This window comes from Roseivivax jejudonensis (genome assembly GCF_900172265.1).
In the GTDB taxonomy this organism is placed as follows: Bacteria; Pseudomonadota; Alphaproteobacteria; order Rhodobacterales; family Rhodobacteraceae; genus Roseivivax; species Roseivivax jejudonensis.
In genome coordinates this window covers 109,160-281,101 of the sequence record NZ_FWFK01000007.1, presented here as the reverse complement: position 1 = coordinate 281,101, position 171,942 = coordinate 109,160, and the positions used below count along the sequence as shown (strand labels likewise).

165 protein-coding genes and 1 tRNA gene (1 of these 166 running past the window's edge) are annotated in these 171,942 nt (G+C 68.5%); 89 read left to right on the top strand and 77 right to left on the bottom strand.

The genetic code is table 11. The features are described from left to right. From ROJ8625_RS18110 to ROJ8625_RS18085, 6 genes are all read right to left on the bottom strand, one after another. Positions 1–126: GTP-binding protein (locus tag ROJ8625_RS18110; RefSeq protein WP_234984312.1), on the bottom strand; the 126-nt coding region annotated here is incomplete at its 3' end. A 119-nt stretch (positions 127–245) separates the two neighbouring features. Then, positions 246–941, bottom strand: coding sequence for a hypothetical protein (locus ROJ8625_RS20725; RefSeq protein WP_143535174.1), 696 nt, complete (start codon positions 939–941; stop codon positions 246–248). Between the two features lie 98 nt (positions 942–1,039). After that, positions 1,040–1,612, bottom strand: coding sequence for a cob(I)yrinic acid a,c-diamide adenosyltransferase (locus ROJ8625_RS18100; protein ID WP_085793319.1), 573 nt, complete (start codon positions 1,610–1,612; stop codon positions 1,040–1,042). Between the two features lies 1 nt (position 1,613). Next, positions 1,614–1,817, bottom strand: coding sequence for a twin transmembrane helix small protein (locus ROJ8625_RS18095; RefSeq protein ID WP_085793318.1), 204 nt, complete (start codon positions 1,815–1,817; stop codon positions 1,614–1,616). 68 nt (positions 1,818–1,885) lie between these two features. After that, positions 1,886–2,710, bottom strand: coding sequence for an SDR family NAD(P)-dependent oxidoreductase (locus tag ROJ8625_RS18090; protein WP_085793317.1), 825 nt, complete (start codon positions 2,708–2,710; stop codon positions 1,886–1,888). Positions 2,711–2,746: 36 nt separating this feature from the next. Beyond that, positions 2,747–3,343 (bottom strand): SH3 domain-containing protein, encoded by a 597-nt coding sequence (locus ROJ8625_RS18085; protein WP_085793316.1) that lies wholly within the window; start codon positions 3,341–3,343, stop codon positions 2,747–2,749. A 157-nt stretch (positions 3,344–3,500) separates the two neighbouring features. Here ROJ8625_RS18085 and ROJ8625_RS18080 point away from each other — a divergent pair, with 157 nt between their 5' ends. From ROJ8625_RS18080 to ROJ8625_RS18060, 5 genes are all read left to right on the top strand, one after another. Continuing rightward, complete coding sequence (locus tag ROJ8625_RS18080) at positions 3,501–5,819, top strand: DNA topoisomerase IV subunit A (protein WP_085793315.1); 2,319 nt, start codon at positions 3,501–3,503, stop codon at positions 5,817–5,819. Positions 5,820–5,867: 48 nt separating this feature from the next. Further along, on the top strand, positions 5,868–7,112 hold the full coding sequence (locus ROJ8625_RS18075) for a YjgN family protein (protein WP_085793346.1): 1,245 nt from the start codon (positions 5,868–5,870) through the stop codon (positions 7,110–7,112). A gap of 3 nt (positions 7,113–7,115) precedes the next feature. Continuing rightward, complete coding sequence (locus ROJ8625_RS18070) at positions 7,116–8,261, top strand: M48 family metallopeptidase (protein ID WP_085793314.1); 1,146 nt, start codon at positions 7,116–7,118, stop codon at positions 8,259–8,261. Positions 8,262–8,443: 182 nt separating this feature from the next. Next, positions 8,444–9,202, top strand: coding sequence for an electron transfer flavoprotein subunit beta/FixA family protein (locus ROJ8625_RS18065; RefSeq protein ID WP_085793313.1), 759 nt, complete (start codon positions 8,444–8,446; stop codon positions 9,200–9,202). Next, a complete protein-coding gene (locus ROJ8625_RS18060) occupies positions 9,202–10,128 on the top strand; it encodes an electron transfer flavoprotein subunit alpha/FixB family protein (protein ID WP_085793312.1) in 927 nt (308 codons plus the stop codon). Before ROJ8625_RS18065 ends, ROJ8625_RS18060 begins: the two co-directional genes overlap by 1 nt. Before the next feature lie 71 nt (positions 10,129–10,199). On the opposite strand, the gene ROJ8625_RS18055 is transcribed toward ROJ8625_RS18060, so the two are convergent. Then, positions 10,200–11,048: a DUF6473 family protein gene (locus ROJ8625_RS18055; protein ID WP_085793311.1), complete on the bottom strand. Its 849-nt coding sequence runs from the start codon at positions 11,046–11,048 to the stop codon at positions 10,200–10,202. A gap of 157 nt (positions 11,049–11,205) precedes the next feature. Here ROJ8625_RS18055 and ROJ8625_RS18050 point away from each other — a divergent pair, with 157 nt between their 5' ends. After that, positions 11,206–12,081, top strand: coding sequence for a 3-hydroxybutyryl-CoA dehydrogenase (locus ROJ8625_RS18050; RefSeq protein ID WP_085793310.1), 876 nt, complete (start codon positions 11,206–11,208; stop codon positions 12,079–12,081). 36 nt (positions 12,082–12,117) lie between these two features. On the opposite strand, the gene ROJ8625_RS18045 is transcribed toward ROJ8625_RS18050, so the two are convergent. From ROJ8625_RS18045 to ROJ8625_RS18015, 7 genes are read right to left on the bottom strand one after another with little or no spacing between them, the layout of a single operon-like run. Beyond that, positions 12,118–12,966 (bottom strand): lysophospholipid acyltransferase family protein, encoded by an 849-nt coding sequence (locus ROJ8625_RS18045; RefSeq protein WP_085793345.1) that lies wholly within the window; start codon positions 12,964–12,966, stop codon positions 12,118–12,120. A gap of 50 nt (positions 12,967–13,016) precedes the next feature. Then, on the bottom strand, positions 13,017–13,295 hold the full coding sequence (locus ROJ8625_RS18040; RefSeq protein ID WP_085793309.1) for an HPr family phosphocarrier protein: 279 nt from the start codon (positions 13,293–13,295) through the stop codon (positions 13,017–13,019). A 30-nt stretch (positions 13,296–13,325) separates the two neighbouring features. Next, positions 13,326–13,748: a PTS sugar transporter subunit IIA gene (locus ROJ8625_RS18035; protein ID WP_085793308.1), complete on the bottom strand. Its 423-nt coding sequence runs from the start codon at positions 13,746–13,748 to the stop codon at positions 13,326–13,328. Further along, positions 13,745–14,674 (bottom strand): RNase adapter RapZ, encoded by a 930-nt coding sequence (gene rapZ / locus ROJ8625_RS18030; protein ID WP_085793307.1) that lies wholly within the window; start codon positions 14,672–14,674, stop codon positions 13,745–13,747. The genes ROJ8625_RS18035 and rapZ overlap by 4 nt, the downstream gene beginning before the upstream one ends. 6 nt (positions 14,675–14,680) lie before the next feature. Beyond that, a complete protein-coding gene (locus ROJ8625_RS18025; RefSeq protein ID WP_085793306.1) occupies positions 14,681–15,115 on the bottom strand; it encodes an HPr kinase/phosphorylase in 435 nt (144 codons plus the stop codon). Positions 15,116–15,120: 5 nt separating this feature from the next. Then, on the bottom strand, positions 15,121–16,851 hold the full coding sequence (locus tag ROJ8625_RS18020; protein WP_143535172.1) for a sensor histidine kinase: 1,731 nt from the start codon (positions 16,849–16,851) through the stop codon (positions 15,121–15,123). Positions 16,852–16,854: 3 nt separating this feature from the next. Next, a complete protein-coding gene (locus tag ROJ8625_RS18015; RefSeq protein WP_085793305.1) occupies positions 16,855–17,556 on the bottom strand; it encodes a response regulator transcription factor in 702 nt (233 codons plus the stop codon). A 335-nt stretch (positions 17,557–17,891) separates the two neighbouring features. Between ROJ8625_RS18015 and ROJ8625_RS18010 the strand changes: the two genes are divergently transcribed. Both ROJ8625_RS18010 and ROJ8625_RS18005 read left to right on the top strand, forming a co-directional pair. Continuing rightward, positions 17,892–19,490: a phosphoenolpyruvate carboxykinase gene (locus tag ROJ8625_RS18010; RefSeq protein ID WP_085793304.1), complete on the top strand. Its 1,599-nt coding sequence runs from the start codon at positions 17,892–17,894 to the stop codon at positions 19,488–19,490. A gap of 63 nt (positions 19,491–19,553) precedes the next feature. Then, on the top strand, positions 19,554–20,090 hold the full coding sequence (locus ROJ8625_RS18005) for a DUF3859 domain-containing protein (RefSeq protein ID WP_085793303.1): 537 nt from the start codon (positions 19,554–19,556) through the stop codon (positions 20,088–20,090). A gap of 52 nt (positions 20,091–20,142) precedes the next feature. Here the strand turns inward: ROJ8625_RS18005 and ROJ8625_RS18000 are convergent, their stop codons facing one another. Then, positions 20,143–20,913 carry a sulfite exporter TauE/SafE family protein gene (locus ROJ8625_RS18000; RefSeq protein WP_085793302.1) on the bottom strand — a complete coding sequence of 257 codons (771 nt, stop codon included), beginning with the start codon at positions 20,911–20,913 and terminating at the stop codon, positions 20,143–20,145. Between the two features lie 147 nt (positions 20,914–21,060). Here ROJ8625_RS18000 and ROJ8625_RS17995 point away from each other — a divergent pair, with 147 nt between their 5' ends. Then, positions 21,061–22,749, top strand: coding sequence for an acyl-CoA dehydrogenase family protein (locus ROJ8625_RS17995; protein ID WP_085793301.1), 1,689 nt, complete (start codon positions 21,061–21,063; stop codon positions 22,747–22,749). 408 nt (positions 22,750–23,157) lie between these two features. Here the strand turns inward: ROJ8625_RS17995 and ROJ8625_RS17990 are convergent, their stop codons facing one another. The 4 genes from ROJ8625_RS17990 to ROJ8625_RS17975 form a co-directional block, all read right to left on the bottom strand. Then, a complete protein-coding gene (locus tag ROJ8625_RS17990; protein WP_085793300.1) occupies positions 23,158–23,757 on the bottom strand; it encodes an Isoquinoline 1-oxidoreductase subunit in 600 nt (199 codons plus the stop codon). Between the two features lie 4 nt (positions 23,758–23,761). Further along, positions 23,762–25,918 (bottom strand): xanthine dehydrogenase family protein molybdopterin-binding subunit, encoded by a 2,157-nt coding sequence (locus ROJ8625_RS17985; RefSeq protein WP_085793299.1) that lies wholly within the window; start codon positions 25,916–25,918, stop codon positions 23,762–23,764. Positions 25,919–25,921: 3 nt separating this feature from the next. Next, positions 25,922–26,380: a (2Fe-2S)-binding protein gene (locus tag ROJ8625_RS17980; protein WP_085793298.1), complete on the bottom strand. Its 459-nt coding sequence runs from the start codon at positions 26,378–26,380 to the stop codon at positions 25,922–25,924. A gap of 161 nt (positions 26,381–26,541) precedes the next feature. Beyond that, positions 26,542–27,213, bottom strand: a complete 672-nt coding sequence (locus tag ROJ8625_RS17975) for a TetR/AcrR family transcriptional regulator (RefSeq protein WP_159456799.1) — start codon at positions 27,211–27,213, stop codon at positions 26,542–26,544. A 168-nt stretch (positions 27,214–27,381) separates the two neighbouring features. Between ROJ8625_RS17975 and ROJ8625_RS17970 the strand changes: the two genes are divergently transcribed. The 3 genes from ROJ8625_RS17970 (at position 27,382) to ROJ8625_RS17960 (ending at position 36,139) form a co-directional block, all read left to right on the top strand. Further along, a complete protein-coding gene (locus tag ROJ8625_RS17970; protein WP_085793296.1) occupies positions 27,382–28,881 on the top strand; it encodes a malonate--CoA ligase in 1,500 nt (499 codons plus the stop codon). Positions 28,882–29,024: 143 nt separating this feature from the next. Beyond that, a complete protein-coding gene (locus ROJ8625_RS17965; RefSeq protein ID WP_085793295.1) occupies positions 29,025–30,836 on the top strand; it encodes an autotransporter assembly complex protein TamA in 1,812 nt (603 codons plus the stop codon). Continuing rightward, a complete protein-coding gene (locus ROJ8625_RS17960) occupies positions 30,833–36,139 on the top strand; it encodes a translocation/assembly module TamB domain-containing protein (protein ID WP_085793294.1) in 5,307 nt (1,768 codons plus the stop codon). The genes ROJ8625_RS17965 and ROJ8625_RS17960 overlap by 4 nt, the downstream gene beginning before the upstream one ends. A 205-nt stretch (positions 36,140–36,344) precedes the next feature. Here ROJ8625_RS17960 and ROJ8625_RS17955 read toward each other — a convergent pair whose 3' ends face one another. Next, a complete protein-coding gene (locus tag ROJ8625_RS17955) occupies positions 36,345–36,998 on the bottom strand; it encodes a MarR family winged helix-turn-helix transcriptional regulator (RefSeq protein ID WP_306372296.1) in 654 nt (217 codons plus the stop codon). Between the two features lie 259 nt (positions 36,999–37,257). Between ROJ8625_RS17955 and ectA the strand changes: the two genes are divergently transcribed. The 5 genes from ectA to ROJ8625_RS17930 all read left to right on the top strand — a co-directional run bounded on the left by ectA (position 37,258) and on the right by ROJ8625_RS17930 (position 41,632). Further along, entirely contained in the window at positions 37,258–37,788 is a 531-nt protein-coding gene (gene ectA, locus ROJ8625_RS17950) for a diaminobutyrate acetyltransferase (protein ID WP_085793293.1), read from the top strand. A gap of 55 nt (positions 37,789–37,843) precedes the next feature. Then, complete coding sequence (ectB, locus tag ROJ8625_RS17945; protein ID WP_085793292.1) at positions 37,844–39,133, top strand: diaminobutyrate--2-oxoglutarate transaminase; 1,290 nt, start codon at positions 37,844–37,846, stop codon at positions 39,131–39,133. A 5-nt stretch (positions 39,134–39,138) separates the two neighbouring features. Then, positions 39,139–39,531, top strand: coding sequence for an ectoine synthase (locus tag ROJ8625_RS17940; protein WP_085793291.1), 393 nt, complete (start codon positions 39,139–39,141; stop codon positions 39,529–39,531). Between the two features lie 19 nt (positions 39,532–39,550). Next, complete coding sequence (locus tag ROJ8625_RS17935) at positions 39,551–40,981, top strand: aspartate kinase (RefSeq protein ID WP_085793342.1); 1,431 nt, start codon at positions 39,551–39,553, stop codon at positions 40,979–40,981. 162 nt (positions 40,982–41,143) lie between these two features. Beyond that, positions 41,144–41,632, top strand: coding sequence for a hypothetical protein (locus tag ROJ8625_RS17930; RefSeq protein ID WP_085793290.1), 489 nt, complete (start codon positions 41,144–41,146; stop codon positions 41,630–41,632). A 68-nt stretch (positions 41,633–41,700) separates the two neighbouring features. Here the strand turns inward: ROJ8625_RS17930 and ROJ8625_RS17925 are convergent, their stop codons facing one another. The 3 genes from ROJ8625_RS17925 to ROJ8625_RS17915 form a co-directional block, all read right to left on the bottom strand. After that, positions 41,701–42,159 carry a GNAT family N-acetyltransferase gene (locus tag ROJ8625_RS17925; RefSeq protein ID WP_085793289.1) on the bottom strand — a complete coding sequence of 153 codons (459 nt, stop codon included), beginning with the start codon at positions 42,157–42,159 and terminating at the stop codon, positions 41,701–41,703. 62 nt (positions 42,160–42,221) lie between these two features. Continuing rightward, complete coding sequence (locus ROJ8625_RS17920) at positions 42,222–43,709, bottom strand: UdgX family uracil-DNA binding protein (RefSeq protein ID WP_085793288.1); 1,488 nt, start codon at positions 43,707–43,709, stop codon at positions 42,222–42,224. Positions 43,710–43,713: 4 nt separating this feature from the next. Next, complete coding sequence (locus ROJ8625_RS17915; protein WP_085793287.1) at positions 43,714–44,946, bottom strand: putative DNA modification/repair radical SAM protein; 1,233 nt, start codon at positions 44,944–44,946, stop codon at positions 43,714–43,716. 150 nt (positions 44,947–45,096) lie between these two features. Between ROJ8625_RS17915 and ROJ8625_RS17910 the strand changes: the two genes are divergently transcribed. From ROJ8625_RS17910 to ROJ8625_RS21085, 4 genes are all read left to right on the top strand, one after another. Further along, on the top strand, positions 45,097–47,577 hold the full coding sequence (locus ROJ8625_RS17910; RefSeq protein ID WP_234984310.1) for a mechanosensitive ion channel domain-containing protein: 2,481 nt from the start codon (positions 45,097–45,099) through the stop codon (positions 47,575–47,577). A gap of 286 nt (positions 47,578–47,863) precedes the next feature. Continuing rightward, a complete protein-coding gene (locus ROJ8625_RS17905) occupies positions 47,864–48,799 on the top strand; it encodes a sulfurtransferase (RefSeq protein ID WP_085793285.1) in 936 nt (311 codons plus the stop codon). A 13-nt stretch (positions 48,800–48,812) separates the two neighbouring features. Further along, a complete protein-coding gene (locus tag ROJ8625_RS17900) occupies positions 48,813–49,943 on the top strand; it encodes a YeeE/YedE thiosulfate transporter family protein (protein ID WP_085793284.1) in 1,131 nt (376 codons plus the stop codon). After that, positions 49,940–50,110: a hypothetical protein gene (locus ROJ8625_RS21085; protein WP_159456798.1), complete on the top strand. Its 171-nt coding sequence runs from the start codon at positions 49,940–49,942 to the stop codon at positions 50,108–50,110. Before ROJ8625_RS17900 ends, ROJ8625_RS21085 begins: the two co-directional genes overlap by 4 nt. A gap of 126 nt (positions 50,111–50,236) precedes the next feature. Here ROJ8625_RS21085 and ROJ8625_RS17895 read toward each other — a convergent pair whose 3' ends face one another. The 6 genes from ROJ8625_RS17895 to ROJ8625_RS17875 form a co-directional block, all read right to left on the bottom strand. Next, the gene (locus ROJ8625_RS17895; RefSeq protein ID WP_085793283.1) at positions 50,237–50,578 is read right to left on the bottom strand and encodes a DMT family transporter; all 342 of its coding nucleotides are present in this window, start codon (positions 50,576–50,578) and stop codon (positions 50,237–50,239) included. A 64-nt stretch (positions 50,579–50,642) separates the two neighbouring features. After that, positions 50,643–51,179 (bottom strand): histidine phosphatase family protein, encoded by a 537-nt coding sequence (locus ROJ8625_RS17890; protein ID WP_085793282.1) that lies wholly within the window; start codon positions 51,177–51,179, stop codon positions 50,643–50,645. Beyond that, a complete protein-coding gene (locus ROJ8625_RS17885; RefSeq protein WP_085793281.1) occupies positions 51,176–51,925 on the bottom strand; it encodes a dienelactone hydrolase family protein in 750 nt (249 codons plus the stop codon). The genes ROJ8625_RS17890 and ROJ8625_RS17885 overlap by 4 nt, the downstream gene beginning before the upstream one ends. Positions 51,926–52,538: 613 nt before the next feature. Beyond that, positions 52,539–52,880, bottom strand: a complete 342-nt coding sequence (locus ROJ8625_RS17880) for a hypothetical protein (protein ID WP_143535171.1) — start codon at positions 52,878–52,880, stop codon at positions 52,539–52,541. A 667-nt stretch (positions 52,881–53,547) separates the two neighbouring features. After that, positions 53,548–54,222: a hypothetical protein gene (locus tag ROJ8625_RS20720; RefSeq protein ID WP_143535170.1), complete on the bottom strand. Its 675-nt coding sequence runs from the start codon at positions 54,220–54,222 to the stop codon at positions 53,548–53,550. A gap of 322 nt (positions 54,223–54,544) precedes the next feature. Continuing rightward, the gene (locus ROJ8625_RS17875) at positions 54,545–54,751 is read right to left on the bottom strand and encodes a cold-shock protein (protein WP_085793279.1); all 207 of its coding nucleotides are present in this window, start codon (positions 54,749–54,751) and stop codon (positions 54,545–54,547) included. A 666-nt stretch (positions 54,752–55,417) separates the two neighbouring features. Between ROJ8625_RS17875 and ROJ8625_RS17870 the strand changes: the two genes are divergently transcribed. The 6 genes from ROJ8625_RS17870 (at position 55,418) to ROJ8625_RS17845 (ending at position 59,561) form a co-directional block, all read left to right on the top strand. Continuing rightward, a complete protein-coding gene (locus ROJ8625_RS17870; protein WP_085793278.1) occupies positions 55,418–55,789 on the top strand; it encodes a hypothetical protein in 372 nt (123 codons plus the stop codon). After that, positions 55,789–56,598 (top strand): hypothetical protein, encoded by an 810-nt coding sequence (locus ROJ8625_RS17865; protein ID WP_085793277.1) that lies wholly within the window; start codon positions 55,789–55,791, stop codon positions 56,596–56,598. Before ROJ8625_RS17870 ends, ROJ8625_RS17865 begins: the two co-directional genes overlap by 1 nt. A 34-nt stretch (positions 56,599–56,632) precedes the next feature. Next, entirely contained in the window at positions 56,633–57,475 is an 843-nt protein-coding gene (locus ROJ8625_RS17860) for a transglutaminase-like domain-containing protein (RefSeq protein ID WP_370738486.1), read from the top strand. Between the two features lie 112 nt (positions 57,476–57,587). Continuing rightward, the gene (locus ROJ8625_RS17855; RefSeq protein ID WP_085793275.1) at positions 57,588–58,079 is read left to right on the top strand and encodes a hypothetical protein; all 492 of its coding nucleotides are present in this window, start codon (positions 57,588–57,590) and stop codon (positions 58,077–58,079) included. A gap of 70 nt (positions 58,080–58,149) precedes the next feature. Beyond that, the gene (locus ROJ8625_RS17850; RefSeq protein WP_085793274.1) at positions 58,150–58,458 is read left to right on the top strand and encodes a hypothetical protein; all 309 of its coding nucleotides are present in this window, start codon (positions 58,150–58,152) and stop codon (positions 58,456–58,458) included. 221 nt (positions 58,459–58,679) lie between these two features. Beyond that, a complete protein-coding gene (locus ROJ8625_RS17845; protein WP_085793273.1) occupies positions 58,680–59,561 on the top strand; it encodes a transglutaminase family protein in 882 nt (293 codons plus the stop codon). Between the two features lie 308 nt (positions 59,562–59,869). Here the strand turns inward: ROJ8625_RS17845 and ROJ8625_RS17840 are convergent, their stop codons facing one another. From ROJ8625_RS17840 to ROJ8625_RS17830, 4 genes are all read right to left on the bottom strand, one after another. After that, positions 59,870–61,453: a recombinase family protein gene (locus ROJ8625_RS17840; protein WP_159456797.1), complete on the bottom strand. Its 1,584-nt coding sequence runs from the start codon at positions 61,451–61,453 to the stop codon at positions 59,870–59,872. Beyond that, a complete protein-coding gene (locus ROJ8625_RS21080) occupies positions 61,450–61,644 on the bottom strand; it encodes a hypothetical protein (protein ID WP_159456796.1) in 195 nt (64 codons plus the stop codon). Before ROJ8625_RS21080 ends, ROJ8625_RS17840 begins: the two co-directional genes overlap by 4 nt. Positions 61,645–61,770: 126 nt before the next feature. Further along, positions 61,771–62,196 (bottom strand): hypothetical protein, encoded by a 426-nt coding sequence (locus ROJ8625_RS17835; RefSeq protein WP_085793271.1) that lies wholly within the window; start codon positions 62,194–62,196, stop codon positions 61,771–61,773. Beyond that, positions 62,189–62,713 (bottom strand): hypothetical protein, encoded by a 525-nt coding sequence (locus tag ROJ8625_RS17830; RefSeq protein ID WP_085793270.1) that lies wholly within the window; start codon positions 62,711–62,713, stop codon positions 62,189–62,191. The genes ROJ8625_RS17835 and ROJ8625_RS17830 overlap by 8 nt, the downstream gene beginning before the upstream one ends. 521 nt (positions 62,714–63,234) lie before the next feature. Between ROJ8625_RS17830 and ROJ8625_RS17825 the strand changes: the two genes are divergently transcribed. Together ROJ8625_RS17825 and ROJ8625_RS17820 are read left to right on the top strand one after the other, a co-directional pair. Next, positions 63,235–64,527, top strand: coding sequence for a plasmid recombination protein (locus ROJ8625_RS17825; protein ID WP_085793269.1), 1,293 nt, complete (start codon positions 63,235–63,237; stop codon positions 64,525–64,527). A 125-nt stretch (positions 64,528–64,652) separates the two neighbouring features. Beyond that, positions 64,653–64,994: a hypothetical protein gene (locus ROJ8625_RS17820; RefSeq protein WP_085793268.1), complete on the top strand. Its 342-nt coding sequence runs from the start codon at positions 64,653–64,655 to the stop codon at positions 64,992–64,994. A 171-nt stretch (positions 64,995–65,165) separates the two neighbouring features. Here ROJ8625_RS17820 and ROJ8625_RS17815 read toward each other — a convergent pair whose 3' ends face one another. Next, positions 65,166–65,669, bottom strand: coding sequence for a hypothetical protein (locus tag ROJ8625_RS17815; protein WP_143535169.1), 504 nt, complete (start codon positions 65,667–65,669; stop codon positions 65,166–65,168). 335 nt (positions 65,670–66,004) lie between these two features. Between ROJ8625_RS17815 and ROJ8625_RS17810 the strand changes: the two genes are divergently transcribed. The 5 genes from ROJ8625_RS17810 to ROJ8625_RS17790 all read left to right on the top strand — a co-directional run bounded on the left by ROJ8625_RS17810 (position 66,005) and on the right by ROJ8625_RS17790 (position 71,647). Further along, the gene (locus ROJ8625_RS17810) at positions 66,005–67,222 is read left to right on the top strand and encodes an ABC-three component system protein (RefSeq protein ID WP_085793341.1); all 1,218 of its coding nucleotides are present in this window, start codon (positions 66,005–66,007) and stop codon (positions 67,220–67,222) included. Beyond that, positions 67,215–67,727: a three component ABC system middle component gene (locus ROJ8625_RS17805; RefSeq protein WP_085793266.1), complete on the top strand. Its 513-nt coding sequence runs from the start codon at positions 67,215–67,217 to the stop codon at positions 67,725–67,727. The genes ROJ8625_RS17810 and ROJ8625_RS17805 overlap by 8 nt, the downstream gene beginning before the upstream one ends. Continuing rightward, complete coding sequence (locus ROJ8625_RS17800; RefSeq protein WP_085793265.1) at positions 67,724–69,664, top strand: DUF3732 domain-containing protein; 1,941 nt, start codon at positions 67,724–67,726, stop codon at positions 69,662–69,664. The genes ROJ8625_RS17805 and ROJ8625_RS17800 overlap by 4 nt, the downstream gene beginning before the upstream one ends. Before the next feature lie 351 nt (positions 69,665–70,015). After that, positions 70,016–70,609 (top strand): LysE family translocator, encoded by a 594-nt coding sequence (locus ROJ8625_RS17795; RefSeq protein WP_085793264.1) that lies wholly within the window; start codon positions 70,016–70,018, stop codon positions 70,607–70,609. Positions 70,610–70,687: 78 nt separating this feature from the next. After that, a complete protein-coding gene (locus ROJ8625_RS17790; RefSeq protein WP_085793263.1) occupies positions 70,688–71,647 on the top strand; it encodes an acetyl-CoA carboxylase carboxyltransferase subunit alpha in 960 nt (319 codons plus the stop codon). 72 nt (positions 71,648–71,719) lie between these two features. Here the strand turns inward: ROJ8625_RS17790 and ROJ8625_RS17785 are convergent, their stop codons facing one another. Together ROJ8625_RS17785 and ROJ8625_RS17780 are read right to left on the bottom strand one after the other, a co-directional pair. Next, positions 71,720–72,394 (bottom strand): GntR family transcriptional regulator, encoded by a 675-nt coding sequence (locus ROJ8625_RS17785; RefSeq protein ID WP_085793262.1) that lies wholly within the window; start codon positions 72,392–72,394, stop codon positions 71,720–71,722. Between the two features lie 30 nt (positions 72,395–72,424). Then, positions 72,425–73,126, bottom strand: coding sequence for a M48 family metallopeptidase (locus tag ROJ8625_RS17780; RefSeq protein WP_085793261.1), 702 nt, complete (start codon positions 73,124–73,126; stop codon positions 72,425–72,427). 124 nt (positions 73,127–73,250) lie between these two features. Here ROJ8625_RS17780 and ROJ8625_RS17775 point away from each other — a divergent pair, with 124 nt between their 5' ends. After that, the gene (locus ROJ8625_RS17775) at positions 73,251–73,577 is read left to right on the top strand and encodes a TIGR02300 family protein (protein WP_085793260.1); all 327 of its coding nucleotides are present in this window, start codon (positions 73,251–73,253) and stop codon (positions 73,575–73,577) included. Positions 73,578–73,675: 98 nt separating this feature from the next. Continuing rightward, positions 73,676–73,751, top strand: a tRNA-Ala gene (locus ROJ8625_RS17770). Positions 73,752–73,810: 59 nt separating this feature from the next. On the opposite strand, the gene pyrF is transcribed toward ROJ8625_RS17770, so the two are convergent. Then, a complete protein-coding gene (gene pyrF, locus ROJ8625_RS17765; protein ID WP_143535168.1) occupies positions 73,811–74,668 on the bottom strand; it encodes an orotidine-5'-phosphate decarboxylase in 858 nt (285 codons plus the stop codon). Positions 74,669–74,798: 130 nt separating this feature from the next. Then, positions 74,799–75,941, bottom strand: coding sequence for a S1C family serine protease (locus ROJ8625_RS17760; protein ID WP_085793258.1), 1,143 nt, complete (start codon positions 75,939–75,941; stop codon positions 74,799–74,801). Positions 75,942–76,218: 277 nt separating this feature from the next. Between ROJ8625_RS17760 and ROJ8625_RS17755 the strand changes: the two genes are divergently transcribed. After that, positions 76,219–76,893, top strand: coding sequence for a response regulator (locus ROJ8625_RS17755; RefSeq protein ID WP_085793257.1), 675 nt, complete (start codon positions 76,219–76,221; stop codon positions 76,891–76,893). After that, the gene (locus ROJ8625_RS17750) at positions 76,890–78,227 is read left to right on the top strand and encodes a sensor histidine kinase (RefSeq protein ID WP_085793256.1); all 1,338 of its coding nucleotides are present in this window, start codon (positions 76,890–76,892) and stop codon (positions 78,225–78,227) included. Before ROJ8625_RS17755 ends, ROJ8625_RS17750 begins: the two co-directional genes overlap by 4 nt. Positions 78,228–78,260: 33 nt before the next feature. On the opposite strand, the gene ROJ8625_RS17745 is transcribed toward ROJ8625_RS17750, so the two are convergent. From ROJ8625_RS17745 to ROJ8625_RS17730, 4 genes are all read right to left on the bottom strand, one after another. Beyond that, on the bottom strand, positions 78,261–78,812 hold the full coding sequence (locus ROJ8625_RS17745; RefSeq protein ID WP_085793255.1) for a hemerythrin domain-containing protein: 552 nt from the start codon (positions 78,810–78,812) through the stop codon (positions 78,261–78,263). Positions 78,813–78,862: 50 nt separating this feature from the next. Continuing rightward, a complete protein-coding gene (locus ROJ8625_RS17740) occupies positions 78,863–79,180 on the bottom strand; it encodes an antibiotic biosynthesis monooxygenase family protein (protein WP_085793254.1) in 318 nt (105 codons plus the stop codon). Positions 79,181–79,458: 278 nt separating this feature from the next. Continuing rightward, positions 79,459–80,964 carry a D-alanyl-D-alanine carboxypeptidase/D-alanyl-D-alanine endopeptidase gene (gene dacB / locus ROJ8625_RS17735; protein WP_085793253.1) on the bottom strand — a complete coding sequence of 502 codons (1,506 nt, stop codon included), beginning with the start codon at positions 80,962–80,964 and terminating at the stop codon, positions 79,459–79,461. Positions 80,965–81,053: 89 nt separating this feature from the next. Further along, positions 81,054–81,668, bottom strand: coding sequence for a nicotinate-nucleotide adenylyltransferase (locus tag ROJ8625_RS17730; RefSeq protein ID WP_085793252.1), 615 nt, complete (start codon positions 81,666–81,668; stop codon positions 81,054–81,056). 147 nt (positions 81,669–81,815) lie between these two features. Here ROJ8625_RS17730 and ROJ8625_RS17725 point away from each other — a divergent pair, with 147 nt between their 5' ends. After that, positions 81,816–82,775: an MBL fold metallo-hydrolase gene (locus ROJ8625_RS17725; protein ID WP_085793251.1), complete on the top strand. Its 960-nt coding sequence runs from the start codon at positions 81,816–81,818 to the stop codon at positions 82,773–82,775. On the opposite strand, the gene ROJ8625_RS17720 is transcribed toward ROJ8625_RS17725, so the two are convergent. From ROJ8625_RS17720 to ROJ8625_RS17705, 4 genes are all read right to left on the bottom strand, one after another. Next, complete coding sequence (locus ROJ8625_RS17720) at positions 82,763–83,245, bottom strand: MOSC domain-containing protein (protein WP_085793250.1); 483 nt, start codon at positions 83,243–83,245, stop codon at positions 82,763–82,765. The genes ROJ8625_RS17725 and ROJ8625_RS17720 overlap by 13 nt on opposite strands. Beyond that, a complete protein-coding gene (locus ROJ8625_RS17715; protein ID WP_085793249.1) occupies positions 83,242–84,261 on the bottom strand; it encodes a phosphotransferase family protein in 1,020 nt (339 codons plus the stop codon). The genes ROJ8625_RS17720 and ROJ8625_RS17715 overlap by 4 nt, the downstream gene beginning before the upstream one ends. Before the next feature lie 3 nt (positions 84,262–84,264). Continuing rightward, the gene (locus ROJ8625_RS17710) at positions 84,265–85,500 is read right to left on the bottom strand and encodes an acyl-CoA dehydrogenase family protein (RefSeq protein WP_085793340.1); all 1,236 of its coding nucleotides are present in this window, start codon (positions 85,498–85,500) and stop codon (positions 84,265–84,267) included. Between the two features lie 177 nt (positions 85,501–85,677). After that, a complete protein-coding gene (locus tag ROJ8625_RS17705; protein WP_085793248.1) occupies positions 85,678–87,312 on the bottom strand; it encodes a long-chain fatty acid--CoA ligase in 1,635 nt (544 codons plus the stop codon). 121 nt (positions 87,313–87,433) lie between these two features. On the opposite strand from ROJ8625_RS17705, the gene ROJ8625_RS17700 reads away from it, so the two are divergent. Further along, positions 87,434–88,450 (top strand): NADP-dependent oxidoreductase, encoded by a 1,017-nt coding sequence (locus ROJ8625_RS17700; RefSeq protein WP_085793247.1) that lies wholly within the window; start codon positions 87,434–87,436, stop codon positions 88,448–88,450. A gap of 32 nt (positions 88,451–88,482) precedes the next feature. Here ROJ8625_RS17700 and ROJ8625_RS17695 read toward each other — a convergent pair whose 3' ends face one another. Together ROJ8625_RS17695 and ROJ8625_RS17690 are read right to left on the bottom strand one after the other, a co-directional pair. Beyond that, positions 88,483–89,025: a pseudouridine synthase gene (locus ROJ8625_RS17695; RefSeq protein ID WP_200813335.1), complete on the bottom strand. Its 543-nt coding sequence runs from the start codon at positions 89,023–89,025 to the stop codon at positions 88,483–88,485. After that, positions 89,022–89,474, bottom strand: coding sequence for a nucleoside deaminase (locus tag ROJ8625_RS17690; RefSeq protein ID WP_085793245.1), 453 nt, complete (start codon positions 89,472–89,474; stop codon positions 89,022–89,024). The genes ROJ8625_RS17695 and ROJ8625_RS17690 overlap by 4 nt, the downstream gene beginning before the upstream one ends. 85 nt (positions 89,475–89,559) lie before the next feature. Here ROJ8625_RS17690 and ROJ8625_RS17685 point away from each other — a divergent pair, with 85 nt between their 5' ends. From ROJ8625_RS17685 to dtd, 10 genes are all read left to right on the top strand, one after another. Continuing rightward, complete coding sequence (locus ROJ8625_RS17685) at positions 89,560–90,357, top strand: pseudouridine synthase (RefSeq protein WP_085793244.1); 798 nt, start codon at positions 89,560–89,562, stop codon at positions 90,355–90,357. A gap of 75 nt (positions 90,358–90,432) precedes the next feature. Further along, positions 90,433–90,630 carry a hypothetical protein gene (locus ROJ8625_RS17680; RefSeq protein WP_085793243.1) on the top strand — a complete coding sequence of 66 codons (198 nt, stop codon included), beginning with the start codon at positions 90,433–90,435 and terminating at the stop codon, positions 90,628–90,630. Between the two features lie 11 nt (positions 90,631–90,641). Then, positions 90,642–91,472 carry a hypothetical protein gene (locus tag ROJ8625_RS17675; protein WP_085793242.1) on the top strand — a complete coding sequence of 277 codons (831 nt, stop codon included), beginning with the start codon at positions 90,642–90,644 and terminating at the stop codon, positions 91,470–91,472. A gap of 309 nt (positions 91,473–91,781) precedes the next feature. Continuing rightward, a complete protein-coding gene (locus ROJ8625_RS17670) occupies positions 91,782–92,678 on the top strand; it encodes a 5-bromo-4-chloroindolyl phosphate hydrolysis family protein (RefSeq protein ID WP_085793241.1) in 897 nt (298 codons plus the stop codon). A 30-nt stretch (positions 92,679–92,708) separates the two neighbouring features. After that, entirely contained in the window at positions 92,709–93,911 is a 1,203-nt protein-coding gene (locus tag ROJ8625_RS17665) for a toxic anion resistance protein (protein WP_085793240.1), read from the top strand. An 8-nt stretch (positions 93,912–93,919) separates the two neighbouring features. Then, the gene (locus tag ROJ8625_RS17660; protein ID WP_085793239.1) at positions 93,920–94,906 is read left to right on the top strand and encodes a DUF2927 domain-containing protein; all 987 of its coding nucleotides are present in this window, start codon (positions 93,920–93,922) and stop codon (positions 94,904–94,906) included. A 24-nt stretch (positions 94,907–94,930) separates the two neighbouring features. After that, positions 94,931–96,088, top strand: coding sequence for an SPFH domain-containing protein (locus ROJ8625_RS17655; protein WP_085793238.1), 1,158 nt, complete (start codon positions 94,931–94,933; stop codon positions 96,086–96,088). A 469-nt stretch (positions 96,089–96,557) separates the two neighbouring features. Further along, positions 96,558–97,688, top strand: coding sequence for a TFIIB-type zinc ribbon-containing protein (locus ROJ8625_RS17650; RefSeq protein ID WP_085793237.1), 1,131 nt, complete (start codon positions 96,558–96,560; stop codon positions 97,686–97,688). Positions 97,689–97,787: 99 nt separating this feature from the next. Next, positions 97,788–98,690, top strand: a complete 903-nt coding sequence (locus ROJ8625_RS17645) for a carbohydrate kinase family protein (protein WP_085793236.1) — start codon at positions 97,788–97,790, stop codon at positions 98,688–98,690. After that, a complete protein-coding gene (gene dtd, locus ROJ8625_RS17640; protein WP_085793235.1) occupies positions 98,687–99,130 on the top strand; it encodes a D-aminoacyl-tRNA deacylase in 444 nt (147 codons plus the stop codon). Before ROJ8625_RS17645 ends, dtd begins: the two co-directional genes overlap by 4 nt. A gap of 4 nt (positions 99,131–99,134) precedes the next feature. Here the strand turns inward: dtd and ROJ8625_RS17635 are convergent, their stop codons facing one another. Then, the gene (locus ROJ8625_RS17635) at positions 99,135–99,839 is read right to left on the bottom strand and encodes a GntR family transcriptional regulator (RefSeq protein ID WP_085793234.1); all 705 of its coding nucleotides are present in this window, start codon (positions 99,837–99,839) and stop codon (positions 99,135–99,137) included. A 98-nt stretch (positions 99,840–99,937) separates the two neighbouring features. Continuing rightward, on the bottom strand, positions 99,938–100,666 hold the full coding sequence (locus tag ROJ8625_RS17630; protein ID WP_085793233.1) for a Crp/Fnr family transcriptional regulator: 729 nt from the start codon (positions 100,664–100,666) through the stop codon (positions 99,938–99,940). 114 nt (positions 100,667–100,780) lie between these two features. Here ROJ8625_RS17630 and ROJ8625_RS17625 point away from each other — a divergent pair, with 114 nt between their 5' ends. Beyond that, positions 100,781–101,143: a hypothetical protein gene (locus ROJ8625_RS17625; protein WP_085793232.1), complete on the top strand. Its 363-nt coding sequence runs from the start codon at positions 100,781–100,783 to the stop codon at positions 101,141–101,143. A 195-nt stretch (positions 101,144–101,338) separates the two neighbouring features. Next, on the top strand, positions 101,339–102,328 hold the full coding sequence (locus ROJ8625_RS17620; protein WP_085793231.1) for a glutathione S-transferase family protein: 990 nt from the start codon (positions 101,339–101,341) through the stop codon (positions 102,326–102,328). Between the two features lie 33 nt (positions 102,329–102,361). Here ROJ8625_RS17620 and ROJ8625_RS17615 read toward each other — a convergent pair whose 3' ends face one another. From ROJ8625_RS17615 to ROJ8625_RS17575, 9 genes are all read right to left on the bottom strand, one after another. Next, entirely contained in the window at positions 102,362–102,754 is a 393-nt protein-coding gene (locus ROJ8625_RS17615) for a response regulator transcription factor (protein WP_234984309.1), read from the bottom strand. A gap of 172 nt (positions 102,755–102,926) precedes the next feature. Further along, on the bottom strand, positions 102,927–103,163 hold the full coding sequence (locus ROJ8625_RS17610) for a hypothetical protein (RefSeq protein WP_085793229.1): 237 nt from the start codon (positions 103,161–103,163) through the stop codon (positions 102,927–102,929). A 4-nt stretch (positions 103,164–103,167) separates the two neighbouring features. Next, positions 103,168–104,070 (bottom strand): methionyl-tRNA formyltransferase, encoded by a 903-nt coding sequence (gene fmt, locus ROJ8625_RS17605; RefSeq protein ID WP_085793228.1) that lies wholly within the window; start codon positions 104,068–104,070, stop codon positions 103,168–103,170. 30 nt (positions 104,071–104,100) lie between these two features. Further along, positions 104,101–105,159, bottom strand: a complete 1,059-nt coding sequence (gene queG / locus ROJ8625_RS17600) for a tRNA epoxyqueuosine(34) reductase QueG (RefSeq protein WP_085793227.1) — start codon at positions 105,157–105,159, stop codon at positions 104,101–104,103. Between the two features lie 106 nt (positions 105,160–105,265). Next, positions 105,266–105,931, bottom strand: a complete 666-nt coding sequence (fzlA, locus tag ROJ8625_RS17595; protein ID WP_085793226.1) for an FtsZ-binding protein FzlA — start codon at positions 105,929–105,931, stop codon at positions 105,266–105,268. A gap of 79 nt (positions 105,932–106,010) precedes the next feature. After that, positions 106,011–106,754 carry a monofunctional biosynthetic peptidoglycan transglycosylase gene (gene mtgA / locus ROJ8625_RS17590; protein ID WP_143535167.1) on the bottom strand — a complete coding sequence of 248 codons (744 nt, stop codon included), beginning with the start codon at positions 106,752–106,754 and terminating at the stop codon, positions 106,011–106,013. A gap of 239 nt (positions 106,755–106,993) precedes the next feature. Then, entirely contained in the window at positions 106,994–111,532 is a 4,539-nt protein-coding gene (gene gltB / locus ROJ8625_RS17585; RefSeq protein ID WP_085793225.1) for a glutamate synthase large subunit, read from the bottom strand. Then, positions 111,529–111,981 carry a GFA family protein gene (locus ROJ8625_RS17580; protein ID WP_234984308.1) on the bottom strand — a complete coding sequence of 151 codons (453 nt, stop codon included), beginning with the start codon at positions 111,979–111,981 and terminating at the stop codon, positions 111,529–111,531. Before ROJ8625_RS17580 ends, gltB begins: the two co-directional genes overlap by 4 nt. Further along, a complete protein-coding gene (locus ROJ8625_RS17575) occupies positions 111,978–113,417 on the bottom strand; it encodes an NAD(P)-dependent oxidoreductase (RefSeq protein WP_085793224.1) in 1,440 nt (479 codons plus the stop codon). Before ROJ8625_RS17575 ends, ROJ8625_RS17580 begins: the two co-directional genes overlap by 4 nt. Before the next feature lie 220 nt (positions 113,418–113,637). Between ROJ8625_RS17575 and ROJ8625_RS17570 the strand changes: the two genes are divergently transcribed. Beyond that, complete coding sequence (locus tag ROJ8625_RS17570; protein WP_085793223.1) at positions 113,638–114,441, top strand: undecaprenyl-diphosphate phosphatase; 804 nt, start codon at positions 113,638–113,640, stop codon at positions 114,439–114,441. Here the strand turns inward: ROJ8625_RS17570 and ROJ8625_RS17565 are convergent. Next, positions 114,432–116,054, bottom strand: a complete 1,623-nt coding sequence (locus tag ROJ8625_RS17565; protein ID WP_159456795.1) for an asparagine synthase-related protein — start codon at positions 116,052–116,054, stop codon at positions 114,432–114,434. The genes ROJ8625_RS17570 and ROJ8625_RS17565 overlap by 10 nt on opposite strands. Positions 116,055–116,138: 84 nt before the next feature. Continuing rightward, a complete protein-coding gene (locus tag ROJ8625_RS17560; protein WP_085793221.1) occupies positions 116,139–119,048 on the bottom strand; it encodes an error-prone DNA polymerase in 2,910 nt (969 codons plus the stop codon). A 217-nt stretch (positions 119,049–119,265) separates the two neighbouring features. Between ROJ8625_RS17560 and ROJ8625_RS17555 the strand changes: the two genes are divergently transcribed. The 5 genes from ROJ8625_RS17555 (at position 119,266) to rlmH (ending at position 124,448) form a co-directional block, all read left to right on the top strand. After that, on the top strand, positions 119,266–119,961 hold the full coding sequence (locus ROJ8625_RS17555) for a glycosyltransferase family protein (protein ID WP_085793220.1): 696 nt from the start codon (positions 119,266–119,268) through the stop codon (positions 119,959–119,961). A gap of 100 nt (positions 119,962–120,061) precedes the next feature. Then, the gene (gene deoC, locus ROJ8625_RS17550; RefSeq protein ID WP_085793219.1) at positions 120,062–121,042 is read left to right on the top strand and encodes a deoxyribose-phosphate aldolase; all 981 of its coding nucleotides are present in this window, start codon (positions 120,062–120,064) and stop codon (positions 121,040–121,042) included. A gap of 48 nt (positions 121,043–121,090) precedes the next feature. Next, entirely contained in the window at positions 121,091–123,430 is a 2,340-nt protein-coding gene (locus ROJ8625_RS17545) for an aldehyde dehydrogenase family protein (protein WP_085793218.1), read from the top strand. 175 nt (positions 123,431–123,605) lie between these two features. Further along, the gene (rsfS, locus tag ROJ8625_RS17540) at positions 123,606–123,977 is read left to right on the top strand and encodes a ribosome silencing factor (RefSeq protein ID WP_085793217.1); all 372 of its coding nucleotides are present in this window, start codon (positions 123,606–123,608) and stop codon (positions 123,975–123,977) included. A 3-nt stretch (positions 123,978–123,980) separates the two neighbouring features. Next, positions 123,981–124,448, top strand: a complete 468-nt coding sequence (gene rlmH, locus ROJ8625_RS17535) for a 23S rRNA (pseudouridine(1915)-N(3))-methyltransferase RlmH (RefSeq protein WP_085793216.1) — start codon at positions 123,981–123,983, stop codon at positions 124,446–124,448. 13 nt (positions 124,449–124,461) lie between these two features. Here rlmH and ROJ8625_RS17530 read toward each other — a convergent pair whose 3' ends face one another. The 5 genes from ROJ8625_RS17530 to ROJ8625_RS17510 form a co-directional block, all read right to left on the bottom strand. Beyond that, positions 124,462–124,881 (bottom strand): universal stress protein, encoded by a 420-nt coding sequence (locus tag ROJ8625_RS17530; RefSeq protein WP_085793215.1) that lies wholly within the window; start codon positions 124,879–124,881, stop codon positions 124,462–124,464. Positions 124,882–125,012: 131 nt separating this feature from the next. Then, positions 125,013–125,639, bottom strand: a complete 627-nt coding sequence (locus ROJ8625_RS17525) for a glutathione S-transferase family protein (RefSeq protein ID WP_085793214.1) — start codon at positions 125,637–125,639, stop codon at positions 125,013–125,015. Next, the gene (locus ROJ8625_RS17520; RefSeq protein WP_085793213.1) at positions 125,626–126,810 is read right to left on the bottom strand and encodes an amino acid aminotransferase; all 1,185 of its coding nucleotides are present in this window, start codon (positions 126,808–126,810) and stop codon (positions 125,626–125,628) included. Before ROJ8625_RS17520 ends, ROJ8625_RS17525 begins: the two co-directional genes overlap by 14 nt. A gap of 63 nt (positions 126,811–126,873) precedes the next feature. Further along, complete coding sequence (gene sseA, locus ROJ8625_RS17515) at positions 126,874–127,731, bottom strand: 3-mercaptopyruvate sulfurtransferase (RefSeq protein WP_085793212.1); 858 nt, start codon at positions 127,729–127,731, stop codon at positions 126,874–126,876. 224 nt (positions 127,732–127,955) lie between these two features. After that, on the bottom strand, positions 127,956–130,463 hold the full coding sequence (locus ROJ8625_RS17510; protein ID WP_085793211.1) for a GcvT family protein: 2,508 nt from the start codon (positions 130,461–130,463) through the stop codon (positions 127,956–127,958). A gap of 243 nt (positions 130,464–130,706) precedes the next feature. Between ROJ8625_RS17510 and ROJ8625_RS17505 the strand changes: the two genes are divergently transcribed. The 10 genes from ROJ8625_RS17505 to ROJ8625_RS17460 all read left to right on the top strand — a co-directional run bounded on the left by ROJ8625_RS17505 (position 130,707) and on the right by ROJ8625_RS17460 (position 140,935). After that, a complete protein-coding gene (locus tag ROJ8625_RS17505; RefSeq protein ID WP_085793210.1) occupies positions 130,707–131,753 on the top strand; it encodes a rod shape-determining protein in 1,047 nt (348 codons plus the stop codon). A 29-nt stretch (positions 131,754–131,782) separates the two neighbouring features. Further along, positions 131,783–132,718: a rod shape-determining protein MreC gene (gene mreC / locus ROJ8625_RS17500; protein ID WP_085793209.1), complete on the top strand. Its 936-nt coding sequence runs from the start codon at positions 131,783–131,785 to the stop codon at positions 132,716–132,718. Between the two features lie 135 nt (positions 132,719–132,853). Next, positions 132,854–133,393, top strand: a complete 540-nt coding sequence (locus ROJ8625_RS17495) for a rod shape-determining protein MreD (protein ID WP_085793208.1) — start codon at positions 132,854–132,856, stop codon at positions 133,391–133,393. Next, positions 133,390–135,333, top strand: a complete 1,944-nt coding sequence (gene mrdA, locus ROJ8625_RS17490; protein WP_085793207.1) for a penicillin-binding protein 2 — start codon at positions 133,390–133,392, stop codon at positions 135,331–135,333. Before ROJ8625_RS17495 ends, mrdA begins: the two co-directional genes overlap by 4 nt. A 58-nt stretch (positions 135,334–135,391) precedes the next feature. Then, complete coding sequence (gene rodA / locus ROJ8625_RS17485; protein ID WP_085793206.1) at positions 135,392–136,531, top strand: rod shape-determining protein RodA; 1,140 nt, start codon at positions 135,392–135,394, stop codon at positions 136,529–136,531. Next, the gene (locus tag ROJ8625_RS17480; RefSeq protein WP_085793205.1) at positions 136,528–137,469 is read left to right on the top strand and encodes a 2-hydroxyacid dehydrogenase; all 942 of its coding nucleotides are present in this window, start codon (positions 136,528–136,530) and stop codon (positions 137,467–137,469) included. The genes rodA and ROJ8625_RS17480 overlap by 4 nt, the downstream gene beginning before the upstream one ends. A gap of 14 nt (positions 137,470–137,483) precedes the next feature. Continuing rightward, positions 137,484–138,155, top strand: coding sequence for a ribulose-phosphate 3-epimerase (gene rpe / locus ROJ8625_RS17475; RefSeq protein WP_085793204.1), 672 nt, complete (start codon positions 137,484–137,486; stop codon positions 138,153–138,155). A gap of 399 nt (positions 138,156–138,554) precedes the next feature. Next, positions 138,555–140,210 carry an energy-dependent translational throttle protein EttA gene (gene ettA / locus ROJ8625_RS17470; protein ID WP_085793203.1) on the top strand — a complete coding sequence of 552 codons (1,656 nt, stop codon included), beginning with the start codon at positions 138,555–138,557 and terminating at the stop codon, positions 140,208–140,210. Positions 140,211–140,323: 113 nt separating this feature from the next. After that, the gene (locus tag ROJ8625_RS17465; RefSeq protein ID WP_085793202.1) at positions 140,324–140,557 is read left to right on the top strand and encodes a hypothetical protein; all 234 of its coding nucleotides are present in this window, start codon (positions 140,324–140,326) and stop codon (positions 140,555–140,557) included. Between the two features lie 171 nt (positions 140,558–140,728). Then, the gene (locus tag ROJ8625_RS17460; protein ID WP_085793201.1) at positions 140,729–140,935 is read left to right on the top strand and encodes a cold-shock protein; all 207 of its coding nucleotides are present in this window, start codon (positions 140,729–140,731) and stop codon (positions 140,933–140,935) included. Positions 140,936–141,055: 120 nt separating this feature from the next. Here ROJ8625_RS17460 and ROJ8625_RS21075 read toward each other — a convergent pair whose 3' ends face one another. Beyond that, positions 141,056–141,223: a hypothetical protein gene (locus tag ROJ8625_RS21075; RefSeq protein WP_159456794.1), complete on the bottom strand. Its 168-nt coding sequence runs from the start codon at positions 141,221–141,223 to the stop codon at positions 141,056–141,058. A gap of 135 nt (positions 141,224–141,358) precedes the next feature. On the opposite strand from ROJ8625_RS21075, the gene ROJ8625_RS17455 reads away from it, so the two are divergent. Continuing rightward, positions 141,359–142,288 carry a DMT family transporter gene (locus ROJ8625_RS17455; RefSeq protein ID WP_085793200.1) on the top strand — a complete coding sequence of 310 codons (930 nt, stop codon included), beginning with the start codon at positions 141,359–141,361 and terminating at the stop codon, positions 142,286–142,288. On the opposite strand, the gene ROJ8625_RS17450 is transcribed toward ROJ8625_RS17455, so the two are convergent. After that, positions 142,206–142,895 (bottom strand): thiamine diphosphokinase, encoded by a 690-nt coding sequence (locus tag ROJ8625_RS17450; RefSeq protein WP_085793199.1) that lies wholly within the window; start codon positions 142,893–142,895, stop codon positions 142,206–142,208. The genes ROJ8625_RS17455 and ROJ8625_RS17450 overlap by 83 nt on opposite strands. Positions 142,896–143,033: 138 nt before the next feature. On the opposite strand from ROJ8625_RS17450, the gene ROJ8625_RS17445 reads away from it, so the two are divergent. Next, the gene (locus tag ROJ8625_RS17445) at positions 143,034–145,889 is read left to right on the top strand and encodes a midas domain-containing protein (RefSeq protein ID WP_085793198.1); all 2,856 of its coding nucleotides are present in this window, start codon (positions 143,034–143,036) and stop codon (positions 145,887–145,889) included. A 177-nt stretch (positions 145,890–146,066) separates the two neighbouring features. Here the strand turns inward: ROJ8625_RS17445 and ROJ8625_RS17440 are convergent, their stop codons facing one another. After that, on the bottom strand, positions 146,067–146,291 hold the full coding sequence (locus ROJ8625_RS17440) for a DUF2842 domain-containing protein (protein WP_085793197.1): 225 nt from the start codon (positions 146,289–146,291) through the stop codon (positions 146,067–146,069). Next, the gene (locus ROJ8625_RS17435) at positions 146,291–147,583 is read right to left on the bottom strand and encodes an adenylosuccinate synthase (protein ID WP_085793196.1); all 1,293 of its coding nucleotides are present in this window, start codon (positions 147,581–147,583) and stop codon (positions 146,291–146,293) included. The genes ROJ8625_RS17440 and ROJ8625_RS17435 overlap by 1 nt, the downstream gene beginning before the upstream one ends. A 253-nt stretch (positions 147,584–147,836) precedes the next feature. Between ROJ8625_RS17435 and ROJ8625_RS17430 the strand changes: the two genes are divergently transcribed. Continuing rightward, the gene (locus ROJ8625_RS17430; RefSeq protein WP_085793195.1) at positions 147,837–148,985 is read left to right on the top strand and encodes a DcaP family trimeric outer membrane transporter; all 1,149 of its coding nucleotides are present in this window, start codon (positions 147,837–147,839) and stop codon (positions 148,983–148,985) included. 34 nt (positions 148,986–149,019) lie between these two features. On the opposite strand, the gene ROJ8625_RS17425 is transcribed toward ROJ8625_RS17430, so the two are convergent. Further along, positions 149,020–149,877: a helix-turn-helix transcriptional regulator gene (locus ROJ8625_RS17425; protein ID WP_085793194.1), complete on the bottom strand. Its 858-nt coding sequence runs from the start codon at positions 149,875–149,877 to the stop codon at positions 149,020–149,022. A gap of 109 nt (positions 149,878–149,986) precedes the next feature. Here ROJ8625_RS17425 and ROJ8625_RS17420 point away from each other — a divergent pair, with 109 nt between their 5' ends. The 17 genes from ROJ8625_RS17420 (at position 149,987) to ROJ8625_RS17340 (ending at position 165,846) form a co-directional block, all read left to right on the top strand. Further along, on the top strand, positions 149,987–150,214 hold the full coding sequence (locus tag ROJ8625_RS17420) for a DUF2061 domain-containing protein (RefSeq protein ID WP_085793193.1): 228 nt from the start codon (positions 149,987–149,989) through the stop codon (positions 150,212–150,214). Between the two features lie 90 nt (positions 150,215–150,304). Further along, entirely contained in the window at positions 150,305–150,694 is a 390-nt protein-coding gene (gene secG, locus ROJ8625_RS17415; RefSeq protein WP_085793192.1) for a preprotein translocase subunit SecG, read from the top strand. Positions 150,695–150,898: 204 nt separating this feature from the next. Next, positions 150,899–152,542 (top strand): CTP synthase, encoded by a 1,644-nt coding sequence (pyrG, locus tag ROJ8625_RS17410; protein ID WP_085793191.1) that lies wholly within the window; start codon positions 150,899–150,901, stop codon positions 152,540–152,542. A gap of 881 nt (positions 152,543–153,423) precedes the next feature. After that, positions 153,424–154,056 carry a DUF2306 domain-containing protein gene (locus ROJ8625_RS17405; RefSeq protein WP_085793337.1) on the top strand — a complete coding sequence of 211 codons (633 nt, stop codon included), beginning with the start codon at positions 153,424–153,426 and terminating at the stop codon, positions 154,054–154,056. Beyond that, positions 154,053–154,364 carry a divalent-cation tolerance protein CutA gene (cutA, locus tag ROJ8625_RS17400; protein ID WP_085793190.1) on the top strand — a complete coding sequence of 104 codons (312 nt, stop codon included), beginning with the start codon at positions 154,053–154,055 and terminating at the stop codon, positions 154,362–154,364. The genes ROJ8625_RS17405 and cutA overlap by 4 nt, the downstream gene beginning before the upstream one ends. Then, positions 154,364–155,152, top strand: a complete 789-nt coding sequence (gene rlmJ / locus ROJ8625_RS17395; protein ID WP_085793189.1) for a 23S rRNA (adenine(2030)-N(6))-methyltransferase RlmJ — start codon at positions 154,364–154,366, stop codon at positions 155,150–155,152. Before cutA ends, rlmJ begins: the two co-directional genes overlap by 1 nt. Before the next feature lie 82 nt (positions 155,153–155,234). Further along, positions 155,235–155,630 (top strand): tellurite resistance TerB family protein, encoded by a 396-nt coding sequence (locus ROJ8625_RS17390; RefSeq protein WP_085793188.1) that lies wholly within the window; start codon positions 155,235–155,237, stop codon positions 155,628–155,630. A gap of 49 nt (positions 155,631–155,679) precedes the next feature. Then, complete coding sequence (locus tag ROJ8625_RS17385; protein WP_085793187.1) at positions 155,680–156,120, top strand: tellurite resistance TerB family protein; 441 nt, start codon at positions 155,680–155,682, stop codon at positions 156,118–156,120. Between the two features lie 154 nt (positions 156,121–156,274). Further along, positions 156,275–157,045, top strand: coding sequence for an ABC transporter ATP-binding protein (locus tag ROJ8625_RS17380; protein WP_143535164.1), 771 nt, complete (start codon positions 156,275–156,277; stop codon positions 157,043–157,045). Between the two features lie 37 nt (positions 157,046–157,082). Further along, entirely contained in the window at positions 157,083–157,805 is a 723-nt protein-coding gene (locus ROJ8625_RS17375) for a transporter substrate-binding domain-containing protein (protein WP_085793186.1), read from the top strand. Positions 157,806–157,869: 64 nt separating this feature from the next. After that, positions 157,870–158,754 carry an ABC transporter permease gene (locus ROJ8625_RS17370; protein ID WP_085793185.1) on the top strand — a complete coding sequence of 295 codons (885 nt, stop codon included), beginning with the start codon at positions 157,870–157,872 and terminating at the stop codon, positions 158,752–158,754. Further along, positions 158,751–159,557 carry an ABC transporter permease gene (locus ROJ8625_RS17365; protein ID WP_085793184.1) on the top strand — a complete coding sequence of 269 codons (807 nt, stop codon included), beginning with the start codon at positions 158,751–158,753 and terminating at the stop codon, positions 159,555–159,557. Before ROJ8625_RS17370 ends, ROJ8625_RS17365 begins: the two co-directional genes overlap by 4 nt. Positions 159,558–159,581: 24 nt before the next feature. Continuing rightward, positions 159,582–160,934: a glutamine synthetase family protein gene (locus ROJ8625_RS17360; RefSeq protein WP_085793183.1), complete on the top strand. Its 1,353-nt coding sequence runs from the start codon at positions 159,582–159,584 to the stop codon at positions 160,932–160,934. A 187-nt stretch (positions 160,935–161,121) separates the two neighbouring features. Continuing rightward, on the top strand, positions 161,122–161,805 hold the full coding sequence (locus tag ROJ8625_RS17355) for a type 1 glutamine amidotransferase (RefSeq protein ID WP_085793182.1): 684 nt from the start codon (positions 161,122–161,124) through the stop codon (positions 161,803–161,805). Next, positions 161,802–163,166, top strand: a complete 1,365-nt coding sequence (locus ROJ8625_RS17350; protein ID WP_085793181.1) for a glutamine synthetase family protein — start codon at positions 161,802–161,804, stop codon at positions 163,164–163,166. Before ROJ8625_RS17355 ends, ROJ8625_RS17350 begins: the two co-directional genes overlap by 4 nt. Before the next feature lie 81 nt (positions 163,167–163,247). Then, positions 163,248–164,552, top strand: coding sequence for an NAD(P)/FAD-dependent oxidoreductase (locus ROJ8625_RS17345; protein ID WP_085793180.1), 1,305 nt, complete (start codon positions 163,248–163,250; stop codon positions 164,550–164,552). Between the two features lie 103 nt (positions 164,553–164,655). Beyond that, the gene (locus tag ROJ8625_RS17340; RefSeq protein WP_085793179.1) at positions 164,656–165,846 is read left to right on the top strand and encodes a DegT/DnrJ/EryC1/StrS family aminotransferase; all 1,191 of its coding nucleotides are present in this window, start codon (positions 164,656–164,658) and stop codon (positions 165,844–165,846) included. A gap of 39 nt (positions 165,847–165,885) precedes the next feature. Here the strand turns inward: ROJ8625_RS17340 and phaR are convergent, their stop codons facing one another. From phaR to phaC, 4 genes are all read right to left on the bottom strand, one after another. Beyond that, positions 165,886–166,443, bottom strand: coding sequence for a polyhydroxyalkanoate synthesis repressor PhaR (gene phaR / locus ROJ8625_RS17335; RefSeq protein ID WP_085793178.1), 558 nt, complete (start codon positions 166,441–166,443; stop codon positions 165,886–165,888). Between the two features lie 217 nt (positions 166,444–166,660). Beyond that, positions 166,661–167,092: a hypothetical protein gene (locus ROJ8625_RS17330; protein ID WP_085793177.1), complete on the bottom strand. Its 432-nt coding sequence runs from the start codon at positions 167,090–167,092 to the stop codon at positions 166,661–166,663. Between the two features lie 313 nt (positions 167,093–167,405). Then, positions 167,406–167,861, bottom strand: coding sequence for a phasin family protein (locus ROJ8625_RS17325; RefSeq protein WP_085793176.1), 456 nt, complete (start codon positions 167,859–167,861; stop codon positions 167,406–167,408). Positions 167,862–168,001: 140 nt separating this feature from the next. Then, positions 168,002–169,807 carry a class I poly(R)-hydroxyalkanoic acid synthase gene (gene phaC / locus ROJ8625_RS17320; RefSeq protein ID WP_085793175.1) on the bottom strand — a complete coding sequence of 602 codons (1,806 nt, stop codon included), beginning with the start codon at positions 169,805–169,807 and terminating at the stop codon, positions 168,002–168,004. Positions 169,808–169,918: 111 nt separating this feature from the next. Here phaC and phaZ point away from each other — a divergent pair, with 111 nt between their 5' ends. Further along, entirely contained in the window at positions 169,919–171,187 is a 1,269-nt protein-coding gene (gene phaZ, locus ROJ8625_RS17315; protein WP_085793174.1) for a polyhydroxyalkanoate depolymerase, read from the top strand. Positions 171,188–171,264: 77 nt separating this feature from the next. Here phaZ and ROJ8625_RS17310 read toward each other — a convergent pair whose 3' ends face one another. Both ROJ8625_RS17310 and ROJ8625_RS17305 read right to left on the bottom strand, forming a co-directional pair. Beyond that, entirely contained in the window at positions 171,265–171,567 is a 303-nt protein-coding gene (locus ROJ8625_RS17310) for a sll1863 family stress response protein (RefSeq protein WP_085793173.1), read from the bottom strand. A gap of 31 nt (positions 171,568–171,598) precedes the next feature. Then, positions 171,599–171,942 carry the final stretch of a Gfo/Idh/MocA family protein gene (locus ROJ8625_RS17305; RefSeq protein ID WP_085793335.1) on the bottom strand. 625 nt of this gene lie beyond the right edge of the window, so the window shows 344 of its 969 coding nt (coding positions 626–969); the start codon falls outside the window, past its right edge; it ends in the stop codon at positions 171,599–171,601.

The following is a 171,942-nucleotide window of genomic DNA, read 5'->3' as shown; positions in this document are numbered from 1 at the left end:
ATAGGCGCGGAAATCGCCGAAGTACTTCGTGATCGCCGCCGTCAGCGTCGTCTTGCCGTGGTCGACGTGACCGATCGTGCCGATGTTGCAGTGCGGCTTGCCGCGTTCGAACTTTTCCTTTGCCATCTCTCTCAGACGCCTTTGTTGCCGTTGGGTGGGTCCGGGCGACCCGGTTCACATCGCGGGCCACATATTGGGTCGGGTGGGGAAAATCAAGCAGCCAATCGGGGCCGCGCGGGGCCGGCTCAGCCGCCCGCGACGGCCGCGGCCGGCGCTTGGCCCGCCGGCGCGGGACCGGGCGCCGCGGCGGGCGGGGTCGTGGCGCCGGCCGGCGCGGTCGCGGCCTCCGGGTCCGACGGTGCCGCCGCGGCGCCCGGTTCGATGTCGAGCCCGCCGAACCAGCCCTCGGCGCGGGCCTGGCGGCGCAGCCATGTCTCGATCTGCAGCGCGGCGTTGCGCGACAGCGCGGTCAGCTGCTCTTCTTTCGTCTGGGTCACGCCGGAGCCGACGAGCGTCTGCGCCGACGGTGCCTCGAGCGCGGTGATCTCCTTGGCCTCGGGGTGCAGCCGGGCCTCGGACACGGTTTCGTAGACGCCGTCGCGCAGGACGTTGACCCGCACGATCACCACCGAGTTGGGATTGAACACGACCGGGATGCCCGGCCGGGCCAGAACGTAGCCTTCGACGCTTACGCCGAGATGGTAGAGCTGGTCGCCCTCGTAGCGGCGAAACCGCTCTTCGAGCGCCGCGTCCATCGCGGCGATCCATTCCTCCTGCGAGGCGTCGCGGGAGGCCGGGCCCTTCTGGAGATTGGAGGCCGTGACCACGGCGTGGCCGAGGCGGAAGTCGCCCAGCGGCTCGACCGGTTCGCGCAATTCGCGTCCGCCATCCATGCAGGCCGCGAGCAGGAGTGCGGAAAGGACGGGAACGAGACGGCGCATGACGGACTCCGGCGGGATCAGGGGATCTCTGGCGTGGGGCCCGGCATAGACGAGGCGCCCGGCGACCGCAATCGCCGGGCCCGGACCGCCGCGACGCCTCAGCGGTTGGCGCCCGGCACCCAGAGCACATCGGCGCGACCGTCGTCGTTGGCGATGCGCGCGGCGACGAAGAACCAGTCCGACAGGCGGTTGAGGTAGATCACCGCGGCCGCGTTCACGCCTTCCATGCTCGACAGCTCGATCACGTGGCGTTCGGCCCGGCGGGCGACCGTCCGGGCGTGGTGCAGGTGCGCGGCGAGCGCGGACCCGCCCGGCAGGATGAAGCTGCGCAGCGGTTCGAGCCGCGCGTTCATCGCGTCGATCTCGGTCTCCAGCCGCTCGGTCTGCGAGGCGACCATGCGCAGCGGCGGATACTCGGCATCGGCGTCGCGCTCCATGTCCGGGCGGCAGAGATCGGCGCCGAGATCGAAGAGATCGTTCTGGATCCGCGCGAGGCCCTCGTCCTCGGCGCCCGAGGCGTGCAGCCGGGCCAGGCCGAGGATGGAGTTCAGCTCGTCCACGGTGCCGTAGGCGCGCACCCGGAGCGAGTGTTTCGAAACCCGGCTTCCGTCGCCGAGCGCGGTTTCACCGGCATCCCCGGTGCGGGTGTAGATCTTGTTGAGAACGACCATCTCAGCCTCCGCGACGAACCCAGACGAACAGAAGGATCAGGAGCACCGCCACGAACTGAGCCGCGATCCGCCAGCGCATCAGCTTGTTGGCGTATTTCTTGTTGAACTCGCCACCCTTCGCGAAGCCGCCGATCCCCGTCATGAGGATGACGACCACCACGAACATGACGAGGGCCATCAGGATAAAGAGCGGATCGCTGGCCATGGGGGCTCCTTCCGGTATCGGTGTCCCGAAGCCCTTAGCCTAGCAGCGCGGCGCCGAAAGGCGAGCCCTCAGGATTTCGAGAGCAGGCGGTCGAGCCAGCGCGTCGGCAGCACGCGCGCGGCGAACGCGCCGATATGGGCCGGCGGTGTCACGGTGTAGCGGGCCTTGGGGCGGCGCGCCTCGAGCGCGCGCACCGCCACGCGCGTCGCCTCGCCCACCGGCCAGTTGCGACCCGAGCCCTTGTAGAGCTGGTCGAGAAGCGAGGCGCGGTAGGCATCGGCGTTGGGGCTGTTCTCCCAGTCGATCCAGCGCTCGAACTGCCGCACCGCGTTGGCGCGGAACTCGGTGGCGATCGGTCCGGGTTCGATCAGCACGACCTCGATGCCGGTGCCGTCGAGCTCCATCCGGAGCGTGTCGGACCATCCCTCGAGCGCGAACTTGGTGGCGACGTAGGCGCCGCGATACTTGGCCGCGACGAGCCCGAGAATCGAGGAGTTGTTGAGGATGCGCCCGCCGCCGGCCGCGCGCATCAGCGGCAGGACGCGCCGCGTCAGGTCGTGCCAGCCGAAGAAGTTGGCCTCGAACGCGGCGCGCATCGCGTCGGTCGGCACGTCCTCGAGCGGGGCCGGGATCGCCGCGGCGCCGTTGTTGAAGAGCGCGTCGAGCTGACCGCCCGTGGCCTCGGACACCGCGGCGACGGCGCCGGCGATGCTTTGCGGGTCCTCGTAGTCGAGATGCAGGCATTCGAGCCCTTCGGACCGGAGCCGGGCGATGTCCTCGGACTTGCGCGCGCTCGCGAAAACGCGCCAGCCGCGGGCGGCCAGCGCGTGAGCGCAGTCATATCCGATGCCGGTCGAGCAGCCGGTGATGAGGATCGTCCTGGTGCGGGCCATGACGCCCCATACGAGGCCCGGCCCGCGGGCGCAATGTCACTCCGCCGACGCGGTCACCAGGAAATCGGCCATCCAGCCGATGCGGTTGCTCTCGACCACGCGGAGTTTCAGCCAGCCCTCGCTTTCGCGGAGGACCTCGACGCTGTCGCCGCGGCGCAGCTGCGCCATCACCGAGAAGTTGGTGCCGGGGCCGGTGCGCATGTTCACGACGTTGCCGTCGACCTGCCGCACGTCGCGCACGGGCTCTGCCGTGTCGCCCGTATCGAGCGCGTTGGACGACGCGGCCGTCGTTTCGCGCACGCCGGACGCGTCGGTATCGTCCTCGGGCATGGCGCGGCGGGTCAGCGCCACGTCGCGCACGGTGTCCACGAGTTCGGGCGGCACGGTCTGCGCGCCGGGCGCGGCCGTCGCGGCCTGCGCCGCCGCCGGCGTGGCGACCTGGGTCAGGAGGTTGCCGGTGTCCGCGCGGGCGACACGCTCCGCATCGTCGGCCGGGGACGCCCCGGCCTCGGCTTCGGCGGTGCGGGCGCCGTCTTCGTCGAGCCACCAGCCCGGTTCGAAGTCGTTGCCGCCAGACATTTCATAGAAGCCCCAAAACAAGGCTCCGAACGTCACGAAAATGAACTTGTACACGCGGTCCCCCAGAACTCGGTGGCCGACGCGAGAAAGGGCGCCGGCAAGATATTGCTTACACGATTCCCAACTCACCACGTAGCGGTAAGTTTCATCATTCGGTCGAACCGGGCAGATCCGCTTTACGCCCAACGGGTGGCGGGGTATCACAAGATCCATGGACGACGCCTCCGACGACCCCAATATGAACCCACGCAATCTGGCGGAGCCGCTGCGCCGTGCGATCGGCGAGCGCTATCTGACCTACGCGCTGTCGACGATCATGAACCGCGCGCTGCCGGATGCGCGCGACGGGCTGAAGCCGGTGCATCGACGGATTCTGTTCGCGATGCGCGAATTGCGGCTGAGCTCGTCCGGCGGTTTCCGCAAGTCGGCGAAGATCTCGGGCGACGTGATGGGCAATTACCACCCGCACGGCGACGCCGCGATCTACGACGCGATGGCGCGCCTCGCGCAGGATTTCGTCATCCGCTACCCGCTGGTCGACGGCCAGGGCAACTTCGGCAACATCGACGGCGACAACCCGGCGGCCTCGCGCTACACCGAGGCGCGGCTGTCGCCGGCCGCCGAGGCGCTGCTCGACGGGCTGAACGAGAACGCGGTGGACTGGCGCCCGAACTACGACGGCACGCTGGAAGAGCCGACGGTCCTGCCCGCGGCGTTTCCCAACCTTCTGGCCAACGGCGCGTCGGGCATCGCGGTCGGCATGGCGACGAACATTCCGCCGCACAATATCGGCGAGCTGATCGATGCCTGCCTGCACTTCATCAAGACGCCGAACGCGCAGGACGACACGCTGGTCAACTACATCCCCGGCCCGGACTTTCCGACGGGGGGCGTTCTGGTCGAGGGGCGCGACCAGATCCTCGAGGCGTATCGCACCGGGCGCGGGTCGTTCCGGCTGCGGGCGAAATGGCATATCGAGGATCTCGGCCGCGGCACCTGGCAGATCGTGGTGACCGAGATCCCCTACCAGGTGCAGAAGTCGAAGCTGGTGGAGCGGCTGGCCGAGCTGATCCAGACCAAGAAGGTGCCGATCCTCGCCGACATCCGCGACGAGAGCGCCGAGGACGTCCGCATGATCCTCGAGCCGCGGTCGAAGAACGTGGATCCCGACGTGATGATGTCGACGCTGTTCCGCAACTCGGACCTCGAGGTGCGGTTCTCGCTCAACATGAACGTGCTGATCGACGGCGTGACGCCCAAGGTCTGTTCGCTCAAGGAGGTGCTGCGCGCCTTCCTCGACTTCCGCCGGGACGTGCTGATCCGCCGCTCGCGCCACCGGATGGAGAAGATCGACCACCGGCTCGAGGTGCTGGAAGGCCTGATCGTCGCCTTCCTCAACCTCGACCGCGTGATCGACATCATCCGCTACGACGACGACCCCAAATCCGCGCTGATGCGCGAGGATTGGGGTCGCGATCACGTGCGCGCGGCGTCCGAGCGCGACTACGTGCCGCCGCCGCCGGCCGACGGCGGCGAGATGAGCCTGACCGAGGTTCAGGCCGAAGCGATCCTCAACATGCGCCTGCGGTCGCTGCGCCGGCTCGAGGAGATCGAGCTGGTGGCCGAGCGCGACCGGCTGATGGAGGAGCGCGCGGGCCTCGAGGACCTGCTGGAGAGCGAGGACCTGCAATGGTCCCGGATCTCCGAGCAGTTGCGGGAAACCAAGAAGGCGTTCGGCCGCGACCATACGCGCGGCGCCCGGATGACGCTGATCGACGAAGCCGGCGAATCCGAGGACGTCCCGCTGGAGGCGATGATCGAGCGTGAGCCGGTCACGGTCGTCTGCTCCGAGCGCGGATGGATCCGCGCGCTGACCGGGCACATCGCGCTCGACCGGGAGCTCAAGTTCAAGGACGGCGACGGGCCGCGCTTCATCTTCCATGCCGAGACCACGGACAAGCTGTTGGTCTTCGCGTCGAACGGGCGGTTCTACACGGTGTCGGCCGCCGCCCTGCCCGGCGGGCGCGGCATGGGCGAGCCGCTGCGCCTGATGGTCGACCTGCCGAACGAGGCCGAGATCGTGGACATCCTGATCCACCAGCCGGGCCGCCGGCTGCTGCTCGCGTCGTCGGCCGGCGACGGCTTCGTGGTGGCGGAGGACGAGGTGGTGGCGCAGACCCGCGCCGGCAAGCAGGTTCTGACGGTCCGCGGCGACACCCGCGCGAAGGTCTGCCGCGTCGTCCGGGGCGATGCCGTGGCGGTCGTCGGCGAGAACCGCAAGCTGCTGGTCTTCGACCGTGCCGAGCTGCCGGAGATGGCCAAGGGCAAGGGCGTCCGGCTGCAGAAATACAAGGACGGCGGGTTGTCCGACGCGCTGACCTTCAGCCTGGCCGACGGGCTGAGCTGGCGCGATCCGGCGGGGCGCACCCGCCTCGTGGCGCAGCCCGAGCTCGACGAATGGCGCGCGCGGCGCGCGACGGCCGGGCGGATGGCGCCGCGCGGCTTCCCCCGCGACAACCGCTTCACCTGACGCGCCGAGGCACTTGGCAGGGGCGTGCGGCGCTGCAACAAGTGGCGCATGACCGACATGCCGCCGCCCCTGCCCGCCCGTCACGCCGCGCCCCGCTACACCGGCGAAGGCCCGGCCCTGTTCCGGCTGGGACTGGTGACCGGTCTGCTGACCTTCGTGACGCTGGGGATCTACCGATTCTGGGCCAAGACGCGGATCCGCCGCTTCATCTGGTCGGCGGCGGAGCTCGACGGCAGCCGGTTCGAATACACCGGGACCGGGCTGGAGAAGTTCCTCGGCTTTCTCGTCGCGGTGGTGTTCCTCGCCGTCTACCTCGGGCTGGTGCAGATCGCGCTCGTGTATGTCGGGCTGAACCTGTTCAGCGATCCCGAGACACCGCAGCAGGCCATGGCGCAGCTCAGCGCCTTCTACATCACGTTCCTCGCGGTGGTGCCGTTCCTGTTCTTCGCGATCTACCGCGCGCGCCGCTACAAGCTGGCGCGGACGCGCTGGCGCGGGATCCGCTTCGGCATGGAGAAGGGCGCGTGGGGCTACGTGCTGCGGGCGATCGGCTACTGGACGCTGACGATCCTGACGCTCGGCGTGCTGCTGCCGCTGCAGACGTTCCACCTGACGAAATACATGACCGACCGGTCGTGGTTCGGTGACGCGCGGTTCGTCCAGAAGGGGCGGTGGACCGCGCTCTACCGGCCGATGCAGCACATCTTCATCGGGCTCTTGTTCCTCGTGCTTCCGGGGCTGCTGATCGGCCTGTCCGACGCGCCGTTCGGGGCGTTCCTTCTGTTTCTCGTCGGATTCGTCTGGTTCGGGGTCGGGCTGGTCGTCTACCGAGTGCAGAGCTTTGCCTACCTGACCCGCAACACCGTGCTGGCCGAGGGCGACGTGGCGCTCGACGCGCGGCCCTCGACCGGGCGGTTGATCAAGCTCTACCTTCTCGGGGCGCTGGTGATCTCGGTCGGGATCGCGGTCTTCTCGGGCGTGGTCAGCGCCGCGGGGTCGATCGTGTTCGGCGGGCTCGAGCAGATGCTGAACAGCGACGCCGCCGCAGAAACCGTGCCCTTCGCCGCGCTGATCGCGCCGCTGGCGGTCGGCGGCCTGTCATACCTCGCGATCATGGTCGTGGTCGGGGCGGCGACGCTGGCGCTCATCACGCAACCGATCCTCGCGCATTTCGTCACGACGCTCGACATCTCGGGGATGGGAACGGCGGATCGCATTCGCCAACGGGTCGCCGATCAGGGCGCCGACGCCGAGGGCTTTGCCGACGCTCTCGATATCGGCGGGGCGATCTGAGCGATGCGCCCGGCCCGAGCGCTCTATTTCGACGGGGAGACGGCGGCGGCGCGCCCGGTGCAGGTGCGCCTGTCGGACGACCGGATGGCGCTGGTGATCGAGGGCGCGGGGCCGAATGGCGCGCTGCGCTGGCCCCTGCCCGATCTGCGCGCGCTGCCAGACGGCGCCGATCGCGATACGCTGACGCTCGCGCCGGTGCGCGACACCGGAGACGAGTCGATGCTCGATGCGCAGCGGCTGGAACTGCGCGACGCAGAGGCGATCGCGTGGCTGCGCCGGACGCGGCCCGCGCTTTTCTCACGCGAGGTGCGGGCGGGGACCGGGCGACGGATCGCGCTCTGGCTCGGCGGGGCGGTGGCCGCAGTCGCGGTGATGCTGTTCGTCATCCTGCCGGGGCTCGCCGATGCGCTGGCGCGGGTAATCCCGCCGGAACGCGAGGCGGCGTTCGGGCGCACGGTCATCGGGCAGATGGAGCGGCTTCTGGGGGCGGAAACGCGCGGCGGCCTCGACTGCGCCGACCCGGCGGGACGGGCGGCGCTCGACCGGATGACCGCGCGGCTCACCGAGGGGCAGGAGATCGGCTACGACCTGCGCGTCCGCGTCTTCGACCACGACATGGTCAACGCCTTCGCCGCGCCGGGCGGGCAGGTGGTGCTGATCGACGGGCTGATCCACGAGGCGGAGACCCCCGAACAGGTGGCGGCGGTGCTCGCGCACGAGATCGGGCACGTGGTCAACCGCGACCCGACGCGGGCCGCGCTGCGCACGGCGGGGTCGGTCGGGCTTCTGGGCCTGCTGTTCGGCGATTTCGCGGGCGGCGCGGCGATCCTCGTCGTGGCGGAGCGGCTGATCGACGCGTCCTATGCCCAGGCCGCCGAAGATGCCGCCGACCGGTTTGCCCACGACATGCTCGCCCAGGCGGGCGTGCCGCCCGATGCGCTGGCGGGAATGTTCGAGACCTTCCGCGAGATGGCGGGCGACACGCCCGAGATCCTGTCGCATTTCATGTCTCACCCGAGCCTCGACGCGCGCATCGCGGCGGCGGAACAGGCGACGCCCGACGACTTCGCGGCGCGGCCGATTCTGGACGAGGCGGAGTGGCAGGCGCTGCGCGGGATCTGCGGCCAAGCGGACGCGACGGAGGGGTGACGGTGGCCGCCCGGCCGGTCCGACGTGACGACACGGCGGTCCGACGCGACGTAGGGGAGCGCTAACGTGACGATTTTACGCTGTTTCCGCACTATATGAGGCGGTATCACGCAGCGTGACCGGACAATGACGACCGGGCGGGGCCGTTCGGCCCCTGCTGTTCCGATAGGAGGATGACTAGAATGAAGGTGCTCGTACCCGTCAAACGGGTCATCGACTACAACGTGAAGGTCCGCGTGAAGGCGGACGGCACGGGTGTCGACCTCGCCAACGTCAAGATGTCGATGAACCCCTTCGACGAGATCGCGGTCGAGGAGGCGATCCGCCTGAAGGAGGCCGGCAAGGCCGAGGAGGTCGTCGCGGTCTCGATCGGCGTGAAGCAGGCGCAGGAGACGCTGCGGACGGCGCTCGCGATGGGTGCGGATCGCGCGATCCTGATCGTCGCCGCGGACGACGTGCACCAGGACATCGAGCCCCTGGCGGTGGCGAAGCTGCTGAAGGCGGTGATCGACGAAGAGCAGCCGGGCCTCGTGATCGGCGGCAAGCAGGCGATCGACAACGACCTGAACGCGACGGGCCAGATGCTCGCCGCGCTGACCGGCTGGGCCCAGGCGACCAACGCCAACACGCTCGACATCGACGGCGACCACGCGGTGGTCGCGCGCGAGGTCGATGGCGGCCTGCAGACGATCAAGGTGAAGATGCCCGCCATCGTCACCACCGACCTGCGCCTGAACGAGCCGCGCTACGCGTCGCTGCCGAACATCATGAAGGCCAAGAAGAAGCCGCTCGAGGAGAAGACGCCGGAGGATTACGGCGTCGACGTCGGGCCGCGCCTCGAGGTCGTGAAGACGGCGGAGCCGCCCGAGCGCGCCGCCGGCGAGATGGTCGCCGATGTCGATACGCTCGTGGCGAAGCTCAAGGAAAAGGGAGTGGTGTGATGGCCGTTCTTCTGATGGCAGAAATCAACGACGGTCACCTGTCGATGGACGCCACCGCCAAGGCGGTGACCGCGGCCCAGGCGCTGGGCGACGTGACGATCCTCGCCGTGGGGTCGAAGGCGGCCGAGGCCGGCAAGGAAGCCGCGACGATCGAGGGCGTGGCCAAGGTGCTGGTCGCCGAGGACGCACGCTACGGCCACCGCCTGGCCGAGCCGACCGCGGCGCTGATCGCGTCGCTCGCGGATGACTACGACCACATCGCGGCACCGGCCACGACCGATGCCAAGAACATCCTGCCCCGCGTGGCGGCGATGCTCGACGTGATGATCCTGACCGACGTGACCGCCGTGGTCGACGCCGACACGTTCGAGCGTCCGATCTACGCCGGCAACGCCGTGCAGACGGTGAAGTCGAAGGATCCGAAGAAGGTGCTGACCATCCGCACCTCGACCTTCGACGCGGCCGGCACCGGCGGTAGCGCCTCGGTCGAGGAGATCGCGGCGGTCGACGATCCGGGCCTGTCGGAATGGGTCGAGGACAAGCTGGCCGAAAGCGATCGGCCCGAGCTGACCTCGGCGGGGATCGTCGTCTCGGGCGGCCGCGGCATCGGCTCGGAGGAGAACTTCGCGGTGATCGAGAAGCTCGCCGACAAGCTCGGCGCGGCGGTCGGCGCCTCGCGCGCGGCGGTCGATTCGGGTTTTGCGCCGAACGACTGGCAGGTCGGTCAGACCGGCAAGGTCGTGGCGCCGGACCTCTACATCGCGGTCGGCATCTCGGGGGCGATCCAGCACCTTGCCGGCATGAAGGACAGCAAGGTCATCGTCGCGATCAACAAGGACGAGGAAGCGCCGATCTTCCAGGTGGCCGATTACGGCCTGGTCGGCGACCTGTTCGAGGTGATCCCGGAACTGACCGAGAAGCTCTGATCCACGCCTGCGCGACGCGCGGCTTGCGGGCCGGTCCCCTTGCGGGGGCCGGCCCTTTTGGTGCGCGCGGCTCAGGCGGCCACGGCCTCCACCGTGGCGAGCAGCGGATAGAGCGCCTCGGCGATCTCGGTATGGGCCTCGGCCCCGAGCATCCGGGCCGCGGCGGAGGCATCGAAGTCGCTGAAGACCATGCCCGACGTCCCGGCGGCGCGGGCGGACGCGCTCGGCGTGTAGACGACGATGTCGCGGACGCGCGGGCGCAGAGCCTCGAGCATCGGCCGCGTGACGAAGAGCGGATCACCGGAGAGCGTGTCGCCGGCCGCGAAGGTGGCGGCCTCGGGCGGTTCGTCCCGCGCCGCCCAGAGCAGCACCGGTGCGCCGCCGATTTCGGCCAGGATCATCTTCATCCGGGCGACCCAGGCCGCCTGCACCTCGGCGACCACGAGCGCGAAGCGATCCGGCGCGGTGTCGAGCAGCGCCTGCAGCATCGACCGCGTGAAGGCGTGGTCGGTGAAGTCGATCTCGGGGAACAGGCCCATCAACGTGTCGGACGCGCGCACGAAGCGGTCGTTGCGGCGCGGATGCACCGAGTAGAAGCGGTTCGACATGTTCTGCGCGCCCATGACCTGCACGACGCTGTGACGCGCGCCGGCGGCGATCCCGAGAATGGAGGGATCGTGCACGAAGGCGTCGAGCCCGGCATTCGGGATGCCGAAATTCGCGACCGGCAGGCCGGTCGCCCGGCCGAGCTGCGCGCTGCACGGATCGGGCACGAATTTGCCGTAGGTCTCCGTGCCGCCGATCATCGCGATGAAGTCGCCGGCGCACGCGGCCTTGGGCCCGCGGAACGTGATGCGCGAATTTCCGTAGCGGCACGGTTCATAGTCCACGCCGCCCCTGTCCGAAGAGGCAAAGTTCATCTCACCACCTATGTCGTCTCACCCGTTATTAGAGAACACGATTCGGATTTCGAACTTCCTAACGGCGGATTTCGCGGGCGGGCCCGCCCGCCTGCCCTTGTGCCCGCTCGGGCCGCATGCCTAAGGTTGCGCGGTTTCAACGAGGCGCGAGGCAGGCATGGAGATCAGGACCATCGGGGTCGTGGGCGCGGGACAGATGGGCAACGGCATCGCGCATGTGATGGCCGTGGCCGGCTATGACGTGATGCTCAACGACGTCTCCGAGGAGGCTCTGCAGAAGGCCATCGCGACCGTGGAGAAGAACCTCGAGCGGCAGGTGTCGCGCGAGAAGATCTCGGCCGAGGACCGTGACGCCGCGCTTGGCCGGATCCGCACGACGCTGGAGCTGTCAGAGCTCGGCCAGACCGACCTGGTGATCGAGGCCGCGACCGAGCGCGAGGAGGTCAAGACCAAGATCTTCGAGACGCTGGTGCCGCACCTGAAGCCCGAGACGATCCTGACGACGAACACCTCGTCGATCTCGATCACCCGGCTGGCGAGCCGGACCGACCGGCCCGAGCGGTTCATGGGCTTTCACTTCATGAACCCGGTGCCGGTCATGACGCTGGTCGAGCTGATCCGCGGGATCGCCACCGACCAGGAGACCTACGATGCGTGCCTCGGCGTCGTCGAGAGCCTGGGCAAGACCGCGGCCTCGGCCGAGGATTTTCCCGCGTTCATCGTCAACCGGATCCTGATGCCGATGATCAACGAGGCGGCCTACACGCTGCTCGAGGGTGTGGGGAACGTGCGGTCGATCGACGAGGCGATGCGGCGCGGGGCGAACCACCCGATGGGGCCGCTGGAGCTCGCCGATTTCATCGGGCTCGACACGTGCCTGTCGATCATGAACGTGCTGCACGACGGGCTCGGCGATACCAAGTATCGCCCCTGCCCCCTGCTGTCGAAATATGTCGAGGCGGGTTGGCTCGGACGGAAGACGCAGCGCGGATTCTACGATTATCGTGGCGACACGCCGGTGCCGACCCGCTGAAACGCAATGGTGCGGCGCGGTGCCCGGCGTTGGCCGTCAGGTCCCGCCGAGGCCGAGCGTGCGCTCGCGCAGCCACGCCACGAGATCGCGGCCGGACTGCGCCCGCTCGCGGATCTCCTCGGGCCGGATCGGCGTGCCGATCACCGGTGCCTGCGGTCGGTGGCAGGCATGCACGACCTCGTGCAGCAGCAGGCCCTGCCGCAGCGTCGCCGACAGCTTGTTGGCGATCTGGTACGCCCGGCTGTTCTGGCCGGGAAAGTGGACCGGCAGGACCGTCGCGCCGGACCGCTGGATCAGGTTCGCCGTGAACGGGTTCCACGGCCCTTCGATCGCGGGGCCGAACCATTTCTCGGACGCGGCGACGACGCCCGAGGGGAACAGCGCCACGAGCCCGCCACCGCCCAGATGCTCCATTGCGCGGCGGCGCATGTCGAGACCCTGCGCCCGCGCGTCCGCCTCGTGCGGGAACGGCACCGGGATCATGAAGCGCTCGACCTCCTTCACGCCGGTCAGGAGCGAGCGGGTCAGGATCTTGTAGTCGCGGCGCACGCGGCCGACGAGTTCGGCCAGCACCATCCCATCCACGAGCCCGTGCGGGTGGTTGGCCACCAGCACCACCGGCCCCTCGGGCGGGATGCGGGCGATCTGCGCGGCCGGTGTCTCGAGCGTGATGCCCATGATCGACAGCGCCTGCGCCCAGAACGCCTGTCCCTCGGCGGGGCCGATCCGTTCGAACCGCCGCACCATGCGCAGCAGCGTTAGCTTGCCCGTCGCCCATTCCATCGTGCGGATCGTGCCGCGCTTCCACGGGCTTTCGAACGTACCGGCGTAGCTCAGCTTGCGCTTGTCGTAGGGAACGTCCGGCGCGTGGCCGGACGTGGGCATCCCGTCGCGCGGCGCGCGGGGGACCTGCGGTTGCGGCGCCGGATCCGGGCTCAGCATGATTCACCGAAGCGGTTGGCGACGAGTTGTTCGATCGCGTCGGCCAGCGCCTCCGCGTCGGCGCCCCGGACCTCGACCTCGATGGTCGAGCCCTTGGCGGCGGCGAGCATCAGCAGGCCCATGATGCTGTCACCGGACGCGCTCATGCCGTCGCGGGACACTTCGGCCTCGGCGTCGAAGCCCTCCACCACCTCCACGAGCCGGGCGGAGGCCCGCGCATGCAGGCCCTTTTCGTTCACGATGGACAGGTGTCGGCGGATGGTGGTGGTCATTTGGCTCCGGCACGGATCGGATGGCGCGGATCACGCCGTCCGGGACGACGCATCCGCGCCGTAATCCGGCTTGATGTTCTGGCTGTCAATGTATTTCCGGCCGGCCTCGAGCGCACCGCGCACCGCGTCCGCCACCGATTTCTGGCGACTTTTCGCCAGCTTGATCAGCATCGGGAGATTGGCGCCGTAGAGAATGCGCCGGTTGTCGGGCTGGCAGGCGCGCAGCGACAGGTTCGACGGCGAGCCGCCGAACATGTCGACCACGATCACCACGCCGTCGCCCTGATCGACCGCGTCGGCGGCCGCGCAGATCTCGGTCTGCTTGGCCGCGCGATTGTGATCGACCTCGATTGAGATGGCACGGATTCCCGGCTGCACGCCGACGACGTGCTCGACCGCGGAGAGGTATTCCCGCGCGAGTCCGCCATGTGCCACGATGACGATGCCGATCACGTGCCGAAGTCTCCTGTCTGTTCCGCCCGATCCGTCACCGGCGGCTCCGGCGGCACGGCGCTGCCGCGCAGATCGAGTTCCCTGTGACGTATAGACACCTGCCAGCCGGCCTCTGCAAGGGCGCGCGCCGTGCGCTCTGCCGCCGCCACCGACCGGTGGCGCCCCCCGGTGCAGCCGAACGCGACCTCGAAATGCGCCTTGCCCTCCTCGCGGTAGGCCGGCAGCAGAAAGGTCATGAGATCCACGACCTTGCTCTCGAACACCGGGTAGCGCGCGTCGTCGGTGACATGCGCCGCGACCGGGGCGTCGAGCCCGGTGAGCGGGCGCAGGTCCGGGTTCCAGTGCGGGTTCGACAGGAACCGACAGTCGAACACCGTGTCGGCGCCCTGCGGCACGCCGCGCTTGTACGAGAAGGACCCGACCGTGACCGCGAGCTCGCGCCCGGAATCGAGCGCGAACTGGCCGCGCAGCACCGCCCGCAGGTCGTGCGGGCTGAACGCGGTCGTGTCGACGAGCACGTCGGACACGGCGCGCACCGGTTCGAGCAGCGCGCGTTCGCGCGCGATCCCCTCGGCCGGCGCGGCATCGGGCGTGAGCGGGTGGCGGCGCCGCGTCTCGGAGTAGCGGCGCACCAGCACGTCGAGCGTGCAGTCGAGGTAGAGCAGTTCGAGCGCGAGCATGGCGTCGCCGCTCAGCCGCCGGTGCAGATCGAGCAGCCCGCCGACCGAGAAGTCGCGGTTGCGCACGTCTAGCCCGAGCGCAAGCGGCCGGTCGGGCGCAGGCCCGTCCAGCAGGCGCGGGATCAGGCTCAGCGGCATGTTGTCGATGGCCTCGTAGCCCAGATCTTCCAGCGCGTTGATCGCCGTGGCCCGCCCGGCACCGGACGGGCCGGTCACGAGAACCACGCGCTGTGCAGGACTGGTCATGTTACCTCACTCCTTCCGACCGCCCTTCAGATATTGAACGAGCGCCGCCGCGAAATGGGTCTGCTCGGATTTGTGAAGGAGCGCCACGTCACATGACAAGAGCGTAACGTGGCGGAGGGGCGGCAGGCGCGCGCTTTCCTCGCGGTCTAGGTCCACCACGACACAGAGCCGCGCGGGGGCGCAGGCGGTGACGCGCAAAAGCCCCACCCCGCGCGCCTCGATCAGGCCGCGGATCGCGGGCGGAGCGTCGCACTCGATGCCGGTTCCGGCGCGGCGCAGAATCACGCGGTCATCGGCGACGAGACCGGCGCCGAGCGCCATCGTCTCGAGCGCGAGCGCGGACTTGCCGCTGCCGGACGCGCCGCGGATCAGCGCGGCGCGGCCGTCGATCGCGACGGCGGTGGCATGAACGATCGTGTCGCTGGCGTCGTCCTGTGGCACCGGCCTCAGAGCGGCAGGCCGACGACGAAGCGCGCGCCCAGCGGCTCGGACGTCACGTCGGCCTCGGTCGGTCGGATGTTCTCGGCCCAGATCACGCCGCCATGGGCCTCGACGATCTGCTTGGAGATCGCCAGCCCGAGGCCCGAGTTGTTGCCGAAATCGGTTTCGGGGCGCTGCGAGTAGAACCTCTTGAAGATCTTGCCGAGCGCCTGGTCGGGAATGCCCGGGCCGGTGTCCTCGACCACGACGAGCACGCGGTTGTCGCGGCGCCGGGCCCAGATGCGGATGGCGTCGCCGTCCTCGCAGAACGAGATGGCGTTGGTGATGAGGTTCACGAAGACCTGCGCGAGCCGCGCCTCCAGCCCGTTGATCTGGATCGGCCGCGGCGGCAGGTCGGTGATGAACTCGATGCCCTTGGACTTCGCATCCTCGCCGAGGAACTGCGCGATGTTGTCGATCATCGCGAGAAGGTTGAACTCCTGCTCTTCCTCCTTGACCAGTTCGCTGTCGAGCCGCGAGGCGTTCGAGATGTCGGAGACCAGCCGGTCGAGCCGGCGCACGTCGTGTTCGATGACGTCGAGCAGCTTGCCGCGATGCTCTTCCTTCTTGACCATGCGCAGCGAGCCGACCGCGGAGCGCAGGCTGGCCAGCGGGTTCTTGATCTCGTGCGCGACGTCCGCGGCGAATTGTTCGTTGCCGTCGATCCGGTCGTAGAGCGCGCCGACCATCCCGCGAAGTGCCCCGGACAGGCGCCCGATCTCGTCGGGGCGGGCGGTCAGGTCGGGGATGCGGATGCGCCCGGTCTGTCCCTTGGTGCGGTTGCGGTCGCGTCCGATCTCGGCCGCCTCGGCGAGGTCGGAGATCGGGTGCGCGATGGTCGAGGCGAGCACGAGGCTGAGCCCGATCGACACGAGCGTCGCGATCATGAACATCTGCAGCACGCGCTCGCGCTCCAGCCGGACGGCGGCGTCGATCTCGGACGCGGGACTGACGGCCCCCAGCACGCCCACGAGATTGCCGTCCTGAAGGATCGGCGAGAGCGCAGTAAAGAGCGTGCCGCCCTCGGGCGACACGGACTGCACCACGCGCGTCTCGCGCGGGTCACCCTCTTCGATCAGCTGGCGCAGGCGGTCCTCGACCAGCATGCCCTCGGCGCCGTCGGCGAGGCCGAACAGGCCCGCGACGGTCTGCCAGACCGTGTTGAGGATGTCGGAGATGACGGTGGGCCGGTCGGCGACCTCGGCCGCGGTGCGCCCGGCGGCGGGGTCCATCGCGCCCTCGGCCTCGCCCACGAGCACGTTGCGCGCGTCGAACACCAGCAGCCGCGTGCCCGAGCGCAGGTCCACCCCGTCGAGCGTGTCGGCCACGTCGATCCCGTCGCCGGTGGCGAGGTTGACCGGCGCGGTACGCGGGATCTGCGCCTCGAACACGTCGGCCACGAGCTCGATCTCGGCCTGCGCGGCGTTCGCGCGCTGGATCGCGAGCGCATCGCGCGAGGCGTCGAGGAACAGGATCCCCGCCACCATCACGTTGAGCGCGATGAGGTTGAAGGTGATGATCTTGCGCGTCAGCGGCGACCGGTTGAGCGAAAAGAGGCCGCGACGCGCGCGGCTCTCCCTCAACTCCCGTTCGACCGTGCTGTCCGGCGCGACCCAGTCGTCGCCCAGCACGACGTCATCGTCGCGCTTTTCGGGCGGCGGCTCGTCACGCATGTCGATCCGCTCGGCCAGGGCCATGGTTTATTCTTCGTTGTAGCGGTACCCGATGCCGTAGAGCGTCTCGATCGCCGAGAACTCCTCGTCAACCGAGCGCATCTTCTTGCGCAGCCGCTTGATGTGGCTGTCGATGGTGCGGTCGTCGACATAGACCTGATCGTCGTAGGCCACGTCCATCAGCTGGTCGCGCGACTTCACGAAGCCGGGGCGCTGCGCGAGGGCCTGGAGCAGCAGGAACTCGGTCACGGTCAGGGACACGTCCTGGCCGCGCCATGTCACCGAGTGGCGCAGCGGATCCATGGTGAGCGAGCCGCGCACCATGAGCTTGGTTTCCTCGGTGTCGCCGACGGCGCCGGTCGACACGGCCTCCTGCCGGCGCAGCAGCGCGCGGATGCGCTCGACCAGCAGGCGCTGCGAAAACGGCTTTTTCACGTAGTCGTCCGCGCCCATGCGCAGGCCGAGCACCTCGTCGATCTCGTCATCCTTCGAGGTGAGGAAGATCACCGGCATCTTGGATTTCTGGCGGACCCGCTGCAGCAGGTCCATCCCGTCCATGCGGGGCATCTTGATGTCGAAGACCGCCATGTCCGGCATCTTCTTGTTGAAGGCGTCGAGCGCCTGCTGGCCGTCATTGTAGGTTTCGACCTCGAAGCCCTCGGCCTCGAGCGTCATGGAAACGGATGTCAGGATGTTCCTGTCATCGTCCACAAGGGCGATCTTGGACATCGGAGTTCCTCGTGCTGCTCGTTATGCTCTGTTTTCCGTCACTATGAGCGGTTTCGCCCTTTACAGCAAATCCAAACTGCGAATCACGGCCGTGCACCGTGTTCATTCCACGCGAAAATGTCTCACTAATGGCTTAATTGCCGCAGTTCGGCCGTCTTCCGGCCGATCGGCCGCTCGGGCTGGTTGCGCTAAACCGCGCTTGGTTGCGCTAACCGTCGCCCGGCGGACTGTTCATGCCCAAAACCCTCATGCTAGACGCAACAATGCCTCGCCGGCGCGCGGGGAGACTGGCACGATACCAACCGCCGGGCACGGCGACGAGGAGCTTGAGAGCGATGACTACTGGACGGGTGAACCCGAATTTCCGGCTCGAAGATCAGGGGATCGAAGGGCTCGGCGATGTCGCCTACAACCTCGTGGAGCCGGCGCTGATCGAGGCGGCACTGAAGCGCGGCGAGGGCCGGCTCGGCCGGGGCGGCGCGTTCCTCGTGACCACCGGCAAGTTCACCGGCCGGTCGCCGCAGGACAAACACGTCGTGCGCACCCCGTCGGTCGAGGACAACATCTGGTGGGACAACAATGCGCCGATGTCGCCCGAGGGGTTCGACGCGCTCTATGCCGACATGCTCGAGCACATGAAGGGGCGCGACTACTTCGTCGAGGACCTGGTCGGCGGGGCGGATCCGGCGCACGCGATCAACGTGCGCGTGGTCACCGAACTGGCGTGGCACGGCCTGTTCATCCGCCACATGCTGCGCCGGCCGGACCGCGAGGATCTCGACGCGTTCACCGCCGATTTCACCATCATCAACTGCCCGAGCTTCAAGGCCGATCCCGCCAAGCACGACTGCAAGTCGGACACGGTGATCGCGCTCAACTTCGACCGCAAGCTCATCCTGATCGGCAACACGGAATATGCCGGCGAGAACAAGAAGTCGGTCTTCACGCTGCTGAACTACCTGCTGCCGGAAAAGGGCGTGATGCCGATGCACTGCTCGGCCAACCACGCGGTCGGCAACCCGGTGGACACGGCGATCTTCTTCGGCCTGTCGGGCACCGGCAAGACGACGCTGTCGGCCGATCCCGGCCGCGTGCTCATCGGCGACGACGAGCACGGCTGGTCCGACCGCGGCACGTTCAATTTCGAGGGCGGCTGCTACGCCAAGACGATCAACCTCAGCCGCGAGGCGGAGCCGGAGATCTACGACACGACCACGAAGTTCGGCACCGTGATCGAGAACATGGTCTTCGACGAGGACACCTTCGAGCTCGATTTCGACGATGACAGCCTGACCGCGAACATGCGCTGCGCCTATCCGCTCGAGTACATCTCGAACGCGTCGCGCACCGCGCTCGGCGGGCATCCGAAGAATATCATCATGCTGACCTGCGACGCGTTCGGGGTGCTGCCGCCGATCGCGCGGCTGACGCCGGCGCAGGCGATGTACCACTTCCTGTCGGGCTTCACCGCGAAGGTCGCCGGCACCGAGCGGGGCGTGACCGAACCGCAGCCGACCTTCTCCACCTGCTTCGGCGCGCCGTTCATGCCGCGCCGGCCCGAGGTCTACGGCAACCTGCTGCGCGACAAGATCGCCAAGCACGGCGCGACCTGCTGGCTGGTCAACACCGGCTGGACCGGCGGCGCCTACGGCCAGGGCAGCCGGATGCCGATCCGGGCGACGCGCGCCCTGCTGACCGCGGCGCTGGACGGCTCCCTCGCCAACGCGGCGTTCCGCAAGGATCCCAATTTCGGCTTCGAGGTCCCGGTCAAGGTCGAGGGCGTGGCCGAGCTCCTGCTCGATCCGCGCCGCACATGGGACGACAAGGCCGCCTACGACGCGCAGGCCGAGAAGCTGGTGGCGATGTTCGCCGACAACTTCGCGCAATACGTCCCGTATATCGACGACGACGTGAAGGCGGCGGCGATCGGCTGACGCCACGCCCTGCCCCGCGCCGCCCGCCTTGCGGACGGCGCGGCACGGCGTCAGGATCGCGTCATGCTTCGCATTGCCTGCCTCGCCCTTCTCGCGCCCGTCGCCGCCGCGGCCCAGCCCGCAGACCCGCTCGATTACGACGCCGACCGGATCGAGGCGGTTCAGGGCGTGTTCTGCGAGGTGCCCACCACCGGCCAGACCGAGGCGCCCGGCACCGTCGCCGGGCATATCGAGCTGTTCGAGCGGATTCCCGAGTTCCAGTGGCTGACGCACGTGGTGCCGGCGGTGCCCGGCCTGAGCTTCGGGGTGAAGACCGAGGCGACGGACGGCACGGTCTACGGCAGCGTGGTGCTCACGCTCACGCATCCGCGCTTTGCCCAGTCGGGCGCCACCGCGCAGACCTACGTGACGATGCTCGGCGGGGCGTCGGAGTCGATCAACGCCTACACCTTCGACACCGAGGAAGAGCTGGCGGTCGGCACGTGGTCGTTCACCGCGACGCAGAACGGCGAGGTCCTCTATTCCGCGCTGTTCGAGGTGGTGCCGCCCGAGGCGGCGCCCGAGATCGCGTCGGCCTGCGGCGGGATGCCGATCTCCTGACCGCGCCGGACCCCGTGCCGGACCCGGTGCCGCGCCGTTCGCCGCGCCCGCGTCAGGCGAGGAACGCGCGCCGGATCAGGTTGAGCCCGGCCACCAGCAGCACCGCGAGCGTCGCGCGGCGGAACGCGGCCTGGTCGATGCGGTCGGCCACGCGCCCGCCGAGCCACATGCCGAGAACCGCCGCCGGCACCAGCGCGAGCGACAGCCACACGCTGCGCTCGTTCAGGATGCCCGAGCCGACATGCGCGAGCGTCAGGAGCACCGCGCCGAGGCCGTAGATCACGCCCTGAACGCGGATCTGCTCGGTCTTCTCGGTGCCGATCATGGTGAGGTAGGCCACGGTCGGCGGCCCCCAGACCCCCGACAGCCCGCCGATGAACCCCGCGAAGGCGGCGACGCCCATCTCGACCCGCGTGCCGCCGCCGCCGGGCAGCGCGCCGCGCCATCCCAGAAGCTGCGCCGCCGCGAACGCCGTGATCGGCACGCCGATCAGCGCGTAGAGCAGCGCCGCCGGCATCCGCGCCACCAGCTGCGCCGAGATCAGCAGCATAGCCCCGCCCACAAGGAGGAAGACCCGGAACCGGGTGACCGACGCCCATGCCGCGCGCGGGCCCTGCCGCAGCGCCTGCATCCCGTTCGACACCAGCGTCGGCAGGATGAGACCCGCCAGCGCGAGATCCGGCGACACGACCGAGCCCATGCCCGAGATCATGATCATCGGCATGGCGAACCCGACCATGCCCTTGACCACGCCGGCGACGAGCGCGACCGAAAGACACAGGAGAAGAGCGGCGGGGCTGACGAGCGCGAAAAGAGCATCCATGATCGCTCCTTAGCAAGGCGCCGCGCCGACCACCGCATAAATCGACGGCGAAACGAAGTGAGCGAAACACTGCGTCGCCGGTATTTTTGTTGCGCTGCACCTGCGAAAGCCCTATCCCGCTCGGGACATCGGACAAAGGATTTCGACATGGCACATGACGGTCAGGACCTGACGATTTCCGGCGGCGTGCTGCTGCCCGACCTTCTCGCGCTGACCGGCGCGGCGCTCGGCCCCGTGGAGACCCTGCTCGACCGCGCCAAGACCCGCGTGCGCGCCCTGGTCGAGGAAGACGGCCGCGTCTCCGGCCAGCTGGTCGAAACGCACCAGACCGCGGCCCACGGGCTCGCCTGGCTCGCCACCTACGTCGAGTCGCTGCGCCAGATGCAGGCCTGGGCCGAGAAGCTGGTGGCCGAGGAGCAGTTCTCGGAGGTCGAGCAGCTGATCCACCAGATCGCGTTCGGCGAATACCTCTGGCAGCTGCACGGCGGCATCCAGATGAACCAGGGCGAGATCGTCCGCCTGCCCGACCTCGGGCTGACGATGGAGGACACCGGCGTGCTCGGCACCGAGGCGGTGGCGACGCTGATGCGGGGCGGCAACACCCAGCCCGCGCGGCTGCGCCTCGTGGCACTGATGCAGGAGCGCGCGGCGGAGCTCACCGTGGGCCGCACCGGGCTCGACGACGAACTGGAGATGATCCGCGAGCAGTTCCGCCGCTACGCCGTCGAGAAGGTGGAGCCCCATGCGCACGAGTGGCACCTGAAGGACGAGCTGATCCCGATGGAGGTGATCGGCGAGCTGTCCGAGATGGGCGTGTTCGGCCTGACCATCCCCGAGGAATTCGGCGGGCTCGGGCTTTCGAAGGCGTCGATGTGCGTGGTGTCCGAGGAGCTGAGCCGCGGCTATATCGGCGTCGGCTCGCTCGGGACGCGCAGCGAGATCGCCGCGGAGCTGATCCTCGCCGGCGGGACCGACGCGCAGAAGGAAAAGTGGCTGCCCCGCCTCGCCAGCGGCGAGACGCTGCCCACGGCGGTCTTCACCGAGCCCAATACCGGCTCGGACCTCGGCAGCCTGCGCACCAAGGCGCGCAAGGACGAGGCCGGCGACTGGATCCTCAACGGCAACAAGACGTGGATCACCCACGCCGCGCGCACCCACGTGATGACGGTGCTCGCGCGGACCGTCGAGGGCACCGACGACTACAAGGGCCTGTCGATGTTCCTGGCCGAGAAGACGCCCGGCACCGACGCCGCGCCCTGGCAGGATCCCGGGATCTCGGGCGGCGAGATCGAGGTGCTCGGCTATCGCGGCATGAAGGAATACACGCTCAACTTCGACGACTTCCGGGTGTCGGGTGACAACCTTCTCGGCGGCGAGGAGGGCAAGGGCTTCAAGCAGCTCATGGAGACCTTCGAGAGCGCGCGCATCCAGACCGCCGCGCGCGCGGTCGGCGTCGCGCAGTCGGCGCTCGACCAGGGCATGCGCTACGCGCAGGACCGCAAGCAGTTCGGCCGCGCGCTGATCGACTTTCCGCGCGTCGCCAACAAGCTCGCGCTGATGGCGGTGGAGATCACCGTCGCGCGCCAGCTCACCTACTTCTCGGCACTTGAGAAGGATCGCGGCCATCGCTGCGACCTCGAGGCGGGCATGGCCAAGCTCCTCGCGGCGCGCGTGGCATGGTCGGCGGCCGACAACGCGCTGCAGATCCACGGCGGCAACGGCTTCGCGCTCGAATACGCGATCAGCCGAATCCTGTGCGACGCACGCATCCTCAACATCTTCGAGGGCGCGGCCGAGATCCAGGCCCAGGTGATCGCGCGCCGGCTCATGGCCTGATCCCGGCCGGACCCGGCGGGATCGGTGCGAGAGGCTCTGCCTCTCGCGCTCTCCGGAGTATTTCGACCAAGAAGAAGACGGGAACGGGCGCCGCCGGCGACGGGCGGCGCGATGCGCCGGCCTGTCGTGCGTGGCGTGCGAGCGACGGGGCCATCGCGGTCTTCGGAGTCGCGCCGGGACGACGGGAAGGCGGCGCGCCGCCGGTCGCGGGACGTCGGGCGGGCCGTCGCGGCGCGGGCGCAGGTGCGTCGGGGACGGTGCGAGAGGCGCTGCCTCTCGCGCTACGCGGCGTATTTCGGCCAAGACGACGACGGGACCGGCGGCGCGTGGGGCCGTCCCGGCCGGGGCATGTGTCGAGGTGGCGGTGTGAGGGCGCGCGCCGCCCGTGCGGGCGGGCGCGGGGCGGCGTCAGCCGGCGGGACAGGCGGCGCCGGTGTCGATCCAGGCGGCGACGAGAGTGCCGAAGACCTCCTGCGTGCCCGGCGCGGGCGTGCGGCCGGCGCCCGGGTGCCAGCCCCAGCCGACGAGGCCGTCCTCGGCCATGTGCTCGTGCAGCGCGGCGAGGTCACGATTGCCGTTGCGCTCGGGATCCTTGAGCTGGGCGCAGATCTCGGCGCCCGACAGCCCGACCCAGCCCATCGAGAGCGGTGCGAGCTGCCAGGGCTCGTGCCCGGGGATCGAGCCCTCGCCGGTCACGTAGGCGACGTTCGCGGTGCCGTGGCAGGTGGTGCAATACATGCCGTCGGCGCCGAAATCGGCGGCGCCGCGCACCACCGGCGGCTGGTGCGGGTCCATCGCGTCGCCCTGCAGCGGGGTGTCGCCCACCGGATGGCAGTTGAGGCAGCGCGGATGCTCCACCACCTTCAGCACTTCCTCGAACAGCGCGACCGAGCGGTCGGCCTCGGGCGTGATGCCGTCGAACTCGTCGGCCGTGCGCAAGCCGTTCACCGTCTCGGAGACCGCCGGCGCCGCGACCAGCGCGAGGATCAGGGTCAGTCGTTGCAGCATCGGGTCATACACCTGTCTGGGCGAAGGGAAGGCGGCGCGGACTGGTGCCGGTCAGCACGCGCCAGGCGTTGGCGACCGCCGGTCCGATCGGCGGCGTGCCGGGCTCGCCGATGCCGGTGGGGTCGGCGTCGCTGTCGACGATGGCAACCTCGACCGCCGGCATCTCGGTGATGCGCAGCATGCGGTAGGTGTCGAAGTTGCGCTGCCGCACCTCGCCGCCGGGCCCGAGATCGAGCGCGTTGTGAAGGATCGCGCCGAGACCGTAGCCGATCCCGCCCTCGATCTGGGCCCGGATGACATTGGGGTTGATGGCGGTGCCGCAATCGACCGCGCACCAGACGCGGTGCACGCGGGGCATGCCGCCCGCGTCCGAGACCTCCGCGATCTGCGCGGCATAGGTCTGGAAGCTCTCGTGCAGCGCGACGCCGAGCGCGCGGTCGCCGCGGCGGCGCGCGCCGGTCCAGCCGGCCATCTCGGCCACGCGTTCGAGCACGGCGCGATCGCGGGTGGCTTCGGGGCGCAGCAGATCGAGCCGGCCCTGCACCGGATCGCGGCCGGCGCGTTCGAGGAGTTCGTCGAGGAACACCTCGGTGGCGTAGGCGGTGTGCGTGTGCCCGACCGAGCGCCACCAGAGCGGCGGAACCGGCAGGTCGGCCTTGACCCAGTCGACGGCGATGGCGGGCAGTGCGTAGGGCATCTCGATCGCGCCCTCGACCGAGGTGCGGTCGAGCCCGCCCTGGTCGAAGGGGGTGCCGGCGATGATGGACTGGTTCACGACGCGGTTTTCCCAGCCGACGATGTTGCCCTCGGAATCGAGCCCGGCGCGCAGGCGGTGCAGCGTGATCGGCCTGTAATAGGCGCCGGTCAGGTCGTCCTCGCGCGTCCAGACGAGCTTCCATGCGCCGTCGCCGCCGCGGGCCTTCGCGATGGACGCGATCTCGACGCCGATATGCGCGGTCGGTTGCGCGCGCCGGCCGAAGCTGCCGCCGGCCAGCATGACGTTCATGGTCACGTCGGCGGGATCGAGCCCCAGCACCTGCGTGACCGCGCCGGCATCGGCGGTCGGGAACTGCGCACCCATCCAGACCTCGGCCTTGCCGTCGCGCAGCTCCAGCACCGCGTCGAGCGGTTCGAGCGGCGCATGGGCGAGGAAGGGGAACAGGAACTCGGCCTCGTGCACGGTGTCGGCGCCGGCGATGGCGGCGGCGGCGTCGCCGGTGCGCTCGGCCTCGATCGCCTCGCCCTCGGCCATCTCGCGGAACGCCGCGAAGATCTCGTCGGAGGAGCGGGTTTCGGCCTCGGAGGTGTCCCAGGTGACCTCGAGCGCCGCGCGGCCCTTGAGCGCGGCGGCGGTGGAGGTGGCGTAGACGGCGACGCCCTGCGGGATCCGGTGCACCGCGACGACGCCGGGAACGGCGCGCGCCGCGGTGTCGTCGTAGGACGCGACCGTCGCGCCGATCACGCCGGGGCGGCGGACGACGACCGTCTCCATGCCGTCGCGGTAGACGTCCATGGTGAATTGCGCGGTGCCGTCCGACTTGGCGCGGCTGTCGAGCTTGGGGCGGTCGGTGCCGATCAGGGTGAACTCGTCGCGGTTCTTCACCGCCGGCTCCACCGGCACGGACTGGCCGGCCGCGGCCTCGGCCAACTCGCCGAAGCTCGCGGTGCGGGTGCCGTCGGTGAGGGTGCCGCCGGAGACGCGGATGGCGGAGGCGTCGACGCCCCAGCGTTCGGCGGCCGCGGCGACGAGCATCGCGCGGGCGGCCGCGCCGGCCTGGCGCATCTGCATCCACGAATTGGCCATCGCGGTCGAGCCGCCGGTGCCCTGGATGCCGAAGGCGAGGTTGGCGTAGAGATCGTTGTCGGCCGGGGCGCTCTCGACGCGCATCTGCGACCAGTCGGCATCCATCTCCTCGGCCACGAGGGTGGCGAGACCGGTATAGGGCCCCTGCCCGAACTCGATGTGCTTGGAGATCACCGTCACGGTGTTGTCGGGCGCGACGCGGACGAAGGCGTTGGGCGCGAAGCCGCCTTCGGCGATCGTGCCGTCGCCGATCGCGGCGGCGGCGCCCGATTGCGCGCGGGCGCGGAGCGGCAGCGCGACGCCGATGACGAGGCCGGCGGCGGAGGCGAGGAACTGGCGGCGGGTCTGGGCGGTCATGGCTCAGCCCTCCAGCGTGGCGGCGGCGTCGTGGATCGCCTGCCGGATGCGGACATAGGTGGCGCAGCGGCAGACGTTGCCCGCCATCGCATTGTCGATGTCGTCGTCGGACGGCGCGCGGTTGAGACGCAGAAGACCGACGGCGCTCATGACCTGGCCGGACTGGCACCAGCCGCATTGCGGCACGTCGATCTGCACCCACGCGGATTGCACCGCCTCGGCCTCGGGACCCTCGAGCCCCTCGATCGTCTCGACGCTGGCGCCCTCGAGCGTGCCGACCGGCGTGACGCAGGAGCGGCGCGGCATGCCGTCGACCATCACGGTGCAGGCGCCGCACTGGGCGATGCCGCAGCCGAACTTGGTTCCGGTCAGGCGCAGGTCGTCGCGCAGCGCCCAGAGAAGCGGCGTGTCGTCGGGCACATCGAGCGCGACATCCTCGCCGTTGACGGTGAAGTTGGCCATGGGTGCATCCCTTCGGTGGCGGCCGGGCATTGCCCGGCGGGCTGGCGGGGAAAGCGGATCCGCAGTCATGGATCCCGTCACGATTCAAAACCCGAATAATGGTTCGGATTATAGGCGGAGGTCCGGGCGCGTCAAGCCGGGGGTCGTGGCGCGCCTGTCGGTCAGGCGGGCCGTGACGCGCCGCTCTCCGTCAGACCAAGATAGCAGAACGCGGCGGCCAGCGCCTCCTCGATGTAGTCGGCATCGGACAGACCCGCGGTTTCCTTGGGCCAGATGACGCCGGTGTCGCGCCATTTGCTCATCGCCGTCATGTAATCCACCACATAGGCGATGGCGCGGTCGGGATCGGGGTGGCGGATCTCGTCCGCCCGCGCCCGCAGAAGGGCGCTCAGGCCGCGGTTGAACTCGGCCTTCTGCGCCAGGATCCGGTCGCGCAGCCGGGGCAGCCGCGCGAGATCGGGCGAATCGAGAAGCCGGATCATCGGCATGCCCGCGAGTTCGGTCAGCACGAAGGTGAGGTAGCCGCGCAGGATCGCGGCGATGCCCTGCCCCTCCCAGCGGCGTGGGTCGAGCGCGGCGGCGTTGGTGTCCGCCATCTCCTCGCCGATACGCTCGATCACCGCGATGTAGAGCGCCGACTTGTCGCGGAAGTGGTGGTAGAGCGCGCCCACCGACACGCCGGCCTGTGCGGCGACGTCGGTGACGGCGGTCTCGTCGAGGCCGCGTTCGGCGAAAAGCCGCTCGCCCGCGTCCAGGAGCGCCCCCTGCGTCCGGCGGCTGCGCGTCTGCTGGACCTCGCGCATCCATTTGAGTTCGGGCGGAGAAGCGGTCATCGGGCCTCGGATCGGTTCGCGGCGGACCGGGCGCCGCGCGCCCGCCGCCGCATATGACAGGAAAATCGACTCGGCCGGAAGGATGTTCCCGCCGCGGCGCGGACTTGCCGGAACGCCGGGTGCATGGAACAACCGTTCGCGCAAAGGCGACGACGCACGGGAGGCACCATGGCCAATCCGCTTTACGACACGCTGTTCGGGCGCCATGCCGACAACGAGTCCGCGTTCCTGAAGCTGTCCGGCGGCGGGGCGCTGAGCTATCGCGAGTTCCTCGCGCGGAGCGCCCAGTTCGCGGCCTTTTTCTCGGGCCGCGGGCTGGCCCCCGGCGACCGCGTGGCGATCCAGGTCGCCAAGTCGCCCGAGGCGCTGATGATCTACGCCGCCTGCGTGCAGGCGGGGTTCGTCTTCCTGCCGCTCAACACCGCCTACACCACGACCGAAATGGCGTATTTCATCGAGAACTCGGGGGCGAAGCTGCTGGTGTGCGATCCGGCGCGCGAGGCGGACCTGACGCCCGTCGCGCACAAGACCGGCGCGCGGGTCGAGACGCTGGCGCCCGACGGGTTCGGCAGCCTCACGGCGCGGGCGATGATGGCGCCCGAACGCTTTGCCACGGTCGACCGTGGCGAAGACGACCTTGCCGCGTTCCTCTACACCTCGGGCACCACGGGCCGGTCGAAAGGTGCGATGCTGACGCAGCGCAACCTTCTGTCGAACGCCGAGGCGCTGGTGTCGACCTGGCGCTTTACCGCGGACGACGTGCTGCTGCACGCGCTGCCGATCTTTCACAGTCACGGGTTGTTCGTGGCCTGCAACGTCACGCTGATGGCGGGCGGCGCGATGATCTTCCTGCCCGGCTTCGACCGCGCGGAGGTGCTGGAGCGGTTGCCCGAGGCGACGGCGATGATGGGCGTTCCGACATTCTACACCCGCCTTCTCGACGATCCGGGGTTCACCGGGGACGCCACGCGGCACATGCGCGTGTTCATCTCGGGCTCCGCGCCGCTGCTGGCGGAGACGCACCGCCGGTTCGAGGACCGGACCGGGCACCGCATCCTCGAGCGCTACGGCATGACCGAGACCAACATGAACACGTCGAATCCGTATGACGGAGAGCGGCGCGCGGGCACCGTCGGGCTGCCGCTGCCGGGGGTCGAGGTGCGCGTGCGCGATGCCGAGACCGGCGAGCCGGTTCCGGACGGCGAGATCGGGGTGCTGGAGGTGCGCGGGCCGAACGTGTTCACCGGCTACTGGCAGATGCCGGAGAAGACCGCCGAGGAGCTGCGGCCAGACGGGTTCTTCATCACCGGCGACCTCGCGCAGATCGGCGCGGACGGCTACGTGACGATCGTGGGGCGCGAGAAGGATCTCATCATCTCGGGGGGCTACAACGTCTATCCCAGGGAAGTGGAGGATGTGCTCGACGGGCATCCGGGGATCCTCGAGAGCGCGGTGATCGGCGTGCCGGACGCGGATTTCGGCGAAACTCCGCTTGCCGTTCTGGTGGCCGAGGACGGGGCGGCGCCAGACCTCGACGCGCTGCGGTCGGCCGTGGCGGCCGAGCTGGCGCGCTACAAGCATCCCTCGCGCTACGAAATCGTCGACGCGCTACCGCGCAACACGATGGGAAAGGTGCAGAAAACCGCCCTGCGCGAGCGCTTCGGCTGAGCGGTCGTGTCGCGGCTGTCGCCCCGATGCCGCATGGTAAGAACGTGATCGTCGCCAGGGTGGCCCGGCCTTCGGGCCGCCGCTAGTGTGCATCAGGCACCGGGCCGAACAGAAGCCCGTATTTCTGGACGAGGGCGGAACACGTGAAGTCGACACTCAGCGGCCTTGCCGCAGCCGGAACGGCATTCATCCTGAGCGGCGGCCCGGCGGTCGCGCTCGACGATGTGTCCTACAACGTGCGGGCGCCGTCGGAGGATCAGCGCACGGAGATGCGCGACTACCTGCGCGACATCTCCCTGATCTCCGAGGCCGAGAACGACGGGCGCACCGATCCGCAAGATCTCGTGGCGACGTCACTGGCCGATTACACGCAGCTTCTCGAGGGGCTGTATTCGCGGGGCTACTATTCCGGTGTCATCAGCATCCTGATCGACGGTCGCGAGGCCAGCGGCATCCCCCTGCTCGATCTGCCGTCGAACATCAGCCAGATCCGCGTCGAGGTGCAGACCGGCCCGCAGTTCCGGTTCTCGCGCGCCGACATCGCGCCGCTGCCGTCGTCGCGCACGCCGATCCCCGAGCAATACGCCGTGGGCGAGATCGCCGAAAGCACGGTGATCGAGGATGCCGTGGACGTCGCCATCACCGCGTGGCGCGAGGACGGCAACGCCAAGGCGCAGGTGTCGTCGGAGCGCGTGATCGCCAACCATCCCGATGCGCGGCTGTCTTCGGAGATCGGCATCGCGCCCGGGCCCAACGTCACGTTCGGGGACATGGTCGTCACCACGCCGAGCTACGTCCGCGAAAGCGCCATCCGGCGCATCGCCGGCTTTCCGCGCGGCCAGGAATTCGCGCCGTCCGAGGTGGATGCGGTGCTGAAGCGGCTGCGCGATACCGGCGCGTTCTCGTCGGTCACGCTGACCGAGGACGAGGCGCTCGGCCCCGGTGACACGCTCGACATGTCGCTGGCGGTGTCCGACCAGTTGCCGCGCCGGATCGGCTTCGGCGCCGAGATCTCGACGCAGGAGGGCGCGGCGCTCACCGCGTTCTGGCTGCATCGCAACCTCTTCGGCGGGGCCGAACGCTTCCGCGTGGACGGATCGGTGTCGAATATCGGCTCGTCCGAGAGCGGCATGGATTACAGCCTGTCCTCGCGACTCGACATTCCGGCGATCTACGGGCCGCGGACCGACGGCTACGTGCAGGGCTCGCTCGCCTTCGAGGACGAGCCCACCTACGAGTCGACACGCGCCGAGATCGCGTTCGGCGCGACGCGCGAGCTGACCGACGACCTCGAGGTCGATCTCGGCATCGGCCTGCGGTACTCGGACGTGATCGACGACCTCGGCGAGCGCGAATTCTTCCTGCTGACCTTCCCGACCGGGCTGACCTTCGACCGGAGGTCGGACGAGCTGAATCCGCGGCAGGGCTACTACGTCGACGTCGACGCCACGCCGTATGTGGGCCTGAACGACACCCAGTCCGGCGCGCGCATCTTCGCCGACGCGCGCTACTACCTCGGTTTCGGCGATGGCGACCCGAACGTTCTGGCGGCGCGGGTCCAGCTGGGATCCATCGTCGGTTCGGAGCTCGAGGAAACGGCGCCCGACTACCTGTTCTACTCGGGCGGCGGCGGCACCGTGCGCGGCCAGCCCTACCAGTCGCTGAACGTGGATCTGGGCGACGGCGACGAGACCGGCGGGCGCGGGTTCCTCGCGGCATCGCTCGAGTACCGGCGCGACATCACCGACGCTCTCGGCCTCGTGGCCTTCTACGACGCGGGCTTCATCGATCGCGACAGCTTCATCGACGGCGACAGCGAGTTTCACGCCGGCGCGGGTGTCGGGCTGCGCTACCAGACGGGGATCGGTCCCATCCGCTTTGACGTGGCCGGCCCCACCGGCGGCGACACCGGCGACGGCGTGCAGTTCTACATCGGTATCGGACAGGCATTTTGAAACGCATCCTCCCCCTTCTCTTCATCGGCGCGGGGCTGGCGATTCCGGCCTCGGTCTCCTCTCAGGACGACGAGCGCGGCCGGCTGGAACGGCTGATCGAGGACAACCTCTCGGCCGAGGGCATGCAGATCGACATCACGGGCTTTCGCGGCGCGCTGTCATCCGAGGCGCAGCTCGAGAGCCTGACGATCGCCGACGACGACGGCGTGTGGCTGAGCCTCAACAGCGTCGTGCTTGACTGGAACCGGACCGCGCTGCTGCGCGGGCGGGTGTCGGTAAACGCGCTGACCGCCGACGAGATCGTGCTGAATCGCCTGCCCGGCCGGTCGTCCGACGCGCCGGTCGAGGTGCCCGAGGCGGGCACGGAGCCGTTCTCGCTGCCCGAGCTGCCGGTCTCGGTCCAGATCGGCGAGATCTCGGCCGACCGGGTCGCGCTCGGCGAGACGGTGATCGGCCAGCCGGTGGAATTCTCGCTTCAGGGCTCGGCCAGCCTCGCCGGCGGCGAGGCGGACGTCACGCTCGACGTGAACCGCACCGACGGCGCGCAGGGCGAGGTGACGCTGGAGGCCGGCTACTCGAACGAGACCGAGGAGCTGGCGCTGAACCTCGTGGTCGACGAGGGACCGGGCGGCATCGTCGCGTCGCTGGCCGGCATCCCCGGCGAGCCGCCGTTGAACCTGACCGTCGCGGGCGAGGGCCCGCTGACCGACTTCACCGCCGATCTCGCGCTCGCCACCGACGGCGAGGACCGGCTGGCCGGACAGGTCGAGATCCTCGAGACCGAAGAGGGCGCGCGCGGCTTCGACGTGGCGATCGACGGCGACATCCGACCGCTGCTGACGCCCGAGAACCGCGAGTTCTTCGGCCCGAACCTGTCGCTCGAAGTCGTGGGCCGCCGGTTCCAGAGCGGCGCGCTGGAGGTCGACCGGCTCGACCTTGCATCCGACGCGATCAACCTGTCGGGCTCCCTCGAGCTGTCCGACGACCAGTGGCCGGTGCGCTTTGCCCTGCAGGGCGAGATGGCAGGCGCCGATGGCGGGCGCGTGGCGCTGCCCATCCCGGGACAGGAAACGCTGCTCGACCGCGCGGTCATCGACGTGGCCTACGATTCCGAGACCGGCGACGGCTGGCAGGCGGACATCTCGGTCGAGAACCTGGAGCGTCCGGACCTGTCGGCCGAGAGCTTCACGCTCGACGGCGAAGGCACGCTGACGCGCGGCGGCGGCGCGACCGAGGGCGGGGCGTCCGGCACGCTCGACTTTTCGGGAGACGGCCTGTCCTTCGACGACCCGGACCTCGCGCAGGCGGTGGGCGACACGCTGTCGGGGATCCTGAGCTTCGACTGGACCGAGGATGCGCCGCTGCAGATCAGCGATATCGACCTGACCGGCGCAGGCGTGACCGCCACCGGCAGCGTCGAAATCAGCGGGATCGCCGACGACCTCAACCTCGTCGTGGCGCCCGACCTGCGCGTCGCGGCAGACGACATCTCGCGCTTTTCCGGGCTGGCCGGCCGCGACCTCGCCGGCGGTGTCGACGTGCAGGCGGCGGGCACCTACGAGCCCGTGACCGGCGCCTTCGACATGGCGGTGAACGGCACGGCGAGCGGGATCGAGACCGGCATCCCCGAGGCCGACGGCCTGATCGCCGGGCAACTCGACCTCGCTCTGGATGCCGCGCGGAACGAGGCCGGCATCATCCTGCGCGGGCTCGACGTGCGGTCCGACGCCCTCACGCTCACGGCCGAGGGGCGCGTGGCGGATTCCGACACCGACGCGCGCTTCGATCTCGAGATTGCCGACATCTCGGACGTGCGGCCCGAGCTGTCGGGCCCGGTGGCACTGGCCGGCACGGTCGTGCAGGACGGCGAGGACTACACGCTCGACGTCGACGGCAACGGCCCCGGCGGGGCGCGGATCGACGCCGCCGTCACCGCGACCGTGGTCGAGAACGTCCTCAGCGCCGTCGCCGGCGACGGCGAGGTGCGCATCGACACGCTGTCGACCTTTTCGCAGATCGCCGGGCGCGAGCTTGGCGGCTCGGTCCAGCTGAACGGCACCGGCAGCTACGACCTCGAGACCGAGGCGGTCGAGGCCGACGTGAACGGCCAGTCGAACGACCTTGCCGTCGGCATCGCGGAGCTCGACGCGCTTCTCGATGGGTCCGCGACCTTCACGCTCGACGCCGGGCGCGACGAGGGCGGCATCGCCGTGCGCACGCTGGAGCTGGACAGTCCGCGCGCCGACATCTCGGCGCAGGGTCTCTATGCCGACGACGGCAGCAACGCGCGCTTCGATGTGACGCTGAGCGACCTGGCCGCCGTCGTCCCGACCCTGTCGGGCGAGGCCACGCTGTCGGGCACCGCGTCGCAGGACGGCGAGACCTGGACCTATGACGTGACCGGCGACGCGCCGGGCGGCGTGGACCTCGACGTGTCGGGCACCGCGCAGGCGGTCGGAACGGCGCTGCGCGAGATCGCGGCCGAGGGCGCGATCGCGGCCGAGGATCTTTCCCCCTATTCCGGGCTCGCCGATCGCGAGCTGGGCGGCGCGCTCGACCTGACCGGGTCGGGCTCCTACGCGCTCGAGACCGGGTTCTTCACCGCCGACGTCGAAGGCGAGTCCGTCGACATCGTCACCGGCATCCCCGAGGTGGACGCGATCCTCGAGGGCACGACGACGCTCGACATCGACGCGCGGCGCGATGCCGACGGGATCACCGTCGACTCGCTCGACGTGCAGTCGCCGCGGCTGTCCGTTTCGGGCGACGGCGTCTACGCCGAGACCGGATCGCGGGCGGAGTTCGACGCGACGCTGTCGGACCTCGCCGCGGTGGTCGAGGGAATGGACGGCGAAGCGCGTCTGAGCGGCAGCGCGGTGCAGGACGGCGACACGCTCAGCTTCGACATCACCGGCGCGGGACCGGGCGGGGCGAACGCCGATCTCGACGGCACCGCCACGCTCGACGGGTTGAACGTCCGGGCGGTCGAGGCCGGCGGCACGCTCGGGATCGACAGCCTCGCCCCCTACTCCGACCTCGCGGGGCGCGAGCTGGCCGGGTCGGCGCGGTTCGAGGGAAGCGGCTCCTACGATCTCGGCACGCAGTTCTTCAGCGCCGATGTCTCGGGACAGTCGCAGGACGTGGTGACCGGCATTGCGCAGGCCGACACGCTGCTGGCCGGCACCGTCACCTACGACATCGACGCCGAGCGCGACGATGCCGGCATCACCCTGCGAAGCCTGAACGTGGACGCACCGCGCGCCGACGTCGCGGCCGAGGGGGTCTATCGCGACGAGAACAGCGAAGTGACCTTCACCGCATCGCTGCAGGACCTGTCCGACATCGTTGACGGGTTGTCCGGCGGCGCGACGGTCGACGGCCGCGCGGTCCAGACCGGCCCCGAAAGCTGGGACGTCACCGCGGACGCGACCGGACCCGGCGGCGCGCAGGCCGATATCGACGCGACCGCCCGCGTCGTCGAGAACGCGCTGGAGCGGATCGAGGGCGGCGGCACGGTGTCCGTCGACACGCTCGGGCCCTACGGCGCGCTGGCCGGGCGGTCCCTCGGTGGATCGGTGTCGATCGAGGGCACGGGCGCCTACACGCTCGCCACCGGCGCGTTCGAGGCGGACGTGGACGGCTCGGCCTCGAACCTCGATACCGGCATCGACGCGGTGGACCAGCTTCTGAGCGGCACCACCACCTTTGGCGCGACGGCCTCGGGCGACGACACCGGCACGATCCGGATCGACCGGCTGCAGGTCGACGCCGCGGAGATCGACGCGCAGGTGGATGGCACCTACGGCGGCAACGGCGGGCAGCTGACCTATGACGTGCGGCTGCGTGACGTGGGGCTGTTCGTGCCCGACCTCGCGGGGCCCGCGACGGCGCAGGGCACGGCGACTCTCCGCGGCAGCGGATACACCATCGACGCGGCGCTGACCGGGCCCGGCGGCGCGGATGCCGACGTGAGCGGCACGATCGCGCAGGATTTCGGCAGCGCGAACCTCAATGCGAACGGCGCCCTGCCCCTCGGTCTCGCCAACCCGTTCCTCGAACCGAACATCCTCGAGGGCACCGCCAACTTCTCGTTGGCGGTGAACGGTCCGCTCGCGCTGAACTCGGTGTCGGGGAACGTCACCGCGTCGGGCGCGGAATTCGTTCTGGCGGGTCAGGGCCTCGTGCTCGAGGGAATCGACGTGCAGGTCGGGCTGAACGGCGGCACCGCCAACATCGACCTCACCGGCGGCTTGTCGACCGGGGGAACGATCTCGGTCAGCGGTCCGGTCACGCTCTCGGCGCCGTTCAACGGCGATCTGGGCATCGCGCTGAACGAGCTGGTCGTGACCGATCCCGGGCTCTACGAGACACTGGTCAATGGCCAGCTGAGTCTGAGCGGTCCGCTCGCCTCGACCGCCACGCTCGCCGGCCAGATCGACCTCGGCCGGACCGAGATCCGGGTCCCGTCGGGCGGGGCCAGCGCGAGCAGGCTGAGCTTCAACCTCGAACACGTCAACACGCCGCCGGCGGTGCGCGAGACGCAGCGGCGCGCCGGCCTTCTCGGCGGCGACACTACCGGCGACGAGGCCGGCGGCGGCGGCGGCGTGAACTACGGGCTCGACATCACGGTGTCCGCGCCCTCGCAGATCTTCGTGCGGGGCCGCGGCCTCGACGCCGAACTCGGCGGTGAAGTGCAGGTCGGCGGCACGATCCAGAACCCCGTCCCGTCGGGCCGGTTCGAGCTGATCCGCGGGCGTCTCGACATCCTCGGCCAGCGGATCACGCTCAGCGAGGCGGCGATCGTGCTGCAGGGCGATCTCAACCCGTTCGTCAGCGTTCGGGCCGACACCCAGCGCGACGGCAACACGATCTCGGTCATCATCGAGGGGCCGGTATCGGAGCCCGAGGTGACGTTCTCGGCGACGCCCGAGCGGCCGCAGGAGGAGGTGCTGGCGCTTCTGCTCTTCGGGCGCGATCTATCCGAGATCTCGGGGCTTCAGGCGCTGCGGATCGCGAATGCCGTGAACACGCTTGCCGGGCGCAGCGGCACGAGCGTGGTCGACCGGCTGCGCCAGTCCACCGGCCTCGACGACATCGACGTGTCGACCGGCGCGGACGGGCAGACCGAGCTGCGGCTCGGCCGTTACATCAACGAACGGGCGTACACGGACGTGACGGTGAACAGCTCCGGCGAGACCGAGATCAACCTCAACCTCACCGTGACCGACAGCATCACCGCGCGCGGCACCGTCGGCAGCACGGGCAATACCGGCGTCGGCGTCTACTACGAGCGCGATTACTGAGGGGCTGACCCGGAGCGGCGCGGACGGACCGAGGGGGCCGGTCCGCGTCCTGCACGGTGCCCTGCCCAGGACACGCAAGAGCGGCGCGTTCCAGGCACCGATGCCGATGCGGCGCACGAAAAGAGCCCCCGCAGGTCGCTGCGGGGGCTCTTTTCGTTACCGTGTCTCGATTGCCCGTGCGACGGGGCGGCTCCGGATCGCGGCGTCAGGGCGCGACGCGGCGCGGCTCGGCTTCGGCGGCCGGCGCGGCATCGCGGGCCGGGGCGCTCTCGCGGTTGCTGGCGGCCGACTGCTGATGCATCCGGGTAATGTCGCCCATCGCGAGGACCGGCGCCGCATCGAGCTGTCCGGCGTCGAGCATGCCGGCCACGCGTTCGAGCACCGCCACGACCATCGACTGTTCCCAGGCGGGCAGTGCCTCGAACTGCGCGACGTAGCGCTGTTGCAGCGCGTCCGGTGCGGCCTCGACCTTCTCGAGGCCCGACGGCGTGATCGTCAGGTCGATCTGGCGCCCGTCGCGTGCCGATTGCCGGCGCTCGATCAGGTTGTAGGACACGAGCTTCTTGATGAGGACGGAGATCGTCGCTTGGCTCACGCCCATCTGCGAGGCCACGTCCGAGGGGTGGCATCGCCCGCGCTCGGCCACGATCTGCAGAACGCGCAGCTGCACGGCAGTCAGACCGGCGTCGCGCGCCAGATCCCGACCGTAAAGTTCCGTGGCGCGCAGGATGCGGCGCAGGGCAATCAGGCTTTCGTCCGTCCGGTCCATCGTCGTCTCACTCGTCTCGTCCGCCCGGCCCGCGCGGTCGGAGACGGCGCAGGCAGAGGCATGGGGCTGGCGGATCACATCACTGAACATGCCCAAGTACTTAGGCTTTTAATGCACCTTTACAACGGCGGCAACGGGCTTCGGCCGGGGTCTGCATCGTTTTTCGAACCTGTTGCCGGGCCGTTCCCGCCTTGCTATTTTCGCGGAAAGCCCTGAAAACGCATGCGTTCCGACGAATGTCAGCACTCTAGATATTGCGGGGAAGAAAATTACTTTGAGTGTTGAAATACCGCGAGCGAGACCTATACTTAGTCATACGAAACAAAAGACGCGACAAAGGTTCAGACCCGTGCAGACACTGCAAAGCGCCAAACCCGAAGGCACCGTCACGTTCCGCAAGCCCGTCCGCGAGGACGGCGCCGACATCTGGGAGCTCATTCGCAGCTGCAAGCCGCTCGATGAGAACTCGATGTACTGCAATCTTCTGCAGAGCGACCACTTCAAGGATACCTGCGTGGTGGCCGAGAAGGACGGCGACATCGTCGGCTGGATCTCCGCCTACGTGACGCCGAACGACCCCGAGACGGTGTTCGTCTGGCAGGTCGCGGTGTCCGAGAAGGCCCGCGGCATGGGCCTCGGCTCGCGCATGCTGCAATCGCTGATGGCGCGCGAGGAAACCGAGGGCGTGAAGCGGATGCAGACGACCATCACGCTAGACAACGATGCGTCCTGGGCGCTGTTCCGCAAGTTCGCGGACCGCTCCAACGCCGACCTGACGTCGGACGCCCACTTCACCCGCGACACGCATTTCGCGGGCGAACATGCCACCGAACACATGGTGACGATCACGTTCCGCGAAGCGGTGCAGAGCGCGGCCTGAACCCGCGCTCCCGCTTCTGCGTTACACCTGCTCAAACAGTCCAGAGGACTTCCCAATGTCGACAGACAAACAAATTTTTGCGCGCCGCGAATCCGAGGCGCGGAGCTACTGCCGCAATTTCGATACCGTGTTCGTCAAGGCGCAAGGGTCGGAGATGACCGACGCCGACGGCACCACATACATCGACTTTCTCGCCGGGTGCTCGACGCTCAACTACGGGCACAACGACCCTGACATGAAAGCCGCGCTGCTGTCGCATATCGAGCGTGACGGCGTGACCCACGGCCTCGACATGTACACCGATGCCAAGGCGGACTGGCTTCAGGACTACGAGGACATCATCCTCAAGCCGCGTGGCATGGACGACTACAAGATCATGATGACCGGCCCCACGGGCACCAACGCCGTCGAAGCGGCAATGAAGCTCGCGCGGAAGGTCACCGGCCGCCGGAACATCATCTCGTTCACCAACGGCTTCCACGGCATGACGATGGGCGCGCTGTCGCTGACCGGCAACGCCGGCAAGCGTGAAGGCGCGGGCAATTCCTGCGGCGGCCTGTGCGGCGTGACCCACCTGCCCTACGACGGCGCGTTCGGCCCCGACGTCAACACGCTCGAGCAGATCGAGATGATGCTGAACAACTCGTCGTCCGGCGTCGACAAGCCGGCCGCGTTCATCTTCGAGCCGATCCAGGGCGAAGGCGGTCTGAACGCCGCGTCGAAGGAGTGGATGCAGGGCATCGCCCGCCTCGCCAAGGAGCATGGCGCGCTGCTGATCGTCGATGACATCCAGTCGGGCTGCGGCCGCTCGGGCACCTACTTCGCCTTCGAGGACGCCGGCATCGAGCCGGACCTCATCACGCAGGCGAAATCGATCTCGGGCATGGGCCTGCCGTTTGCCTGCCTGCTCATCAAGAGCGAGTACGACATCTGGAAGCCGGCCGAGCACAACGGCACCTTCCGCGGCAACAACCATGCCTTCGTCACCGCGCGCGTGGCGCTCGAGAAGTTCTGGAAGGACGACACGCTGCAGCGCGACGTGCAGGAAAAGGCCGTGATGCTGACCGCCGGGCTTCAGGCCGTCGCCGACGAGGTGACGGGCGCCAAGCTCAAGGGCCGTGGCATGATGCAGGGCGTCGACGTGGGCTCGGGTGAGCTTGCAGGCGAGATCTGCGCACATGCCTTCAAGAAGGGTCTCATCATCGAGACGTCGGGCGCGGACGACGAGGTCGTGAAGGTCCTCGCCCCGCTGACGACGCCGACGGAAACCTTCCGTCGCGGGCTCGACATCCTTCTCGAAGCGACGCGCGACGCCGTCGGCCACACCAAGATCGCAGCGGAGTAACAGACATGATCGTTCGTGACGAAAACAAGCTGCACGGCACCGACCGGTCCGTGTCCGACGCGGAATGGACCTCGATCCGGATGCTGCTGGCCGACGACCAGATGGGATTCTCGTTCCACATCACGCACATCAAGGCCGGCTCGGAGCACACGTTCCACTACAAGAACCACTTCGAGAGCGTGTACTGCATCAAGGGCAAGGGCACGATCGAGGATCTCGCCACCGGCGAGGTCCACGAGATCACGCCCGGCGTGATGTACGCGCTCGACAAGCACGACAAGCACACGTTGCGCTGTGAAGAGGACTTCGCCTTCGCCTGCTGCTTCAATCCGCCGGTGACCGGCAAGGAAGTGCACCGTGAAGACGGATCCTATGCCGCACCGGACGAAGCGGCCTAAACCACCCCGAGGGATGGACATGAGCATCGACTTCAAGAACCACACGGTCGAAAAGATCGGCGGCACCTCGATGTCGCGCCTCGACGAGCTTCTGGACCCGCTCTTCAAGGTCTCGGCGCCCGAGTACAACCGCATCTTCGTGGTCTCGGCGTTCGGCGGCATCACCGACCTGCTGCTCGAGCACAAGAAGACCGGCGAGTCCGGCGTCTATGCCGAGTTCGCCAACGAAACCGAGGAGCATGGCTGGATGACGGCGCTCAACCGCGTCGACCGGTCCATGCGCGAGGCGCACGAGGCGCTCCTCGAGCACAAGGGCGACCGGCAGGAGGCCGACGACTTCGTGCGCGACCGCATCGAAGGCGCGCGCAACTGCCTGATCGACCTGCATCGCCTCTGCTCCTACGGCCACTTCCGGCTGTCGGCGCACATGCAGGTCACGCGCGAGCTCCTGTCGGGGCTGGGCGAGGCGCATTCCGCCTTCGTCACCGCGAAGCTGTTGCAGCGCAACGGCGTGAACGCGCGCTTCGTCGACTTGTCGGGCTGGCGCGATGATCGCGAAATGAGTCTCGACGACCGGATCTGCGATGGCCTCGACTCCGTCGACCTGGAGCACGAGATGCCGATCGTGACGGGCTACGCGCAATGCGCCGAGGGCCTCATGAACAAGTACGACCGCGGCTATTCCGAGGTCACGTTCAGCCAGATCGCCGCGCTCACAAAGGCGCGCGAGGCGATCATCCACAAGGAGTTCCACCTGAGCTCCGCCGATCCCAAGCTCGTGGGTGCGGAAAACGTGCGCAAGCTCGGCCACACCAACTACGACGTGGCCGACCAGCTGTCGAACATGGGGATGGAGGCGATCCACCCGACCGCCGCCAAGGCGCTGCGCCAGGCCGAGGTGCCGCTGCGCGTGACCAACGCGTTCGAGCCCGAGGATCCCGGCACTCTGATCGACGACCAGGAAGCCGAAAAGGGCGTGGCCGAGATCGTCTGCGGGGTCGACGTGTACGCGCTCGAGCTCTTCGAGCAGGACATGGTCGGCGTGAAGGGCTACGACGCCGCCATCCTCGACGTGCTGACCGACCACAACCTGCGCATCGTCTCCAAGACCTCGAACGCGAACACCATCACCCACTATGTCGACGCGCCGCTCTCGGCGCTGCGCACGGTGGAAAAGGAAATCGCCGGGATCTACCCGAGCGCGTCGATCAACGTGCGCTCCTCGGCCATCGTGTCGGTGATCGGGCGCGACCTGCGCGGCCTTCACGTGCTCGAACGCGGTCTCGGCGCGCTGCGCGAGGAAGGCGTCGACGTGATCTCGGCGCACCAGACGACGCGCACCGTGGACGCCCAGTTCGTCATCCATCGCGACGATCGCGACCGGTGCATCAAGGCACTCCATGACACGTTCATGGGAAAGGGAAACGCCGCCCCGAAGCTGGTGGCGTAACCGTCTGAACCTGACTGGGCCCGCTTTCGAGCGGGCCTTTTTTTGCGCGCGACGTGCAGGACTTCGCCGGTCGGCAGAGATCTTGGAACATCGCGGAGGGGGGTCGGCATTTCTCGTGTGAGCGGCCGCAACGGCCATTCACAGATTGAAGGAGATGCCGACATGATGACCCGCATCCTGACGACCACCGCCCTGACCCTCGGCCTCGCCGGCGCCGCCGCGGCCCAGACCGTCGCGCCGAGCGACGACGCCGACATGAGCGTGACCGGGCAGGCCGCCGATGCCGGCCGCGAGATCGTCGACACCGGGCAGGCCGCCGTGGGCGCGGTGGGCGAAGCCGCCGAGGAAACCTACGGCGCGGCCAGCAACGCCGCCGCACGGCTCGATGCCGCGCTGACCGAAGATGCGGTCATCCGCTCCTCCGACGGCGAGATCGTGGGCACCGTGTCGCGCACCGACATGGACGGCGACCGCGTGCTCGTGGATCTCGACGGCGAGATGGAAAACCAGATCGCGCGCGACGGGGTCGAGACCATCGCCCTGCAGACCCGATCGATGATGGTATCGGACAACACCCTCATGCTCGACATGACCCGCGCGCAACTGGCCGCGGCGATCGAGACCGGCCCGACCACCACGGTCGCCAACTGATCGCACGGCACCAGGGTGTCAAAGACGGCCGTCCCCCGGGGCGGCCGTTTTTCTGTGCGGCGCGAAGGTCAGTCGAGGTCGCGCCGCATCGTCGCCATCCCGCCGCGGCGCGACAGCTCCTCGAACCCGGCCGAGCGATAGGCATTGAGCGCCGGTTCGTTGTCCGTCTCGACCTTGAGCGTGATCGTCAGCGCGCCCAGTTCGCGCGCCGCCGCCTCCACCAGCCGGGCCATTTCCGCGCCCGCGCCGCCCCGCGCGTCGGGCACGACGTAGGCATAGGTCAGGTGACGCACCTCCGGCCCCACGCCGACGCGCAGCGCGAAGAACCCCACCGGCGCGCCCGAGCCGTCGAGGATGTAGAACGACGCGTCGTCGGGCTCGTTGAGCCACTTCTCCGCCCATTCCCGGCTGTCGAACGGCACCTTCGCGTTGGGGTTGACCAGCGCCAGGTCGTCGGGATCGGTCAGCATCTCCGACAGCGTCTCGAGCTCGAACGGCGCGTTCTTGCGGATGGTGAAGCCGGTCATGGCATTGCCTCCTGTCGCTCTCGGCCCTGCGCGTGGCACGCGCGGCGCCGCGGTGCAAGCGTTCAGGCCGCGGCGCGCGCCAGCGCCACCGCCCGCGCCACGTCCGCCTCGAACCGTGCCCTCTCCGCCGCCGCCTGCGCCCGGTCGGGCAGCCGCAGAAGGTAGGCCGGATGCACCGCCGGCAGGACGGGCGTGCCGTCGGCGAGCGTCTCCGCCCGTCCCCGGCGCGACAGGATGCCCTGTCCGCTGCCGGTGAGCGACGCGAGCGCGGTGGACCCCATCGCGAGGATCAGCCGCGGACGCACCAGGTCCCGCTCGAGGTCGAGCCACCAGCGGCACCGCGTCACCTCGCCCGCGTCGGGGCGCTGGTGGATCCGCCGCTTGCCCCGCGGCGCGTACTTGAAGCCCTTGACCGCGTTGGTGATGTAGGCCGCGCCGCGATCGAGCCCGGCGGCCCGCGCCGCCTCGTCGAACACCGCGCCCGCCGGTCCGACGAAGGGCCGCCCGGCGAGGTCCTCGTGATCGCCCGGCTGCTCGCCCACGATCATCAGCGGCGCGCCCGCCGGCCCCTCGCCCGGCACCGGCGCGGTGGCGCGCGCGCAAATTCCGCAGCGCGCGCAGGCCGACAGGTCGCGCCGAAGGTGCCCCAGCGCATCCTCGGGCGCGGCCTCCGCGAGGAGCGCCGCGGTGCGCGCGCGCACCTTGTCCACCCGCGGCGCCGCGGTCTCGGCCGGCGCCGTCTCCGCCATGCCGCGCACCCGCGCCTCGGCGCCGCGCACGAGGTCGGGGATGAGCTCCGCTTCCGGAAGGTTCTTCCAGTACTTCTTCGGCATCTCGGCGCACATCGCCTTCACCATCACCCGCGCCGGGTTGAAGATGGAGGCGTAGTAGGTCCGCCAAAGTTCCTCTGTCGCATCCTCGGGCGGGCGCATCTCCGCGCGTGTTTCCTCGAACCGCAACCGTCCCGCCTCGAACCGCGCGGTCACGCCCGGTGTCGCGATCACCCAGTCCATGTCGCCGAAGCGCCGGGCGAAGAACGGCGTGCCCCGTTCGACGCAGGGGTGCTCGGGCTCGAACCACGCGGCAAAGGCCCGGCGCGCGCCCTCGGTCGGCACTTCGCGGAACCGCACGAAAGCATGCATCTTGTGGATGTCGCGCCCCACCGCCTTGGCGTGGCGCAGCACCGTCAGCATATCGGCGTCGCTGCGATCGCCCCAGGCCACCGCCCCCCGCGACAGCCGCAGCACCAGCCGGTAGCCGCGCGCGAAGCGTTCCGGGTCGCTGTGGCAGAGCGCGCTCTCGATCGTGTCGAGCGCCGTTTTCGACACCCGGATCCCGCCGCCTCCTTCTTCTTGGCGAAAATACTCCGGGGTCCGGGGCAGCGCCCCGGTCCCGTCCGGCCCGCCCGCGCCGTCGGCGAAGAGGTCACGCGTGCCCTGCCCGACCGACCAGAGCACCGCCTCGGGCGGCACGCCGGCGGCGGCCAGCGCGCGCGCCTCGCGGCGCCATGCCGCGACCGTGTTCACCACCGGGAGGACGACCTCGCGCATCGGCTCAGAACAGCGCCATCTGCTCGGGCTGCGGGGCGAAGCGCGCGCGCAGCCGCGCGTCGTCCAGAAGGCCGCGCGGGCTCCAGCCGCCGGCGCTGATGAAGGGCTGCGCCTTCTTCATCACCGCGCCCATCGCCTTGAGGTGTTCGTAGCGCACCAGCCCGCGGCGCCGCGCCGACAGCAGGCGCCCCACCGTCTTGGTGCCGAAGCCCGGTACGCGCAGCAGCTCTTCGCGGCTGGCGCGGTTGACGTCGACCGGGAAGCGCTCGCGATGTTCGAGCGCCCAGGCGGTCTTGGGATCGACCTCGAGGTCGAGCATGCCCGACGCGCCGCCGATCTCCTCGACCCCGAAGCCGTAGAAGCGCAGCAGCCAGTCGGCCTGGTAGAGCCGGTGCTCGCGCACCAGCGGCGGCGGCTTCAGCGGCAGCGCCTTGGCCGGATCGGGGATCGGCGAGAAGGCGGAATAGTAGACGCGGCTGAGCCCGTAGGACGCGTAGAGCGTCGAGCTCTGCGTCAGGATCGTGCGGTCCGAGGACGCGTCGGCGCCGACGATCACCTGGGTCGACTGCCCCGCCGGGGCAAAGCGCGCCGGGCGCTTGCCGCGATGGCTCGGCCCTTCGCGCGACGCCTCGCGGCGCAGGCGCACGTCCGCCATCGCCTTGCGGATGCCCGAGGCCGATTTCTCCGGCGCGTATTCCGACAGCGACCGCTCGGTCGGCATCTCCACGTTGATCGAAAGCCGGTCGGCCCAGCGCCCGGCCTCGTCCAGAAGCTCTTGGCTCGCCGCCGGGATCGTCTTGAGGTGGATGTAGCCGCGGAAGCGTTCCTGTTCGCGCAGGGTGCGCGCGATTCGGACCATGTCGGCCATCGTGTCGTCCGGCGACCGGATGATGCCCGAGGACAGGAACAGCCCCTCGATGTAGTTGCGGCGGTAAAACTCGACCGTCAGATTGACCACCTCCTCGACCGAGAAGCGCGCGCGCTCCACCCGGCTCGACGCCCGGTTGATGCAATACGCGCAGTCGTAGATGCAGAAGTTGGTCATCAGGATCTTCAGGAGCGAGATGCACCGTCCGTCCGGGGCGTAGGCGTGGCAGATTCCCGATCCGCCCGAGGATCCGAGGCCCTTGCCGTCGCGCGCATCGCGCCGGTCGCCGCCCGACGACGCGCAGGAGGCATCGTACTTGGCCGCGTCGGACAGGATCGACAGTTTCTCCGCGAGGGTGCGTTTCGCCATACGTTCACATTAAGTTCTTCTTTTGATCCACTCAAGTGGGCGCGGTGCGGCAAAGCTGCGCGCCCCCGCGGGATGCCGCCGGCAGTTTGCTTGCACTCGCCAAGGCCACGGCTAGGTTCCGACGCCGGACGTCTGGAAGGAGAACCCCACGTGCGCCGCCTCGCAAACTGCCTCAGCGCCGGCCTGATCGCGCTGTTCTTCGCCGCCTTCCTCGGCGGAAGCCTCGCGGTATCCGTCCCCGGCACGGCGGTCGCGCAATCCGCGCCGACCGGCGGCGACGGCAGCGGCGGCGACGGTGGTGGCAGCGGCGGCGAGGAGGGCGGCGCCCCGTCCGAAGCGCTCGCGCTGCAAAGCCTGCTCAACGTGTTGCAGGACGACGCGGCGCGCGAAGAGCTGGTGACCCAGCTCGAGGCGATCCTCGAGGAGGACGGGCAGACCGAGGGTCAGGGCGACGGCGAGGCCGCGGAGGGCTCGGGCGCCGAGGGCGACGGCCTTGCCGCCGTGATCGACCAGCCGGCCTCGCTGGGCGCACAGATTGCCGAGCTCACCCAATCCGTCGCCGAGACGGCGCTCGATCAGGTCAATTCGGTCCTGCGCAGCTTCTCGTCTTCGGACAACGTGTTCAGCGGGCTCGACGGCGGGGAGCTCGAGGTGCTGCTCGACGCGCTCCGGACGCTCTTCATCATCATCGCCATCACGATCGCCGTGTATGTCGGGCTGCGGATGATCTTCGTGCCGATCTTCCGGCGCATGGGCGCGCGCGCCGAAGAGTCGAGCATGCTGCGCACGCTGCTCATCTACCTGGGCTCGGCCGCGCTCGACATCCTGATCGTGGTGCTGGCCTGGGCGATCGGCTACGCGGTGACGCTGCTCGCGGTCGGCGAATACGGGCAGATGGGCTTTCGCCAGGCGCTCTACCTCAACGCCTTCCTGCTGGTCGAACTGACCAAGGTCGCGGTGCGGATGATCGTGGCGCCGGCGGCGGGCGGCCTGCGGCTCCTGAACGTGTCGGACGGCGGCGCGCAGCGGCTCTACCGCATCCTCAACGTCGTGGTCAGCGTGCTGGGCTACGGGCAACTGCTGATCGTGCCGATCGTCAATCGCAACGTGTCCTTTGCCGCCGGCGCAGGGGTATCGGCCCTGCTGGCGCTCCTGGTGCTGCTCTACCTCGTTATCGCCGTGGTACGCTATCGCAAACCCGTGGCCGACTGGCTCGCCCGGCGACTCGCCTCGCGCGCGTTCCACGACGAGACCGAGCAAAGCGCGTCCGACGCGGTGCCCGACCGGATGAAGCCCGGCGGCATCCTGGGGTCGTTCATCCGGCTCTGGCACTGGTTCATGCTGTTCTACCTGTTCGTCATGTTCGTGGTGATCATGACGCGGCCGGCCGAGGTGGTGAGCGCCGCGCTTGCCGGTTCGGGCAAGATCGCCGCGGCGATCCTCGTCGGATCGCTCATCGTCGGCGCCTTCGGCCGCGCGTCGAAGGACGGCCTGCCGCTGCCCGACAGCCTGACCGAGCGCCTGCCGCTACTCGAGAACCGGGTGAATTCGGTCGCGCCGAAGATCCTGACGATCCTGCGGCTTCTCGTGGCGTTCGGCGTGCTGGTCTACACGATCAACGTGATCGGCCTTGTCGGCATTGCCGGCTGGCTGTCGAGCGATCGCGGCCTCGCCTTTTCGGGCGCGGTGGTGTCGGTCGCCTTCATCCTCGTCTTCGCGGCGGGCCTCTGGCTCGCGCTCAATGCCTGGATCGACTACCGGCTGGACGTGAGCCACGGCAAGCCGCCGACCTCGCGCGAAAAGACGCTTCTGACGCTGTTCCGCAATGCCGCGACGATCGCGCTGATCATCCTGACGCTGATGTTCGCGCTCAGCGAGATCGGCATCAATATCGGGCCGCTCCTGGCCTCGGCCGGTGTTCTCGGCCTCGCCATCGGTTTCGGCGCGCAGAAGATGGTGCAGGACATCATCACCGGCGTGTTCATCCAGCTCGACAACGCGATGAACGTGGGCGACGTCGTGACCGTCGGCGGCACCACCGGCACGGTCGAAAAGCTGACGATCCGGTCGGTCAGCCTGCGGGCGCTGGACGGCACCTACCACATCATCCCGTTCTCGTCGCTCGACATGGTGTCGAACTACATGCGCGAGTTCGCCTACACGGTCACCGACATGGGCATCGCCTATCGCGAGGATATCGATGAGGCGAAGACCGCGATGCACGACGCCTTCGCGACCCTGCAGGACAGCGAACAGGGCGCCGACATCATCGGCGACCTGGAGTGGTTCGGGGTCAATTCGCTGGGCGACAGCGCCGTGGTGCTGCGCACCCGGATCAAGACCCAGCCGGGCAGCCAGTGGGGCATCGGACGCGCCTACAACGAGCTTCTGAAGAAGCTGTTCGACGAGCGCGGCATCGAGATCCCGTTCCCGCACCAGACCCTGTTCTTTGGCGAGAACAAGGAGGGCTCGACGCAGGTGCTGCGCCTGCGCGACGTCGGCGCCGACGAGGACCGTGCCGAGGCGCGCCGGTCGCGCTCGGGCGGGGGCAGCGACGAGGCGACGAAGCACCCAACGAGCGACGCGCCCCCCGACGCCGATCTCGGCCCGGAGGCGGGCGAGAACGGCTGAGGCACGGGGCGGCCACTCCGGCGGAGCGGCACGCGCCTTCCGGAGGACGCCGGTTCGCGCTTGCGGTGCCTGCGGCGCGCAATAAGAACGTGCGGCCCGGCACATCGGCGATGGCAGGACATCCGTTCCGGCGCGGTTGCGCCGCCTGGCGATCGTTCCGGACACCGCGCGCGGCGTGAAACACCCATCATTGCCAAGGCGCGACCGACGCGCGATCCTGCCCTTGCACTTCCGCGCCCGTACGACACATCCAGCCGCAAACACGTCATTCCGCAGGAGGTCCCTCATGAAGTCGCTTCTCGCCGCAACCACCGCGATCGCCACGCTCGCCGCCACCGGCGCCGTGGCCCAGAGCCTGCCCGGCCCGCTCGCCACGCCCGAACAGGTCGCCGACCTCGTGGGCACCGACGGTGTCGACGTGATCGACATCCGCGACGGCGACGCCTACGCCGAAGGCCATGTCGCGGGCGCCGTGAACGCCCCCTACAGCCTGTTCCGCGGCCCCGCCGAGAACCCGGGCCAGGTGCCCGATGCCGCCGCCCTGACCGACACGCTCGGCCAACTCGGGCTGGACACCGGCACGCCGGTGGTCATCACCTACGCGGGCTCGAGCGTCACCGATTTCGGCGCTGCCGCGCGCGTCTACTGGACGCTCAAGTCCTCGGGCATCGAGGACCTGACGATCCTGAACGGGGGGCTCAGCGCCTGGTCCGAGGCCGGGATGGAGCTGTCGACCGACGCCGTGACGGCCGAGGCATCGGACATCGAGGTGACGTGGGACGACACCTGGACCGCGAGCGTCGAGGACGTCCAGACCGCGATCGACGGCGGCAGCGACACGCTCCTGCTGGACGCGCGGCCCGAAAGCTTCTGGAACGGCACCGAGTCGCACCCGGCCGCCGCGCGCCCCGGCACGCTGCCGCAATCGGACTATTTCGAGCACGCCAACTGGTTCTCCTCGGGCCCGGCGATCATCGACGCCGACGCCGCGCGCAGCCTCGCCGAAGAGAACGAACTGACCGGCGCGGAGAACCTGATCTCGTTCTGCAACACCGGCCACTGGGCGGCGACCAACTGGTTCGCGCTGTCCGAACTCGCCGGCATCGACAACGTGAAGCTCTATCCCGAATCGATGGTCGGCTGGTCGAACGCCGGCTACGACATGGCCAACGTCCCGGGGCCGCTGCGCACGCTGTGGCACCAGATCCGCTCGGTCTTCTAAATCTGAGGTCCGCATGACCACCACGACCGCTCCCGACGACGCGCGCCCCGGGGCGCGCGTCGCCTCGCGCGGCGCCCTCGTTTTCGGCGCCGCACTTCTTGTCCTCGCCGTGTCGGCGCTCGTCGGCGCGCGCTACGGCCTGTTGCTGCTGATCGGACTCGGCTTCGGCATCGTGCTCGAAGGCTTCCGCTTCGGCTTCGCAGGCCCATGGCGCCGGACCATTCGCGAACGCGATCCGGCCGGCACGGTGGCGCAGCTCCTGTCGATCGGCCTCGTCGCGCTCGCCGCGTTCCCGCTTCTCGCGACCCACGGGCAGGAGCTGATCGGGGCGCATGCGCCGATCGGCTTCGCGATGATCGGCGGCGCTTTCGTCTTCGGCGCCTGCATGCAGATCGTGATGGGCTGCGGCTCCGGCACGCTCGTGAATGCGGGCAGCGGCAACGCCGTCAGCCTGCTGGCGCTGCCGTTCTTCGCCATCGGCTCGTTCTTCGGAGCCGACCACCTGCTGTGGTGGACCGGCCTCGGCACGGCGCCGACCGTCGCGCTCTCGGGCACGACCGGCCTGCTCGTCACGCTGGCCGCCCTGGCCGCGGTCTCTGCGTTCCTGTGGCTGCGGGCCCCGGCCGACAAGCGGGTCATGCCGCGCCGGTTCTGGATCGCCGCGATCTGCCTCGCCGGTCTCGCGATCGCCAACCTCGTCGTCGCCGGCCAGCCTTGGGGCGTGGTCTACGGCCTCGGGCTCTGGGCGGCGAAGGGTGCGACGGCCCTCGGCGCGGACCTGTCGGGCTCCGCCTTCTGGGGCACGCCCGGCAATGTCGAACGCTTGGCCCAGCCGCTCCTGACCGACGTGACGTCGCTCACCAATCTCGGCATCGTCGGTGGCGCGTCCCTCGTCGCCGCATGGCGCGCGGGCCTCGGCGGCGGGCTGCCCGACCTGCCTGCACGCGCCTGGATCGCGACCGTGATCGCGGGCTTCCTTCTCGGCTACTCGTCGCGGCTCGCCTTCGGATGCAACGTGGGCGCGTTCTTCTCGGGGATCTCGACCGGGAGCCTGCACGGCTGGGCGTGGTTCGCGGCGGCCTTCGGCGGCGCGTTCTACGGCATCAAGCTGCGCCCGATCCTCGGGCTGGAGGCGCGGTCATGACCACGCGCGCCCTGATTGCCGGTCTCGCGCTGGCCGGCCTCGCCACGATGACGCTCGCCGACCTCGCGGCGACGGGCGGCCCGGACATCTACCGCCAGCCGCCGCTGATCGCGCTCGGCTCGGGCGCGGCCGCCGGCGGCGCCCATTGCGCGGCCCTGCCGCAGTGATCTCTCGGCGCGCGCGGCGTTCCGCGTCGCCGCGGCCCGAGCCGCCTCTCGCCTCGCCGCGGCCCGCGCGGCCTCTCGCATCGCCGCGGCCCGCGCGGCCTGCCGACCCGCCGCGGGACGCCCGGATCAGTGGCGCATCGATCCCGAGAACACGTTGATCACCACGACCCCCGCCACGATCAGCGCCAGCCCCAGGAGCGCCGCGGTGTCGAGCCGCTCTCCGGCCCAGAGCCACGCCACGAGCGTGATCAGCACCACACCGAGCCCGGACCAGATCGCGTAGATCACGCCGGTCGGGAGCACCCGGATCGGGTAGCTCAGGAACCAGAACGCCAGCGCATATCCGACGACGGTGATGACCGATGGCCACAGCCGGGTGAAGCTCGCGCTGCGCGCCAGTGCGGTCGTGGCGACGACCTCGGCGCAGATCGCCGCGGCGAGAAGAAGATATGTGGCGAGGCTCGGCATGCAGTCCTCCGAAGACGCGGGAACGCGCCTGCGCTACCCCGTTCCGGCGCGACTGTCGATCCGCTCACGCCGCGAGGAAGACCGAGCCCAGCACCGTCATCCCGCCCTCGGTCGGCCGGGCGATGACGATCTCGCCCGACGCGGTCCCCTGCCCCGTCAGCGCGCTGATGTTGACCTGGTGCGTCACCGCGAGGACCCGGCCGCGCGCTCGCGACACGATGCCGAGGGCGGCCTCGGTGCGGGCCGCGCGCGCGGCGCGGTCCGAAAAGAAGCTGTTGAAGGCGGGCGCGGTCTCCACCGGCCCGACGCCCAGGAGGTCCGCGGTCTCGCGGCAGCGGCACCACGCGCTCGTCAGCACCCGGTCGAACCCGATCCCGCGGGCGCGGAGCGCGGCCCCGATCGTCCGTGCCTGCGCGCGCCCGGCCTCGGAGAGAGTGCGCTGGGTCGCGCAATCGCCGATCTCGAAGCCCGGCGGATCGCCGGTCCCGGGCGCCACCGCCCCCTCCTCGCCGAAGGCGTCCCAGTCATTGGCCCGCGCCGGCAGCGACAGCGCCGGCAACGCCAGCCCGGCGGCCAGGATGTCGCGCCGGCGCAGTCTCACATCACCTCGTCGAGAAAGCGCATGAGCCCGTCCCAGGACTGGCGGTCGGCCTCCAGAACGTAGTCTTCCGAGCCCCACACGGTGAAGGAATGCCGCGCGCCGCCGAAGATGCGCGCATCGTGCGCCACGCCGGCCTCCTGCAGCGCGTTCAGCGTCATCGCCATCGCGTCCATCCCCGACACCGGGTCGGCGGAGCCGTGAAACAGCATGACAGGCGCCGGCACGGCGGCGTAGTCCTGCCCCTCCGGCAGGTCGAGCCCGGCATGGAAGGTCGCGAAGGCGTCGAGATCCGCGCCCGCGCGGGCCGCCTCGAGCACCGCCGCGCCGCCGAAGCAGTACCCGATGATCGCCATCGGGCCATCCGCGCCCTCGAGCGCGCGCGCCGCCTCGATCGAGCCGGACAGGCGGGCCCGGAACTCCTCGCGATCGGAATAGAGCGCCCCGGACAGCGCGCGGTTCTCCTCGACGCTCGACGGCGCCTCGTCGGCGCCGTAGACGTCGATGGCGAACGCCGTGTAGCCCTGCGCGGCCAGCATGTCGGCGCGCCGCATCTCGTAATCGGTCAGCCCGTCCCAGTCGTGCACGATCAGCACCGTCCCGCGCGACTCCTCGAGCGCCGGCTGCCGGGCCACGTATCCCTCGTAGCTGCGCTCGCCCACGGTGTAGGTGTGCGCCTCGCCAGCGATCTGTGCCTCCGCCGCCATCGGCAGCGCCAAAGCCGCCGCAAGTGTCATGAGCTGTCTCATCCCGATCCTCCCTGGGGTCTCTGCACTGGGCGAAAACCTAGATCGGATCCGCGCATGTCGAGCACCCGTGGCGCCCCTCTCGGACACCCTCCCGGTCTCCTCTCCGCCCCTCCCGGCGCCCACCGGCCTCCGGGCCTCCGCCCCGACCGGGCCCCGAACCCTGCCCAGCCCTTCTTCTTGGCCGAAATACTCCGGGGAGCGCGAGGGGCCGGCCCCTTTGCCCCACCGAGGTTTGCATCGCGAAAACGCCGAGTGCCGGAGGCATCGTATGTGCGCATAACACATACCCCGGTCATTGCTATGTAACCCATTCCCGCGCCGGCACAATGAAGGCCCAGGTCTACGAGCGCCGACCAAGCGGTTGCCGCTCAAGAAACAGGAACAGACCGCTCGGCGGCTTTGGCCAAGTGAGGGCGCTTCACCTGTCGTGTGACCGGCAGCTCGCGGTCGGGCGCGGCGCGACACATCGTGTCGGTGACATGAGTTGGGTCGGCACAGGGTTCGCCGACGCCTGAGTTGGGCAGTGCGCCGCGAAGCGCCAACGCACTCCTTCGACATAAAAAAGGGCGCAGAGTTTCCTCTACGCCCTCGACAGACAAATTGCAGTCGCCGATCAGTCTTCGGTCTTGTCCGCCTCGGCGCGCTTTGCGTCGCGTTCGGCTCGGCGCGCGGCTTTCTGGGCTTCCGCCTCTGCCCTGAGCTTTTCGACAAGAACGGTGGTCTCGTCCGGACGCATGACATGCTTCGCGATCTCGCGCGCCGCGGCGGACGAGGCATGGAACTCTGCGGCGGCAAAGAGCCATGCGAGACCGTCCAGATCGAGAGCATGTAAGCTGTCGATGACCTTCGACAGCTTGGGGCCGAATGCAGCCATCATCTTTTTCTCGGCCTCTTGTCGGTCGGCATCTTCGAACAGGTCCACCAAGGCGCGGCGGGTTGACTTACTGATAGTCATTTAGCCATCTCCGTAATTGGTAAATATGCGGGCCTGAGCCCGCGGTGGGCGGGCGCTTCTGGCGCCCGAAGAGGACTTTGTATCGATCTCCGTGCGCCCAAATTTTTTGGTTTGGTTTGACTCAAATTTTTTGAGCCTGCGCCGCCGCTGCCTGTGAGCGGGCATGGCCGACGGGCTATCCACCAAGTGGCAGCGCGCTGCCATTTGGCGACTGGCCGTGGGCTCGCGAACGGGAGGGCGCCCTTAGAGGCTCGCGTCCGGGCCGATGGCCCGGGTTCTGAGCGGCACTCCGGCGGACTGGCCAAGCGCGCATTGACAACCTGTTCAGTCGAAGCCGCCACCGGTGTCAGCGCGGCGAAGGTCGGGAGCCAGCTTAAAACTACCTAATTCGGCAATCTGCGCCCATGCCTGCAATGCCAACACTATCCCTCGTCGAAAAAGGGCTTTTGAAGCTACGCGGTAGGAAGTGGTGAGTTCGAATTAATATCAGTGGCATACAAGGCGTTCCGCGCATGAGTTGTTAGTAGTTCGACCTCGCATATTCGTGTCCTGTCCGGCAATATTCGGAGACCCCACCACCTTAAGGATGGTATCGGACTGGCCACGCCGTCCTCCTTTGGCATGTCGAAAGGCAACATTCACTCTGCGGAGTTCTGGGTCGAAGTTGTTAGAGAACAACTCTCACAGCTTCGCGTAATTCCAGGTGAAGTATCCAGTTTCCCGGGACTTCTTCGTTTGGCCGCGCACCTCGGAAACCCAAGAGCGCGGTCCCATTGAGAGTGCATGTCTCCGCGCTTGTGGCCAACTCCACGGAAAGATAATTCGCCAGCAATAGCCCTGCGGTCGCCAAAGCGCGATTGGCCGATTTCTGCGACTTGTAACCTGCTGCGTATGCGATCCGCGTATCAGGCAAGCCATCGTCTCCGGCGATGGCCAACGCTGTCAGCATCGCAGCCTGTGGGCGCGACAGTGCGACCTGCCCGATTGCTTCAACATATTCGGCGGTGCTTGGTACGGCTGAGCCCGTTTTCGGGTCGATCCTGCGTTCCTCGGTTCTGCGAATTTCTCTTGAGTCGATAACTTCGTGCAGGGCAGCGATCGCTGCTTCTTCCGTGCTCCCCCGTGCTTCTGCAATCAAACCCTGTGCCTTTGTCGGCTTCTTGGGAAACGCGCGCGCGACATATTCCCCCGAAAGACGGCCAGACTTGATTTGGTACCTTCCATGCTCGCCGATCTGAATCTCGGGCACCGCCAGCTCCGGCTTTTCCCTGGTTTTCTTCGGCTTGTCCTCGAAGAGATCTCGGCCCGTAGCAGTGCGAGCGTCCGTGCTGAAATTATTCATGGTCTTGTCTCCTAAGTCCCGCTGACAGCAGTTCTGCCGTTCTTGTTCGAACCTGCTCTTGCCCAATAAGCTACGCTCGACATCCTTTGGTCGTTCGAGGGCGCCCCCAGTGAAGGGCTAAGCGTGCTGCAAACAGAAGGATTGCCACCGCCAATTCAATGCGGCTGCGTTGGGCGGCCGTGCGCGCTAATGCTGAACGGCACTGACGCCCATTACTTTCCGGTTTCGCAAATGAGGCCGGATCGGGGGCCTCCGACCGCGAGAACGCTTATGGAAGGGCGACGTGCGCCGGGCAACCGTAGGGCACCCGGCATCCGTGGACTCAGGCAAGCGCGAGATTGGTCGCGCTTTCGCGGCCGTCGCGGCCGGTCTCGACCTCGAACGTCACTTTCTGGGCGTCTGAGAGTCCTGTTAGGCCCGCGCGTTCGACGGCGGAAATGTGGACGAACACGTCCTTGCCGCCCGATTCCGGCTCGATGAAGCCGAAGCCTTTGCTGCTATTGAAAAATTTCACGGTGCCATTGGCCATATCCGTGGTCTCCTATTCATATGCTGCCCACGGGATGCGGCAGCCAGGCAAAGTCAGACTGAGAGATCGACTGAAGCCGGATGAACGGAAGCAGAAGGTCGCAGAGAAAAACGCTCGCCCCGCGATGATGCGCCTTATGAACGCGACCTACAAGAGTTGTTTTGCGACGTTGCGAATTCGCTTGATAGTCGGTGACGGCTGATGGGGCGGCATTGAAACGCCATCGACGGCTTCCCATGTAATGCATGCGCCACGGCTATGCTGCGTGAGCAGGCGGGTTTACTTCCGCCCCCGGCCGTGGCGCACCGTTTTCCCAAATCACGAAGGGGGGACGCCGCCCGAGGCGGCTCCGGGCACAATGCGGTGCCGGAGTGTTCGCCTGGGTGCACCCCGACCGAACGCGCCGAGCTCAATGCCATCGAAAAGGTGCTCGGCACCTTTATCGGGATCGCCGGCGGTCTAACCTCGGATGCGGTGACCGGCGAGCCGCAGAAGAGAAGGCAGATGCGCCGACGCTCGGCGGGTCGTCCAGAACGAATGGCTGCGTGAGGGCAGGCCACAGGCACCTTGGGCAAAGCGTCTGAGACACCGCTGAACCGGCAGCTAACTGCGACCCGGACATGCTTTCACAGCGAGGCGGCGCTTTCTCCGCAGGAGCATACTTCAATGAACACTCCCGAATGGCTCAAACCCGGGACCTATGGTGCCGCGGTCGTCGGCATAGGCGGCTTCACTTGGGGCGGTTGGGTGACGGGCGGCACCGCGCATGAAAGGGCGATGGCGATGTCCCGCACGGATGTTGTCTCGGCCATGGTTCCGATCTGTCTTGACATGCCGCTGGCCGATCCGGACCGCATGGCGAAGTTTGCCGTTACTCGAGATTCTCAGACCTACCAGCGCCGAAACGCGCTGATGCAGGCAGGCTGGGCGACCGTCCCCGGCGCCGAGGCGCCGGACCACGACATCGCTCAGGCCTGCCTGGCCTCGCTTGACGTCGATGCGTCGTCGGAGCGTCCGGAAGACGGAGGGGACAACTGATGATCGGTTTTATCGCCACCGTCAGATCATGGGTTCCGGCGCCGAGCCTCGGTAGGGACGTGATCGTTGCTGCCGGAGTGATCGCCTTCCTAGCGTTTCCGGTTGTCGCGCAGGATGGCATCGGGCCGTTGCCGGACAACGCAGAAGCCCGGAGCTATGGTGGCGGGTGGAACTGCGCGCTCGGATACCGGGTGGCTGGTGAAGACTGCATTGCCATCGACATCCCGGAGAACGCCTATGCAACCGGCCGGTCCTACGGTTCGGGCTGGGCGTGTCGGCGCGGGTACGAAGAAGCGGGAGGAACGGCCTGCGAGGCGATCCCGGTGCCCGAGAAAGCTTTTCTGAGATCGTCCGGCTACGACTGGCAATGTGAACGCGGTTACCGGGAGGATGGCGAGACGTGCGTTCTCATCGTTCTGCCAAACAACGCGTATCTCACCAACGATACCTCAAGCTCCGGGTGGACCTGCGAACGCGGCTTCACGGCGAGTTCCAGCGACTGCGTCCCGATTGCGGTGCCCGAAAACGGTTATATCACCAATGCGGACCACGGCGAAGAATGGGCCTGCGAAAGGGGGTTCTTTGAAATCGATGGCCGCTGCGATCCCGTGGCGCTTCCGCCGAACGCCTTTCTGGACCCGGCGTTCTACGGACCGGGTTGGCGCTGTGAACGGGGATTTGAGAAGGTGGGCACCGCCTGTGTCGCGATCGACCTTCCGGCAAACGCGCATCTCGAGCGATCCGGCAACGCATGGCGCTGCGATCGCGGGTTTCAACTCACAGATGGGGAGTGCGTTCTTGGACGATAAAGCCTCTCGGTCAGACCGCGGCGACACGCCAGGCATCCGGATGCGGATCGGATGCCGTCTGAAGTACCGACTGACGCAACCCACTCCACTCATTGCAATCTTGAACGTGCACTACTCTCGTTTCGGTGACCTGGAACGCGCCGACTATCTGGTGACCACGCCTAGTGTGCCGCTCGAAAGCTATCGCGACGGGTTCGGAAACTGGTGCGCGCGCATGGTGGCGCCAGCCGGCGACTTCACACTGTCCACCGACGGGATCTTCCGCGATTGCGGACTGCCCGATGCGGTCGCGCCCAACGCCCCGCAGCAGGCCGTGCAGGAACTGCCTTCCGAGACGCTGGTCTATCTTCTTGGCAGTCGCTACTGCGACACGGATCTTCTGTCGGAAGAGGCGTGGCGCCTGTTCGAGACCACGCCGCTGGGCTGGGCGCGGGTGCAGGCGATCTGCGATTTCGTGCACACAACCGTCTCTTTCGACTACATGCACGCAAGCTCGACGCGCACGGCCTCTCAAACGCTGGTCGGGCGGCGAGGGGTATGCCGCGATTTCGCCCACCTCGCGATCACCTTCTGCCGTTGCATGAACATTCCGGCCCGCTATTGCACCGGCTATCTGAGCGAATTCGGCCAACCCGAACCTCATGCGCCCGACGATTTCGCGGCCTGGATGGAGGTCTATCTCCACGGCCGCTGGTGGGTTTTTGATCCGCGCAACAACTCAAGACGCGTGGGACGGATCCTGATCGCCCGTGGTCGGGATGCAGCCGATGTGCCGCTGACCCAAACGTTCGGACCCAACACCCTGACACAATTCGACGTCTGGACATGGGATGCAAGGCACGACCCCGCCGAGACAATGCCTGTGTCGCGGAATTGATCAGTCCAATCGCAGAGTGGATGTGTTCGTCCGTCGTCGGCTCGCGAGGCCGGCCGCTCTGCGGGTGCCGCGTCATTGCATCCCAAATCACCAATCGTTCTGGAAAGCCGAGATGACCAATTTGATCAAGACGACTGCGGTGTTCCTGCAACCGTTCCAACTTCCGAGCTTCAACGAGACCCTTCCGGCCGGCGAATACGAGATCGAAACCCAGCTGCTGGAACCTGTAGATTGGATTGAACCAGGCACATGGACGTCGTCCGTGCTCGTCCGCCTACATCCGCGGGCCACTCATCCCGGACTCAGCCGAACGCTCTCCGTGCCGCTTGCCGAACTGGAGCACGCCGTTGCCAAGGACAAACTGACCGGAAAAGCTCTGACGGATTTCTTCCTCGAGGAGATGCTGGCCGACCCGATGATCCGCCTCGTCATGCAGGCCGACGGCGTGGCCGAGGCCGACATCCGCGCCCTCTACTCTCCCCAGCCCGATCGACAGCAGGCAGGGCAAGATGACCTGTCTAAGACGGAAGAGCATCGCCGCGGTAGGCATGCCAGCGATGCCGGACCACGCTCCGGAAGCGCGCGCCCTGGCATCGGAGAATGACTTTGGCGTTGGAAATATGTCGCTCCGTCCAGTCGAGAGCTTTGCTCGATGGCATTGTCAAGGCTTCGAAATGACCGATGACCCGATTGATCTCGACGACCGCAGGTCCGTTGCCGGACAGCATGCGTCTGAATTGCGGCGGCGCCCAGCGAACAAGCAGCGACCACTTCAGCTCCCACAGCAACCGCACCTTGAAAGCCTCGAAGATCAGATGCTTGCGGAGCCGGCGCGGACTTGGGCCGAAGTCACGAAAAAGTGGCGGTTCCTTCTCGACCGTTACGCAGCGACCCTCGGGGCTGGCGATGAGCGCACTCAGAAACTCATTAAGCGTGCCGTTGGCGACATGGACAGATTGAGAAAACGTGAGGAGCGGAAGTGACGAAAAAGTCTGCGGAGATCGAGTTCGAGACAATCAAGGCGACGGACGACGTTGCTGCTGCGCGGGCCTGCCTTAGATGCAGGTCAACCTTCTGGAGCGAGGGGTTTTGCGAACGGATATGTTCCCGTTGCAAGGGATCGGCTGTCTGGCGATCGGCAATTCCCGAGGGCGGCGGACAGGGCCGGCGGCGCTCCGGCGGTCGATCATCATAGGTCTGACCGATGCCATTCGTCACGATTACTCACACGACACTCTATCAATATGGAACCAGGGTCTCTCTCGGACCGCACAGACTGATGCTCCGTCCGCGGGAAACTCGGGATCTCATTCTGACGTCGTTCGACCTTGGGATCAGTCCGGAAGCCCGCATCGACTGGTCACACGACGTTACCGGCAATGCGGTCGCGACAGCACATTTCGAAACCAACACTATGAAGCTCTCGATCCAATCGTGCGCGCGTGTGGAACTGCGCGCCCCGATTTGGCCTGTCTACCCGATTGCCGCCGCCGCGGTCTCATTCCCATTCGCGTATTCACCTGATGACTGGACAGACCTCGGCGATCTGGCGATGCCGCAATATGCGGACGAAACCAGCCGGCTGCCGAATTGGGTCGAGCAATTTGTCATGGCACGCCCAACAGATGCGCTTTCTCTGCTGAAAGACATCAGCAACGGCGTCACAGCCGCAATTTCCTATCAGAGCCGCGAGACGGAAGGCACCCAGGGGCCGCTGGAGACCCTCGACAGGGGCTGGGGATCCTGCCGGGACTTCGCAGTTCTTTTCGCCGAGGCGGTCCGGACGCTCGGCTTTGGCGCCAGGCTTGTTTCTGGATATCTTTTCAACCCCTCCGGAAACGAGGTTGGAACGGATGCTTCCGGTTCCACGCACGCCTGGGTGGAGGTCTTCGTTCCAGGAGCGGGCTGGATCCCGTTCGACCCGACAAACAGATCGGTCGGCTCCATCAATCTCATTCCCGTCGCCGTCGCGAGAAGAATCGAGCAGGTTGCGCCGGTCAGCGGGAGTTTCCATGGGAGACCGACAGACGTCTTGTCGATGGAAGTGAGCGTGGATGTCGCAGACGCCTTTTGCATGCGCCCCTGAGTGACGAGGTCGAAAAGAGGGTTGTTAGTAGATGCTGGCGGCGATCTTCAGCACCGCTGGAATGGAGGAAGGAACACCGTTCCGCTGAACACACAGAGTGTCCGCTGGAGGTGGGAGGTTTGTGTGAAACGCCAATTCAAGGTCCGCAAAGTGTGCCAAAGAAGCCACGTGCGCAGACGCAACGAATTCACATATCGTCCCGCAAACACGCCGTCGGGTGATGGATTACCGAATGTCAGCCCGTAGAAATTGAGCTAGCGGCCAGGCTTCAAGGCCACGCCCGCTGCCAATCCGTCAGCCCTTCTGGCTCAGCAGTCGATGACCGTCGTCTCACCGACTTTCGCACCGTCTGCGGCCTCACCGATCAGAAGCGCGAACCTCGTATGCATCCGAACGGCGATGCCGTGCTGCGCCTCTGGGTCGGGCATCAGCTCGATCCGCGGAACGAGCGCCGCGATGTAGCCGTGTGCTTCCTCGACCAGCGTCGGATCTGAGAGCAGGGCCTCCATCCGTGCGACGGCCTCTCCATAGATCGCGCGGGCGTCCGGCAGCGGGGCGTTCCGTGCCTGCTTGCGCGAGGAGGTCTCGTCGATCTTCGCGGTCAGCCACGTGATCTCGGCCTCCAGCTTGCCCGCGCGCGCGGCGAAGGTTTCGTAAGGCGCGCCTTGTTCGATGGCGGCCAGCATGTTGTCGCGCCCGCGTTCGGCGTCGCGCAACGCGGCGGCGAGGCGCCGGTGCTCGTCGTCGAGATCCACGTTGGCGAGCGCCTTGCGCTCGGCTTTCAGCGTCGCTTGGAACCGCTCGATCAGGTCCTCCGACATCATCACGTCGCGGAGCTTGCCGAAGACGCGCGCCTCGATGCGTCTGCGCGAGATCCCGACGGTGTTGTTGCACGCGTTTTTCCGAGACTCCGCGCAGCGATAGGATGTGCGGTTGTAGATGATGTAGTTGGCGCCGCAGCAGGCGCATTTGAGCAAGTCGGAGAGCAGGTAGCGCGTGCGCCGCGCGCCGACGGCGTTGCCCTTCTGGCCATACTGCTCGTGACGGCGCGCGAGCTCCGCCTGGACCGCGTCCCAAAGCTCCTCGGAGACGATACGGAGCGACGGGAACTCCGCCTCGACCATCTCTTCAGGCGTCAGCTCGACCTTCTTCGTGCCGGTTTCAGGATGGTGGGAGGTCCGGGTGCGGCAGATCGCGGCGCGGCCGGTGTAGAGCCGGTTGCGCAGAAGACCTTCTTGGCGGTCGGCGTTGCCGCGGATTGTCGAGCTGTTCCACGTGCCACCGCGCGGCGCGCGGATGCCATCGGCATTCAGGCCGTCGGCGATCGCGTGCGGCGAGCGGCCCGAGGCGAACTCATTAAAGATCCGGTGCACCACAGCCGCCTGGTCGGGATCGATCTCGCGGTTGAGGCCGGTCTCGATTTCGAGGCTGCGATACCCGTAGGCGGTGGTGCCGATCCGGCCCCGGGAGATCCCGCCGCGCCGGGCGCGGAGCGTATGAGCGCCGACATTGTCGGCGTAAAACTGGGCGCCCATGCCCAGCATCAGGACCCTTAGAAAGTCCTGCGGACCTTCTTTGACGGACTCGAGAGACGCGCCGCGGAACCTGAACAGGTCGAAGGTCGTCAGGGCGTCGGCGAGACGCCGCGTCAGGCGATCGACCGCCTCGATCACGACGACGTCGATCTCGCCCGCCTCGGCGGCCGCCTTCAGCCGCTGGAAGCCCGGACGCCGGGTATTCTTCCCGGTCTTCTCCTGGTCGGAGAAGACATGGACCACGGTGTAGCCCTGCTTGTCGCAATACTCCTGGCACATCGCCACCTGGTCGGTGGTCGAGGTGACATCCTGGCGGGCGCTGGAGTAGCGCGTGTAGATGGCGGCTCGCCTGGTCATTCGGTGTCCTCCGTATTCTGCCGTCCTGCCGGCGCGCGGTTGGTGTTGGCTGCGTCCTGCGCGAGGCCGCGACGGGCTTCGGCGCGGGCCAGAAGATCGACGAGACCGAGGAGCGCGCATCGCGCCTCGGTCGTGCCGCCGGGGTTGTCGTTGGCTGCGGTGAGCAGCGGCGAGGGGGTCGGATCGATCATGGGTCTGCCCTTCGAGGTTTGCCGTCCGTCACGCGGACAGTCGGGACCTCGGAGCGGGCAGATTTTTTCGGAAAACGGTTTGTTTGATCCCGCGGCGGAGACCGGATCGGCCCCCGCCGCGACGTGTCAGGCGGCGTCTTCTGCGCGCATCTGCAGGGTGAGGATCTCGGCCCGGCGCAGCATGTGCAGGCTCTCGAGCGCGTCGCGATACTGCGCGATCGTCTGGCGCTCGAGCTCGAGCTCGCGCGCCGCGTCCGAGAGCACGCGATAGGGGGTGGGCTCGCCGAACTCGGGATAATCGACGCGCGTTTGGTATCCGTCTGCCACGATGCCCGAGAGCGTCTCGAGCAGCGTCGTGAGCCCGGAGAGATCCCGCGGGTCGCGGATGCGCTCGCGCGCGATCCGCCCGGCGATCTCGTCGGCGAGGCGCGCCTGCGTCCGGTCGAGATGTCCGGCAGCGCCGTTCAGCGCGTCGATCGTCGGGCGCGCACGCATCAGCACGTCGTGAACGGCCGCCAGGAGCGGGTCGTAATCGAGTGCTCCCTCACGCATGGATCACCTCCTTCGACACGAGCCGCGCGCCGCGCCGGCGCTCGACGACGACCTCGCGGCGCTTGTCCTGCCGCCGGAGGTGACTGCGATGCCTCCGGCGTGCGGCCCGCCGGGTCTTGCGCGCCCGCGCGAGGCGTTGCGCGGACGTGCCCGAGAGGGTGCCGATGATCGCGGAGCCGTCCGAGCGCCGGCACACGAAGCCGTTGTGCGAGAGCGTGACGAGGACCGTCCGGTGCGGATCGAAGCGTGTCGGTCGATCGAGCGAGGCGGCAACGATCTCGTCCGGATCCGTGACCGGCACGAGGTGCCCGGTCTTGCCGCGCGGCGGCCGGGTTGTGCCGTAGGCGAGCGTCGCCATGCTCGTGCCGTCAATGTCCTCGATATCGAGAACCAGCGTCGGGCGCGCCTTGAGCGGTTCTGCGGACGGGTCCTTGTGGGGCATCCGGAACGCGACGATGTCGCCGGGCTTGATCGTCTCCTGCCAGGCGGCAGCTTGGGGGATGTCTGCGTGCAGCATCTTGGTGGCCTCTTGTGATGAGCGCCGCGTCTGATGTCGTCCGGGGTGTCCCGTGATCGGCTGCGCGGCACGGCCAGCGCGCAGCCGATCACGGGACACCCCCGGTCCATGCCCTTCGGGAGAGCGTCGAGAGGGACATCCCTCTCGACCCGGCGCCGGGCGCGCGAGCAGGCGGGGGTCCAGGGGGAGGAGTGCGGAACGACGCTCCCCCTGGCGACAGGGGGTCTCGCGGGACGGGCGGACCGTCCCCGAGCCGTCGGAGACGCCAGGGGTGCAGGGGAGCGGCGAGCGACGCCCTGCCGCGCGCCGCGCAGGCGTCCCCGCCGGACAGGCGCGGGGTTCGGGGCAGCGCCCCGACGAGCGACAGGTCGTGCAAAGGCCGAAGGCATTTGCGCGACCTGATTAGTGAGTAACTCCCCCGGCGCAGCCACTGGCCGCGCGGCGCGGTCTTTGGATCAAACCGATACGCCAAGCCTCCTCACCCGAACCGACGTCCCGACCTCCAGAACGGAGTAAGGACGATGGACGACACGACACATCCGGTGGTGCTGCGGATGCAGGGCCTCTTTCCCAAGGATCTCGGCGGCTACGAGGGGCACCGAACGCGCAAGGGCGGCGATCTTGGCCACGTGGACCGCGAGCGCTCCACGCTCAATCGCCGGCTCATCGGGAGCGAGGATTGGGCCAAGACGGTCCGGACCGAGATCGAGGACATGGCTCTCGACAACCACACCGACGATCTCAAAAAGCTCAAGACGCGGCGGCGGAAGACGGAGTTCCGAACCCGCGTGGCCGAGGGGCCGAAAGATCCGTGGCGGGCCACACGGCACGGACCTCTGCGAGAGATCATCCTGACGGCCAATCGCAAATGGTTCGAGCAGCCGTTGGCCGAGGGAGAGAGCGAAAGAGAGGAGGCCGGTCTCGGTCCGGTCGATATCGACAGCCTGCTCGACGAGGACGACGGGCCAATTGCCGGGCGTCCCCTCGACAGCAAGGAACGGCGCGAAAAACTCTTCGAGGCCCGCGCCGTCTCCTGGCTGCGCCAACACTTCGGCGACGACGTGGTCCACGCCCGCGCCGATCTCGACGAGGAGAGCTACCACATCCACGCGATCATCGTGCCGCGCGCGACCACGAAGGACGGTCGCCGCATGCTGCAGCCGTCGAAGCACCCGATGATCAAGGACTACGAGGCCGCGCAGGACAGCGTTGGCCAGTGGTTCGCCGATATCGGCCTGACGCGCGGCGAGCGGCGCGCCGAGGCCATCCGTGAGGCGATCCAGCACAATGCAGAGCGCCGCGGCGACGAGCCGCTGAAGGATGTTCCGCTGCGCCGCAGGCATGTGAGCCCGCGACACTGGCGACGCCAGCAGGAGGTCGAGCTCGCGGATCGGGACCAAGAGCTTGTGAGCCGCGAGACCGAGGTGACCGGCCGTGAAGCGGAGGCCACCGAAACACTGGACATCGCGGCATCGGTCGCCGCGGGCGATCTGACAGACTTCGAGCTGACGGATACCGACCGGGCTGGCACAGTTCCGACAAGAGGCAGCGCATCAAGGGCGCGTAGCCTGTTCAGCGCGGCGCTCGCGCGCCTGCGCAAACGCGCGCGAGACGAGGCGCACGCCGAAGTCGAAGATGCGTTCGCCGAGATCCGGACCGAGGACGATGCGATCGTGGATATCGCCAGGCGCCTTCCGGGGCCGGACCGCGCGCGGATCGCCGAGCTGCGCAGATCCCTGACCAAGCCGATCACACGGCTGCAGACCTGGCTGCGTCAGCGCGGTCGCGACCGCGACCGCGACGAAGAAAAATGACTCAAACCCAAACCAAACTTTTTCTTCGCTCGAAAATCGAGACCCAAGTCTTTCTGGGCGCCACGAAGTGCCTGACCGCCGCGGGCCCAGCCCGCACGTCGAAACGACCATAGGAGTATGGTTACATGGCTTCACCGAAAGCCCTTCGCCGGGTCCTCGCGGACCTTACTGAAGACCTCGCGCGCGACGAGCTCGAGGATATCATGCGCGAGCTTCTCTCGCGCAAGCTGTCGAAGATTATCGACAGCACCAACGCCCTCGATGAAGAGGGTCTCGCCTGGCTCTTCGCACTCGCGGAGTTCCATGCGTCCAAATCGGCCGCACCCCGGATCGCCGAGCACGTCCTCCGTCCGGAGGAGACGACCAAGCTGGTCGCGCGCCTCAAGACCGAGGCCGCCAACCAGCGCGCCGCGAAAGCGGCCGCCAAGGCCGAGCGCGAAGCGGCCAAGGCGCAGAACGACGGCTGAGCTTTGCCTCAGCCGGAGGACGAGCAGGGCGCGGGGGATATCCTCCGCGCCTTGTTTTTTGAGCGATGCCCTGAGTTGTCTCCGAAGGCTATTCGTCAGCCGACAGCTCGCACCTCACGCGACGTGGGAGTAAGCGGCGGATGTGGTCTATGGGACAGTTGCGTTGAAAATCTACGCTGTCGACTGAGGCGCGCCGGAGGCGAGAAGCGGAGCGAAGTCATTTGGCGCGGCCGCTTTGCGGACATGCGACGGGTAGCAATTCCCGAGCCCCTTTGAGACGCGGTGCGTCGCGCGGGCCTGGTCGTTCGTCAGCAGATAGAAGGTCGGAGAAAGCGTCCGCAGATCGAGTTCCACAAAAAGAAAGAAGTCTGCGTCACCTTTTGTGTCCATGTCGACCGGCCAGCGCGAGATCTCGGTTGCCCGCAGAAGGAACTGGCGGGTCTTCACTTCGATCGAGAGCGCGGTCCCTTCTACCACGGCAATCAGGTCATGCCCTGGCGCTCCTTCTGGACTGGCGTAGGCCGCGATCCCTAAGGAATTCAGCTTGGCGAGCGCGAGAACCTCGCCGAGATTTCCGGCCTGCTGGTGAGAGAGCTTCTTCATTTTCGGGAACTCGTTGTGAGTATCGATTTCATGCGCTTGTGAGGCAAGAGCGGCGAGCCGCGCAAGATCCATAAGTCGCCTACCGAACTGCTGTTCAAGAGTTGTCAGTAGTTGATCGTCGCCAGCGCGACCCCGGCGCGCTCGCGGCGGCCATCAAGGGCTAGCCTTTCATACAAGGAAGGCGGAGAGCGGTCATGCGAGCAAAACGTAAGTACTGCTCCTAGCTGAGCGATGCCAGACCTTCGTCGCGACATCCAATTTGGTCCTGGTCACCGTCGATCGAACCGGGACGCTCCTTCCTGACGCATTTTGCCTTCGAACAAGCTTTGTTGACTAATCCGATGATTTTGTTTCACATCGTCGGCATTAGGAGCCTACAGCAGGGCAGTCGTCGTAGTAGGATAAATGTGTCAAAGGCGAACTCAGTTCACGGGGCGGCCCAATCAGCGGCCGGATATCTATACCAAGCCCGGCTCGCGCTCGCCGAGTCCTTGCGCTACGCATATTCTGACTCCAGCGTCGAAGTTTTTGTTGAACGATTGGATGATGTCTCGTTCGAAAGAGACGGCGCTCCGCTCGAACTCCTTCAAACCAAGCACCACCTGAAAAAGGCGGGCGACCTAAGCGATGGCAGTGTCGATCTGTGGAAGACATTGCGGGTTTGGGCGGACGCTGTCGGCGACGATCCTTCGCTTCCAGGCCGCACTCGCTTTGTGTTGATAACTACAGCTAAGGCGCCCGACGGTTCTGCCGCCGCTCACTTGCGGCCCGCCGGAGCTGGGTCGACAGCACGTGACCCCGCTGTTGCTGATGAACTGCTGATGGCGGCTGCAGACGCATCTAAAAACCAGAGCCTTCAGAAAGCGATTGAAGCGTTCAAGGGGCTTAGTCCGGCAATTCGGCATGAACTTGTTTCGGCAGTCGAGGTTCTTGATAGTGCGGCGCAGATTTCTGATCTTGAAGTGACCATCGAAGAACGTCTGAAAATGATGGCGCCGCGCGGCAAAGCTGCGCTCGCGCGTGAGCAGCTTGAAGGGTGGTGGTGGCCACGCATTTGCAGAGCGCTGCAATCGGCGACGCCGGGAGCAATCTCCGTGCTCGAAGTGGAGCAGAAGCTTGATGACATCCGCGACGGATTGAAACGCGATGCGCTGCCGCTCGACATGGAGCACTTCGTACCTTCGGCCGCGGAGCTGGAATCACTCGACCAGATGCGCTTCGTAAAGCAACTGCAAAGCGTTGGTATAGGCGGGTCACGGCTCGAATATGCCAAGCGCGACTTCTACCGCGCCTCCACGCAGCGCTCGCGGTGGGTGCGAGATAGCTTGTTGTTTGATGACGAAGTCGGGCGCTTTGAGCAGCTTCTGATCGAGGAATGGCAGCCGCGATTTGCGCAGATGTGCGATGGATTGACAGACGGGTGCGATGCTGCCGCGCTTCGGAACTCCGGCCAGAAGCTCTACGGCTGGGTTGAAACCGACGCGCGTTTTCCGATTCGTTCCCAGATAGCACGCTTTCTAACCGTCGGTTCTTACCAAATCCTTGCCGATGATCTTCGCGTGGGTTGGCACCGGGACTTCGAGTCTCTGCACGCCGTGGTCGAAGAGGAGCCCGCCGATGTCTGACACGCGCTGGTCTCTTGTCTGGGACGAGCGGCCAGCCGAAGAGGCGCGCAATCTCAACCCCGCATTCTGCGCCGAACTCATCGCAAGAACGGTTGCGGAATACCATAAGGCTCGAAAGACACCGCTCAGCATTGCGACTGCTTTTCTGGTTTTGCCGCTCACGCTGTATAAGCCCACACGGAACGCACTTCCCGGTCGAGCCAACACCGCCTTTGCTGCTTGGATCGCAACCAATAATCCGCTGCTGGCCGAACTGCCGGGACGAGTCAATCGTCTACGACCTGTAAGCCGCGAAGCGCTTATTTTCTCGATCCGCTACGGGATCAACGCACTGAACGGCGGTGGTCTTGTGCCCGGTGCCAAGCCGATCAAGCTCACCGCACGTTCGTCCCCTACAACCGACGACGTGAATGATGCCCGCGCCACTGCCGCACTGCTTGGTCGGTGGTTTGGTGCACAGCCAAGAGAAAGCGCAATCCTTCAGGGGTTTGGGGTGGCACCATGACATTCCAAATACGAGCCATCTCGATCTACTCCCACGAAGGCGAACGCCGCGATGTTAAGTTCAATCTTGGTGCGCTTAACATTGTTACGGGCGCATCCAAGACCGGGAAATCTGCGCTGCTCGATATCGTTGACTATTGCTGGGGACGCAGCGAATGCACAGTTGCCGAGGGTGAAATCCGGCGCAGTGTAAGCTGGTTTGCCGTTCATCTAGACAATCGGGGCGAAGGTATCCTGCTCGCCCGGAAAAATCCTGGGCCGGCGGGAAAGAGTAGCGATGAGATTTACTTCGCCAGGGGCATCGAAGAGCTACCCCCCGACCCAAGTGATTTCCAAAAAAACATTACTCCGGACGGACTCAAATTCCAACTTTCTGCAATTCTTGGTATTTCCGAAAATATCCATATTCCCGATGCCGGAGCTACACGACAGCCTCTTGAAGCTTCTTCACGCCATGCAATCATCTTCTGTCTTCAAGCACAGGACGAGATAGCAAACCGGCGACTGCTGTTTCATAGACAGGGTGAGTCATCTTGGGTCCAGCAAGCCATAAGGGATTCGATGCCCTTTTTTTTGGGCGCGGTCGACGAAGAGCATTTCCTTGCTCTAAAGCGCCATCAGGATGCAAGAACGCGCCTGCGCCGATTGGAACGCGAATTTGCAGATATCCAGTCTATCGCGCAGGGCGCGACGGGCGCGGCGCGCTCGCTATATCAGGAAGCCCGCCGGGTTGGGCTAACGCCAGCGGGTCCGGAACCCGATGAATCCGAAGCTGTATTGGCGCTTCTCCGTGAGGCAGCCGTGCCCCAGCCAATCCATTTTTCAACCGTCGATGATCCCGAAGCGGACCTTGCAGCGCTCGATGATCGCCGTCGCTCCTTGCTCGGGCAGTTGCAAGACTTGCGGGAGGAAATCTCTGACGTTCAGCGCCTTAGCCGAGAGGTAGGCGAATTTGAAACCGAAGCACGAGAGCAAGAGGCACGTTTGTCTTCAATTGGTCTCATATCAGGTAAGGGCGGCGAAGACAGCTACTGTCCGCTTTGCGACAGCCATCTCGATATTCCGGTTCCCACGGTAGAAGATATTCGTTCTTCGCTGGTGCAGTTGCAGACCCAGCTGAGGTCTGTCCGCCGAGATGCACCGCGTTTAATGGAACGGCTTGCAGGTCTGGAAGGCCAACGGGCCGAACTTTCGGACCAATTGCGTACCGTACAGACCGACATCGGCAAGCGCATCGAAGACAACGAGCGCCTTCGAATCGAACAGAACCAATTCGCAGAGCAGGCGCGCGTGGCCGGCCGGATCGCCTACTATCTTGAGAACTCCACGGCGGCTGCGCCGAACAGTGATCTGCCGCGCAAGATCGACCAGCTCCGCGCAGAGATCCACGAGCTGCAACGCGCGATCGACGACGACGCGGCGCAAGAACGGCTTTTGACCGCCCTCAACATTGTCGGCCGCGATCTCACCAAGTTCGCGTCAACGTTGAATCTCGAACATGGCGAGAACCCGCTGCGGCTGGATCTCAAGCATCTGACGGTCGTTGCAGACACCGACGACGGGCCGCTTTCGCTTTCCCAGATGGGCAGCGGAGAAAATTGGGTCGGCTATCACGTTGCCGCGCATCTCAGTCTGCACAGCCTTTTCCGCCGCAGGCGTAGGCCCGTTCCAGGATTCCTTATGCTGGACCAGCCGTCCCAGGCGCATTACCCGCCGGAGCGCGATCGGGATGGCAAGATCGACGGGCTTGGTGACGAGGATCAGGCTGCCGTGCATGAGCTCTACTGCCTTCTTCGAGATTACAGTGAAGCTGTTCCGCAAATGCAACTCATCGTCACAGACCATGTCGAACTCCTCGACGAATGGTTTCGGTCGGCGATCATCGAGCGATGGCGGGATGGAATTGCGCTTGTGCCATTTTATTGGCTGCGCGCTTAGAGAAGTGTATCAGGCCTCTATAGATTTCCGGCGAGGGAACGCACACCCAAGTCTGGTGTTATTGGGCGAATGCCAAGTTCATGATGGAATTGCCCCGTATGCAGTAGACGCCCTCTCCGCCAATTTTGGGGCAAAGAGGCCATGATGCGCGACAGCAATCGGTCGCTTCGAGTTCGCTTCGCACCTTCGCCGCTTTTGGCTGGTAAGTCGCCATTCGGCGAGAACTGACTTCGGCTGTTGCCTCGCGTGCAATCACCGCTTGGGAAGTGCCCTCGCTCCCGTCCCCTCCGCCGAAGTCCCCCGCTCGCGGAGCGGATTGCATCTCCGGCCCGCGCATGCTTCTGGCAGCGTATGAGCCCCGATCTTCTCACCGCGCTCGCGACCTTCGCGCTCGTCACGGTCATCACGCCGGGACCGAACAACTTCATGCTGATGGCGTCGGGGGCGAATTTCGGGGTCGCGCGGACCGTGCCGCACATGGCCGGGATCGCGCTGGGGTTTCCGGCGATGACCTTCCTCGTCGGGCTCGGGGTCATGCGCGTGTTCGACCTATGGCCGCCGGCCTACGCGATCCTGCGCATCGTCTCGGCGCTCTACCTTCTCTATCTCGCCTGGAAGATCGCGACGGCGGCACCGCGGACGGAGAGCGCCGCGCGCGGGCGGCCGCTGACATTTCTCGAGGCCGCGGGCTTCCAATGGGTCAATCCCAAGGCGTGGTCGATGGGTCTGTCGGCGATCACGCTCTACGCGCCCGGGCGCGATCTCGGCGCGGTGGCCTGGGTCGCGGGGATCTACGTCCTCGTGTCGCTGATCTCGACCAGCGCCTGGACGATCCTCGGAACCGGGATCGGCCGGATCCTCGGCGACGCGCGGCGGCTGCGGATCTTCAACGTCGTCATGGCGATCCTGCTGGTGGCCACGCTGGTGCCGGTGTTCCTCGCCTGAGCGGGGGCGGTCGGCGCGCCGCCGGTTGCATCCGGGCCCAGCCTTCGCCATATCGGGCGCGATATTCCGGAGCCCCAGATGCACTATCTCGACTTCGAAAAGCCGCTCGCCGAGATCGAAGGCAAGGCGGAAGAGCTGCGCGCCATGGCGGCGGCGAACGCGGAGGTCGATATCGGCGACGAGGCCGCGGCGCTCGACCGCAAGGCCGAGACGATGCTGCGCGATCTCTACGCCAAGCTGACGCCGTGGCGGAAATGCCAGGTCGCGCGCCATCCCGAACGGCCGCATTGCCGCGACTACATCGCGGCGCTGTTTACCGAGTACACGCCGCTCGCCGGCGACCGCGCCTTCGGCGACGATCATGCGGTCATGGGGGGGCTCGCGCGGTTCAACGACCGCGCGGTGATGGTGATCGGCCACGAGAAGGGCCACGACACGAGCTCGCGGCTCACCCACAATTTCGGCATGGCCCGGCCCGAGGGCTACCGCAAGGCGATCCGGCTGATGGAGATGGCAGACCGCTTCGGCCTGCCCGTTGTCACGCTCGTCGACACGCCCGGCGCGTATCCCGGCAAGGGCGCGGAGGAGCGCGGCCAGTCCGAAGCGATCGCGCGCTCGACCGAAACCTGCCTTCAGATCGGCGTGCCGCTGGTGTCCATCGTGATCGGCGAAGGCGGATCGGGCGGTGCGGTGGCCTTCGCCACCGCCAACCGCGTCGCGATGCTCGAACACTCGGTCTATTCGGTGATCTCGCCCGAAGGCTGCGCCTCGATCCTGTGGAAGGATTCGGAGAAGATGCGCGAAGCCGCCGAGGCGCTGCGCCTGACGGCGCAGGATCTGCACAAGCTCGGCGTGATCGACCGGATCATTCCCGAACCGCTGGGCGGCGCGCACCGCGACCCCGAAAGCATGATGGCGAGCGTCGCGGCGACCCTGGCGGCGATGCTCGGTCAGCTCGAGGACGTCTCGCGCACCGACATCGTGCGGCAACGCCGCGAGAAGTTCCTCAAGATGGGCGCGAAGGGCCTCGCGGCCTGACGCCGAGGCGAAGGCCGCCGGATCACGGTCGCCGCTTCTGGCGCGCTCGGCCCGCGCGCGACCTTGGCGCGATCACGCGACCAGCATCTTGAGGCCCTGCGTGACGTCCGAACGCACGGCGAGGCGCAGGCCCGGCTCGTCCCCGGCCTTGAGCGCGGCGATGATCAGCCGGTGGAAATGCGGCGCCTCGGAGCGGCGCAACCGGCTGTAGAGCGACCGCATCGTCGGGCCGAGTTGCAGCCAGACCGTCTCGGCCATCGCCAGCATCGCCGGCGCCTGCGCCCGCAGGTAGAGCGTGCGGTGGAATTCCAGGTTGCCCCGGATGTAGCCCACGGCGTCGCGGTTCTGGACCACTTCGGAGATCGCGCCGTTGATCGTCTGCAGCCGGTCGATCAGCGCCATGTGCGCGCGGGGCAGCGCCCGGCTGGCAAGCTCGACCTCGATGAGCGCACGCAGGGCGGCCAGTTCCTCGATCCGTTCGGGCGTCAGTTCCGGCGTCGCAACCCGGCCCGAGGCCGACATCGACAGCGCGCCCTCGGCGACGAGGCGCTGCACCGCCTCGCGCGCGGGCGTCATCGACACGTCGAACTCGCGCCCGATGCCGCGCAGGGTCAGCGGCTCGCCCGGCGCGATCTGGCCGAACATGATGCGCGACCGCAGCCCGCGGTAGACCCGGTCATGCGCCGAGGGCGCGGGCTCGGCGGCCCGCGGTCCGAAGATCGGCGAAGAGCGCGACGGAGACAGCATGCCGCGATGTGATCACAAAATGCGGCGCCGTCAATCCTGTGTCGTCTCGAAGCGGTAGCGATGCAGGCCGCCGCCCTCGCGGCGCAGCCAGTCGCGCTGCGCGCGCCAGCCCGGGCAGAGCCGGTCGACCACGGCCCAGAAGTCGGGCGAATGGTTCATCTCGGCGAGATGCGCGACCTCGTGCGCGGCGACATAGTCGAGCACCTCGGGCGGCGCGAGGATCAGCCGCCACGAATACATCAGCGCGCCGGCCGACGAGCACGAGCCCCAGCGCGAACGCGTGTCGCGCAGCGTGATGCGGTCGTAGCGGCGGCCGAGCGCCGCGGCGTGCCGGTCGGATGCCGCGGCCAGCCGCGTGCGCGCACGCTCGCGCAGCCAGGCGCGGAGCCGCGCGCCGGAGGTGGCAGGATCGCCCGGAACCGCGAGCCGCCCGTCCTCGATCCGCACGCCCCGCCCGGCCCCGGACACGATCTCGTGCGGGGCGCCCTCGAGCGGCAGGATGGCGCCGGGGCCCACCGGGACCTCGGGTGCCCGGTCCGACAGGTGACGCCGCAGCCAGCCCTCCTTTTCGCGCAGGAAGGCGATGCCCTCGGCCTCCGGCACCCGCCGCGGCAACGTCAGGGTCACCCGCCCGTCGATGCCCGACAGGCGCAGCGAAATCCGCCGCGCGGCGGCGGAGCGGCGCAGATCGACCGAGATCGGCGGGTTGCCGGGCAAGGCGATGCGTCCCATGTCGGAGGCTCCTGTCGCTTGGCGTCTCTCGGGCGCGGGCGGCGGGCCGTTGACGGCCCTCGCGCGTTATGGCAGGGGGCCGTGATCTACCGCAAGAGCCACGATATTCGGGAAAGGACCTCCCATGCCGAAGGAAGAATGGGGTGTCAAACGTGTCTGCCCCACGACCGGCAAGCGCTTCTACGACCTGAACCAGAACCCGGTGATCAGCCCCTACACGGGCGAGGTCGTCGAGGTCGAGACCGGCAAGCGCAGCATGATCGCCGCGGACGCCGAGGACGGCGCGAGCCGCAAGTCGAAGAAGGCCGCGACCGAGAAAGAGTCGGACAACGAGACCGAAGAGGACGTCGAGGTCGAACTCGATGACGACGATGTTCTCGAGGACGATGACGACGACGACAACGTGTCGCTCGACGAGATCGCGGACGTCTCCGACGAAGGCGACGACTGACGGTCCGAGGTGCCGGGAACGGGCCGGATTTTCCGCTTGATCCCGTCCCGGCCCTTGGATAGACGACGCTCCACGGCGCCGGCGGCGCCGTCACATTCGGGGCCTTAGCTCAGCTGGGAGAGCGCCTGCATGGCATGCAGGAGGTCAGGGGTTCGATCCCCCTAGGCTCCACCAAAACCCCCACGACACATCCACGACCCGCCCTGCCCGAGGGCCGATCCGGCCGCCCGGCGTCATGCCTTGGGACGCAGGCGCATCGCCGCCTCGGCGTTCCGGGCGAGCGCGGTGCGCAGGTCCGCGACGGACGGGCCGGCGGCGAGGATGGCGCGCGAGGCGGTCGGGATGACGCGGGCCTCGGCGCCGACAAAGATCCGTGCCATGTCCTCGAGCGTGCCGCCCTGCGCGCCGAGGCCCGGGACAAGGAACAGCGCGCTCGGCATCGCCGCGACGGTGCGCGTCGCCTCGGCCCCGAGCGTCGCGCCGATCACCGCGCCGACCGGTCCGGTGGCCCCGGGCGCAAGGCGGGCGTTCTCCGCCTCGATCTCGGCGGCGAGACGGTCGGCCACCGCGACGTCGCCCGACAGGGCCGATTGCAGCGCCGCGCCCTCGGGATTGGACGAGCGCACGACGACGAAGGCCGCGCTGCCGGTGTCCGCCGCGCGGTCGAACACCGGAGAGAGCGCGCCCAGCCCGAGATAGGCGGTCAGCGTCACCGCATCCGCGTCGAAGCCGCCCCGCCCCAGCCACGCCGCGCCGTAGCCGGCGGACGACGTGCCGATATCGCCACGCTTGGCGTCGGCGATCACCAGAAGGCCGCGGTTGCGCGCGCCGGCGATCAGCCGCGCGAGCTCCGCCATGCCGGCCGGTCCGAACGCCTCGTAGAAGGCGACCTGCGGCTTCAGCAGGCCGACATGGCCGGCCTCGACCGCCTCCAGCACGATCGACACGAAATCGGCGAGCCCGGTCGCGTCCGCGGGCAGGCCCCAGTCCCGCAACACCGCCGGCGAGGGATCGGCGCCGAAGCAGAAGGCGGAGCGCCGGTCGGCGATGTCGGCGAAGCGGGCTGCGAACGGGCGGGAAACGTCGGTCATGGCGGCTCTCGGGCTGTCGGCGTGTCGGATGCGCCAGAGCGCCATAGCGGCGCGCGCGCCTGCCGCGCAAGGCACGAAAAAGGGGCGCCCCGGCGGGACGCCCCTCGTGTCATGGCATCGTGGCTGCCGATCAGGTCGGCATGTCGGCGCGGTTGCCGAGCTCGACGGTGAAACTTTCGGTTTCGCCACGGCGCAGCACCTCGATCTCGACCTCGGCGCCCGGACGCTCGATGGCGATGGCGCGGGTCAGGTCGCGCGGGCCGCCCATCGTGTCGCCGTTGACCGACATGACGATGTCGCCGTCCTGGAGCCCGGCGGCGGCCGCGGGCGTATCGTTCTGCACGCTCTCGATCATCACGCCGGTGTCGTCGTCGAAGCCGAGCGCGCGCGCCACGTCCTCGGACACGGGTGCGATGCGGACGCCGAGCCAGCCACGCTCGACCTCGCCGTCATCGGTCAGGTCGGTGACGACCTCGGCAGCGATCTCGGACGGGACGGAGAAGCCGATGCCGACAGAGCCGCCGGTGGGCGAGATGATCGCGGTGTTCACGCCCACGACCTCGCCAGCCTCGTTGAAGAGCGGGCCGCCCGAGTTGCCGCGGTTGATCGCCGCGTCGGTCTGGATGAAGTCGTCGAACGGGCCGGCGTTGATGTCGCGGCCGAGCGCCGAGACGATGCCCGTTGTCACGGTGTTGCCGAGGCCGAACGGGTTGCCGATGGCGATGACGTTCTGCCCGACGCGCAGCGTGGTCGAGTCGCCGAATTCGACGAAGTCCAGATCCGTGGCGTCGATCTCGAGCACGGCGAGATCGGTCGCTTCGTCGAGGCCGATCACCTCGGCGTCGAACTCGCGCCCGTCCTCGAGGGTCACGGTCACCTCGTCGGCGTCCGACACGACGTGCGCGTTGGTGACGATGGTGCCGTCCGCGGAGATCGCGAAGCCGGTGCCGGTGCCCTGCATCTGGCGGTCTGGCATGCCGCGGGGGGGCATCTGGCCGTGACCCTCGGGCATGCCGAAGCGGCGCATGAACTCCTCCCACGGGAAGTCGCCCTGCGGCATCTCGCGTTCGAACTGCGCGTTCTGGCGGGTCTTGGTCACCTCGATCGTCACCACGGCGGGCGACAGCTCGGCGACGAGATCGACGTAGTCGTTGCCCGGCTGCGGGGCGGATTGCGCCTCGGCGGGGCCCTGGCCGAGCGTGGTGACGCCGCCGGCGGCGATCATCGTGGCAATGGCGAGGGCCGACACGGTGCGGCGGGGTGTGATGGTCATCGGTGTCCTGCTCCAATCGGGTCTCTCGCGGCACAGGAGGACGGCCGATCGGCCGCGGTGCCCTCCCGCCGCATGACAATGGGGGCCGGCAGCGGGCGATGGGTGCCCGGCGCCGGATGGGACAAAGGTCGGTCCGCCGGATTACCGGGACATCGGCCAGACGATTACATATTCGTAAGGTTGGTCACGGCGGGCGGAGGGCGGCATTCCGCGCTTGAAATCACGGCGCCGCGACCCCCACTTACGCGGTCGTGAGCCGACGAGAGGCACGAACCGCATGAAACTGCTTGTCGTGGAGGACGATCCGACCACCGCGGACTTCATCGTGCGCGGCCTGACCGAGGAAGGTCATGCCGTGGACGCGCTGGAGTCGGGCAAGGACGCGCTCGCGCAGGCGATGTCGCAGGGCTACGACGTGATCGTGGTCGACCGGATGCTGCCCGATCTCGACGGGCTGAGCCTCGTGAAGGCGCTGCGCGCGGCCAAGGTGCCGACGCCCGCGCTGTTCCTGACGGCGATGGGCACCACCGAGGACCGGATCGAGGGCTTGCGTGCGGGCGGTGACGACTACCTCGCCAAGCCCTTCGCGTTCGGCGAGCTTTCGGCGCGGATCGCCGCGCTCGCGCGGCGGCTGCCCCTGTCGGACGAGACCGAGACGGTGCTGCGGGCCGGCGACCTCGAGATGGACCTTGTCCGCCGGACGGTGACGCGCGGCGGCCAGACGATCGACCTGCTGCCTCGCGAGTTCGCGTTGCTCGAGCACCTGCTGCGCCGCAAGGGTCGGGTGCAGACCCGGACCATGCTTCTCGAAGCGGTGTGGAACCTGCATTTCGATCCCCAGACCAACGTCGTCGAGACGCATATCTCTCGGCTTCGGGCGAAGGTGGACCGGCCCTTCGAGCGCGATCTCATCGTCACCGTGCGCGGCGCGGGCTACCGGATCGACGGATGAGGGCCGGACGCGTCCTGTCCTCGACCCCGGTCCGTCTGGCGTTGTTCCTCGTGGCCCTGTTCACGCTCGTGAACGGCGCGACGCTCGGCGGGGCTTACCTGCAGCTCGCAGCCACCACCAAGGCGCAGATCCGACAGAGCGTATCGGCCGAGATGGCCGGGCTCGACGTGACGGCGACGCCTGCGGCGCTCGCCACGCTGGTGGGCGCCCGTGCGCGCGCCGCCGAGCCGCGCAACCGGGTCTACGTGTTCCTGGGCGACGACGGGCGACGCGCCGGCAATGCCGACGCGGTGATGCGCGGCGGCCAGCCCCGGCTGGTCGCGCTCGGGCCGAACCGGCCCCTGTCGGACGCGGGCTATGTCCGCGAGGTGCGCCGGCTGTCCTCCGGCGTGCTGATCGTCGCAGAGAGCCTTGCGCCCCTCGACGCGCTGCGGCGCACGTTCCTTGCACTGCTTGTTCTCAGCCTCGTGCCGACGACGCTGCTGTCGCTCGGGATCGGGACGTTGGTCGCGCGGCGGTCCGCGCGCCGGGTCACGCGGATCGAGCGGACGCTGGCCGAGATCGCGGGAGGCGACCTGACCGCGCGCTACGACCCGTCGGACCGCGCGGGCGACGACCTCGCGCGGATCGGACAGGGCGTGAACCGGATGGCGGCGCGGCAGGAAGCGGCGACGGACGCGCTGCGGCAGGTCTCGGCCGATATCGCGCACGACCTGCGCACACCGTTGCAGCGGATCTCGGTTCTGCTCGAGGATCTACGGGCCGATCTGCCCGAGGAAACGCGCGCCGCCGATCTCGCGCGGCGGGCCGAAAGCGAGGCGGCGCGCGCGACCGCGGTGTTCCGCGCGCTGCTGCAGATCGCGCAGATCGAGGGTGGCAGCCCGGCGCAGGGGTTCGGCCCGGTCGACCTGAGCGCGCTCGCCGCGGAGATGGTGGAGCTTTACGACCCGGCGGCCGAGGAGGCCGGCATCGCGCTGTCGGTCGCGTTGCCGGAGCGGCCGGTCACCGTGACCGGGGACCGCGACCTGATTGCGCAGGCGCTGGCGAACCTTCTGGAGAACGCCCTGCGCCACGCCGGCCGCGATGCGCACGTGACCGTGACGGTGGGGGCGGATCGCACGCTGTCGGTGGCCGATACCGGCCCCGGCATTCCGGAGGCCGAGCGCGAGAACGTCCTGCGCCGTCTCTACCGGCTGGAACGAAGCCGCACGACGCCGGGCAATGGGCTGGGTCTGTCACTGGTCACGGCCATCGCGCAGTTGCACGGCGCCCCGCCGGAGCTGTCCGATGCGGGGCCGGGCCTGCGGGTGACGCTGCGCTTTCCGGATGGCTGAGCGCGCCGGGCGCCGGCGCCCGGCCCGGCCGGGTCACTGCATCCGCCCGGCACCATGCTTGAGGATGACCGGCACGATCAGGTCCTCCTCGTCGACGAGGTGGCGGTCGAGCAGCGAGTCGAAGGCGAGGAGCTGCTCGCGGAACGGGCCGACCTCGCTCTTGCCGCCGATCACGTCGTTGGCGCCGGAGGCGAACCGGTCGAGAAGGCCGTCCATCGCCTCGTGATCGCGATCGAGAAGGGTGAAACCGCGGATGAGCGTCGGCTCGAGCCCGCTCAACGCGGGAAAGTAGTGATGATCCTCGATCTGGTGATGGCCGTGAAGTTCGTTCACCAGCATCGTGCCGTAGCGGGCGAGCCGGGCGCGCTGTGCCTCGGGGGGCATCTTGCCGTCGATCGTCGCCTCTGCGTCCTCGCGCAGCAGCGTGCCGAGCTTGCGGAACATCAGGTGACGGTCGAGCCAGAACCGCACCAGCCCCTCGAACTCGGGATGGGTTTCCCACGTCGGGCGGGGATAGCTTTCGAGCAGCGTGCGCAGCGCGTCCGGCAATCCGGAGCGGCGCTCGAGCGTCAGATCGTCGTCCATGTCGTACCTCCGCGCTGAGTAGGTGCAGCGGAGCGGACCGGGATCAAGACTCAGAACACCGCCGCGACATCATACATCACCGGCTCGAACCGATGGCAGAGATCGGAGAACCGGCGATTGCGCTCGCGCATCTCCTCGGAGCGCAGCATCTCCATGAAATCCTCGCGCCGGCGCCACTGCGAGTAGTTTGCGATCCGGGTCTGCGCGTCGTTGACGTGCAGGCCGGCCGCGACGAAGCCGGGCTGTTTCGAGATGAAGCTGGCATAGGCGTCCTGCAGCGCATCCATGAGATCCTGGCACATGCCTGGGCTGGTCTCGAAGGTGGTCAGGACGATCTGGACCTCGCTCGGATGGACGATGTTCGGCATGGGGCGCGCTCCTCTTTCGCCGGGTCAGTCTGACACGCTGCGGCCGGTGCGCCAATCGTCGCGGCCCCGCCGCGCGGGGCCGGCCCCTTTCCTGACATCTTTCCGGGGTATGGTCGAAATATTCACACCATTCGGCGCAGGCTCGGCCACGCGCCCGTTTTCAAGGACGATTTCGCCATGACCCGACGCATGTTCACCATTTTCGCCGCCGCGCTTCTGTGCCTTCTGCCGCTCGTCGGCGTCGCGCTCGGCGGGGACGACACCGCGCAGCGCACCGTTCAGGCCGGGCGGCCGTAAAGCGCGCCCCAGCGCCGGATGAGCGCCATCTGGAACTTCTTGGCGCGCGTGTTGTAGGTGCGCGCGCCCTGCGGGCGATCGCGATCCTCTCGCGGGATGGTGGCGCGGTGGTCCAGATCGCCGGAGAAGATCGCGAAGGCCAGTTCGCTACCGTCCGGGCAGTCGATGTAGCCGGCCAACCCGGACACGAAGTTGAGCGTGCCCGTCTTGGCGTGGACGTCGAGCGGGTGCCCGTCGACCACGCGCCGCGCCTCGTCGCGGATCGGTATCGGCTTCAGAAGCGGCTTCAGCTCCATCCGGCGGCGCAGCGCGACGAGCGCGCGGCACATGTCCGCCGCGGCGATGCGGCTCCCGTCGCCCAGCCCGGAGTGATCAATGAGAGCGACGTCCCCGAGGCCGAGCGCCTCGCGGGCCCACGCGTTCATCATCCCGGCCGACTCGGCGAGCGTGGCGGGCATCTCGCCCCGGGCGACGCTGGCGGCGCAGCCGACGGCCTCGGCGGTGAGGTTGGTGGAGTATTTCAGCATGTCGCGCAGGATCGTCTCGAGCGGTTGGCTCTCGCGCTCGGCCAGCGGTTCTGTGGTGGCCGGCAGCGCGTCGATCAGTTCGGGCGCCTTCAGCCGGATCCCGGCGCTGCCCGCGACGGACTGGAACACCTCGCCGCCGTAGAGCGCCGCGCGCCGGACCGGCAGCCAGCGGGCGCCGCCATTGCCCAGCGCGGCCTTCGCCACGGTCCAGTCGTCGCGGTCGCCGGCGTCGGTGTAGGTATAGACCGGGGTGCGGCGCGCGACGACGACCATGCGCGCCATCGACACCGGCGGGCGCAGCGACCCGGAGCGACCGTCCATCGTGATCTGGTAGCTCTCGCCGGTGCGGCGCCACTCGAAGTGGACGCGGTTGAAATTCACGTTCAGTCCCGAGACCGACGGGTTGTAGCCCACGTGGTCAGGCTGGCCGGGATCGATCTGCGACACCTGCGGCAGCGCGCCGCCCCAGACGAGGAACCGGCCGCGAACCGATTGCACGCCGGCCGCGCGCAGGTCGTCGGCCAGCGCCGCGAGCCCGTCGGTGTCGAGCGTCGGATCGCCGCCGCCCGCGAGGATCAGGTCACCGTCGAGCGTGCCCTCGGCATCGACCGGGCCGGTGGCGAGGCAGCGCGTGACGAAGCGGTGGTCGTCGCCCAGATGCTCGAGCGCGTAGGCCGCCGTCAGCGCCTTGGCGACCGAGGCCGGCGGCAGGCCCGTCGCGGCGTTGCGCTCCTCCAGCGCGGCGCCGGTATCGACGCTGCCGACGGAAAAGCCGAAGCGGCCCGGCAGACCGGCATCGCGCACGATGTCGTCGAGGCTCTCGATCGAGCGCTTCCAGAGATCGTCGCCCCGGGCGACGGGGCGCAGCGAGGTTTCGGGCGCCCGCGCCAGTGCGGGACCGGCGGCGACCGATGCGGAGAGCGCGGCAAGAAAGCGGCGGCGGGAGAGCTCGAGCGACATGCGTCGGAGTTAACCCGAGGAACCCGACCCCGGCAAGCGGGCGCGCAGCCCCACGCACGGCCACGTCTGCGTGAGCGGCCGAAGCGCGCTCAGGCCGACCAGCCGCCGCCGGCGCGGATCGCCGAAGAGCTCGCGTCGCTCATCGGCAGGTTGACGAAGCACCAGGCCGGCGCGTCGCAGAGCGGCAGAAGCTGCGACGCCGCCTCCGACAGCCGTGCGCCGGCATAGACCCGCGCCGCGACGGAGGTCTGCGCCGACATGCGATCGCCCGGCCGGGCCATCACGCCGACCGGCACCTGATCCATGATTGCGCGCCAATTGTCCCAGCGATGAAGCTGGCGCAGGTTGTCGGCGCCCATCAGCCAGACGAAGCGCACCTCGGAATGGCGTCCGCGCAGCCGGGCCAGCGTCTGCGCGGTGTAGCGCGTGCCGAGGCGCGCCTCGGCATCCGACACGATGACGCGCGGGTGGCGCATCACGCGGCGCGCCTGCGCCATGCGTTCGGCGAGCGGCGCGGGCCCGTGCGCCTTGAGCGGATTGCCCGGCGATACGAGCCACACCACCCGGTCGAGGCCGAAGCGCTTGAGCGCCTCGCGGGTGATGTGGGCGTGCCCGCGGTGCGCCGGATCGAACGATCCGCCCAGCAGCCCGACGCGCGCCCCGCGCGGCAGCGTCAGTCCGGTGATCCGGTCGGTCTCTGCCATCGGGCCTCGCTCCTGCCGCTCCGGGCGCGTCTCGCGGCCCCAGAAACACCGCCCGGGCCCCGAGCGCAACGCCGTCATGCGGCTTTGACTTGTGTCGTGCACGATCCAACTCGTCGTCTACCCGGTTCCACGACAGAGGAGACAGTGATGGACCGCCGCCAGTTTCTCGCCACCGCGCCGCTCGCCGGCCTCGCCGCCACGGGCGCTTCCGTGCCCGCCTTCGCCCAGTCCGGAAGCGCCGCCACCGGCCAGGTGCCCGCGGTGCAGCGCGTCGCCATCGGCGACGTCACCGTGACCTGCCTCAACGACGGCAGCCTGCATATCGGGCCCGACGCGCTCATCGGCATCGACGCCGCCGGCTACGAAGAGCTGATGCGAGAGCATTTCCGCGACCCCGAGACCTTCCCCTCCGCGGTCAACGCCTTCGCGATCCAGAGCGGCGACGAGACGATCCTCGTCGATGCCGGCACCGCCGACGCGATGGGCCCGAGCCTCGGCAAGCTGCCGCAGAACCTGTCGGCCGCGGGGATCGACCCGGCGTCGGTCACCAAGCTTCTGGCCACGCACCTGCATCCCGATCACGTCGCCGGCGCGCTGTCGGACGGCGGCGCGATGTTTCCGAACGCGGAGCTCGTCGTGCACGAGACCGAGCGCGATTTCTGGTCCGACGAGGGCAACTTCTCCGGCGCCGGCGAGATGGTGCAGAACTTCGCGGCCCTCGCACGGAACGTCCTGTCGGCCTACGGCGACCGGATCGTCACCTTCTCGGGCGAGGAGGAGGTCGCACCTGGCGTGACGTCGATGCCCCTGCCCGGCCACACGCCCGGGCATTCCGGCTTCATGGTCGCATCGGGCGACAGCCAGCTGCTGATATGGGCCGATATCGTGCACGTCACGCCGATCCAGTTCGCGCGGCCCGACGTCGCCATCGGCTTCGACGCCGACCCCGAACAGGCGGTCGCGACGCGCCAGCAGATCCTCGACCGCGTCGTCGCCGACCGGATGACGGTCGCCGGCTCGCATATCGGCTTTCCGGGCGTCGTCAACGTCGCGGCCGAGGGCGACGGCTACCGCATGGTCCCGGCCGAGTGGACCTACACGCTCTGATCGTCGAACGCCTCGACCGGATCGCCGACCGCGATCCGGCCGGGGCGCAGCACTTCGGCGCACCAGCCGCCATGGCCGCGGACCGCAGAGTAGCCGCCGGGGCCGAAGGCCTGCTCCATCCGCGAGCAGGGCGCACAGATCACCGTCAGCCGAAGCTCCACCGTGCCGATGCGGATGATACGCCGTTTCAGCGCGGCGAGGTTGATGCCCGACACCACGAGATTGCGGCGCAACGCCTCCGGCGCCACCGGGCCGCGCCCGAGAAACGCCCCGATCGCGGCGAGGTGCTCGGCCTGCATCAGCGTGACGGCCCGTCGCCCCGGACGGCCGTGATCGCCGGTGAGGCCGCCGTCGCCGACCTCCGCGCGGTCCGCCGGCACCGGGGCGGCGCGCCGCGCGGGCCGCAGCCCGATCCAGTCGAGGCGCCCGGACTGCGCCACGCGCGCCTGCATCTCGCCGAGCGCACTCATCCCTCGTGCGCCGCCTCGAGCCCCAGGGCCGCGAAGCGCGGCACGAAGGACCCGAGCCGCAGACCCTTGTCGGGGTTCGAGGCATTGCCGTCGAGCGCGCGCTTCTTCACGCCCTGCAGGATCGCGCCCATGCGGAAAAACGCGAAGGCGAGGTGGAAATTGAAGTCCGCCGGCACGTCGATCCCGCGCCGCGCGCAGTATGCCGCCACGAAATCCGCATCCGAGGGCAGGCCCAGCGCGGCACGGTCGACACCGGCCAGCCCCCGGCCTTCGGGGCCCGGCGGCAGACGCCACTGCATGATCACCGCGGCCAGATCGGCGAGCGGGTGGCCGAGCGTCGACAGCTCCCAGTCCAGCACCGCCCGGCACAGGGTGCCCTCGGAGGCGAACAGCAGGTTGTCGATCCGGTAGTCGCCGTGCACCAGCGTGCGCTGGCCGTCGTCCTCCGGCAGGTGCGCCTCCAGCCAGGCGATCAGCCGGTCCATGTCGTCGATCGCCTCGGTCTCGCTCGCGCGGTACTGTTTCGTCCAGCGGCCGAGCTGGCGCGCGTAGTAGTCGCCCGGCGGGCCGAAATCGCCGAGCCCGACCGCGTCCACGTCGACGGCATGGATCTCGGCCAGCACGCGCCCCATCTCGACGATCACCTCGGCGCGTTCCCGCGGCACCGAGCGCGGCATCGACGGCTCGTCGATCACGCGCCCCGACACGTGCTCCATCACGAAGAACATCGCGCCGAGAACGCTCTCGTCCTCGCAGAGCGCGTGGACGCGCGGCACCGGCACGGGCGTGTCGGCCAGAGCGCGCATCACGCGAAACTCGCGGTCGACCGCGTGCGCGGACTTCAGCAGCGGACCGTGCGGCTTGCGCCGCAACACGTAGGCCCCGGACGCCGCGTTCAGCCGGTAGGTCGGGTTCGACTGCCCGCTGTCGAACTTCGTCGCGCCGAGCGGTCCCGAGAACCCGGGCACGTTGCGCTCCATCCAGCGGCGCACGCGATCGAGTTCGTCGCGCTCCATCGCTCAGTCCCCGGCGCCGCGCTGCGCCTTCAGCTCGGCGCGCGCCACCTGGCGGCGGTGCACCGCGTCCGGCCCGTCGGCGAACCGCAGCGTGCGCACATGGGTCCACATCCGTGCCAGCTCGAAATCCTGGCTGATGCCCGACCCGCCATGCATCTGGATCGCCTCGTCGATGACCCGCCCCGCCATCAGCGGCGCCACCACCTTGATCTGGCTGATCCACGGCGCCGCCGCCCGCGTGCCTTCGGTGTCCATCACCCAGGCCGCCTTGAGGCACAGCAGCCGCGCCATCTCGATCTCCATCCGGGCGTTGGCGACGATGTCGTAGTTCGCGCCCAGCTCCGCCAGCGGCTTGCCGAAGGCGGTCCGCTCCGTCCCGCGGCGGCACATCAGCGCCAGCGCCTTCTCGGCCTGCCCGATCGCGCGCATGCAATGATGGATCCGGCCGGGGCCGAGCCGGCCCTGCGCCACCTCGAAGCCGCGGCCCTCCCCGAGGATGACGTTCTCCGCCGGCACCCGGACATCGGTGAAGCGCAGGTGCATGTGCCCGTGCGGGGCGTCGTCGGCGCCGAACACCGTCATCGGCCGCACGACCTCGATCCCCGGCATGTCGGCATCGAGCGCGAACATCGTGTGCCGGGCGTGCTTGTCCGCCTCCGGATCGGTGCAGGCCAGCAGGATGTAGACCGCGCAGCGCGGATCGCCGGCGCCCGAGATCCAGTGCTTCTCGCCGTTCAGCACGAAGCCGTCGCCGTCGCGCCGGGCCGCGAAGGCGAGCTGCGCGGCGTCCGACGACGCCACCCCCGGCTCGCTCATCACGTAGGCCGAGCGGATCTCGCCCGCGAGCAGCGGCGCGAGCCAGCGCGCCTTCATCCACTCCGCGCCGTAGCGCTCCAGAACTTCCATGTTGCCGGTGTCCGGGGCATTGCAGTTGAACACCTCCGCCGCCAGCGGCACCTTGCCCATCTCCTCGGCGAGGTAGGCGTAGTCCACCGTGGTCAGCCCCCCGCCACGCGCGCTGTCGGTGAGCCAGAGATTCCAGAGCCCGCGGGCCTTCGCCTCGGCCTTCAGCCCGTCGATGATCTCGCGCTGGCGATCGGTCAGCCGGAACCGGTCGCCCGACGGGTGCCGGCCCACCTCGGCATGGTACTCGGCGTCGAGGGGCGCGATCTCGTCGGCGATCATCGCGCGCACCGCCGCGACGAGCGGGCGCACCCGCGCGCTCATGCCCAGATCCATCGCCGCGCCGCTGTCGTTCATGCCGTCCATTCCGGTCCTTTCCGGCGAGGGAATGGCCGCGCCGCCCCGCCATCCGCGGGCGTCGCCGGTCCCGGCCGGGCGCGCGCCCCCGCTTCTTCTTGGTCCAAATACTCCGGCCCGGCCGGTTGCGCCCGGCGCACGGCCGGGGCGGCGCGTCTAGCCTGCATCGGGCAGAGCGTGATCGGCGAAGCGCGCGCGCAGCGTCAACTTCGACACCTTCCCGGTCGCCGTCAACGGCAGGTCCTCGACCAGCACCATGTCGTCGGGCAGCTGCCATTTCGCCACATGCGCGCGCATCGCCTCGTGCAGCGCGTCGAGCGTCGGCGGGTCCGAGGCGTCCTTCGGCACTACGACCAGCAGCGGGCGCTCGTCCCATTTGGGGTGCGGCACCGCGATCACCGCGCAGGCGGCCACCTGGGGATGCGCGACGGCGATATTCTCCAGATCGATCGAGCTGATCCATTCGCCGCCCGACTTGATCAGGTCCTTGGTCCGGTCCTGGATCGTCAGGAATCCGTCGGGATCGATCGAGGCCACGTCGCCGGTGCCGAACCAGCCCTCGGCGTCGATCGCCGCGTCGCTCGCCTCGGCGTTGGCGAAGTAGCCCGACACGACCGTGTTGCCCCGCACGAAGAGCTCTCCGGCCGCCTCGCCGTCATGGGGCAGCCGGTTGCCGGCCTCGTCGACGATCTTCAGCGCGACGCCGAAGATCCGGCGTCCCTGCTTGGCCTTGAGCGCCATCTGCTCCTCGAAGGGCAGCTCGCGCATCGGCGCGGACAACAGCCCGTGCGTGCCGACCGGGCTCATCTCGGTCATCCCCCAGGCGTGGATCACCTCGATCCCGGCGCTCTCGAAGCCCTCGATCATCGAGCGCGGCGCGGCAGAGCCGCCGACGACCACCTGGCCGAAGCCCTCGGGCGGGCGGCCGCGTTTCTCGATCTCCGCGGTCAGCCCGAACCAGACCGTCGGCACGCCCCAGGCCGAGGTGACCTTCTCGGCCTCCATCAGGTCCCACAGCGACGCCCCGTCGAGATTGGGCCCCGGCATGACCAGCGACGCACCGGCGAGCGGCGCGGCGTAGGGCAGCCCCCACGCGTTCACGTGAAAGAGCGGCACCACCGGCAGGATTCGCCCGCCCTCGCACAGCGACTTGGCCAGCGCGACGGTCACGCTCATCGCGTGCAGGACGGTCGAGCGGTGGGTGTAGAGCGCGCCCTTGGGATTGCCGGTGGTCCCGGAGGTGTAGCAGAGCGCCGCGGCGGTCTCCTCGGGCAGCGAGGGCCAGTCGTAGTCCGGCGCCGCGGCCGCCAGCAGGTCCTCGTAGCACATCAGCTCGAGCGGGCTGTCGGGCATATGGGCGCGGTCCGTCATCACCACGAGGCGCAGACCGGCCGGCAGGTGATCGGCAAGCGTCTCGACCAGCGGCACGAAGGTCAGGTCGACGAACAGGAGGCGGTCCTCGGCGTGGCCGATGATGTAGAGCATCTGCTCGGCCGAGAGACGCGGATTGATCGTGTGGCAGACCGCGCCCATGCCGGAGACGCCGTAGTAGAGCTCGACATGCCGGTGACCGTTCCATGCGAGCGTGGCGACGCGGTCGCCCTCGGCGATGCCGAGACGGGACAGCGCATGCGCCAGTTGCCCGGCGCGCGCGTAGAGCTCGGCATAGCTTTCGCGGTGAACGTCGCCCTCGACCCGCGCCGACACCACCTCGGCGCCCGGATGGGCCCCGGCGGCGTAGCGCAGGATCTCGAGGATCGACAGCGGTTCGTGCATCATCATGCCGTGCATCGGGCCCTCCCTTGCCTTCCGCAACTCGCGTCTCCAGATGCAGCTTGGGCGGCAGCCGCGCTGCGGCGCAACCGCAAATCCTGCTGACCCAACGGAATTTTCCCGCACGGAAGGACAGATCATGGCCGACCAGCTTCGCCGCATCACGCTTGCCCGGCGCCCCTCGGGCGACCCGGTGCCAGAGGATTTCGCGCTCGAAACAGGCGACTTGCCGAACCCCGGCGCGGGCGAGGTGCTCGTCGCGGTCGAGCATTTCTCACTCGATCCCTACATGCGCGGACGCATGGACGATGCGCGGAGCTATGCCGATCCGGTGCCGATCGGCGGCACGATGACCGCGCAGGGCGTGGGCCGCGTGGTCGCGTCGAACGCCGACGGGCTGTCGGAGGGCGACCGCGTGACCGGCATGACCGGCTGGGCGAGTCACGCGGTGCTCAAGGCATCCGAGGCGCGCCGGATCGACGACGGCGTCCCGCCCACGTCGGTTCTGGGCGTGCTCGGGATGCCGGGCTTCACCGGCTGGTACGGGCTGAACGATCTGGGCCGCCCGAAGGCCGGCGAAACGCTGGTCGTGGCGGCAGCGACCGGCCCCGTCGGGTCGATGGTCGGGCAGCTGGCCAAGGCCGCCGGGCTGCGCACGGTCGCCATCGCCGGCGGCGCGGACAAGTGCGCGCTGGCGCGCGACGCGTTCGGCTTCGACGCCGCGATCGACCACCGCGCCCATGATGACGCGCGGTCGCTGCGCGCCGCCATCGCCGAGGCGGCGCCGGACGGCGTGGACATCTACTTCGAGAATGTCGGCGGCAAGGTGCTGGAGGCGGTGGTGCCGCTGATGAACACCTTCGGGCGGATCCCGGTCTGCGGCATGGTCGCGTGGTACGGTGGCGTCGAGGAGTCCGAGGACCGCCTGCCGATGCTCTGGCGGTCGGTGCTGGTGAAGCGGATGTCCGTCAGCGGCTTCATCATCGCCGATCACTGGGATCGCTTCGACGCCTTCCTGTCGGACGTGGCCCCGCGCGTCGCCAAGGGCGAGATCGACTGGCGCGAGGACGTGGCCGAAGGGCTCGACCATGCGCCCGAAACCTTCATCCGGATGCTGAAGGGCGGCAACACCGGCAAGCAGATCATGAAGATCTGACCGTCTTTCGACGGGCCCGGGCGTGCGGCGACTCAGGCCCGGCGCCACGTGCCGGGCGCGATGCCGTCGAGCGTCCAGTCGCCCACCGACCAGCGCACCAGTCGCAGGCACGGCAGGCCCACATGCGCGCACATGCGCCGGACCTGCCGATTGCGGCCCTCGGTCAGTTCGATCTCGAGCCAGGCGTCCGGCACCGACTTGCGATAGCGCACCGGCGGGTCGCGCGGCCAGAGCGCGGGCGGCGCGATCGCACGTGCCCCCGCCGGACGCGTCGGCCCGTCCCTGAGCGTCACGCCGGCCCGCAGGGCGGCCAGTTGCGCCTCTTCCGGCGTGCCCTCGACCTGCACGAGGTAGCGCTTCGGCGCCTTGAATTTCGGGCTGGCGATGCGCGCCTGCAGCCGGCCGTCATCGGTCAGGACGAGCAGACCCTCGCTGTCTCGGTCCAGCCGTCCGGCCGGATAGACGCCCTTCACGTCGACGAAGGCCGAGAGGGTCGGGCGGGGCGAGCCCTCGGTTCCGCGATCGGTGAACTGCGACAGCACCCCGAACGGCTTGTTGAAGAGGATCGTCGTCATGCCCGGCGCGCCGCAAAGAAATCGCGCAGGAGCGCCTCTGCCTCGGTAGCCGCGATCCCGTCGTAGAGCTCGGGGGCGTGGTGGCATTGCGGCTGCGCGAACACGCGGGCGCCCTGCAGGACGCCGCCCGATTTCGGATCCGCGGCCCCCCAGTAGAGCCGCGCGATCCGCGCGAACGAAATGGCCGCGGCGCACATCGCGCAGGGCTCCAGCGTGACGTAGAGATCGTGTCCGGCAAGCCGCTCCGACCCGGCCGCGGCACAGGCCGCCCGGAGTGCCAGGATCTCGGCATGGGCGGTCGGATCGGCCAGTTCGCGTGTGCGGTTGCCCGCCGCGGCGACGACCGCGCCTGTCGGCGCGACGACGACGGCGCCGACCGGCACCTCGCCCCGATCGGCGGCGGCCCGGGCCTCGGCCAGCGCGCGCTCCATGTGGCTGCGGAATGTCATGATCCGCGTTCTAGCGGCTGCGCGCGACGGAAAACAGCCGCGCGGCCCCCTTCCGCCCGATCGGCGGGCGCGCTAGAGCGGCGCCATGGCTGCAGAGACTCCCCCCGGCGACCGCATCGCCAAGGTCATCGCCCGCGCCGGTGTCGCCTCGCGGCGCGACGCCGAGCGCATGATCGAGGCCGGCCGCGTGAGCGTGAACGGCAAGCGGATCGAGTCCCCGGCGCTGAACGTGACGGCGGCCGACCGGATCACCGTGGACGGCAAGCCCCTCGGCGCGGCCGAGGCGCCGCGCCTTTGGCTCTACCACAAGCCGCCGGGCCTCGTGACGACGACGCGCGACGAGCAGGGCCGGCCCACGATCTTTGACGAGCTGCCGGCGGACCTGCCTCGGGTGATGACGGTCGGCCGGCTCGACCTCAATTCCGAGGGGCTGCTGCTGCTGACCAACGATGGCGGCATCAAGCGCAAGCTCGAGCTGCCGGCGACCGGCTGGCTGCGCAAGTATCGCGTCCGGGTGAACGGCCAGCCCGACGACGCCACCTTCGCGCCGCTGCGCGACGGGCTCGAGGTCGACGGCCAGCGCTTTCAGCCGATGATCGTGACGCTCGACCGCCAGCAGGGTGCGAACGCGTGGGTCACCGTGGGCCTTCGCGAGGGCAAGAACCGCGAGGTCCGCCGCGCGATGGCCGATCTCGGGCTGAAGGTCAGCCGCCTGATCCGCGTCTCCTACGGGCCGTTCCAGCTGGGCCAGATGGCGCGCGGCGCGGTCGAGGAAGTGCGGCCGCGCGTGCTGCGCGACCAGCTCGGCCTGCCTGCGGAGGCCCCCGGGGACAAGACCGGCGGAGCCCCGCCGAAACGTCGCAAAATAAGGCGCAGACGTTAACTGTACGCCAATATTTCCCGGTTTTGACCCGTCGCACGCCGCGATTTCGCCCGGTTTGGGCGGGATCACGGGAGCATGCTCGTCACTGTCATTGCTGCCCTTCTCATGTGCCTGTCTGTCGTCCTCGTGGCGGTGAACCTGCGCATGCTCGCCACCGACACCGCCCGCACGTTGCGGGACGGCGCCCGGCGCCTGAGCCGCGGCGGCCGTCTCGCCTCCAATCTCGCCTTCGGCTGCCTTTGGCTTCTGATCTTCGCGCTGAGTTACGGATGAGGTTTCGCCCGATGAAGTCCCGCATTCACACGACCGGCCCGGATCCGAACAAGACCTCGGCCGTCGACAGCCTGCCGCTGCTGCTTCTGGCGGCGCTGCCGCTGCTGCTGTGGCTCTTCGACGGATCGCTGATGGCGCTGATCGCGGCGCTGGTCCACTTCGCGCTGCTGGGCGTTGCCGCTCTGCTGATCGCGCAGGGGCACGCCGCGCACCAGGCCTACGATGCCGCGCCGGTCGCGCACCGCCCGGCGGTGCCGCGCAAGCTCATCGGCGCGCTGCTTCTCGGCGTCCTGGTGTTCCTGTTGGCTGCCAGCCGGTTCACCCACGCGCTGCCGGCGCTGATGCTCGGCCTTGCCGCCGCCGGCTTCGCCATCGCCGCGTTCGGCTTCGATCCTCTGCGGCACAAGGGCCTGAACGATCCCGCGCACATCGCCCGCAGCCGGGCCGACGCGCTGATCGTGCATTCCGACGCGGCGCTGCGCGACGCGGTCGACCGGGTCGGCGCGCTCGGCCACCAGCCGCTGACCGCGCGCACCGAGGCCATGCACGGCGCGACCATGCGCCTTTTGCGCGCCTTCGCCGTGGAGCCGGAGCGGCTCCTGGGCCTGCAGAAACCGCTCGACCGGTTCCTCGGGCTCGTCGAAGCGGAGGTGTCGCGGCTCGAAGCCGGCTGGCAGGAAAACCCGGCGCAGGCCACCCGGCTTTACGCCACGCGTCTGACGGCGATGACGACGGCCTTCGAGGCCGGCGCCCGCCAGCGGCGCCAGCGCGAGACGCCCGATGCCTACGCGCTCGACGCGGATCTGCTGGTCGAGCGGATGCAGCGCGAGCGCGCGGCCTGACGGCCACGCGGCGGGCGCACGGGCCCGGACCGATATCCGCCATCGGTGCAACCGCAGGGCGCGCGCGCACGGCGTCGATGCCCCGACCCACGTCCCGACAAGTGCGGCAGCGCGGCAAACGCCCTAGCAACCGCTTGGGGGATGGCTTAGGTTTCCGGTGATATCGGCGAGCCGACCGAGGCGGTTCGCGAAGACACTGGCGAACCGGGAGAGCCCATGTCGGGCACTGCTCTGCAAAAGCTGGCCTTCGTGCTGCTGTTCCTGCTGCAGATGGGCGCCGCCCTCGGCTGGCTCGGGGGGCTCTGAGCGATGGCGCAGCGCTTCGGCGGAAAATACAGCCCCGGATCCGCGGGCGATCCCCCCGACACGCCGCCCCCGGCCTATGCCGGGGCGCGCGTGAACCCGGTGGGCGCTCGGGCCAATGTGATGTTCGTACCGCCGGTGGTGCTCGGCTTTCTGTCGCTGGGCGCAGGCGCGGCGGGGCTCGTCCTCGGGCTGGCCGGAGCGGCGTCGTGGATCCTCGGTGCGTGGCTCCTGCGCGAGGGGCTGAAGGCCGAGGCTGCCTTCAACGAACGCAAGGTCGCGCACCGGCCGGCCCTGCCGCGCAAGATCCTCGCCGCGGGCCTGGCGGGCGGCGGCACGGCGCTCGCCACCTTGTCGGGCGACACGGGCGTGCCGGCCGCGGTGCTCTACGGCGTGGCCGCCGGTGCGCTCCACCTCGCCGCCTTCGGGATCGATCCGCTGCGCGGAAAGGGGCTCGGTGGCGTCGATTCGTTTCAGCAGGACCGGGTTGCGCGCGTGGTCGACGAGGCCGAGGATTACCTCGACGATATGGGCGCCGCCGCCCGCCGCGCCGGCGACCGGCAGGTGCTCGCCCGGGTCGAACGCTTCCAGACGACGGCGCGCGAGCTCATCCGCACGGTCGAGGAGGATCCACGCGACCTGACCGCGGCGCGGCGCTATCTCGGGGTGTACCTGATGGGCGCGCGCGACGCGGCGGTGAAGTTCGCCGACATTCAGCAGCGTAGCCGCGACGCGGCCGCACGCGACCGGTTCATGCAACTCCTCGCAGATCTCGAGGAAAGCTTCGGCCGCAAGACCAAGACCCTCCTCGTCGATACCAATACCGACCTCGCGGTCGAAATCGACGTGCTGCGCGAACGGTTGCAGCGCGAGGGCGTCCGCCTCTCCCGCACACCAACATGAGTTCAACCCATCTCACAGGGAACCAGTGACATGTCCGAAGCCGTCCGGGCCAAGGCCCAGGAAACCGAAGCGCTCGTCGAGGACGTGAACCGGGCCGCGCTGCCCGAACCGGCCGGCCCCGACAGCGTGCCGAGCCTGCAGGCCGCCGCGCCCGACCAGGCCGACGAGATCCGGTCGCGGATGGACGAGATCGACATATCCGACACCCAATCCATCGTGTCCTTCGGCTCGGCCGCGCAGGCCGAGCTGCAGGAAATCAGCCAGTCGATGCTGCAGGGCGTGCGCAACAAGGACGTCGGCCCGGCCGGCGACAGCCTGCGCGGCATCGTCACCACGATCCGCGGTTTCTCGGTCTCCGAGCTCGACGTGCGCCGCGAACGCTCCTGGTGGGAAAAGCTGATCGGCCGCGCGGCGCCGCTGGCGAAGTTCCACGCGCGCTACGAAGAGGTGCAGGGCCAGATCGACCGCATCACCGACGACCTGCTCAAGCACGAGCACGTGCTTCTGAAGGACATCAAGTCGCTCGACCTGCTGTACGAGAAAACGCTGCAGTTCTACGACGAGCTGGCGCTCTATATCGCGGCGGGCGAGGCCAAGCTGGCCGAGCTCGACAGCGACGCGATCCCGGCGAAAGAGGCCGAGGTGGAGGCCGCGCCGGAGGACCAGCAGGTGATGAAGGCGCAGGAGCTGCGCGACCTGCGCGCCTCCCGCGACGACCTCGAGCGGCGGGTGCACGACCTGAAACTCACCCGGCAGGTAACGATGCAATCGCTGCCGTCGATCCGGCTGGTGCAGGAGAACGACAAGAGCCTCGTGACCAAGATCAACTCGACGCTGGTCAACACGGTGCCGCTGTGGGAGACGCAGCTGGCGCAGGCCGTGACGATCCAGCGCTCGCACGAGGCGGCGACCGCGGTGCGCGACGCCAACGACCTCACCAACGAACTCTTGACCGCGAACGCCCAGAACCTGCGCGAGAGCAACCGCGCCATTCGCACCGAGATCGAGCGTGGCGTCTTTGACATCGAGGCGGTGAAGCAGGCGAACGCCGATCTCGTCGGCACGATTCAGGAAAGCCTCAAGATCGCGGACGAGGGCAAGGCCCGCCGCGCGCAGGCCGAGGAGGAACTGACCAAGATGGAGCGCGAACTGCGCGATACGCTGGCCGCCGCGAAGGCGCGGCGCGACGGGACCGGCGACACCGCCGCCGGCGCCGTGCCGGCGTCGCGCTGAGGGACGGGATGCCGGCGGGTCGCCTCCTTCGCTTCTGCGCGGCGGCGCTGTCGCTCGTTGCCGTCGCGGCCTGCGAGATGCCGGAGGCGGACGCGCCGCCGGGCGTGAAGCCACGCGCGCGGCCCGATCGCCCGGCCGAGGCGCCGGCGCCGCCACCCGCCCCGTCCGAGCGGAGCGCGGAACTGGCCAGCTACTACGCGCGGCTGGAGCGCGACCTTGTCGGCCAGGGTCTGCTCCGCACCGATGACGGCGGCACAGACGCGCCGTTCACCGACACGCAGCTGGCCCGCAACTTCGAGCGCATCGCGCTGGCCGAGGAATACGAGCGCGGCGCGGGCCTGCGCCCCTCCGCCGGGGCGCTCGGCCGCATCAAGCGCTGGGACCAGCCGGTGCGCGTCGAGGCGATGTTCGGCGCCTCGGTCGGGGCCGACCAGGTGCGCCGCGAGACCGGTACGCTCAGCCGCTACGTCGAGCGGATGGCCCGGGTGACCGATCATTCGATCTCGATGTCCGACCGGGACCCGAATTTTCACGTCATGTTCCTGAGCGAGGACGACCGCGCCGACATCGGCGACCGGGTCCGCGCGATCGTCCCGGGCATCGATCCGGCCTCGCTCGCGGTGCTGGAGACGCTCCCGCGCGAGATCCACTGCCTCGTGATCGCGTTCTCGGACTCGCCGGGCAGCTACGATTACGGCCGGGCGATCGCGCTGGTGCGGGCCGAGCACCCGGAGCTTCTGATGAAGTCGTGCATCCACGAGGAGGTCGCGCAGGGGCTCGGCCTCGCCAACGACTCGCCGCGGGCGCGGCCGTCGATCTTCAACGACGACGACGAGTTCGCGCTCCTGACCCCGCATGACGAGATGCTGCTGCGGATCCTTTACGATCCGCGGCTCGAGGTCGGCATGACCGCGGAAGAGGCGATGCCGATCGTGCGCGACATCGCCGCCGATCTCGTGGCGGAGCGGCCGTCCGTCGCCGCCGGACCGAGCTGACATTTCATCCCACGGAGCGTGATCATGGGCATCTTCGATTTTCTGTCCGGCCAGTTCATCGACGTCATCCACTGGACCGACGACACCCGCGACACGATGGTCTGGCGCTTCGAGCGCGAGGGCCACGAGATCAAGTACGGGGCCAAGCTCACCGTGCGCGAGGGCCAGTCGGCCGTGTTCGTGCACGAGGGGCAACTGGCGGACGTGTTCCCGCCCGGTCTCTACATGCTCGAGACCAACAACATGCCGATCATGACGTCGCTCCAGCACTGGGATCACGGTTTTCGCTCGCCCTTCAAGTCGGAGGTCTACTTCGTCTCAACGGCGCGCTTCACGGACCTGAAGTGGGGCACGAAGAACCCGATCATGCTGCGCGATCCCGAGTTCGGACCGCTGCGGCTGCGCGCCTTCGGCACCTACGCGATCAAGGTGACCGATCCCGGCCTCTTCCTGACCGAGATCGTCGGCACCGACGGCGAGTTCACGCGTGACGAGATCAGCTTTCAGATCCGCAATATCATCGTGCAGGAGGCGAGCCGCGCGCTGGCGTCCTCGGGGATCCCGGCGCTCGACATGGCCGCCAACACCGGGGAGATGGGCGCGCTGGTCGCGCAGGCGATCTCGCCCAAGATCGCGGCCTACGGGCTGACGATCCCGGAACTCTACATCGAGAACATCTCGCTGCCGCCGGCGGTGGAAAAGGCGCTGGACGCCCGCACCTCGCGCGGGATCGCCGGCAATCTCGACGATCACATGAAGTGGAAGGCGGCCGAGGCGATGACCCAGGGCGGCGGCGCCGGCGACGCCATGGGCGCGGGCCTTGGCGCCGGGCTCGGCATGGCGATGGGCCGCGCGATGGGAGGTGCCGCCGGGCCGTGGGGCGCGCAACCGGGCGCGGCCGGGCCGTGGGGCGGCGCGCAGCCGTCGCAAGGCGCCCAGCCTGCCGCCGCGCCGCCGCCCCCGCCGCCGGTCGAGCATGTCTGGCACATCGCAGAGGCCGGGCAGACGCACGGCCCCTACTCCAAGGCGCGGCTCGGGCGCATGGCGCAGGAGGGCCAGCTTGCCCGCGAGACGCTCGTCTGGACTGCAGGCCAGGACGGGTGGAAGGCCGCGGGCGACGTGACCGAGCTTGCGCAGCTCTTCACGGTGATGCCGCCACCGCCACCACCGCCGGCCGGCTGACCCCCGGGCGCCAGGACCTCGGCGCAGCCCGGCGCCATCGCGGCGAGCCGTGATCGCGCGGACGCGAATCTGCCGGCGTCCAGCGCCTCGAGCGCCGCGCGCGGGGCCCCGCGCCGTCGGTGCGCCTCGACGCACCGGGCCGCGCGGCACAGATCGGCATAGTTGCGGCTGACCTTTTCCACCATACCGGGACGCGCCGCGGCATGCGGGGCCCCGAGCCAAGCCTCGATCTCCGGCACCGACGGATCGACAGAGGACGCCGGGCCCGCGACCGCCGCCGCGCGCAGGCGGCAGGCGAGCCGGTCGAGCGCCGTCGCCCAGCCTGCCTCATCATCGGCCCTGTCGCACCTGCGGTCGGTCATGCCGCGCCCTCCGGTCCTGCGCCCCGAATGGCAGCGTGGCCGCGCTTCGTTAGGATCGCGTGAAGTTGGCCCTTGATGGGAGTCCGTGCGCGGGTAGGCTCCGCGCCATGACCGACGCCCCGCCACCGCCGCCTGCCGACGCACCGACCGCGCCGATGTCCGAACATCGCTTTCCCTGCCCCGCCTGTGGGGCGGACATGCGGTTCGATCCCGCACGGGGTGACATGCTGTGCGATCACTGCGGCGCGACCGAGGCGATGGCCGGGCCCGGCCCCTGGGACGGTGGCCTGAAGGAGCTCGATTTCGACGCGGCGGTCCGCAATCTGCTGCCTCTGCAGGAGATGGAGACGACGCGCGTATCGGCGTGCCCGAGTTGCGGCGCGCAGGTCGAGCTGGGCGATACGACCCACGCGGCCGAATGCCCGTTCTGCGCGACGCCGGTCGTCACCGACACGGGTGAGCACCGGCACATCAAGCCGCGCGGCCTGGTGCCCTTCGCGCTCGACGAAGGACAGGCCCGCGCGGCCATGACGCAATGGCTGGGGTCACTGTGGTTCGCGCCCAACGGGCTCAAGGACTACGCACGCAAGGGGCGCCGGATGGAAGGGATCTACGTCCCCTACTGGACCTTCGATGCCGACACGGCCTCGGACTATAGCGGTCAGCGCGGGACGATCTACTACGAGACGCGGACGGTCGTGCGCGACGGCAAGACGGAGACGCGCCGCGTGCAGAAGATCCGCTGGCGATCGGTCCGGGGGCGGGTCACGCGCTGGTTCGACGACGTGCTGGTTCTCGCCTCCACATCGCTGCCCAAGAGCCATACCGACGCCCTTCCGCCCTGGGACCTGTCGCAGCTGCAGCCCTATGCGCCCGAATTCCTCGCCGGGTTCCGCGCGGAAGGGTATTCGGTCGACCTGAGGCCGGGTTTCGACGAGGCGCGGCAGATCATGGACCGCCAGATCGAACGCGACGTTCGGTTCGATATCGGCGGCGACCGCCAGCGAATCTCGCGCGTCGACACGGACGTGAAGGACGTGACCTTCAAGCACATCCTGCTGCCGGTCTGGGTGGCCGCCTATCGCTTTCGCGGGCAGAGCTACCGCTTTGTCGTCAACGGCCAGACCGGGCGGGTCCAGGGCGAGCGGCCTTGGTCGGTGTGGAAGATCACGCTTGCCGTCATTGTCGGCCTTCTGGTGGCCGGCATCGTCGGGTTCGTCCTGGCGCAGCAGGGGTGACCCGCTTGCGCCGCCCGGGCGCGGCAGCCATGGTGGCGCGGCCGTCGTGGTGGCGCTAACACCCGCCGGACGCGTCGGATCGATCAAGGGGAGGCATTCATGATCCTGTGCTGCGGCGAAAGCCTGATCGACATGCTGCCGCGCGAAACCATGGCGGGCGAACCGGCCTTCGCGCCCTATTCGGGCGGCGCGGTCTTCAACACGGCCATCGCGCTCGGGCGGCTCGGGGCGCCGTCGGGCTATTTCGGCGGCCTGTCCACCGACCTGTTCGGGCGCATGCTGGAGGCCGCGCTGACGCAGTCTCGCGTGGACGCGCGCACCGCCGCGCGCAGCGACCGACCGACCACGCTGGCCTTCGTCACGCTCACCGACGGGCAGGCGCAATACGCGTTCTACGACGAGGCGACGGCCGGGCGGATGCTGACCGAGGCGGATCTGCCGGTGCTCGAAGACACCGTTCAGGCGCTGTTCTTCGGGGGGATCTCGCTGGTGGCGGAGCCCGCGGCCGACGCCTATGCCGCGCTCGCCGCGCGCGAGGACGGCCGGCGGCTGGTGATGGTCGATCCGAACGTGCGCCCCGGCTTCGTGCGGGACGAAGCGCGCTACCGCGCGCGGCTCTCGGCGATGCTGCGCGCCGCCGACGTGGTCAAGGTCTCGGACGAGGACCTGTCGTGGCTCGGCACGGACGCTGACACCTTGATCGAGGACGGCACGGCGCTCGTTCTCGTCACCCGCGGGGCCGAGGGGGTGGACGCCATCACGGCCCAGGGGTCGGCGCGGGTGCCGGCGATGCAGGTGTCGGTCGTGGATACGGTCGGCGCGGGCGACACGTTCAACGCCGGGCTCCTCGTCGGGCTCTGGCGGGGCGATCTTCTGCGGCGGGACGCGCTGCGCGCCGCGCCCCTCGACGCGCTGCTCCCGGCCGTCACGCTCGGCGTGCGTGCGGCCGCTGTCACGGTGTCGCGCGCCGGTGCCAACCCGCCGTGGGAGACCGAGCTGTGAGGGCGCTTCTGCAACGCGTCAGCCGCGCATCGGTCAGCGTCGAGGGGGCGGTTCTCGGCGAAATCGGCCCGGGCCTGATGATCCTCGTCTGCGCGATGGAGGACGACGACGAGGAGGCCGCACGTCGCCTCGCGGCCAAGATCGCGAAGTTGCGCATCTTCAAGGACGAAGCCGGGAAGATGAACCTGTCGCTGCGCGACACGCAGGGCAGCGCCCTCGTGGTCAGCCAGTTCACCCTTGCCGCAGACACCGCGCGGGGCAACCGGCCGGGCTTCTCGTCCGCCGCCGCGCCGGCCGAGGGCGAGCGCCTGTACGAGCGCTTTGCCGGTTTCCTGCAGGACGAGGGCATTGCCGTCGCCACGGGTCGTTTCGGCGCGGACATGCAGGTGGCGCTGGTCAATGACGGGCCGGTGACGATCTGGATCGACACCGCCGCCTGACGCATCAGCCGTGCCGCGACACGTAGGCGGCCACGCCGGTGTCGATCCAGTTGAGCGATACCTCGGCCAGCGTGCCCTCCTGCGACCAGCCGCGCCGCGTCGCCAGCAGCGCGGTCGCGCCCGGCGCCGCGCCAAAGGATGGCGGGGCCCAATCGGGTACGGTGCCCGTGGTCAGCCGGTCCTCGACCCGTCCGATCCAGAGACCCAGACGTTCGCGGTAGAACAGGTAGAGCGACTCCGACAGGTCCTCGGGCGCGATGGCGTCGGCGAAGCGGCCATCCAGCCAGATCTCCTCGAGCACGGCCGGCACGCGGTCGAGAGAGCGCAGGCGCCGGATCCGGTAAGCGCGCCTGGCGCCGGACAGTTGCGGCGGCGCCTCGTCGCCCGGACGCGCGTCGATCGACAGAAGATCGGCGCGGGGCAGGCCCGGCTCGCTGTCTTTCAGCTCCACGCGGAAGAACGCGTAGACGGATTTGGCGTCCGGCGTCGCGCGCACGTAGTTGCCCGAGCCCTGGCGCCGTTCCAGCATGCCCTTGTCGGTAAGGTCCTGCAGCGCCTTGCGCAACGTGCCCACCGACGCCCCGAGGGCGGCGGCCATCTCGCGCTCGGGCGGGAGCCGTTCGCCGTCGACATACCGGCCGGCGCGGATCTCGCGGATCAGCATCTCGCTCAGCTGGACGTAGAGCGGCAGCGCGTGGCGGTCGGTCATGCGGGGTCTCGCGAAGGGGCCCCGCCAGCTTCGGCGCCGCGCGCGGATCCTTCAACCGCACAGAAAGGTCGGGCGGCCGCGCTGTGGCGCCGCTGCGCCTACATCAGCGGCCGCGACTGCGGCAGCTGCGAATCGACGAGCCCCATGTCTTCCAGCGCGAAGATGTCGTTCACCGTCAGTCGGCCCTCGGTCCAGGTCGCCACCTGCTGCTCGCGCAGCTTGGCCAGCGTCTTGTTCGTGTGCACCAGCGACAGACCGAGCGCATCCGCCAGATCCTGCTGGCGGTAGGGCAACGGCACGGATCGCCGCTCGTCCATGTGCAGCGATTCGAGGCGGCGATAGATTCGCGCCAGCGCCCAGCACACGCTCTCGAGCGCCGATTTCTGGCCGATGGCGGTCAGAGCCTCGCCGAGAAACCGTTCCTCGGAGGCAGAAATCCACGTCAGATCATAAGCGCGTTGCGGGTGGTTTCGGAACAGCGTCCAAAGTTCGTTGCGGTTGAAGACGCACAGCGTCATCGACGTCGTGCTCTCGACGTTGTGGGTCATCTGGTTCATCACGCCGGCCTGCAGACCGATCAGGTCACCGGGCAGTACGAAGCTCAGAACCTGCCGGCGGCCGTCCTCCAACAGCTTGTAACGCAAGCCGAATCCCTTGAGCGCGGTGAACAGCTGCGGCGAGTTCGCGCCCGCCGACAGAATCGGCGTGTTCGGCTGAATCGTCATCTCCCCGACCTTGAAGCTCTCCATGAAGCTCAACTCGGGATCCGTCATCGGCGAGAACAGCGGGAGGTTCCGGATCGGGCAAAACCTGCATTTGATCGACATAAAACTGCCCTCCCGTATGTCACAGTTTAATGCGCCGCGCGTCAGGACGTTCCATACCGAGCATATCGAAAGCGAGGTGCAATCATCACCACCATTCAACAGGCGTGCGACTCCATGCGGCTCATTGTCCTCAGCGACGATCGCGTCATCGCGGAAGATGCGGCGCTGATCGCGCGCGACGCGGCCCCGACTGCCGAGGCCGTGATCGTGGCGTCGATGGCAGAGGCCGCGGCGCTGATCGAGGCGCCGGCGGCCCCGACCGCGATCCTGATGGTCGAGCCGCGACGCGACCTGCACGATCATCCGATCGCGCTGGCCGCGCGCGCCCGTGGAATGTGGCTTGTGGTGATCTCCGAAGATGCCCGGAGCTTCGATGGGGGAGACGACACGAAACTTCTGGGCGTCCAGGTGCCATTCACCGCGGACAGCCTGGGAACCGTGATTTCGAGGATCGTTCGCGACCGGCCGCAAGGCTGAGGGGCCACTCGCGGTCGGAAGCGGACAGACTCGGAAGCGCAAGGGCCGCATCCCGCCGGTGCGGCCCTTGTCGTGTCCGGGTCATGGCACACGGCTTTGGTGTGCGCCGATGCACGCAATCTCTGCGTTCGACGAGTTTGTCGCGTCTTCCCGCACGGCTATCTCCAAAGCAAGCGATCAGCAAAGGAGACTCCGATGGGTGTGCTCGTCGAAGGAGAATGGCGCGATCAGTGGTACGACACCAAGTCGACCGGCGGAAAGTTCGTGCGTTCCGAAACCAAGTTCCGCAACTGGATCACGGCCGACGGCAGCGCCGGACCGTCCGGCGAGGGTGGCTTTCCGGCGGAAAGCGGGCGCTACCACCTCTATGTCAGCTACGCCTGCCCCTGGGCGCACCGGGCGCTGGTGTTTCGCGCGCTCAAGGACCTCGACGATCATATCGGGGTCTCGGTCGTTCATCCCGACATGCTCTCCGAAGGATGGGAGCTTCGCGACGATTTCCCCGGCGCCACCGGCGACCAGCTCTACGGCGTCGATTTCCTGCGCGAGATCTACCTCAAGGCGGATCCAAAGGTATCGGGCCGCGTCACCGTTCCGGTCCTGTGGGATGGCGAACGCGAGACCATCGTGTCGAACGAGAGCGCCGAGATCATCCGCATGCTGAACTCTGCCTTCGACGGTATTACCGGCAACACCGACGATTACTGGCCCGTGTCGCTGCGCGACACGATCGAGCCGATCAACGCGCGGATCTACGACACGGTGAACAACGGCGTCTACAAGTCGGGCTTCGCGACCTCGCAGGAGGCCTACGAGGAGGCCGTCTATCCGCTCTTCGAAAGCCTCGACTGGATCGAGGACATTCTGTCGAAGAACCGCTATCTCGCCGGTGACCGGATCACCGAAGCCGACTGGCGCCTGTTCACGACACTGATCCGGTTCGACAAGGTCTACCACGGTCACTTCAAGTGCAACCGCAACCGGATCGTCGATTCCCCCGCCCTCTGGGCCTACACGCGGGAACTCTACCAGTGGCCCGGGATCGCCGACACGGTGCACTTCGATCATATCACGCGGCACTACCACTACAGCCACGAGAGCGTGAATCCGCATCGCATCATCCCGATCGGCCCGGAGCTCGACCTGATGGCGCCGCATGGGCGCGAGGCGCTGCGCGCCGCCTGAGGCGTCACGACCGGCCCAGGGGTGCACGGCGCTTCACGCCCGGCCGTCAGCCGCCGCGTGATGCTCGACCAGCGCCACGAGGTCGTCAGTCGGCGTCGAGGTCGACAAGAGCGCCGCGGCGTTGGCGAAGTAGTTGAAGATCGTCCCGTCGGAGAAGAACGTCGTGTCGGTCACGAAGACCACCCGGCACGACGGCAGCCGGAAACTGGCGAGATCCGCGAGGGCGAGCGCGCTGCCGCCGTCGATGATCACGTCGAGCACGATCACGTCGAAATCCCCCTGCTGGATCAGCTCTTCCGCCTCGGAGTGCCCGTGCGCGAGCCATACCGACGCGCCGCGACGCTGCAGCGCCCGCTGCCACAGCGCGCCCAGGGACTCTTGTGTTTCGACGATCAGGATGCGCATGTGCGGCCTTTCGGGATCCATGCCGTCAGCCGGGATCGCGGCGCTCGGACGTGCTGCGGAATGACACATCCGATTACTGTTATCTATCATTACGACCGATCAAGCGCCAGCAGAATTGGCGGCGCCCATCCGCCGATCCGGTGACGCCGGCCCGGTTGCCGTGCGGCCGGCCAGTGTGGCGCGCGCCCCGCGGTCACCTGCGCCAATGCGTCGGCACGATGATCAGCGCGCCCACCGACGACACGAGCGCGTTCACGCCCGGCGACCCGAACCCGATCCGGAACATGACCGCCACGAAGTAGAATAGGAACGCCCCGCCCACGCAGATGATGATGCTCTGCAGAATGCCGTTGCGCGTGAAGCCCGACTTCTCCGACACGTATCCGACGATGCCGGCGATGACGACGGTGCCGATCAGCGTGGGAAACATCGCCTCAGGCCCCCAGCCGCGTCGGCAGCGCCATCCCGAGAAGGAACGCGCCGGCCTCCTGCGCGCCGCGCCCCTCGCGCTGCGCCCGGGTGATCTCCACCGCGCCGCGCCCGCAGGCCACCGTGAACCCGCCCAGCACCGCGCCCGGCGCGCCCTCGCCGGGAACCGCCCGCGCCCCGAGAAGCTTGATGCGCCGGCCGTCGGCCTCCGTCCAGGCGCCCGGCATCGGCGCCAGCCCGCGGATCCGGCGTGCCACGGTCTCCGCGTCCTGAGTCCAGTCGATCCGCGCCTCGGCCTTGTCGATCTTCTCGGCATAGGTGACGCCGGCCTCCGGCTGCGGCTCGGGCACCAGCGTGTCGATGGTTTCCAGCGCCGCGACGATTGCGTCGGCGCCGAGCACGCTCAGGCGATCGTGCAGGGCGCCCGCCGTCTCCTCCGCGCCGATCGGCGTCACGCGCCGCAGCAGGACGGGCCCGGTGTCGAGCCCGGCCTCCATCTGCATGACGCAGATCCCGGTCTCCGCATCACCGGCCATGACCGCGCGCTGGATCGGCGCGGCGCCGCGCCAGCGCGGCAACAGCGAGGCGTGGATGTTCAGACAGCCCCGCGCCGGCGCGTCGAGGATCGCCTGCGGCAGGATCAGCCCGTAGGCGACGACGACCGCCGCCTCGGCCCCGAGCGCGGCGAATTCGGCCAGCGCGTCCGGGTCTCTCAGGCGGACAGGATGGCGCACCGGCAGCCCCAGCGCCTCGGCCCGCGCCTGCACCGGCGAGGGCCGGTCCTTCTTGCCGCGACCGGCCGGACGCGGCGGCTGGCAGTACACGCAGGCGATTTCGTGCCCGGCCGCCACCAGCGCGTCGAGGACGGGCACCGAAAAGTCCGACGTGCCCATGAAGACGAGGCGCATTGCGATCTCCGCTGTTGTCCCGGCCCCGACCTATCCCGGCTCGCGGCCGGAGGGAAGCCGCGCCGCGGCCCAGCGCGCGGCATCGCGCACGGTCGCGTCGGGGTCCTCGCACAGGTCCTGCGCGACCGGGCGCAGCCGCGCCGCGCCGGAATTGCCGATCGCGTAGAGCACGTTGCGCACGAAGCGGTCGCGCCCGATCCGCTTGATCGGGCTGCCGGAAAACCGCGCGCGGAACCCGGCATCGTCGAGCGTCGCGAGCGCGGCGAGATCCGGCGCGCGCAGGTCGTCGCGCGCATGGTATCGCGCCTCGCGCGCCTCGGCGGCGAACTTGTTCCACGGACAGACGGCGAGGCAGTCGTCGCAGCCATAGATCCGGTTGCCCATCTTGGCGCGCAACTCGGGCGCGACCGGGCCGCGATGCTCGATCGTCAGGTACGAGATGCAGCGCCGCGCATCGAGCTGGTACGGCGCGGGAAAGGCATCGGTCGGACAGATGTCGAGGCACGCCCGGCAGCTGCCGCAATGATCGGACTCGGCGCGATCCACCGGCAGGTCCAGCGTGGTAAAGACCGATCCGAGAAAGAACCACGACCCCATCTGCCGGCTGACGAGATTGGTGTGCTTGCCCTGCCAGCCGAGGCCCGCCGCCTCCCCGAGCGGCTTCTCCGGGACCGGGGCGGTGTCCACGAAGACCTTCACATCGCCGCCGCCCTCGGCGACGAGCCATCGCGCCAGCCGCTTGAGCTTCTTCTTGAGCACGTCGTGGTAGTCGCGGTTCTGCGCGTAGACCGACACCGTGCCGCGCTCCCGCGCCGCCAGCGCCTCCAGCGGATCGTGGTCCGGCGTGTAGCTCTCGCCCAGCATGAGCACCGAACGCGCCTCGGGCCACAGGACCTGCGGCGCCTCGCGCCACGCCACGCGCTCCGCGAGCCACGCCATCTGCCCGTGCCGTCCCCGGTCGAGAAAGTCGCGCAGCCGCGCCGGCACCTGCGGCACGTCCCACGGCCGGCAGATCCGCGCCATGGCGAAGCCCGCGGCCCCGGCCTCGGCCACGAGCCCCGCCTTCAGCCTGTCCGCATCTCCGTCCATCCCGCTCACCCGGTCCCGCGCCCGCGTCTCATCTTCTTGGTCCAAATACTCCGGGGAGCGCGAGGGGCCGCGCCCCTCGCTCCCGCCCCCACGACGCGCGCGCGGCTCAGAAATCGAGGATCGCGTAATGTTTCGACGGCGGGTATCCCGGCACCTGGTCGGCGAGGATCGCGCGGAAGGCCGGGCGCGACTTGATCTTGGCGTACCAGTCCTTCACCGCCTCCTGCCGGTCCCAGTCGACATCCGAGATGTAGTCGAGCGCCGAGAGATGCGCCGCCGCTGCGAAATCGGCGAGCGTCATCACGTCGCCCGCCAGCCAGCGGCGATGGTCGAGCAGCCATGCCATGTAGTCGAGGTGGAACTTGATCGCCTTTGCGCCCGCCTTGACGTTGCCGGAATCCGGAAAGCCGGTCTTCATGATCTTCTTGTTGATCCGCTCGTAGAGCAGCCGCGAGGTGACCTCGTCGTGGAACTTGTCGTCGAACCAGCCGACGAGCCGGCGCACCTCGAACCGCGCCTCGGGCTTGCGCGGCATCAGCGGCGGCTCGGGTACGGTCTCCTCGATGTATTCGCAGATCGCCTGGCTCTCGGACAGGGTATGCCCGTCGATCTTCAGCACCGGCACCTTGCCGGCCGGGTTGCGGCGCAGGAAATCGGGATCCTTCTCCCAGTAGCGCTCCTCGGCCAGTTCGACCTCGATCTTCTTTTCGGCGAGGACGAGCCGGACCTTGCGGCAGAACGGCGACAACGGCACGTGATAGAGCTTGGCCATGGCGGTGGATGCGTCTCCCTGGGCTGCGCTCTGTCCTACAGGGCAACCGGCAGCGGAAGCAACAGCGCCGCGCGCCGCCTCAGCCCGACTGGAAGCAATCGGCGCGGCCGTCGCGGTCGATCGTCGCGGCGCCGTCGCGGATCGCGCGCGCGCGCCGGTCGACAAAGGACGACGGCGCGGCCGCCGACCGTTCCTTGGGGTTGGGCAGGACCGCGGCAAGCAGCGCCGACTGCCGCGCATCGAGATCGGCCGCGGCAACGCCGAAGTGATGCTGCGCCGCCGCCTCGATCCCGAACACGCCCTCGTCGAACTCGGCCACGTTGAGGTAGATCTCGAGGATGCGGCGCTTCGGCCACGCGGCCTCGATGGCCGGCGTGAGCGCGGCCTCGAACGCCTTTCGCGTCCAGGTGCGGCCGTGCCAGAGAAAGACGTTCTTCACCGTCTGCTGGCTTATCGTGGACGCCCCGCGGCTGCCGCCCTCCTCGATCGCGAGCCGGATCGCGTTCATGTCGAAGCCCCAGTGCCGGCAGAAATTGGCATCCTCCGCCGCAACGGCCGCGCGCAGCATCACCGGCGCGATCGAGTCGGCGTCGGCCCAGTCCCGCTCGATCCCGCCCAGCCGGCGCTGCTCCTGCAGCATGTAGATCGTCGTGGGCGGGTTCACACCGCGGTAGAGACCGACGCCCAGCGCCCCTAGGAGGATGACCGCGAGGATCGCGCGAAAGATCCAGCGGCCGAGGAAGGCCATGGGCCGGATGCGGGGACGCTCGGGGCCCTTGGATGCGCTGCCGGCGCTGCTCTTGCGGCTGCGACTGGTCGCCATGCTGACTGCTCACTCTTGTTCTGCCCGCGCGGAGCGAAAAAAGCCCTCCGGGAGCGTATGCTCGCCGGAGGGTAACAAGACCAATAGTCACGGAACAGATCCGCCATTACAGGAACCACTGGCGGACAGCCTCTGTATGTCGGGGCATCGCGGTCTCGGTGAGATCGCAATTCGACAATACGGTGGCACGGAAGTGAGTTACGCAACGTCCCCGACAACCCGCCGGGGACGCTGCCGGATCATTCCGCCGGGACTGCCTCGCTCTCGATGCCGAGTGGATGCGCGAGCTTGTCGAGCATCTCCTTCGGGCAGACCTGAACGAAGTGCGGTAGCGCCTCTTCCCAGTTCTGCAGCAGGTCCTCGGCCTTGCGGCTTTTGGTCTCGGCGACGTGGCGCTCGATCAGGCCCTTGAGCTCGTCCACCCATTCCGGCGTCGTGACCGGGCAGGTCACGAGCGACGTCATGTTGATGAGCCGAGGGGTCAGCCTCTCGGGATCGTAGAGATAGGCCATGCCGCCGGTCATGCCGGCGCCGAAGTTCGGCCCGATCGATCCGAGGATCACCGCGACGCCGCCGGTCATGTACTCGCAGCCGTTGGAGCCGCAGCCCTCGACCACCACGTGGGCGCCGGAGTTGCGCACCGCGAAGCGTTCGCCGGCCCGGCCCGCGGCGAAGAGGTATCCGCCCGTTGCGCCGTAGAGGACGGTATTGCCGATGATCGTGTTGTCGGCCGCGACGAGCGGCGACAGCATGGGCGGACGCACCACCACGGTGCCGCCGGACAGGCCCTTGCCGACATAGTCGTTGGCATCGCCCGACACCTCGATCTTGAGGCCCGGCGCCGCGAAGGCGCCCAGCGACTGGCCGGCGGAGCCGGTCAGCTTGACCGTCAGGTGATCGGGTTGCAGCCCGTTGTTCATGCCGAACTTCTTGACGATGTGGCTCGAGGTGCGCGTGCCCACGGTGCGGTGCGTGTTCTGCACAGCGTAGGACAGCTGCATCTTCTCGCCGTCCTCGAGGAAGCGCTGCGCATCCTTGACGATCTCGGCATCGAGCGTGTCGTCCACCTCGTTGCGCGGACCGGTGCGGTCGAGCCGGATCTCGTCGGCGCCGTCGACCCGGATCAGCAGCGGGTTGAGATCGAGATCGTCGAGGTGATCGGACCCGCGGCTGACCTGGCTGAGCAGGTCGGCACGGCCCACCACCTCGTCCAGCGACCGCGCGCCGATCGACGCGAGGATCTCGCGCACTTCCTGTGCGTAGAAAGTGATGAGGTTCACCACCTTGTCCGCGTTGCCAGTGAACTTCGCACGCAGGCGGTCGTCCTGTGTGCAGACGCCAACCGGGCAGGTGTTCGACTGGCACTGGCGGACCATGATGCAGCCCATCGCGATCAGCGCCGCGGTGCCGATGCCATATTCCTCGGCCCCCATCATCGCCGCCATCACGATGTCGCGCCCGGTGCGCAGCCCGCCATCCGTGCGCAGCGTCACCCGGCTGCGCAGGTTGTTGAGCGACAGCACCTGGTGCGCTTCGGTCAGGCCCATTTCCCACGGCAGGCCGGCATACTTGATCGAGGTCGCGGGGCTCGCGCCCGTGCCGCCATTGTGGCCCGAGATCAGGATCACGTCGGCCTTGGCCTTGGCCACGCCGGCCGCGATCGTGCCGACGCCCGAGGACGACACCAGCTTCACCGTGACCTTGGCGCGCGGGTTGATCTGCTTGAGGTCGTAGATCAGCTGCGCGAGGTCCTCGATCGAGTAGATGTCATGGTGCGGCGGCGGCGAGATCAGCGTCACGCCCGGCGTCGAATGCCGCAACCGCGCGATCAGCTTGGTCACCTTCATGCCGGGCAGCTGGCCGCCCTCGCCGGGCTTGGCGCCCTGCGCCACCTTGATCTCCAGTTCCTCGCACTGGTTGAGGTATTCGGCGGTCACGCCGAAGCGGCCGGAGGCCACCTGCTTGATCTTCGCGGACGGGTTGTCGCCGTTCGGCTCGGGGTGGAAATGCGCCGGATCCTCTCCGCCCTCGCCGGAATCGGACTTCGCGCCGATCCGGTTCATCGCGACGTTGAGGGTCTTGTGCGCCTCGGGGCTCAGTGCGCCGAGCGACATGCCGGGCGTGACGAACCGCTTGCGGATCGAGGTGATCGATTCGACCTCCTCGAGCGGCACGGGCTCGCCCAGCGGCTTGATCGCCAGCAGGTCGCGCAGGTGGATCGGCGGATTCGCCTGCATCGCCTTCGAGTAGTTCTTCCACATCTCGAACGACGACTTGTTACAGGCCATCTGCATCAGGTGCATTGTCTGCGCGCCCCAGGCATGGCTCTCGCCCGATTTGCGCGCCTTGTAGAACCCGCCGATCGGCAGCACGTCCTGTCCGCCGCGGAAGCCCAGCGCGTGGATCTCCTCCACCTTCTTCTGGATGCCCGAGACGCCGATGCCGGAGATGCGGCTGAGCATGCCGGGAAAGAACTCCGCGCACATGGCGCGGGACAGTCCGACCGCCTCGAAGTTCAGCCCGCCGCGATAGGACGAGATGACCGAGATGCCCATTTTCGACATGATCTTGAGAAGGCCGAAATCGACCGCCTCACGGTAGCGGGCCATCGCCTCGGTCAGGCTGCCCTCGATCAGACCGCGGCGGATACGATCGGCGATCGTGTCCTCGGCGAGGTAGGGATTCACCACCGTCGCGCCGGCGCCGATCAGGACCGCGAAGTAATGCGGATCGATGCACTCCGCCGACCGCACGTCGAGCGAACAGAAGGTGCGCAGCCCCTGCCGCGTCAGGTGCGAATGCACCGCCGATGTGGCGAGGATCATCGGCATCGCGACGCTGTCCGCGCCCTGATGATGATCGGTCAGCACGATGTGGCCGGCACCCGAGCGCACCGCGTCCTCTGCCTCGGCGCGGATACGCTCGAGCCCGCGGCGCAGCGCGTCGCGGCCCTTTCCGGTCGCGAAGGTGCAGTCGATCTCGACCATCTCGGCGTTGAAATGGCGGGTCAGCTCCTCGAACTGGCGGTTGCCGACGAAGGGGCTGTCCAGCACGAGGATCTCGGTCTGGGCCGAGCTTTCGTCGAGCACGTTCTTGAGGTTGCCGAACCGGGTCTTGAGCGACATCACGCGGAATTCGCGCAGACTGTCGATCGGCGGGTTCGTGACCTGGCTGAAGTTCTGGCGGAAGAAGTGCGACAGCGGGCGATACCGCTTGGACAGGACCGCCGACGGCGTGTCGTCGCCCATCGACGCGATCTGCTCCTTGCCGTCCTCGGCCATCGGCGAGAGGATCTGCTCGATCTCCTCGACCGAATATCCGGCCGCGATCTGCCGGCGGCGCAGGTCGGCGCCGTCGAAGAGCGGCGCCTCGGTCACCGCGGCAAGCGCGTCATCGAGCTCGGTGATCTTGCCGACCCATTCGCCGAAGGGCTGCGACGCCGCGAGCTTGTCCTTGATCTCGACGTCGTGGAACAGCTTCTTCTCCTGCATGTCGACCGCGATCATCTGACCGGGACCCAGCGCGCCCTTCTCGCGCACCGTCGCCTCGTCGATGGGAACCATCCCGGCCTCGGAGCCCGCGATCAGCAGGCCGTCACCGGTCACGACATAACGCATCGGGCGCAGGCCGTTGCGGTCGAGCCCGCCGCAGACCCAGCGGCCGTCGGTCATGGCGAGCGCGGCCGGGCCGTCCCACGGCTCCATCACCGAGTTGCAGTAGGAGTACATGTCGCGCCACGCCTGCGGCAGTTCCTCGGCCTGCTTGGACCAGCTTTCGGGCACCAGCATCGTCTTGGCCATCGGCGCATTGCGCCCGGCGCGCACCAGAACCTCGAACACCGCGTCGAGCGCGGCCGAATCCGAAGCGCCAGACGCGATGATCGGCTTGATGTCGGCCGCCCAGTCTCCGAACGTGGCGGACGCCATGCGGATCTCGTGGCTCTTCATCCAGTTGGTGTTGCCCTTCAGCGTGTTGATCTCGCCGTTGTGGGCGAGCATGCGGAAGGGCTGGGCCAGCCACCATTGGGGGAACGTGTTGGTCGAATAGCGCTGGTGATAGATCGCGAAAGCGCTTTCGAACCTTTTGTCCTGCAGGTCGGGATAGAACTCGGCCACGTCCTGCGCGAGCATCATGCCCTTGTAGATGATCGAGCGGCAGGACAGCGAGGCGATGTAGAGCTGGGTGATGCCGGCCGCGGCGGTCGCCTTCTCGATCCGCCGGCGGATGACGTAAAGCTCGCGCTCGAACGTCTCCTCGTCGACGCCCTTGGCGTTCGAGATCAGGATCTGCTCGATCTCCGGGCGGGTCGCGTTGGCCTTTTCCCCGAGGCACTCGACATTCACCGGCACGTGGCGCCAGCCGTAGATATAGTAGCCCATGCGCAGGACTTCGGTTTCGACGATCGTGCGGCAGGTCTCCTGCGCGCCGAAATCCGTCCGGGGAAGGAACACCTGGCCCACTGCCATCAGCTCGTTCTGGCGCGGTGTGTGCCCGGTGCGCTCGATCTGATCATGGAAGAAAGGAACCGGGATCTGCACGTGGATGCCGGCGCCGTCGCCGGTCTTGCCGTCGGCGTCGACGGCGCCGCGGTGCCACACCGCCTTCAGTGCGGCGATACCGTGCTGCACGACCTTGCGCGACGGTGCCCCGTCGAGGCTGACAACGAGGCCCACGCCGCAGGACGAATGCTCGTCGCTGTGCGAATACATGCCGTGTTCGGCCAGCCAGTCGCGCTTTTCGGTTTCCGCGCGCGCCCATTCGGCATCGTATTTGGTCATGGCAGATCCTCCTCAGGGACGAAGGGGTTATCGGCTTCGTAGGTGGCGCGGTCGGTGCGCTCGTGCGATCCCGACAGGGTCATCGCCGCGAGCGCGTGGTCCGCATAGACTTCGGATTGCAGCGGGAAATCCGCCGCGCCGGGGAACATGCCCGGCATCAATTCGTACTCGGCATCGTCGTCGCGCAGCCACAGGTGGCTGCCGCAGGTCGGGCAGAACGCACGTTCGGCAAAGCTCGATGCGCGATAGGTCCGCACGGCACCCTCGACTTGCACGCCGTCGGGGGGCGCAGTGAACATCGCGTAAAGCCCGCCGGTCCAGCGCCGGCACATCTCGCAATGGCAGACCTGCACGCGCGGAGACACGGCGGCGGCGCGGATCGTCACCGCACCGCACAGACACCGCCCGACGAGGTCGACCGGCGCATCGATGGGTCCGGCAGCCGTCACTCGGCCGCCACCGAGGCCGCGGCGCCGTTCAGCTGTTCGAGCACCGCTGACGCGCAGTCGCGCCCGTCGCGGATCGCCCAGACCACGAGGCTCGCCCCGCGGACGATGTCGCCTACCGCGTAGACACCGGGCAGCGACGTCGCGCCCGATCCGAACTCCGCCTTGACGGTGCCCCAGCGGGTGACCTCGAGCCCGTCGACGCCCCAGAGCTTCGGCAGCTCCTCGGGCTCGAAGCCCAGCGCCTTGATGACGAGGTCGGCGGGTTCGTCGTAGTCCGACCCCTCGATGATCTCGGGGCTCTGACGGCCGGTCGCGTCGGGCTGGCCGAGTCGCATCTTCTGCACCACAACGGCATTCACCGGATCGCCCTTGAAGCCTTTGGGCGCGGTCAGCCACTCGAATTGAACCCCCTCTTCCTCGGCGTTGGCGACCTCGCGCTGCGATCCCGGCATGTTCTGCCGGTCGCGGCGATAGAGGCACTTCACGCTTTCCGCGCCCTGGCGGATCGAGGTGCGGACGCAGTCCATCGCGGTGTCGCCGCCGCCGATCACGACGACGCGCTTGCCATGGGCGTTGAGTTCGCCGCTGGCGAACTCGGCGACGTTGTCGCCGAAGTTCACGGCGCGGTTCGAGGCGGTCAGGAAATCGATCGCACGGACGATGCCGTCGGCGCCCGCGCCCGGCCCGGGCAGGTCGCGCGACTTGTAGACGCCCGTCGCGATGATGACGGCGTCATGTTCTTCGCGGATCTGGTCGAAGGAAATGTCGGTCCCGACCTCGCAGTTGAGCCGGAAGGTCACGCCACCCTCTTCGAGTTGCGTGTTCCGGCGCACCACAACTTCTTTCTCGAGCTTGAAGCCCGGGATGCCGTAGGTCAGCAGGCCGCCGGCCCGGTCGTAGCGGTCGTAGACGGTCACCTGCACGCCGGCGCGGCGCAGCATGTCGGCCGCCGCAAGGCCGCCGGGGCCGGCGCCGATGATGCCGACCGATTCGGGACGCTCCTGCGCCGGCGAGGCCGGCTTGACCCAGCCCTTTTCCCACGCGGTGTCGGTGATGTACTTCTCGACGGCGCCGATGGTGACCGTGCCGTGGCCCGACTGTTCGATCACGCAGTTGCCTTCGCACAGGCGGTCCTGCGGGCAGATCCGGCCGCAGATCTCGGGGAAGGTGTTGGTGGCCTGGCTGACCTCGTAGGCCTCTTCGAGCCGGCCTTCCGCAGTAAGCTTCAGCCAGTCGGGGATGTTGTTGTGCAGCGGGCAGTGCGACTGGCAGTAGGGCACACCGCATTGCGAGCAGCGGCCGGCCTGTTCCTCGGCCTTCTGCTCGGCGTACTCGGCATAGATCTCCTGAAAGTCGCGTGCGCGTGCCTCGGCATCGCGCTTTTCGGGCATGTCGCGCCCGACGGTCACGAATTTCAGCATCGGCTGGTTCGCCATGATCCTCTCCCTGCGTCAGGTGTTGCCCGGGACTATATGCGAGCCTTCGCACGAATGAAAGTCATATTTACTGACCTATTTGTCGCTTTCAGTCGCTTTCGGCTCGATTTTTCGGTCTCCTGACACGCATTTTATGTCCGATCCGGACTTAACTTCTCGCCTTCCGTTCGCAGCCGCCCGGCGCTACCAGTCGCACGTGCCCGCTCCGAAAGCTCCAGATATGCCGTTTTTCCAGCTTGTCCTGCTCGCCCTCATCCAGGGGATCACCGAGTTCCTGCCGATCTCCTCGTCGGGGCACCTGATCCTGCTGCCCGGCCTGACAGGGCTCGAGGACCAGGGCCAGGTGATCGACGTGGCGGTGCATGTCGGCACGCTTTTCGCCGTTGTGCTCTATTTCTGGGCGGACGTGCGGGTCGCGGCGGCCGGCACGCTGCGGCTTGCGCAGGGACGCATCGACACGCCGGGCGCGTTTCTCGCGCTCTGCCTCGGGATCGCGACGGTGCCGGTGGTGATCGCGGGCCTCGCGCTCAAGCTCACCGGTCTAGACGACGCGCTGCGCTCGGTCGCGGTGATCGGCTGGGCGATGCTGGTCTTCGGTATCGTGCTCTGGTGGTACGACACTCGAAGCCCGACGGTCCGGACCGCCGGACAGTGGACCTTGCGCCACGCCGCGATCCTCGGGCTGTGGCAGGCGATCGCGCTCATCCCGGGCACGTCGCGGTCCGGCATCACGATCACCGGGGCGCGCGCTCTCGGCTACGACCGCCACGGCGCGGCGAAGCTCGCGATGCTCATGTCGATCCCTACGATCCTAGCGTCCGGCGCCGTTCTGGGCGCCGAGGTCGCGGGCAGCGCCGATCTCGCCGCCGCACGGGACGGCGCGATCGCCGCGGCACTGGCGTTTCTCGCCGCGCTCGGGGCGCTGGCGCTGATGATGCGCCTTCTGCGCTCGGTCAGCTTCACGCCCTACGTGATCTACCGGGTCATCCTCGGGCTCGCCCTGCTCGTCTACGCCTATTTCTGAGGGCGCGGGCCACGGACCGGATCGGCCATCGTCACGCCGAGCCGGGCCAGCCGGATCAAAAGCCACGCGGTCGAGAGATGGCGCAGCCGCACTGCGTGCCGGATCCGACCGCGGCGCGTGTCGCGCGCCAGCCGCCAGAGATGCCAGCGAAAGAGCAGGCTGACCCGGCCGCGCGGCAGCGCCGGCCATCCCTCCTCGACCTCTTGCAGGATCTGGGTCACTACCGCGCGCGACGTGGCCGGGGCGGTATCCGTGCCGGGCTCCGGCGGGTCGAAGCGGCCGTGGATCTGCCCGGCGCGCGGGTTGAGCGGCGCGACCGCGGTCCGCGGCGCGTCCGCAGGTGGCGCCTTGCGCCGATCGTCGAACGGCACGGCCAGAAGCTCCGGCGCAAGCGCCGCGAGAATGTCGTGGTAGAAGGCGTAATCGGCCATGTCGCGCGGCCGCAGCGCCGCGGCGCGCGCCGCGCTCGCCGAATGAAACACCGCCACTTGCGTCTTGTAGCTTGCGGCCTGCCCGCCGTGGAACCGCGCCCGGTTCACACGCTGCCAGCGGCCCCAGCCACGGCCCAAATCGACGAGCGGCGCGGTCAGCCGGTCGAGGTACGCCTCCATCTGGTCGCGCCAGCGCGCGCGGTCGCCCCGCCCGAAATAGCCGTAGGCGCGCTCCATGTCGCGCAGCCGCCGTGCCGCCGCATCGGGCGTGTACACGACCTTGTAGCCGTTGCTCGCATGGCCCGAGAAATGCACGTCGCGCGGATCCATGATCCGCGTCGGGATCCGCAACGGCGAGTAGACCCCGGCCGACGTGACGCGCCACGAGGCCAGCGCCGCCGCCTCGTCCAGCACGCGCGCCGGGCGGCCGGAAAGGGCATTGAGCCTCACCCCGGTCGCCGCCGCGACCTTCTCCGCGATCTTGAGGTCGTCGGCGTGCGAGGCATCCGTCAGCGAACGGATTGAGGCCGCGCCCGGCAGGTCCATGTGCCGTTCCACCCAGAGATGGAACGCCGTGACCGCACGACTGTCGATCCCGCCCGAAAGGTGGAAGAACAGCGTGAGCTCCGGATCCTGCCGCAGCGTCGCGATCCGGCCCAGCCAGAGCTCCAGAAACGCGTGCAGCGCCTCGGCGTAGGTGCCCGTCGGCAGCGCCTCGGGCGGCACGACCTCCAGCCGCCCGTCGGTGATGACGATGCGCGCGCCGACGTCGAGGCACGCGATCTCCCGGACCGGCGTGCGATCCGTCGTCAGCTGCTGAAAGAGCTGCTTGCGCGACAGGAATGCGCCGGTCTGCGCGGGATCCTCCGTCAGCGTCACGCCGCGCGCCCGCAGATGCGCCACAAGGTCGATGAAACTGTCCGAGATCGCCCAGGCGAGGCCGTCCGACCAGTAAAACAGGTGCCGGTAGCCGCCGAAATCGGCGCCGACCTCGATCCGTGCGCCGGTGCGGCGCACCAGCACGTGCCGCCCGTCTGCGGACCAAGGCAGCGATCCGCCGGCTGCCTCGTGCGCGGCACGCCCGGCCTCGCCGATGACGAAATCGGTCCCGTCCCAGGCAAAGCCGTCGAGGCGCGCGCCCTCGGACGGCGGATTCAGATCGTCGATGAGAAAGACTGTCACGCACACCCCCTGCCGGCGGTCCGTTCCGTATCACGGGCCCGGGCGCTCCGGAAGGCGGGCCCCACGTGACGTGCCGGCCCGGTGTCAGGCCGCCCCGGGCGTCAGGAGCGGGCGCAACAGCGCGACCGGATGGCGCCGCAGGGTCAGGCGCATGGCGACGAAATCCTCGACGATCTCCTCGCCCTCGCTCATCTCGGGCAGGTGGGCGGCGGGCTCGACGATGCCCTCGCCCTCCATGTCGCCGGCAAAGAGGGGCAGCGGCCGGTCCCCGGCCAGCGCCCGAGCCTCCCAGAGCGCCTCGCGCCGCGACAGCCCGAGCGGGGCAAAGGCGTCGGCCTCGGCGAGCCGGGCAAGCACGGGTGCGCCGAGGCCCGCGCGCCGCCAGACGTCGCGCACGCTGCGGTAGCCGTTTCCGCGCGCGGCGGTCAGCCAGGTGGCGTCCTCCTCGCGCACGCCCTTGATCTGCCGGAAACCCAGCCGCAGCGCGAGCCCCCCGCGCCCGTCGGGTTCGAGCACGTTGTCCCAGTAGCTCGAATCGATGGCGACGGGCCGCACCTCGACATCGTGGGCGCGCGCGTCGCGCACGATCTGCGCGGGCGCGTAGAAGCCCATGGGCTGCGCGTTCAGCAGCGCGCAGGCGAACACCGCCGGATGATGGCACTTGATCCAGGCCGAAGCGTAGACCAGCAGCGCGAAGCTCGCCGCATGGCTCTCGGGAAAGCCGTAGGATCCGAAGCCCTCGATCTGGGAAAAGCAACGCTCCGCAAACTCCGCCTCGTAGCCGTTGCGCGCCATGCCCTTCAGGAACCGATCGCGGAACTCGCTCACGTTGCCGAGCTTCTTGAAGGTGGCCAGCGCCCGGCGCAGCCGGTCGGCCTCGTCCGGGGTGAAGCCGGCGCCGATGATGGCGATCTGCATCGCCTGCTCCTGAAACAGCGGCACGCCCAGCGTCTTGCCCAGCACCTGGCCGAGCTCGTCCGAGGGGAACGACACCTCCTCCTCGCCGTTGCGGCGGCGCAGGTAGGGGTGGACCATGTCGCCCTGGATCGGGCCGGGGCGGATGATCGCCACCTCGATGACGAGATCGTAGAAGTTGCGCGGCCGCATCCGCGGCAGGAAGTTCATCTGCGCCCGGCTCTCGACCTGGAAGACACCGATCGAGTCCGCGCGGCAGAGCATGTCGTAGACGCGCGGATCCTCGGGCGGCAGCGTCGCGAGCGTGTGGTGCTCGCCCCGGTGCATCTTCAGCAGGTCGAAGGCCTTGCGGATGCAGGTGAGCATACCGAGCGACAGCACGTCGACCTTGAGGATGCCCAGCGCCTCGATGTCGTCCTTGTCCCAGCAGATGACGGTGCGGTCCTCCATCGCCGCGTTCTCCACCGGCACCAGCTCGTCGAGCCGCCCCTCGGTCACGACGAAGCCGCCGACATGCTGCGAGAGGTGCCGCGGAAAGCCCTGGATCTCGAAGATCAGTTCCATCGTCAGGCGCAGCCGGTGATCCTCGGGGTCGAGGCCGATCTCGCGCATCCGCTGCTCTTCCAGCCCGTTGGTGGAGAAAAAGCCCCAGAGCTGCGAACTGAGCGCACCGATCGTGTCCTGGCTGAGGCCCATGGCGGCGCCGACCTCGCGGATGGCGCGCTTGCCGCGATAGTGGATCACGGTGGCGCAGAGCCCGGCCCGGTGGCGCCCGTACCGCTCGTAGATGTGCTGGATCACCTCTTCGCGGCGCTCGTGCTCGAAATCGACGTCGATGTCGGGCGGCTCGTCGCGCGCCTCAGAGACGAAGCGCTCGAACACCATGGTGCCGATCTCGGGACTGACGCTGGTGACGCCCATGCAATAGCACACGACCGAGTTCGCCGCCGATCCGCGCCCCTGGCAGAGGATGCCGCGCTCGCGCGCGAAGGCGACGATGTCGCGCACGGTCAGGAAATAGGGCTCGTAGTCGAGCTTCGCGATCAGGTCGAGCTCATGCTCGAGCATCGTCTCGACCTTCTCGGGGGCGCCGCCCGGATAGCGCCAGGCGAGGCCCGACCGGGCGAGCCGGGCGAGCCGGTCGCGCGGCCGCTCGCCGTCCGAGATCTCCGAGGGGTATTCGTAGCGCAGCGAGGCGATGTCGAAGCGGCAGCGCGCCGCCAGCGCCGCCGCGCGGTCGAGCGCCCCGGAATGCCGGCCCAGGAGGCGGCGCATCTCGGCCGGGCCGCGCAGCCGCTGCTCGCCGTTGGCCAGCGCCGCGCGGCCCAGATCGTCGACCCGCAGCCCGAGCCGCACCGCGGTCAGCACGTCGGCGAGGCGCCGGCGGCGGCCGTGATGCATGAGCGGCCGCGCGGTCGCCACGGTCGGCAGGCCGAGTTCCGCCGCCGCCTGCGCCTGCCGGTCGAAGCGGCGGGCGTCGTCGCCATCGTAGCGCGGGGCGAGCCCGAGATGCATCCGCGCCGCGAGACCACGCGCCAGCCGCCGCGCCGGCGGCCGCCACGCCTGCAGCCCGGCCGCATCTTCCGCCGTGGGCCCGTGCAGGATCAGCTCGAGCCCCTCGAGCGCGCCGGCCTCGGGCGCCAGGAGGTCGTCGACCCGCAGATCGCAGGTGCCCTTGGCCGCCCGTCGCCGCCCGGTCGTCAGGAGCCGGCACAGCCGGCCCCAGCCGGCCCGCGTGGCGGCGAGCGCGGTGATCTCGACGCCTTCGGCCAGCACCAGCCGGGCGGCCGGGATCAGCCGCGGCACGTTGCGCACCGGCAGGCCCGGCGGCGGCGGCAGGTGCGCGGGGCACGGCGGGCCCACCGGCCCGTCCGCCGCCTCGGCCGCGTCGCGCTCGGCCACGCGGCGCGCGATCTCCTTCAACCGCACATGCGCGCGCACGATCCCCGCCACCGAGTTTGCGTCGGCGATGGCGATCGCCTCCACCCCCTCGAGCGCCGCGCGCTCCGCGAACTCCTCGGGGTGCGACGCCCCGGTGAGAAAGGTGAAGTTCGAGGTGATCGACAGCTCGACGGTCATGGCGCCCGGACACAGGGATTCGGATGGTGGATCCGCAGTATGTTCCATTTTTGTTCCGATTTTGAGTCCCGATCCACCGCGCCGCGACGTCGCGTTCCGGCCTCCGGACCCGGCCCCGCGGTCTTGACCCCGGCGCAGCGACGGGCAATTCCCACCGCGACATATTCCAAAAGCCGCGGGCCGGCGGGGCGGCGCGACAACAACGGACCGAACGACCATGCAGGACAGCGAACGGCCGCCGGCCAAGCGCGGTGTCGTCTACGTCGCCTGGGGCCGCGACCACGTCGATGTGGCGCGCCGCTCGGCGGCGAGCGTGAAACACTGGAATCCCAGCCTTCTGACCGCGATCTGGTGCCATGCCGACGACGACGTGTCGGGCTTCGACCTGAGCTTCGTGATCCCAGAGGGCCTCAAGCGGCCCAAGGTCAACCTGCTCGGGCAGACGCCGTTCGAAGAGACGCTGTTTCTCGACAACGACACGCTCGTGCGTGAAAACCTGGGATCGCTCTTCGACCTGCTGCAGCGCTACGACATGGCCGGCGCGCAGGTGGCGCTGTGGCATCGCGGGCGCCACAACAAGCCGATCCGCAACGCCCTCCCCGACACCTTTCCGGAGATCAACACCGGCGTGCTGCTCTATCGCCGCAGCCAGGCGGCGCTTGATCTCTTCGACGCGTGGGCGCTGCGCTTTGCCGAGGGCCGGTACGGGATCGACCAGCCGTCCTTTCGCGAGGTTCTGTGGGAAGCCGAAGACCTCGCCTTCTGGGTGCTGCCGCCGCAGTTCAACAAGCGTGTCTACGAGTTGTCCGAGCTGATCTGGTCGGACCAGCCGCGGGCGCGGATCCTCCACCTCGAGCTGCTGCGCCCGCAGAAGAACCCGGTCCTGCGCTGGCTGTCGAACCGCGTGCGCTAGGCGCTCCTCCGCCCTCGCGGGCGGTCGTCGCGGCACCGCTTGCCAGCACCGGACGCGCGTGAGACCGTTTGCCACAACTGTGCCCCTGCCGCGAGGATCCATGCACCACACCGCCACCCACGCCCTGCCCCAGACCGTCGCGCCGCGCAATCCGGGCACGGCGCTCGACCTCGACCGGGTGATGCGCGCGCAGGCCAATCGCTCGGCGATCGAGCGGCGCGCGTCGACGCTGCCCGGCCGGCGCTCGGTCAAGAAGGCGCACCAGGCCGCGTGGCTGGCACGCGCGGTGTCGTGCATCGACCTGACGACGCTGTCGGGCGACGACACGCCGGGGCGCGTCGCGCGGCTGTGCGCCAAGGCGCGCACGCCGATGCGGGCCGACCTGCTCGAGGCGCTCGACCTGCCCGACCTGACGGTGGGGGCCGTCTGCGTCTACCATGACATGATTGCGCCGGCAGTGTCGGCGCTCGAGGGCTCGGGCATTCCCGTCGCGGCGGTGTCGACGGGCTTTCCGGCCGGGCTGTCGCCGTTTCACCTGCGCGTGGCCGAGATCGGCGAGAGCGTGGAGGCCGGCGCGGCGGAAATCGACATCGTGATCTCGCGCCGGCACGTTCTGACCGGCGACTGGCAGGCGCTCTACGACGAAATGCGCGCCTTCCGCAGCGCCTGCGGCGAGGCGCACGTGAAAGCGATCCTCGCGACCGGGGAGCTCGGAACCCTGCGCAACGTGGCCCGCGCGAGCCTCGTTTGCATGATGGCGGGCGCGGATTTCATCAAGACCTCCACCGGCAAGGAGGGCGTGAACGCGACCCTGCCGGTGAGCCTCGTGATGATGCGCGCGATCCGCGACTACCACGACTGGACGGGCCACCGGGTCGGCTACAAGCCGGCGGGCGGCATCTCGAAGGCGAAGGACGCGCTCACGTACCTTGCACTCGTCAAGGAGGAGCTGGGCGACCGCTGGCTTCGGCCGGACCTCTTCCGGTTCGGGGCCTCGTCGCTTCTGGGCGACATCGAACGGCAGATCGAGCATTTCGTGACCGGGGCCTACTCGGCCTCGTGGCGCCATGCCCTGGCCTGAGCGCGGGCGCCGCCCCGTGACATCCAACGTTTGCAGCGAGACAACACCATGACCGTGCGCGAAATCTTCGAGACGATGGAGTACGGATCGGCCCCGGAGGCGGCGGGCGACGCGCTCGCGTGGATCGTCGACCAGGGGTCGCGCTTCGGGCACTTCATCGACGGCGCGTTCGGCGCGCCCGGCGACACGTTCGAGACGCGCAACCCGGCGACCGGCGAGGTTCTGGCCGAGATCACGCAAGGCAGCAGCGCGGACGTGGATCGCGCGGTCAAGGCGGCCCGTGCCGCACAGCCCGGCTGGCAGGACCTCGGCGGGCCGGGACGCGCCCGTTTTCTCTATGCGCTGGCGCGCCTGGTGCAGAAGCATGCGCGGCTCTTCGCGGTGCTCGAGAGCCTGGATTCGGGCAAGCCGATCCGCGAGGCACGCGACATCGACGTGCCGCTGGTGGCGCGGCACTTCTACTACCATGCCGGGCTGGCGCAGCTGTTCGAGACGGAGCGTCCGGGCCGGGCGCCCTGGGGCGTCTGCGGGCAGGTGGTGCCGTGGAACTTCCCGCTGTTGATGCTGGCGTGGAAGATCGCGCCGGCGCTGGCGGCGGGCAATACCGTGGTGCTGAAGCCGGCCGAGTGGACATCGCTCACCGCGCTGCTCTTTGCCGACATCTGCCGGCAGGCGGGCCTGCCCGATGGCGTGGTGAACATCGTCACCGGCGACGGCGCGACCGGCGCGGCGCTGGTGGAGGCGGATGTCGACAAGGTCGCCTTTACCGGGTCGACCGAGGTCGGCCGCCGGATCCGCGAGGCAACCGCCGGGCGCGGAATCGGGCTGACGCTCGAGTTGGGCGGCAAATCGCCCTACATCGTTTTCGAGGACGCGGACCTCGACTCGGCGGTCGAGGGGCTCGTCGACGCGATCTGGTTCAACGGCGGGCAGGTCTGCTGCGCCGGCTCGCGCCTTCTGGTGCAGGAGGGCGTGGCGGAGACGTTCCACGACCGGCTGCGGGCGCGCATGGACAAGCTGCGACTGGGCGATCCGCTCGACAAGTCGATCGACATGGGCGCGATCGTCGATCCGGTGCAGCGCGACCGGATCGCCGCGCTGGTCGACGCCAACGACGAGGGCGAAACCCATGTCGCCGCTTGCGACGTGCCCGAGGGCTGCTTTTACCCGCCGACGCTGGTGACCGGCCTCGGCCCCGCCGCGCGGCTGATGCAGGAAGAGATCTTCGGTCCTGTTCTGGTGTCCACGACCTTCCGGACGCCCGCCGAGGCCGTCGCGCTGGCCAACGACACGCGCTACGGGCTGGCCGCAAGCCTGTGGTCGGAGAACGTGAACACCTGCCTCGACATCGCGCCGAAGCTCGCCGCCGGCGTGGTCTGGGTGAACGGGGCCAACATGTTCGACGCGGCGGCCGGTTTCGGCGGGGTGCGCGAAAGCGGCTTCGGCCGCGAGGGCGGGCCCGAGGGCCTGTCGGCCTACCTGCGACCGGCCCATGCCGGAGCCCCGCTGGCGCGCGTGGCGCCCTTCGACGGCGAGACCGCCGAGCCCGAGGCCGTCGATCGCACCGCGAAGCTCTATATCGGCGGCAAGCAGGCGCGGCCCGACGGCGGCTATGCCCGAGCCGTGCACGACGCGGGCGGCCGGCTGATGGGGCAAGCCCCGATCGCCAACCGCAAGGATGTGCGCAACGCGGTGGAGGCCGCGCGCGGCGCGTCCGGCTGGGCGGGCGCGAGTGCGCATAACCGCGCGCAGGTGATCTACTACATGGCCGAGAACCTGGCCGCACGCCGCGACGAACTGGCCGCGCGACTCGACCGCATGACCGGCACGGGCGACGGAGCGGCCGAGGTCGACGCCGCCGTGGACCGACTGTTTCACTGGGGCGCATGGGCCGACAAGTTCGCCGGCGAGGCCCGCGCGGTGCCGATCCGCGGCATGGCTCTGGCCCTGCGCGAGCCCGTGGGCGTGATCGGCGCGCTCTGCCCCGACGCGACGCCGCTTCTGGGCCTTGTATCGGTGATGGCGCCGGCGATCGCGATGGGCAATCGCACCGTCCTCGTCGTGTCCGAACCCTTCCCCCTCGTGGCCGCCGACCTCGTCCAGGTGCTGGAGACCTCGGACCTGCCCGGCGGCGTGGTGAACCTGCTGACCGGCGCACATGCGGAGCTCGCCCCGGTCCTGGCCACGCATCTCGACGTCGATGCGGTCTGGTCGTTCTCTTCGTCGGACCTGTCCGCCGAGATCGAGAGCGGGGCCGCGAGCAACCTCAAGCGCACCTGGGTGAACGACCGGCGCGACCGCGACTGGCACGGCGCCGCCGGCGCCGATCCCGCGTTCCTCGAACACGCGACCGAGGTGAAGACCGTCTGGATTCCCTACGGCGCCTGATCGTTACCGCGCGTGTTGCCCTGTCGCAGCACGGTGACATTGAGAAGTCACACGGCCGATGCTATCTTTACACTACGCGGCGCGCTGGGACGCGCGGCGATGGTGATCTCAAAAGGAGGACGATGTCCTGTCACTCTTCACTGACGCGGCACATGCCGCCGAAGGGGGCCGCCCTATGAACGGACTGGCCCAGACGGATGCCACGAGCGAAATGCAGCTCGCATCCATACTCGCCATCCTCGATGACATGAAGGCCGAAAACGTCGTGGAGATCGATCTCCGCGGCAAGAGCGCGATCGGCGACTACATGATCGTGTGTTCGGGCCGGTCGTCGCGGCAGGTCGTGTCGATCGCGGAAAAGCTGACCGAGGAGCTGAAGTCCCGTCACGGCGTCGCGTCGAAGACCGAGGGCAAGGACAGCGGCGACTGGGTGCTGATCGATACGGGCGACGTGATCGTGCACGTGTTCCGCCCCGAAGTGCGCGAGTTCTACCAGATCGAGAAGATGTGGATGCCGGTCGCGCCGTCGCGGGGCATCGGCCACTAGCCCTTGCGGATCCATCTCTGTGTCGTCGGGCGGCTCCGGTCGGGCCCGGAGCACGCCCTCGTCGACGACTATCTCGGCCGGTTCGACAAGTCCGGCCGGGGGCTCGGCCTCGGGCCCGCCCGCATCATCGAGGTCGAGGATCGCAAGGGTGGCGGCATGGCCGCCGAAGCGGCGCTGCTGCGCCGCGCCCGGCCGTCCGGTGCGCTCTGCACGCTCGATGAACGCGGCCGCACCATGACGTCGATCGAATTTGCCGACACGCTCGCGCGGCTGCGCGACCAGGGGGTTCAGGACCTGTCCTTCGTCATCGGAGGTGCCGACGGGATCGATCCCGACCTGCGCACCGAAGCCGATCTGTCGCTCAGCTTCGGTGCGATGGTCTGGCCGCACATGCTGGCGCGGGTGATGCTGGCCGAACAGCTCTACCGGGCCGCGTCTATCCTCGCGGGAAGTCCCTACCACCGTGCATGACGCCGCGCCGGGCTCAGGTGCCTCGCACCAGCATCACCGACGCTTTCGAATCGCGGGCGACCGCGCCGCCGTTCGACGACCAGAAGTGATCGAAGAAATTCGGGTCGTGCGAGGCCATAATGATGAGGTCCGCGCCCATCTCCTCGGCCGCGTGGACGAGCGCGTTGTCCAGATCCGCGCGCTGATCGTGCAGGATCAGCGCATGGCTGTCGGCTTCGATCCCATGGGCCTCAGCCTGCGCCTTTGCGAATGCGCCGAGCTTCTCGCGGAACTCCTCGGGGGTATGCGCGATCTCGGACGGCGTGGCGTTCGACGCCGACACGTAAGTCACTTTCGCGTCGTGCTGGCGCGCGGCCTCGGCGGTGGCCTTCAGCGCGCGGTCGAGCTTGTCGGTCGATTTCAGATCGACGGGTGCCATGATGTGCTTGAACATGCGAAACCTCCTTCGGACCAGATGGAGCGGAGCGCCGCCGGCCGTGTTGCCCGGCCGCCCCCGCGCGGCCGAACCGGGCCGCGTTTCCTGAGTCTAACACGAAGAGGCGCCGCCTAGGTCCATGACCGGGATCAGCCGAAGGCGGCCGCAGCGCGCTCCGTCGCCGGAAGCGCCGCCATGCGGTCGAGCCAGGCGGCCAGGGCCGGCGGCGCCGTCAGTCCGGCCCGGTCGATCCAACGGGCGTAGCCCCAGACCGCGCAATCGCCGATCCCCGGCGCTTCGCCGTGCAGGAACGGCCCGGCGCCGAGCAACGTCTCGAACTGCGCCGCGTCCGCGGCGTAGCGCCCCGCGAGCCATGCGACCGCGCCGTCTGGAAACGCGTCACCGCCAGGGCGGCGCGCCTCGATCAGCTGCGGCACGCACATGCCGATCCGGTTGGCCTCCCACATCAGGATCGTCCGGCCCCGCCGCAGGCCCGAGGCACTCTCGCCCCCGAGCGTGGCGAACCGATCGGCGATCTCCATGAGGATCGCGCCGGATTGCGTCAGCGCGACGCCGTCGAGCTCCAGGAGCGGAACCTGCCCGAGCGGGCTCCTGGCGCGGAAGAGGTCCGGACGGGTCTCCGGCGCGGCCCAGATATCCACGACCTCGACGCCGTGATCTATCCCGGCAAGATGGAGGGCCAGCGCGACCTTGACCGCATGGCCCGAATCGCGATGGCCCCAAAGGACGGCGCGGGCGCCGTCAGATGCCGACATCGACGATCGCCTGCGCGAGCTTCGGCACCGTGTCGCGGTTGAGCCCGGCGATGTTCATGCGGCTGTCGCCCACCATGTAGATGCCGTGATCGGCGCGCAGCTTCTCGACCATTTCGGGACTGCAGCCGAGGCGCGAGAACATGCCGCGATGCTCGGCCAGGAATTCGAACCGGTCGGAGTTCGACCGCTGGCGCAGCTCGTCGGCCAGAAGCCGGCGCAACTCCAGCATGCCGGTGCGCACCTCCTCCAGTTCCGCCTCCCAGTCGGCGCGCAATTCGTCGTCGCCCAGCACCATCAGCACCAGCCGGGCACCGTGATCGGGCGGGAACGAGTAGTTCTGCCGGTTGAGATAGGCCAGCGTGCCCTGCGTCACCTTCTTGCGGGACGGGTCCTGCGACACCGCCATCAGGATGCCGGTCCGCTCCCGGTAGATGCCGAAATTCTTCGAACACGACGCGGCGATGATCGTCTCCGGGCAGGCCTCCACCACGGCGCGCGTCGCCGCGGCATCGGCCTCGAGCCCGTCGCCGAAGCCCTGGTAGGCAAGGTCGATCATCGGGATCGCGCCCACCTCGTTGATCTTCTCGATCGCGTGCTTCCACTCGACCATCGACAGGTTCGCGCCCGTCGGGTTGTGGCAGCAGCCGTGCAGCAGCACGATGTCGCCCGGCCGCGCCTTGAGGATGTCGGCGATCATGCCCGCGAAGTCGACGCCGCCGGTGTCGCTGTCGAAGTAGCGGTAGGGCGCGACCGGCAGGCCCATGTGCTTGAGGATCGACAGGTGGTTGGGCCAGGTCGGGTCGGACACGTGGATCGTGGCGTCCGGGTTGGCCAGCCGCACCATGTCGAAGCCCTGCCGCACCGCGCCGGTGCCGCCGGGCGTCGCCACGGCGGCCACCTGCTCGGCCGAAACGCTGTCGCCGAGGACCAGGTCCCGCATCCGTTCGGCAAAGAGGGGATCGCCGGCGAGCCCGGTATAGGCCTTCGTCGTCTCCTCGTCCCAGAGCCGCTTCTCCGCGGCCTTGACGGCCCGCATGATCGGGGTGTTGCCGTGCGCGTCCTTGTAGACCCCGACGCCGAGATCGATCTTGTCCTCGCGCGGGTCCTCGCGGAACGCCTGCATCAGGGCGAGGATCTTGTCGGCGGGCTGCTCCTTGAGCTGGTCGAACATGCGCTGTCTCCGGATGGCCGCGCGCGGGCGGCAGGAACTGTGGGGGGCGGGGCGGCCGGCGCCTCAGGCGTCGCCGGTCGCGACGGGCACGGTGGGCGAGGCGCCCCATTCGGACCACGACCCATCGTAGAGCGAATGGTCGCGCTTGCCCATGCGTTCCATCGCAAGGCTCAGCACCGCCGCGGTGACGCCGGATCCGCAGGTGGTGATCGCCGGTTTGTCGAGGTCGACCCCCGCCTCGGCAAAGACCGCGCGCAGCGCCTCGGGCGACTTCATCGTGCCGTCGTCGTTAAGCAATGCGGCGTAATGCACGTTGCGCGATCCGGGGATGTGACCCGCACGCATTCCGGGGCGCGGCTCCGGCGCATCGCCACGGAACCGCTCGGGAGAGCGCGCGTCGACGATCTCGGCGTCGCCCAGCTTCGATGCGGCCGAAACCTGCGTCACGTCGCGCACCATCTGCGCCTGCCTGCGCACCGTCATGTGCCGGTCGCGGACGATCGGCGGCATGTCCTCCACGGGCCGGTCCTCGGCCCGCCATTTCGCAAAGCCGCCGTCGAGCACCGCGACGTCCGCATGCCCCATGAGCCGGAACAGCCACCAGACGCGCGCCGCCGAAAACAGCCCGGCCCCGTCGTAGACCACCACCTGGTGTCCGTCGCCGACGCCCATCGCCCGCATCCGCGACATGAACTTCTCGGGCGGCGGCGCCATGTGCGGCAGCTCCGAGCGGCGGTCGCTGGTCTCGTCGAGATCGAAGAATCGCGCGCCCGGGATGTGCGCCTCGGCGTATTCCGCCTTCGGGTCGCGCCCGGCATCGGGCAGGTACCAACTCGCGTCCAGCACGCGCAGGTCGGGATCCTGAAGATGCCGCGCGAGCCAGTCGGTCGACACGAGCGTCCGGGGATCGTCTTCCGCCATCGCAGCCCCTCTCCTCTCCGCGGGTCCCTGCCGTGCTTACGGCGCGCCCGGGGCAGAGGCAAGGCCGGCCGCCGCGATCGCGCCGGCCGCGTTTCCCGGCGATCCGTCTCTTCATCTTGCCGATAAACCCCGGGGAGCGCGAGGGGCTGGCCCCTCGCATTCCGCCGGCGCGGCCGGGCAGCGGCGCCGGGCGGGCGCGTCTGCAGCGGCGCCGGGCCGGCGCGTCAGCCGTCGCGGCGGATGACCTCGTTCTTCGGATCGTAGGGCGAATCCTCGGTCACCTCGGCATCCCACAGCGCGTCCATGATCCGCACTTTCAGGCGGGTGCCCGGCTGCGCGAGCCCCGGCCGCACGTAACCCATGCCGATCGCCTTGCCGAACGCGACGGAATACCCGCCCGAGGTCAGCCGCCCGACGCGCTCGCCGTCCTCGGTAAAGAGCGCCTCGCGGCCCCACGGGTCGGCGTCCTCGGGCCCGTCGATCAGCAGCGTGCAGCAGCGCGACCGGATCCCGGTCTCGAGCATCGCCGGCTTGCCGGTATAGGGCCGGGTGCAATCGACGAAGCGGTCGAGACCGGCCTCGAGCGGCGTGGCGTCGCGGCCGAGCTCGTGGCCGAAGGCGCGGTAGGATTTCTCCATCCGGAGCCAGTTCTGCGCGCGGCCGCCCACGAGTTTCAGCCCGTGCGGCCGGCCGGCGTCCATCAGGCGATCCCACAGGTGGGCCGACATCTCGATCGGGTGGTGCAGCTCCCATCCCAGCTCGCCCGTGTAGGCGACGCGCAGCGCCATGACCGGCACCATGCCAAGTTCGATGTTGCGCATGGACAGCCACGGGAAACGCTTGTTCGACAGCGCCGTCGTGGGGTCGGCGTCGCGCACGAGCGTGGTCAGCACGTCGCGCGATTTGGGCCCAGCGATAGCGAAGACGCCCCACTGGCTGGTGATGTCCTGGATCGTCACGTGGCCGCCGCCGGCAGCCATGTAATCTTCGGCCGCCTTTCTCAGGTAATCGCCGTCATAGGCGGCCCATGCGCCTGCCGAGACGAGGTAGAAATCCTGCTCGCCGCGGCGGACGATGGTGTATTCGGTGCGCACCGTCCCGGCCGCGCTCAGCGCGTAGGTCAGGTTGATGCGTCCGACATTGGGCAGCTTGTTGCAGGTGAACCCCGACAGGAATTCGGCTGCGCCGGGCCCGGTGACCGCGTGCTTGGCAAAGGCCGTCGCGTCGATCAGGCCGACGCCCTCGCGGATCGCCTTGGCCTCGTCCACGGCGTATTGCCACCATCCGCCGCGGCGGAAGGACCGCGCGTCGTGGTCGAAGCTGTCCGGCGCGTCCTTCGGCCCGTAGTAGTTCGGCCGCTCCCAGCCGTTGACGCAGCCGAACTGCGCGCCCTCGGCCTTCTGGCGGTCGTAGCACGGGCCCGTGCGCAGCGGCCGGCAGGCCGGGCGCTCCTCGTCGGGATGGTGCAGGATGTAGACGTGTTCGTAGGCCTCCTCGTTCTTGCGGGCGGCGTACTCGGTTGTCATCCAGTCCTCGCCGAAGCGCTTGGGATCGAGCGAGGCCATGTCGATCTCGGCCTCGCCGTCGACCATCATCTGCGCGAGGTAGTATCCCGCGCCGCCGGCGGCGGTGATCCCGAAGGAGAAGCCCTCGGCCAGCCACATGTTGCGCAGGCCCGGCGCCGGGCCGATCAGCGGGTTGCCGTCGGGCGTGTAGCAGATCGGTCCGTTGAAATCGTCCTTGAGGCCCACCGTCTCGGTCGAGGGGATGCGGTGGATCATCGACATGTATTCCTCCTCGATCCGCTCGAGGTCGAGCGGGAAGAGGTCGGCGCGGAAGCTGTCGGGCACGCCGTATTCGAAGCGCGCCGGCGCGTTCAGCTCGTAGGGTCCGAGGATCCAGCCGCCACGCTCCTCGCGGACATACCACTTGGCGTCGGCGTCGCGGATCACCGGGTGCTGCTCGTGGCTCTTGCGGTACTCGACCAGCGCCGGGTCGGGCTCGGTCACGATGAACTGGTGCTCGACCGGGATCGCCGGCATCTTGATGCCGAGCTGGCGCGCGGTGCGCTGCGCGTGGTTGCCGGTGGCGGTCACCACGTGCTCGGCGGAGACGATCGTGGTCTCGTCGGAGGGCACGAGGTTGCCGCCCTTCTCGACCATCTTGGTCAGCGTGACGTCCCAGTGGTCGCCCTTCCACGCGTAGCCGTCGACCTGCCATTTCCGTTCGATGGTGACCCCGCGCCGCCGCGCGCCCTTGGCCATCGCCATCGTCACGTCGGCGGGGTTAATGTAGCCGTCCGTGGGGTGGTAGATCGCGCCCTTGAGGTCGTCGGTGTGGATCAGCGACCAGCGGTCCCGGATCTGCGCCGGCGTCATCCATTCGAACGGCACGCCGCAGGTCTCGGCGGTGGTGGCGTAGAGGCGATACTCGTCCATCCGGGCGTCGGTCTGCGCCATGCGCAGGTTGCCGACGACGAAGAAGCCCGCGTCGAGGCCCGTCTCTTCCTCGAGCGTCTTGTAGAACCGGATCGAATAGTCGTGGATGTGCGTCGTCGCGTACGACATGTTGAAATAGGGCAGCAGGCCGGCAGCGTGCCAGGTCGAGCCGCTGGTCAGCTCGTCACGCTCCAGCAGCATGACGTCCTGCCAGCCGGCCCTGGCGAGATGGTAGGCGATCGAGGTGCCGACGGCGCCGCCGCCGACGACGAGTGCTTTGACCTGAGACTTCATCCGGACGACTCCTGAGCGATTTCCGCATTCGATAGCGCAGGCCCGTCCACGGTGCTGCGGGAGCGCGACTCCACATCGCCGGTTTCCGACATTGTGCGCCGCCGCGGCCCCCGGACTGTGGCAGAATCGCGCTGATTTGGGGGCCCCGGCCCCTTTCGCCGCGCCCGTCGCCTGCCTATAAGGGCGCCGGCCCGCCGCTCTTTCCCAGAGTCGCGGGCCCAATGCCATTCGGGGGACGGAAGCATGTTCGGCTTGGACAGATTGATGGGCGCCTTCTCGGCGGATATGGCGATCGACCTCGGGACGGCGAACACGCTCGTCTACGTCAAGGGACGCGGCATCATCCTGTCGGAACCCTCGGTCGTCGCGTATCACGTCAAGGACGGCCAGAAGAAGGTGCTCGCCGTGGGCGAGGACGCCAAGCTGATGCTCGGACGAACCCCGGGCTCGATCGAGGCGATCCGGCCGATGCGCGAGGGCGTGATCGCCGACTTCGACGTTGCCGAGGAGATGATCAAGCACTTCATCCGCAAGGTGCATCGGCGCTCGACCTTCTCGAAACCGAAGATCATCGTCTGCGTGCCGCACGGCGCAACGCCGGTGGAGAAACGCGCGATCCGGCAATCGGTGCTTTCGGCGGGCGCGCGCAAGGCGGGCCTGATCGCGGAGCCGATCGCGGCGGCCATCGGCGCGGGCATGCCGATCACCGACCCCACGGGCTCCATGGTCGTCGATATCGGCGGCGGCACCACCGAGGTCGCGGTCCTGTCGCTGGGCGACATCGTCTATGCGCGGTCGGTCCGCGTCGGCGGCGACCGGATGGACGAGGCGATCATCAACTACCTCCGGCGCCAGCAGAACCTGCTGATCGGCGAATCGACCGCCGAGCGAATCAAGACATCCATCGGCACGGCGCGTATGCCCGACGACGGCCGCGGCTCGTCGATGCAGATCCGCGGTCGCGACCTGTTGAACGGCGTGCCGAAGGAGACCGAGATCAGCCAGGCGCAGGTGGCCGAAGCGCTGGCCGAACCGGTGCAGACGATCTGCGAGGCGGTGATGACGGCGCTCGAGGCGACGCCACCGGATCTGGCCGCCGACATCGTCGATCGCGGCGTCATGCTGACCGGGGGCGGGGCGCTCCTGGGCGATCTGGATCTGGCGCTGCGCGAGCAGACCGGCCTCGCGGTGTCGATCGCCGACGAGTCGCTGAACTGCGTGGCGCTCGGCACCGGCAAGGCGCTCGAATACGAGAAGCAGCTTCGCCACGCGATTGACTACGACAGTTGAGACCGTGACCGTGGGTCAGAGGGTTCACGTTGGCACGAGACCGTTCCAGTGACGATTTCACGGGACCGCTGAAGCGACTGCTTCTGGCGGTCACGCTGTTCTGCCTCATTGCCCTGTTCCTGGTCTGGCGCATCGACAGCCCCCGCGTCGAACGTTTTCGCGCGCAGGTCGTCGATGCCGTGGTGCCGCGTATGGACTGGGCGATGGCGCCGGTGACCGCCACGGTCGAGCTGTTCCGCGACTTCGAGAGCTACCGCAACATCACCGAGCAGAATCGCGAGCTGCGCCGCGAGCTGCGCCAGATGACCGCGTGGAAAGAGGCGGCGCTGCAGCTCGAGCAGGAGAATGCGCGCCTGCGCGATCTCAACAACGTGCGTCTGGACCCGAAGCTCACCTACATCACCGGCGTGGTCCTGGCGGATTCCGGCTCCCCGTTCCGGCAGTCGGTCCTGATCAACGTGGGCAGCCGCGACGGCATCGTCGACGGCTGGGCGACGATGGACGGCATCGGGCTCGTCGGGCGGATCTCCGGCGTGGGCGCGAACACCAGCCGGGTGATCCTGCTGACCGACGCGACGAGCCGGATCCCGGCGCTGATCCAGCCGTCGGGCCAGCGTGCGCTCGTCACCGGTGACAACTCTTCGGCGCCTCCCATCGATTTCCTCGAGAACCCGGACCTCGTGCGCCCGGGCGACCGGATCGTCACGTCGGGCGACGGCGATGTCTTTCCGCCGGGCCTGCTTATCGGACAGGTGGCGCAGGATTCCGGCGGGCGTCTGCGCGTGCGTCTTGCCGCGGATTACGAGCGGCTGGAGTTTCTTCGGGTGCTGCGCGATCACGGCGCCCGGCAGGTCACGACACCATCGGCGCTGGTGCTGCCCGAAGAGCCGCCGGCCGCGCCCGAGCCGCAGACGCCCGAGGACGCCCCGTCGCCCGAGCCGGTGCCGGAGGCCGTCGATGGCTGAACGGGTCGCTTTCGCGTCACCAACCGCGTCGGTGCCGCCCCGGTGCCCGCGCATCGTCACGCTGGCCACCCGCAGCGCATCGCGGCGCCCCGTGCCACCGTCGCCGGAAGCCGCCACGCGGCCGGGCAGGTCGACATGATCGACGCCGCGATCCTGCGCCTCTGGACGCTGCGCATCGCCTATGTCGCGCTGTGTCTTGCCGTGATGTTCTTCAGCCTTCTGCCGCTCGACATGACGCCGGGCCGGGTGGCGGGGCCGGACCTGATCGTCGCGCTGACCTTCGCCTGGGCGTTGCGGCGCCCGGACGTGGTGCCGACGCTGCTCGTGGCCGCAATGGCGCTTCTCGCCGATCTGGTGTTCCAGCGGCCGCCGGGGCTCTGGGCCGCGCTCACCGTCGCGATGACCGAGAGCCTCAAGATGCGCGAGCGCTATACCCGCGAGCCGGCCTTCGCGCTGGAGTGGGTCTCGGTCACGGTCGGCCTGATCGTGATGGCGCTGATCTATCAAATCGTTCAGCTCCTCCTTATAATTCCCACTGCGAACGGCACGCTCCTGCTGATGCAGACGGTGCTGACCGTCCTCGTCTATCCGGCGGTGGTCGCGGTCAGTCTCGTCGTCTTCGGGCTTCGGCGTTCGCGGCCGGGTGACGGCGACCGGGTAGGGTTCGGAACATGAGACGCACATCGAAGGACAGCGCCGACAGCGCGCGTCGCATCACCCGCCGGGGGATGATCCTCGGGGGTGTGCAACTCGGCTTCGCGACCGTGCTGGCGATGCGCATGCGCTACATGCAGGTCGACCAGGGCGAGGAATTCCGCCTTCTGGCCGAGGAGAACCGCGTCAACCTGCGGCTCATCCCGCCGGCGCGCGGTCAGATCTTCGACCGCAACGGCGTTGTCATCGCGGCGAACGAGCCCGCCTACCGCATCACAGTGGTGCGCGAGGATGCCGGCGATCTCGAAAGCACGATCGCGCGGCTCGCCACGCTGGTGGAGCTCGACCCCAGCGAGATCGAACGCGCCATCGCCGAAATGCAGCGGTCCGCCCCGTTCCTGCCGGTCACCGTGGCCGACCGCGTGAGCTGGGATTCGGTCAGCCGCGTCGCCGCCAACGCGCCGGCCCTGCCCGGCGTGAATCCCGAGGTCGGGCTGTCGCGCCACTATCCGCATGGCGAGATCTACGCCCATGTCGTCGGCTACGTGCAACCGGTGTCCGAGCGCGACCTCGCCCGCTACGAGGATCCCGATCCGGTTCTGCGGATCCCGCGGTTCCAGTTCGGCAAGATCGGTGTCGAGACCAAGTACGAGGACATGCTGCGCGGCCGCGCCGGATCCAAGCGGGTCGAGGTGAACGCCGCGGGGCGCGTCATGCGCGAACTCGACCGGCGCGAGGGCGAGGCCGGGGCCGACCTGCAGCTGACCGTCGACACGCGCCTGCAGGACTACATCCACGCTCGGCTCGGCGACGAAAGCGCCTCGGTCGTGGTGATGGATCTCGAGCACGGCGATCTTCTGGCCATCGCGTCGGCTCCGGGCTTCGATCCCAACAAGTTCGTACGCGGGATTTCCTACGACGACTACGGCGCGCTGCAGGGCGACGAGCGCGCGCCGCTCGTGTCCAAGACTGTGCAGGGCTTCTACCCGCCGGGGTCGACCTTCAAGATGGTGACGGCGCTGGCGGCGCTTGAGGCCGGGATTACCGGGCCGGGCAACACCGTGTGGTGCCCGGGGCACCTCAAGGTCGGATCTCGCCGGTTCCATTGCTGGAAGCGCGCGGGCCACGGCCACATGAACCTCGAGAACGCGCTGATGCAGTCGTGCGACGTCTATTTCTACGAAATGGCGCTGCGCGTGGGCATCGACAAGATCGCCGAGATGGGCCGCAAGCTCGGCCTTGGCGCGATCCACGATGTCCCGATGTCCGCGGTGGGCGAAGGCATCATGCCCGACAAGGCGTGGAAGCGGGAACGCTGGAACCAGGAGTGGCGCATCGGCGACACGGTCAACTGCTCGATCGGGCAAGGCGACGTGCTGACCTCGCCTCTGCAGCTCGCGGTCATGACCGCGCGGCTCGCGACGGGGCGGAGCATCTCGCCACGGCTGGTTCGCTCGATCGACGGGGTCGAGGAGCCCTCGCGCGGCGGCGAGCCGATCGGGCTGAACGAGAATCACCTGCGCTGGATCCGCGCCGCGATGTACGACGTGTCGAACAACCGCCGCGGCACCGCCTACCGCTCGCGCATCATCGCCGAAGAGATGCGCATGGCCGGCAAGACCGGCACGAGCCAGGTGCGCAACATCACAGCGGCCGAGCGCGCGCGCGGCGTCACCCGCAACGAGGACCTGCCGTGGAACCGGCGCGATCACGGGCTGTTCGTGAACTACGCGCCCTATGACAACCCGCGCATCGCCGTGGCCACCATCGTCGAGCATGGCGGCGGCGGATCGTCGGCCGCGGCCCCGATCGCGCGCGACGTGACGCTGCAGGCACTTTACGAGGGTGATCCGCCGGTCGAGGCCTACCCGACCGCCGACCGCGACCGGATCCAGGAGCTGCAGGAGAATCTGCGCCAGCGCCGCCAAATGGCGCCCGACGAACGCACGAGCCGCGCATGAGCCGCACCGCGACCGGCCCCGCGATGCGTGCCCCCGCCCGCCGGAGGACCCCGACGCCGTGAGCTACCTCGAATACACCGTCAAGACCGTGCCGGGCGGCTGGCGCAAGGCGCTGTTTCTCAACTGGCCGCTGATCGTGCTGCTGGCCGCGGTCGCCTGCGTCGGCTTCCTGATGCTCTACTCGGTGGCCGGCGGCCAGATCGGCACCTGGGCGGAACCGCAGATGAAGCGCTTCCTTCTCGGGCTCGCGCTGATGTTCGTGGTGGCGATGGTCCCGATCTGGTTCTGGCGCAACATGTCGGTGCTGGCCTACCTGATTTCCGTGGGCCTGCTGGTCATGGTCGAGTTCTTCGGCTCGGTCGGCATGGGCGCGCAGCGCTGGATCGACCTCGGCTTCATGCGCCTGCAGCCCTCCGAGCTGATGAAGATCGCACTCGTGATGGTGCTCGCGGCCTACTACGACTGGCTGCCGCTCAAGAAGACGTCGCGCCCGCTCTGGGTCATCGTGCCGGTGATCCTGATCCTGATCCCGACCGGGCTCGTTCTCACGCAGCCGGACCTCGGCACCGCCATCCTGCTGCTGGCGGGCGGGGGACTGATGATGTTTCTCGCCGGCGTGCACTGGGCCTATTTCGGCGCGGTCATCGCCGCCGGCGTCGGCTTCGTCTCGACGGTGTTCAAGTCGCGCGGCACCGACTGGCAGCTTCTCAAGGACTACCAGTTCCGCCGCATCGACACCTTCCTCGATCCGTCGACCGATCCGCTGGGCGCGGGCTACCACATCACGCAGGCCAAGATCGCGATGGGGTCGGGCGGCTGGACCGGGCGCGGCTTCATGCAGGGCACGCAGTCGCGGCTCAACTTCCTGCCGGAGAAGCACACCGACTTCATCTTCAACACGCTAGCCGAGGAATTCGGCTTCGTCGGCGGCGTGTCGTTGCTGGTGCTCTACGTGCTGATCCTCGTGTTCTGCATCATCTCGGCGCTGCAGAACCGTGACCGTTTCTCGTCGCTCCTGACGCTCGGAATCGGCCTGACCTTCTTCCTCTACTTCGCGGTCAACATGTCGATGGTGATGGGGCTCGCACCCGTCGTCGGCGTGCCGCTGCCGTTGGTGTCCTACGGCGGGTCGGCGATGCTGGTGCTGATGATCGCATTCGGCCTCGTCCAGAGCGCCCACGTCCACCGGCCGCGATGACCCTGACGATCCTCTTCGCCGCCGGCGCCGACAGCTGGGCCGCCTACGAACGGCCGCTGCGCGCCGCCCTTGCGGAACACCTCGGGAATCGCGACGCCGAGGTGGTCACCGACGCAGCCCCCGAGAGCGTCGACTACATCGTCTACGCGCCCGACAGCTGGCTGAGCGATTTCACGCCCTACACGCGGCTGAAGGCGGTGCTCAACCTCTGGGCCGGTGTCGAGAACGTCGTTTCGAACCGCACGCTGACCGCGCCGCTCGCGCGGATGGTCGACGACGAGGGGCTGACCCAGGGCATGGTCGAATGGGTGACCGGACACGTGCTGCGCCACCACCTCGGCATGGACGCCCATATCGTCAATCCGGACAGACGCTGGGACCACCAGCCGCCGCCGCTCGCGACCGAACGGACCGTCGCGATCCTGGGTCTCGGGGCCCTCGGCGCCGCCTGCGGCACCGCGCTGTCCGATCTGGGATTCCGCGTGCGCGGCTGGAGCCGCTCCCAGAAGGGCGTGCCGGGCATTTCCTGCCGCGCCGGCGAGGAGGGCCTCGCGCCCACGCTCGACGGCGCCGATATCGTGGTGCTGCTGCTGCCGGACACCCCCGGCACCCGCTGCGTCCTGAACGCGCGGTCGATCGCGTGGCTGGCGCCGGGTGCCGTGGTGATCAATCCGGGGCGCGGCGCCCTCGTCGACGACGACGCGCTTCTCGCCGCGCTCGAGTCCGGGCGTCTGTCCCACGCGACGCTCGACGTCTTCCGCACCGAACCCCTGCCCCGCGAGCATCCGTTCTGGGCGCATGAACGCGTGACCGTCACGCCGCACATCGCGTCCGAGACGCGCGCGAGCTCCGCCGCCCGCGCCATCGCCGCCAACATCGCCCGCGCCGAGGCCGGCCGTCCCCTGAAAGGCCGCGTCGACCGCGCGGCCGGCTACTGACAAGGACCACATCCATGGTGACCATCGCCCCGTCCATCCTCGCCGCCGACTTCGCGAATTTCGGCGCCGAGATCGAGGCCGTCGAAGCGCAGGGCGCCGACTGGATCCATGTCGACGTGATGGACGGACATTTCGTGCCCAACATCACCTTCGGCCCGCAGATGTGCGCCGCGATCCGGCCGCACGTGAAGACGGTGATGGACGTGCACCTGATGATCGCCCCGGTCGATCCCTACATCGAGGCCTTCGCCGCCGCCGGCGCCGACATCCTGACCGCGCACGCGGAAGCTGGCCCGCATCTTCACCGCACGCTGCAGGCGATCCGCGCCGCCGGATGCCGGCCCGGCGTGGCGATCAACCCCGGCACGCCGCCCGACGCGGTCCGCCCCGTCCTCGACCTCGTCGACCTCGTCTGCGTGATGACGGTCAACCCCGGTTTCGGCGGCCAGGGCTTTCTCGACTCCATGATTCCGAAGATCGCGCAGCTGCGCGCCTGGGCGCCGGACATCCATATCGAGATCGACGGCGGCGTGGGCGCCGGCAACGCCCGCCGCCTCGTCGAGGCCGGCGCCGACGTGCTCGTCGCCGGATCCTCGGTGTTCAAGGGCGGATCGGTCACCGATCCCGCGGCCTACGGCGCCAACATCCGCGCGATCCGGACCGCGGCGACCTCCGTCGCCGCCTGACGCCCGGGCCGCGCGCCAGCGGGTGGCGCGGGACGCCTCCGGCGGGAGTATTTTCGCCAAGAAGAAGACGTGGGGTGTCGGGGTCGGCAGCGGGTTGGCTCGGAGGGGCGGGCCGACGCGACCGGCGGCGCTGGCGCGGGCGGATGGCGCGGGACGCCTCCGGCGGGAGTATTTGCGCCAAGAAGAAGACGGGTGCGCGAGGCTCGTCGGTCCGGGCGGGTCGGGTCGGCCCGGGGGTGGGCGACCCGAACCGCGTGGGGCGGCGGGCCGCCGGGGGGCGGGTCCGTGTCTGCGCGGCTTGCTGTCGGCGACGGAGGGGGCCTGGTGCGGGGGGCCTTTCGGCGCCGACGGTAATCGCCTAGACAGCACGGCGAGCCGACATTCCACAGGAGCGTGACGATGGCGTCATACCAGTACGTCTACCACATGGACGGGGTCTCCAAGACCTATCCCGGCGGCAAGAAATGCTTCGAGAACATCCGGCTGTCCTTCCTGCCCGGCGTGAAGATCGGCGTCGTGGGCGTGAACGGCGCCGGCAAGTCGACGCTGATGAAGATCATGGCCGGGCTCGACACCGACTTCAGCGGCGAGGCCTGGGCCGCGGAGGGCGCGCGGGTGGGCTACCTGCCGCAGGAGCCGCAGCTCGATCCCGCGCTCGACGTGCGCGGCAACGTCATGCTGGGCGTGGCCCAGAAGCAGGCCAAGCTCGACCGGTTCAACGAACTGGCGATGAACTACTCGGACGAGACCGCCGACGAGATGGCGGCGCTGCAGGACGAGATCGACGGCGAGAACCTGTGGGATCTCGATTCGAAGATCGACGTCGCGATGGAGGCGCTGCGCTGCCCGCCGGACGACGCCGACGTCACCACGCTGTCGGGCGGCGAGGTTCGTCGCGTGGCGCTGTGCAAGCTGCTCCTCGAGGCGCCGGACATGCTGCTCCTCGACGAGCCGACGAACCACCTCGACGCGGAGACGATCGCGTGGCTGCAGAACCACCTGATCGAATACAAGGGCACGATCCTGATCGTCACCCACGACCGCTACTTCCTCGACGACATCACTGGCTGGATCCTCGAGCTCGACCGCGGCCGGGGCATTCCCTACGAGGGCAACTACTCGGCCTGGCTCGAGCAGAAGCAGAAGCGGCTCGCGCAGGAAGCGCGCGAGGACAAGGCCAAGAGCCGGACGCTGGAGCGCGAGCTCGAATGGATGCGGCAGGGCCAGAAGGCGCGGCAGGCCAAGTCGAAGGCCCGGATCCAGGCCTACGAGAAGATGGCGAACCAGTCCGAGAAGGAGCGCGTCGGCAAGGCGCAGATCATCATTCCGAACGGGCCGCGGCTCGGCTCGAAGGTGATCGAGGTCGAGGGCCTCAAGAAGGCGATGGGCGACAAGCTCCTGATCGAGGACCTGACCTTTTCGCTGCCGCCGGGCGGCATCGTCGGCGTGATCGGTCCGAACGGCGCCGGCAAGTCGACGCTGTTCCGCATGCTCACCGGGCAGGAGGCGCCGGACGACGGCACGCTGGACTACGGCGACACGGTGGAGCTTGCCTATGTCGACCAGACCCGCGACGACCTGACCCCGACCGACACGGTCTGGGAGGCGATCTCGGGCGGGGCCGAGGTGATCAAGCTCGGCGATGCCGAGATGAACTCGCGCGCCTATTGCGGCGCCTTCAACTTCAAGGGCGGCGACCAGCAGAAGGTGGTCGGCCAGCTCTCGGGCGGCGAGCGCAACCGCGTGCACATGGCACGGCTGCTGAAATCGGGCGGCAACGTGCTGCTGCTCGACGAGCCGACCAACGACCTCGACGTGGAAACGCTGCGCGCGCTCGAGGACGCGCTGACGGATTTCGCCGGGTGCGCCGTGGTCATCAGCCACGACCGCTTCTTCCTCGACCGGATCTGCACGCACATCCTCGCCTTCGAGGGCGAGGCGCACGTCGAGTGGTTCGAGGGCAACTTCGAGGATTACGAGGAAGACAAGAAGCGCCGGCTGGGCCCCGACGCGGTGGAGCCCAAGCGGGTGAAGTTCAAGAAGTTCGCGCGCTGAGGATCGGGCGGGGGTGGACTGCGCCGTTGTTCGGATGGCGCTTGTCCCCCGGGCGCGGCACACCATCTCTTGCGTGTGGCCCCGCCTTCACCCCTGATCCGGATCGGACCTTCATGAGCTCCATCGACGACACGTTCTCCGCGCTCGACGCGCGGATCACCGCCCACAGTGCCAAGACCGCCCGGCAGGCCGCGCGCTCGTCGGCGCCGGCCCCCGCCAGCCGCGCGGAGGTCACCGACCGCGCCGCGCGCGAGATCATCGAGGCGGAAGCCAATCGGCGTGCCGAAACCACCGCGCGCCTCAAGGCCGAGCGGCTCGCGCAGGCGCGGAAGGACGCGGCATCGTGATATCGAATACGCTGGACAGCCCGGCTGGTTGCTGTCATAGCGTGCGGGCTAACGATCTTCTTTCGGCCTTGCTGCTCTCCGACTACCGGCACTCAGCTCTATCGATACAGACGTGAGTTCGCCGGGCTGCCGCATTCCCGCGGGCAGCGGAAACAGACAAGGATGCCCCTCATGGCAAACGGTACCGTCAAGTGGTTCAACGCCACCAAAGGCTTCGGCTTCATCGCTCCGGAAAGCGGCGGCAAGGACGTGTTCGTGCACATCTCCGCCGTCGAGCGTTCGGGCCTGACCGGCCTGCGCGACGACCAGAAGGTTACCTATGACCTCGAATCCGGCCGCGACGGCCGCGAGAGCGCGGTGAACCTGCAACTGGCCTGAGCCGGCCCGCGCCACGCGCACCGTACGACGAAAGAAAGGCCGCCCGACGGGGCGGCCTTTTTGTGTATCCGGCAGGTCGCTGGCCCGTGGGGCGACGGACCGGCAATCACGGTGGGGCCGTCAGAGACGCTTCTTCGCGTACTTGACCACGCCGTTCACGATCTTGCGCTCGGCGCTCTGCTTGCGCACGGGGCGGTTCGTCGGGCGATGCGCGCCGTGCGCCGGACCGCGCGACTTGCTGCGCGCATAGGTCGAGGCCGCCTTCTTCACGAGTCCTTTGATCGACATCTCGAGATCCTCCGTCTCAGGTCTGGTTGCCGGTAAAACGCATCGAACACGGGCCACGGTTCCCGGAGCGACGCGATCCGGCAGCGGCGATCCGCGCATGGACTTCGCGCGCCGCCCGGCGCAGGCTCCGGGCGCATGCGCCCTGACAACCCGCCCCTCGGCATCTCACTGATGCTTCTGTTCTGCCTGCTGGCGCCGCTGGGCGACGCGCTGGCCAAGATCGTGGGCGACCGGGTTCCGTTGTTGGAACTGGTGTTCCTGCGCTTCGGGGTGCAGGTGGCGATTCTCGTGCCGCTGGTCGCGATGACTCGGCGCGCCTGGCTGTATCCGCCGCGGATCATGGCGGTGATCGGGCTGCGGACGCTGTTCCATATCGGCGGCATCGGGCTGATGTTCCTCAGCCTGCGCGTCCTGCCGCTGGCCGATGCCATCGCCATCGCCTTCGTGATGCCGTTCGTGCTCCTCCTGCTCGGCTGGCTCGTCCTGGGCGAGGAGGTCGGACCGCGCCGGCTTGCCGCCTGCGCGGTCGGGTTCTGCGGCACGCTCATGGTGGTGCAGCCGGCCTTTGCGGAGGTCGGGCCCGCGGCGCTTCTGCCACTGGGAGTCGCGGTGTTCTTCGCGCTGTTCATGCTGGCGACCCGCAGTATCGCGCGCGAGACCGATCCGGTATCGCTGCAGGCGGTGTCGGGCACGATGGCGATCCTGCTGCTCGGTCCCGCGATCCTCGTTGTTCCGGGTGCGGAGTTCGACTGGCGCCCGCCCGGGTCGGTCTTGCCGCTGATCCTCGCCATGGGCGCGCTCGGCACGGCGAGCCACCTTGTGATGACGTGGTCTCTGCGCTTCGCGCCCGGGGCGACGCTGGCGCCGATGCAGTATCTCGAGATCCCGATCGCGACGTTCTACGGCTGGGCGATCTTCGGCGACCTGCCGGACGGGCTGGCGCTTGCAGGGATCGCGGTGACGGTGGCGGCAGGTCTTTACGTCATATTGCGCGAGCGGGCCACGATGCGGGCCGCGCGGCAAGCCCCGCTTCGAGCGACCCCGCCGCCGCCGCCGGCAGAATGACGAGCATCCGGGGCGCGTCCATGAACAAGGTGACCGGGCCCGTGGCGGCGTTCGAAGTGCCGACCGCGCCATCGGGCGCAAAGGCGAGCCCTTCGATCGGCCAGCGCAGGCCCGTCGAGCGGCCGGCCACCGGGGCCAGCGGCCAGAGAGACACGCGTGTGCCCGGGTCAAGGTCGAGCGTCACTTCCGGAGGCAACAGCGCGACCGTATCCGACGGGCCGGCGAGAAGGCAGGTCCGGTCGGGATAGCGCGCGAGAACCGACAGGACCGCCAGCGCGTGATCGAGCCGCGCCCCGAGAAACCCGTGCGCCAGAACGAGCGGCGCCCGAATGTGGCGCAGGCACTTGTCGAAATCGGTCGAATCCTGTTCGGCGATGTGGTGCAGCCGCTCGGACGGGATGCTCGCCAGCGCCGATTGCGAGATCGAATCCATGTCGCCGATCACGGCATCGGGGGAGATGCTCTCGGCGAGCAGCCTGTCGGCCCCGCTGTCGGCCGCCACGATCCCCGACACGCGCGCGGATGCGGCGCGGAGCGCGGGCCCGGAGGTCTCTCCTCCACCCACGAGAAGCACCGCGCCGTCGCGGCAGAGGATCGGCTCGCTCATGCCGAAGTGATGACGTGGCATCAACCGGAACACAATGAAGTCACGAAATGATACCCTGCGGGGCACAGAGTCGTTCCGGTTTGGTCCCGGTCAGTTTGGTAAACACTCTGTTGCAATACGAACGAAAGTGAGCCGCCCATGGTCAGTTCGAACAAGATCCTCACGGTTTCCTACGGCACCTTTTCGTGCACGCTCGAAGGGTTCGACGATTCGTTCGATACCATGAAAGCGATTGCGGAGTACTTCCGCGACCTCGCCCAGGACGACCGATACTTCGGCGCCGAGCCGCCGACCCCGGACGCGGAGATGCTGGCCCGGATCGCCGAGCGCGAGATCTCGCGCCGCGTCGAGGCACGGGTTCAGGACGGCAGCGTGGTGCTGCGTCCGTCGATTGCGCATCAGGCCGCCGCCGCCCAGGCCCGCACCGAAGAGCCCGCGCCGCAGGCCCACCCGGCCGCACCGGCCGACCGTCCTGCCTCGGGCACCGGAAATGGCGGGCTCGCGGCCGCGGCACAGGCCTCCGGCGCCTTCCCCGCCGACCCGGAGCCGCTGCAGAGCGCTGCATCCGCCGCCCGTCCGGCCGCGCCGGAGCGGGCTGCACCGGATGTCGCCGCCGCACGACCGGCCGCGCCCGAGCCGGCGGCGCCGCGCCCCATGCCGTCCGTGGATTTCGACGATCCCGACCTGGCCGAAGTCGCCCTCTACGATGGCGATCCCGAGCCCGTTCGCACGCCGGCGCCGGCCACCGAAAGCTCGGTCGCCGCCAAGCTCGCGCGGATCCGTGCCGTGGTGTCGCCGCGCACCGGGGCCGCCGCGGGGGCCGCGACGCTGGCTACGCAAGCCGCGGCTGCCAGCCGCACCGAGGAGGCCGCGCGCCTCGCGGCAGTGGACGAAAGCACCGATTCGGCGGCGATCGCCCCCGCGCCTGCAGCCGATGCCGCGCCCGGCTCGTCGGTCGAGCAAGACGCGCCGGTGGCTCCCGACTCGGCGGAGATCGCCGATGCGGCGTCGTTCGACGAATGGACCGATGATTCGCATCTCGATGCCGTGCAGGGCACGACCGACATCCCGGCGGGCTACGACACGGTCTCGGAGAGCGCCCCTGCCACCGAGGACACCGATTTCGGCCCGACATTCGGCGCGGACGATGCCGCACCGGTGACCGAGGACGACGCGACGCCTGAAACGACGGAGGCATTCGACGCCGAGGCCGCGCCGGCCGCCCCTGCGCCGGAGCTGCAGGCCCATGACGCGCCCGCGGCGGACGTCGCCCCGGCCGATCAGGTCGAAGACGATGCGGAGATGCCTCCCGAGGCCACCGCCGACATGGATGTCGCGGAGCCGTGGCATGGCGACGCACCGCAAGACGCGGCGCCCCAGGCCGAGGTCGACGACGCCCAGGAGGATGACGAGGTCGCGTCCCGCGATGTCGCGGCGCACGCCACGACCGACATCGAGGCCGGCACCGAGGACGACACGCTCGGCGCGGCGCTCGATGCGACCAGCGACATCGAGGCGACCGAGGACGACGCGGACGACAACCTCTTCACCGACACGATCGCCGCCGCCATCGCGGCCTCGCGATTCGACGCCGAAGACGAGGCCTCCGACGCACCGGACGCCGACCCCCGCCCGGCCGGCCTGCCGCTTGCCGGCTACGAGGTCGACCCGTCGGACTACGATCTGGCCGATGAAACTGCCGGGTCGGCAACGGACAGCGACGGAGTCGGCGACGATACGGACGACGAGCGCCCGGCGCCGCACCTGCGGGTGATGAAGGTCAAGCAGGCGGAGTGGGACGCGGCCGTTGCCGCCGGGACGCTCGAAGCCGTGTCCGACACGGAAGCCGAGACGGCGGAGGACGACCGCGCCACGAGCCTCTCCGACGAAGACGAAGAGGACCTCGCCCGTGAGCTTGCAGCGCTCGAGGCCGAACTCGCCGGCGACCTGTCGGACGCGCCCGCGCGCGCGGACGCCGACGATGCCGAGAGCGAGGACGTGGCCGAGACGCCCGCCCCGACCGAGGCGCCGACCCCGGTGGACCTCGGGCTGCAGGTGGCCGAGGACGACGCCGAGTTCGAGCGCGAGGTCGACGCGGCCTTCTCCGATCTCGGCTTCGAGGACCGAACCGCCGCGAGCGATGCCGACGCCGCGGAGGACGACGACCTGAGCGAGGCCGCGTTCTCGGACGGCGATCTCGACGACGATGACGACGACGAGACCGGCACACTCGAAGGCGCGCGCCGCGCGGTCAAGCTGTCGAGCCCGGGACGCGCGATGCTGACCGAAACGCCGGTCGAGCAGGACGAGGGCGCGATGTCGCGGCTGATGTCCGAGACCGACAAGGAATTCGAGGAGCCCGAGGGCAACCGCCGCCGGTCGGCTATCGCGCATCTGCGTGCGGCCGTGGCCGCGACCCGCGCGGACCGCCTCCTCGGCCGCCGTCGCGACGACAGCGAGAAGGCAGAGCCCTACCGCGAAGATCTCGCGACGGTGGTGCGCCCGCGCCGTCCGCAGCCGGTGACCGACGAGGGCGCGGCCGCGCCGCGCACCGCACGCCCGGCACCGACCCGCCCGGCACCGCTGAAGCTCGTGGCCGAGCAGCGCGTGGACGATCGCGGCGAAACGGAAGCCCGCCCCGGCGACGCCGTCCGGCCGCGCCGGATCCACCGCGACGCGCTCGACGAGGCGCCGGCCGCGACCGCGGACGGCCCGAGCTTTTCGGACTACGCGGCGTCGGTCGGGGCACGCGACCTGCCCGAACTGCTGGAGGCGGCCGCCGCCTACATGTCCTTCGTCGAGGACCGGCCGCAATTCTCGCGCCCGCAGCTGATGACCAAGCTGCGCGAGGCCGAGGCGGCGGAGTCGAGCCGCGAGGACCGTCTTCGGAGCTTTGGCCAGCTGCTGCGCGAGGGCAAGATCGCCAAGCTCGAGGGTGGCCGTTTCACCGCGTCGGACCGGATCGGCTTCCGCCCGAAGCGCGCTGCGGGCTGACATCCTCGCGATATCGGGCAGGACCACGGGCGCGGCCGAGGCTGCGCCCGGCTGCGTTCGGCCCCTGCCGGCACGTCCTGCAACGGGTGGCCGAGCCCCGGGGGCGCTGCCCCCGGACCCCCGGGGTTTACCGGCAAGATGAAGGGGATCCGGCGCGCGGCATGCCGCCCGGGCGCGTCACTCCTCGTCGGGCGGCGCCTCGCGGCCGACCCCCTTGAAGACGAACTTCAGCGGGAATGCCCAGAGCACGCCGAGTGCGACGTAGATCAGCAGCTCCACGAGGATCGGCGGGCGCTCGAACATCGTCATGATCGTCGAGGCGATCACGATGTAGACCGGCAATCCGACGATCAGCACGAGCAGCGCGAGGCGGCGGCGGGTGGAATGTCTGAGTTCGGCCATCAATCGGCAAATGGATCGGTCACGAGGATCGTGTCGTCACGTTCCGGTGAGGTCGACAACAGTGCCACCGGGCACTCGATCAGTTCCTCGACCCGGCGGACATACTTGATCGCCTCTGCCGGAAGGTCCGCCCAGGAGCGCGCGCCCTCGGTCGATTGCGACCAGCCCGGCATCTCCTCGTAGACGGGGGTACAGCGCGCCTGCTGGTCGGCTGCGGTGGGAAGGTAATCCATCCGCACGCCGTCGAGCTCGTAGCCGGTGCAGATCTTCAGCGTCTCGAACCCGTCGAGCACGTCGAGCTTGGTCAGCGCGATTCCGGTCACGCCGGAAATCGCGCAGCTCTGGCGCACGAGGCAGGCGTCGAACCAGCCGCAGCGGCGCTTGCGACCGGTGGTGGTGCCGAATTCGTGCCCGCGTTCGCCGAGGCGCTGGCCGTCGTCGTCGTGCAGCTCGGTCGGGAACGGACCCTCGCCCACGCGGGTGGTGTAGGCCTTCACGATTCCGAGGACGAAGCCGACCGCATCGGGCCCGGCGCCGGTCCCGGTGGTCGCCTGCCCGGCGATCACGTTCGAGGAGGTGACGAAGGGATAGGTGCCGAAATCGATGTCGAGAAGGGCGCCCTGGGCGCCTTCGAACAGGATCCGGCGGCCGGCGCGGCGCTTGTCCTTCAGCACTTTCCAGACCGGCGCGGCGTATTGCAGGATCTCGGGGGCGATCGCGCGCAGATCTTCGATGAGCGCGTCGCGGTCCACCGGATCGAGGCCGAGCCCCGCGCGCAGCGCGTTGTGGTGCACGAGCGCGCGGTCCACCCGCAGCTCCAGCGTGCGCGCGTCGCCGAGGTCGGCGACACGGATCACCCGGCGCCCGACCTTGTCCTCGTAGGCCGGACCGATGCCGCGGCCGGTCGTGCCGATCTTGGCGACGCTGTTCTGCGCCTCGCGCGCGCGATCGAGCTCGCCGTGGAAGGGCAGGATGAGCGGCGTGTTCTCGGCGATCATCAACGTCTCCGGCGTGATCTCGACGCCCTGTTCGCGAATCCCGGCGATTTCCTTCACGAGGTGCCAGGGATCGAGCACGACACCGTTGCCGATGATGCTGAGCTTGCCGCGCCGCACCACGCCCGAGGGCAGCGCATGCAGCTTGTAGACCTCGCCGCCCACGACGAGCGTGTGGCCCGCGTTGTGCCCGCCCTGGAAGCGGGCGATGACGTCGGCACGCTCGCTCAGCCAGTCGACGATCTTGCCCTTGCCCTCGTCGCCCCACTGGGCGCCCACGACCACCACGTTCGCCATTCCTGCCTCGCTGGACTGCGTTCAAACGTCGCCCTCTTACAGACAGCCGTGGCGGCGGAAAACCGTTTTCGCGGCCGACCGCGGCTCGGCCCACCTCCGCCGAGGCGGCTGCGGCATGCTGTCGCAGAATCTTCACAAAGCGCGTCAGGACGCCGTGCCGCCCCACGTCGTCGCGGGCTGACACATCCGAGCGTCAGCCAAGCACGACACCGCGACCACGACGACCACGACACCGAGACAGTGATGAGGTGACATGACCAGACGATCGACGACCGCCATTGCCGCGCTTCTTGCCGGCGCCGGGTTCGCCCCGGTCGCCTTGGCCCAGGGCCAGGACCAGTCCGCGCGCATCGCCGCGCTCGAGGCGCGCGTCGCCGAGCTCGAGGAGAGCCGCAGCGCGCCCCTGACCTTCGGCAGCGAGAGCGGCACGGAAGTCGAGTTCTACGGCTACATCAAGAGTGACCTGATTTACGATTTCGACTACGAGCTCGGCAACACGACCTTCGGCCTCGTCGGCATCGGGCCGGGGCTGGACGATGACGCTGGCGCGTTCACGGGAACGGTCAACCAGACCCGCCTCGGCTTCCGCACCACGACGCAGACGTCGCTCGGCGAGCTGGGCACGCAGGTCGAGATCGACTTCTACGGCGCGACCGGTGCGTTCTCGGATGCCGGGCCCGAACCGCGCCTGCGCCATGCAACGGCGACCCTCGGCGGGCTGCGGCTCGGCAAGTACTGGACGACGTTCATGCCGCTGTCGTCCTACCCGCTCACGCTCGACTTCCAGGGCGTCGTGGGCATTCCCTTCGCGCGGCAGGAACAGGTCCGCTACACGCAGGAATTCGGCGGGTCGTTCTCGGCCGAGATCGCGCTCGAGGATTCCAACGCCGATGCCGACAGCCCGGTGCTGATCGGGGCGCTGGCCTACGACACCGATCCGCTGCTGCTGCGCGGCTCGATCATCGGCGGCCGGGTCGAGGATGGCGACGGCGACGAGCAGGGGGTCTGGGGCGTCAACCTGTCGACCACCACCCAGCTCTGGGAGGGCGCCACGCTCGATGCAGCCTACACCTACGGCGAGGGCATCGCGTCCTACCTCGTGTTCCTCGGCGACGACCTCGACGCGAACGGCGATCCGATCGAGGTGCAATCGGCCTATGCGGGCCTGAGCCAGACGGTCGGCGAGGACTGGACCTTCCGGGCGATATACGGCTGGCGCGAGAACGAGACCGGCGTCGACGGATCGACCGAGCAGCTGCAATCGGTGCACCTGAACGGCGAGTACCAGCTGACCGAGCGGATGAGCTTCGGCGTGGAGTACTTCCACGGCATGCGCGACACGTTCGGCGGCGGGTCGTACGACACCAACCGCATCCAGACCTCGTTCCAGGTCGACTTCTGAAAAAGGCCGGGGGCGCGGCCGCCCGCGCCCCCGGTCAGCCCGTGACGGTCAGGCCGCGAAGGTAGGCGGCGGCGTCGCGCGCATCGACCGACGCTTCGCGGATCAGGCCGTCGAAATGCCGGGTCAGCGACCGGATGCGGCTGCTTTCGCGGAACGCGAGATAAAAGCGGCCGACATAGATCACGCCGATCAGCGGACCGAAGAGCGTGATCGGCGCGCTGAACACGCGCCGCGCGTCGAAGACGAAGACCCGCAGCGCCGGGTAGAACTCTTCGCAGGTCTCGGCCAGCCGCGCGATCTGCTCGGCGCGCGCCGCGCGCCCGAGCCCGCGATAATACCCCTCGCCCGCCGCCAGCGCGTCCAGCTCGTGCGCGGGAACCGCGATCTCGTAGTCCGACAGCCCCTGAGACAGGAGCTCCGAACGGTCCTGCATCGCGCGGATCGCCTGATCCGGCGTCTTGCCGAGGAACGCCGCGTATTCCCAGCGCATCACGGCCTCGGTCTTCAGGAGATCGGGCAGGGTCGCCGGGACATGGCGGATCTTGTAGCCTGCCGCTTCCCGGTGCCACTCGAGCAGCTGATCGTCCGAGGCCGTCCGCTCGGCCTGGGTCAGCTGCACCGCGGCATCGACCACGTCCCCGGGGCGTTCGGGTCGGTCGGTCAAGCCGAGAAGCCAGTCCGTGCTGACGCCGAGGGCCCGGGCGCATTCCGCGGCGAGGTGCGCGTTGGGCAGGCGATCCCCGGCCGCATCGAGCAACTGCGAGACGGTCGAGCGGTTCACCCCCACCGCCCGCGCAAGCACGCTGCGATTGCTCTGGGCGTGCGCCATCGCGGTGTCCAGGCGTTCGCGAAACAGCTCTGCCCGGTGCCGCTTGTCCGTGATGGTAATCATTGTTCCGTTTCCAAAACATCCGCTGGTTTTTGGCCACCAAATTGGGAATACACCACGTCGGCGCGCTTCGGTACCCGTGTTGTCGAACACCGGACAACAGGAGGACGACATGGAGACGCGGGCACGCACGTGGGTCAAGGCGATCGGCTGGCAGCTGGTGGGGGTCGTGGTGATGACCCTGCTGGGCGTTCTCGTCACCGGCTCCGTCGGGGCCGGCGGCACGCTCGCGCTGGCATCGGCCGGCCTCGGGCTCGTGACCTACGTCCTGTACGAACGCCTCTGGGCGCATATCTCCTGGGGACGCCTGCCCGGCGGCCGGGGCACGCGCGACGCCTGACGCCACGCACCGCGTCGCGCTGCGCACGCGGCTTGCGGCCCGCGACAAATTTCCCTAGACACCGGCCAGCATTCCGAGAGGCCGCCCGTCATGGAAAATGTCATCCTGATCGTCCACCTGCTGCTCGCGCTTTCGCTGATCGGCGTGGTGCTGATGCAGCGCTCCGAAGGCGGCGGTCTCGGCATGGGCGGCGGCGGTGGCGGCGCGATGAGCGCACGCGGCGCGGCGACGGCGCTTGGCAAGCTGACCTGGATCCTCGCCACGGCGTTCATCTGCACGTCGCTTGTGCTCACGATCCTTGCCGCGGCCGATACCTCGGGCAGCTCGATCATGGACCGTCTGACCGGCGAGAGCGCCGGGGCGGGCGCCGCGGACGACGGCGCCGGAGACGACATCGACATCGACGGGCTCCTGCCGCCGCCGGCGGCCGGAGAAGGTGGCGAGGACGATGGCGCTCCGCTCGTCCCGCGGGCGGACTAAGGACCGTCAGCACCACCACACGTTGCGGGATCGTCGCGCTGACGCAACAGCATCTTGCGGTCGTATTGCCATGCCGGCGCGAATCCGCTATTCCTTAAATCCCGTGATGCTGCGGTCCTTCGGGCCCGCGGGAGCATGAACAGGCAGACGGGTCCGGCGCGCAGACGCGGACCCGACACGCACGATCACGGGGGCCTCGGGCACATGGCACGCTTCATATTCATCACCGGCGGTGTGGTCTCGTCGCTCGGCAAGGGGCTGGCCTCGGCCGCGCTCGGGGCGCTGCTGCAGGCGCGCGGGTTCTCCGTCCGGCTGCGCAAGCTCGACCCCTATCTCAACGTCGATCCGGGCACGATGTCGCCCTTCGAGCACGGCGAGGTTTTCGTGACCGATGACGGGGCGGAGACCGACCTGGACCTCGGCCATTACGAACGGTTCACCGGCGTGCCCGCGCGCAAGACCGACTCGATCTCGTCCGGGCGGATCTACACCAACGTGCTCGAGAAGGAGCGCCGGGGCGACTATCTCGGCAAGACGATCCAGGTCATTCCCCACGTCACGAACGAGATCAAGGATTTCATCTCGATCGGCGAGGACGAGGTCGATTTCATGCTCTGCGAGATCGGCGGCACCGTCGGCGACATCGAGGGCCTGCCGTTCTTCGAGGCGATCCGCCAGTTCAGCCAGGAAAAGCCGCGCGGCCAGTGCATCTTCATGCACCTCACGCTGCTGCCCTACATCAAGGCCTCGGGCGAGCTGAAGACGAAGCCGACGCAACACTCGGTGAAGGAACTCCGCTCCATCGGGCTCGCGCCGGACATCCTCGTCTGCCGGTCCGAGGGGCCGATCCCGCAGAAGGAACGCGAGAAGCTCGCGCTGTTCTGCAACGTGCGCCCCGAGAGCGTCATCGCGGCGCAGGACCTGTCGTCGATCTACGACGCGCCGCTCACCTACCATCGCGAGGGGCTCGACCAGGCCGTGCTCGACGCGTTCCAGATCTCGCCCGCGCCGCGGCCGGATCTGTCGCGATGGGAGGACGTGTCGGACCGCATCCACAACCCGGAGGGCGAGGTCAACGTCGCGATCGTCGGCAAGTACACGCAGCTCGAGGACGCCTACAAGTCCATCGCCGAGGCGCTGACGCATGGCGGGCTCTACAACCGCGTGAAGGTCAACGTGGAATGGGTCGATGCCGAGATCTTCGAGCGCGAGGACCCGGCGCCCCACCTGTCCGGCTTCCACGCGATCCTCGTGCCCGGCGGTTTCGGCGAGCGCGGCACCGAGGGCAAGATCAAGGCGGCGCAATTCGCGCGCGAGCACAAGGTGCCGTATCTCGGCATCTGCCTCGGGATGCAGATGGCGGTGATCGAGGCGGCCCGCAACGTCGCCGGCGTGGCGCGTGCGGGATCCGAGGAGTTCGACCACGAGAGCGGCCAGAAGCGCTTCGAGCCGGTGGTCTATCACCTCAAGGAATGGGTGCAGGGCAACGAGAAGGTCAACCGGCGCCCCGACGACGACAAGGGCGGCACGATGCGCCTCGGCGCCTACGACGCGGTGCTGAGCGAGGGGTCCCGCGTGGCCGAGGTCTACGGTGCGCTCGCCATCGACGAGCGCCACCGCCACCGCTACGAGGTCGACATCCAGTATCGCAAGGCGCTCGAGGCCGGGGGCCTGTGCTTTTCGGGCATGTCGCCCGACGGGCGCCTGCCCGAGATCGTCGAGTGGTCGGACCATCCGTGGTTCATCGGCGTCCAGTTCCATCCCGAACTGAAGTCGAAGCCCTTTGACCCGCATCCGCTGTTCCGGGATTTTGTGCGTGCGGCGAAGGAAGTGTCACGGTTGGTGTAGACCAATGGGACCCATTAATGCGACAAGAAGATGAACAGAAACACTTGAGGGCTAAAAATTCAATAGCGCTCGAACATTTCGCAACAAGCCTATTTGGAGATACGTATTGGCATTCTGCCGACTATACTGAGATTTCATTCTGGAGGAAAATGTATCTCCGCACGCTTAGAGTTTTGGAACATTCAATTCCACGATGCATAGGTTCAATTGATCAGAAACATCGTGATGACATTCTTTTTCAAGTTTCCAGCATGCGGCAAAAGCTGGAGGTTGCAAAACGCAAGGACGACATTCATTGCGCGCTGATATCGGGTCTTTTTCGGCTTACTTTTCTACTACTTGGCCGACACCCATACACGGCACGAGGCAATTTCCGTCAGCTGAATACATTCCGAACAATGAGTAATTGTCAAACTATAGACCAATTTGGCTTGCTTTTGCGTGGTTATGTGGAGGGTCAAGCCAGAACTATTGGCTACGAAGACTCATTTGCTTTGAGGATGCGCTTCCTCCATTGGTGCAAGGAAAGAAAGCTGAATGCGGACGATGGGCACTTTGTTCAATGGGTGGAAGAAGCTCACCCGAAACTCTTGAACAAATTTCGATAATTCGAAGCTCTAATCGAGCCGCGCCAGCGCCGACCCGCGGGGAGGCGTTGCACCGCTCCGCGCGGGTGCGCTTCATCCCGGCCACATCCGAAAGACCTCAGAGGCTCCACCAGGCCCAACCAAAGCGCCGCCCCGGGGGGCGGGTCGGCGCTGGCGCGGCGGGCTTCGCCCCTGATTCCGCGCTTGGGCACCGCGCCCGGCGGTGACGTAGGCGGAGAGTGTGCGGCGGCGTGACGCTTGCCGGGCGCCCTGCCCCGCCGCATTCTCTGCCTCATGCCCAGCCGCGCCTCCTTTGCGATCCTTGCCGCGCTGCTTCTGAGCCTGCCGTTCATTCTCTATTCCGGCGGGTTCGGGCTGCGGGGGCTGACGGCGGACCTGTCGGGCGAGACCCGGTTCTTCACGACGCCGCTGCCGAACGTGCTGATCTTCGGGCACATGGTGGCGGGCGCGCTGGTGACGCTGCTGGCGCCGGTGCAGCTCCTGCCGGTCACGCGGCGGCGGGACCCGCGCGTTCACCGCGTCCTCGGCTACGTCACGCTCTCCGCCGCCGCGCTCACCGGGGTGTTCGGCCTGCTCTACATCGCGCTCAAGGGCACGATCGGCGGGCCGCTGATGTCGGCGGGCTTCGCGCTTTACGGCGCGCTTCTGCTGCTCGCGGCGGCGAACACTGCGTACCACGCGCTCGACAAGGACCGCGCGCGGCACCGCGCCTGGGCGCTGCGCCTGACGGTCCTGGCGCTGGGGTCGTTCCTCTATCGCCTGCATTACTGGGTCTGGTATGCGGCGACCGGGGGCGCGGGATCGACCGAGGCGTTCACCGGGCCCTTCGACCTGTTCAACTTCACGGGCTTCTACCTGCCCTATCTCGTTCTTCTCGAACTCTGGCTCAGACAGGAGCGCACATGACCGGCACGCTCGCCGTCTTCACCACCATCGACAGCGCCGAGGCGGCGCGCGCCCTCGCCCGCCGGGCCGTGACGGAACAGCGCGCGGCCTGCGTCCAGATCACCGAAATCGCGTCGGTCTACGAGTGGGAGGGGGTGCAGGAGGACCGCGAGTGGCGCCTGCTCTTCAAGACCACGCGGGCGGGATACGACGCTCTGGCCGCGCTGATCCTCGAGGCGCATCCCTACGACGAGCCGGCGCTCTGGGCGCACGAGATCGTCGCCGGGGCCGACGGCTATCTCGGCTGGATCGCGGAGACGGTCACCTGATGCTGTCCTACCAGCACGCCTACCACGCCGGGAACCTCGCCGACGTGCACAAGCACGCCCTGCTCGGCTGGATGCTCGGCTACCTGACGCGCAAGGACAAGCCGCTGAGCTATCTCGAGACGCATGCCGGGCGGGGCCGCTACGACCTTTCGGGCGCCGAAGCGACGAAGACGGGCGAGGCGGCGGCCGGGATCGGCCGCGCGGCGGCGCAGTTCGCGCCGGAGCATCCCTACAGTCGCGCACTCGCGGCGGTCCGTGCGGCGCACGGGTCCACCGCCTATCCCGGCTCGCCGCTGCTGGCGGCGCAGCTCCTGCGGCCGGAGGACACGCTGCACCTGGCGGAGCTGCATCCGGCCGAGCACGCGGCGCTGGCCGAGACGATGGCGGGCGACGGCCGCATCCACGTACACCGGCAGGACGGCATCGCGATGGCGCAGAGTCTGTGCCCGCCGACGCCGCGGCGCGGGCTCCTGCTCTGCGATCCGTCGTGGGAGGTGAAGCGCGACTACGACGACATCCCGAAGGCGCTCCTGCAATTGCACAGGAAGTGGAACGTGGGCGTGCTCGTGCTGTGGTATCCGATCCTGTCGGAACAACCGCACCGACCGATGCTTCGGACGCTCGAGTCGGCGCTGCCCGATGCACTGCGCCACGAGGTCCGCTTTCCGCCGGTCCGGCCCGGCCACCGCATGGAGGGCTCGGGCCTGTTCGTCGTGAACCCGCCCTACGGCCTCGCGGAGGCCGCCAAGGACGTCGCGCGCGCGGTGGCGACCGCATCTGGAGGCTAGACAAACGCCTGCCCCCGGGTCACCCTCTTGCGATGCCGACGGGCCGCCGGCCTGCGAGGGCGTGGGGCCCGGGGAGGTGCCGATGTCCATTCGACTGATCTTCTGGGCGTCGCGCCCCGACCAGGCCTGGCTCGATCCGGCCGACACGCCCCTGGCCCTCGGCGCGCTGGCGGTGCGGCTCGACGACACGCGGCTGTTTTCGCGCATCGACGACGCCCTTGCCCGGCGGTACGACCTGACCCGGCGAGAGGCCGCCGAAATGCGCCGCGCCTGCGAGGAAATCGCCGCCCACCTGCCCGAGCCACCGCACTACGAAAGCCTCGTCGCGCGTCACGTCCCGGCCGAAGAACGCGCGGCCTTTGCCCAGTGCCTGTGGCGCGTGGCGGACGATGCGCGGGATTGTCCGCGCGCCGTTGCGGCGCTCGCACGGTCTTTCGGGGTGCCAGAGGGAACGGTCGCGCCGGTCGGCCACGCCTGAGCGACGCGCGGCATTGGCGGCCGCGACAGTCGGGCCTATATCGCCCGGCATGATCGGAGATCTCCTGAAACGGCTCACCGAGCCCACGCCCGAACAACTGCCCGACGCGGACGCCCGCCTCGCGCTGACCGCCCTCCTCGTGCGCGTCGCGCGCTCGGACGGCGACTACGACGCCGAGGAACGCGACCGGATCGGCCGCATCGCCGAAACCCGCTACGCGCTTGCGCCCGAGGACGCCCGCGCGCTTCGCGCGGAGGCCGAGGACCTGGAGTCGCAGGCGCCGGATACCGTCCGCTTCACCCGCGCCATCAAGGACGCGGTCCCATACGAAGAGCGCATGGGCGTGATCGAGGCGCTCTGGTCCGTCGTGCTGGCCGACGGCGTGCGCGATCCCGAAGAGGATTCGCTGCTGCGCCTCGTGTCGAACCTCCTCGGCATCACCGACAGGGATAGCGCGCTGGCCCGGCAGCGGGTCGCGGACGGGCGCTGAACGCGGCCGCGACCGCCGGATCCGCCTGCGAAACGGGCTGACGCATCGTCATCCTGCCCGCAGAGAGGGCAAAACGCCCGGATTGCACGTTGCAAAGACCGGATCATTCGCCCCATTCTCTGCCGAAACCGTCAGAGAGTGCCTGCCAGCCCCCGTGTCCGATCCCGTCATTGCCATCCGCGACCTGCACAAGAGCTTCGGCTCGCTCGAGGTGCTGAAAGGCATCGACCTGACCGCACGAAGGGGCGAGGTCGTATCGCTCATCGGCTCGTCCGGGTCGGGCAAGTCGACGCTCCTTCGCTGCGCCAACCTTCTCGAGGACAGCCAGCAGGGCGAGATCCTGTTCAAGGGCGAGCCCGTGGCGTGGCGCGGCAGCGGCCACCACCGGCGCCCGGCCGATCCCAAGCAGGTGATCCGCATTCGCACGAACCTGTCGATGGTGTTCCAGCAGTTCAATCTCTGGGCCCACATGACCATCCTGCAAAACGTGATGGAGGCCCCGGTCACCGTGCTCGGGCGCGATCGGGCCGAGACCGAGGAGCGCGCCCGCGCCTATCTCGACAAGGTCGGGATCGGCGCGAAATGCGATGCCTATCCGGCCGAGCTGTCGGGCGGCCAGCAGCAGCGCGCCGCGATCGCGCGTGCGCTGTGCATGGAGCCCGAGGCGATCCTTTTCGACGAGCCGACCTCGGCCCTAGACCCCGAGCTGGAGCAGGAGGTGGTGCGCGTCATCAAGGCGCTCGGCGAGGAAGGCCGGACGATGGTGATCGTGACCCACGACATGAAGATGGCGCGCGACGTGTCGCATCATGTCGTGTTCCTGCATCATGGCCGGATCGAGGAAGAAGGCCCGCCCGAAACGCTCTTCGGCGCGCCGAAGTCCGAGCGGCTGCGCGGATTTCTCAGTTCCACACAGGCGGCGTGACCGTCGCACACAAAAAACCAACCACAGGGAGACTTCGATGAAGATCATGCTCAGCTCCGCGGCCCTGCTCGCGATGACCGCAAGCGGCGCGCTCGCCCAGGACGTCGTCAGGCTCGGCACGGAGGGCGCCTACCCTCCGTACAACTACCTCGACGACTCGGGCGAGGTTGCCGGCTTCGAGCGCGAGCTTGGTGACGAGCTCTGCGAGCGTGCCGAACTGAACTGCGAATGGGTCACCAACGACTGGGATTCGATCATCCCGAACCTCGTCTCGGGCAACTACGACGCCATCATCGCGGGCATGTCGATCACCGACGAGCGCGCCGAGGTCGTGGCCTTCACCCAGGCCTATACGCCGCCGTCGCCGTCGGCCTACGCCGCGATGTCGGAAGATGCCGATCTCGAGAGCGGCGTGATCGCGGCCCAGACCGGCACGATCCAGGCCGCGCACGTGGCCGAGGGCGGCACCGCGACGCTGCTCGAGTTCCCGAACCCCGACGAGGCCGTCGCCGCAGCTATGTCGGGCGAGGCCGACGCCGTGCTTGCCGACAAGGACTTTCTCATTCCCGTCGTCGACGAGACCGAGATGAGCTTCGTCGGCGAGGACATTCCGCTCGGCGGTGGCATCGGCATGGCGTTCCGCCAGTCGAACACCGAATTGCGCGACACGTTCGACACGGCGATCCAGTCCATGAAGGACGACGGCACGCTGAACGAGCTCATCACCGAGTATCTGGGCGAAGACAGCCCCACCTGGTGATCCCCACGCCAACCGAAAGCGGCGTGCCCGGTCCCGGGCGCGCCGCATCGTGCGAGCGGCCGACATGACCTGCAGCGATCCCGACACGCTATCGGGCCTCTCCTGGCTCCTGTGCTACCTGACGACGGGCAAGCACCTGTCGCTCTACTGGTCCGTGGGCACGGTGCTTCTGCTGCTCGCGATCACCGCGCCGGTGTCGCTCGCCTTCGGGTTCGGCGGCGCGGTTGCCGCACGGTCGCGCCTGCCGATCCTGTCGTGGCCGGGCAAGGCATACATCGCGATCGTCCGGGGCGTCCCCGACATCGCCTTCTTCCTGTTCTTCGTGATCGCGCTCGACCAGGCGTTCGAATACGTCCGGCACAAGGTGATTTGCCCCGACTGGGACCAGCCGATCCGCCAGGGCAGCGACTTCGTCGTCTGCCAGGCCGCGAAGCTGCCGCTGTCGACCGCGCCGCAATGGGTGCACGAGGTCTACGGCTTCGCCATCGCGGTCCTGACCTTCGCCATCGTCTTCGGCGCCTTCGCCGCGAACGTGCTCTTCGGCGCAATGCGGGCCGTGCCACGCGCGCAGGTTGAAACCGCAGAAGCCTACGGGATGACGCCGGGCCAGACGTTCCGCCGGGTGGTCGTTCCGCAGATGTGGATCTACGCGCTTCCGGGGCTGTCGAACCTGTGGATGATCCTGGTCAAGGCGACGCCGCTGCTGTTCCTGCTCGGGATCGAGGACATCGTCTTCTGGGCGCGAGAGCTCGGCGGGCCCAAGACGCCGCGCTTCACCGACTACCCGCACGGTGACTGGCGCATGTGGTACTTCCTCGCGCTGCTGGTGTTCTACCTCGGCCTGACGCGCGTGTCAGAGCTTGCGCTCGGGCGGCTCACGCGGCGGCTGAGCCGCGGTCAGGCGACGATGGGCGGTGAAGCGCAGCGCAAGGGGACCGCACCCGCATGAGCTGCTGGGACACGATCGGCGACTATGCGCTGCGCTCGCTCGGGATCGGCGAACGGCTCTTGCCGCGCAGCGACTTCACGCTGTGCCAGCAGTTCACGCTGATCGGCTCGGGCCTGATCTGGAACGTCTATTTTGCCGTGCTGGCCCTGGCGGCGGGCTTCTTTCTCGCCACGGCGGTCGCGGTGGGAAAGGCCTCGGCCAACCCGCTGGTCCGCAAGCCGTCCGAGTGGTTCATCTTCGTGTTCCGGGGCTCGCCGCTCTTCATCCAGTTCTTCTTTGCCTACTTCGCGTTCCTCAGCCTGAAGAACGCGGCGCCGGCGCTCGATGCGCTGACCTCGGCGTGGCTGGGCGCGTTGATCGTGCTGTTTCTCAACACCGCGGCGTATTCGGGCGAAATCTTCTACGGCGCCCTCATGTCGGTGCCGAAAGGGGACATGGAGGCCGCCGACGCCTACGGATTCTCGGGATGGAAGAAGTTCCGCAAGATCACGTGGCCGACGATGCTGCGGCTCGCATGGCCCGCCTACACGAACGAGGCGATCTTCCTGTTCCACTCCACGACGCTCGTCTTCTTCTCGGGCTTCCCGGCGTGGCAGCAGCGGGGCGACGCGCTCTATTACGCCAACTACTTCGCGGACAAGACGTTCAACCCGTTCGTGCCCTACCCGATCCTCGCGGCGTATTTCATCCTTCTGACGCTGGTCATCATCTCGCTCTTCGGGCTGGCCAACCGGCGACTGAACCGGCACCTTCCGCAGACCCAGCGCGCACGGCTGACCTTCCGGCCGCGGCTCATCCGCTGACCCCTCAGACCCTCGGGACACACAATGGCACGCGCCGACCAGCTCAAGACTTTCCTGCGCAAGAATCCCCAGATCCGAACGATCCGGGCCGCCGCGGCGGACCTCAATGCGCAGCCACGCGGCAAGCGCGTGCCGACGCGGTTCGCGGACAAGGTGATCGAGGACGGCACGCGCTTTCCGATGTCGGTGCTGAACCTCGACATCTGGGGCGAGGACATCGACGACAGCCCACTGCTGTTCGAGAGCGGCGACCGCGACGGCATCCTGTTCCCGACCGAGAGGGGCTTCCTGCCGATGCCGTGGCTCGAAGCACCCACCGCGCTCCTGCCGATCTGGATGTTCCACGAGGACGGACATCCGTTCGAGGGCGACCCACGGCATGCGCTGCGCGCGGTCCTCGACCGCTACAGGGCGAAGAGCCTGACCCCTGTCGTGGCATGCGAGCTCGAGTTCTTCCTGATCGACGATTCCGGCCGCAACCTCGAAGTGCCGGTGAGTCCGAGATCGGGCAAACGGCGCAAGGCGGCCGAGACCATGTCGATCCGGACGCTCGACCAGTTCGACATCTTCTTCACCGATCTCTACGACGCCTGCGAGGAGATGGACATTCCCGCCGACACGGCGATTTCCGAAGCCGGGCTCGGCCAGTTCGAGATCAACCTGATGCACGGCGACGACGCGCTGCGCGCCGCCGACGACGCCTGGTTCTTCAAGATGCTGGTGAAGGGCATGGCGCGGCGGCACGGATTTGCCGCGTCGTTCATGGCCAAGCCCTACGAGGATTACCCCGGATCCGGGCTGCATACGCACTTCTCGATCCTCGACCGGGAGGGGCGCAACATCTTCGACGATGGCGGGTCGAAAGGCACCGATGCGCTGCGCAGCGCGGTCGCCGGCTGCCTCGACGCGATGTACGACTCGACGCTCATCTTCGCGCCGCACCTGAACTCCTATGATCGACTGGTGCCGGACGCGCATGCGCCCACAGGGATCTCGTGGGCCTACGAGAACCGCACCAGCGCCATCCGCGTGCCGTCGGGCAACCCGAAGGCGCGGCGGATCGAGCATCGCGTGGCCGGCGGCGATGTGAACCCCTACCTCCTTCTGGCAACGATCCTCGGGGCGGCGCTCGACGGGATCGAACGCGGCGCCGAGGCGCCGCCGCCCATTACCGGGAACGCCTACGCGCAGGGGCTCCGGCAGATCCCGTCGGACTGGATGTCCGCCATCGACGCCTTCGAGGCGAGCGAGATCATCCCCCGGATCCTGCCCGCCGATCTCTGCCGGAACCTGCTTCTGACGAAGCGGCAGGAGGTGTTCTACATGAACGAGCTGTCGCCGCAGGAACAGGTGACGATCTACCTCGACACGGTGTGAAGACCGCACGGCTCTCGAGGTGGCGCGCCCAAAACCATGACGCGCGCGCAACGATCCGGCGCGGTGACATGTCATGGCAGCGTCCGAAGCGACCGCGCGCCGGACGCAGTGAGGTGCGTGCAGCGATCGGCTTGCCGGCCCCGCGCCGCACCTCTACCTTGCGCGCGAAAGCCAACGGCGGTGATCCATGAAAATCGGCATCCTGCAAACCGGGCTCCTGCCCGACAGCCTCTCCGCGCGGTGGGGCCAATACGCGGACATCTTCGCGCGACATCTCGAGGCCCGTGGCTTCGAGACGGCGGCGTGGTCGGTGGTCGAGGGGGCCTTCCCCGATGGACCGCAGGCGGCCGACGGATGGCTCATCACCGGCTCCAAGCACGGGGCCTACGAGGATCACGACTGGATCCCGCCGCTCGAGGCGCTAATCCGCGACATTCGCGACAGCGGCCGCCCGTTGGTGGGCGTGTGCTTCGGGCACCAGATCATCGCGCAGGCGCTGGGTGGCCGTGTCGAGAAGTACGAGGGCGGCTGGGCCGTGGGTGCCCATACCTACGATTTCCGCGACGGGCCGAAGACCATCAACGCCTGGCACCAGGACCAGGTGATCGCGGTGCCCGATGGAGCCGAGATCGTCGCCACCAACCCGTTCTGCGCCTACGCGGCGCTGCTCTACGCCGATCGCATCTACAGCGTCCAGGCGCATCCCGAATTCGACGACGACTTCACCCAGGCTCTGATCGACGAGCGCGGACCGGGCATCGTGCCCGACGCGCTGCTCGAAGGCGCGCGCGCCAAGCTCGGCACGCCGACCGACCGCGCGGCGATCTGGGACCAGTTCGAGCGGTTCTTCCGCGAAGGCAGGCTGACATGAGCGACGAGTGGATCGAGACCCTGCCCGGGGCGGCGCAGACGTATCTCGAGGGACGGCGGCTCGACGAGGTCGAGTGCATCATCGCGGACCTGCCCGGCATCGCCCGCGGAAAGGCGGTGCCGGCGTCGAAGTTCGCCCGTCAGCAGTATTTCCACCTGCCGGATTCGATCTTCTACCAGACCATCACCGGCGATTGGGGCGAAGCCGCGGACGAGGACGAGGGCTTCATCGAGCGCGACATGATCCTGTATCCGGACATGGCGACGGCGTCCGCGGCACCGTGGACCGGCGACTGGACGCTGCAGGTGATCCACGACGCCTACGACCGCAAGGGGCGCCCGGTCGAATGCGCGCCGCGCAACGTGCTGCGGCGGGTGGTCGACCTCTACCGCAAGGAAGGCTGGCAGCCGGTCGTCGCGCCGGAGATGGAGTTCTACCTCGTCGCGCGCAACATCGACCCGGCCAAGGACATCGCCCCGATGCTCGGCCGGTCAGGCCGGCCGGCCGCCGCGCGGCAGGCCTATTCGATGACCGCGGTCGACGAGTTCGGGCCGGTGATCGACGACATCTACGATTTCGCCGAGGCGCAGGGCTTCGAGATCGACGGCATCACGCAGGAAGGCGGCGCCGGCCAGCTCGAGATCAACCTGCGCCACGGCGACCCGGTGCGGCTCGCCGACGAGGTCTTCTTCTTCAAGCGGCTGATCCGCGAGGCGGCGCTCCGGCACGACTGCTTCGCCACCTTCATGGCCAAGCCGATCGCCGAGGAACCGGGCTCGGCGATGCACATCCATCATTCGGTCAACGATATCGAAACCGGGCGGTCGATCTTCTCGGGCCCGCAGGGGGGCGAGACCGACGCGTTCTTCCACTTCATCGGCGGCCTGCAGACCCACCTGCCCGCGGCCATCGCGGTGCTGGCGCCCTACGTCAATTCGTACCGTCGCTACGTCCGCGACCACGCCGCGCCGATCAACCTCGAATGGGCGCGCGACAACCGCACGACCGGCATCCGCATCCCGCTGTCGGGCCCCGAGAGCCGGCGGATCGAGAACCGGCTCGCCGGGATGGACTGCAATCCCTATCTCGGCATCGCGGCGTCGCTCGCCTGCGGCTATCTGGGACTGATGGAGGAACGCTGGCCATCCAAGCAGTTCAAGGGCGATGCCTACGAGGGCGAGGGCGACATCCCGCGCGTGCTGGGCCAGGCGCTCGACCTGTTCGAGCGCGCCAAGCCCCTGCACGACGTGCTCGGCCCGGAATTCGCACGCGTCTACGGGATCGTGAAACGGGCGGAATACGAGGAATTCCTGCAGGTTATCAGCCCGTGGGAGCGCGAGCACCTGCTGCTCAACGTGTGAGCGCGCGGCGCGGGCGGGAGCGAGGGGCCGGCCCCTCGCGCTCCCCGGAGTACTTGGACCAAGAAGAAGGGGCGCGGTTCCGTGGATCTCATCTACGCCAACGACGCCGCGGGCGCCTATCCCGAGAGCTGGTATGCGGCGACCGCGCAGGAGCTTGCGCCATTCCCGGCGCTCGAGGGTGAGACCCGCGCGGATGTCTGCGTGGTCGGCGGCGGCTATACCGGGCTGTCGGCGGCGCTGCACCTTGCCGAAGCGGGGCTCGACGTGGTGCTTCTCGAGGCGCAGCGCGTGGGCTTCGGCGCGTCGGGGCGCAATGGCGGGCAGCTCGGGTCCGGCCAGCGCGCCGACCAGGTCAAGCTCGAGGCGACGCTCGGCGCGGCGCGCGCGCGGGTGCTCTGGAACCTCGCCGAGGAGGCCAAGCGCCTCGTGAAGGACCTGATCGCGCGGCATGGGATCGATTGCCACCTCAGGCCCGGCGTCGCCTTGACGGCCGCGTCCGCGGGTGACGTGTCCGAGCTTCACGCCTACGCGCGCCACCTCGCGGAGCGCTACGACTACCACGCGATCGAGACGCACGATCGAGAGAGCTGGCACGAGATCTGCCCCTCGCCGGCCTATCGCGGCGCCATCCTCGACACCGACGCGGCGCACCTGCATCCGCTGCGGCTGTCGCTGGGGCTCGCGCGGGCGGCGCGGGACGCCGGCGCGCGGCTTCACGAGGGATCGCACGTGCGGGCGGTGACGCCGGGCGCACCGAACGTGGTGACCACCGACCACGGGCGGGTGCGCGCCGATCACGTGATCCTGGCCGCGAACGGGTATCTCGGCGGGCTCGAGCCGTCGGTCGCGCGCCGGGTCATGCCGATCAACAACTTCATCGTGGCGACGGAACCGCTCGGACACCGCGCACGCGAGGTCCTGACCCGCGACGTGGCGGTGGCCGATGCCCGCTTCGTGGTGAACTACTTCCGGCTGAGCCATGACGGGCGGCTCCTGTTCGGCGGTGGCGAAAGCTACGGCTACCGCTTTCCGAAGGACATCCGCGCGACGGTATCGAAGCCGATGCTGCAAGTGTTTCCGCAGCTGCGCGGGGTCGCGCTCGAGCATGCCTGGGGCGGCACGCTCGGGATCACGATGAGCCGCATGCCCTACCTCGCGCGCGTTGCGCCGAGCGTGCTGTCGGCGTCGGGCTATTCCGGCCATGGCGTCGGCACGGCGATCCACGCCGGCGCGCTGATGGCCCGGGCGGTGCAGGGCGAGAGCGCGGGGTTCGACGCGATGGCCGCGGTGCCCACGCCGGCCTTTCCGGGCGGGCGTCGCCTGCGCAGCCCGCTCCTGTTGCTCGCGATGAGCTGGTACGCGCTGCGCGACCGTCTGGGACTCTGACGCCACGCCGGCTGCAGCACGTGCGCGCCCCGGGTGATATCGCTTGGCGCGCGGGCCCGCGACGTCCTATGACACTGAGAGGGCTGACCAAGGACCATCCGACATGACGCAGATCCCCGATATGCACGAGGCCGACCCGATCCCCGCCGAGGCGCGCGACGAGATCGACCGTCTTCTCCGGTCGGGGGACCTGTTCCGCTATACCGCGCCCGAGGCGAGCCCCGTGGCCCGGCTCGAGCAGGAGTTCGCGGCGCATCTCGGGGTGCGCTACGCGCTGGCGGTCTCCAGCTGCTCTGCGGCGCTGTTCCTGTCGCTGAAGGCGCTCGGCCTGCCGCGGGACGCGCGCGTGCTGATGCCGGCCTTCACCTTCGCCGCGGTGCCGTCGTCGATCCTGCACGCGGAGTGCCGGCCGGTCCTCTGCGAGGTGGGCGCGAACTACCGCATCGACCTCGCGGATTTCGAGGCGAAGCTCGCCGATGTCGACGCGGTGATGATCAGCCACATGCGCGGTCACACCTCGGACATGGACCGGATCATGGAGCTGTCCGAGGCCGCGCGCGTGCCGGTGATCGAGGATGCCGCGCATTCTCTCGGGACCACCTGGCACGGCCGGCAGATCGGCACGATCGGGCGCGTCGGCTGCTTCAGTTTCCAGAGCTACAAGCTGGTGAACGCCGGCGAGGGCGGGATCCTCGTGAGCGACGACGCCGACCTGATCGCCCGGGCGGTCATCATGTCGGGCGCCTACGAACACAACTGGAAGAAGCACCCCGTCCTGCACGAGGCCTTTGCCCGATGGCAGAACCGGCTGCCGCTCTACAACACGCGGATGTCGAACCTGTCGGCAGCCGTGATCCGGCCGCAGATACCGGCGATCGCGCGGCGCGTCGCGCTCGGCCGGCGCAACCATGACCTCGTGGCGGCGCGGCTCGGCGCCTCGCCCTGGATCGACGTGCCGGAGAAGCTCGGCCCCGAGCAGCGCGCGCCGGATTCGCTGCAGTTCAACCTTCGCGGAATGTCGGATGCCGAGGTCGAGGCCTTCGCGGCGGCGGCGGAGGATGCAGGCGTCAAGGTTCAGGTGTTCGGCATGAGCGAGAACAACGCCCGCGCCTTCTGGAACTGGCACTTCCTGGGCGAGATCGAGGATCTGCCGCAAACGCGGGCGATGTTGATGCGGGCCTGCGACACGCGCCTGCCGGCGCGGCTCACCCCGGCGGAATGCGCGGCCGTGGCGGACGTGCTGATCGCCGCGGCCGAAGAGGCAATGCGTCCGGCCCGCGCCTACGGCACCTGACCTGACCGGGCCGACCTGGTGCGCGCGGCGGCGCGCCGGTCACTCGTTCTTGTCGACGCGCGCCAGCTTCTGCTGCAACTCGGCCAGCTGGCGCTTGATCTCGTCGAGATCTTCCTCGCCCTCGCCGGCCTCCGATTGAGGGGCGCTCGGCCACCCGGGCGTGCCGCCGCCGGTCATCGCCTTGAGGAACGCCTCCTGCTGGGCCTGCACGGCCTCGAAGCCGGGCATCTTGGACATCGGGTTGATCGAGTTCATGTTCTCGACCCACTTTTCCTGGCCCTGGCGGAAGGCCTCGAAGCTCGCCGCGAGAAACTGCGGCACCATCGTCGTGGCCTGCGTGGTGTAGCTGCGAACGAGATCCGTCAGCACGTTGATCGGCAGCACGCTTTCGCCGCGGCTCTCGTGCTCGGCGACGATCTGCAGCAGGTACTGGCGGGTAAGATCGTCACCGGACTTCAGGTCGACGATCTTCACGTCGCGCCCGTCGCGGATGAATCCCGCGATATCCTCCAGAGTGACGTAGTCGCTCGTCTCGGTGTTGTAGAGGCGGCGGCTGGCGTACCGCTTGATCAGAAGCGGCTTTTCGGCGTCGGACAAGGACTTCCCCCCAGAACCAAGGACGGCATCGCGATAGCGTGCCCACGACACTAGGCCGACGCGCGCGGTCGGAGCAAGCCTTCGTCGCCGGTCGTTTTTGCAGGTGCGGCATGCATGGGCGCGTGACCTGCGCCCAAACAAAGACCGGCGCGCCCTCGGGGGGCCGCCGGTCTGAACCGAAGGGTGGCGCAGGGACCACCCCGATCCGGTGCGTCGCTTACTTCGCGGCGGCTGCCGTCTTGCGCGCGGTGTTGGTCGCGGTCTTGGCGGCCGTTTCCGACTGTGCCTTGCCGGCATCCATCAGCGCCTCGACGGTCGCCATTTGAGCGGCCTTCACGATCTCGGCGAAGGCAGTCATGCGCTCGACGGTGCCTTCCATCTGCTTCGTCGTCAGGTCGGCGAAGCTCTGGGCGTAGGCGGCCGGCTCGGATTTCGCCTTCGACATCTCGGCGACGCGGGACAGCGTGTCGCGGGTCCACTCGGCCGAAAGCTCGGTGCTGCGGCCGGCGGCGTCGACGGCGATCGTGGTGAGCTTCTCGTTCAGGTCGGCACCACGCTTGAAGCCGGTCTCGAACGCTTCGCCCTTCACCGGGAATGCATCCATTGCGTTGCGGATCATGGCGTCGAAGTTCTGCGTCTGGTCGTTCATCTCTGTATCCTCCAAAGGTCGGTTCGGTCTGTCTGTCGGCGCGAAGACCGCGTCCTGCGCCCTTCGTCGATTACACTGGGTATATGGAGAACGGGCGCCGCGCTTTCAAGAGTTTTTGCTGCACTGCAGCATTTTTTATTTCGTTTTAAAGCAGGTATTTAGCGAATTATCGAGTGACGCGGGCGCGCATTATGCTGCAGCCGCAAAATGCCGCCGCGTTTTCGGGAGACATAAAAAAAGGCGGGCTCGTCGAGCCCGCCAGAGGGTCGCGCCGCGATTGGGAGGAGAGCGGCGCGGATCTCGGTGCGAAGACTTACTTCGCGGCCGCGGTCGACGCCTTCTTGGCGGTCGCGGTCATGTCTGCGGTCGCCTTCTTCATGGCGGCCGATGCGTCTTCGGTCATGTCCTTGCCGGCTGCCATCATCAGCTCGACGGTGTCCATCTGGACCTTCTTCGCGATCTCGGCGAAGGCGGCCATGTGCTCGGCGGTCATCTCGGCCTGGGCCGACGCGAAGTCGGTCATGGCCTTCGCGTAGTCGGCGGGCTCCGACTTGGCCTTGGACATCTCGCTGAGCTTGGTCAGCGTGTCCTTCGTCCACTTCGAGGAGATCTCGGTCGACTTTTCGGCCGCTTCGAGCGCCACGCCCGACAGCTTTTCGTTCAGGGTTGCGGTGGTCTTGAACGCGTCTTCCATCGCGGCGGTATCCACCGGGAAGGCACCCATCATGTCTTTCATCATGGTCGTGAAATCTTGCGTCTTAGCAGCCATAGGTCTCGCCTTTCAGTTGCAACGGGTGACAGGCCATCCCGTCACGCCCCCTCTTGACGCTTGGGAATATGCCTGCTGCGCCGCAGCATTTCAAGGGGAATTGCTGCGGCGCAGCAAAAATCTGCCGCCGCAGGTTCGCGTCAGTGCTCGGCCTGGCGCGCCTTGACCTTGACGTAGCTTCCGGGCGCCGGTTCGAGCGGCGGATAATCCTTGCTCCCAGGGCTGCGCGGTTCGACCCACTTGCCGGCTCGCTTGGCGATCCAGCTTTCCCAGACTGGCCACCACGACCCTTCGTGATAGGTCGCGCCCTCCATCCATTCGTCCGCGGTGCCGGTCAGGTCGTCGTTGATGTAGTGACCGTACTTCTTCTTGGAGGGCGGGTTCACGATGCCGGCGATGTGGCCCGACTCCGATAGGATGAATGTCCGGTTACGCGACCCCGTCTGCGACATGCCCCGGTAACAGTCGCGCCATGCCGCGATGTGATCGGTTTCGCAGGCAACCGCGCAGATCGGCAGATCGACATCCTTGATATGCGTGGTCTGCCCGAGGATCTCGAGCCCGTCGGCACAGAACGCGTTGTCCTGACACAGCCGGCGCAGATACTGGATCACCATCGCCGCCGGCAGGTTCGCGCCGTCGCCGTTCCAGTAGAGCAGGTCGAACGCGGGCGGCGTCTCTCCCATCATGTAGGACTTGATCGCCGGGCCGTAGACGAGGTCGTTCGAGCGCAGGAACGAAAACGTGCGCGCCATGATGAACGACCGCAGGACGCCTGACCGTTCTGCCTCCGCCTCGATACCGTCGACGAAATCGTCCTGCAGGAACGGCGTGAACTCGCCCTGGTCTGCGAAATCCGTCAGCGTCGTGAAGAAGGTCGCGGACTTGATCGACTTGTCGCCACGCTGCTTGAGCAGCGACAGGGTGAGAGACAGCGTCGTTCCGGCGATGCAGTAGCCGATCGCGTTGATCCGGTCCTGCGCGGTGACCGACTTCACGATGTCGATCGCCTTCAGGAATCCCTCCTCGACATACGTGTCCAGTGACACGTCGCGATAGGTCTCGTCCGGGTTGACCCAGCTGACCACGAAGAGCGTGTAGCCCTGGTCGACGACCCACCGGATGAAGCTGTTCTTTTCCTTCAGGTCGAGAATGTAGAACTTGTTGATCCACGGGGGAAACAGGACGATCGGTGTCTCTTTCACCTTGTCCGTCGTGGGCGCGTACTGGATGACCTCCATCATGCGGTTGCGAAAGATCACCTCCCCGTCCGCGGTCGCGATGTTCTTGCCGATCTCGAACGCGCTCTCGTCGGCAAGCCGGACGACAAGCTCGCCGTCGTTGGCCTCGAGATCGGCGATCAGGTTCTCCATCCCCTTCACGAGGCTTTCGCCCTCGGTCTCGATCGCGCGCTCCAGCGCGTCGGGGTTGGTCGACAGGAAGTTCGTCGGCGCCATCATGTCGACGATCTGACGCGCGAAGTATTTCAGCCGCCGCTTTTCCTTCGGATCGAGATCCTCGATGTCGGCGACCGCGTTCTCCAGCGCCTCACTGTTGATGAGGTACTGCTGCTTGATGAAGTTGAAATACGGGTGGCTGTCCCACAGCGGGTTCTGGAAGCGCCGGTCCTGCGGGCCGGGATCGTCGGGCGCCTTGAGCCGGCCGGAGGCCAGGGCTTGCTGCGCCTCCAGGTAGTGCGTGACCGATTTGCCCCAGTACTCGATCTGGTGCTCCATGACACGCGCGGGATTTGTCATCCACGCCTGCCAATAGCCCGCGACCGCCTTGGCATAGAGGTCCTGGCTCGGGCCAGCGAGCGCCGGATTCATCGCCTTTTTCTGGGTCATTGCGGCGATCAGACGCTGGGAGAGTTCCTCGACCTTAGCGAGATTTTCATTGAGCCGCGTGACGTTGAGCTCCGACGCGGCCTTGGTCTCAGTTGCCATTGCTGACGATCCCCCCTAGATTCTCCGCAGTGCAGCATTCCCCGCCACGCACCTGCGGCTGTTTGGCGGTGTTCGATCCGGACGAGTATCCGGCGAAAGGAGACGCAGATCATGCGCTACATGGCGACCTACGACATGATGGAGACGATTCGGAACACGAATCAATGGCTTGGCGCGACTGCGCGGACGCTCGCCTCCTACCCGCACATGGCCATGCTGCCGAACCCCGCCATTCGCTGGATGGCGGCGTGGGGCGAAGTCACCGAACGCAGTTTCGAGCGGATGGTGGCCAAGCCCGACTGGGGCATCGACACGATGACCTGCGACGACGGCAAGGATCACCTCGTTCAGGTGCGCACCGTCGTGGAGCGGCCGTTCGGCGATCTGCTCCACTTCGAGGTCGCCGGCCGCGAGACCCAGCCGCGCAAGATCCTCCTCGTGGCGCCGATGTCGGGCCATTACGCGACGCTCCTCCGCTCGACCGTCAAGTCGCTCATCACCAATTGCGAAGTCTACGTCACCGACTGGCACAATGCGAGGGACATTCCCGTCAGCGCCGGCAAGTTCGACGTGGAGGACTACACCCTCTACCTCGTGGATTTCATGCGCCATCTGGGGCCGGACACGCACGTGATCGCGGTGTGTCAGCCGGCACCGTTGACCCTCGCCGCGACCGCCTACCTCGCCGAGGCCGACCCGGACGCGCAGCCGCGCTCGCTTACGCTGATCGGGGGGCCGATCGACCCGGACGGCAACCCGACCGACGTGACCGACTTCGGCCACCGGGTGACGATGGGCCAGCTCGAAGAGACGATGTGCCAGCGCGTCGGCTTCAAGTATGCCGGCGTCGGGCGCCGGGTCTATCCCGGGCTCCTGCAGCTCAGCTCGTTCATGTCGATGAACCTCGATCGGCACAGCAGCGCCTTCTCGGAACAGATCATGCGCGTCGCGCGCGGCGAGGCGTCCGACCACGACCCACACAACAAGTTCTACGACGAGTATCTTGCGGTGATGGACATGCCGGCAGAGTTCTATCTCTCGACCGTCGAGCGCATCTTCAAGCGGCGCGAGATCGCCAAGAACGAGTTCACCGTCGAAGGAAAACCGGTGGATATCGGCAAGATCACCACCGTCGCAGTGAAGACGGTCGAGGGCGCCAACGACGATATCTCTGCTCCGGGACAGTGCGTCGCGGCGCTCGATCTTCTGACGGGACTGCCGCCCGAGAAGAAGGCCAGCCACGTGGAACCGGGCGCGGGCCATTACGGGATTTTTGCGGGGCGCAGCTGGCGCAACAATATCCGCCCCCTCGTGCTCGGGTTCATCGATCAGAACTCCGATGCCCCGACGAAGGGGCAAGGGCTGACCGTCGTCAACTGACGCGCCAAGTCGCCTGACGTGCGGCTGGGCGCAGAAGTGCGGCGAGCCGACGGGCCCGCCGCGTCTCGAAGTGCACCTCAGAACCGGGCGCGCGCTTTCTTGAACGCGTCTTCAACGCTGTCCCAGGCACGGTCGAGGCCCTGGCGCACGTCATGCCACGCCTCACCCGAGCTGTGCTTCAGCTCGTCGAGGCGCTGGCGCATGTCCTGCTTCTTCACCTCGAGATCGCGCGCCTCGCGCTCGTACTCGATTTCCTTTTCCGCACGGGCGCCCTCGGCCTTGGCGCGCAGGCGGTCGATTTCGGCCTGCCACTCGGCCATCTTGGCCTCGATGCGGCGCTGGTAGGCCGATTTCTCTTCGCCGGTCTCGTTTTCTGCCATGTCGTCCTCCGATGCTGCGCGGCGTCGTTGGTCACTTGGCGGCGGCATAGACCATGTCGATCATGGCCTGCGTGCCCCGCGAGAATTCCAGCGGGCACGGGTACGCCGTGCCCTCGGTGATGCTCGAATTGAACGCCTCGACTTGCCGCACGTAGTGGTTGTCGGCAGGGAAACGTTCGATCGTCACCCTCTGTTCCGCATCCTGAAGCACCACCTGCGCCATGTCGTAGACCTGCGGATTGAATGGCGCGGTCAGCCGGACGATGCCGTCCGTGCCGTGGAACACCATCTCCTGGTAAGGTGCCATGCGGGTCGAGGTATAGCCGCTGAAGAGGAAGGACGGGAACCGGGCGGTCACGTGCGCGCGCGTGTCGA

What these genes read in the sequence shown, in the direction of transcription:
- ROJ8625_RS20725 (WP_143535174.1), bottom strand. Translation starts at nt 941, where the DNA reads ATGCGCCGTCTCGTTCCCGTCCTTTCCGCACTCCTGCTCGCGGCCTGC.
- ROJ8625_RS18100 (WP_085793319.1), bottom strand. Translation starts at nt 1,612, where the DNA reads ATGGTCGTTCTCAACAAGATCTACACCCGCACCGGGGATGCCGGTGAA.
- ROJ8625_RS18095 (WP_085793318.1), bottom strand. Translation starts at nt 1,817, where the DNA reads ATGGCCAGCGATCCGCTCTTTATCCTGATGGCCCTCGTCATGTTCGTG.
- ROJ8625_RS18090 (WP_085793317.1), bottom strand. Translation starts at nt 2,710, where the DNA reads ATGGCCCGCACCAGGACGATCCTCATCACCGGCTGCTCGACCGGCATC.
- ROJ8625_RS18080 (WP_085793315.1), top strand. Translation starts at nt 3,501, where the DNA reads ATGGACGACGCCTCCGACGACCCCAATATGAACCCACGCAATCTGGCG.
- ROJ8625_RS18075 (WP_085793346.1), top strand. Translation starts at nt 5,868, where the DNA reads ATGACCGACATGCCGCCGCCCCTGCCCGCCCGTCACGCCGCGCCCCGC.
- ROJ8625_RS18070 (WP_085793314.1), top strand. Translation starts at nt 7,116, where the DNA reads ATGCGCCCGGCCCGAGCGCTCTATTTCGACGGGGAGACGGCGGCGGCG.
- ROJ8625_RS18065 (WP_085793313.1), top strand. Translation starts at nt 8,444, where the DNA reads ATGAAGGTGCTCGTACCCGTCAAACGGGTCATCGACTACAACGTGAAG.
- ROJ8625_RS18060 (WP_085793312.1), top strand. Translation starts at nt 9,202, where the DNA reads ATGGCCGTTCTTCTGATGGCAGAAATCAACGACGGTCACCTGTCGATG.
- ROJ8625_RS18055 (WP_085793311.1), bottom strand. Translation starts at nt 11,048, where the DNA reads ATGAACTTTGCCTCTTCGGACAGGGGCGGCGTGGACTATGAACCGTGC.
- ROJ8625_RS18050 (WP_085793310.1), top strand. Translation starts at nt 11,206, where the DNA reads ATGGAGATCAGGACCATCGGGGTCGTGGGCGCGGGACAGATGGGCAAC.
- ROJ8625_RS18045 (WP_085793345.1), bottom strand. Translation starts at nt 12,966, where the DNA reads ATGCCCACGTCCGGCCACGCGCCGGACGTTCCCTACGACAAGCGCAAG.
- ROJ8625_RS18040 (WP_085793309.1), bottom strand. Translation starts at nt 13,295, where the DNA reads ATGACCACCACCATCCGCCGACACCTGTCCATCGTGAACGAAAAGGGC.
- rapZ (WP_085793307.1), bottom strand. Translation starts at nt 14,674, where the DNA reads ATGACCAGTCCTGCACAGCGCGTGGTTCTCGTGACCGGCCCGTCCGGT.
- ROJ8625_RS18020 (WP_143535172.1), bottom strand. Translation starts at nt 16,851, where the DNA reads ATGGCCCTGGCCGAGCGGATCGACATGCGTGACGAGCCGCCGCCCGAA.
- ROJ8625_RS18015 (WP_085793305.1), bottom strand. Translation starts at nt 17,556, where the DNA reads ATGTCCAAGATCGCCCTTGTGGACGATGACAGGAACATCCTGACATCC.
- ROJ8625_RS18010 (WP_085793304.1), top strand. Translation starts at nt 17,892, where the DNA reads ATGACTACTGGACGGGTGAACCCGAATTTCCGGCTCGAAGATCAGGGG.
- ROJ8625_RS18005 (WP_085793303.1), top strand. Translation starts at nt 19,554, where the DNA reads ATGCTTCGCATTGCCTGCCTCGCCCTTCTCGCGCCCGTCGCCGCCGCG.
- ROJ8625_RS18000 (WP_085793302.1), bottom strand. Translation starts at nt 20,913, where the DNA reads ATGGATGCTCTTTTCGCGCTCGTCAGCCCCGCCGCTCTTCTCCTGTGT.
- ROJ8625_RS17995 (WP_085793301.1), top strand. Translation starts at nt 21,061, where the DNA reads ATGGCACATGACGGTCAGGACCTGACGATTTCCGGCGGCGTGCTGCTG.
- ROJ8625_RS17990 (WP_085793300.1), bottom strand. Translation starts at nt 23,757, where the DNA reads ATGCTGCAACGACTGACCCTGATCCTCGCGCTGGTCGCGGCGCCGGCG.
- ROJ8625_RS17985 (WP_085793299.1), bottom strand. Translation starts at nt 25,918, where the DNA reads ATGACCGCCCAGACCCGCCGCCAGTTCCTCGCCTCCGCCGCCGGCCTC.
- ROJ8625_RS17980 (WP_085793298.1), bottom strand. Translation starts at nt 26,380, where the DNA reads ATGGCCAACTTCACCGTCAACGGCGAGGATGTCGCGCTCGATGTGCCC.
- ROJ8625_RS17975 (WP_159456799.1), bottom strand. Translation starts at nt 27,213, where the DNA reads ATGACCGCTTCTCCGCCCGAACTCAAATGGATGCGCGAGGTCCAGCAG.
- ROJ8625_RS17970 (WP_085793296.1), top strand. Translation starts at nt 27,382, where the DNA reads ATGGCCAATCCGCTTTACGACACGCTGTTCGGGCGCCATGCCGACAAC.
- ROJ8625_RS17955 (WP_306372296.1), bottom strand. Translation starts at nt 36,998, where the DNA reads ATGTTCAGTGATGTGATCCGCCAGCCCCATGCCTCTGCCTGCGCCGTC.
- ectB (WP_085793292.1), top strand. Translation starts at nt 37,844, where the DNA reads ATGTCGACAGACAAACAAATTTTTGCGCGCCGCGAATCCGAGGCGCGG.
- ROJ8625_RS17940 (WP_085793291.1), top strand. Translation starts at nt 39,139, where the DNA reads ATGATCGTTCGTGACGAAAACAAGCTGCACGGCACCGACCGGTCCGTG.
- ROJ8625_RS17935 (WP_085793342.1), top strand. Translation starts at nt 39,551, where the DNA reads ATGAGCATCGACTTCAAGAACCACACGGTCGAAAAGATCGGCGGCACC.
- ROJ8625_RS17930 (WP_085793290.1), top strand. Translation starts at nt 41,144, where the DNA reads ATGATGACCCGCATCCTGACGACCACCGCCCTGACCCTCGGCCTCGCC.
- ROJ8625_RS17925 (WP_085793289.1), bottom strand. Translation starts at nt 42,159, where the DNA reads ATGACCGGCTTCACCATCCGCAAGAACGCGCCGTTCGAGCTCGAGACG.
- ROJ8625_RS17920 (WP_085793288.1), bottom strand. Translation starts at nt 43,709, where the DNA reads ATGCGCGAGGTCGTCCTCCCGGTGGTGAACACGGTCGCGGCATGGCGC.
- ROJ8625_RS17915 (WP_085793287.1), bottom strand. Translation starts at nt 44,946, where the DNA reads ATGGCGAAACGCACCCTCGCGGAGAAACTGTCGATCCTGTCCGACGCG.
- ROJ8625_RS17905 (WP_085793285.1), top strand. Translation starts at nt 47,864, where the DNA reads ATGAAGTCGCTTCTCGCCGCAACCACCGCGATCGCCACGCTCGCCGCC.
- ROJ8625_RS17900 (WP_085793284.1), top strand. Translation starts at nt 48,813, where the DNA reads ATGACCACCACGACCGCTCCCGACGACGCGCGCCCCGGGGCGCGCGTC.
- ROJ8625_RS21085 (WP_159456798.1), top strand. Translation starts at nt 49,940, where the DNA reads ATGACCACGCGCGCCCTGATTGCCGGTCTCGCGCTGGCCGGCCTCGCC.
- ROJ8625_RS17895 (WP_085793283.1), bottom strand. Translation starts at nt 50,578, where the DNA reads ATGCCGAGCCTCGCCACATATCTTCTTCTCGCCGCGGCGATCTGCGCC.
- ROJ8625_RS17885 (WP_085793281.1), bottom strand. Translation starts at nt 51,925, where the DNA reads ATGAGACAGCTCATGACACTTGCGGCGGCTTTGGCGCTGCCGATGGCG.
- ROJ8625_RS17880 (WP_143535171.1), bottom strand. Translation starts at nt 52,880, where the DNA reads ATGACTATCAGTAAGTCAACCCGCCGCGCCTTGGTGGACCTGTTCGAA.
- ROJ8625_RS20720 (WP_143535170.1), bottom strand. Translation starts at nt 54,222, where the DNA reads ATGAATAATTTCAGCACGGACGCTCGCACTGCTACGGGCCGAGATCTC.
- ROJ8625_RS17875 (WP_085793279.1), bottom strand. Translation starts at nt 54,751, where the DNA reads ATGGCCAATGGCACCGTGAAATTTTTCAATAGCAGCAAAGGCTTCGGC.
- ROJ8625_RS17870 (WP_085793278.1), top strand. Translation starts at nt 55,418, where the DNA reads ATGAACACTCCCGAATGGCTCAAACCCGGGACCTATGGTGCCGCGGTC.
- ROJ8625_RS17865 (WP_085793277.1), top strand. Translation starts at nt 55,789, where the DNA reads ATGATCGGTTTTATCGCCACCGTCAGATCATGGGTTCCGGCGCCGAGC.
- ROJ8625_RS17855 (WP_085793275.1), top strand. Translation starts at nt 57,588, where the DNA reads ATGACCAATTTGATCAAGACGACTGCGGTGTTCCTGCAACCGTTCCAA.
- ROJ8625_RS17850 (WP_085793274.1), top strand. Translation starts at nt 58,150, where the DNA reads ATGACCGATGACCCGATTGATCTCGACGACCGCAGGTCCGTTGCCGGA.
- ROJ8625_RS17845 (WP_085793273.1), top strand. Translation starts at nt 58,680, where the DNA reads ATGCCATTCGTCACGATTACTCACACGACACTCTATCAATATGGAACC.
- ROJ8625_RS17840 (WP_159456797.1), bottom strand. Translation starts at nt 61,453, where the DNA reads ATGACCAGGCGAGCCGCCATCTACACGCGCTACTCCAGCGCCCGCCAG.
- ROJ8625_RS21080 (WP_159456796.1), bottom strand. Translation starts at nt 61,644, where the DNA reads ATGATCGATCCGACCCCCTCGCCGCTGCTCACCGCAGCCAACGACAAC.
- ROJ8625_RS17835 (WP_085793271.1), bottom strand. Translation starts at nt 62,196, where the DNA reads ATGCGTGAGGGAGCACTCGATTACGACCCGCTCCTGGCGGCCGTTCAC.
- ROJ8625_RS17830 (WP_085793270.1), bottom strand. Translation starts at nt 62,713, where the DNA reads ATGCTGCACGCAGACATCCCCCAAGCTGCCGCCTGGCAGGAGACGATC.
- ROJ8625_RS17825 (WP_085793269.1), top strand. Translation starts at nt 63,235, where the DNA reads ATGGACGACACGACACATCCGGTGGTGCTGCGGATGCAGGGCCTCTTT.
- ROJ8625_RS17820 (WP_085793268.1), top strand. Translation starts at nt 64,653, where the DNA reads ATGGCTTCACCGAAAGCCCTTCGCCGGGTCCTCGCGGACCTTACTGAA.
- ROJ8625_RS17815 (WP_143535169.1), bottom strand. Translation starts at nt 65,669, where the DNA reads ATGGATCTTGCGCGGCTCGCCGCTCTTGCCTCACAAGCGCATGAAATC.
- ROJ8625_RS17805 (WP_085793266.1), top strand. Translation starts at nt 67,215, where the DNA reads ATGTCTGACACGCGCTGGTCTCTTGTCTGGGACGAGCGGCCAGCCGAA.
- ROJ8625_RS17800 (WP_085793265.1), top strand. Translation starts at nt 67,724, where the DNA reads ATGACATTCCAAATACGAGCCATCTCGATCTACTCCCACGAAGGCGAA.
- ROJ8625_RS17795 (WP_085793264.1), top strand. Translation starts at nt 70,016, where the DNA reads ATGAGCCCCGATCTTCTCACCGCGCTCGCGACCTTCGCGCTCGTCACG.
- ROJ8625_RS17790 (WP_085793263.1), top strand. Translation starts at nt 70,688, where the DNA reads ATGCACTATCTCGACTTCGAAAAGCCGCTCGCCGAGATCGAAGGCAAG.
- ROJ8625_RS17785 (WP_085793262.1), bottom strand. Translation starts at nt 72,394, where the DNA reads ATGCTGTCTCCGTCGCGCTCTTCGCCGATCTTCGGACCGCGGGCCGCC.
- ROJ8625_RS17780 (WP_085793261.1), bottom strand. Translation starts at nt 73,126, where the DNA reads ATGGGACGCATCGCCTTGCCCGGCAACCCGCCGATCTCGGTCGATCTG.
- ROJ8625_RS17775 (WP_085793260.1), top strand. Translation starts at nt 73,251, where the DNA reads ATGCCGAAGGAAGAATGGGGTGTCAAACGTGTCTGCCCCACGACCGGC.
- pyrF (WP_143535168.1), bottom strand. Translation starts at nt 74,668, where the DNA reads ATGACCGACGTTTCCCGCCCGTTCGCAGCCCGCTTCGCCGACATCGCC.
- ROJ8625_RS17760 (WP_085793258.1), bottom strand. Translation starts at nt 75,941, where the DNA reads ATGACCATCACACCCCGCCGCACCGTGTCGGCCCTCGCCATTGCCACG.
- ROJ8625_RS17755 (WP_085793257.1), top strand. Translation starts at nt 76,219, where the DNA reads ATGAAACTGCTTGTCGTGGAGGACGATCCGACCACCGCGGACTTCATC.
- ROJ8625_RS17750 (WP_085793256.1), top strand. Translation starts at nt 76,890, where the DNA reads ATGAGGGCCGGACGCGTCCTGTCCTCGACCCCGGTCCGTCTGGCGTTG.
- ROJ8625_RS17745 (WP_085793255.1), bottom strand. Translation starts at nt 78,812, where the DNA reads ATGGACGACGATCTGACGCTCGAGCGCCGCTCCGGATTGCCGGACGCG.
- ROJ8625_RS17740 (WP_085793254.1), bottom strand. Translation starts at nt 79,180, where the DNA reads ATGCCGAACATCGTCCATCCGAGCGAGGTCCAGATCGTCCTGACCACC.
- dacB (WP_085793253.1), bottom strand. Translation starts at nt 80,964, where the DNA reads ATGTCGCTCGAGCTCTCCCGCCGCCGCTTTCTTGCCGCGCTCTCCGCA.
- ROJ8625_RS17730 (WP_085793252.1), bottom strand. Translation starts at nt 81,668, where the DNA reads ATGGCAGAGACCGACCGGATCACCGGACTGACGCTGCCGCGCGGGGCG.
- ROJ8625_RS17725 (WP_085793251.1), top strand. Translation starts at nt 81,816, where the DNA reads ATGGACCGCCGCCAGTTTCTCGCCACCGCGCCGCTCGCCGGCCTCGCC.
- ROJ8625_RS17720 (WP_085793250.1), bottom strand. Translation starts at nt 83,245, where the DNA reads ATGAGTGCGCTCGGCGAGATGCAGGCGCGCGTGGCGCAGTCCGGGCGC.
- ROJ8625_RS17715 (WP_085793249.1), bottom strand. Translation starts at nt 84,261, where the DNA reads ATGGAGCGCGACGAACTCGATCGCGTGCGCCGCTGGATGGAGCGCAAC.
- ROJ8625_RS17710 (WP_085793340.1), bottom strand. Translation starts at nt 85,500, where the DNA reads ATGGATCTGGGCATGAGCGCGCGGGTGCGCCCGCTCGTCGCGGCGGTG.
- ROJ8625_RS17705 (WP_085793248.1), bottom strand. Translation starts at nt 87,312, where the DNA reads ATGCACGGCATGATGATGCACGAACCGCTGTCGATCCTCGAGATCCTG.
- ROJ8625_RS17700 (WP_085793247.1), top strand. Translation starts at nt 87,434, where the DNA reads ATGGCCGACCAGCTTCGCCGCATCACGCTTGCCCGGCGCCCCTCGGGC.
- ROJ8625_RS17695 (WP_200813335.1), bottom strand. Translation starts at nt 89,025, where the DNA reads ATGACGACGATCCTCTTCAACAAGCCGTTCGGGGTGCTGTCGCAGTTC.
- ROJ8625_RS17690 (WP_085793245.1), bottom strand. Translation starts at nt 89,474, where the DNA reads ATGACATTCCGCAGCCACATGGAGCGCGCGCTGGCCGAGGCCCGGGCC.
- ROJ8625_RS17685 (WP_085793244.1), top strand. Translation starts at nt 89,560, where the DNA reads ATGGCTGCAGAGACTCCCCCCGGCGACCGCATCGCCAAGGTCATCGCC.
- ROJ8625_RS17680 (WP_085793243.1), top strand. Translation starts at nt 90,433, where the DNA reads ATGCTCGTCACTGTCATTGCTGCCCTTCTCATGTGCCTGTCTGTCGTC.
- ROJ8625_RS17675 (WP_085793242.1), top strand. Translation starts at nt 90,642, where the DNA reads ATGAAGTCCCGCATTCACACGACCGGCCCGGATCCGAACAAGACCTCG.
- ROJ8625_RS17670 (WP_085793241.1), top strand. Translation starts at nt 91,782, where the DNA reads ATGGCGCAGCGCTTCGGCGGAAAATACAGCCCCGGATCCGCGGGCGAT.
- ROJ8625_RS17665 (WP_085793240.1), top strand. Translation starts at nt 92,709, where the DNA reads ATGTCCGAAGCCGTCCGGGCCAAGGCCCAGGAAACCGAAGCGCTCGTC.
- ROJ8625_RS17660 (WP_085793239.1), top strand. Translation starts at nt 93,920, where the DNA reads ATGCCGGCGGGTCGCCTCCTTCGCTTCTGCGCGGCGGCGCTGTCGCTC.
- ROJ8625_RS17655 (WP_085793238.1), top strand. Translation starts at nt 94,931, where the DNA reads ATGGGCATCTTCGATTTTCTGTCCGGCCAGTTCATCGACGTCATCCAC.
- ROJ8625_RS17650 (WP_085793237.1), top strand. Translation starts at nt 96,558, where the DNA reads ATGACCGACGCCCCGCCACCGCCGCCTGCCGACGCACCGACCGCGCCG.
- ROJ8625_RS17645 (WP_085793236.1), top strand. Translation starts at nt 97,788, where the DNA reads ATGATCCTGTGCTGCGGCGAAAGCCTGATCGACATGCTGCCGCGCGAA.
- ROJ8625_RS17635 (WP_085793234.1), bottom strand. Translation starts at nt 99,839, where the DNA reads ATGACCGACCGCCACGCGCTGCCGCTCTACGTCCAGCTGAGCGAGATG.
- ROJ8625_RS17630 (WP_085793233.1), bottom strand. Translation starts at nt 100,666, where the DNA reads ATGTCGATCAAATGCAGGTTTTGCCCGATCCGGAACCTCCCGCTGTTC.
- ROJ8625_RS17625 (WP_085793232.1), top strand. Translation starts at nt 100,781, where the DNA reads ATGCGGCTCATTGTCCTCAGCGACGATCGCGTCATCGCGGAAGATGCG.
- ROJ8625_RS17620 (WP_085793231.1), top strand. Translation starts at nt 101,339, where the DNA reads ATGGGTGTGCTCGTCGAAGGAGAATGGCGCGATCAGTGGTACGACACC.
- ROJ8625_RS17615 (WP_234984309.1), bottom strand. Translation starts at nt 102,754, where the DNA reads ATGGATCCCGAAAGGCCGCACATGCGCATCCTGATCGTCGAAACACAA.
- ROJ8625_RS17610 (WP_085793229.1), bottom strand. Translation starts at nt 103,163, where the DNA reads ATGTTTCCCACGCTGATCGGCACCGTCGTCATCGCCGGCATCGTCGGA.
- fmt (WP_085793228.1), bottom strand. Translation starts at nt 104,070, where the DNA reads ATGCGCCTCGTCTTCATGGGCACGTCGGACTTTTCGGTGCCCGTCCTC.
- queG (WP_085793227.1), bottom strand. Translation starts at nt 105,159, where the DNA reads ATGGACGGAGATGCGGACAGGCTGAAGGCGGGGCTCGTGGCCGAGGCC.
- fzlA (WP_085793226.1), bottom strand. Translation starts at nt 105,931, where the DNA reads ATGGCCAAGCTCTATCACGTGCCGTTGTCGCCGTTCTGCCGCAAGGTC.
- mtgA (WP_143535167.1), bottom strand. Translation starts at nt 106,754, where the DNA reads ATGGCGACCAGTCGCAGCCGCAAGAGCAGCGCCGGCAGCGCATCCAAG.
- gltB (WP_085793225.1), bottom strand. Translation starts at nt 111,532, where the DNA reads ATGACCAAATACGATGCCGAATGGGCGCGCGCGGAAACCGAAAAGCGC.
- ROJ8625_RS17575 (WP_085793224.1), bottom strand. Translation starts at nt 113,417, where the DNA reads ATGGCGAACCAGCCGATGCTGAAATTCGTGACCGTCGGGCGCGACATG.
- ROJ8625_RS17570 (WP_085793223.1), top strand. Translation starts at nt 113,638, where the DNA reads ATGCCGTTTTTCCAGCTTGTCCTGCTCGCCCTCATCCAGGGGATCACC.
- ROJ8625_RS17560 (WP_085793221.1), bottom strand. Translation starts at nt 119,048, where the DNA reads ATGACCGTCGAGCTGTCGATCACCTCGAACTTCACCTTTCTCACCGGG.
- ROJ8625_RS17555 (WP_085793220.1), top strand. Translation starts at nt 119,266, where the DNA reads ATGCAGGACAGCGAACGGCCGCCGGCCAAGCGCGGTGTCGTCTACGTC.
- deoC (WP_085793219.1), top strand. Translation starts at nt 120,062, where the DNA reads ATGCACCACACCGCCACCCACGCCCTGCCCCAGACCGTCGCGCCGCGC.
- ROJ8625_RS17545 (WP_085793218.1), top strand. Translation starts at nt 121,091, where the DNA reads ATGACCGTGCGCGAAATCTTCGAGACGATGGAGTACGGATCGGCCCCG.
- rsfS (WP_085793217.1), top strand. Translation starts at nt 123,606, where the DNA reads ATGAACGGACTGGCCCAGACGGATGCCACGAGCGAAATGCAGCTCGCA.
- ROJ8625_RS17530 (WP_085793215.1), bottom strand. Translation starts at nt 124,881, where the DNA reads ATGTTCAAGCACATCATGGCACCCGTCGATCTGAAATCGACCGACAAG.
- ROJ8625_RS17525 (WP_085793214.1), bottom strand. Translation starts at nt 125,639, where the DNA reads ATGTCGGCATCTGACGGCGCCCGCGCCGTCCTTTGGGGCCATCGCGAT.
- ROJ8625_RS17520 (WP_085793213.1), bottom strand. Translation starts at nt 126,810, where the DNA reads ATGTTCGACCAGCTCAAGGAGCAGCCCGCCGACAAGATCCTCGCCCTG.
- sseA (WP_085793212.1), bottom strand. Translation starts at nt 127,731, where the DNA reads ATGGCGGAAGACGATCCCCGGACGCTCGTGTCGACCGACTGGCTCGCG.
- ROJ8625_RS17510 (WP_085793211.1), bottom strand. Translation starts at nt 130,463, where the DNA reads ATGAAGTCTCAGGTCAAAGCACTCGTCGTCGGCGGCGGCGCCGTCGGC.
- ROJ8625_RS17505 (WP_085793210.1), top strand. Translation starts at nt 130,707, where the DNA reads ATGTTCGGCTTGGACAGATTGATGGGCGCCTTCTCGGCGGATATGGCG.
- ROJ8625_RS17495 (WP_085793208.1), top strand. Translation starts at nt 132,854, where the DNA reads ATGATCGACGCCGCGATCCTGCGCCTCTGGACGCTGCGCATCGCCTAT.
- mrdA (WP_085793207.1), top strand. Translation starts at nt 133,390, where the DNA reads ATGAGACGCACATCGAAGGACAGCGCCGACAGCGCGCGTCGCATCACC.
- ROJ8625_RS17480 (WP_085793205.1), top strand. Translation starts at nt 136,528, where the DNA reads ATGACCCTGACGATCCTCTTCGCCGCCGGCGCCGACAGCTGGGCCGCC.
- rpe (WP_085793204.1), top strand. Translation starts at nt 137,484, where the DNA reads ATGGTGACCATCGCCCCGTCCATCCTCGCCGCCGACTTCGCGAATTTC.
- ettA (WP_085793203.1), top strand. Translation starts at nt 138,555, where the DNA reads ATGGCGTCATACCAGTACGTCTACCACATGGACGGGGTCTCCAAGACC.
- ROJ8625_RS17465 (WP_085793202.1), top strand. Translation starts at nt 140,324, where the DNA reads ATGAGCTCCATCGACGACACGTTCTCCGCGCTCGACGCGCGGATCACC.
- ROJ8625_RS17460 (WP_085793201.1), top strand. Translation starts at nt 140,729, where the DNA reads ATGGCAAACGGTACCGTCAAGTGGTTCAACGCCACCAAAGGCTTCGGC.
- ROJ8625_RS21075 (WP_159456794.1), bottom strand. Translation starts at nt 141,223, where the DNA reads ATGTCGATCAAAGGACTCGTGAAGAAGGCGGCCTCGACCTATGCGCGC.
- ROJ8625_RS17455 (WP_085793200.1), top strand. Translation starts at nt 141,359, where the DNA reads ATGCGCCCTGACAACCCGCCCCTCGGCATCTCACTGATGCTTCTGTTC.
- ROJ8625_RS17450 (WP_085793199.1), bottom strand. Translation starts at nt 142,895, where the DNA reads ATGAGCGAGCCGATCCTCTGCCGCGACGGCGCGGTGCTTCTCGTGGGT.
- ROJ8625_RS17445 (WP_085793198.1), top strand. Translation starts at nt 143,034, where the DNA reads ATGGTCAGTTCGAACAAGATCCTCACGGTTTCCTACGGCACCTTTTCG.
- ROJ8625_RS17440 (WP_085793197.1), bottom strand. Translation starts at nt 146,291, where the DNA reads ATGGCCGAACTCAGACATTCCACCCGCCGCCGCCTCGCGCTGCTCGTG.
- ROJ8625_RS17435 (WP_085793196.1), bottom strand. Translation starts at nt 147,583, where the DNA reads ATGGCGAACGTGGTGGTCGTGGGCGCCCAGTGGGGCGACGAGGGCAAG.
- ROJ8625_RS17430 (WP_085793195.1), top strand. Translation starts at nt 147,837, where the DNA reads ATGACCAGACGATCGACGACCGCCATTGCCGCGCTTCTTGCCGGCGCC.
- ROJ8625_RS17425 (WP_085793194.1), bottom strand. Translation starts at nt 149,877, where the DNA reads ATGATTACCATCACGGACAAGCGGCACCGGGCAGAGCTGTTTCGCGAA.
- ROJ8625_RS17420 (WP_085793193.1), top strand. Translation starts at nt 149,987, where the DNA reads ATGGAGACGCGGGCACGCACGTGGGTCAAGGCGATCGGCTGGCAGCTG.
- secG (WP_085793192.1), top strand. Translation starts at nt 150,305, where the DNA reads ATGGAAAATGTCATCCTGATCGTCCACCTGCTGCTCGCGCTTTCGCTG.
- pyrG (WP_085793191.1), top strand. Translation starts at nt 150,899, where the DNA reads ATGGCACGCTTCATATTCATCACCGGCGGTGTGGTCTCGTCGCTCGGC.
- ROJ8625_RS17405 (WP_085793337.1), top strand. Translation starts at nt 153,424, where the DNA reads ATGCCCAGCCGCGCCTCCTTTGCGATCCTTGCCGCGCTGCTTCTGAGC.
- cutA (WP_085793190.1), top strand. Translation starts at nt 154,053, where the DNA reads ATGACCGGCACGCTCGCCGTCTTCACCACCATCGACAGCGCCGAGGCG.
- rlmJ (WP_085793189.1), top strand. Translation starts at nt 154,364, where the DNA reads ATGCTGTCCTACCAGCACGCCTACCACGCCGGGAACCTCGCCGACGTG.
- ROJ8625_RS17390 (WP_085793188.1), top strand. Translation starts at nt 155,235, where the DNA reads ATGTCCATTCGACTGATCTTCTGGGCGTCGCGCCCCGACCAGGCCTGG.
- ROJ8625_RS17385 (WP_085793187.1), top strand. Translation starts at nt 155,680, where the DNA reads ATGATCGGAGATCTCCTGAAACGGCTCACCGAGCCCACGCCCGAACAA.
- ROJ8625_RS17375 (WP_085793186.1), top strand. Translation starts at nt 157,083, where the DNA reads ATGAAGATCATGCTCAGCTCCGCGGCCCTGCTCGCGATGACCGCAAGC.
- ROJ8625_RS17370 (WP_085793185.1), top strand. Translation starts at nt 157,870, where the DNA reads ATGACCTGCAGCGATCCCGACACGCTATCGGGCCTCTCCTGGCTCCTG.
- ROJ8625_RS17365 (WP_085793184.1), top strand. Translation starts at nt 158,751, where the DNA reads ATGAGCTGCTGGGACACGATCGGCGACTATGCGCTGCGCTCGCTCGGG.
- ROJ8625_RS17360 (WP_085793183.1), top strand. Translation starts at nt 159,582, where the DNA reads ATGGCACGCGCCGACCAGCTCAAGACTTTCCTGCGCAAGAATCCCCAG.
- ROJ8625_RS17355 (WP_085793182.1), top strand. Translation starts at nt 161,122, where the DNA reads ATGAAAATCGGCATCCTGCAAACCGGGCTCCTGCCCGACAGCCTCTCC.
- ROJ8625_RS17350 (WP_085793181.1), top strand. Translation starts at nt 161,802, where the DNA reads ATGAGCGACGAGTGGATCGAGACCCTGCCCGGGGCGGCGCAGACGTAT.
- ROJ8625_RS17340 (WP_085793179.1), top strand. Translation starts at nt 164,656, where the DNA reads ATGACGCAGATCCCCGATATGCACGAGGCCGACCCGATCCCCGCCGAG.
- ROJ8625_RS17330 (WP_085793177.1), bottom strand. Translation starts at nt 167,092, where the DNA reads ATGAACGACCAGACGCAGAACTTCGACGCCATGATCCGCAACGCAATG.
- ROJ8625_RS17325 (WP_085793176.1), bottom strand. Translation starts at nt 167,861, where the DNA reads ATGGCTGCTAAGACGCAAGATTTCACGACCATGATGAAAGACATGATG.
- phaC (WP_085793175.1), bottom strand. Translation starts at nt 169,807, where the DNA reads ATGGCAACTGAGACCAAGGCCGCGTCGGAGCTCAACGTCACGCGGCTC.
- phaZ (WP_085793174.1), top strand. Translation starts at nt 169,919, where the DNA reads ATGCGCTACATGGCGACCTACGACATGATGGAGACGATTCGGAACACG.
- ROJ8625_RS17310 (WP_085793173.1), bottom strand. Translation starts at nt 171,567, where the DNA reads ATGGCAGAAAACGAGACCGGCGAAGAGAAATCGGCCTACCAGCGCCGC.